The sequence below is a fragment of the Streptomyces sp. SS1-1 genome (genome assembly GCF_008973465.1).
Classification (GTDB): Bacteria; Actinomycetota; Actinomycetes; order Streptomycetales; family Streptomycetaceae; genus Streptomyces.
In genome coordinates this window covers 1,540,503-1,768,041 of record NZ_WBXN01000004.1, presented here as the reverse complement: position 1 = coordinate 1,768,041, position 227,539 = coordinate 1,540,503, and the positions used below count along the sequence as shown (strand labels likewise).

Below are 227,539 nucleotides of genomic sequence, written 5' to 3'. Positions count from 1 at the left end.
ATGATCCGCGCGCCGTTCGCCTTCGCCTTCTCCAGGGCGGACAGCATCCGCGGATGGTTCGTGCCGGGGTTCTGCCCGGCGACGATGATCAGCTCGGCCTTGTACAGGTCCTCCAGCAGGACACTGCCCTTGCCGACGCCGATCGTCTCCGACAGCGCCGACCCGGACGACTCGTGGCACATGTTCGAGCAGTCCGGCAGGTTGTTCGTGCCGAGCTCGCGGGCGAAGAGCTGGTAGAGGAACGCCGCCTCGTTGCTGGTGCGGCCCGACGTGTAGAAGACGGCCTCGTCGGGCGAGCCGAGCGCGGCGATCTCCTCGGCGACGATGTCGAAGGCCCGCTCCCAGGTCACCGGCTCGTAGTGGGTGCCGCCCTCCGGCAGGTACATGGGGTGCGTGAGCCGCCCCTGCTGCCCCAGCCAGTAGCCGCTGCGCGTCGCCAGGTCGGCCACGGGGTGCGCGGCGAAGAACTCCGGGGTGACCCGGCGCAGCGTGGCCTCCTCGGCGACCGCCTTCGCGCCGTTCTCGCAGAACTCCGCCGTGTGCCGGTGCTCCGGTTCGGGCCAGGCGCACCCCGGGCAGTCGAAGCCGTCCTTCTGGTTGACCCGCAGCAGGGTCAGCGCGGTGCGCTTGATCCCCATCTGGCGCTGCGCGACCCGCAGGGTGTGGCCGATGGCGGGCAGGCCCGCCGCCGCGTGCTTCGGCTCGGCGACCTCGGGCGCGTCCTGGACCGGATCACCCGTGGGCGGCTTGCTGGCCATCGCGCACTCTCCTTCGTGTACACGTGTGAGCTACGTCTCCGATCCTCGCACGCGGAACCGGCCCTGCGGGGAGCGGGTGTTCGGGCCCCGCACGGCATCGGGAGCGTCCGGGCGGCACCCCGGCGGGGCCCGGCTGTCAGTGGGGCGTGGCAGGATCGGGGGCGTGGCAGAGACAGCATCGAAGCAGACCGACAGCACCCCCGGCGGCGGCCGGCCCCGCCTGATGCTCATGGACGGGCACTCGCTGGCCTACCGGGCCTTCTTCGCGCTGCCCGCGGAGAACTTCACGACGGCGACGGGCCAGCCGACGAACGCGATCTACGGCTTCGCGTCGATGCTGGCCAACACGCTGCGTGACGAGGCGCCCACCCACTTCGCCGTGGCGTTCGACGTCTCCCGCAAGACATGGCGGTCCCAGGAGTTCACGGAGTACAAGGCGAACCGCTCCAAGACCCCGGACGAGTTCAAGGGCCAGGTCGAGCTGATCGGCGAGCTGCTGGACGCGATGCGCGTCTCCCGGTTCGCCGTCGAGGGCTTCGAGGCCGACGACGTGATCGCCACGCTCGCCACACAGGCCGAGGCCGCCGGTTTCGAGGTGCTGATCGTCACCGGCGACCGTGACTCGTTCCAGCTGGTCAGTGAGCACACCACCGTGCTGTACCCGACCAAGGGCGTCTCCGAGCTGACCCGGTTCACCCCGGAGAAGGTCGTCGAGAAGTACGGCCTGACCCCCGCCCAGTACCCCGACTTCGCGGCCCTGCGCGGCGACCCGTCGGACAACCTGCCGGGCATCCCCGGCGTCGGCGAGAAGACCGCAGCGAAGTGGATCAACCAGTTCGGGTCCTTCGCGGAGCTGGTCGAGCGCGCCGACGAGGTCAAGGGCAAGGCCGGGCAGAACCTCCGCGACCACCTGGAGGCCGTCAAGCTCAACCGCCGCCTCACCGAGCTGGAGCGGCAGGTCGAGCTGCCCAAGACCGTCACCGACCTCGCGCGCGAGCCGTACGACCGCAAGGCCGTCGCGATGATCCTCGACACCCTCGAGATCCGGAACCCGTCGCTGCGCGAGCGGCTCTTCGGCGTCGACCCGGGCGCCGAGGAGGCCGAGACGACGCCGATCTCCACCGAGGGCGTCGCCCTGGACGGCACCGTCCTCGGCACCGGCGAGCTGGCCCCCTGGCTGGCGGAGCACGCCGGCGGTCCGCTCGGCGTGGCCACCGTCGACACCTGGGCCCTCGGCACCGGCTCGGTCGCCGAGGTCGCGCTGGCCGCGGACGGCGGCGCGGCCGCCTGGTTCGACCCCTCCCAGCTCGACGAGGCCGACGAGCGCGCGTTCGCCGGCTGGCTCGCGGACGCCGAGCGGCCCAAGGTCTTCCACAACGCCAAGAGCGCCATGCGCGTCTTCGCCGAGCACGGCTGGACCATCGAGGGCGTCCGCATGGACACCGCGCTCGCCGCCTACCTCGTCAAGCCGGGCCGCCGCTCCTTCGACCTGGACGCGCTGTCCCTGGAGTACCTGCACCGCGAGCTGGCGCCCGCCGCCACGGCCGACGGCCAGCTGGCCTTCGGGGCGGACGAGGGCGCCGAGGCCGAGGCGCTCATGATCCAGGCCCGGACCGTCCTCGACCTCGGCGAGGCCTTCGAGGGCCGGCTCGAGGAGGTCGGCGCCGCCGAGCTGCTGCGCGACATGGAGCTGCCGACGTCCGCGCTGCTCGCCCGCATGGAGCGGCACGGCATCGCGGCCGACCGGGCACACCTGGAGGCCATGGAGCAGATGTTCGCGGGTGCCGTGCAGCAGGCCGTGAAGGAGGCGCACGCGGCGGCCGGGCACGAGTTCAACCTGGGCTCGCCCAAGCAGCTCCAGGAGGTCCTCTTCGGCGAGCTCGCCCTGCCCAAGACGAAGAAGACGAAGACCGGCTACACCACCGACGCCGACGCCCTGGCCTGGCTCGCCGGGCAGACGGACAACGAACTGCCGGTGATCATGCTCCGCCACCGGGAGCAGGCGAAGCTGCGGGTCACGGTCGAGGGCCTGATCAAGACGATCGCCACGGACGGCCGCATCCACACGACGTTCAACCAGACCGTCGCCGCCACCGGCCGCCTCTCCTCCACGGACCCCAACCTGCAGAACATCCCGGTCCGCACCGACGAGGGCCGCGCGATCCGCCGGGGCTTCGTCGTCGGCGAGGGCTTCGAGTCCCTGATGACGGCGGACTACAGCCAGATCGAGCTGCGTGTGATGGCCCACCTGTCGGAGGACGAGGGCCTGATCGAGGCGTTCACCTCCGGCGAGGACCTGCACACCACGGCCGCCTCCCAGGTCTTCGCGGTGGAGCCGTCCGCCGTGGACGCGGAGATGCGCCGCAAGATCAAGGCGATGTCGTACGGCCTCGCGTACGGGCTGTCGGCGTTCGGCCTCTCCCAGCAGCTGAACATCGAGGCGGCCGAGGCGCGCACCCTGATGGACGCGTACTTCGAGCGGTTCGGCGGCGTCCGCGACTATCTGCGCCGCGCGGTCGACGAGGCACGGGCCACCGGGTACACGGCGACCCTCTTCGGCCGCCGCCGCTACCTGCCCGACCTCAACAGCGACAACCGCCAGCGCCGCGAGGCGGCCGAGCGCATGGCGCTGAACGCGCCGATCCAGGGCACGGCGGCCGACATCGTCAAGATCGCCATGCTCAACGTGGACCGGGCCCTGCGCGACTCCGGCCTCGCCTCCCGCATGCTCCTCCAGGTCCACGACGAAATCGTCCTGGAGATCGCCCCGGGCGAGCGCGAGGCCGCGGAGGAACTGGTCCGCCGGGAAATGTCGAACGCGGTCCACCTGAGGGTCCCCCTGGGCGTCTCGGTAGGTGCGGGCCCCGACTGGGAGTCAGCGGCCCACTGACCCCCACGACGAAACGCCGGGCCGGACCCCACCGACCCGGCGTCCGCGTCGCAGGCACGCATCCAGGGCCGCGGGCAACTGCGCCCCCAGCCCCTCACCCGCAGGGGCGCGGGGAACTGCGCGAGCAACCCCCACCTGTCGGCACCAATCGAACCGGGCCGGCGGGACCACCCGCCTCAGGGGCGCGGGGAACTGCGCGAGCAACCCCCACCGCCCCGCACCGATCGAACCGGGCCGGGCGGCCCACCCCCTCGGGGGCGCGGGGAACTGCGCGAGCAACCCCCACCGCCCCGCACCAATCGAACCGGGCCGGCGGGACCACCCCCCTCAGGGGCGCGGGGAACTGCGCGACAAGCCCCCACTCACCCGCACCCGCGCAACACACCGCCCCCGGGACACGAGCAGGCCCCCACCTCACCCCACCTCACCCACGTGGCCCCCGCCAAAACGCCCCCGACATCCCCAGCCCGTAAGGATGCCGACATGGGTATACACACGCTCAACCGCCGGACGGCACCCGCCCCGGCCGACACCACCGACTGGCCCCTTCCCCCCACACCCCCGCAGAACCGGGCCCTCGCCCCCACCGCCAGCACCGCCCGCATCCCCACCGAACTCGCCGGCACGCTCCGCCGCACCCTCACGGCCGTCCGCCGCCGTCTGACCCGACGCCTCCGCGACTGGACCGAACTCGCCCGCTCCTACTGGGCCCTGGCACTGACCCTGCTCCCGACGCAACCCGGCCAGGGCACCGACAAGGGCACCGCGAAGGACACCGCCCAGGGCACCGTCACCGCACCCCCGGCCGGCTCCGTTCCCGCTCGGCACCACCCGTCCCCGTACTGCCAGGGACCGGGACCGGACGCCACAGCCTGACGGCGGCGCCGTACAGGAGCAGCCCCACGGCGAGCCCGGCGCCCGCGCCGAAGCACAGCGACGGGATCAGTTCCCAGTACTTCGCGGTGGCCCCCCAGAACTCCCACCACCGCGACGCCCGCTCGAAGGCGGCCACCGCCGCGCACCCGCCGAGCACCACCACGGCCACCCACCGGTCCCGCACGGAGAGCACCGGTACCCCCGCGACCGGCACCCCGGCCGCGCGCCGCAGCGCCACCGTCACGAACACCGCGACGACGACGGCCGCGACCGCCGACCCCCCGTACTGCAGGTACCAGTACAGCGGCGACCCCGCCACCTCCTCCCCGAGCACCGGGAACACCCGCATCCCCCACCGGTCGAGATGCGTGAACGCGTCCCACACCACATGGGTGAGCCCGCCGAGTACGGCGGAGACGTACCAGCGCGCCACGAGCCCCGGCGTCATCCGCGCGCGGGGCGCCCCGCACCGCAGCAGCGCGGCCGGCCGCGCCTGGAGCCGGTCCGGCAGCAGCGCCACCAGCGGCTCACGCAGCAGCAGCCACAGCCCCACCAGCGCCCAGGCGATGACGACGTCGACGGTGAACACGCCCGGTAGGGAGTGCGTGACGTCCCCGAACTCCATGGCCCCGGACAGGACACTTGCCGCGTAATAGGTCATGTCGGGAGCGAAGGAACCGGTCACCAGGACCGCCGGCACGAGTCCGGCCCGTCCGGTCCCCCCGGTGCGCACGGCGGGCAGGACGGCGGCCGCGTGGCTGAGCGTGAACGGCAACAGGGCTCCTCGGGTGCGGTCTTGACGGGACCGGTCCGGCCCCCCTCGTCGGCGGAGCCAGTATGCGGGACGGCCCGCCCGGCGAACGGCGTGTGGCCAACCCGGAAATATCGGGCGGCAACGGGTGTGCGCGCAAGGGAAGTTGTCGTAGGGTCGCCTGGGTCACAGTGCCGGGACCCGCGTACGAACAGATGAACGGCGACGTAACTCTCGCCGCGAGGGCAACTGTCGTGGCGGGTCGATCGTCACTACAGGGGCGGGCCCGGCACGGCGGGTCCGGCAGACCGACACGGACGTCAGGGCGTCCACGGGAGGGGTCCACCACATGGCGGCGGAATTCGGCAGGCTCCGCAAGGGGGCGGTGAACACCACGGTCGCCGCGGTCGTGGTCGCGGCACTGGCCGCGTCCCAGGCTCCGGGAGTGACGACCGACGGCGCCGGCAGAAAGATGACCACCGGCACCCAGCCGTCCCCGGACGCCCCCGCCGCCGACAGCGCGACCGGCAACTCGCCGTACTACACGGACCTTCCGCCGCTCAACAGCCCCAACCCGGCCCCCTCGGCGGACACCACGGTGACCCCGGTGGCCGGTGAGGCGGGCATACCCGCCACGGTCCTCGACGCCTACAAGAAGGCCGCGGCCGCGCTGCAGGAGTCCAAGCCGGGCTGCCACCTGCCCTGGGAACTGCTCGCCGCCATCGGCAAGGTCGAGTCGGGCCAGGCCCGCGGCGGCCGGGTCGACGCGAACGGCACCACCCTGTCCAAGATCCTCGGCCCGCAGCTGAACGGCGCCGGCTTCGCGAACATCAGCGACACCGACGGCGGCGCCTACGACGGCGACAGCCGGTACGACCGTGCCGTCGGTCCCATGCAGTTCATCCCCTCCACCTGGGAGTGGGCCGGTCGTGACGGCAACGGCGACGGCCGCAAGGACCCCAACAACGTCTACGACGCGGCCCTCGCCGCCGGCCACTACCTGTGCCGTTTCGGCTGGGACCTGTCCAAGGGCGGCGACCTCGACCGCGCCATCCTGAGCTACAACAACTCCCAGGACTACCTCCAGCTCGTCCGCAGGTGGCTGGACTACTACCGCAAGGGCACCCACGAGATCCCGGACGGCACCGGCACCCTCCCGTCCGACCGCAGCGACGACGCGGCGGGCGCCCACCCGACGCCGTCGCCCACGGTGCCCTCCTCGCCGTCGGCACCGGCAAGCCCCTCGTCCCCGGCGCAGCCCACGACGCCGTCGAAGCCCGGCGGGTCCGGGCCGGGCGACGGCGGCGGCTCCGGAAGCAGTCCGACCACGCCGCCCAGCACGACGCCCACCCCCACCGACACGGTGGACCACCTGGAGGACGCCGGCACCGCGAAGCTCACCGCGATGGCGGGCGACACCTTCACCGAGAAGATCAGCGCCCGCGCCGAGACCGAGTCCGGCAAGGCCGTCGCCAGGGTCCGCGTCCGCTTCACCATCACCGGTGACACCGACGCCACCTTCAGCACCGGCGAGAAGTACGCCGCCGTCCTCACCGACAGCTCCGGCAAGGCGGTGGCCCCGGCGCTCCGGGCGGGCGAGGACACCGGTGAGTTCACGGTCCGGGCCACCGTCGTCGGCCGTACCGTCCCCGGCCTCGACTACAAGGCCACCGTCACCGAGCGCGCCGCCGACACCCTGGCCCGCACCGGCGACACCGCGCTGACCTGCGTGCCCGGCGGCGAGTTCGCCGAGCGGGTCGAGGTGAAGGCCACCTACAAGGGAGCCGTCGCGGACAAGGTCGCCGCCACCGCCACCCTGATCAAGGCGGAGGACGACCCCGACGAGAACGACAAGGGCCCCTACTTCAAGGACGCCGACGGCAAGCCGGTCCGCACCCTGACCGGTCTCAAGACCGACGACAAGGGCCTGCTGGAACTGCCGAAGCTGTACGCCGACGACACCACCGGCACCTTCCTGCTGCGGATCGCCACGGCGGGCGGCGCGACCCTGACCATCGAGCTGAAGGTCGCCGCCGCCGAGACGTCGCCGGAGCCGGACCCGTCGGAGGAGCCCACGGAGAGCGCCACGCCGTCCGCCTAACCGGTACGGCACACAGGAGGGGCGTCCAGCCGCCGGGCGCCCCTTCGGCCTGCGCACACCGTCGCCCTGGTCAAGAGCAACCGCACCCTGGTGCTGCCGATGACGTCGTACCTGCCGTGAGGCCTGCCCGTCCTCGGCGTGCCGCTCCTCGCCCTGGCGCTCTGGCTGGAGTCACGCGGTCGCCGCCCCGGCGGCCCGGGGGCGGCGCGGGACGCCGGGACGAACCCGTCACCGCCTGAGCCGCGCGTTGGTGTGCCGGGTCGGTTCGGCGGACGCCGGGTCCTCCGGCCACGGATGCTTCGGATAGCGGCCGCGCAGCTCCGCCCGGACACCCCGGTAGCCGTCCCGCCAGAACGAGGCCAGATCTGCGGTGACGGCCGCCGGGCGCCCGGCGGGGGAGAGCAGATGGACCAGGAGCGGCACCCCGGCCACCGCCGGGGACGTGTCCAGCCCGAACATCTCCTGCAGCTTGACGGCCAGCACGGGCCGTTCCGGATCGCCGTAGTCGACGCGGATCCGGGAGCCGCTGGGCACGGTGACCCGCTCCGGGGCCAGCTCGTCCAGCCGCCCCGCCTCGCCCGTGGCCCACGGCAGCAGCCGCGCCAGCGCCTGCCCGGCGTCGATCCGCCCCAGGTCCGCCCGCCGCCGCGCCCGGCCCAGCTCGGGCTCCAGCCACTCGTCCACGCGCGCGTGCAGCGCCTCGTCGGACACGTCCGGCCACGGGTCGCCCCGGTGCAGCCGCAGGAACGCCAGCCGCTGCCGCAGCACCACGGCGTCCGGGGACCAGCGCAGCAGCCCGAACCCCTCCCGCCGCAGCCCGTCGAGCAACGCCGCCCGGACCAGAGCGGGGTCCGCGCCCGGCAGCGGGCGTTCCGCCAGCTCGATCGCGCCCAGCCGCTCGACGCGCCGGGCCACGACATCGCCGTCGGCCCAGTGCACCTCCTCGCCCTCCCGGTACAGGGAGGCCGCCGCCGACCGGGCCGTGTCCTCGTCCACCGCGGCGGCGAGCCGCACGCGCGCGTGCCCGCGGCCCACCGGCCGGTCCGCGACCGCCACCGCGATCCACGGGGCGCCCCGCAGCGGGCTGCCCTCGGCGAGCTCCGCGCGCGTGCCCGACGCCATCAGATAGGTCCCGCCGTCCGCCTTCGCGACCCGCTCGGGGAACGCCAGCGCGGCGACGAGCCCCACCGTCCGGTCGTCCGGGGCGTCCGCTCCGCCGCGGGTCCCGGCGCCCGCCCGCAGCCGCCGCACCTCCGCCCGCCAGCGCCCCGCGTAGGCGTCGCCGCCGCGCCGGGCCGTCCGCAGTGCCGCCGCGAGGTCGTCGCCGTACTCCCGCGGGGGTTCCTCGCTGAGCAGCGCCACCACCTCGGCGGCCCCCACGGGCCCGTCCAGCAGGGCCCGGCCCAGCCGGGGATGCAGCCCGAGCCGGGCCAGGGAGGCGCCCCGGTCCGTCGCCCGCCCGTCGGCGTCCACGGCCCCGACGGCCGTCAGTACGCTGCGCGCCGCCGCCATCGCCCCGGCCGGGGGCGCGTCGAGCAGGGCCAGCCCGGCCGCGTCCGGGTCGCCCCAGCACGCCGCCTGCAGCGCGAACGCCGTCAGATCGGCCACCTTGATCTCCGGCGCCGGGAAACGGGGCAGCCGCGCGTCCTCCGCCTCGGCCCAGCAGCGGTACACCGTCCCCGGCGCTTCCCGCCCGGCGCGGCCCGCGCGCTGCCGTCCGGCCGCCTGCGAGGCCCGTACTGTCGTCAGCGCGCTCAGCCCGCGCGCGTGATCGACGCGGGGCTCGCGCGCCAGCCCGGAGTCGACGACGACCCGCACCCCCGGGACCGTCAGGGAGGACTCCGCCACCGACGTCGCCAGCACCACCCTGCGCCGGTCGCCCCCCGACAGCACCGCGTCCTGCACGGCGGCCGGCGCCCGCCCGTGCACCTGCAGCACCTCGACGTCCCCGAGATCGCCCAGTTGCCCGGCGACCCGCGCGATCTCCCCGACCCCCGGCAGGAAACACAGCACGTCGCCCGGCCGCTCGGCCAGCGCCCGCCGCACCACCGAGGCCACGTGCGCGAGCAGCGCCGGATCGACCCGCGTCCCGTGCGGCGGTCGCACCGGACGCGTGGGCGGCGCCCACACCGTCTCCACCGGATACGCGGCGCCCTCCGCCACGACGACCGGCGCTCCGCCCAGCAGCCGCGCCCAGCCGTCCGCGTCCGTCGTCGCCGACGCGGCCACCAGCCGCAGCTCCGGGCGCAGCGTCTCGCGGACGTCCCACAGGAAGGCCGCCGCCGTGTCCGCGTCCAGATGCCGCTCGTGGCACTCGTCGAGCACCACCACATCCACACCCGCCAGCTCCGGATCGCGCTGGAGCCGCTGCAGCAGCACCCCGGTCGTCACGACCTCCACCCGGGTACGGGGACCGACGACGCGCTCCCCGCGCACGGTGTGCCCGACGCTCTCACCGGGCCGCTCGCCCAGCAGCCACGCCATCCGCCGGGCGGCGGCCCGCGCGGCGATCCGGCGCGGCTCGGCGACCACGACCCGCCGCCCCGGCCCCGCGCCGAGCAGGCCCGCGAGGGCGAGCGGCACCAGCGTCGTCTTGCCGGTGCCGGGCGGGGCGACCAGCACCGCGGTGCCGGGCCCGTCGAGAGCGCCGGTCAGGGCGGGCAGGGCGCCGCGCACCGGCAGCGCGTCCAGGGCGTCGTAGCGGATCACGCCCCCAGTGTCGTACGACCCGCGGCCGGCCCCGCCGCGGGCGTCCGCGTCAGTCCCGCTCGCACACGAAGATCGCCGTGCCCGGGATCAGGCTGCCGCGCAGTGGCGACCAGCCACCCCACTCCGAGCTGTTCCAGGCCGGCCACTCCGGCTCCACCAGGTCCACCAGCCGGAACCCGGCCGCCACCACGTCCCGCACCCGGTCGCCGATCGTGCGGTGGTGCTCGACGTAGACCGCGCGCCCCTCCTCGTCCTGCTCCACGTACGGGGTGCGGTCGAAGTAGGAGGCCGAGACCGACAGACCCTCCGGGCCGGGCTCGTCCGGGAACGCCCAGCGGATGGGGTGGGTCACCGAGAACACGAACCGGCCGCCGGGCCGCAGCACCCGCCGCAGCTCCCGCAGCACCTGCACCGGGTCCGCGACGAACGGCAGCGCCCCGTAGGCCGAGCACGCCAGGTCGAAGGAGCCGTCGGCGAAGGGCAGCGCCCCGGCGTCGGCGCACACCAGCGGGAAGGCGCTCCCGATGCGCAGCGCGTGCTGGAGCTGCCGGTGGGAGATGTCCAGGGCGACCGGGCGGGCGCCCTGCGCGGCCAGCCAGCGTGAGCACTGCGCCGCGCCGGCCCCGATCTCCAGGACGTCCTTGTTCCTCAGTGCCTCGGGCGGGCCGAGCAGCTCGGCCTCCACCTCGTCCAGGCCCTCGGGTCCCCAGACGAAGCGGTCGTCGCCGAGGAAGGTGCCGTGCTCGATCTGGTACTCGTCGGCGTTGCGGTCCCACCAGCCCCGGTTGGCCCGGGAGCTCTCCGCGGTGCCGGCCGCGCGCCGGGTCGCCTCGGGCTCCTGGACCTCCTGGGCCTCCAGGGCTTCCTGCGCCGCGGGGGAGGAGGCGCCGGACGGAATGTCGGGCGATACGGGCTCTTGGATGATCGGCTCCCTCGTCGTACTCTTCCGTCACCTGAATGGCGCGGCCCCTCCCGGCGCTGTCACGCGAGGGGTGTTTCCCAGGCGCGTGGCCTGTGGAGACAGGTTTCGTGCCGGGTATGCGGCGATCCGCCCCGGGTGTGCGGCTTCGCGCATTGACCCTGCCCGGCTGCCCCCGTATGCTACAAGTTGCGCTGCGGGCCTGCGCACCTCAGACGTAGCAGGCTGCGCTCGCATCTGTTGTATGTCCCCTCGGTTGTCGAGGCGCCATAGGGTTTTCCTGTGTGGCGCTTCCTTGGCTGTCCGGCTTCATCAGAGCGATACGGGCTCCCGGCGTAGCAGTACCTACGACTCAATGTCCGTACCGGAGCCCTTTCCCACATGACGAGCAGCACCGAGACCACCGCCACCACCCCGCAGGTAGCGGTCAACGACATCGGTAACGAGGAAGCCTTCCTCGCCGCGATCGACGAGACGATCAAGTACTTCAACGACGGCGACATCGTCGACGGCGTCATCGTGAAGGTCGACCGGGACGAGGTCCTGCTCGACATCGGTTACAAGACCGAAGGCGTTATCCCGAGCCGCGAGCTCTCCATCAAGCACGACGTCGACCCCAACGAGGTCGTCGCCGTCGGTGACGAGATCGAGGCCCTCGTCCTTCAGAAGGAGGACAAGGAAGGCCGCCTGATCCTCTCGAAGAAGCGCGCCCAGTACGAGCGTGCCTGGGGCACCATCGAGAAGATCAAGGAAGAGGACGGGATCGTCACCGGTACCGTCATCGAGGTCGTCAAGGGTGGTCTCATCCTCGACATCGGCCTCCGTGGCTTCCTCCCGGCCTCCCTGGTCGAGATGCGCCGCGTTCGCGACCTCCAGCCCTACGTGGGCAAGGAGCTCGAGGCCAAGATCATCGAGCTGGACAAGAACCGCAACAACGTGGTCCTGTCCCGCCGTGCCTGGCTGGAGCAGACCCAGTCCGAGGTCCGCCAGACGTTCCTCACCACCCTCCAGAAGGGTCAGGTCCGTTCCGGCGTCGTCTCCTCGATCGTCAACTTCGGTGCCTTCGTGGACCTGGGTGGCGTCGACGGTCTGGTCCACGTCTCCGAGCTGTCCTGGAAGCACATCGACCACCCGTCCGAGGTCGTCGAGGTCGGTCAGGAAGTCACCGTCGAGGTCCTCGACGTCGACATGGACCGCGAGCGTGTCTCCCTGTCGCTGAAGGCGACGCAGGAAGACCCGTGGCAGCAGTTCGCCCGCACCCACCAGATCGGCCAGGTCGTGCCCGGCAAGGTCACGAAGCTGGTTCCGTTCGGTGCGTTCGTCCGCGTGGACGAGGGCATCGAGGGTCTGGTCCACATCTCCGAGCTGGCCGAGCGCCACGTGGAGATCCCGGAGCAGGTCGTCCAGGTCAACGACGAGATCTTCGTCAAGGTCATCGACATCGACCTCGAGCGCCGTCGCATCAGCCTCTCGCTGAAGCAGGCCAACGAGTCCTTCGGTGCCGACCCGGCCTCGGTCGAGTTCGACCCGACCCTGTACGGCATGGCCGCGTCGTACGACGACCAGGGCAACTACATCTACCCCGAGGGCTTCGACCCCGAGACCAACGACTGGCTCGAGGGCTACGAGAAGCAGCGCGAGGAGTGGGAGCGCCAGTACGCCGAGGCGCAGCAGCGCTTCGAGCAGCACCAGGCGCAGGTCATCAAGTCCCGCGAGGCGGACGAGAAGGCCGCTGCCGAGGGTGGCGAGGCCGCCGCTCCGGCCGCGTCCGGTGGCGGTTCGTACTCCTCCGAGGGTGCCGACAACAGCGGCGCGCTGGCCTCGGACGAGGCGCTCGCCGCTCTGCGCGAGAAGCTGGCGGGCGGCCAGAGCTGACGCTCGCCGGCCGACCTAGCCCTTGACCGAGGGGCCGTACCTTCCGAGGTGCGGCCCTTCGGCCGTTCCCGGACACCTCCGGCCCTTCCCGGTCACCGGCCGGGCACGAAACGATCAAGAACTCCTCCGTCCGGGGAATGCCGCCGCCCGTAGGGGCGTTGTCACATACGGACACGAGGAGGAGCGGTCACTGTGCTTGATCCGCAGGGTTTGTACACGTGGGAGCCGAAGGGCCTGGCCGTCGTCGACATGGCGCTCGCCCAGGAGTCGGCCGGCCTTGTCATGCTCTACCACTTCGACGGCTACATCGACGCGGGGGAGACCGGCGACCAGATCGTCGAGCGCGTCCTGGACTCCCTGCCCCACCAGCTCGTCGCCCGCTTCGACCACGACCGGCTCGTGGACTACCGGGCCCGCCGCCCCCTGCTGACGTTCCGGCGCGACCGCTGGGCCGGGTACGAGGTGCCCGCCATCGAGGTGCGGCTCGTCCAGGACGCCACCGGCGCCCCGTTCCTGCTGCTGTCCGGCCCTGAGCCGGACGTCGAGTGGGAGCGGTTCGCGGCCGCCGTGAAGGAGATCGTCGAACGGCTCGGCGTACGGCTGTCGGTGAACTTCCACGGCATCCCCATGGGCGTCCCGCACACCCGTCCCGTCGGCCTCACCCCGCACGGCAACCGCACCGACCTGGTCCCCGGCCACACCAGCCCCTTCGAGGAGGCCCAGGTGCCCGGCAGCGCCGAGTCGCTGGTCGAGTACCGGCTTATGGAGGCCGGACACGACGTGCTCGGGGTCGCCGCACACGTCCCGCACTACATCGCCCGCTCGCCGTACCCCGACGCCGCGCTCACCGTCCTGGAGGCGGTCACCGCGGCCACCGGGCTGGTCCTGCCGGGCGTCGCGCACGCGCTGCGCACGGACGCCCACCGCACCCAGAACGAGATCGACCGCCAGATCCGCGAGGGCGACGAGGAGCTGACCAACCTCGTCGAGGGCCTCGAGCACCAGTACGACGCGGTCGCGGGCGCCGAGACCCGCGGCAACATGCTCGCCGAACCGGTGGACATCCCCTCCGCCGACGAGATCGGCCGCGAGTTCGAGCGTTTCCTGGCCGAGCGGGAGGGCGACGGCTGACGGGCCGCGGGGGCGTCTAGGGTTGCGGGCATGTTGAAGGTGGGCCTGACCGGCGGTATCGGTGCCGGCAAGAGCGAGGTGTCCCGGCTGCTCGTGGAGCACGGGGCCGTCCTGATCGACGCGGACCGGATCGCCCGTGAGGTCGTCGCCCCCGGGACCCCGGGGCTGGCCGCCGTCGTCGAGGCGTTCGGCGAGGACGTCCTCGCCGCGGACGGCAGCCTGGACCGGCCCAGGCTGGGCGCCATCGTCTTCGCCGACCCCGAGCGGCTGGCCGTGCTCAACTCGATCGTGCACCCGCTCGTCGGGGCGCGTTCCCGCGAGCTGGAGGAGGCCGCCGCCGGCGACGCCGTCGTCGTGCACGACGTGCCCCTCCTCACCGAGAACGGCCTCGCCCCGCTGTACGACCTCGTGATCGTCGTGGACGCCGGCCCCGACACTCAGCTGGACCGGCTGACGCGGCTGCGCGGCATGACCGAGGAGGACGCCCGCGCCCGGATGGCCGCGCAGGCCACGCGCGAGCAGCGCCGGGCGATCGCGGACATCGTCATCGACAACGACGTACCGCTGGAGGAGCTGCGGCGGCGCGTGAAGGACGTGTGGGAGGAGCTCGTGCGCCGGGCTCACGCGACGGCCTGAGCGAGCGGCGCCGACCGGAAGAGGCGACCGGAATAGGGGCTTGCCGTCCGGGCGTTGAACCCTCTCAGCGAGGGAAGGACTCTGCCGTGCCCGAGATCAGTGGTTCCACCGGACGTACTCCGGAGACCCATGTCATCGACTTCCGCGCCGCCGAGCACCTGCTCGCCGCGCGCGACCCGCGCGGCGCGGTCAAGCTGCTCGACGGCGTCATCGCCGCGCACCCGGAGAACACGGCGGCCCGGCTGCTGCGCGCGCGGGCGTTCTTCGCCGCGGCCCAGCTGCGCCCCGCCGAGCTGGAGTTCACCATCGTCCTGGAGCGCGAGCCGGACAACGCGTTCGCGCACTTCGCGCTGGCCCGCACCTATGAACGCCAGGGCCGCCGCGACCAGGCCACGCGTCACTTCCGGCTGGCGGCGGCCCTCGACCCGAACCCCGAGTTCCTGAAGGCGGCCCGGTTCGACGACTGAGGCGCGTGTCTACGGCTCCTCGTGGCGCGGGGGAGGCGGGCCGTGCGGGTCGCGGGGGCCGGGTCCGTGGGGCCGGGCGGGCGGCCGGGCCGGTTCCTCGTGGGGCGCGTACGGCGGAACGTCGCGGCCGGGCTGGTAGTGCGGGCCCTGCCGGATGTGCCGGACCACCATGATCATGTCGATCGTGATCACCAGCCACAGCACCCCGCAGGCCACGGCCCAGCCGGGGCGTCCGGCGATCGCGAACGCGACGGTGCCGAAGGCGGCCCAGGCCACGCCCCACACGCACAGCCAGAAGCGGATCCGCAGCGGGCTGCGCGCGGTCGTCGGCTCGCTTCCCGAACGCATCGGAACCACCTCTCCTCCAGCATCCCTCCCACCCGGGTACCCAGGGTCGGCCCGCCGCGGCCGATGAGTTCCCGGGCGGCGCCCGGTCTACCTCCGTGATCGCACACCACGGACCGCAGACCCCAGGAGAGACCCATGTCCGAGACCACCGCCTCCCGCACCGTCCTCGCCCGGTCCGCGACTCCGCGAGGGCGTGGCGCCCGGATCGCCCTACGCGGCCTGCAGATCGTGCTCGCCCTCTTCTACGCGGTCGCGAGCGCGCTGCCGAAGCTGATCGCACACCCGTCGGCCGCGGAGACCTTCGACCGGCTCGGCTGGGGGAGCACCGGGATGTACGCCATCGGCGTGCTCGAACTGGCCGGTGCCGTCGCCCTGTTGATCCCCGTGCTCCAGTCGGTCGCGGCGATCGCGCTGAGCGCGCTCATGGTGGGGGCGTTCATCGTCTCGGTGACCGCGCTGGGCGGGCAGAACGCGGCGACCCCGCTCATCCTCGTCGTGCCGCTGGCGCTGATCGCCTGGGCGCGGCGCGGCTCCCTCACCGAGCTTCGGCGGCTGGCCCGCCGGGACGCCTGAGGGCCCCGGCGGTCAGGACGTCACCGTCCGCGCTGCCCCGGGCCGCCGGGGCCGCCCATCAGGCCGCGCAGCCGCTCCAGCTCCCGGCGGTCCCGCTTGGTCGGGCGGCCCGCGCCCCGGTCCCGGACACCGGCCGGGGCGACGGCCTCGCGCGGCGGCGGGGGCGGCGAGTTGTCGACGTAGCACTGGGCCGCGACGGGAGCGCCGACCCGCTTGCGGATGAGCCGCTTGACGACGACGACCCGCTCCCGGTGCTCCTGCCGCAGCCGGACCTCGTCACCGACGCGCAGCAGATGCGACGGCTTCACGTTCTGGCCGTTCACGCGCACATGGCCGCCCTTGCAGGCGGTGGCGCCCGTCGAGCGGGTCTTCACCAGCCGTACGGCCCAGATCCAGCTGTCGATCCGCACGGGCTCGCCGTTCCCCGGCACGGCGGCCTCGGCCGCGGCCACGGCGGCGGCGATCTTCGGGTCGTCGGTCTCCGGGCCGTCGGCCTCGGCGCCGGCGGGCGCCCCGGCGGCGTCCGGTCCGGCCGTCTCCTCGATGTCGGTGTCCTCGGAAGGCATGCCTCGACCTTAGTCCCCGCGCCCGGCCGGTGACGGTGTCCTCCCGGCGCTCCCACCCGGCGGCCGTACGGTGGAGGGGTGGACGCGCTCGCTGATCTCGACCGGCGGATCACCGGCTGCCGGGCCTGCCCGCGGCTGGTCGACTGGCGCGAGGAGGTGGCCCGTACCAAGCGTGCCGCCTTCGCCGGCCAGACCTACTGGGGCCGCCCGGTGCCCGGCTTCGGCCCGTCCGACGCCCGGCTGCTGATCGTCGGGCTCGCCCCGGCGGCGCACGGCGGCAACCGCACCGGCCGGATGTTCACCGGCGACCGCTCCGGGGACGTGCTCTACCAGGCCCTGTACGACGTGGGCCTGGCCTCGCAGCCCACCTCGGTCGCCGCCGACGACGGCCTGGAGCTGTACGGCGTCCGCGTCACCGCCCCCGTGCACTGCGCCCCGCCCGCCAACCGGCCCACCCCCGGCGAACGGGAGACCTGCCGGGCGTGGCTCGTACAGGAACTGGGACTGCTGCGGCCCACCCTGCGCGCCCTCGTCGTTCTCGGCGCCTTCGGCTGGCAGGCGACGCTGCCCGCGCTGCGGGAGGCCGGCTGGACCGTGCCCCGGCCCCGGCCCGCCTTCGCGCACGGCACCCATGTCGCGCTCGACGGGCTCGACGTCTTCGGCTGCTTCCACGTGAGCCAGCGCAACACCTTCACCGGCCGGCTCACCCCCGCCATGCTGCGCGAGGTGCTGACGACGGCCGCCGGGGCGGCGGGCCTGCCCACGTGAGACGCCCTCTCAGCGGGGACCCGGCCGCCAGACGTACCGCACGTCCGGCTCGCGCTCCTCGTTGCCGCTGCCGTCGGTGGTCTCGGCGGCGACGAAGCCGTGCCGGGCGTAGAAGCGGTGGGCGGGACCGTTGACCTGGAAGGTCCACAGGCTCAGCCCGTCCGGGCAGCGCCGCTTGGCGAGGTCCACGAACCGGTCGCCCACCCCCCGGCCCCGCCACTCCGGGTCCAGGTACAGCTGGGCGAGCTGGTCGCCGTCGAGGACCATCAGCCCGACGACCCGTCCCTCGCTGTCGGCGACCCATGTCTCCTGCGACGGCAGCACGACCTCGCCGAACCACGCCCGCACCTCGTCGTCGGAGTGCGGCCGCACCACGGACGGCAGAGCGGCCGTGAACGACCGCAGCCACACGTCGGCGACGGCCCGCGCGTCGGACGCGGTGGCCCGGCGCAGGGCGACGGCGCTCACGACCGTCCCTCAGGCTCCGGAACGGCCGCCGTGGCCGTGATCTCCACGAGCTGGCCCGAGTAGCCGAGGCAGGCCACCCCGAGCAGCGTCGACGCGTGCGGCCCCGCGCTCAGCCCGGACGCCTCGACGACCTCCCACACGGCGGAGAGCACCGCGGTGTCCGCACTCACCACATACACGTCGGTCGACAGCACATGCGCCAGGTCGCTGCCCACGGACCGCAACTGCTCCTCCAGATTGGCCACGACCTGCTCGGCCTGCCGCACGGGATCGCCCTCGCCGACCAGCCGGCCCTCCGCGTCCAGCGGCACGGCCCCGGCGAGGAACGCGATCCGCGTGCCCGCCTCCACGACGGAGGCATGGGAGTACGTGGGCGGTGGGAAGAGGGCGGGAGAGGTGACGCGCCGGATCATGAAGGCTGCTCCTGGGATGCTGAGACGTCCTGGGCCGTGAGGTGCCCAACCCGCCGATCATGCGCACCCGGGGGCCCGCGCGCATCCGAATTTCCGCCGGTCCGCCCGCCCCCGATTCTCCGTGGCGACGCGCCGCGCGCCTCCGTACGCTTCCGGCCATGGCCACCGCCCCCGACGACACCGTCTTCCTCGACACCCTCGCCGGCCGCCTGGCCGCCCTCCCCACCGTCCTGGCCGTCGCGCTCGGCGGCTCCCGGGCGCAGGGCACCCACCGCCCGGACAGCGACTGGGACCTGGCCGTCTACTACCGGGGCCCTTTCGACCCGGACGACCTGCGCGCGGCCGGCTGGGAGGGCGAGGTGTCGGACGTCGGCGGCTGGGGCGGCGGCGTCTTCAACGGGGGAGCGTGGCTGACCGTCGACGGACGGCGGGTCGACGTGCACTACCGCGACCTCGACGTCGTCGAGCGGGAACTGGCGGATGCGGAACGGGGACGGTTCCGGGTGGAGCCGCTGCTGTTCCACCTCGCGGGCATCCCCAGCTATCTCGTGGTCGCCGAGCTGGCGGTCAACCGCGTGCTGCGCGGTGAACTGCCGCGCCCGGACGGCTATCCGCCGGAGCTGCGGCGCACCGCGAGCGAGCGCTGGCACGGCACCGCCCGCGCCACCCTCGGCTACGCCCGGGCGCACCACGCCCCGGCCGGCCGGCTCACGGAGGTCGCGGGCGCCGTCGCCACGGCGGCCGTACAGACCGGGCACGCCGTGCTGGCGGAGCGCGGGGAGTGGGTCACCAACGAGAAGCGGCTGCTGGAGCGGGCCGGACTGCGGACGGTGGACGCCGTCCTCGCGGGACTGGAGCCCGCACCGGAGGCGCTGCTGCGGGCCGTCACCGAGGCGGAGACCCTGTTCGCCTCGCTCTGACCCGCCGGCCCCCCCCCGCACACCGTCACACGGCCGAAACACCACCGTGCCCGTGGACACATGTCCCGGCGGTACCGTGGAGCGCACAGTCCACAGCCCGGCCACCGTCGCCCGAAGGCACCTCCGCCCTCGCCCGACAGGAGCCCCGTGACCCGCCCCGCGCGCCCGGCCCGTCCGCTTCCCCCTTGGCTCGCCCACGCCCTGCGCGCCCAGCGGGGCCCGGTGCCGTGGAGCGCGGTCGTCCGGGGCGCGCTGTCCGCCGGGCCCCTCCTGCTCGCGGCGGTGCTCGCCGGCCGGGCCACCCTCGGGGTCGTCGCCGCCATCGCCGCCATGCTCGCCGGGATCAACGACCGTCCCGGCAGCCGCCGTTCGTCCGTGCACCGGATCGGGGCGCCCGCGCTGGCGGGGGCGGCCGGGGTGTTCGGCGGGACGTACGCCGGGGACCACCTGGGGGCCGTACCGCTCACCCTGGTGCTCACCGTGCTCGGGCTCGTCGCCGGCGGGGTCTGCGCGACCGGGCCCGTCGCCTCCGCCGCCGGCACCCAGGTGCTCGTCGCCACGGCCGTCGGCGCCGGGATGCCGCTGCCCGAGAGCGCGGGACAGCGGGCGCTGGCGTTCCTCGCCGGCGCGGCCTGGCTCCTCGCGCTGCGGCTGGCGCTGCCCACGCCGGGTTCCCTCGCGGGCGACTTCCGGTTCGACGGGGAGCGGGCCGCCGTCGCCGGCGTGTACGACGCGGTCGCCGCCCTGCTGGACGCCGCCGGCACCGAAGGGGCCACCGCGCGCCGGGCCGCCCTGACCGCCGCCCTCGACCACGCCCAGGACGCCCTGACCGGGCCCCGGCTGCGGCGGTACGCGTCCTCGTCCGCCGAGCGGCGGCTGCACGCCCAGTACGCCGCCGCCCTGCCGCTCGCCGAGGCGGCGACCGCGCTCGCCTGGGCCGGGGAGGCCGTGCCCGCCCGGGCCGCCGAAGGGCCCCGGCGGCTCGCCGCCGCCGTGCGCGGCGGCACCCACACCGGGCCGCTGCCCGCGCCCTCCCGGTCGGCGCCCGCCCTGCGCGCCCTCGACGACGCGCTGCTGCACGCCGCCGAGGCGTTCGACCGGGGCCGGGAGAACCGGAACCTGCACGCCCGCCGCCGTACCGTGCGCAACCGGGTCCGGGCCGTGCTCGGGGCCGGGGGACGGGAGTACGGGCTGCGCGTCGCGCTCTGCTTCGGCGCCGGCGCGGGCATCGCCCAGGCGCTGCACCACGCCCGCTCGTACGGGCCGCACACCCACTGGTACTGGCTGCCGGCCACCGCCGTCTTCCTCGTCAAGCCCGACCTCGGGCCGCTCGTCTCCCGCGTGCTGTGCCGGGCGGCCGGGACGGTCCTCGGCGCGCTGGTCTTCGCCGGCCTCGCGGCCGTACTGCCCCGGCCCGAGGGGCTCGTCGCGCTCGTGGCGGTCAGCGGCGCCCTCATCCCCGTGGCCACCCGGCACTTCGCCGCCCAGACCGCCGTCGTCACCGTCCTCGTGCTCGCCCTGGTCATGGTGGGCGGCGAACCGCAGGCGTCCGTCGGGCGGATCGGGGAGACCCTGCTGGCGTGCGCGATCGTGCTCGTCGCCGGCCATCTGCCGGTGCCCGGGCAGCGGGGCGGGGGAGTACGGGCCCGGCTCACCGCGGCCGGGGACGCCGTCTCCGCCTACCTCGCCCATGTGCTGGACGAGTCCGGCACCCGCGCGGACGGGGACGTCCGTGAACCGCGGGCCGTGCGCTGGACGTTGCGCCGCGAGGCGTACCGGACGCTCGCCGAGGCGCGGGCCGCCGTCGCGCTCGCCGCCGCCGAACTGCCCGCGCTCGCCCGGCACGCGCAGGGCGCCGACCGGATCGTCACCACCCTCGAACAGCTCGTCGACGCCACCACCGCGTGCGCCGTGCACCTCGACGACACCGGCGGGCTCACGCCCCGGCACACCGCACGCCTCACCGAACTCCTCGACGCGCTCGCCGGGGAACGCCACCGCACCGGGCTGCGCGTCCCGGAGGCCGCCGCCGTGTCCGCCCTCGCCGGCTGACGCCACAACGGCCACGCGGGGCACCGCGGAGCCGTACCGTGACACCATGACGCCTCCTCCCGCCGATCTCGTCATCACCCGGTGCACGGTGCTCACACACGACGAGCGGGAGGAGATCGGCTTCGCCGAGGACGCCTCCGTCATCGTGCGCGACGGGGTCGTCGAGGCGGTCGTCAGCGGGGCGGAGGCCGGCGGGGTGCCGGCCCGCGAACGCATCGACGCGCAGGGGCAGATCGCCCTGCCCGGACTGATCAACTGCCACACCCACGCCCCGATGGCCGCCCTGCGCGGGGTCGCCGAGGACCTGCCGACCGACGCCTGGTTCAACGACGTCGTCTGGCCCGTGGAGTCCAACCTCACCGCACGGGACGTCGAGTTGGGGGCACGGCTGGCCTGCGCCGAGATGATCCGGGCCGGGGTCACCTGCTTCGCCGACCACTACTTCTCCATGGACGCCGTCGCCGCCGTCGTCGAGGAGTGCGGGATCAGGGCCCACCTCGGCGAGGCGTTCTTCTCCTCGCAGGGGCCCCGGGGACGGGAGAGATCGCTGGAGTTCGCGCTGACGCACCGCGGGGGCGCGGGCGGCCGGATCACCACCGCCCTCGCCCCGCACGCCCCCTACACCGTGGACGACGCCGACCTCGCGGCCACCGCCGCCCTCGCCCGCGAACACGGCCTGCCCGTCCATCTGCACGCCGCCGAGAACCGCGACCAGACCACCACCAGCCTGGCCCGGCACGGCGTCACCCCCGTCGAGGTGCTCCGGCGCACCGGCCTCCTCGACACCGACGTCCTCATCGCGCACGGCACCGGCATCCTCGACGAGGACCTGCCCGCGCTCCGCGACGCCGGCGGCCGGGTCGCCGTCGCCACCGCGCCGCGCGGCTACCTCAAGTTCGGCTGGCCCACCACGACACCGGTCCGGGCGCTGCGCGAGATCGGCGTCCCCGTCGGGCTCGCCACCGACGGCGCCGCGTCCAACAACTCCCTCGACGTGTGGGAGTCGATGGCGCTGACCGCCCTCGTGCAGAAGTCCACGACCGGCGACCCGCGCTGGCTGACCGCCCGTCAGGCCCTGCACCACGCCACCCTGCAGAGCGCGCGGGCCGTCGGCCTCGGCGACAGCCTCGGCAGCATCGCCCCGGGCCGCCGCGCCGACATCGTGCTGGTCGACATCAGCGGCCCGCACACCCAGCCCGTGCACGACCTGGCCGCCACCCTCGTCCACAGCGCCCGCTCCTCCGACGTGCGCACCACGATCGTGGACGGCCGGATCCTGATGCGCGACCGCGAGCTTCTGACGATCGACGTGCCGTCCACCGTGAGGGAGTTGGGGGAGCGGCTGCCCGCCCTCCTGGACCGAGGGCACGGCCGGCGCGTCCAGGAGTACAGCCCTTAGCAGAGGCCCCGCCGAGAAATTTCACGGCGCGGCGATGAGTTCCGGCGACGGCCGCGGTCACCCCTGCGGACGGACCGTTGCACAGAAGGGGCGCCGATGTCGCTTCCGGAGATCGTTTCGCGTGAGCAGTGGCGCGCGGCACGCGAGGAACTGCTGGTCAAGGAGAAGGCGGCGACCCGCGCGCGGGACGCGCTCAACGCCGAGCGGCGCGCCCTGCCCATGGTCGAGATCACCGAGGAGTACGTGTTCGAGGGCGGCGACGGCAAGGCCGCCCTGCTCGATCTCTTCGAGGGCCGGCACCAGCTCGTCGTGTACCACTTCATGTTCGCGCCCGAGTGGGACGCGGGCTGCCGCAGCTGCTCGGCGTTCCTCGACGAGATCGGCCAGCTCGCGCATCTGCACGCGCGCGGCACGACCTTCGCCGCCGTCTCCCGGGCGCCGCTGACCCGCATCCTGCCGTTCAAGGCGCGGATGGGCTGGGCGGTCCCCTGGTACTCGTCCTGCGGCACCGGCTTCAACCACGACTTCGAGGCGACCCTCGAACGTGACGGCGAGCTGGTGGAGCGGCCCGGCCTGAGCTGCTTCCTGCGGGACCGGGACCGCGTCTTCCACACCTACTCGACGTACGAGCGCGGTCTCGACGGGCTCGGCTCCACCACCGGGTTCCTGGACCTCACCGCGCTGGGCCGGCAGGAGGAGTGGGAGGAGCCCTTCGGGCGCGCGTCCGCCTTCGGGGCGCCCGCGGGCGGCAAGCCCGTCCGCTATCACGACGAGTACGACGACTGACACGGACCGTCGCCCCGGATGATGCACCGTGCCCACCCGTTCACGGACAGCGGTGAACGGGTGTCAAGTACGTCTCAGTACCGTCACCGGCCGAGGCGATCCGCACCCCCCTGGCGTTAACTCCTACACGTACGACGCCACTGGAGGTGCAGGATGGTGAACGGGCGGACGGTGCTCGAACGCTTTCCCGCGGGCGGGCCGCGCGGATCGTGGCCGGCCGAGGAGTTCGCGCACGCGCGGCGCATGGAGGGCCTGCCGGCCGAGGTCGTGATGGACCTGGCCACGGACGCCTTCCTCGTGATCGTGCGCGGTGACGCGCCGGTGGACGCCACGGCCTGAACGGCGGCCGGCCGGGCACCGGGTCAGCGCGGCTCCGGCGCGGGCACCCGGGCCGTGAACTGGTCCGCCTGCAGCGCGTACAGCTCCGCGTACAGGCCACCGGTGGCCAGCAGCTGCTCCGGGGTGCCGGACTCCACGAGCCGGCCCTGGTCGAGGACGTGCACCAGATCGGCGTGGCGGACGGACGCCAGCCGGTGGGTGATCAGGACGACGGTCTGGCCGGCCGAGGCCAGGGCGCGGATCTTCTCGAAGACCTCCAGCTCCGCCCGGGCGTCCAGGGCGGCGGTCGGCTCGTCCACGATGAGGATGCGTCCGCGCCGGTAGGCGGCCCGGGCGATCCCGAGCCGCTGCCACTGGCCGCCGGACAGCTCGTGACCGCCGCTGAAGTGCCGCGCCAGCAGGGTGTCCAGGCCGCGCGGCAGATCCGCCACCACGTCCTGCGCCCCGGCCTGGGCGATCGAGGTGTCCAGCCGCTCCTCGGTCAGCGGCGCGGACGAGCGGCCGACGGCCACGTTGACGCGGGCGGTGAACGGCCAGCGCTTGAAGTCCTGCGCCACCATCGCGATGCGCTCGGCGAGCTGGTGCCGGTCGGCGGCCGACGCGTCGACGTCGTCCCACAGGATGCGGCCCCGGTCCGGGGTGTAGAGCCCCGCGAGCAGCTTGACCAGCGTCGTCTTGCCCGAGCCGTTCTCGCCGACGAGCGCGACGATCCGGCCGAGCGGCAGGGTGAGCGTGACGTCGTCCAGGGCGGGGCGGGACGACTCGCCCGGGTAGGAGAAGGTGACGTGCTCGAAGCGGACCTCCCGCGGGTCCTCGGGCAGCGGCTCCCCGCCCTCCGGGATCGCCCGCTCGGCGGCCTCCGCGTACAGCCGCTGGAGATCGCCGACGAAGAGGGCCTCCTCGTGCAGCGCGTTGACCTCCAGGACGAGGCTGTCCAGGCTCGACGAACCGGTGCGGATCGCGATGACCGCCGTACCGGCCACCGAGAGCGCCATGGCCCCGGCGAGCAGCAGCCAGCCGAGCGTCGCGTACGTCGCGACGGTCGCGAGCCCCGTCCAGGCCGCCGCGAAGAGCCCGGTGCGCGCCGCCAGCCGGGCGAGGCGCGCCTGCTCCGCCTCGGCGGTCTCGGACATCGCCCGGTAGTGCCGCAGCAGGAACGGCGCCACGCCGTGGACGCGGATCTCCGGCGCGGCGGCCGGCTCGGTCAGCAGCGCGCTGATCAGCTGGCCGGCGCGGGCGTGCTGCACCCAGGTGTGGAAGGACTCGTAGCGGCGCCGGGCGTTGGTCAGGGCGCTCCAGGCGCTGGGCAGCGTCATGGTGGCGAGGAGCGGCAGCAGCGCCGGGTGCAGCACGGTGAGGACACCGGCGGCGGCGATCAGCGAGATGGCCGCGTTCACCACCCGGGTGCTGTACGCGATCATGCGGCGGGCGGACGAGGCCCCGTACTGCGCGGTGTCCAGCAGCTTGTGGAAGGCGTGGTCCTCGATCGCGGCCAGCTCCACGGCCGCCGCCCGCTCCAGGTACAGCTCGATCGCGACCCGCTCCACCTTGGGCTCCAGCCGCCCGGTGGCGTACGTGGAGGCGGCGCGCAGCAGGGTCGAGACGACCATGACGGCGGCCATGACGACGAGCGCGGGAGCGGCGTCCCGCAGCCGCTCGTCGATGGCCCCGCCGCCGATGAGCCGTCCCAGCACGCTGTTCACGGCCAGCAGCGCGACGGCCTGGGCGAGGCCCCGCGCGACCTCCGCGACCAGTACGGTCCGGGCGGCCCGCCGGTCGGCCTGCCAGGCCAGCCGGAAGCTGGTGGCCAGCAGGGAGGGCAGCCGCCGCACCATGGCCCGCAGACTCAGCTCCAGGAAGGCGTCGCGGTGCTGGTTCCACCCCATGTCGTAGCGCAGCGGTCCGCCGAACAGCAGCCGCTCCGACTCCGACACCCCGGTGTCCCCGGTGTTGTCGTTCCCGTGCTTCTTCCCCACCTCACGCCCTCCCCCGGACCCGCGGCGACCGAGCGCCCACTATGGCGGGGCGCGGGTGCCCGGCGGGAGGGCGCGGGCCGGGCGGGCGGATGCGCGCGGGCGTACGGGCGGTCCGGCCGGGTGGGGCTCAGGCGCTGAGCTGGCGGGACCAGCTCGGGGTGGTGCCGATCACCCGGCACAGCGCCAGATACAGCGGGATCGGCGGCGTGTACGGCACGGTGCCGTCCGGGAGGTGGATCAGGCGGGGCGTGTCGGGGACGATCGCGCCCGTCGAGTAGCGGACGGACTCCGGCCACTCCAGGGCGTAGTCCGAGTCCGAGGGGACGATCCACCACCAGTGCGACTCGTCGGCGTACACGCACCCCACGCGCGGCAGCCGGGGCAGCACCAGGGGGCCGATGCGGGCGGGGACCGCCACCGCGTCGCAGCCCAGGGGAGCGGTCATGCCCTCCGGGAGGGGCAGGCGGCGCGGGGCGGCCGTCGTGCGCATCCCGCGGCGGAACCGGACGAGCGAGTCCAGGCTCAGCGCCTGACCGTTGCCGGCCGGACCGATCACAGCCATGCGGCCCCCGTTCCCGTTCCGTCGTGCCCTCGCCGTGCCTCGTGCTCGTCGTGCCGTCCCCGAGCCTCGTGCTCGTCGTGCTGTCCCCGAGCCCCGTGCTCGTCGTCCGGCCCGCCGGCCGGTCCCGGTTTGGGCCGGGACCCCCAACCGAGGTCGCCGCGCGGGGCGTCGGCCGCCGGTTCTGCGGCCGTCGGTTCTCCGGCCGTCGGGGTGCCGGCCGCGGCGCGCGGCAGTTCGGCCCACACGATCAGTCCGGAGCCGTGTTCATGAGCGCCCCACGCCTGGCACAGCGCGTCTATGAGGAGCAGCCCCCTGCCGTGCTCCGCCTCCTGGCGCGCGGGCGACGAGTGCGGCTCACCCGCCGCGCACCCCTCGTCGCGCACGGCTATGCGGACGAGGTCGGCGCCGTCGTGCAGCTCGCACACGACGTGTTCGCTGGCGGTGTGCACGATCGCGTTGGTGACCAGCTCCGACACGACCAGGGCCGCCGTCTCGCAGGTGTCCTCGCACACCGACCACCCGCTCAGCCGCGCCGTGGTCAGGCGTCTCGCCCGGGCGACGGAACCGGGGTGCGCGGCCAGTTCGAACCGGAACCGGCGCTCACCGGGCCCGCGCTGGGGGCCGACTCCCTTCCCCGCGACGGAGTCCGTACGGACGGGGGGAGCCCCGTCGGCACCGAGGCCGTGGGGGACCACAGTGGCGTCTGTTCCTAAGGGCGGGGACGGAATCACGCTTGCCACTATCGCCCCGCCGTGAACACTTGGCAAGTGTCACTCTGAAAAATGCAGAGTGCCGTATAACTCTCTGGAACGGCGTGGCACACTGCTCGCAACAGCAAGCCGAGCGGCGCCAGTTGGGATCACCGAAGATCCGCCAGATCTTCGAACAGATCTTCGAATGGCGCCGTCGTCCTGTCGGTGACCAGCACCCCCGCCCCTGAGCGGCGGGCCCGCTCCCACCGGCGGGACCGAGTCGGTCAGTGGTGGATCAGCCGGCCCCCAGGGGCCGACCCGTGTCTGGAGGTGGACGTGAGCGAACCGCGGTCCGCGCCGACGGTGGGCCAGGTCGTTCTCGGCCGGCGCCTGCTCGACCTGCGCGAGAGCGCCGGTCTCAAGCGGGAGGAGGCCGCCCGCATCCTGCGGGTCGCACCCGCGACCGTCCGCCGCATGGAGATGGCCGAGGTCTCGCTCAAGATCCCGTACCTCCAGCTGCTGCTGAAGGCGTACGGCGTCTCCGACGCGGAGGCCGAGGCCTTCGTGCACCTCGCCGAGGAGGCGAACAAGCCCGGCTGGTGGCAGCGGTTCCACGACATCCTGCCGGGCTGGTTCTCCATGTACGTCAGCCTGGAGGGGGCCGCCGCGCTCATCCGGTCGTACGAGCCGCACTTCGTGCCCGGGCTGCTCCAGACCGAGGACTACGCGCGCGGTGTGCTGCGCTCGGGCGCCATCGGCCAGACCAGCCCCGACGACATCGAGCGCCATGTCGCCCTGCGGATGCGCCGCCAGCGTCTGCTCACCCGCGGGGACGCGCCCCGGATCTGGGCCGTGATGGACGAGACCGTGCTGCGCCGCCAGGTCGGCGGCCCGGAGGTGATGCGCGCCCAGATCGACAAACTGCTCGACGCCACGAAGCTGCCCAACGTGACCCTGCAGATCGCCCCGTTCGCCAACGGGGTGCATCCCGGCACGTTCGGCCCCTTCGTGCTGTTCCGATTCGCCATGCCGGAACTCCCGGACATGGTCTACAGCGAGTACCTGACCGGCGCGGTCTACCTCGACGCGCGCAACGAGGTGGCGACCCACCTCGAGGTCATGGACCGCATGGCGGCACAGGCCGCTACGGCACATCGCACGAAGGAGATCCTGCGGGATCTCCGCAAGGAGCTGTGAATGGATCGCATCAAGCCGCGCATACCCGTCTACAACGGCATGCCCGCGCGGGACCTGGGCACGGAGGGCTGGCACAAACCGTGGAGCGGGGGCAACGGCGGCAACTGCCTGGAGGCGATGAAGCTCGCCGACGGACGCATCGCCGTCCGGCAGTCCACCGACCCGGACGGGCCGGCCCTGATCTACACGACGGACGAGATGACGGCCTTCATCGAGGGCGCCAAGGCGGGGAAGGCGGACTTCCTGCTCTCCTGACGTCCGCACGACCCGTTGCTCCGTTGCCCACCTGCTGTGTACCTGCAATTCACTAACCCGAATTCCCCTAAATTGGTGCTGAGTTGATGACGTACTGCCGACGGACCTCAGGGAGCTCGCCATGACCGGGCCGCACCCCGCCGAGATCGACACGAGCAAGCCGCACCCCGCGCGGATGTACGACTGGTATCTCGGCGGGAAGGACAACTACCCCGTGGACGAGGCCATGGGCCGGCAGATGCTGGCCCTGGACCCGCGGGTGCCGGTCATGGCGCGGGTCAACCGCGCGTTCATGCACCGGTCCGTGACCTGGCTGGCGCGGCACGGGGTGCGCCAGTTCCTGGACGTCGGCACGGGCATCCCGACCGAGCCCAACCTCCACCAGGTCGCCCAGCGCATCGCCCCCGACGCCCGCGTCGTCTACTGCGACAACGACCCCATCGTGCTGGCGCACGCCGAGGCCTTGCTGCGCGGGACCGACGAGGGCGCCACGCAGTACCTCCAGGCCGACGTGCGCGACCCGGACGCCATCCTCGAGGGCGCCCGCAAGGTCCTGGACCTCGACCGCCCGGTGGCCCTCTCGCTCATCGCGCTGCTGCACTTCGTCCCCGACGAGGACGGCGCGCACGAGCTGGTCGCCCGTCTGCTGTCCGAACTCCCCTCGGGCAGCTACCTGGTGATGACCCACGCGACAGCCGACTTCACCCCCGAGGAGTCGGAGGCCGCCGCCGGGAAGCTCCGCGCGGCGGGCGTCACCCTGGCGCTGCGCTCCCGCGAGGAGTTCACCCGGTTCTTCGACGGACTGGAACTCGTCGAGCCGGGGGTGCGGGTGCCGCACCAGTGGCACCCGGACCTGGGCGACCCCGTCCCCGGACAGGACGACGGGATCATCCCCGGGTACGGGGCGGTGGGGCGCAAGCCGTGAACCCGCTCGATACGGGCGTCCTCCGGCGAGGTCCGGGCACCCTCCGGCAAGGTCCGGCCGGGGTCGGGTTCCGAAGGATCAGCCGCCGTCCGGCACCGGAGGATCAGCCGTCGTCCGGCCCGGCGGATCAGCCGTCGTCCGGCACCGGCGGCAGCACCCCGCACAGCGCCTCCAGCGCGGCCTCGTAGGCGTGCTCCGGAGGTGTGGCGTAGCCGACCACGATGCCGTCCCGGGCCGGCATGGCCGCCTCCGTCACGGCCGGGTGCCGGAACGCGGCGAGGCCGTCCAGTGCGACCCCCTGCCAGGCCGCCGCCTTCACCGTGGACCGCTCGGTGCCGGGCGGCAGGCTCAGCACCGCGTGCAGTCCGGCGGCGACGCCGGTGACCTCGATGTGCGGCGCGTGCGCGGCGAGCGCGGCCACGAGACGGTCGCGCCGGCTCCGGTACCGCTGCCGCATCCGCCGTACATGCCGGTCGTAGGCCCCCGAGGCGATCAGGTCGGCGAGGCTCAGCTGGTCCAGCACGCTCGCCCACGCCTCCCGCTCGCCCTTGGCCGCGAGCACGTCCCCGACCAGCCGCTCGGGCAGCACCATCCAGCCCAGCCGCAGCGCCGGGGACAGGCTCTTGCTGACCGAGCCGATGAGGACGACGTGCTCGGGGTCGAGTCCCTGGACGGCGCCGACGGGCTTACGGTCGTAGCGGAACTCCCCGTCGTAGTCGTCCTCCAGGACCACCGCGCCCCGCGCGCGGGCCCAGCCGGTCACGGCGGCCCGGCGCTCCGCGTGCAGCGGACCGCCGGTCGGGAACTGGTGCGCCGGGGTCAGCAGCACGGCGCGCTCGCGTGCCAGGAGGTCGACGCGGGCGCCGTCCTCGTCGAGGGGGAGCGGCACGGTCCGCACGCCCCCCGCGGCGAGCAGCTCCCGGTGGAACCCGAGCCCGTACGCCTCCACGGCCAGCGGGCCGCGCAGTACGCCGCCGGGAGCGCCACGGTCCTGCCCGAACAGCAGCCGTAGCGCGTGGGCGAACCCGGAGCAGATCACGATGCGGTCCGGCCCCGTGCGCACACCCCGCACGCGGGCCAGATACTCGGCCAGCGCCTCCCGCAGCTCGATCCGCCCGGCCGGGTCGCCGGGCCCGAAGACCTCGTTCGGCGCGCGGTGCAGGGCCCGCCGGTAGGAGGCCAGCCAGGCGGCACGGGGGAACGCCGACGCGTCCGAAGTGCCCTGCCGCAGGTCGTGCCGGGGCCGCCCGCGGGCCGGCGTCGGAGCCTTGCGGGACGGCGATGGAGCCTTGCGGGACGGGCGCTCCGTCCGCCGGGCGGGCCGCCCGTCCCGCAAGGCGACCGGGGTCCGCTCGGCCACCCGGGCCCGCTCGGCGACGCGGGTCCCCGAGCCCTGTCGGGCGGTGAGCCAGCCCTCGGCCACCAGTTCCGCGTACGCGTCCGCCACGGTGTTCCGGGCGACCCCGAGGTCCGCGGCGAGCGAACGGTACGGCGGCAGCCGGGTGCCCGGCGCGAGCCGCCCCGCCCGCACGGCCTCGCGCAGCGCCCGCGCGAGCGCGGCCCGCCGGCCGCCCGGACCGGCGTGGGCCGCCAGATCCAGATGCAGGTCGGCCCCGATCCGCTCAGCCGAATTGACCCATGATTCCGCCATGGAATTGCACCCTACAGCCGGTCGCCGACCGCCGTAGGTTGGAGCACATGACGACGAACACCAGCACGGACAACGGAACTTGGGGTGCCACGGGACCGGGGGGCGGCATGGGACCGGAGAGCGGCACGGGACCGGAGAGCGGCACGGGACCGGAGAGAGACACGGGACCGGAGAGCGGCACGGGACCGGAGAGAGGCACGGGACCGGAGAGCGGCACGGCCGTCCCGGACGTCGGCGCGGCGGTGGCGGCGGCCGACGCCGCGCGGACCCGTCTGGACTTCGCGAAGGCCGCTCCCAAGGTCTTCCGCGCGATCATCGGCCTCGACGCCGCCGCCCGGGCCGGCCTCGACCCCGCCCTCGTCGAACTCGTCCAGATCCGCGCCTCGCACCTCAACCACTGCGCCTACTGCCTGCACATGCACACGAACGACGCCCGCAAGGCCGGGGAGAGCGAGGACCGGCTGCACATGGTCGCCGTCTGGCGGGAGGCCCCGCACTTCTTCACCGAGCGGGAACAGGCCGCCCTGGCCCTCACCGAGGCGGTCACCCTGGTGTCCGGCGGCGTGCCGGACGACGTCTACGCCCGCGCGGCGGCCCACTTCGACGAGGGCGAACTGGCCCAGCTACTGGGCCTGATCATGACCATCAACACCTGGAACAGGGTGGCCCTGGCGACGGGCAAGGTCGCGGGGACGGACGAGCGCCGCCCGGCGAACCGGTAACCGGGGGCATGCCCGCACGCCTCCACCCCCCTCCACTCCGCTACACGGTCATCGGCCGGTCGTACGGCGATATCGGCGCCGGTAGACGGGACTGTCCGGTCAGGTAGTGGTCGACGGCCGCCGCCACCGCCCGTCCCTCGGCGATCGCCCACACGATGAGCGACTGCCCCCGGGCGGCGTCCCCGGCGGCGAACACGCCGGGCACGTTCGTCGCGAACCCGGCGTCCCGGGTGATCGTGCCGCGCGGCTCCATCTCCAGCCCGAGCTGGTCGACCAGCCCGTCCGCGCGGTCCGGACCGGAGAAGCCGAGGGCGAGCAGCACCAGGTCGGCGGGCAGGATCCGCTCCGTGCCGGGCACCGGCTGCCGCAGCGCGTCCACCTCGACCAGGTGGAGCCGCCGCACATGCCCGTCGTCGTCGCCGGAGAAGCGGAGCGTGGACGCGGCGAACAGCCGGGCGTCGGCGTCCGCCGCCGGAGCCGACCCCAGGTCCCGCGCCTCCTCGTGGGCGGCCGACAGCCGGTAGATCTTCGGATACGTCGGCCACGGCTCGGTGTCGTCGTCCCGCTCGGTGCCCGGCTGGGCGTAGATGTCCAGCTGCGTCACGGACGCGGCGCCCTCCCGGACGGCGGTGCCCAGGCAGTCGGCTCCCGTGTCGCCACCGCCGACGATGACGACGTGCTTCCCGGCGGCGGACATCGGAGACGACTCCAGGTCGCCCTCGCACACCCGGTTCGCCAGCGGCAGATAGGCCATCGCCTGCTCGACGCCGCGCAACTCCCGGCCCGGCACCGGAAGTTCCCGCCAGGCCGTGGCCCCCGTGGCGAGCACGACGGCGTCGTAGCGGGACCTCAGCTCGGCCGCCCCGATGTCCCGCCCGACCGCCGTCGACGTCCGGAACCGGGTCCCCTCGGCACGCATCTGCTCGATCCGCCGCTCCAGATGGTGCTTCTCCATCTTGAACTCGGGGATGCCGTACCGCATCAACCCGCCGATCCGGTCGTCCTTCTCGTACACGGCGACCGTGTGCCCCGCGCGGGTCAGCTGCTGGGCCGCGGCGAGGCCGGTGGGCCCGGACCCGATCACCGCGACCGTCCGCCCCGACAGCCGGTCCGGCGGGCGCGGCGACGTGAGGCCGTCCTGCCAGGCCCGGTCGGCGATCGCGCACTCGACGTTCTTGATGGTGACGGCGGGCTGGTTGATCGCCAGCACACACCCGGCCTCGCAGGGCGCCGGGCACAGCCGCCCGGTGAACTCGGGGAAGTTGTTCGTCGCGTGCAGCCGGTTCGCCGCGTCCTGCCAGTCCTCCCGGGCGACCAGGTCGTTCCACTCGGGGATGAGGTTGCCCAGCGGGCAGGCGTCGTGACAGAAGGGGATGCCGCAGTCCATGCAACGGTCGGCCTGCTTGCTGATGATCGGCAGCAGCGCCCCCGGGACGTACACCTCGTCCCAGTCCCGCACCCGTTCCCCGACCGGCCGGCGCGGCCAGTCCTGGCGGGGGGTGTTCAGGAAACCCTTGGGATCGGCCATGGCCGTCTTCCTCGCGCGCGTGTGTCGCGTCCGCGGATCACGTCCGCGTGTCGCGTCCGTGTGCCGTGCGTCGTCGGGCGGCACCCTTCCGGCCACGATACGTCCCGCCCGGCACGTGCGCAGGGTGGCCGACAGCGCTTTCCTCGGGCGGTGGGTCAGCTGGGCGGTGGGTCAGCTGGGCGGTGGGTCAGCTGAGCGCCAGCGCGTACGACACCGTCGCGGCGGCCGAGGCCACCGTGCGGACGTGGTTCCACCCCGACCACTCCCGCACATACGCCGGCCAGTACGCGCTCGCCTCCTGCGTGCCCGGCTCCAGCTTCTCCAGCGCCTCGTTCCTGGGCACGTTCGCCATCATCGTCACCCCGAACGAACCGAACAGATACAGCGCGCTGCCCAGCAGCAGCTCCACGGTCACCCCGTCCGGCCACAGCACGAAGGTCACCACGGCGATCACCGCGCACAGCACCGCCGACCCCAGGAACACCACCATGAACGCCGGCATCAACGCGGCCCTGTTGATCGCCCGCATCGCGGCCACGCCCTGCGCCGGGGGCAGCGCGGCGAGCGCGGGCATCACGAACGTCGAGAACGCGCAGAAGACGCCCGCCACCAGGCCGGTCCCCACCACCCCGAGCACGACGAGTACGAAGTACGGCCCGTCCAACATGTCCAACGTCAACTCCCGTGTCCCACCGGGATCCTGCCCGGCCCCTCCGACCACCACCAGCTCCCCGCCAGGAAAACCCTGTGCGAATACGGTGCCCATGGCCGAGCGACCTGATCACATACGTGAGCGTCTACCGGGGTGCGGGGGCTTCCGGTGTGGTGTGCCTGGCCAACGGGGGCGGGGGAGGGGGCGGCGCGAGGTCTCCGGTGCCGGGCGGGGCCTCCGGGGTGGCTGGGCGAGGTGCCGGTCGGGGCCTCCGGGGTGGCCGGGCGAGGTGCCGGGCCCGGCCCTCGGCGGTGTTCACGGACGGCCGACGGTGATGGGGCCGGTCTCCGGCGGTGTTCACGGCTGGCCGATGGTGATGGGGCCGGTCTCCGGCGGTGTGTTCCCCGCCGACGGTCACGGGAGGCGGCGCCGCGTGATCCCCGGTCGGTGGCGACTGGCCCATCAGGGACGGCCGGCACTGTCCGGTAAGGCCGGGGCGCCGGGTGCGCCCGAAGGGCCGGGTCCTTCGCGGCGCGGTGGACCCGGCCCTCCGGCGTTTCGAGCGTCTGAGCCTTCGGCGCCCGCCGGACCCGTACCCTCAGCGCTGGGCGGACCCGCACTCTCGGCGTCCGGGGAACCCGTGCCCTCGGCGCCCGGTGGACCCGCCCACTTGGCGCTCGGTGGCCGGGTTCCTTCGGCGTCCGCCCGCCCCGCACCCTCAGCGCCGGGTGGACCCGCCTGTTCGGCGTCCGCTGGCACCGCACCCTCGGCGCCTGCCGGCTCCGTACCCTCAACGCCCGGTGGACCCGCCTGTTCGGCGCCCGCTGGACTCGCGCCCCCGGCGTCCGCCGGGCCCCATCCCTCCGTCCGCCACCCCCGCAACACCGTCTCCACCGTCGCCGCGATCCGTCGCCGTGCCTCGTGTCGGGGCAGGCCGCTCATCAGCAGTTCGTCGTACGGGGTGTCCAGGTGCCGTACGGACGCCGCGACTGCCGAGGTGACCGCACTCCCGGACAGCGCGCGCCCCTCCACGCTGCGGCCCACCCGCCCGCTGCCCCGTACCGAGGCGTGCCCGGCGATGTCCCGCGCCCGGTCCGGCGGGCACCCCGGGAACAGCCGCCGTATCTCCGCCGCGAAGGCGTCCGCGAACCGCGCGTCCTCCCGCTCGCGCCGCCGTGCGTCCCGCGCCCGGCGCCGCCGCCGGGCCTCCGCGTCGGCGAGGCAGCGCCGCTCCGCCCGGGCGAGCCCCGCCTCCTCCACCAGGACGCCCTGCCGCTCGTACCGCCCCTTGCGCCGGTTGAACCGGACGACCACCGCCGACAACCCGCTCTCCTCCCGCGACCGGCGCGTCAACGCCGTGTCGCCGCGCGGCAGGAAAACCAGATGCCCGAGGTCGGCACAGTCCAGGCACCGCGGTGCCCCGTCCTCCAGCACGAGCATCCGCAACGGCCCCGCGTGGCACGCCGCGCAGTGCCGCCTCCGCAGCGGCTGCATGACGAGCGGACCGGTACGTGTCGCAGGGGTGGGGGTGGGGGTGGGGGTGGGGGTGGCCGAGGGTGCTGCCATGCCCCGTTCATCCCCTCCCCGCCCGCCCGGGGAACGTCCCGGCCCGCCGCGCGAGGCCTCACCGCGCGCCCTGCGGCGACGGGGGCCCCGGACTCCGAAGCCGTCCGCTGCCGCATCATGGGCCCTGTGCGACTCGAAGCGATCACCTGGGAGCGGCTCGCCGACCGGCTGGCCGAACGGCTTCTCGACCTGAAACCGGCCGACGGCGGCGCCTGGCCGCGGGTCGCCCTCGACGGTGCCCCGGCGGCCTGCCCGGGTGAGCTGGCCGAGCGGGTCGCCCAGGCCCTGCAGGTACGCGGGCGCCCCGCCCTCACCGTCGGAGTGGAGGGCTTCCTGCGGCCCGCCTCGGTCCGCCTGGAGTACGGGCACCAGGACCTGGACGCCTACTACGACGGCTGGTTCGACACCGGCGCCCTGTGGCGCGAGGTCTTCGGCCCCCTCGAACCCGGCGGCGACGGCCGTGTGCTGCCCGACCTGTGGGACCCGGTCACCGACCGGGCGACCCGCAGCGCCTACACCCTGCTCCCAGCCGGCGGTGTGCTGCTGCTCCACGGCCCCCTCCTCCTGCGGCACTGGTTCCCCTTCGATCTGACCGTCCACGTCCTCCTCTCTCCAGGCGCCCTGCGCCGCCGCACCCCCGAGGCCGACCAGTGGACCTTGCCGGCCTTCGAGCGCTACGACCGCGAGACCGACCCGGCCGGCACAGCCGACGTCCTGGTCCGCGCCGACGACCCCCGCCACCCCGCCTGGAACGGCTGACCGGGGCCTCTCCACCCACCGCCGCCCCGGAAGCGGCGCCGGGCGCTCCAGGTGCGTGGGTCCGCGGGCCCGGAGACAATTGACTCCGCCGGGACTAGCGGTGCGTCCCGCGCCGCGCCGGCCGTCCGGCAACGGGAGGTAATCCATGACCACTGCCGGAGACATCATGCACCGCGGCGCCCAGTGGATCCCGGCGCACGAGACCCTGGACCGGGCCGCCCAGATGATGCGCGACCTGGGCGTCGGAGCCCTGCCCATCAGCGACCAGAACGAGCGGCTCTGCGGCATCCTCACCGACCGCGACATCGTCGTCGGCTGTGTGGCCATGGGCCACGACCCGAGCAAGGTGACCGCCGGCGACATGGCCCAGGGGACGCCGCGCTGGATCCCGTCGGACGCCGACATCAGCGATGTCCTCCGCGAGATGACGGACCACCAGATCCGCCGGCTCCCGGTCATCGAGGACAAGCGCCTCGTCGGCATGATCAGCGAGGCCGACCTGGCCCGGAACCTGCCCGAGGGCGACATCGGCCACTGGGCCGAGAGCGTCTACGCCCGCAGCGGGGAGACGATGACGCACTGACCCTCGGCCCACGGGGTCACCTCCCGGACGCCTCCGTCCGGCCGGCCGTGCCGGACGGGGGCGTGCCGCCGCTCAGAGCCAGCCGTTGCGCCGGAACCCGCGGTACAGGACCACGCACGCCACGGATATGACGACCAACACGAGCGGGTAGCCGAACGTCCACCGCAGCTCCGGCATGTGCTCGAAGTTCATCCCGTACACCCCGCACACCATCGTCGGCACGGCGATGATCGCGGCCCACGCCGTGATCTTCCGCATGTCCTCGTTCTGGGCGACGGTGACCTGCGCCAGATGCGCCTGCAGAATCGAGTTCAGCAGCTCGTCGAAGGCGAACAGCTGCTCCTTGACCCGCAGCAGATGGTCGGCGACGTCCCGGAAGTACGCCTGTATCTCCGGGGCCACCACCCGGATCGGCACGGTCGCCAGCTCCTCCAGCGGACGGCTGAGCGGCACCACCGCCCGCTTCAGTTCCAGGAGTTCACGCTTGAGCTGGTAGATACGCCCCGGGTCGGCGCGTGCGCCGTTCTCCGCGAAGACGTCCGTCTCCACCTCGTCGATGTCCTCCTGCACCGAGTCCATGACGCTCAGATAGTCGTCCACGACATGGTCCGCGATCGCGTGCAGCACCGCGGCCGGCCCCTTGGTGAGCTGCTCGGCGTCCGACTCCAGCTCCTCGCGCAACGGCCCGAGCGAGCCGTGCCGTCCGTGCCGCACGGTGATCACGAAGTCATGCCCGGTGAACACCATGATCTCGCCCGTGCCGACCACCGCGCTGGTCGATGTGAGTTCCTCGTGCTCGATGTAGCAGACCGTCTTGAACACGGCGAACAGCGTGTCGCCGTACAGCTCCAGCTTCGGCCGCTGATGCGCCTCCACCGCGTCCTCGACCGCCAGCGGATGCAGGGCGAACAGCTCCGCGATGCCGGCGAACTCGTCGTCCGTGGGCTCGTGGAGACCCAGCCAGACGAAACCGCCGCCGCGTCCGCGCACCCGCAGCAGGGCGTCGGCCACGTCACCGCTCTCCGGGACCCGCGCACCATCCTGATAGATCACGCAGTTCACCACCGAGGAGCCCAGCGGGGATCTGGCCGGATGGCTCAGGTCGACGCGGGGCCGCCGCCGGGCCAGCCGTGCCACCTTGCGCAGACGGCCGACCTTCGACAGGCCGGTGACCTTGCGCAGATTCCCTGCCATGGACATCTGGACCCCCCTGCGTCCCTGCGTCGGATCTCCCACGTGACTCATCTCGACGGCCGCCGGGCCGTGTTCTGGCCGCGGAGTGCGTCGTGTCCGTCAGTCTGCCAGGCGGGGGTGAGACGCGGGTGAGCCTGTGGGAACAGCGCATTCCGCTTAGTTCCCGCCTGTGGACGACGCCGGCGCGGCCGTGTCCGGTGGCGGTGGGAAAGGCGGAAATCAGGGCGGCGGGCCGAGCGTCGCCCTCTTCGGACAACAGCGGCAACTGGGATGATCGGCCCATGACGCGAACCGACGGATACCTCCTCGACAACCGGCAGGCCGAGGCAGCCGAGCGCTTCGACGCCTTCGCCGCACTCTTCGACCCCACGACGTTCCGGCACCTCGAACGGCTCGGCACCGGCCCCGGCTGGCGCTGCTGGGAGGTCGGCGCCGGAGGCACCTCGGTGGTGTCCTGGCTGGCCAAGAAGGTCGGCCCCACCGGGCGGGTCGTCGCCACCGACATCGACACCTCCCGGCTCACCCCCGCCGCCCGCCCGCCGGTCGAGGTGCGTGTCCACGACGTCGCCGCCGACGAAGCGCCGGGCGAGGGTTTCGACCTGGTGCACGCCCGGCTCGTCCTCGTCCATGTGCCGGACCGTGACAAGGCGTTGAAGTCGATGATCGGCGCCCTGCGCCCCGGCGGCCGACTGCTGATCGAGGACGCCGACCCGGCCCTGCAGCCCCTGCTCTGCCCCGAGGACCACGGCCCCGAGCAGCAGCTCGCGAACCGGCTGCGCAACGGCTTCCGCGCCCTGCTGGCCGAGCGCGGCGCCGACCTCTCCTACGGCCGCCGGCTGCCCCGCCTGCTGCGCGAGGCCGGACTGCAGCGGGTGGAGGCCGACGCGTACTTCCCGCTCGCCTCGTCCGCCTGCGCCGCGCTGGAGTCCGCCACCGTCCGGCAGATCCGCGACCGGCTCGTCGCCGAAGGCATCGCCACCGACGCGGAGATCGACCGCCACCTCGCCAACGTGGCCGCCGGCAGCATGGACCTGGCCACCGCCCCGATGATCTCGGCGTGGGGCCGCAAGGCGCCGGAGGAGAACGGCGGCTGAGCCGCGCGGTCCGACCTCACCTGTCGGCCCTCACGTCGCCGAGGGCGGCCGGCCGCCCACCCGTCCCACGGCCAGCGCACCGGCCCGGCACCCCTCCCGCGCCGCCTCCTCAGGGCCGGCGCCCCCGAGCAGCGCGGCCAGGAAGGCGCCCGTGAAGGCGTCCCCCGCCCCGGTCGTGTCCCGTGCCACCGCCGGTTCGGCCGGAACACGCGCGCACACGGCCCCGTCCCGGGCCACCAGCGCCCCGTCCGCGCCCTGCTTGGCGACCACCAGCGGCACCAGCCGGCTAAGTTCGGCAGCCGCCCGCGCCGCGTCGGTCACCCCCGTGAGCAGACGGGCCTCGTCCCGGCTGGGCAGCAGGACATCCACTCCCGCCACCGCCTCCAGGAAGCGGTCGGCGCCCAGGCGCACCAGGAACCCGGCCGACGCCGGGTCCAGACTCACCCGCACACCCCGCGCGCGTGCGGAGCCCAGAGCCGCCGCCACCAGCGCCCGGCTCGGCTCCGAGAACAGCAGATACCCCGACAGATGCAGATGCCCGACCCCGTCGAGCAGGTCCTCCGACCAGTCCCGGGAGTCCAGCCGCAGGGACGCGCCACTGTCGGTGAGAAACGTCCGCTCGGCGGCGGCACCCCCGTCGACCAGGCAGATCACCGTCCCGGTCGGCGCCTTCGGGTCGACGACGAGCAGCGGCCGCACCCCGCCGGCCACCAGCTCCCGCTCGTGCCAGGCCGCCGCGTCCGCGCCGACCCGGCCCAGCAGCCGTACGTCCGCGCAGCCCCGGTACGCCGCCCAGCAGGCCACGTTGGCGCCCGCGCCGCCCGGCACGGTCCGGATGGCCGCCGCCGTGTCCGTGCCGGCGGCGAGCGGCCCGTGGTGGCGGGCGACGACGTCCGTCACCACGTCCCCGACGACCAGGAGCGCGCCCGGCGAGGACGCCGGGCCCTGTGCCGCTCCCGCGCTCACACCCCGGTCCAGGCCGTCGCGATCCGCCCCGCCAGCCGTACATTGCCGCGCACGGCGGCCAGGTTGGCGCTCAGGGAGGCGCCGTCGGTGTGCCGTACCAGGAAGTCGAGCAGGAACGGGGTGACGGCCTGGCCGGTCACGCCGCGCTCCTCGCACGCGTGCAGCGCTTCGGCCAGCACACGCGCGTGCAGGTCCGGATCGAGCTGCTCCTCCTCCGGCACCGGGTTGGCGACGATCAGCGCCGACGGGGGCCCGTCGAGGTCGTCCTGAGCGCGCATCACCTCGGCCACCTCCCTCGGTGAGCGGAGCGTCCAGTCCACCGGGTGTCCCGAGTCGGACAGGTAGAAGCCGGGGAAGCGCCCGGTGCCGTAACCGGCCACCGTCACCCCCAGGGTCTCCAGCCGCTGCAGCGTCGCCGGGACGTCCAGGATCGACTTCACCCCCGCGCACACCACCGTGATGCGGGTCCGTGCCAGCAGCCCCAGGTCGGCCGACTCGTCCTGCGTCACCGTCCACTCCCGGTGCACACCGCCCAGACCGCCCGTCGCGAACACCCGCACCCCGGCCAGCGCCGCCAACTGGGCCGTCGCCGACACCGTCGTCGCACCGCTCGCCCCGGCCGCCACCGCGAGCGGCAGATCCCGGTGCCCCAGCTTCCGGATGCCGTCCTCGTTGGCGATCCGCTCCAACTGCTCCTTGTCGAGGCCCACATGCGGCCGTCCGTCCAGCACGGCGATCGTCGCGGGCACCGCGCCCTCCCGCCGAACGACGTCCTCCAGTTCGAGCGCCACCTGGAGATTGCGCGGACGGGGCAGCCCGTGCGCGATGATCGTGGATTCCAGGGCCACCACCGGGCGACGCGCGTCGACCGCCTCCCGCACTTCCTCCGACACCACCAGCACCACGCGACTGCCTCCTGTCTGTCGGTACACCCTCATCCCTGGCGACACACGCGGCCGGTCAAACCCTTGCGGCCTGTGGGGGACGACACCAGCCTGGAGCGCATGAAGGACAACACCGCACGTCTCGACCATGTCGTCCTGTGGGTCCGCGACCCGGTGGCCGCCGCCGGCTTCTACGAGAAGACGGTCGGCATGGAGCCCGTCCGGCTCACCGAGTTCACCGAAGGGGCGGTGCCGTTCCCGTCCGTCCGCCTCAACGACGAGACGATCATCGACCTCATGCCGCTCACCATGGCCGAGCGGATGAAGATGCTGCCCGGCGCCGCGGGAAGCGCCGGCCACCCCGTCAACCACGTCTGCCTCGCCCTGCCCGGCGAAGCCTTCGACACCCTGCGCGCCCGCCTGGAGGAGGGCGGCACACCGGTGTCGGACATCTCGAACGACTCCTTCGGCGCCCGCGGGCACGCCACGCGCAGCTTCTACTTCCGCGACCCCGACGGCAACGTGTTCGAGGCCCGGCACTACGACTGACCCGATGACCGCGAAAGGGGGCCACGCGCGCGTGGCCCCCTTTCGCGGCTCCGGCGTCAGACTGGCTGCACGCCGTCCAGCGCCCCGTGCGGGTTGAGCACGTACTTGCGGCTGGCGCCCTGGTCGAACTCGGCGTAGCCGGTCGGTGCGTCCTCCAGGCCGATCACGGTGGCGTTGACCGCCTTCGCGATGTGGACCCGCTCGTGCAGGATCGCCATCATCAGGCCCCGGTGGTACTTCATGACGGGGCACTGCCCGGTCGTCAGCGTGTGGCTCTTGGCCCAGCCAAGACCGAGGCGCACCTTCAGCGTGCCGGTCTGCGCGTCCTGGTCGACGCCGCCCGGGTCGTCCGTGACGTACAGCCCGGGGATGCCGAGGGCACCGCCCGCGCGCGTGATCCCCATCAGCGAGTTGAGGACCGTGGCGGGCGCCTCCCCGGCGTCCTTGCCGTGCCCCCGGGCCTCGAAGCCGACCGCGTCGACCGCGGCGTCCACCTCGGGCTCCCCGAGGATCTGCTCGAGCTGGTCCTCGACGGTGCCCTGCGAGACGTCGACCGTCTCGCACCCGAAGCTGCGCGCCTGCGCGAGGCGTTCGGCGTTCAGGTCGCCGACGATGACGACGGCGGCACCCAGCAGTTGCGCCGCGGCGGCCGCCGCGAGCCCCACCGGGCCGGCCCCGGCGATGTACACCGTCGAACCGACCCCGGCACCCGAACTGACCACACCGTGGAAGCCGGTCGGGAAGATGTCCGACAGCATGGTCAGGTCGAGCAGCTTCTCGCGAGCCTGCTCGGGGTCGGGGAACTTCAGCGCGTTGAAGTCCGCGTAGGGGACCATCACGTACTCGGCCTGCCCGCCGACCCAGCCGCCCATGTCGACATAGCCGTAGGCGGCGCCCGGCCGGGCCGGGTTCACGTTCAGGCAGATGCCCGTCTTGCGCTCCTTGCAGTTGCGGCAGCGCCCACAGGCGATGTTGAACGGCACGGAGACGATGTCGCCCACGTCGAGGAACTCGACGTCGGGGCCCTTTTCGACGATCTCTCCGGTGATCTCGTGTCCGAGGACCAGCCCTTCCGGCGCGGTCGTCCGGCCGCGCACCATGTGCTGGTCGCTTCCGCAGATGTTCGTCGCGAGGACCTTGAGGATCACCCCGTGCCGGCACACCCGGCCGACGTTGGCCGGATGGACTCCCGGACCGTCCTTGAGCTCGAGCGTCGGATAGTCGATGGTCCTGACCTCGACAGCGCCCGGCTTCAGATACGCCACTGCCCTGTTTCCGCTCATGCGTGATCTCCGTCCCTTCGGCTCCCGTCTCTTCCGGAAGCCAGTCGGATACCAGCGGCTGCGCGCACATCCGAGTCTGCTACCGCTCAGGCCGTCCGGCCAGCCGTCGCGCGCCCACCGGCCGCAGCGGTCCATGACGGCCTGGAAAGAGCCCTGTTCGACGGCGTGGACCGCGTGTCAGTCGCCCGCGACGGCTCCCGTCCGTCCGCTCCGGGTGAACAGGGCCAGCGCCGCCAGCGGCAGCAGCAGACAGGCGGCGAAGAAGTTCAGCCAGGCGTAGCTGGCCGTGGCGACGACGAGACCCGCGGCCGCGCCGCCGATGCCCGCCGAGGCGTTCATGACCAGGTCCGACAGGCCCTGCGCGGCGGCGCGCGCGGCCTGCGGCACCGAGTCCGTGAGCAGCGCCGATCCCGAGACGAGACCCGCGGACCAGCCGAGGCCGAGCACGAACAGGCCGGCCGCCGTCTGCCCGTGCCGGCCGCCCGCCGTGCCGGCGAGGAACACCGCGCACGCCAGCAGCCCTACGGCCAGCCCGATCCCGGACAGCCGCCCCAGCCGGTCCGACAGCCGGCCCATCAGCGGGGCGAACGCGTACATGCCCGCGATGTGTCCGCTGATGACCAGCCCGATCAGCTCGATCCCGGCGCCGTGATGCTCCAGGTCGACCGGGGTCATCGACATGACCGAGACCATCGCGGTGTGTGCCACGGCGACCGCCACGACGGCCAGCCGGGCCCGCGGCGAGGCGACCACCGCGGCCACGCCCGCGCGCAGGGAACGCCCCGAGGGCGTCCCCTCCTCCGTCGGCGCCAGGGCACGCGCCGTCAGCAGGGGATCCGGACGCAGCAGTACGGCCACCACGACCGCGGACAGCAGGAAGATCCCCGCCGCCCACAGGAACGGGCCGGCCGCCGCGGGTATCCCGAGACCGGCGACGCTGCGTCCGGCGGGGGCCGCGATGTTCGGCCCGATCACCGCGCCGATGGTGGTCGCCCACACGACCAGCGAGATGGCACGCGCGCGCTGCTCGGGCTCGGCCAGGTCGGCGGCCGCGAAACGGGCCTGGAGGTTCGCCGACGAGGCCGCGCCGAACGCCGCCAGCCCGCACAGGAGCAGCGGGAAGCTCCCGGCCCGGGCCGCGAGCACGCTGACGCCGGCGCCCAGGGCGCCGATCAGATAGGCCAGGACGAGCCCCGGACGGCGCCCCCGCGCGGTCATCAGCGCGGCCAGCGGCATCGACAGCACCGCCGTGCCCGCGACCGTCGCGGTGGGCGCGAGCCCCGACAGCGACTCGGTGCCGCTGACCTCCTTGGCGAGGACAGCGGCGAGCGCGATGCCGGTGGCGACCCCGAGGCCACCCAGGATCTGCGTCGCGATCAGCACGGCCGACGTCCGGCGCCGCAGCGCCGCGAGATCCTCGGGCGTCGCCGGGACGGCCGCCCGGCGCTCCACACTCGTCATGACGCCTGCCCGGACCCGGCAGGCGTCCAGCCGGACGGCGCAAGGCGACACACCGGACCGGCCGCGTACGGGCGGGTGAAAAATGTCGTCGTCACGGGCGCAGTCTCCCCCCTCCGAAGCGCCGGCCCAACCGATTACTCCGGCCGGTCCGCCGCTCGTCCCACTCGAGCCGGTCCGTCGCTCGTCCCACTCTGCCCGGTCCGCCGCCGGTCGCCGCTCGGGGACAGAGACGGCGCGTCAGAACAGCGGCTCCGGCAGGACCCCTTCCAGCGCCAGCAGCTTCCGCTTGGTCTCCAGACCGCCCCCGAAGCCCCCGATGCCGCCGCCGCTCTCCACGACCCGGTGGCACGGCACCACGACCGGCAGCGGATTGGCGCCCATCGCCATGCCGACCGCCTGGGCCGCACCCGGCTGCCCGACCCGCCCCGCGAGATCGCCGTACCCGACGACCGCCCCGAACGGCACCGACGAGACCAGCTCGCGCAGGACCTGCCGGTTGAAGCCCGAGATCAGCGACCAGTCCAGCGGCAGGTCGAAGTCCTTGCGCGTCCCCGCGAAGTACTCCTCCAGCTGACGTATCGGCTCGGCGAGCAGGGCGGAGTCCGGGTCCTCGACCGGTTCGGCGCCCAGCCGCGCCGCCAGCCGCTCCAGCGTCTTCTCGCGTATCTCCGGCGTGGCGTGGAACACGACGCTGACCAGGCCGTCCCGTGTGGCGGCCAGCATCAGCGGACCGATGGCGGTGCCGACGACGGCCCACACCACCCGCTGCTCGTCCTGCCCGTGGCTGTCCATGTGCTCACCGTACGGGCCGCCACTGACAACACGTCCCGCAGAGCCGCTCAGCCGGTCGGCAACGCGTCCCGCACCACGTCCGGGCTGTTGGTGATGATCCCGTCGACCCCGTACCCGGCGACCTGCCGGGCGGTGTCCGCGTCGTTCACGGTCCAGGTGAACACCTCCAGCGGCCCGCCGTGCGGTCCGTCGAACTCGTGGACGGAGGACACGTAGCCAGGGGAGACCGTCGTGTACGACGGGTTGATCTGGTCCGCGAAGACCGCGTACCGCGACAGGTCCGCCACGGACGGCGTGCCGAGGAGACCGGTCTTCACCGACGGCCGCAGCTCGTGCACGGCCCGGACGCTGTCGGCGCTGAAGCTCTGCACGATCAGCCGGCCCGCCAGGTGCGAGGCGTCGAGCCAGCCCTCGTCGTCCAGCGTCTTCAGGATCTGCTGCTCGATGCCCGGGTACAGCTCCGGGTTCTTGACCTCCAGCAGCAGCTTCTGCCGGTGCGACTCCACCCGGTCCACGAACTGCCTCAGCGTCGGCACGCGCGCGCCCGCGAACTCCGGCCCGAACCAGCTGCCCGCGTCGAGCCGGGCGATCTCCGCCGCGGTGAAGTCCTTCACCTTCCACGGGGACCGGCCGGGGAAGACCTCCTCCACGTCCGTCGTGCGCTTCAGGTTGTCGTCGTGGATCACGACCAGCTCGCCGTCCTTGGTGCGCTGCACGTCGTTCTCGACCCACTCGACGCCCAGGCCGGCGGCCTTGTCGACGGAGGCCAGCGTGTTCTCGGGCGCGTAGGAGGAGGCCCCTCGGTGGGCGATGACCGTCGGCCGCTCGGCCCGGACGCCCGCGCCGGCGGCGGGAGCGGGAAACAGCAGAGCGGCCGTTCCCAGCAGTGCGGCCGTCGTGGCGGCAACAGCGCGCGCGTGCATACGTACTCCTCGTGTCGAAGATCACGGTCAGCTCAACTCTGACAGCACAGGGTCAACGACGAAGGAGTGCGGGTCGGCAACGGAACGCCCGGAGTTGCCCCGTCCGCTCACTCGTGCCGCACAACTGGGGCAGGCCCGTGTTTCTTTGCAGGAGAATCGTTCGAGCCTTGCGGTGGGGGTTACTCTCTGCCTCAACCCTGGCCCGCTCGGGCGGTCCCGGGAGGGGGCGCACGATCGAACATTCCGGGATGTAAACAGGCGGAAGGGCAGCCTCGTATGCAGGGGACGGTCGACGGTTTCAGCTACGGGATCGTCACACCGCTGGTGGCCTACCTCATGGCCTGCCTCGGTGGCGCGCTCGGGCTGCGCTGCACCACCAGGTCGATGCTCGTCGCGCGCTCCCGGCGCCCCGCGTGGCTCGCCCTCGGCTCGGTCGCCATCGGGTCCGGCATCTGGACCATGCACTTCATCGCCATGATGGGCTTCACGGTCGACGAGACGGCGATCCACTACGACAAGCCCATCACGTTCGCGAGCCTCGCCCTCGCCATCGTCATGGTGGGCATCGGCATCTTCATCGTCGGCAGCCGCGGCGCCCGCGGGACGGCCCTGTTCACCGGCGGCACCATCACCGGCCTGGGCGTCGCCTCCATGCACTACCTCGGCATGGCGGGCATGCGCCTCGACGGCAGGCTGGAGTACAACACGCTCACCGTCGCCGCCTCCGTCGTGATAGCGATGCTCGCCGCCACCGCCGCCCTCTGGGCCGCCGGACAGGTCAGGGGGGTGCTCTGGAGCGTCGGCGCCAGCCTGATCATGGGCCTCGCCGCCAGCGGCATGCACTACACCGGCATGGCCGCCCTCAGCGTCCACCTGCACCGCACCGGGCCCGCCACGACCGGCGACTCACCCGCCTCCCTGCTCGCGCCGATGCTGATCGGCCCGCTCGCCTTCCTGCTCCTCGCCGGCGCCGTCATGATCTTCGGACCGAGGACGGTCCTGGGGCAGCCCGAGGAACCCCCCGCCGAGGAGAAGCCCGGCGTACCGGCCCACGCCACCGTCCCGCGCCGGCTCCGGCACCCGGCGCACACCGCCCGCCGCACCGTCCAGCGAGCCGCCCGGACCCCGCAGAACCACTGATCGGACCACGTTGTCAGTGGCGGGTCGTACGGTTGATTGCATGCGGCCCGTTTCCAGCATCGAACGCACGGTGGCGCCCTTCGAGGTCGTCAGCCCCTACCAGCCCAACGGCGACCAGCCCGCGGCCATCGCCGAGCTCGCCCGGCGCATCCAGGCCGGGGAGAAGGACGTCGTCCTCCTCGGCGCGACCGGCACCGGCAAGTCCGCGACCACCGCGTGGATGATCGAGAAGCTCCAGCGCCCCACCCTGGTGATGGCGCCGAACAAGACGCTCGCCGCCCAGCTGGCGAACGAGTTCCGCGAACTCCTGCCGAACAACGCCGTCGAGTACTTCGTCTCGTACTACGACTACTACCAGCCCGAGGCGTACGTCCCGCAGTCGGACACCTACATCGAGAAGGACTCCTCGATCAACGAGGAGGTCGAGCGCCTGCGCCACTCCGCGACGAACTCGCTGCTCACCCGCCGCGACGTCGTCGTGGTCGCCTCGGTCTCCTGCATCTACGGCCTCGGCACTCCGCAGGAGTACGTGGACCGCATGGTTCCGCTGAGGGTCGGTGAGGAGATCGACCGGGACGAGCTGCTGCGCCGCTTCGTCGACATCCAGTACACGCGCAACGACCTCGCGTTCACCCGGGGCACCTTCCGGGTCCGCGGCGACACCATCGAGATCTTCCCGGTCTACGAGGAGCTCGCCGTACGCATCGAGATGTTCGGCGACGAGATCGAGGCGCTGTCCACGCTGCACCCGCTCACCGGCGAGATCATCAGCGACGACCAGCAGCTCTACGTGTTCCCCGCGTCCCACTACGTCGCGGGCCCGGAGCGCATGGAGCGCGCCGTCAACGACATCGAGAAGGAGCTCGGCGAGCGCCTCTCCGAGCTGGAGAAGCAGGGCAAGCTCCTCGAGGCCCAGCGGCTGCGCATGCGCACCACGTACGACCTGGAGATGCTCCGCCAGATCGGCACCTGCTCCGGCGTCGAGAACTACTCGATGCACTTCGACGGCCGCGAGCCCGGCTCCCCGCCGAACACGCTGCTGGACTACTTCCCGGACGACTTCCTGCTCGTCATCGACGAGTCGCATGTCACCGTGCCGCAGATCGGTGCCATGTACGAGGGAGACGCCTCCCGCAAGCGCACCCTCGTCGACCATGGCTTCCGCCTGCCCTCGGCCCTCGACAACCGGCCGCTGAAGTGGGAGGAGTTCCAGGAGCGCATCGGCCAGACCGTCTACCTGTCGGCCACCCCCGGCACCTACGAGCTCTCCCGCTCCGACGGCCAGGTCGAGCAGATCATCCGCCCGACCGGCCTCGTCGACCCGCAGGTCGTCGTCAAGCCCACCGAGGGCCAGATCGACGACCTGGTGCACGAGATCCGCGGCCGCGTCGAGAAGGACGAGCGCGTCCTCGTCACGACGCTCACCAAGAAGATGGCCGAGGACCTCACGGACTACTTCCTGGAGCTCGGCATCCAGGTGCGCTACCTCCACAGCGACGTCGACACGCTCCGCCGCGTCGAGCTGCTGCGCGAGCTGCGCGCCGGCGAGTTCGACGTCCTCGTCGGCATCAACCTGCTGCGCGAGGGCCTCGACCTCCCCGAGGTGTCCCTGGTGGCGATCCTCGACGCGGACAAGGAGGGCTTCCTGCGCTCCGGTACGTCCCTCATCCAGACCATCGGCCGCGCGGCGCGCAACGTCTCCGGCGAGGTCCATATGTACGCGGACAAGATCACCCCGGCGATGGAGAAGGCCATCGACGAGACCAACCGCCGCCGCGAGAAGCAGATCGCGTACAACGAGGCACACGGCATCGACCCGCAGCCGCTGCGCAAGAAGATCAACGACATCGTCGCGCAGATCGCCCGCGAGGACGTCGACACCGAGCAGCTGCTCGGCACCGGCTACCGGGCGAAGAAGGACGGCCGGGGCACCAAGGCACCCGTGCCGTCGCTCGGCGGCAAGGCCGCGCAGGCCGCGAAGCCGGCCAAGGGCAGGTCCAAGGCCAAGGAGACCGTCCCGACCGACCAGCCGGCGGCCGAACTCGCCCAGCAGATCGAGGACCTGACGGAGCGTATGCGCGCCGCCGCCGCGGACCTCCAGTTCGAGATCGCGGCCCGGCTGCGGGACGAGGTGTCCGAGATGAAGAAGGAGCTGCGTCAGATGAAGGAGGCCGGAATCGCCTGACCGGCCCATATCCCCGGCCGGTGACCCGGCCCGCGCGTACGCGCTGTGTTGCAAGACCGACACAAAGTGGGGACCGGGGTACGTCACTGTCAGTGCCCCTGCGTAGGGTTCTGGTCATCCGCGGAGCCCGCGGGCAACAGGGGACTGTTCGAGAGGGGAATCAGCACGTGACCGTCAACATGACCAAGGGTCAGGCCATCAGTCTGCAGAAGAACGACGGGGGCAGCCTGACCGCGGTGCGCATGGGTCTCGGCTGGCAGGCGGCTCCCCGGCGCGGCCTGTTCGGTTCGCGCACGCGGGAGATCGACCTCGACGCCTCCGCGGTCCTCTTCGCGGACAAGCAGCCGGTCGACGTCGTCTTCTTCCGCCACCTGGTGAGCGACGACGGCTCGGTCCGCCACACCGGCGACAACCTCGTCGGCGGTGTCGGCCAGGGCGGCGACGACGAGGCCATCCTCGTCGACCTCGCGCGGGTACCGGTCCACATCGACCAGATCGTCTTCACCGTGAACTCCTTCACGGGCCAGACGTTCCAGGAGGTGCAGAACGCGTTCTGCCGCATCGTCGACGAGACCAACGGCCAGGAGCTGGCCCGCTACACGCTCGCGGGCGGCGGCGCCTACACGGCCCAGATCATGGCGAAGGTGCACCGCGCGGGCTCGGGCTGGACGATGACCGCCCTCGGCACCCCGGCCAACGGCCGCACCTTCCAGGACCTGATGCCGGCGATCCTGCCGCACCTGTAGGCCGCCCGGCGAGCAGCACACGACACGACAAGCGACACAGGGGGACGAGGGCATGACGGCCGAGCTGGTGCGGGGGCAGAACCACCCGCTCTCCCAGTCCCGTCTGGAGATCAGGGTCTCGGCCGGCACACCGATGGTGGCAGCCGCCACGCTCGGCGACGAGCAGGGCAGGATCCACGGCGTGGAGTGGGTGGCCCATCCCGGCACCCCGACCCTGCCCGGCCTGGAGGTCTCCCGGCAGGCAGCCGCCGACCATCGTCTCGCCGTGGACCTGGACGCCATGCCGGAGGCCGTCCACCGGGTCAGTGTGCTGCTCGCCCTGCCGACCGGCGCCGGGGGACCGGCCCGCTTCGGCGCCGTCCCCGCCCCCTTCGTCGCGGTCACGGGCCTCGACGGCACCGGGATCGCCAGCTACACCGTGGCCGGTCTGGACACCGAGTCGGCCGTGATCGCCCTGGAGCTCTACCGCCGCCAGGGCGCCTGGAAGGTCCGGGCCATCGGCCAGGGCTACGCGGGCGGTCTCACCGACCTCTTCACCGACCAGGGCCTGGCCGAGGCCCGCCAACTCGCCGGCGGCATCCACGAGGCGGTGGCCCAAGGACTGGCGCGCTCCGTACCGGCACCCTCGTCCCGCCCGGACGGCGACCGCTCCCGGCAGCCGGCCGCACCGGCCCTCGGCCCGGACCAGGGCGGCCCCGCCTCCACCGCCGGCGGGTCCGGTCCGGTGCCGACGTCGCCGTACGGCACGCAGTCGCCTGGGATACCGGGCCAGCCCGCGCCGCAGTCCCCCTACCAGGGTGACGCCCAGCCGGCCGCGCCCACCTCTGGCGGCGGCATCGACTACAGCCACCCGCGCCGGCAGACCTCCGCTCCGCCGCCACCGCCGCCCACCGCGCCTCCCGCCGAGCCCGGCAGGCCGGCGCAGCCCGTCGCAGGTGACGCCACCGGCTGGTCCATGGAGGAGCGGCTCTACAACCAGGTCTGGGGCATGTTCGAGGACCTGGCCCGCACGACGGCCGCCTACCGCAGCGCGGTCGACTTCGCCGAGTCGCGTATGGAGAAGGAGCTCGACCAGGCCCTGTCGGACCCGCGCAGCAGGATCGGCGGCCAGGGCGACGCGGCCCGCGAGGCGGCACAGGCCCGGCACACCGAGCTGGTCGAGCAGGCCCAGGCGGCCCTCGACCGCGACGTGGCCCAGCTGACCGCCGAGTCCGAGGTGGTCGAGCCCGCGCTGCCGCCCGCGTTCGCGCGCTGGGACAACCCCGTCTGGCACGGCTACCGCGTCCCGATGGAGATCCCCATGGCTCTGCGCCTGGGCGACCTCTATCTGCCCGAGTGCTCCGACCTGCGCATCCCGATGCTGATCCGGCTGCCGCTGGAGCGCGGTCTGTGGATCGACAGCGGACGTGGCGCATCGCTCGACGGTTCCTTCACCGACACCCACGACATGCGCCGCCTCGCGATGGAGACGGCCGTGGCGCACGCGGCCCGGCTGCTGGCGGTCTACCCGGCGGGCGAGTTCAGCGTGCATGTGATCGACCCGGCGGGTTCGGGCGCCCAGGCCCTCGACCCGCTGGTACGGACGGGCGTGCTCGCGGGCCCGCCCGCCACGGGTGCGGCCGGAGTGGCGGACGTCCTGGCCCGTCTCACCCAGCGCGTCGACCTGGTGCAGATGGCGCTGCGCGGTGGGGCGCCCGACTCCCTCCCGCCCGGTTTCGACACCTCCCAGCAACTCCTGATCGTCAACGACTTCCCGCACGGCTTCGACGACCGGGCCGTGAACCAGCTGCGTTACCTCGCCGACGAGGGACCGGCCGTCGGCGTCCATCTGATGATGGTGGCCGACCGTGAGGACGCCTCGGCCTACGGGCCGCTGCTCGACCCGCTGTGGCGGGCGCTGCTGCGGCTGACCCCCGTGCCGGACGACCACCTGGCCGACCCCTGGGTCGGGCACGCCTGGACCTATGAGCCCTCGCTCGTGCCGCCCGGCAGCCAGGTGCTCCAGCAGGTGCTGGCAAAGGTCGCCGAGGCCCGCGCCAAGCATTGGTAAAAAGCCCTGACCTGCATACTTGGTGATCTTTTTGCCAAGCGCTTTACCTTTCCTTGGTGATTCGTTACTGTTGATCCCACGGAGGGGAGTACTCCCTGTCTGCTGCGGCGTACCCGTCAATACGGATCTGGCCAGATCCCGGGGCGTCGGCCCCTCGTGGGTGGAAGAGACCTCCGGCGCGCGACGACGCTGACATCTGCCGTTACGACTGCCGGAGGCGCAGTGGAAGTTTCAACGACCCTGTGGGTCCTGACCATCGTGGGCCTCGCCGCCCTGATCGCCGTCGACTTCTTCATCGGCCGCAAGCCGCATGACGTGTCGATCAAGGAAGCCGGGATCTGGACGGTCGTCTGGATCGCCCTGGCCGGCCTCTTCGGGCTCGGCCTGCTGCTCTTCGGCGGCGGGCAGGCCGGCGGCGAGTTCTTCGCCGGCTTCATCACCGAGAAATCGCTGAGCGTCGACAACCTCTTCGTCTTCGTCCTGATCATGGCGAAGTTCGCGGTGCCGTCGCAGTACCAGCAGCGCGTTCTGCTGGTCGGTGTGCTCATAGCCCTGGTGCTGCGGGCGATCTTCATCGCCGCCGGCGCCGCGATCCTCGCCAGCTTCGCCTGGGTGTTCTACCTCTTCGGCGCCTTCCTCATCTGGACGGCCTGGAAGCTCATCCAGGAGGCCCGCGCCGACCAGGAGGACGAGGAGTTCGAGGAGAACAAGCTCCTCCAGGCCGCCGAGCGCAGGTTCGGCGTCGCCGACCGCTACCACGGCACGAAGCTGTGGATCCGGGAGAACGGCAAGCGGGTCATGACCCCGATGCTGGTCGTGATGCTCGCGATCGGCACGACCGACGTGCTCTTCGCCCTGGACTCCATCCCGGCGATCTTCGGCCTCACGCAGGACCCGTACATCGTGTTCACCGCCAACGCCTTCGCCCTGATGGGCCTCCGGCAGCTGTACTTCCTCATCGGCGGTCTGCTGCGCAAGCTGGTCCACCTCAGCTACGGCCTGTCGATCATCCTCGGCTTCATCGGCGTGAAGCTGGTGCTGCACGCGCTGCACGAGTCGGGGGTCCACGTCCCCGAGATCAGCATCCCCGTCTCGCTCGGCGTGATCTGCTCCGTCCTGATCGTCACCACGATCACCAGCCTCCGGGCCTCCCGGAAGCAGGCGGCGGCCGAGGCCGTGGAGCAGGGCGGCGAGGGTACTCCCAAGGACCGCGTCGACGTCTGACCGCCGGCCGGCGGCAGGACGCCGAAGGACCGACACCGGGAGCGGTGCCCGGCACAGCGCCGGGCACCGCTCCCGCGCACGGCCGACCGCCCACCGGGGCGACCGGCCCCGACCTGGACCGCGACGTACAGGAGATGACCGATTTCGCACCACGACACAAGACACCCGAGCCCCCCGCTCCACGAGGGCCCCGCGGGGCCGCCCGAGCACTCCTCAGGCCACCCCTCAGACAATGCGAACCCGAACAGCCTTTGCGACGATCGCTCCATGATCGATCGGCTCAGACCGCTCGCGACCCGGTGGACGACCGTCGTGCCGGTGCTCGCGGTCGTGCTGCTGGTCCTCACCTGGGGGCGGGACCTGACAGGCGCGGTGGTCGCGGTGATCACGCTCGTCCTGGCCGGCGCCGTCCTCGCCGCCGTGCACCACGCCGAGGTGGTCGCCCACCGAGTGGGTGAACCTTTCGGTTCCCTGGTCCTCGCCGTCGCGGTCACGATCATCGAGGTCGCCCTCATCGTGACCCTGATGATCGACGGTGGTGACAAGAGCTCCACCCTGGCCAGGGACACCGTCTTCGCGGCCGTGATGATCACCTGCAACGGCATCGTCGGCCTGTGCCTGCTGGTGGCCTCCCTGCGGCACCGCACGGCGGTCTTCAACCCCGAGGGCACCGGCGCGGCCCTGGCCACCGTCGCCACACTGGCCACCCTGAGCCTGGTGCTGCCCACCTTCACCACCAGCAAGCCCGGCGCCGAGTTCTCCACGGTGCAACTGACGTTCGCCGCGGTGTCCTCGCTGATCCTCTACGGCCTGTTCGTGACGACCCAGACCGTGCGGCACCGCGACTACTTCCTGCCCGTCAGCCGGAAGGGCGAGGTGATCACCTCCGACGCCCACGCCGACGCGCCCTCCAAGCGGGCGGCGCTGACCAGCCTCGGACTGCTCGGCTTGGCCCTGGTCGGCGTCGTCGGCCTCGCCAAGGGCGTGTCGCCCACCATCGAGTCCGGTGTCGAAGCCGCCGGACTGCACCACGCCGTCGTCGGTGTCGTCATCGCCCTGCTGGTGCTGCTCCCCGAGACGATCGCCGCCGTGCGCGCAGCGCGCCGGGACCGCGTGCAGACCAGCCTGAATCTTGCCCTCGGCTCGGCGATGGCCAGCATCGGCCTCACCATCCCCGCGGTGGCGCTGGCCTCCCTCTGGCTCTCCGGCCCCCTCGTGCTCGGGCTCGGCCCGACCCATATGGTGCTGCTCGCGCTCACGGTGGTGGTGAGCTCGCTGACGGTGGTTCCGGGGCGGGCGACGCCGCTCCAGGGCGGCGTCCACCTGGTCCTGTTCGCGGCCTATCTGGAACTCGCGATCAACCCCTGAGAGCGCGCCGGCCGCGCGGCCCGTCACCGGCTCCCGTCATCCGGTGGCGGGCTCCGCCGCCGTCGTCACCGCCGCCACCGGGCGGGTCTCGGGCAGCAGGGAGAAACAGCCCAGACTCAGCAGCGCGATCCCCGTCAGATACGCCCCCACGCCCCAGGGCACCCCGCCGCCCTGCCCCGCGAGCGCGGTGGCCGCGATCGGAGTGAGTGCGCCGCCCAGGACCCCGCCGAGGTTGTAGCCGACCGCGGCGCCCGTGCAGCGCACCCGGGGTTCGTACAGCTCCGGCAGATACGCGGCGATCACCGCGAACATGGTGATGAACGCGATCAGCGCACCGGTGAAGCCCAGGAACATCGGCAGGGGCCGGCCCGTCGCGAGCAGAGCGACCATCGGCAGCATCCACAGGGCGGCCGCGGCGCACCCGGCCAGGCACAGCGGCCGGCGCCCGTACCGGTCGCCGAGCACAGCCATCACCGGGGTGAGCGCGCCCTTCACCACCACCGCGCCCATCACACACGTCAGCATGACGGTGCGGCTCGCCCCGAGCCGTTCCGTGCCGTACGCCAGCGACCAGGTCGTCACCGCGTAGAAGATCGCGTACCCGACCGACAGCGCCCCGGCCGTCAGCAGCAGAAGCCGCCAGTGGTCGCGCACCACCTCGACGAGCGGCACGCGCGCGTGGTCGTCGATCTCCAGGAACCGCGGACTCTCCGCGAGCGACGACCGCAGCCACAGCCCCGCCACGGCGAGCACCCCGGCCGCCCAGAACGGCACGCGCCACCCCCACGCCGCGAACTGCTCCTCGGACAGCCCCGCCGACAGCCCCAGCACCACCCCGTTGGCCAGCAGGAAGCCCAGCGCCGGGCCGACCTGCGGGAAGCTCGACCACAGCGCGCGCCGATGGGCGGGGGCGTGCTCCACAGCCAGCAGCACGGCCCCGCCCCACTCGCCGCCGAGCCCCAGCCCCTGCAGGAAGCGCAGCACGAGCAGCAACATGGGCGCGGCGACGCCGATCGTCCCGTACGTCGGCACACAGCCGACCGCGACCGTGGCACCCCCGGTCAGCAGCAGAGAGGCCACCAGCACCGGCCGGCGCCCGCGCCGGTCCCCGATGTGCCCGAACAGCACCGACCCCAGCGGCCGCGCCACGAAACCCACGCCGAAGGTGGCGAACGCGGCCAGCGTCCCCGCCACCGGCGAGAACGTCGGGAAGAACAACGGCCCCAGCACGAGGGCGGCCGCGGTCCCGTAGACGAAGAAGTCGTAGAACTCGATGGCCGTCCCGGCGAGCGAGGCGCCCGCCAGCCGCAGCATGGAGGGCGCCCTTACGGTGCGTGCATCGCGCATGCTGGATCAACTACCCAGCGTGACCACCGGTTACGGGGGCGCGCGGGCGCGCCGGGGGCGATCAGTAGGTGACGGTGATGCGCCGGGCGGGACCGTCCACGCGCGCGATGCCGCCGTACGGGATCACGAGCTGCGGATCGGTGTGCCCGAACTCGACATCGAAGACGATCATCGTGTCGGGGGCGTACGCCCGCATGGCGCGCTCGACGGCCGCGCGCTGCTCCGCGGCGTACCGGGCGGCCTCCTCCGGGGAGTTGGGGCGCTCGAAGGACCAGGTCTTCGCGCGGCCCATGAGCAGCGCCGAGAAGCGCCGCAGCAGCCCGCGCTCACCCATGTTCCGCAGGGTGCGGAAGACCTCCTCGCCGCTCGGCAACTCCTCGCTCGTCTCCAGCAGCAGGACACCACCGTCGTACTCGGAGAGGTCGTGGGAGATCTCGCGGTCCGCCATCAGCAGCCACCCGAGGATCTCCAGACAGCCGCCCCAGGTGCGGCCCTCCACGACCCGGTCGGCGTTGACCCAGGTCCATCCGTCGGCGGGCCGCAGCTCCGCCTCCGACTCGAAGGTCGCGGGGTCGGCCCAGTCGCGGTTGACGTCGTTCCAGCGCTCGGCGGGACGGAGGGTGTACTCGCCGGAGGTGAACAGCGCGGCCCGCAGGGAGTCGGCGGTCCGCGGATTCATGGCGCCCGGCCGGCCGAGCTCGACCATCACGCTCGCGCCGTGGTAGGCGACGATGCCGGTGTTGCGCAGGAACATCAGCAGGTTCGTGTTGTCGCTCATCCCGAAGAACGGCTTCGGGTTCGCCCGGATCAACTCCCGGTCCAGGTACGGCAGCACGGTGATCTGGTCGTCGCCGCCGATGGACGCGATGACCGCCTTGATCTCCGGGTCGGCGAAGGCGGCGTGGATGTCGTCCGCCCGCTCCTTCGGCGTGGACCCCATCGTGCGGGTCGCCGGATACTCGACCGGTACGAGCCCGAAGTCCTCGCGGAGCCGCTTCAGTCCCAGTTCGAAGGGCTGCGGGAAGAGACCGGGCAGACCGGCTCCGGGCGAGATGACGGCGACACGGTCACCGGGGGAGGGCTTGGGCGGGTACGCGATCATGGTCATGTCCAGAGGGTAGGGGGCCGGGAGCGCGCTGCGCACCGTGATAAACCGGGGTTCGGGCAGCGGTGGTTCCGCACCGCACGACCCGCACCGCACGCCCCTGAACGGACCGGAGGAACCGTGCCCCGCACCCTCGCCGACGCCCCCATCATGATCCTGAACGGCCCCAACCTGAACCTGCTCGGGCAGCGCCAGCCCGAGATCTACGGTTCCGAGACCCTCGCGGACGTGGAGGCCCTGTGCGCCAGGACGGCGGCCGCGCACGGCGGAACCGTCGACTTCCGGCAGTCCAACCACGAGGGCGAGCTGGTCGACTGGATCCAGGAGGCACGGCTCGGGCACTGCGGGATCGTGATCAACCCGGGCGCCTACTCGCACACCTCCGTGGCGATCCTGGACGCCCTCAACGCGTGTGACGGGCTGCCCGTGCTGGAGGTCCACATCTCCAACATCCACCGCAGGGAGTCGTTCCGGCACCACTCCTACGTCTCCCTGCGGGCCGACGGCGTCATCGCGGGCTGCGGGGTGCAGGGGTACGCCTTCGGCGTGGAGCGCGTCGCGACGCTGGCCGGGAAGGGCCGGGCGGACGCCTGACAGGGCGGTTCGCCGGGGCCGCCGGCCGAGGGCGGGGATGGAAAGACCGGCGGCCCGTTCCGCTCAGGAGCCGTCATCCTGCGCGGGGCTGACACCAGTGGACCGCGCTCCGGCGCACGCCGGGAGCGCACGCGTGTCTTCACCGCGTGCGCGGCGTTCACACGGGGCGCGCACGCTGGTCCATTGAACGCGCGGCGCCCGCGTCACCAGCCGCGGGCGCGCCACTCCGGCAGATGGGGGCGCTCGGCGCCCAGCGTGGTGTCGTTCCCGTGCCCCGGATACACCCAGGTCTCGTCGGGCAGCACGTCGAAGATCTTGGTCTCGACGTCGTGGATCAGGCTGGCGAACGCCTCCGGATCCTTGCGGGTGTTGCCGACACCGCCCGGGAAGAGGCAGTCGCCGGTGAACACATGGGGATGCCCGTGCGGGTCGTCGTAGACGAGGGCGATCGAACCCGGCGTGTGCCCGACCAGGTGGCGCGCGGTGAGCTCCACGCGCCCCACCCGGATGACGTCGCCGTCGTCGACGAGGACGTCGGTGGGAACCGGGATGCCGTCGGCGTCCTCGCGTCCGGCGTAGGTGCGCGCGCCGGTGGCGTCCACGACGGCGGCGAGGGCCTGCCAGTGGTCGCCGTGCTGGTGGGTGGTGACGACGGACGCGATGCCGTCGTCACCGATCGTGCCCAGCAGGGTGTCCGCCTCGTTGGCGGCGTCGATCAGCAGTTGCTCGTCCGTGGCCCGGCAGCGCAGCAGATAGGCGTTGTTGTCCATCGGGCCGACCGCGATCTTGGTGATCATCAGGTCCTTGAGCTCGTGCACGTCGGCGGGGCCACCGACCGTCACCTGTCCGCTGTACGTCATGGCGGCAGCCTATAGCGGGGGCTCACGGCCGGCCGTCCCGACGCCGGACAAGGCCGGCCGTCGCCTACGAGGGCGGCGAGGGCTAGAGCGGCGGAAGGGTCGGAAGAGCGCCGCCCTCGACGGTCAGCGCGGACCCTGTGCGGCGCCCGGAGAGCCAGCCGAGCAGGTCGGCTCCGGTGCCCCGGACGGTGATCCCGACCGGGTCCTCGTCCCGTCCCGTGCGCCACACGCGTGTGCCGTCCGTCAGCCGGACCGGCTCGACGTCGGGGTGTCCGGAGAAGCGCTCGGCGAGGAAGTCGGTCTCCCGCTCCACGAACTCCGCGGGCAGATCCTCCAGCTCGTATCCGATGCCCAGGTCGACGTGGTGCAGCTCCACCTCGACCCACCGGCGGAACGGCAGACGGGCCGCCGTGTCCGTCACGCCGTTGCGCAGCTCCACCGTGCGGGACCAGTCGGCGGGCACGGCCGCCGCCCGCTGGAGGCGGTCGGCGGTCTGCCGGACGTCGGCGAGCTGGACGTCGAGCGGGCGGGGCGCGTCCCGCTCGATGTCGGCGTCACGGGCGGCGGCGGAGACATACATGGGGCGCCCCTCGAGGACGTTCAGCAGAGCGTCCGCGTTGCGCGCGAGGTGGGCGAGGACATGACCGCGGCTCCAGCCGGGAAGCCGTGACGGCTCGGTCACACGGGCGTTGTCCACCTTGGCGGCTGCGGTGAGCAGCCGTTCGGTCGCCTCACGTACAGACTCCAGGTCACGAGCGTGATCAATCATGAGCCTGACATTAGCTCCACCACACCATTGGGTGAAGGTGGTGAACGAGGACCGTAAATCGAATGCGCGTGCTATAGGCTCGATCTCGGCGTCGGGCATGCTGGAGGCCTCGGGATTGTTGTCCCTCACGGAATCCGACCGGCGTTGTCAGTGGCTCCCCCTAGTCTGGAAATGACGGGGGCCTCGCCCCTGTCACTCTTCTCAAGAAAGGTGCGGACCGGCGTGGCCGACCGTCTCATCATCCGTGGCGCGCGCGAGCACAACCTCAAGAACGTCTCGCTCGAGCTGCCGCGCGACTCGCTCATCGTCTTCACGGGCCTGTCGGGGTCGGGCAAGTCCTCGCTGGCCTTCGACACCATCTTCGCCGAGGGGCAGCGGCGCTACGTCGAGTCGCTGTCGTCGTACGCCCGGCAGTTCCTCGGCCAGATGGACAAGCCGGACGTCGACTTCATCGAGGGTCTGTCCCCGGCCGTCTCCATCGACCAGAAGTCGACCTCGCGCAACCCGCGCTCCACGGTCGGCACCATCACCGAGGTCTACGACTACCTCCGGCTGCTCTTCGCGCGCATCGGCAAGCCGCACTGTCCCGAGTGCGGCCGTCCCATCACGCGCCAGTCGCCGCAGGCCATCGTCGACAGGGTGCTGGAGCTACCGGAGGGCAGCCGCTTCCAGGTGCTCTCGCCGCTGGTGCGCGAGCGCAAGGGCGAGTTCGTCGACCTCTTCTCCGACCTGCAGACCAAGGGCTACTCACGCGCACGCGTGGACGGCGAGACGATCCAGCTGTCCAGCCCGCCCACGCTGAAGAAGCAGGAGAAGCACACCATCGAGGTGGTCGTCGACCGCCTCACCGTCAAGGACTCCGCCAAGCGCCGCCTCACCGACTCCGTCGAGACCGCCCTCGGCCTGTCCGGCGGCATGGTCGTGCTCGACTTCGTGGACCTCCCCGAGGACGACCCCGAGCGCGAGCGCATGTTCTCGGAGCACCTGTACTGCCCGTACGACGACCTCTCCTTCGAGGAGCTGGAGCCGCGCTCCTTCTCGTTCAACTCGCCCTTCGGCGCCTGCCCCGAGTGCACCGGCATCGGCACGCGCATGGAGGTCGACGCCGAGCTGATCGTCCCGGACGAGGACAAGTCCCTCGACGAGGGCGCCATCCACCCCTGGTCGCACGGGCACACCAAGGACTACTTCGGCCGTCTGATCGGCGCCCTCGCGGACGCCCTCGGCTTCCGGACGGACATCCCGTTCGCCGGTCTGCCGCAGCGCGCCAAGAAGGCCCTGCTCTACGGCCACAAGACGCAGATCGAGGTGCGGTACCGCAACCGCTACGGCCGCGAGCGGGTCTACACGACGCCGTTCGAAGGCGCCGTCCCCTTCGTCAAGCGCCGGCACAGCGAGGCCGAGAGCGACGCCAGCCGCGAGCGCTTCGAGGGTTATATGCGCGAGGTGCCCTGCCCCTCCTGCAAGGGCACCCGGCTGAAGCCGATCGTCCTCGCCGTCACGGTCATGGGGAAGTCCATCGCCGAGGTCTCCGCCATGTCCATCAGCGACTGCGCGGACTTCCTGGGCGAGCTGAAGCTGAGCGCCCGCGACAAGAAGATCGCCGAGCGCGTGCTGAAGGAGGTCAACGAGCGGCTGCGGTTCCTGGTCGACGTCGGCCTGGACTACCTCTCGCTCAACCGGGCGGCCGGCACCCTGTCCGGCGGCGAGGCCCAGCGCATCCGGCTCGCCACCCAGATCGGCTCCGGACTCGTCGGCGTCCTGTACGTCCTCGACGAGCCGTCCATCGGTCTGCACCAGCGGGACAACCACCGGCTGATCGAGACCTTGGTCCGCCTGCGCGACATGGGCAACACGCTCATCGTCGTCGAGCACGACGAGGACACCATCAAGGTCGCCGACTGGATCGTCGACATCGGCCCCGGTGCCGGCGAGCACGGCGGCAAGGTCGTGCACAGCGGCTCCCTGAAGGAGCTGCTCGCCAACGACGAGTCGCAGACGGGCCAGTATCTGGCGGGCAAGAAGGCCATCCCGGTGCCCGACATCCGGCGCCCGCTCGACCCGTCCCGGCAGCTCACGGTCCACGGCGCCCGCGAGAACAACCTGCAGGACATCGACGTCTCCTTCCCGCTCGGCGTCTTCACCGCGGTGACCGGCGTCTCCGGTTCGGGCAAGTCGACCCTGGTCAACGACATCCTGTACACGCACCTGGCCCGCGAGCTGAACGGCGCCCGCAGCGTCCCCGGACGGCACACGCGCGTGGACGGCGACGACCTGGTCGACAAGGTCGTGCACGTCGACCAGTCGCCCATCGGCCGTACGCCCCGGTCCAACCCGGCGACGTACACCGGCGTCTTCGACCACATCCGCAAGCTGTTCGCCGAGACCACCGAGGCGAAGGTCCGCGGCTATCTGCCGGGGCGCTTCTCCTTCAACGTCAAGGGCGGCCGCTGCGAGAACTGCGCGGGCGACGGCACCATCAAGATCGAGATGAACTTCCTCCCGGACGTCTACGTCCCGTGCGAGGTCTGCCACGGCGCCCGGTACAACCGGGAGACCCTGGAGGTCCACTACAAGGGCAAGTCCATCGCCGAGGTCCTGAACATGCCGATCGAGGAGGCCATGGACTTCTTCGAGGCCGTCCCGGCGATCAACCGCCACCTCAAGACGCTGAACGACGTCGGTCTCGGCTACGTCCGGCTCGGCCAGGCGGCGACCACGCTGTCCGGCGGTGAGGCGCAGCGCGTGAAGCTCGCCAGCGAGCTGCAGAAGCGCTCCACCGGCCGCACGGTCTACGTCCTCGACGAGCCGACCACCGGTCTGCACTTCGAGGACATCAGCAAGCTGCTGAAGGTCCTCTCCGGCCTGGTCGACAAGGGCAACACGGTCATCGTCATCGAGCACAACCTCGACGTGATCAAGACCGCCGACTGGCTCGTCGACATGGGTCCCGAGGGAGGTGCCGGAGGCGGCCTCGTCGTCGCCGAGGGCACGCCCGAGGAGGTCGCCGCGGTGCCCGCCAGCCACACCGGCAAGTTCCTGCGCGAGATCCTCGACGCCGAGCGGATCAGCGACGCCGCCTCGGTGAAGGCCCCGCGCAAGACGGCCAGGAAGACCGTCGCGGCCGGCTCGGCGACCCGCAGGACCGCGACGGCCAGGACGGCCGACAAGGCCACCGGCGCCCCGGCCGCGAAGAAGACGGCCGCGAAGAAGACGGCTGCGAAGAAGACGGCGGCCAAGAAGACAGCGTCCAAGACGGCCACGAAGAAGACCGCGGCGACGAAGACGACGCGGGCTCCCAAGGCCTGAGCGGCCTGAACGGCCTGAGCGTCCGGTCCGCCCCTCCGAGGGCCGGACCGGGCGATTCCGGAACGGGTGGCGCCCCGCGGGAACTTCCCGCGGGGCGCCACCCGTTGGATCATCAGCGGCCCCATCCAGGGGCCCGCACCGGTCTTTGACTCCTCAACAGCGCACGACAGACACGAGACAGAGGCACACGAGGACGCCCTTCTCAGACGCCCCCGGCGAAGTCCCCGGCCGAAGCCCCGTTCTGGTCCGCCAGTTCGGCGGCGTACGGCGGTTCCGCCCCCGCCCGGGAGCAGGTGATCGCGGCAGCCCGCGCCGCGAACCGCAGCAGCCGTGTCCAGCCCTCCGCGCCCAGTCCCACGAGCGCGTCGGCGGACAGCGCGTCCTCGGCGGCCAGCCCGTGCAGCAGGGCCGCGTTCACGGTGTCGCCCGCACCGATCGTGTCCACCACGTCGACGGCCTCGCCCGGCACGGAGTGCACCGCCCCGTCCCGCGTATAGGCGGTGAGCCCGTCCCCGCCCCGAGTGATCACGACGGCCGCCGGTCCCGCGGCCAGCCACTCACGCGGCGTCCCACCCAGCCACGCCGCGTCCTCCTCGGACAGCTTGAGCAGCGACACCGACGGCAGCCAGCTCTCGAACCGGGCCCGGTACGCGTCCGGGTCCGGTATCAGCCCTGCCCGGATGTTCGGATCGAGCGCGGTGAACACCCCGTGCCCGGCCGCCCTGCGCATCAGCTCCTCGTAGGCGCTCGCCCCCGGTTCCAGGACGAGCGAACAGGTCCCGAAGGACACCGCTCGGGTCCCCTCCGGCAGCTCCCGGGGCGCCGAGAAGAGCCGGTCGGCGGTGCCCTCGACATAGAAGGAGTAGGCGGCCGACCCCTGGGCGTCGATGGTCGCGACCGCCAGCGTGGTCGGCTCCGGGCCGCGCTGCACGGCCGATACGTCCACCCCCGCCTCCCGGAGCCCGTCGAGCAGGGCCTCCCCGAAGGCGTCGAGAGACGTCCGGGAGCAGAAGGCGGTGGGCGAGCCGAGCCGGCCGAGGGCGACGGCGGTGTTGTACGGGCCCCCGCCGAGCGCCGGCCGCAGCGGGGCGAGGGCGCCCGTGCCCTGCGGCACCAGATCGATCAGGGCCTCACCGGCGACGACGATCACGAGGGGGTTCCTTTCACGGACGTCAGGGGCTGTTCGGCACATCCGCACGAGGTGCGGTGCACGAAGGTGCAGGGCAGACGCAGGGTCCGGGCGGGCGTGGCCGGATCCGCCAGCCGGTCCAGGAGCACGCGGACCGCCTCGGCGCCGATGTCCCTGCTGGGCTGGGCGATCGCGGTGAGCCGGGGAGAGAACAGATCGGCCCAGGCGAAGTCGTCGAAACAGCACAGGGCGATGTCTCCGGGCACCGACAGGCCGTGATCGCGCAGGGCGCGCAGGGTGCCGATGGTCATGGCGTTGTTGGCGGTGACCAGGGCGGTCGGCGGCGAGGCGAGGGCCAGCAGCGCGGCGGTCGCCCGTTCGGCGCCCCGGGACTCGGAGTCGCCGTGCACGACCAGCCCCTCGTCGTAGGGGAGCCCGGAGGCCGCCAGACCGTCCCGGTACCCGGCGAGCCGCTCCACGGTGGTGCTCAGCCCCGGAAGGCCGGCGACCATGCCGATCCGGCGGTGGCCGAGTCCGGCGAGATGCGTGACGAGCCGGGCCGTCGGCGTGGCGCTCTCGGCACAGATCTGGTCGCACACCAGGGAGCCGTCCGCCGGAAGCTCGACGACCCGGTCGAGCAGGACGGCCGGCACCTTGTGGCGCCCCAGGTAGGCGAGCAGTTCGCTCGGGTCGGGCGACGGGGCGACGATCATGCCGTCGACCCGGCGTTCGTGCAGCAGCTGGACGACCTTGCGTTCATGGTGCGGGTCGTCGTGCGGGTCCGCGATGAGCAGGCCGTATCCGCGTTCCAGGGCTGCCGCCTCGACGCCCTGGAGGATCTCCGTGAAGTAGGGGTTGCTGATCGCCGACACGGCGAGCCCGATGGAGCGGGTGCGCGCGGTCACCAGGGAGCGCGCGAGGGTGTTGGGCGTGTAGCCGAGCTCATCCATCGCGTCCAGCACGGCCTGGCGGGTGTGGGGGAGCACGGGCCGGGTGTCGTTCAGGACATGGGAGACGGTCGCCACGGACACACCGGCGCTGCGCGCGACGTCGGCCATGGTCGCCACGGTGCCTCCTCCCGCTCTGCCCGCTCCGACCGCCCGTTGCGGCTTCCTCCGTCCGGACGGTAACGCATGAGGGAGCCTACGTAAACGCTTGCGCAAGCGTTTACGTCACCCGACGCCACCCGGACCCGCTGAACCCGGGAAACGGGCAAAGGGCTCATTCCCAGGCCCAGCCGATGCCCACGATCCCCGTCCGCACCCTCTGCTCGACCAGGTGGACGGAACGATGCTGTGCGCTCGGGACCAGCCGCTGCCGGCCGCCGCGGGGCGCCGCCGCCGAGTGCTGGGAGAACCGGTGACAGTGCAGGGGCAGGACGTCGTCGGCGAAGCGGACCTGCAGGGCGTACTGCCCGCCCGCGAGCGGGAAGCCTCGCGCGTACTCATGGGAGAGGCTGGCCGTGCCGTCCTCCACGCCGTACCGGAAGAGATGGGTCTCACCCGCCCGCAGCCGGGTGCCGAAGAGCAGCTCGGCGACGAGGACACCGGTCTCCTGGTGCCGCCGCACGCGGCCGGTGCGGCAGTTCTCCAGGGCATGCACCCTCATGCGCTCGGGCAGACAGCCCGGGTCGCCGTGGTGGACGGCCAGGAAGCGGTCCACGCCGTCCGTGTGGGCCCGCACGATGTGGTGCGACTCGCACTCCGCCAGCTCACGGCGCTGCCCGATGCGGACCCGCTCGTGATGGGCCAGCGTGTGCAGGCCGCCGTCACGCGGGCTGTCCAGCTCGGACAGCAGCTGCTCCAGGACGCCGGAGGCCTCCATCAGGGAGCGGTAGGAGCGGGCCGCCGGGCGCTGGTGGGCGCTCGGGCCGTCGGCCTCGGCGAGCAGCCTGATCAGGGACTCCTCGGGCAGCTGGAGTATCTCCTCCAGCGCCCGCACGGCACGCAGCGACTCAGGGCGCTGGGGCCGACGGGCCCCTTGCTGCCAGTAGCTCAGGCTGGTCACGCCGACCTTCACCCCGCGCCGGGACAGATGGTGCTGGACCCGCTGCAGGGGCAGGCCCCGTGCCGCGATCGCGGCACGCAGGGCGACGTGGAAGGGGCCGCCTCGCAGGGCCGTGTCCAGCTCCGCGGTGGTGACGGCGGCGATGTCCGCGTGCTGAGGGGCGTGCGGCATGCAGGGGCCTTTCTGTGGTGGCACAACGGCTGGTCGGACCGTTCACACGGCTCGGGGCCCGTCGGCGAGGGCGGAGCGGGGGTCTTCACATCCGTAAGCCGCCGTTCAGGGCCCCGAGTTCCCCCGCATTGAAGCGTGTCGGCCAGGCCCCGACAACACTTGTGCCGCAACGGCGGTACGGTCCTGGCCGAGTCCCGACCCGTCGGTCCGGACGCCGCCGGCATGACGGAGGGTGACGGGGCGAGGGCGTCCGGGGCGAGGGCGGGCCGCCCACCTGCCGCCGACCCCGATGATCACGGTGTTCCGTTGTCCACAGGCTCGCCGGAGTGTCACCGCTCGCCAGTAGGGTGTGAGACATGGCCGACCCCTCCAGCTACCGCCCCAAGCCGGGACAGATCCCGGACTCGCCCGGGGTGTACAGGTTCCGCGACGAGCACCGCCGGGTGATCTACGTCGGAAAGGCGAAGAGCCTGCGTCAGCGCCTGGCGAACTACTTCCAGGACCTGTCCGGCCTGCACCCGCGTACCCGGTCGATGGTCACCACCGCCGCGTCCGTGGAGTGGACCGTCGTCTCCACCGAGGTCGAGGCGCTGCAGCTGGAGTACTCCTGGATCAAGGAGTTCGACCCCCGGTTCAACGTCAAGTACCGCGACGACAAGAGCTACCCGTACCTCGCGGTGACGATGAACGAGGAGTATCCGCGCGTGCAGGTGATGCGCGGTCACAAGAAGAAGGGCGTCAGGTACTTCGGTCCGTACGCGCACGCGTGGGCGATCCGGGACACCGTCGACCTGCTCCTGCGGGTGTTCCCCGTGCGCACCTGCTCGGCGGGCGTGTTCAAGAACGCCCGCCGCACCGGCCGCCCCTGCCTCCTCGGCTACATCGGCAAGTGCTCCGCCCCCTGCGTCGACCGGATCTCCGCCGAGGAGCACCGGGAGCTGGCGGAAGAGTTCTGCGACTTCATGGCCGGCCGTACCGGCACCTATCTGCGCCGCCTGGAGCGGCAGATGCAGGAGGCGGCCGAGGCGATGGAGTACGAGCGCGCCGCGCGCCTGCGGGACGACATAGGGGCCCTGCGGAAGGCGATGGAGAAGAACGCCGTCGTGCTCGCCGACGCGACGGACGCCGACCTGATCGCCGTCGCCGAGGACGAGCTGGAGGCGGCCGTGCAGATCTTCCACGTCCGCGGCGGACGCGTGCGCGGCCAGCGCGGCTGGGTCACCGACAAGGTGGAGGAGATCACCACCGGCGCCCTCGTGGAGCACGCCCTGCAGCAGCTCTACGGCGAGGAGACCGGGGACGCGGTGCCCAAGGAGGTCCTCGTCCCGGCCCTGCCCGACCCCGTGGAGCCGGTGCAGGAGTGGCTGTCGGGACGGCGTGGCGCCCAGGTCTCGCTGCGCGTGCCGCAGCGCGGCGACAAGCGCGCCCTGATGGAGACCGTCGAGCGCAACGCCCAGCAGGCCCTCGTCCTGCACAAGACCAAGCGCGCCTCCGATCTGACCACCCGCTCCCGCGCGCTGGAGGAGATCGCCGACGCCCTGGAGCTGGACAGCGCCCCGCTGCGCATCGAGTGCTACGACATCTCGCATCTCCAGGGCGACGACGTGGTGGCCTCCATGGTCGTCTTCGAGGACGGTCTGGCCCGCAAGAGCGAGTACCGCAGGTTCCAGATCAAGGGCTTCGAGGGCCAGGACGACGTCCGCTCGATGCACGAGGTGATCACCCGCCGCTTCAAGCGCTACCTCGCGGAGAAGGAGCGGACGGGGGAGTGGACCGACGGCGAGAGCCCGAACGGGGCCGCCGAGGCCGCCGGGACTGGTGCGGACGACGGGTCGGGGCCCCTCACGGACGTCTCCTCGGCTCCGCTGTCCGACGGCCTCAAGGACGAGGACGGCCGGCCCAAGCGTTTCGCCTACCCGCCGCAGCTCGTCGTCGTGGACGGCGGGCAGCCGCAGGTCGCCGCCGCCCAGCGGGCCCTGGACGAGCTCGGCATCGACGACATCGCCGTGTGCGGCCTCGCCAAGCGGCTGGAGGAGGTCTGGGTCCCCGGCGAGGACGACCCGGTCATCCTGCCCCGCACCAGCGAGGGCCTCTACCTGCTCCAGCGCATCCGTGACGAGGCCCACCGGTTCGCGATCACCTACCAGCGGACCAAGCGCTCCAAGCGCTTCCGGTCGAGCCCGCTGGACGACATCCCCGGTCTGGGCGACACCCGCAGGCAGGCGCTGATCAAGCACTTCGGTTCGCTGAAGAGGCTGCGGTCCGCGACCATCGACCAGATCTGCGAGGTGCCGGGCATAGGCCGCAAGACGGCCGAGACCATCGCCGTGGCCCTCGCGCAGGCGGCCCCGGCCGCACCCGCCGTGAACACCGCGACGGGAGAGATCATGGAGGACGAGGCACCCGACCCCACGACGGGGGCCTCGGGGGAGCCCGTGACCGCGGGCGTCCCGGACGAACGACGGGGGCAGGAGACATGAACGAGCACGACACCGGGGCCATGACCGACCGAGATCCCGGGCCCCGGGACCCGCACAGGAATTCCGGAGACGATCCCGCCCTACAGGACGCACGCCAGAAAGACGGAGCACAGGTGAGTACGGGCAGCGAGAAGGCCGGGGTCCCCGAGGCGACCATCCCCGAGCTGGTGATCATCTCCGGCATGTCCGGAGCCGGCCGGTCCACGGCCGCGAAGTGCCTGGAGGACCTCGGCTGGTTCGTCGTCGACAACCTCCCGCCGGCGCTGATCCCCACCATGGTGGAGCTCGGCGCCCGCTCCCAGGGCAACGTGGCGCGGATCGCGGTCGTCGTCGACGTCCGCGGCCGGCGGTTCTTCGACAACCTCCGCGAGTCCCTCTCCGACCTCGACGCGCGCGGGGTGACCCGCCGGATCGTCTTCCTGGAGTCCTCGGACGACGCCCTGGTGCGCCGCTTCGAGTCGGTGCGCCGCCCGCACCCCCTGCAGGGCGACGGCCGGATCGTCGACGGCATCGCCGCCGAGCGGGAGCTGCTGCGCGAGCTGCGCGGCGACGCCGACCTGGTGATCGACACCTCCAGCCTGAACGTGCACGAGCTGCGGGCGAAGATGGACGCCCAGTTCGCCGGCGAGGAGGAGCCCGAGCTGCGGGCCACCGTCATGTCCTTCGGCTTCAAGTACGGCCTGCCCGTCGACGCCGACCTGGTCGTGGACATGCGGTTCCTGCCCAACCCGCACTGGGTCCCGGAGCTGCGCCCCTTCACCGGCCTGAACGAGGAGGTCGCGGCCTATGTCTTCAACCAGCCCGGCGCCAAGGAGTTCCTCGACCGATACGCCGAGATGCTCCAGCTGGTTGCCGCGGGCTACCGTCGAGAGGGCAAGCGTTATGTGACGATCGCCGTCGGCTGTACGGGCGGGAAGCACCGCTCGGTGGCCATGTCGGAGAAGCTCGCCGCGCGCCTCGCGGCCGAGGGTGTGGAGACGGTGGTCGTGCACCGGGACATGGGACGGGAATGACCGGACGTACTCCGCGGCTGAGCAGGCTGCGCCGGGCGGTGCCGGAAGGGCGCGCCAGCCGCGCCGGCCGCACCACCGAGACCCGGGGCGGCCGGCCGCGCCGCCGTGGCGCCCAGCCCAAGGTCGTCGCCCTCGGCGGCGGCATGGGTCTGTCGGCGTCGCTCGCCGCGCTGCGCCGGATCACCGGCGACCTCACCGCCGTCGTCACGGTGGCCGACGACGGCGGCTCCAGCGGGCGCCTGCGCGACGAGCTGGGCGTGCTGCCGCCCGGTGACCTGCGCAAGGCGCTGGCCGCGCTGTGCGGCGACGACGACTGGGGCCAGACCTGGTCCCGGGTCATCCAGCACCGCTTCCACTCCCAGGGCGACCTGCACGACCACGCCGTCGGCAATCTGCTGATCGTCGCCCTGTGGGAGCAGCTCGGCGACCACGTCCAGGCCCTCGACCTGGTCGGCAAGCTGCTCGGCGCGCACGGCCGGGTGCTGCCCATGTCGGCGGTGCCGCTGGAGCTGCAGGCCCTGGTCAAGGGGCACGACCCGGAGCGGCCCGACGAGGTCGACACCGTCCGGGGCCAGGCGACCGTCGCCCTCACCCGGGGCGAGGTGCAGTCCGTGCACCTGGTGCCGCCCGACCCGCCCGCCGTCCCCGAGGCCGTCGCCGCCGTGCGGGACGCGGACTGGGTGGTACTCGGCCCCGGCTCCTGGTTCTCGTCCGTCATCCCGCACCTGCTGGTGCCGGAACTCCTGGACGCCCTCACCGAGACGAAGGCGCGCCGGGTACTCTCCCTGAACCTCGCCCCGCAGCCGGGAGAAACCGAAGGCTTCTCCCCGCAGCGTCATTTGGAGGTTTTGGGACGACACGCCCCTAAACTCGCCCTGGACGTGGTGCTGGCCGACGAGGCCGCCGTGCCCGACCGCGAAGTGCTCACGGAGGCCGCCAAGCGGCTCGGTGCCGCGGTCGAGCTGGCCCCGGTGGCCCGGACGGACGGGACGCCCCGGCACGACCCGGAGCTCCTCGCCGCCGCGTACGACCGTATTTTTCGGATGCATGGAAGGATCGGCCCATGGCGATGACGGCAGCGGTGAAGGATGAGATCTCCCGGCTCCCCGTCACCCGGACCTGCTGCAGGAAGGCGGAGGTCTCCGCCATTCTGCGGTTCGCCGGCGGCCTCCACCTGGTCAGCGGACGCATCGTGATCGAGGCGGAGCTCGACACGGCGATGGCGGCCCGCAGACTCAAGCGGGACATCCTGGAGATCTTCGGGCACAGCTCCGAGCTGATCGTCATGGCGCCCGGCGGGCTGCGGCGCGGCTCGCGTTACGTCGTTCGGGTGGTCGCGGGCGGTGATCAGCTGGCCCGGCAGACCGGCCTGGTCGACGGCCGCGGACGCCCGATCCGCGGGCTTCCCCCGCAGGTGGTCTCGGGGGCCACGTGCGACGCCGAGGCCGCGTGGCGCGGTGCCTTCCTCGCGCACGGCTCGCTGACCGAGCCCGGCCGTTCCTCCTCCCTCGAGGTGACCTGCCCGGGTCCCGAGGCCGCGCTGGCCCTGGTCGGCGCCGCCCGGCGGCTGTCCATCGCCGCGAAGGCCCGCGAGGTGCGCGGCGTGGACCGCGTGGTCGTCCGCGACGGCGACGCGATCGGCGCGCTGCTGACCCGGCTCGGCGCCCATGAGTCGGTGCTGGCCTGGGAGGAGCGCCGGATGCGCCGCGAGGTGCGGGCCACGGCCAACCGCCTCGCCAACTTCGACGACGCCAACCTGCGCCGCTCCGCCCGCGCGGCCGTGGCCGCCGGGGCCCGTGTGCAGCGCGCCCTGGAGATCCTCGGCGAGGAGGTCCCGGAGCACCTCGCCGCGGCCGGCCGGCTGCGCATGGAGCACAAGCAGGCGTCCCTGGAGGAGCTGGGCGCCCTCGCCGACCCGCCGCTGACCAAGGACGCGGTCGCGGGCCGTATCCGCCGTCTGCTGGCCATGGCGGACAAGCGGGCCCAGGACCTCGGCATCCCGGGCACCGAGGCGAATCTCAGCGACGAACTCGCCGACAACCTCGTGGGATGACGGTGTGAGCTGACTTCATGTCAGAAGATGGGTGCCGATGCCCAGTTGGGGCATCGGCACCGCTGTTTGTCGCTCTTTGCGGCACTCTTGACTAGGACATGATGTGGCATGAGCCTGGCAGTCATTCGTCGCTGTGGCGAAACACTGCTAGGGGGGTACATGAGACCCAGAGCGAGATCGATCCTCGCTGTCGGCGCGCTCCTCGTCGGGGGAGCGAGTATCGCACCCATCGCCCAGGCACAACCGGGGAATTCGCCCCACACCGACCCGAGCGAAGTGAAGGTCTTCCGGGCCGAGGTCACCAAGCAGCAGGTACCCCTGCTGCTGGCGGCCGGCCAGGACGGCCATGAACTCAGTGAGCAGGCACCCGACCAGGGCAAGGCCACCGTCGAGGTCTACCTGACCGACGACCAGGCCGGGAAACTGCGCGAGCAGGGCGTCGCCCTGACCGAGCACCAGGTCACCGACCGGGCCGAGGCCCGCACCGAGAAGGCCGCCGAGGGCGTGTTCCGCCCCTACAGCGGAAGCGGCGGGCTCAAGGAGGAGATCGTCCGGACCGGGCAGCAGAACCCGGGCCTCACCAAGGTCGTCTCCATCGGCAAGACGTTACGCGGCCAGGACATCCTGGCCCTGAAGCTGACCAAGCACGCCGCGAAGACCGAGGACGGCTCCAAACCCGCCGTGCTGTACATGTCCAACCAGCACGCCCGCGAGTGGATCACGCCGGAGATGACCCGGCGGCTGATGCACTACTACCTGGACAACTACAAGAAGGACAAGCGGGTCAGGAAGATCGTCGACTCGACCGAGCTGTGGTTCGTCCTCTCGGCCAACCCCGACGGCTACGACCACACCTTCAAGGACTCCAGTACCCGCCTGTGGCGCAAGAACCTGCGGGACGTCAACGGCGACGGCGTCATCAGCACCGGCGACGGCATCGACCTCAACCGCAACTTCGCCTACAAGTGGGGCTACGACGACGAGGGCTCGTCCCCCAACCCCACCAGTGAGACCTACCGCGGCGCGTCCCCGGGCTCCGAGCCCGAGACCAAGGCGCTCGACGCCCTGCAGAAGCGCGTCGGCTTCACCTACGGCATCAACTACCACTCCGCCGCCGAACTCCTGCTCTACGGCGTCGGCTGGCAGGTGGCCACCGACACGCCCGACGACGTGATGTACAAGGCGCTCGCCGGCACCCCCGACAACTCCGCGATCCCCGGCTACCACCCGCAGGTCTCCTCGGAGCTGTACACGACCAACGGCGAGGCGGACGGGCACGCGTCGAACGTCAACGGCATGGCGATGTTCACCCCCGAGATGTCGACCTGCCAGACCGCGTCGAACATCGACCCGAACGACCAGTGGAACGCGCGGGACTGCCGGTCGGTCTTCAACTTCCCCGACGACGAGAAGCTGATCCAGGACGAGTTCGCCAAGAACGTGCCCTTCGCGCTCTCCGTCGCCGAGAGCGCCGACCGTCCCGACCAGCCCGCCTCCTCGCTCGGCCTGAAGGCCGCCGACTTCACGCCGGCGCCGTTCACCACGTCGTACGCGCGCGGCGCTGACCAGGAGGTCTCCGTCGTCGCCCGCAAGTCGCTGCGCGACAAGGAGCTCAAGTACCGCGTCAACGGCGGCCGCACGTGGGACGTGGCACTGCGGCCCTGGAAGGGCGGCGAGACCTTCGGCGGTGAGGACAACCTCTACTTCGACGAGTACCGCGCCAAGGTCCTCGACGGCGACCAGGGCGACAAGGTCGAGGTGTGGTTCACCGGCGAGACCCGCGACGGCAAGAAGGTCTCCAGCTCCCGCTTCACCTACACGATCGCGGAACGCCCGCGCGCGGACGTCCTCGTGGTCGCGGAGGAGGGCGCCGGAGCCCCGCAGGCGCAGAAGTACGTGGACGCCCTGAAGGCCAACGGGCACCGGGCGATCGTGTGGGACGTCGCCGCTCAGGGCGCGCCCGACGCCCTCGGCGTGCTCGGCCACTTCGACACCGTCGTCCACTACACGGGCGCCGGCGTCCCCGGCAACGCCACCCAGCTCCAGCTGCGCGCCTACCTCAACGAGGGCGGCAAGCTGCTGGAGGCCGGTGAGCAGGCCGGCGGCAACGTGAATCTGGGCGACGGCACCCTGTCGAACGACTTCAGCCAGTACTACCTGGGCGCCTACTCCCGTACCTCCCTGCCCGGCGCCACCGGCTTCACCGGGTCCGGCGAGCTCGCCGGGTTCTCCGGCACGCTCGCGGACGCGCCCGGCAACCCGCTCGACCGGGCCGGGAGCTACAGCCTCACCTCCGACCAGCTGCCCGCCGCCACGTTCCCGCAGTTCGCGAGCGCGGGAGCGGGCCGGTTCGCGGGGGCGGTCAACCCCTACGGGCCGTTCGCGGGCTCCTGGATGGCGGCCGCCGTGCACACCGACGACGCCTGGAAGCGACTGACCAGGACCGTCGACCTCACCGGCGTGACCGCGGCCCAGCAGCCCACGCTGCGCACCCAGCTGCTGTGGGACGTCGAGCCCGGCTACGACAACGTCCTGATCGAGGCCCACACCGCCGGGGCCGAGGACTGGACGACCCTCCCGGAGAAGAACGGCGCGTCCAGTGCCACCGTGCCCGAGGAGTGCGAGGCCGGCTTCTACATGAACGGGCACCCCTGGCTCGCGCACTACCTCACGCAGTCCTCGCAGGGCTGCACCGCGTCCGGCAGCAGCGGAAGCTGGAACGCGCTCACCGGCGCCTCCGCGGGCTGGCAGCAGGTCGAGTTCGACCTCAGCGCGTACGCCGGCAAGTCCGTCGAGGTCTCCCTCAGCTATGTCACCGACCCGGGCTCCGGCGGACGCGGCGTCCTCGCCGACCAGGCCTCGCTCGTCGTCGGCGGCACGGCGGTCGAGACGGAGGGCTTCGAGTCGTCGCTCGGCGCCTGGAGCCCGACCGGACCGCCCCCGGGCAGCCCGGCGGTCCTCAAGGACTGGGCGCGCACCGGAGCGCTGTTCCAGACCTACGGCGCGGTCACCACGCGCGACACGGTGCTCCTCGGCTTCGGCCTGGAGCACCTGCCCTCGGCGGCCGATCGAACGGCGCTCATCGGAAAGGCATTTTCCTCACTTGAGAGGTGACTCGCCCACGTGGCACACGTCCGGCGGAGCATGACCGGATCGGCCGATCCGGGCTCCGGGGCGGGGCGGTCCGTACCCTACTGACGGGTACGGGCCGCCGTGCCGTGTATGAGGCATCTGGATGTCACCACGGCGGCTTCAGAGAGGTAGGGTCGGAGGCGGTCGGGGACATCCCAAACAGAGCTCGCCGGCACCGCATGGCCGGCGTACCAACGAGGAGATCGGTTCGTGACGATCCGCGTAGGCATCAACGGCTTCGGTCGTATCGGTCGCAACTACTTCCGCGCGCTGCTGGAGCAGGGTGCAGACATCGAGATCGTGGCTGTCAACGACCTGGGTGACACCGCGACCACCGCTCACCTGCTGAAGTACGACACCATCCTGGGTCGTCTGAAGCAGGAGGTCAGCCACACCGCCGACACGATCACCGTGGGCGGTCACACCATCAAGGTCCTTTCCGAGCGCAACCCCGCCGACATCCCGTGGGGCGAGCTGGGCGTCGACATCGTCATCGAGTCGACCGGCATCTTCACGAAGAAGGACGACGCCGCCAAGCACATCGCCGGCGGCGCCAAGAAGGTCCTCATCTCGGCTCCGGCCAAGGACGAGGACATCACGATCGTGATGGGCGTCAACCAGGACAAGTACGACCCGGCGAACCACCACGTCATCTCCAACGCCTCCTGCACCACCAACTGTGTGGCGCCGATGGCGAAGGTCCTCGACGAGAACTTCGGCATCGTCCGGGGCCTCATGACGACGGTCCACGCGTACACCAACGACCAGCGCATCCTGGACTTCCCGCACAAGGACCTGCGCCGCGCCCGCGCCGCCGCGGAGAACATCATCCCGACCACCACGGGTGCCGCGAAGGCCACCGCGCTGGTCCTCCCGCAGCTCAAGGGCAAGCTGGACGGCATCGCGATGCGCGTCCCGGTCCCGACCGGCTCGGTCACCGACCTCGTCCTGGAGCTCGGCCGCGAGGTCACCAAGGAAGAGGTCAACGCGGTCTTCCAGAAGGCCGCCGAGGGTGAGCTCAAGGGCATCCTCGAGTACACCGAGGACCCGATCGTCTCCTCGGACATCGTCAACGCCCCGGCGTCCTGCACCTTCGACTCCTCCCTGACCATGGTCCAGGAGGGCAAGAACGTGAAGGTCATCGGCTGGTACGACAACGAGTGGGGCTACTCCAACCGCCTCGTCGACCTGACGGTCTTCGTGGGCGACCAGCTCTGATATCCAGAGCAGGCACCTCGATGTGAGGTTCAGGGCTCGGGCGGCGCAGGGACGCGCCGCCCGAGCCCTGACGCACGTACAGAACAGACCTGTTGGATCACGAGCGCTTCCGAGCGATCACGAGCTCTTCCCAGGAGTCCCCTAGATGAAGACGATCGACGAACTTCTCTCCGAAGGCGTCGCCGGCAAGCGGGTGTTCGTCCGCGCCGACCTGAACGTGCCGCTCGACGGCACCACCATCACCGACGACGGCCGCATCCGCGCCGTGCTGCCCACCGTCAAGGCCCTCGCCGAGGCGGGCGCCCGCGTGGTCGTCGCCTCCCACCTGGGCCGCCCCAAGGGCGCCCCGGACCCCGCCTTCTCCCTGGCCCCGGCCGCCGCGCGCCTCGGTGAACTCCTCGGCACGGACGTCGCGTTCGCGACCGACACCGTCGGCGACTCCGCCCAGGGCGTCGTCGCGGGCCTCGCCGACGGCCAGGTCGCCGTCGTGGAGAACCTGCGCTTCAACGCCGGTGAGACCAGCAAGGACGACGCCGAGCGCGCCGCCTTCGCCGACCAGCTCGCCGCGCTCGCCGACGTCTACGTCGGCGACGGCTTCGGTGCCGTGCACCGCAAGCACGCCTCGGTGTACGACCTGCCGGCCCGTCTGCCGCACTACGCCGGGCACCTCATCGCCACCGAGGTCGGCGTCCTGAGGAAGCTCACCGACGACGTCCAGCGGCCGTACGTCGTCGCGCTCGGCGGCGCCAAGGTCTCCGACAAGCTCGCCGTCATCGACCAGCTGCTCGGCAAGGCCGACCGGCTGCTCATCGGCGGCGGCATGGCGTACACCTTCCTCAAGGCCAAGGGGTACGAGGTCGGCATCTCCCTCCTCCAGGAGGACCAGATCCCGGCCGTCACCGAGTACCTGGAGCGCGCCGAGAAGAGCGGCGTGGAGATCGTGCTGCCGGTCGACGTCCTGGTCGCGTCCGAGTTCCCGGACCTGAAGACCAAGGCCCCGGCCCACCCCACGACCGTCGCCGCGGACGCCATCCCCGCCGACCAGGAGGGCCTGGACATCGGTCCGGAGACCCGCAAGCTGTACGCCTCGAAGCTCGCCGACGCCGCCACCGTCTTCTGGAACGGCCCCATGGGCGTCTTCGAGCACCCCGACTACGCCGAGGGCACCAAGGCGGTCGCCCAGGCCCTCGTCGACTCCAAGGGCTTCACCGTGGTGGGCGGCGGCGACTCCGCCGCGGCCGTCCGTACCCTGGGCTTCGACGAGACGGCATTCGGCCACATCTCGACCGGAGGCGGCGCCTCCCTCGAATACCTCGAGGGCAAGACGCTCCCCGGCCTCGCCGCACTGGAGGACTGACTCTTTATGAGCACGCGCACGCCGCTGATGGCGGGCAACTGGAAGATGAACCTCAACCACCTCGAGGCCATCGCGCACGTCCAGAAGCTCGCCTTCGCCCTGGCCGACAAGGACTACGAGGCCGTCGAGGTCGCGGTCCTGCCGCCCTTCACGGACCTGCGCTCGGTGCAGACCCTGGTCGACGGCGACAAGCTGAAGATCAAGTACGGCGCCCAGGACCTCTCCGCGCACGACTCCGGCGCCTACACCGGCGAGATCTCCGGGTCCATGCTGGCCAAGCTGAAGTGCACGTACGTGGCGGTCGGCCACTCCGAGCGCCGCCAGTACCACGCCGAGACCGACGAGATCGTCAACGCCAAGGTGAAGGCCGCCTACAAGCACGGCCTGACTCCGATCCTGTGCGTCGGCGAGGAGCTGGACGTCCGCGAGGCCGGCAACCACGTCTCCCACACGCTCACCCAGGTCGAGGGCGGTCTCAAGGACCTCCCCGCCGAGCAGGCCGAGACCGTCGTGATCGCCTACGAGCCCGTCTGGGCCATCGGCACCGGCAAGGTCTGCGGCGCCGAGGACGCGCAGGAGGTCTGCGCCGCCATCCGCGGCAAGATCGCCGAGCTGTACTCGCAGGACGTGGCCGACAAGGTCCGCATCCAGTACGGCGGCTCCGTGAAGTCGGGCAACGTCGCCGAGATCATGGCGCAGGCCGACATCGACGGCGCCCTGGTCGGCGGTGCCTCCCTGGACGCGGACGAGTTCGTCAAGATCGTGCGATTCCGTGACCAGTGAGTAGGCCATAGCGGCGATCCGTCGTACCCTTGCGGGGGCATGGTAGGCCTGCAAGCGTGGCTCGCTCCGCGCGGCTACCGTGCCCCCGTCGTTCATCCGAGTCCGAGAGAGTTGGTCCAGCCGTGGTTTTGGGGTTCTCGATCGCCCTGATCGTCTTCAGCGGGTTGCTGATGCTGCTGGTGCTGATGCACAAGGGGAAGGGCGGCGGCCTCTCCGACATGTTCGGTGGCGGCATGCAGTCGTCCGTCGGCGGCTCCTCCGTCGCCGAGCGCAACCTGGACCGGATCACCGTGGTGGTCGGTTTGCTGTGGTTCGCGTGCATTGTCGTGCTGGGCATGCTGATCAAGGTGAACAACTGACCGGCACACACCGTCCTCACGTAAGGCCCCATGTTCGGTACGCGCAGCTCAGCGCGGCCTATCATGGGGCTTGCGTCTAGGTGTGGGGGGCTTGTAACTCCAAGCACTGGACGCGCGTTGGGCCTTACGTAGACTGAGGCGCTCGCAGCGAAGCGAAACGCCGACTCGCTTTGTGGCACCATCACGCAGGGAGTTACGACCGTGGCAAGTGGCAACGCGATCCGAGGAAGCCGGGTCGGGGCGGGGCCGATGGGCGAGGCCGAGCGCGGCGAGTCCGCACCGCGTCTGCGCATCTCCTTCTGGTGCTCCAACGGGCACGAGACGCAGCCCAGCTTCGCCAGCGACGCGCAGGTCCCCGACACCTGGGACTGCCCCCGCTGTGGCTTCCCCGCCGGACAGGACCGGGACAACCCGCCGGACCCGCCGCGCACCGAGCCGTACAAGACGCACCTGGCGTACGTACGGGAGCGGCGCAGCGACGCGGACGGCGAGGCGATCCTCGCCGAGGCGCTCGCCAAACTGCGGGGCGAGATCTAGACATTGACGACCGGCCGGGTGCCCCAGGGCACTCGGCCGGAGCCGTGTCACCCCCCGGCCCGTCCACGCCCCGGGGCCGTTGTCAGTGGTGCCCTCTACGGTTGTTCTCGTCGACGTCCACGCGTCGACGCACCGGGAGGGGGACCTGTGGCGACGACGGGGGAGACGGGCGTGCGCGCGCCCGCCTGGCGCGGCGGCTTCGGGCGGCTGTGGGGTGCCGCCGTGCTCTCCGGCTTCGGCGACTCCCTCCGTACGGCCGCCCTGCCGTTGCTCGCCGTCACGCTGACCGACCGGCCCCTGCCGATCGCCGCGGTCACCGCCTGCGGCTATCTGCCGTGGATCGTCTTCGGCCTGCTCGGGGGAGCCGTCGCCGACCGCGTCGACCAGCGCCGCGCGATGTGGACGGTGGACGCCCTCCGGGGCGCCCTGGTCGCCGCCTTCGCGGTCGCCGTGGCCCTCGGGCACGCCTCGATCGGCCTGCTCATCGCCCTGGCCTTCACCCTGACCACGCTCCAGACCCTGTTCGACAACGCCTCCACGGCCCTGCTCCCCGCCCTCGTCGACCGGGACGCGCTCGGCGCGGCGAACGCCCGGCTGATGACCGGGCAGCGGATCGCCGGCGGACTGCTCGGGGCGCCCGCGGTGCCGCTGCTACTCCTGTCAGGCGCCGCCGCCCCCTTCCTGGCCGACGCCGCGACCTTCCTGCTGGCGGCGGCCCTCGTCGCCTCCCTGCGCACCCCGCCACCGGACCGGGCGGCCCGGCCCGAGGGCAGCACCCTGCGCCGGGAGATCACCGACGGGCTGCGCACCCTGTGGCGGGACCGGGCCCTGCGCGGCCTGTGCGCCGCGACCGCCCTGTGCAACATCGGGATGGGCGCCCTCGTCGCCACCCTCGTCGTCCTGGTCACCGGCTGGCTCGACGCGGGCACCACCGGGTACGCCGTCGCCTCCACCGCGTACGCCGCGGGCAGCCTGGCGGGCGGGCTCGGGCACGGGCCGATCACCGCCCGGCTCGGGCTGACCCGGGCCGTTCTGGCCGCCGGGCTCGTGCAGATCGGCGCCCTCGTCGTGATGGGTGCCGTGCGCAGCCTGACGGCGCTGGCGGTGGCCCTCGCGGTCTTCGGCTTCATGGGCATGGTCTGGAACGTCAACACCACGACCTTGATGCAACGGCGGACCCCCGCAGACCTGCTGGGCCGGGTCGCCTCCGCCTTCCGCACCCTGGCCGTGGCCGGCGCCCCGCTGGGCGCCCTGCTCGGCGGGGCCGTCGCCACCGCCTGGGGCCCGAACACACCCGCCCTGCTCACCGCCGGCTTCTTCGTCCTGTCCGTCCTCGCGCTGATACCCGGGCCTGCGCGGGACGTATCTGTGGATGCGCCGGACGGCGACGTCACGACGGCTCACGTCCCGCGCTGATCAATTAGGTTGGAACAGCTGGGACAGGCACGAAAGAAGGCTGAAGTCGGACATGAACGCAGACGGCCGTACCAGGCTCAACCAGACCCCCGAGTGGACCGCGCTGGCCGAGCACCGTGAGGAGCTCGCCGGTGTGGGGCTGCGGGAGCTGTTCGCCGCCGACCCGGGCCGGGGCACGGGGTACACCCTGCAGGTCGGTGACCTGCACATCGACTACTCCAAGCACCTGGTCACCGATGAGACGCTGCGGCTGCTGCGCGAGCTGGCCGCCGCCACGGACGTCTTCGGACTGCGGGACGCCATGTTCCGCGGCGAGAAGATCAACACAACCGAGGGCCGCGCGGTGCTGCACACCGCCCTGCGGGCCCCGCGCGACGCGGTGATCGAGGTCGACGGGGAGAACGTGGTCCCCGCGGTGCACGCCGTCCTCGACAAGATGGCGGACTTCGCCGGACGGGTCCGCTCCGGGGCCTGGACCGGTCACACCGGCCGGCGGATCAAGAACGTCGTCAACATCGGCATCGGCGGCTCCGACCTCGGCCCGGCGATGGCGTACGAGGCGCTGCGCGCCTTCACCGACCGGGACCTCACGGTGCGCTTCGTGTCCAACGTGGACGGCGCCGACCTGCACGAGGCCACCCGCGATCTGGACGCGGCCGAGACGCTGTTCATCATCGCGTCCAAGACCTTCACCACGATCGAGACGATCACCAACGCCACCTCGGCGCGTGAATGGCTGCTCGCCGAGCTGAAGGCCGGACCGGAAGCGGTCGCCCGGCACTTCGTGGCGCTGTCGACCAACGCGGGGAAGGTCGCCGACTTCGGCATCGACACCGCCAACATGTTCGAGTTCTGGGACTGGGTGGGCGGCCGCTACTCGTACGACTCCGCGATCGGCCTCTCGCTGATGATCGCGATTGGCCCGGACCGCTTCCGCGAGATGCTCGACGGCTTCCACACCGTCGACGAACACTTCCGCACCGCGCCCGCCGAGTCCAACGTGCCGCTCCTGCTCGGCCTCCTGGGCATCTGGTACGGCAACTTCCACGACGCCCAGTCGCACGCGGTCCTGCCGTACAGCCACTACCTGTCGAAGTTCACCGCCTATCTCCAGCAGTTGGACATGGAGTCCAACGGCAAGTCCGTCGGGCGGGACGGGCGCGAGGTGGACTGGCAGACCGGGCCTGTGGTGTGGGGCACGCCCGGCACCAACGGGCAGCACGCCTACTACCAGTTGATCCACCAGGGCACCAAGCTGATCCCGGCCGACTTCATCGGTTTCGCCGAGCCCGTCGCCGAGATGAGCGACCGGCTCAAGGGCCAGCACGACCTGCTGATGGCGAACTTTTTCGCGCAGACGCAGGCGCTGGCGTTCGGCAAGACACCGGACGAGGTACGGGCCGAGGGTGTGCCCGAGGAACTGGTGGCGCACAAGACGTTCAAGGGCGACCATCCGACGACGACGATCCTCGCCCGTGAGCTGACGCCGTCCGTGCTGGGCCAGTTGGTCGCGCTGTACGAGCACAAGGTGTTCGTACAGGGCGCCGTGTGGAACATCGACTCCTTCGACCAGTGGGGCGTCGAGCTCGGCAAGGTCCTCGCCAAGCGGGTCGAGCCCGCGCTGACCGAGGGCGCCGACGTGCCGGGACTCGACGTGTCGACGAAGGCCCTCGTCACCCGGTACCGGGAGCTGCGCGGCCGGGCGTGACGACGGGTGCGGGAAGCGGGCGGCGCGTGGCCGGCCGTCCGCCTCCCGCCGGCCGGTCCCGCCCGCCCGCCGTCCTCCACGGGCAGCGGACGGGTCAGGCCACCGCGCTCAGTGTGTCCGCGAGGCGGCGGCGGGCCGCCCGGGACGCCGGGAGCGCGGCCAGCGCCGCCGCCCCCGTCACCGCCGCCGCGCAGAGCAGCAGCAGAAGCAGCGCCGACGGCCCCGCGGCGATTCCGGAGCCGATCCCGCTCGACGCTCCCTGCGCGTCGATGAGCCAGCGCGCGAGCGGCACCCCGAGCCCGGTGGCGACGGCCGCCGCGGCCAGGGCGGTGCACGCCGTCGACACCACGGTGATCGCGGTGATCTGCCGGGGGGAGAGACCGATGGCCTTCAGAGCCAGCAGATCGCGTTCGCCCTCGCGCACCGTCCCGCCGATCGCCGTCAGCAGTTCGATCAGCCCGATGAGGGCCAGGACGACGATCAGCCCCACGATCACCCCGCGCAGCGGCGACAGCCCGTCGGCCGGGTTGGGCACGGCGTGCACGTCCAGGTGTCCCTGCCCGGCGGCCGTGAGCCGGTCGGCGACCGTGCCCGGGTCGGCGCCGGGACGCAACCGCAGTTCGTAGAGGGTGGGCCCGAGCCCGGGGTCGTTCTCCCGGAGGGTGTCGAGGGAGGTCGAGATGACCCGCCCGGCGTTCTCCGGCTCGATGCTGCGGCCCACTATGTGCAGGATCTGCGGCTGCTCGCCCACGGTGATGCGGACCCAGTCGCCGACCCGCGCGTCCAGCAGTGCCAGCAGCCCCTGGCCGGCGACGGCCTCGTCGCGGCCCGTCGCGGCCCGGCCCTCGGCCAGGGAGTACGGGTAGGGGTCCTGCCGGGTGCCGAGCCCGCGCAGCGCGATCGTGGCCGTCTGCCCCGGGACCAGTGCCGCCACCTCGACGCCCGGATAGGCGGCCGCCACCTGCGGGTCGCCCTCCAGCAGGGTCCGGGCGGCCCGGCCGGACAGGCCGGCGTCGGCGTGGACGGTGAGCGAGGTCGGCAGACCGACCTGCTCCGGCCGGCCGTCGAAGCGCTCGATGGTGGTCCAGGCGCTCATCGCCACCACGATCAGCAGCAGCGGCAGCGCCAGCCGCGCGACCGTGGCCGGGGACCGCAGACGCCTGCTGAACGCCCGGTGCCAGCCCAGCACCAGCGCCGGCGGCAGCCGCAGCCCCAGCGCACTGCGGGCCGCGCCCGACAGCCGTCCGCCGGGCGCGGACGCCCGCCGCGGCACCGGCACCGGAGGCACCCGCCCCGCCCGCCACGCGGCGAGCCCGGTGGTCGCGCCGATGAACAGCACCACGGCGACCGGCACCACGAGCAGGGACACCGTGTGCCCGGGCAGCCCGTGCCACACCCCGACCGCGTCCCCGAGCCGCCCCGGTATCCGGCTGCCCAGGCCCTGCACGACGGCCGCGGCGGCCAGCGCGCCCAGCAGCGCGTACGCGAGGTGCTGGAGCAGGAAGACCCGGACGACCTGCCCGGGGGTGAACCCGATCGCCTTCAGCACCGATATGTCCCGCAGATGCCCGCGGATCCGGGTGCCGATCGCGCCGTGCACGGCCAGCCCCGCCGCCACCAGGGCGCCCAGCCCGAACAGCCCCAGCACCTGCCCGAGCAGCCGGTTGTCGCCCTGCGCCTCCGCCCGGGCCTGCTTCCAGGTGGAGACCTCGCTGACCGCGCCGGCGCCCAGCACGGTCACGGCGCGCTGGACGGCGTAGTCGGTGTCCTCGGGGTCGGTGAGGCGCAGCGCCACCACCTGGCCCCTCGGGTCGCGCACGGCGGACGGCTGCGCCCAGACCAGTCCCGGCTGCTCACCGGGCCGGTAGCGCTTCTCCGCGCTGTCCGCCACGCCGAGGACCGTCACCGTGCGGTCCGTGCCGGGCAGGGTGAGGGTGTCGCCGGGCGCGGCGAGCAGGGCGCGGGCGAGCCGGCTCTCCAGGACCACCCCGTCCGGGTTCGACGGGTCCAGCCAGTGGCCGGACGTCAGCAGGGGGCGGCCCACGGACGGCTCCTCGGGGGTGCCGCGCAGTTCGACGGCGGCACGCGCGCCCCGGGAGGCGAGGGTGGCGGAGGCGGTGGGGTAGGAGCCGGTGACGGACTCGACGCCGTCGAGCTCGGTCAGCCTGCCGGTGTCGGCGGACGGCCCGGTGTGCAGCCACACGTGCGCGCCGTGCGCCTGGGTGAAGACGCGTTGCCACGGGTTGGTGGCGTACCCGAACAGGGCGGTGGCCAGCAGCAGCGAGACGACGATCCCGGCCGTGGCCAGCACCAGGAACAGCGCCTCGCCGCGGTGCGTGCGCAGATCGGAGTGCGCCCAGCGCAGGGTGGCTCGCATGGCCTCAGCCCCTCGGCCCGGACGCGGGGCGGCGGTCGTACTCCGGCATGTCAGTCCCTGAGCTCCAGCACACCGGAGGCGCCGGCCCGGCGGGGCGGGGCACCGCCGTCGAGCGCCGCGTCGTCGGCTATCCGGCCGTCGAAGAAGCTGATCACACGGTCGGCGGCGCTCGCGAGCCGGGCGTCGTGGGTGACCAGCACGATGGTCTGGCCGCGCTGGTGGAACCGGGTCAGCAGCCGCATCACCTCACGGGTGCCCTTGCTGTCCAGGCTGCCCGCGGGCTCGTCGGCCAGCAGCAGCGGCGGACGGTTCACCAGGGCCCGGGCGAGCGCGACGCGCTGCTGCTCACCGCCGGACAGCTCGCCCGGCATGCTGCGCTCCTTGCCCTCCAGGCCCAGCTCGGCCAGCAGGTCCGCGCGCTCGGCGCGGGCCCGCTTCGGCGGGACGCCGGCCAGCAGGGCGGGCAGCTCCACGTTGTCGGCGACGGACAGGTCGGAGACCAGGTTGAAGAACTGGAACACGATGCCGATGCGCTTGCGGCGCTCGACCGCCCAGCGGGCCTCGCGCCAGCCGTCCGCGCACTCGCCGTCCAGCCAGATGCTGCCGCTGTCCGGGCGCTGCAGACCGCCGAGCAGATGCAGCAGGGTCGACTTGCCGGCACCGGACGGGCCGGTGACGGCGACGAACTCGCCGCGTCGCACGCGGAGGTCGACACCCCGCACGGCGTGGGCCGGGGCGCCTTCGCCGTGATGCGTCTTGACCAGGCCCTCGGCGCGCAGCACAGGAGTGGGGTCGTCGCTCACTCCAGCTCCTCCAGCTCCTCCTGGCACCGTTCCAGCCAGTCGAGGTCCGCCTGGAGGTGCAGCATCGCACCCTCGATGAGCAGATGCGCGACGCGGTTGTCCCGGTTCTCGGCGGCGGCCAGCTTCGACAGGTGACGCATGGTGTTCAGGTACTGGCGCCGCTGTCGGTTGATGAGGGCGATCTGGTCGGCGAGGCCGGTCTGCGGGGCGAGGGCCAGTTTCATGAAGAACTCGTCCCGTACCCGAGGCTCGTCCTCGGTCTCCTCGAACCAGGCGTGCAGCGCCTCACGCCCGGCGTCGGTGAGGTGGTAGACCTTCTTGTTGGGCCGGCCCGACTGCTCGACGTCCTCGCCCTCTATGAGTCCCGACTTCTCGAGACGGCCGAGGGTGACGTAGATCTGGCCGACGTTCGGCTGAGGGTACGCGGAGCCCAGCAGTTGCTCAAGGTCCTGCTTCAGCTCGTATCCGTGCGCCGGGCCGCGCGCCAGCAGGGCCAGGAGGGGCAGCCGCACTCGTGCTCTCCTCCCCGTCCCGAGCCAATGTGCCGCAGACCCTAGTATCGCGCATACCTAACGGGTATACATGGCCTCTGGTCCCGGGCGACGACGCCCGGTGTCAGGTGTACAGGGAGGAACCTATGCGGTGGATCCACGCCGCCGGTAGGGGCCTTCTCGTCCTGGCCGTGATCCTGACCGGGTACGTCGCCTCGGGAGCCCGTGCCGACGACGGTCCCGGAGCGGGCCGCGGGCCGATGACCCTGGCCACCGCGGGCGACCTCACCGGGTATCTCGGCTCCGTCCTGGACGGCTGGAACCGCACGCACCCCGACGAGCGGGTCACCCTCGTCGAACTGCCCGACTCGGCCGACGAGACCCACGCGCAGATGACGACGGACCTGCGCGGCGGCGACCGCAGCCGCTTCGACATCCTCAACATCGACGTCAGCTGGACCTCGGAGTTCGCCGCCCAGGGCTGGATCCGCCCCCTGGAGCGCGACCGCTTCCCGCTCGGCACCTTCCTGAAGCCCGTCGTGGGCACGGCGACCTACGACGGACGGCTGTACGCGGTCCCGTACGTCACCAACGCCGGTCTGCTGCTGTACCGCAAGGACATCCTCGCCAAGGAGGGCGTCGACCCGCCGCGCACCTGGGACGAACTGGAACAGGCCGCGCGGACGATCGCGCCGAAGTACGGACTCGACGGGTACGCGGGCCAGTTCCTGCCGTACGAGGGGCTCACCGTCAACGCCGCCGAGGCGGTCTACTCGGCGGGCGGCACCATCCTCGGGGACGAGGGCGAACGCGTCACCGTCGACTCCGCGGCCGCCCGCGACGGCATCGACTTCCTGGCGCGCGGGGTGCGCGAGGGCTGGATCCCGAAACAGGCGCTCACGTACAAGGAGGAGGAGTCCAAGCAGGCCTTCCAGGACGGGCGCCTGTTGTTCCTCCGCAACTGGCCGTACGCCTACGCCGTCGCGTCGGCCGAGGGCTCACCGGTCGCCGGGAAGATCGGCGCCGTCCCGCTGCCCGGGCCCGACGGCCCCGGCACGAGTGTGCTCGGCGGTTCCAACCTGGCCGTCAGCACCCACGCCCGGCACCCCGACTCGGCGGCCCGGCTGCTCGCCTACCTGACCAGTGAGCACGTCCAGCGGCAGGTGCTCACGCGCGGCGCCCTGCCGCCCGTGCGGGCCGACCTGTACGAGGACCCGGAGCTGATCCGGAGGTTCCCGTATCTGCCGACGCTGCGCGAGAGCGTGCGGACGGCCGCTCCCCGCCCCAAGAGCCCGCGCTACGGGCAGGTGAGCCTCGTGGTGCAGGCGGTCGTGCGGGACGCGATGGCCGGGCACGACACGTCCGAGGCCGCGGTGCGCCGGCTGGCGCGCGAGCTCGACGCCATCGCGCGCTGAGCCTTCCCCACTCCCGCGCCTACTTACATGTTAGGTAACAGCGGCGTCTCATCCTTCTGAATCTCGTATGGGTATGCCCGGATTTGCCGCGCCAACTGTTCGGTAGCTTGCGCCATTTCATTGACACCCCTCTGAAACAGCTACCTAACATGCATGCATGCTGAGTAAGTACCACTGGTGGCGCGACGCGGTGATCTACCAGGTCTACGTCCGCAGCTTCCTCGACAGCACCGGCGACGGTGTCGGCGACCTCGCCGGGGTCCGCGCGGGGCTGCCGTATCTCAAGAAGCTCGGGGTCGACGGGATCTGGCTGAGCCCCTTCTACCCCTCGCCGCAGCACGACCACGGCTACGACGTCGCCGACTACTGCGACGTCGACCCGCTCTTCGGGGACCTCGCCGAGTTCGACCTGCTGGTCACGGCGGCCCGCCGGCTCGGCGTCAAGGTGCTGCTCGACATCGTCCCCAACCACTGCTCCAGCGAGCACCGGTGGTTCCAGGAGGCGCTGAGCGCCGGCCCCGGCAGCCCGGCCCGCGCCCGCTTCCACTTCGCCGACGGCCGCGGCCCCGAGGGCGCCGAGCCGCCCAACAACTGGCACGCCATGTTCGGCGGCCCCGCGTGGAGCCGGGTGACCGAGGCGGACGGGCGGCCCGGCCAGTGGTACCTGCACATGTTCACCCCCGAGCAGCCCGACTGGAACTGGCGCAACCCCGAGGTCGGCGCCGAGTTCGACCGGGTCCTGCGCTTCTGGCTCGACCGGGGCGTCGACGGCTTCCGCATCGACGTCGCCGCCGGTCTCTTCAAGCACCCCGAACTGCCCGACTCCGACGACCCGGAGGCCGACGCCCGCACCCGCGACTCGGTCAACCCGCTCGCCTGGAACCAGCCCGAGGTGCACACGGTGTGGCGCTCCTGGCGTTCCATATGCGAGGAGTACACCGAACGGGACGGCCGCGAACGGCTCCTCGTCGGCGAGGTGTCCGTGCCGACCGCGCGCGAACACGCCCTGTACGTCCGCTCCGACGAACTCCACCAGGCGTTCTTCTTCGACCTGCTCAGCGCCCCCTGGGACGCCGACGCCTTCCGCAAGGTCATCTCCGAGGCCATGCAGGACATCGCCGGTACCGGCTCGACGGTCACCTGGGTGCTCAACAACCACGACCAGGTCCGCACCGTCACCCGCTACGGGGAGCCCGCCCCCGAGGGCAGCGGCCTCGGCGCCGCCCGCGCCCGCGCCGCCGCGCTGCTCATGCTGGCGCTGCCCGGCGCCGCGTACATCTACCAGGGCGAGGAACTCGGCCTGCCCGAGGTCGTGGACCTGCCCGACGACGTCCTCACCGACCCCATCTTCCGCCGCACCGGAAGCCGCGCCCGGATCCGCGACGGCTGCCGGGTGCCGCTGCCCTGGTCCGGACAGGCGTCACCGTTCGGCTTCACCTCCGGCGTGGAGAGCGCCAAGCCCTGGCTGCCCCAGCCCGAGTACTTCGCCGAGTACGCCACCGACCGGGCGCTGGCCGACACCCGCTCCTTCTGGCACCTGTACCGCGACGGCCTGCAACTGCGCTCCGCCCTGCCCCAGTTGGGCGAGGGCACGCTGCGCTGGCTGGACAGCCCGCCCGGCGTCCTGGCCTTCGCCCGCGGCGACGGCCTGGTCTGCGCCGTCAACTTCGGCACGGCACCCACCTCCGCGCCGGTCTCCGGCACCCCGCTGCTGTCGAGCGGCCCCTGCCCGGCCGGCGTGCTGCCCGGCTCCACGGCCGCCTGGTGGATGAGCGACGGGACCGAGTCCCCCGCTCCCTGAACCCCCCCGCACCTCCCGAGACTCCGGAACCTCCGGCCGTTCTTCCCATTCCCCGAAGGGACATCGATGATGATGCGACGCCGTACCACCCTGCTCACCGGCTGTACCGCCCTCGTCCTGGCGCTCGGCGCGACCGCCTGCGGCGGCGACCCCGTCTCGGCCGGCGGCGGCGACAAGGCCCTCGACGGACAGACGGTCACCGTCGCCGGAGTGTGGACCGGCACCGAGCAGAAGAACTTCCAGAAGGTGCTGGACGCCTTCACCGAGAAGACCGGCGCCAAGACGACGTTCGTCTCCACCGGCGACAACGTCTCCACCGTCGTCGGCAGCAAGATCGAGGGCGGCAACGCCCCCGACGTCGTGATGGTCCCGCAGGTCGGCGTGCTCAAGCAGTTCGCGCAGAAGGGCTGGCTCAAGCCGCTGTCGGCCACCGCCCAGAAGTCCGTGGACGCCAACTTCGCGCCCGTCTGGAAGAACTACGGCAGCGTCGACGACACCCTCTACGGCCTCTACTTCAAGGCCGCCCACAAGTCGACCGTCTGGTACAGCCCCGACGCCCTCGCCCAGGCCGGCGTCGAGCCGCCGACGTCGTACGACGACCTGCTGAAGGCCGGGCGGACCGTCTCCGACTCCGGTCTCGCCGCCTTCTCCGTCGCCGGTCAGGACGGCTGGACCCTGACCGACTGGTTCGAGAACGTCTACCTCTCCCAGGCCGGCCCCGAGAAGTACGACGCGCTCGCCACGCACCAGCTGAAGTGGACCGACGCCTCCGTCGTGAAGGCGCTGACCACCCTCGGCGAGCTGTTCAAGGACAAGCAGCTGATCGCGGGCGGCCAGAAGGGCGCCCTGAACACCGACTTCCCCGGCTCCGTGGAGAAGGTGTTCGGCCCGAAGCCCGAGGCCGGCATGGTCTACGAGGGCGACTTCGTCGCGGGCGTCGCCAAGGACCAGTTCGGCCGGAAGATCGGCGAGGACGCGAACTTCTTCCCGTTCCCGGCGGTCGACGGGGGCAAGCCGCCGGTCGTCAGCGGCGGTGACGCCGCCGTCGTCCTGAAGGACGGCAAGAGCCAGAAGGCCGGCATGGCCCTGCTGGAGTACCTGGCCACCCCCGAGGCCGCCGCCGTGTGGGCCGAGGCCGGCGGCTTCCTGTCCCCGAACAAGAACGTCGACCTCGCCTCCTACGGCGACGACGTCACCCGTGAGACCGCCAAGTCGCTGGTCGCCGCCGGTGACTCGGTCCGCTTCGACATGTCCGACCAGGCCCCGGCGGCCTTCGGCGGCACCAAGGGCGCCGGCGAGTGGAAGCTCCTCCAGGACTTCCTGCGCGACCCGTCCGACCCGAACGGGACCGCCGCCAAGCTGGAGGCCGCGGCCGCCAAGGCGTACGAGGGCCAGGGCTGACCGATGACCGCGACCCTCGTCGACAAGGCGGGGCCCCGGCCGCCCGCCGCGAGCCCCGGCGCGACCCGCGCCCGGCGCTCGCGGCGGCGCGCCCGCGTCATCGCCCTGCTCTTCGTCCTCCCCGCGCTGCTCCTGCTGGGCGCCCTGGTCGTCTACCCGGTGCTGTTCTCCGTCGGCCGCAGCTTCTTCGACGCCTCCGGCACCCGATTCGTGGGCGGCGACAACTACACCGAGATGTTCCGGGACCCGGCCACCCTCAAGGCCATCCGCAACACCACGATCTGGGTCGTGGTGGCCCCGGCGCTGCTCACCGGCCTCGGCCTCATCCTGGCCGTGCTCGTGGAGAAGGTCCGCTGGGCGACCGCGTTCAAGCTGCTGCTGTTCATGCCGATGGCCGTCTCCTTCCTCGCCGCCGGCATCATCTTCCGGCTCGCCTACGACGAGGACCCGGACAAGGGCGTGCTCAACGCCGCCGCCGTCTCCGTGCACGACATGTTCCAGGACACCTCGGCCTACCCCACGGCCCGCGCCCGCGACGGGCAGGGACTGACGAAGGCGCCTGATGGCGCCTACCGCACGACCGGCACCGTCTCGCCCGGGCAGAGCGTCTCCCTGGGCCTGGTCGGCGTCCTGCCCGCCGACCTGCCCGACGGCACGCGGCCGGCGTACGAGGCCGCCCGGCGCACGGCCGGCGCCGGTGAGCTGACCGGCGTCGTCTACCTGGACTTCACCCCCGGCGGAGGAGGGAAGCAGGGCGTCGTCGACCGGCGCGAGAGCGGACTGCCCGAGATGAGGGTCGAGGCGGTGCGCGCGGGGGAGACCGTCGCCACCACGACCACGGCGTCCGACGGCTCCTTCCGCTTCGACGGCCTGGACGACGGCGCGTACACGGTCCGGCTGCCCGCCTCGAACTTCGCCGCGCCCTACGAGGGCATCTCCTGGCTCGGCCCCACGCTGGTCACCCCGGCGATCATCGGGGCGTACCTGTGGATCTGGACCGGGTTCGCGATGGTCCTGATCGGCGCGGGCCTGTCCGCCCTGCCCCGGGACTCGCTGGAGGCGGCCCGGATGGACGGCGCCAACGAGTGGCAGATCTTCCGCCGGATCACCGTGCCGCTGCTCGCGCCGGTCCTCACCGTCGTCTTCATCACCCTCGTCATCAACGTGATGAAGGTCTTCGACCTCGTCTACATCATCGCGCCCGGACCGGTGCAGGAGGACGCGACCGTGCTCGCGACCCAGATGTGGCTGGTGTCGTTCGGCGGCGGCAACAACCAGGGTCTCGGCAGCGCCCTCGGCGTCCTGCTCCTGCTCCTGGTCATCCCCGCCATGGTCTTCAACGTCCGCCGCTTCAAGAGGAGTCAGCGATGAACGCGGTCAGGCGCGGCCTGGGCAACTCGCTCGTGCAGGCCTTCCTCGTGGTGGTCGGCCTGGTCTGGCTGACCCCGCTCGCCGGACTGTTCCTGTCGTCGATGCGGTCCGCCGAGGACACCGCGAAGGGCGGCTGGTGGACGGCCTTCACCAGCCCCGGCCAGCTGTCCTTCGACAACTACTCGGCCCTGCTCGGCAACTCCGGGATCACGCAGGCCTTCTGGAACACGGTCCTGATCTCGGTGCCGACGACCGTCCTGGTGGTGGTGCTCGCCGCCCTCGCCGGGTACGCCTTCGCCTGGCTGGACTTCCCGGGCCGCGAGGCGGTCTTCCTGCTCGTGGTGGCCCTGCTGGTGGTGCCCGTGCAGATCGGCCTGCTCCCGGTCGCCAAACTCTTCGGTCAGCTCGGCCTGTTCGGCACGATCCCCGGCGTCGTCCTGTTCCACGTGGCCTACGGTCTGCCGTTCGCGGTGTTCCTGCTGCGGAACTACTTCGCGGAGATGCCCAAGGAGATGCTGGAGGCCGCCCGCATGGACGGCGGCACCGAGTGGCGGATCTTCACCCGTCTGGTCCTGCCGGTCGGCCGACCGGCGATCGCCTCCCTGGCCATCTTCCAGTTCCTGTGGGTCTGGAACGACATGCTGGTGGCGCTGCTCTTCGCCGACAGCTCCTCGCAGCCGCTCACCGTGGAACTGCAGTCGCAGATCCGTCAGTTCGGCAGCAACATCGACGTCCTGGCGCCGGGGGCGTTCCTGTCCCTGGTGGTGCCGGTGGTCGTGTTCTTCGCGTTCCAGCGGCACTTCGTGCAGGGAGTGATGGCGGGCTCGGTGAAGTAGCCGGTCCCCGATACGAGTTCGGGCCCCGCTTCTCAGGAAGCGGGGCCCGAACTCGTCCAAGAACACCGGTCAGGGAATCGCCGGCGGATACAGCGACCGCGGCAACTGCGAGGCAGCCGCCGCGTCCAGGAGCCACAGGGTGCGGGAGCGGCCCCGCGCGCCCGCCGCCGGGGCCTGGATCTCGCCCGCGCCGGACAGGGCGATCGCCGCGGCCTCCGCCTTGTCCTCGCCGGCCGCCAGCAGCCACACCTCACGCGCCGCGCGGATCGCGGGGAGCGTGAGGGTGACCCGGGTCGGCGGGGGCTTGGGGGCGCCGTGCACCCCGACGACCGTGCGCTCCGTCTCCCGTACGGCGGGCAGTTCCGGGAACAGGGAGGCGACGTGCGTGTCGGGGCCGACCCCCAGCATCAGGACGTCGAACGTCGGCACGGACCCGTGGTTCTCGGGACCCGCCGCCCGCGCCAGCTCCTCGGCGTAGGCGGCGGCCGCCGCCTCCACGTCCGAGCCGAACGGGCCGTCCGAGGCGGGCATGGCGTGCACCCGCTTCGGGTCCAGGGGCACCGCGTCCAGCAGGGCCTCGCGGGCCTGCGTGACATTGCGCTCCGGGTCGCCCTCGGGCAGGAACCGCTCGTCGCCCCACCACAGGTCCAGCCGGCCCCAGTCGATGGCGTCCCGGGCCGGGGCCGCCGCCAGCGCGGCCAGCAGACCGTTGCCGTTGCGGCCGCCGGTGAGGACCACCGACGCCGAGCCCCGGGAGGCCTGCGCGTCCACGATCTTCGTGATCAGCCGGGCCGCCGCGGCCTGGGCCATCAGCTCCTTGTCGCGGTGCACGACGAGCTGCGGGGTGGTGTGGGTGCTCACTTGGCCGCCGCCTTCTTCACCGGTTCCCCCGCCGTCGCTTCCTTCGCCGGGGCCTTGGCGGCGTCTTCGACAGGAGTCTCGGCCGCTTCTCCTTTGGCCGGCCCGTCCTCCGCCGCCTTCCCGGTCCCGGCGGGCCGGGCGGGCGCGGACGCGTGCAGCTTGTCCACGCCGAAGCGCAGCGCCGAGGCGTAGGTGTCGTCCGGGTCGAGCCGGCGCAGCTCCTCCGCGATCAGCTCGGACGTCTCCCGTCGCTTCAGCGCCACCGCCCGGTCCGGTTGCCCCTCGATGGACAGCGTCGCCAGCGAGCCGTCGGCCCGGTCGAGGACGATCGGGCCGCAGTCGGTGTCCAGCCGTACCGCCGTCAGGCCGGGACCCGACGACAGCGAGCGCTGCACGGGGACGTCCAGCCGGTCCGCGAGCCACATCGCCAGCAGCTCGCAGCTCGGATTGAACTCCTCGCCCTCCACCTCGACGGCCTTCACCTGGCAGACCACCTGGTCCAGGGCCGCCGCCAGCATCGAGCGCCACGGCGTGATCCGGGTCCAGGACAGGTCGGTGTCGCCCGGCGTGTACGTCCCGGCGCGCGCCGACAGCTCGCGCACCGGCTGCTCCGAGGCGTACGTGTCGGTCACCCGGCGCTGGGCGAGCGCGCCCAGCGGGTCGTTCGCCGGGTCGATCGGCGCGTTCACCGGCCACCACACCACCACCGGGGCGTCCGGCAGCAGCAGCGGCAGGACGACGGACTGGGCGTGCTCGGACACCTCGCCGTAGAGGCGAAGCACCACCGTCTCGCCGGTCCCGGCGTCGGCGCCCACCCGCACCTCGGCGTCCAGCCGGGACTGCGTGCGGTCCCGGGGCGAGCGCGAGACACGCTTGATCACCAGCAGCGTGCGCGAGGGGTGCTCGCGCGAGGCGTCGCCGGCGGCCTTCAGGGCGTCGTAGGCGTTCTCCTCGTCCGTGACGATGACCAGCGTCAGCACCATGCCGACGGCCGGCGTGCCGATGGCCCGCCGGGCCTTCACCAGCGACTTGTTGATCTTGCTGGCCGTGGTGTCCGTGAGGTCTATCTTCATGGCCGGCGCCAGCTCCGTCCCTCTCGTGCGAGCATTTCGTCCGCCTCGACGGGCCCCCAGGTGCCCGCCGGGTACTGGGCGGGCCTGCCGTGCCGGTCCCAGTACTCCTCGATCGGGTCGAGGATCTTCCAGGACAGCTCGACCTCCTCCGTGCGCGGGAAGAGGTTCGAGTCGCCGAGCAGGACGTCGAGGATCAGCCGCTCGTACGCCTCGGGGGAGGACTCGGTGAAGGACTCGCCGTACGCGAAGTCCATCGACACGTCCCGGATCTCCATCGACGTGCCGGGCACCTTGGACCCAAAGCGGACGGTGACGCCCTCGTCGGGCTGGACGCGGATGACGATCGCGTTCTGGCCCAGCTCCTCGGTGGCCGTCGTGTCGAAGGGGGAGTGCGGGGCGCGCTGGAAGACGACCGCGATCTCCGTGACCCGCCGGCCGAGCCGCTTGCCGGTGCGCAGATAGAAGGGGACGCCCGCCCAGCGGCGGTTGTCGACCGACAGCTTGACGGCGGCGTACGTGTCCGTCTTCGAGTGCGGGTCGATGCCCTCCTCCTGGAGGTAGCCGACCGCCTTCTCGCCGCCCTGCCAGCCCTCCGCGTACTGCGCGAACACCGTGTCGCGGCCGAGGTCCTTCGGCAGCCGGACGGCACCGAGCACCTTGGTCTTCTCGGCGGCGAGCGCGTCCGCGTCGAAGGAGGCGGGCTCCTCCATGGCGGTGAGCGCCATCAGCTGCAGCAGGTGGTTCTGGATGACGTCACGGGCGGCGCCGATGCCGTCGTAGTAGCCGGCCCGGCCGCCGATGCCGATGTCCTCGGCCATGGTGATCTGCACGTGGTCCACGAAGGACCGGTTCCAGATCGGCTCGAACATCGTGTTGGCGAACCGGAGCGCCAGGATGTTCTGGACGGTCTCCTTGCCCAGGTAGTGGTCGATACGGAAGACCTGGTCGGGGGCGAAGACCTCGTGCACGACCTTGTTGAGCTCCTCGGCGGAGGCCAGGTCGTGCCCGAAGGGCTTCTCGATGACCGCGCGGCGCCAGGAGCCGCCCGTCTGGTCGGCGAGCCCGTGCTTCTTCAGCTGCTGGATGACCACCGGGAAGGAACGCGGCGGCACCGAGAGATAGAAGGCGAAGTTGCCGCCCGTGCCCTGGGCCTTGTCCAGCTCCTCGATGGTGCCGCGCAGCCGCTCGAAGGCGTCGTCGTCGTCGAAGGTGCCCTGGACGAAGCGCATCCCCTGGATGAGCTGCTGCCAGACCTCCTCGCGGAAGGGGGTGCGGGCATGGGCCTTGACCGCGTCGTGGACCTCCTGGGCGAAGTCCTCGTTCGCCCACTCGCGGCGGGCGAAGCCGACCAGCGAGAAGCCCGGCGGCAGAAGTCCCCGGTTCGCGAGGTCGTACACAGCGGGCATCAGCTTTTTACGTGACAAATCGCCCGTAACGCCGAAGATCACCAGGCCCGACGGCCCCGCGATACGCGGGAGCCGTCGGTCGGCGGCGTCACGAAGCGGGTTCGCTTCCGTGACGTTGAAGGGTGGCAAGGGATCAGCCCTCCGAGGGGGCGAGGCGCTCCAGCTCCGCCTCGGTCGACTTGAGCAGGTCGTTCCAGGACGCCTCGAACTTCTCGACGCCCTCGTCCTCCAGCAGCTGCACGACCTCGTCGTACGAGATGCCGAGCCGCTCGATGGCGTCGAGGTCGGCGCGGGCCTGCTCGTAGGTGCCGGCGATCGTGTTGCCGGTGATCTCGCCCTTCTCCTCCACCGCGTGCAGGGTGGCCTCGGGCATCGTGTTGACGGTGTTCGGCGCCACCAGGTCGTCGACGTAGAGGGTCGGCTTGTACGCCTTGTCCTTCACACCGGTCGACGCCCACAGCGGACGCTGCTTGCGGGCGCCCGCCTTCTCCAGCGCGGTCCAGCGGTCGGAGGAGAAGACCTCCTCGTACGCCTGGTAGGCGAGCCGGGCGTTGGCGATGGCGGCCTTGCCGCGCAGGGCCTTGGCCTCGTCGGTGCCGAGCGCGTCGATGCGCTTGTCGATCTCGCTGTCCACCCGGGACACGAAGAACGACGCCACCGAACGGATCTGCGACAGGTCCAGGCCCTTGGCCTTCGCCTTCTCCAGACCCGCGAGGTAGGCGTCCATGACCTCGCGGTAGCGCTCCAGCGAGAAGATCAGCGTGACGTTGACGCTGATGCCGAGACCGATGACCTCGGTGATCGCCGGGATGCCGGCGCGGGTGGCCGGGATCTTGATGAGCGTGTTGGGACGGTCCACCAGCCAGGCGAGCTGCTTGGCCTCGGCGACGGTCGCGTGCTTGTTGTGCGCGAGCCGCGGGTCGACCTCGATGGAGACGCGGCCGTCCTGGCCGTCCGTGGCGTCGAAGACCGGGCGCAGGATGTCGGCGGCGTCCCGGACGTCCGCCGTGGTGATCATGCGGATGGCCTCTTCGACCGTCACCTTGCGGGCCGCGAGGTCGGAGAGCTGCTGGTCGTAGCCGTGGCCCTCGCTGATGGCCTTCTGGAAGATCGTCGGGTTGGTGGTGACGCCGACGACGTGCTGCTGGTCGATCAGCTCGGCCAGGTTGCCGGACGTGATGCGCTGGCGTGACAGGTCGTCCAGCCAGATCGCGACGCCCTCCTCGGAGAGGCGCTTCAGTGCGTCTGTCATGGAAAATCAAACTCCTACGTTGCGTATGTGAGCGTCAGCGCCGGGCCGCGGCGAGGGATTCCCGCGCGACGGCCGCCACGTTCTCGGCGGTGAAGCCGTACTCCTGGAAAAGGACCTTGCCGTCGGCCGAAGCGCCGAAGTGCTCCAGCGACACGATGCGGCCCGCGTCCCCGACGTACTTGTGCCAGGTCAGGCCGATGCCGGCCTCGACCGCGACACGCGCCTTCACGGACGGCGGCAGGACGCTGTCCCGGTACCCCTGGTCCTGCTCCTCGAACCACTCCACGGACGGCATGGAGACCACGCGCGTCGGCACCCCGTCGGCCTGGAGCCGCTCGCGCGCCTCGACCGCCACATGCACCTCGGAACCGGTCGCGATCAGCACGACCTCGGGCGTGCCGCCCTCGGCCTCGAACATCACGTAGCCACCGCGCGCGGTGTCCTCGTTGGCCTCGTACGTCGGCACGCCCTGCCTTGTCAGCGCCAGGCCGTGCGGGGCGCCCTTGCCGTACTCCTTGGTCCAGCGGCGCAGGACCTCGCGCCAGGCGATCGCCGTCTCGTTGGCGTCGGCCGGGCGGACCACGTTCAGGCCCGGGATGGCGCGCAGCGACGCGAGGTGCTCGACCGGCTGGTGGGTCGGGCCGTCCTCGCCGAGGCCGATGGAGTCGTGCGTCCACACGTACGTCACCGGCAGGTGCATGAGCGCCGACAGCCGCACCGCGTTGCGCATGTAGTCGGAGAACACCAGGAAGGTGCCGCCGTAGATACGGGTGTTGCCGTGCAGCGCGATGCCGTTCATCTCCGCGGCCATGGAGTGCTCGCGGATGCCGAAGTGGATCGTGCGGCCGTACGGGCTGGCCTCCGGCAGCGGGTTGCCCTCGGGCAGGAACGACGACGTCTTGTCGATCGTCGTGTTGTTCGAGCCGGCGAGGTCGGCCGAGCCGCCCCACAGCTCCGGGATGACCGCGCCGAGCGCCTGCAGCACCTTGCCGGACGCGGCACGCGTCGCCACACCCTTGCCGGGCTCGAAGACCGGGATCTTCTCCTCCCAGCCGGTGGGCAGCGCGCCCTTGGCGATGCGGTCGTACTCGGCGGCGCGCTCGGGGTTGTTGTCCCGCCACTGCTGGAACGACTTCTCCCACACGGCACGGGCCGCCCGCCCGCGCTCCAGGGCGCCCCGGGTGTGCGCGAGGACCTCGTCGGAGACCTCGAAGGTCTTCTCCGGGTCGAAGCCGAGGACCCGCTTGGTGGCCGCGACCTCGTCGTCACCGAGCGCCGAGCCGTGCGCGGCCTCGGTGTTCTGCGCGTTCGGGGCCGGCCAGGCGATGATCGAGCGCATCGCGATGAACGACGGGCGGTCGGTGACCTTCTTGGCCTCCTGGATCGCGTCGTAGATCGCGTTCGGGTCCAGGTCGCCGTCCGGCTTCGGGGCGACGCGCTGCACGTGCCAGCCGTACGCCTCGTAGCGCTTGACCGTGTCCTCGGAGACGGCCGTCTCCGTGTCGCCCTCGATCGAGATGTGGTTGTCGTCCCACAGCAGGACCAGGTTGCCCAGCTTCTGGTGACCGGCCATCGAGGACGCCTCGGCGGAGATGCCCTCCTGGAGGCAGCCGTCACCGGCGATGCAGTAGATGAAGTGGTCGAACGGGGAGGTGCCCGCGGCGGCCTCCGGGTCGAACAGACCACGCTCGTAGCGGGCGGCCATGGCCATGCCGACGGCGTTGGCGACACCCTGGCCCAGCGGGCCGGTCGTCGTCTCCACACCCGTGGTGTGGCCGTACTCCGGGTGGCCGGGGGTCTTCGAACCCCACGTCCGGAACGCCTTGAGGTCGTCCAGCTCCAGACCAAAACCGGCCAGGTAGAGCTGGGTGTAGAGGGTCAGGGACGAGTGGCCGGCGGACAGCACGAAGCGGTCCCGCCCGACCCAGTCGGCGTCCGAAGGGTCGTGCCGCATCACCTTCTGGAAGAGGGTGTACGCGGCGGGAGCCAGGCTCATCGCCGTACCAGGATGGCCGTTACCGACCTTCTGTACGGCGTCTGCGGCCAGGACGCGGGCGGTGTCCACCGCCCGCTGGTCCAGCTCGGTCCACTCGAGGTCTGTGGTGGTCGGCTTGGTGCTCACCCTGGGTCAGGGCTCCTCTCCACATGTCGGTTGCCGGCGTCACGGGCACGCGCCCACCGGCTGCCGGCGTACTCGGCGTCGGCCGGCCGTTGTCGAGCCTACCCCCGGAAGTACGTGCGTTTTTTCGACTCATCCCAGACTGCCGGGACTCTTCGGGATGTGCCTGTCGGCCGCGTCGTTCCGGGGCTCGGCACATGAATACGCACCCGGTCATCCGAGCGCTCAATCGAGCCCGCGCGCGCCCTTCGGACCACACCTCCAACACGACCGGACCCCCGCGGTGGTCCGGGTCTGGGCAACGTCTACAGTGGCGTGGTACGCGCGAGCCTTTACCGGGACTTCACACGGGTCGGGCTTGCTGGGATGTCTCTGTCAGGGGTGTGCGTGACGGCCGTTGAATCCCGTCCAGCGGGGATTGTCGGGACGAGCCAGAGCCCGAGCCGACGGCCGATCGGGGCCCGGGTCGCGGCTTTCGTGGCGCTGACCAAGCCGCGGATCATCGAGCTGCTGCTCATCACCACCGTTCCGGTGATGTTCCTGGCCGAGCGCGGCGTGCCCGACCTCGGTCTGGTGCTCCTCACCTGTGTGGGCGGTTACCTCAGCGCGGGCGGCGCAAACGCGCTCAACATGTACATCGACCGCGACATCGACGCCCTGATGGACCGCACCTCCCAGCGCCCCCTGGTCACCGGGATGGTCAGCCCGCGCGAGTGCCTCGCCTTCGGCATCACCCTGGCGGTCGTCTCGACGCTGCTGTTCGGCCTCACCGTCAACTGGCTGTCGGCCTGGCTGTCACTCGGAGCGCTGCTCTTCTACGTCGTCGTCTACACGATGCTGCTCAAGCGCCGTACCTCGCAGAACATCGTGTGGGGCGGCATCGCTGGCTGCATGCCGGTGCTGATCGGCTGGTCCGCCGTCACGAACTCGCTGTCCTGGGCGCCGCTGATCCTCTTCCTGGTCATCTTCTTCTGGACGCCACCGCACTACTGGCCGCTGTCCATGAAGGTGAAGGAGGACTACGCGCGCGTGGGCGTGCCGATGCTCCCCGTCATCGCCTCCAACAAGGTCGTCGCCAGGCAGATCGTCCTCTACAGCTGGGTGATGGTCGCGGTCTCGCTGCTGCTGACGCCGCTCGGCTACACGGGCTGGTTCTACACCGCGGTCGCGCTCGCCGCGGGCGGCTGGTGGCTGTGGGAGGCGCACGCGCTGCAGAACCGCGCGAAGGCCGAGGTGACCGGCGCGAAGCTCAAGGAGATGCGCCTGTTCCACTGGTCCATCACCTATGTCTCGCTGCTCTTCGTGGCCGTCGCGGTCGACCCCTTCCTGCGCTGACACGGCGGGATCTCCGCCGCTGACACGCTGAGGCGCGGGTCACGCACCCCTCCCGTCGCCAAGCGATCTACTGGTCGGTAGCATCCTGGCCATGGCAGACGACACGCAGCAGGTCGACGAGCGCAAGGTGACCCGCCTCGCGCACCGGATCAACGCCTTCGCGAAGTCCCACGGCGGTGCCGAGGCCCAGATCGCGTACATCGGCGAGCGCGGCGCCCGCATCGTCCTCGTGGGCGAGGACGGCGGCTGGGGCGACCTGGTGGCCCCCACGTTCGCGACCGCCGAGAAGGCCGTCGAGAAGGCTGGCATCACCCGCCACGAGTCCTTCGACGGCGAGCTCGCGGCGAAGGTGACCACGGGCCCCTACGAGTGGAAGCGGATGGCCGGCATCCAGATCGGCGGCTGAGCCCACCCGCTCCGGCGGCCCAGAGCCCGCCCGCTCCACCCCAACACCTCGGCACCGGTTCACCCGTTAGGACGTGTAGAGCACGCCAGCGTCCACCCACGGGGAGCCCGGATGATCGACACGCCGTCCCTCGTGGACCAGTACTGCCACGGCGTACTGAGAGCGGAGCTGGGCCTCGGCACCTTCGAGGCCCAGCTGGCCCGCACCGAGGGACCCCCCGCACCCGGCACCACCCTCTTCGACACCCAGACCGGCTTCGCCGTACGGCGCTGGTGCCCGCCCCTGCTCGGTCTGGAGCCGCACTGCCCGCCCGCCCGGTATCTGGCCCGGCGCCGGGAGCTCGGCGTCTGGGAGGCCGGACGGCGGCTGCTGCGGGGCAGCGGCATCACGACCTATCTGGTCGACACGGGCCTGCCCGGTGACCTGACCGGCCCTCCCGAGATGGCCTCCGCCGCCTCCGCCGAGGCCCATGAGATCGTCCGCCTCGAACTCCTCGCCGAACAGGTCGCCGACACCTCCGGCACCGTCGAGTCCTTCCTCGCCAACCTCGCCGAGTCCGTGCACGGCGCGGCCGCGCACGCCGTCGCCTTCACCTCGGTCGCCGGCGTACGGCACGGCCTGGCGCTGGCGCCCGAGCCGCCGGGGCCGGGGGAGGTGCGGGGCGCGGCCGGGCGCTGGCTCGCGGACCGTGACGTCGGCGGTGAGCTGACCGACCCGGTCCTGCTGCGGCACCTGCTGTGGATCGCGGTCGCGTCCGGGCTGCCGCTCCAGCTGCACGCCGGGCTCGGCCAGCCGGGCCTGCGCATCGACCGCACCGACCCGGTCCTGCTCACCGACTTCGTCCGCGCCACCGCCGGTCTCGGCACCGACCTGGTCCTGCTGCACGGCTACCCGTACCACCGGCACGCCGCCCATCTCGCCGGCGTCTTCCCACACGTCTACGCCGACTCCGGCGCCGCCCTGGTGCGCACCGGCGCCCGCGCGGCCACGATCCTCGCCGAGATCCTGGAGCTGGCCCCCTTCGGCAAGATCCTCTTCTCCAGCGGCGCCCAGGGCCTGCCCGAACTGCACGTCGTGGGCGCACAGCTGTTCCGCGAGTCCCTCGCCAGGGTGCTCGGCACCTGGGTCGCCGAGGGCGCCTGGTCACCGGCGGACGCCCAGCGCGTCGCGGAGATGGTGTCGTCGGGGAACGCCCGCCGGGTCTACGGCCTGCCGTGAGCGGGCTGTACGCCCCGGGCGCCCGCGGCCAGACTGACGGGATGCCGACCGACGCCCTGCTCGACCGCTTCCTCACCGCCCTGCGACCGCTGCGGCCCGTCGCCGTCTGGGCGCACGGCTCGCTCGCCGGCGGCGACTACCAGGAGGGCCGCAGCGACCTGGACCTGATCGCCGTCCTGGACGGCCCGCTCACCCCGCGCACGATCTGGCGGCTGGCCACGCTGCACGCCCGGCTGCGGACCGCGCCGCTCGCCCCGCTGCTGCACTGCTCCTACCTCACGCCGGACACCCTGGAGGACCCCGCCCGCCGCCATCTCACCTGGGCGCACGAGGAGCTGTTCCGGCGGCCCGTCACCCCCGTGACCCGGCGCGAGTTGCACGCCTTCGGGCGCGTGCTGCACGGGGAGGCCCCCGCCGCCCTGCTGCCGCCGGTGCCGGACCGCGAGCTGACCACGTTCGTCATGCGCGACCAGCGGGACTTCTGGCGGCCCGCCGTGGCCGACGCCCGGCTGTGGACCCGGGACGTCTGGGTCGACCTGGGGCTGATCACGTTCGCGCGGGCCAGCGTCACCGCGCGCGAGGGACGGCTCATCTCCAAACGGGAGGCGCTGGAGCTGCTGCCCGGACTGGGGGCGCCCGCCGAGGTCGTCACCGACGTCCACGCCCGCCGCTACGGTCGGGCGGAGCCGCCGTCCGACGCGTGGGCGGCGCGGCGGGGGCGGCTGACGCGTTCCTACCTGGGCCCGGCGATCGACGCGCTGGTGGCGTCCAGCGGCTGAGCGGGCAGATCCGGCACGGACGCCTCCGGGCGCTCGCGCAGCGCGAGGAGCACGCGCAGCACCGCGATCCACACCAGGGCCGAACCCAGCATGTGCAGGCCGACCAGCAGCTCCGGCAGGTCCGTGAAGTACTGGACGTAACCGATGACGCCCTGCGCCAGCAGCACCAGGAACAGGTCACGGGTGCGGTCCAGCGGCCCCTTCGGCGCGTCGACCGCCTTGAGGACGAACCAGAGCGCGAACGTCAGCGTCACGACGATCCAGGCCAGCACGGCGTGCAGCTTCGTCACGGTCTCCCAGTCGACCGGCATCCGGTCGACCTCGCTGGAGTCACCCGCGTGCGGTCCCGCGCCGGTGACCACCGTGCCCACCAGGATCAGCAGGACCGAGGCGGAGACCAGGAACCACACCAGCTGCTGGACGGCCTTGCCGACCAGCGGGCGCGGCGCCGCGTCCCCCTCACGGGTGCGCTGCCACATCACCACGGCGACCGCGATCAGCGCGGACGACGCCACGAAGTGGGCGGCGACCGTGTACGGGTTCAGGCCGACCAGGACGACGACGCCGCCGAGCACGGCGTTGCTCATCACGATCCAGAACTGCGCCCAGCCCAGCCGGGTCAGGCCCCGCCGGTACGGCTCGGTGGAGCGGGCGGCGATGATCGCCCAGCCGACCGCCGCGCACAGCACGTACGTCAGCATGCGGTTGCCGAACTCGATCGCGCCGTGCAGGCCCATCTCGCGGGTGTTGGTGAGCGAGTCGCCGGTGCACTTCGGCCAGGTCGGGCAGCCGAGCCCGGAACCCGTGAGGCGCACGGCCCCGCCCGTGACCACGATGATCACGGACATCACGAGCGCGGCGAGCGCCGCGCGGCGGACGGTCCTCGGATCCGGGGTCCAGCGGGCGGCGATGAAGGCGAGCGGGTTGCGCACGGCGGCCTGGGCGTCGGCGCGGGTCAGGTTCTGCACGCGCACCATCGTAGGCCGCCGCTTGTGCACGCTTTCACGAGGGGGCCCGCCCCGCGGGGTGATCCGCGCTACTCCCAGCGGAAGAACCGGCCGGCCGCCGCGAGGCCCACGACCGCCCACACGGCGAGGATCCCGACGTCGCCCCAGGGCATCCCCGCGCCGTGCTGGAGCACGTCCCGCAGCCCGTCGGAGAGCGCGGAGACGGGCAGCAGCCCGAGGACGTCCTGGGCGGCCTGCGGGAACTTGTCCAGCGGCACGACGACCCCGCCGCCGACGAGCAGCAGCAGGAAGACCAGGTTGGCGGCGGCCAGCGTCGCCTCCGCCTTGAGCGTCCCGGCCATCAGCAGCCCGAGCCCCGAGAACGCGGCCGTCCCGAGGATCAGCAGCAGGAGCACGGCCGCCGGGTTGCCGTGCGGCGACCAGCCCAGCGCGAAGGCGATCAGCGTCAGCAGGACGATCTGCAGCACCTCGGTGACCAGCACCGACAGCGTCTTCGCCGCCATCAGGCCCCAGCGTGGCAGCGGTGAGGACGCCAGCCGCTTCAGCACGCCGTACCGGCGCTCGAAGCCCGTCGCGATGGCCTGCCCGGTGAACGCCGTCGACATCACTGCGAGCGCCAGGATGCCGGGGGCGAGGAAGTCCACCGCCTCGCCCGCGCCGGTGTCCACGATGTCCACCGAGCTGAAGAGCACCAGCAGCAGGGTCGGGATCACCACCGTCAGCAGCAGCTGCTCGCCGTTGCGCAGCAGCATCCTCGTCTCGAGCGCGGCCTGCGCGGCGATCATGCGGGGGAGCGGGGCCGCGCCCGGCTTCGGGGCGTACGTCCCGGTGCTCGTGGTGGTCATGAGCGCAGCTCCTTGCCGGTCAGCTCCAGGAAGACGTCCTCCAGCGTGTGCCGCTCCACCGAGATCCGGTCCGGCATCACCCCGTGCTGCGCGCACCAGGACGTCACCGTGGCGAGCAGTTGCGGGTCGACCTTGCCGACGACCCGGTACGAGCCCGGCGTCAGCTCGGCGGCCGTGCAGTCGGCGGGCAGCGCCTTGAGCAGGGAGCCCACGTCGAGGCCGGGGCGGCCGCCGAAGCGCAGGGTGTTCTCGGCGCCGCCGCGGCACAGTTCCTCGGGGGAGCCCTGGGCGATGACCCGGCCCGCGTCGATGATGGCGACGTCGTCGGCGAGCTGTTCGGCCTCGTCCATGTAGTGCGTGGTGAGGATCACCGAGACGCCGTCGGCCCGCAGATCCCGGACCAGGTCCCAGGTGGCGCGGCGGGCCTGCGGGTCGAGTCCCGCGGTCGGCTCGTCGAGGAAGACCAGCTCGGGGCGGCCGACGACGGCCATGGCGAGCGCGAGGCGCTGCTGCTGGCCGCCGGAGAGCCGGCGGTACGCCGTCCGGCCGCAGCCGCCGAGGCCGAGGCGCTCGATGAGCGCGTCCACGTCCAGGGGGTGGGCGTGCAGCTTGGCGACGTGGCGCAGCATCTCGTCCGCGCGCGCCCCCGAGTAGACACCGCCGGACTGGAGCATCACCCCGATCCGGGGCCGCAGCGCGGCGGACTGCCGCACCGGGTCCAGGCCGAGGACACGCACGGTGCCGGAGTCCGGTCTGCGGTAGCCCTCGCAGGTCTCCACCGTCGTCGTCTTGCCCGCGCCGTTCGGTCCGAGCACGGCCGTGACGCCCGCCCGGGCCACCAGGTCGAGGCCGTCCACCGCGGTTCTGCCGCCGTAGCGCTTCACCAGGGCGTGGACCTGGACCACGGGCTCGTTTCGCATGGCTCAAGAGTCTAGGGAGACCGAGGGTCCCCCGAACGGCCGGGTGCGCATCTTCGCGTACGGCCGCCTCAGATCTCCTCGGCGCGGGGCCGGTGCGTCTCCAGCCACCGCACCGCGTAGGCCACGGCGTCGGGCAGCGGGAACAGGCGTGCGTCGGCCGCGCCGACCCGGCCGCGCAGCACCGGGCGGTCCCGTTCGAAGTCGTGCCCGAGCTCGTCGAAGCGGTCGGAGCTGATGGACACCTCGGTGACCACCTCCCATCCCTCGGGTCCCGGCCGTCCCACCCGTACCCGTGGCGACGGGATCCGGTATTCGGCCAGGTGGAAGGCGGTGCAGGTGCCGTAGCCGGCGCCGAGCAGCAGCACGCGCGCGTGCAAGGCCTCCAGACGGGCCAGCGGGCTGCGCTCGCCGAGCCGGCAGTCCGTCGCGTGCCCGTCGGTGATCTCCCGCGCCCGGGCGCCGAGGGCCGCGAAGGACGTCTGCGGGTGGGCGCTGCGCGTGGCGCCGGGCCAGGTCCGCACGGTCTCGGGGACGGCGCCCATGCCGCGTGAGGGGGTCACCCGGGGGTCGTAGGCGGGCATCGTCACCCGGATGGTCTCCCACCAGTCCTCGGGCACCGGCGGGTTCTGCCAGACGGCCGGGTCGGAGAGGTCGCCGGTCTGGGTGGGGACCACCAGAGTGCCGTCGGGGCCGAGGGCGTCGAGCAGTCCCTGGACGACGGCGACGGAACCTCCGCAGACCCAGCCCAGGGAGCTGAGCGAGGAGTGCACGAGGAGCGTGTCGCCCTGGCGCACGCCGAGGGCGCGCACCTGCGCCGCGAGGGTGCCGCGGGTGACAAGAGGGCCGGTCGGAGGGGGTGTCGGCATGGTCAGGGAGTGTTCCGGACGGGCTCGTCCGGCGCCACCGGTTTGATCGATCAAAGATCGTTTCCGCAGGTCACATTAGGTTTACCTAAGTGACGTAGGGCACCGTCGTCGCGGACGGGGGCGGCTTGCCTGGGTTCGAGGAATTACGCAACAATGGCGTTGTGAAAAACGTCGGCGAGGCTCGGGAGACCCCCACGGGGGCCCCTCAGGAGGAACTCGCGACCGGTGAGCGCTCCACGCGCAACCGCGTCGCGCGGTCCATCCTGGACCACGGGCCGTCGACCGTCGCCGAGCTGGCCGGCCGGCTGGGCCTCACCCAGGCCGCCGTACGCAGGCATCTCGACGCGCTGGTCGCCGACGTCGTCGTGGAGGCCCGTGAGCAGCGGGTCTACGGCACGCGCACGCGCGGGCGGCCCGCGAAGGTCTTCGCGCTCACCGACTGCGGCCGCGACGCCTTCGACCAGTCCTACGACAAGCTCGCGGTGGACGCCCTGAAGTGGATCGCCGAGCGCGAGGGCGGGAGCGAGGCGGTCGCCGCCTTCGCCCGCGCCCGCCTGGAGGCCCAGGCGCGCGCCTACCGCGAGGCGATCGAGGCGGCCGGACCCGACGAGCGCACCGAGGCCCTGGCCAAGGCCCTCAGTGCCGACGGGTACGCTGCGGCGGCGCGCAGTGCGCCCCACCCGCAGCAGGGCGAGCAGCTCTGCCAGCACCACTGCCCGGTCGCCCATGTCGCGGAGCAGTTCCCGCAGCTGTGCGAGGCGGAGACGGAGATCTTCGCCGAGCTGCTCGGGACGCACGTCCAGAGACTGGCGACCATCGCGCACGGCGACGGCGTCTGCACGACGTTCATCCCCAGGATTTCCCACACCACTCACCACGCATCCGCTAGCACGGCCGGGAGGAACCCCGCATGACTCTCCCCACGGAGACTGCCCACCCTGAGCTCGAGGGCCTGGGCACGTACGAATACGGCTGGGCCGACTCCGACGAGGCCGGTGCCGCGGCGAAGCGCGGCCTGAACGAGGACGTCGTCCGCGACATCTCCGGCAAGAAGTCGGAGCCGGAGTGGATGACGAAGCTGCGCCTCAAGGGCCTGAAGCTCTTCGAGAAGAAGCCCATGCCGAACTGGGGCTCGGACCTGTCGGGCATCGACTTCGACAACATCAAGTACTTCGTGCGCTCCACGGAGAAGCAGGCGGCGTCCTGGGAGGAGCTCCCCGAGGACATCAAGAACACCTACGACAAGCTGGGCATCCCGGAGGCCGAGAAGCAGCGCCTCGTCGCCGGTGTCGCCGCCCAGTACGAGTCGGAGGTCGTCTACCACCAGATCCGCGAGGACCTGGAGGAGCAGGGCGTCATCTTCCTCGACACCGACACCGCCCTCAAGGAGCACCCGGAGCTCTTCAAGGAGTACTTCGGCACCGTCATCCCGGCCGGTGACAACAAGTTCGCCGCGCTGAACACCGCGGTGTGGTCCGGCGGCTCCTTCATCTACGTGCCGAAGGGCGTGCACGTCGAGATCCCGCTCCAGGCCTACTTCCGGATCAACACCGAGAACATGGGCCAGTTCGAGCGGACCCTGATCATCGTCGACGAGGGTGCCTACGTGCACTACGTCGAGGGCTGCACCGCCCCGATCTACAAGTCGGACTCGCTGCACTCCGCGGTCGTCGAGATCATCGTCAAGAAGAACGCCCGCTGCCGCTACACGACCATCCAGAACTGGTCGAACAACGTCTACAACCTGGTCACCAAGCGCGCCGTCGCCTACGAGGGCGCCACCATGGAGTGGATCGACGGCAACATCGGCTCCAAGGTGACGATGAAGTACCCGGCCGTCTACCTGATGGGCGAGCACGCCAAGGGCGAGACCCTGTCCATCGCCTTCGCCGGCGCGGGCCAGCACCAGGACGCCGGCGCCAAGATGGTCCACATGGCCCCGAACACGTCCTCCAACATCGTCTCCAAGTCGGTGGCGCGCGGCGGCGGCCGTACCTCCTACCGCGGTCTGATCGAGATCGGCGAGGGCGCCCCGGGCGCCAAGTCGAACGTGCTCTGCGACGCCCTGCTCGTCGACACGATCTCGCGGTCGGACACCTACCCGTACGTCGACGTCCGCGAGGACGACGTCTCCATGGGCCACGAGGCGACCGTCTCCAAGGTCTCCGAGGACCAGCTCTTCTACCTGATGAGCCGCGGTCTGAGCGAGGACGAGGCGATGGCGATGATCGTGCGCGGCTTCGTCGAGCCGATCGCCAAGGAGCTGCCGATGGAGTACGCCCTCGAGCTCAACCGGCTGATCGAGCTGCAGATGGAAGGCGCGGTCGGCTAGCACCCGCCCTCCGCTCCGGCAGCAGGCGGCCCGCCCCAGCGGCGGGCCGAAGATCGTAAACGTAGGAAGAGAGCAGACCGACAGCCATGGCTGAGGCCCATAACATCCCGGTGGGTTCAACCACCGCCGGCTCGATCGCGGTGGCCGCGGAGTCGACCGTCGTCTCGCGCATGAGCGCGCCCCCGTCCTTCGACGTGGCGGACTTCCCCGTCCCGCACGGCCGCGAGGAGGAGTGGCGGTTCACCCCGCTGGAGCGCCTGCGCGGCCTGCACGACGGCACCGCCGTCGAGGCCGGCGAGGGCGTCAAGGTCACCGTGTCGGCGCCCGACGGCGTCGTCGTCGAGACCGTCGGCCGCGACGACGCCCGGCTCGGCCGTGCGGGCACGCCCGTGGACCGCGTCGCCGCCCAGGCGTACTCGTCCTTCGAGCAGGCCGGCGTGGTCACCGTCCCCAAGGAGACGGTCCTCACCGAGCCCATCCGCATCGCCGTGCACGGCGAGGGCGGGGTCCGCTACGGCCACCAGGTCATCGAGCTGGGCGCGTTCGCCGAGGCCGTCGTCGTCATCGACCACACCGGTGACGCCGTGCTCGCCGCCAACGTCGAGTACGTCCTGGGCGACGGCGCCAAGCTGACCGTCGTCTCCGTCCAGGACTGGGACGACAAGGCCGTGCACATCGCCCAGCACAACGCCCTCGTGGGCCGCGACGCCTCCTTCAAGTCGGTCGTCGTCACCTTCGGCGGCGACGTCGTCCGGCTGAACCCGCGCGTCGAGTACGCCGGCCCCGGCGGCGAGGCCGAGCTGTTCGGCCTGTACTTCACCGACGCCGGGCAGCACCAGGAGCACCGTCTCCTGGTCACCCACAACACCCCGCACTGCAAGTCCAACGTCGTCTACAAGGGCGCGCTGCAGGGCGAGGACGCGCACGCCGTATGGATCGGCGACGTCCTCATCGAGGCCGCGGCCGAGGGCACGGACACCTACGAGATGAACCGCAACCTGGTTCTGACCGACGGCGCCCGCGTCGACTCCGTGCCGAACCTGGAGATCGAGACCGGTGAGATCGTCGGCGCCGGCCACGCCTCCGCGACCGGCCGCTTCGACGACGAGCAGCTCTTCTACCTGATGGCCCGCGGCATCCCGGCCGACGAGGCCCGCCGTCTGGTCGTCCGCGGCTTCTTCGCCGAACTGGTCCAGCAGATCGGCGTCGAGGACCTCCAGTCCCGGCTGCTCGAGCGGATCGATGAAGAGCTGGAGGCGTCGGTCTGATGGCCTTCGTACGCGCCTGTGGGCTGAGCGAGCTGGAGGAGGACACCCCCAAGCGGGTGGAACTCGACGGCACGCCGGTCTCGGTCGTCCGTACCGAGGGAGAGGTGTTCGCCATCCACGACATCTGCTCCCACGCGAACGTCTCGCTCTCCGAGGGCGAGGTGGAGGACTGCCAGATCGAGTGCTGGCTGCACGGCTCCGCGTTCGACCTCCGCACCGGCAAGCCGTCCGGCCTTCCCGCGACGCGCCCCGTCCCCGTATACCCCGTAAAGATCGAAGGGGACGACGTGCTCGTCTCCCTCACCCAGGAGTCCTGAGGCACCCATGGCAACGCTTGAAATCCGAGACCTGCACGTCACCGTCGAGGCCGACAACGCCACGAAGGAGATCCTCAAGGGCGTCGACCTCACCGTGAAGCAGGGCGAGACGCACGCCATCATGGGCCCCAACGGCTCGGGCAAGTCGACCCTCGCCTACTCGCTCGCGGGTCACCCGAAGTACACGATCACGTCCGGCTCCGTCACCCTCGACGGCGAGGACGTCCTCGAGATGTCCGTCGACGAGCGCGCCCGCGCCGGCCTGTTCCTCGCCATGCAGTACCCGGTCGAGGTCCCCGGCGTCTCCGTCTCCAACTTCCTGCGCACCTCCGCCACCGCCGTCCGCGGCGAGGCCCCCAAGCTGCGCACCTGGGTGAAGGAGGTCCGCGAGGCCATGGAGCGCCTCAGCATGGACCCGGCCTTCGCCGAGCGCAACGTCAACGAGGGCTTCTCCGGCGGTGAGAAGAAGCGCCACGAGATCCTTCAGCTGGAGCTGCTCAAGCCGAAGATCGCGATCCTCGACGAGACCGACTCCGGCCTCGACGTCGACGCCCTGCGCGTCGTCTCCGAGGGCGTCAACCGCGTCCGCGAGACCGGTGAGGTCGGCACCCTCCTCATCACCCACTACACGCGCATCCTGCGCTACATCAAGCCCGACCACGTGCACGTGTTCGCGAACGGCCGTATCGCCGAGTCCGGCGGCGCCGAGCTCGCGGACCAGCTGGAGGCCGAGGGCTACGACAAGTACGTGAAGGGTGGCGCATCCGCGTGACACAGCTGCCGGGTCTCCTCGACACCGAGGCGCTGCGCAAGGACTTCCCGATCCTGGACCGCGTCCTGCACGACGGCAGGAAGCTCGTGTACCTGGACAACGCGGCGACCTCGCAGACGCCGCGCCAGGTCCTCGACGTGCTCTCCGAGTACTACGAGCAGCACAACGCCAACGTCCACCGTGGAGTGCACGTCCTCGCCGAGGAGGCCACGGCACTGTACGAGGGCGCGCGGGACAAGGTCGCGGAGTTCATCAACGCGCCCTCGCGCGACGAGGTGATCTTCACCAAGAACGCCTCCGAGTCGCTGAACCTCGTGGCGAACATGCTGGGCTGGGCCGACGAGCCCTACCGCGTGGACGCCGACACCGAGATCGTCATCACGGAGATGGAGCACCACTCCAACATCGTGCCGTGGCAGCTGCTCGCGCAGCGCACGGGCGCGAAGCTGAAGTGGTTCGGCCTCACCGACGACGGCCGTCTCGACCTGTCGAACATCGACCAGGTGATCACGGAGAAGACGAAGATCGTCTCCTTCGTGCTGGTGTCGAACATCCTCGGCACCCACAACCCGGTCGAGGCCATCGTGCGCCGCGCGCAGGAGGTCGGTGCCCTCGTCTGCATCGACGCTTCGCAGGCCGCTCCGCACATGCCGCTGGACGTGCAGTCCCTCCAGGCGGACTTCGTGGCCTTCACCGGCCACAAGATGTGCGGCCCGACCGGCATCGGCGTCCTGTGGGGCCGGCAGGAGCTGCTGGAGGACCTGCCTCCGTTCCTCGGCGGCGGCGAGATGATCGAGACCGTGTCGATGCACTCGTCGACGTACGCCCCCGCCCCGCACAAGTTCGAGGCCGGCACCCCGCCGATCTCGCAGGCCATCGGTCTGGGCGCGGCGATCGACTACCTCAACTCGATCGGCATGGACAAGATCCTCGCCCATGAGCAGGCCCTCACCGAGTACGCGGTGAAGCGCCTGACGGAGGTCCCCGACCTGCGCATCATCGGCCCCACCACGGCCGAGGACCGGGGCGCCGCGATCTCCTTCACGCTGGGCGACATCCACCCGCACGACGTGGGCCAGGTCCTCGACGAGCAGGGCATCGCGGTCCGGGTCGGCCACCACTGCGCCCGTCCCGTGTGCCTGCGGTACGGAATTCCTGCGACCACGCGAGCGTCGTTCTATCTGTACTCCACGCCGGCCGAGATCGACGCTCTGGTGGACGGCCTGGAGCACGTACGGAACTTCTTCGGCTGACGGGACGGGACGAGCGATCGCATGAAGCTGGACTCGATGTACCAGGAAGTCATCCTGGACCACTACAAGAACCCGCACGGGCGTGGTCTCAGGGATGGCGACGCCGAGGTGCACCATGTGAACCCGACGTGCGGCGACGAGATCACCCTGCGTGTGAAGTACGACGGCACGACCATCGAGGACGTCTCGTACGAGGGCCAGGGCTGCTCCATCAGCCAGGCGAGCGCGTCCGTACTGAACGAGCTCCTCGTAGGCAAGGACCTCTCCGACGCGCGGCAGATCCAGGAGAGCTTCCTGGAGCTGATGCAGTCCAAGGGGAAGATCGAGCCCGACGACGCCATGGAGGAGGTCCTGGAGGACGCGGTCGCGTTCGCCGGGGTCTCCAAGTACCCGGCCCGGGTCAAGTGCGCCCTCCTCAGCTGGATGGCGTGGAAGGACGCGACGGCCCAGGTGCTGGGCGGAGCCGACGCCGAAAGGAAGACGGCATGAGTGACACCGTGGAGATGAAGCCGGCCTCGGAAGAGGAGCTTCGCGAGGCCCTGATGGACGTCGTCGACCCCGAGCTGGGCATCGACGTCGTCAACCTCGGCCTGATCTACGGCATCCACGTCGACGAGTCGAACATCGCGACCGTCGACATGACCCTGACCTCGGCGGCCTGCCCGCTGACCGACGTCATCGAGGACCAGGCCAAGTCCGCCACGGACGGCCTCGTCAGCGAGCTGCGCATCAACTGGGTCTGGATGCCGCCGTGGGGCCCGGACAAGATCACGGACGACGGGCGCGAGCAGCTGCGCGCGCTCGGCTTCAACGTCTGAGACCCGCACCGGAACGACAGACCTGTGGCCCCCGGCTTTCCCGGCCGGGGGCCACAGGTCTGTCCGGGCTCACGCGCCGGGCGCGTCGACGATCCGGAACGATGAGTCGGCCAGGAACAGCCCGTCCCGCTGGTACGGATCGAGCCGCAGCCGGAAGTCCCGGTGCCGCAGGAAACGTCCGCGATGGTTCACCGACTCCAGCATGACGGCACCGGAGTGCGGCGAGGAGCGGGGACAGAAGGTGGCGTCCCGGCGGAACAGCGCGGAGTCGTCGTCACGGTCCTCGCGCAGCAGGAAGTCCCGGTGGCGCAGATAGCGGCCGTCGGCCGTGGCGAAGGAATGGCAGGAGGCGTCGGCGAGCCCCGCGACCAGCCGGAAGGCGACGTCGGAGCGCCGCCCGGAGCCGACCGTGTCCAGCCGTACGGCACCCCGGGTGACATGCCACTGCCGGTCCGGGTAGTTGACCGCGCGGACGGACCGCAAGGGGCTGTGGGCTGGGGGCGGGCTGCTGGGGTGGGCCGACGATGGTTCGGCCGCGGCCGACGGGGACGTGCTCGGCGCGGACGCCGAAGGTGAGGCGTCCGTACGTCCGCCTGCCGGGCTCTCCGACTGCCCCGGGGCCATGCCGCTCCGCCCGGCGGGGGGAGTCTGCGACGGCGTGGCGAACGAGATGAGTCCGGGGACGCTGACGTCGACGCGCGAGGGCGTCGGCGCGGCCGACACGGCGTCAGATTCCTTGCCGGACACGGTCAGTGCCGTCGCGCAGGCGACGATCGTCGCCACGGCCAGCGCGCCGGCCAGCCACAGCCGGCGGGTCCCCGGCGCACGGGAGGTGTCCGGGGTCCAGCCGTCCTCCCAGACCGGCGGCTCCGGGGAGGGCCGGGATGCGTTGTCGGGCATGGGTGTTCCTCCAGCGGCGCCCTCGACGACGGCCGCGGCTGTGCAGGACAGGTGTGTGAACGGTGAAACACTAGTGGACGCGGGGGCTGTCGAGTAACGGTTCGGAGTGATCCGTGTCCGGTTGCGTTTTCAGTCCGCACACATACGCAACTCACCTGCCACAAACGGCACTTGACGCGTAAGCGGGACGACTTCGGCCCCGGTCCGTGGCCGTTCCGCCGCCCCCGCACGGCATCATGGCGGGAGATCATCTCCCGCCGACGACAGGAGTGCCCCGACCATGTCCCAGCGCGTCCCCCGCGCCCCGCGCCGGCTGATCGCGGCCGCGGCCCTGTGCGGTGTGCTCGGTACGGCTCTGAGCGGCTGCACGGGTTCCGGCGGAACCGGTGGGTCCGGGGCTTCCGGCGGCTCCGGTGGTGGGGAGGGCCAGGCGTCGCCGCGTGCGGTGCGGGCACCCGAACCGGGTCTGGCGTTCGACTACCAGATCGGCGGCCCGTACCGGCCCCCGGCCGGAGTGCGCGCGGTGTCCCGCGACCGTACGTCAAAGCCGGCGAAGGGCGTCTACAACATCTGCTACGTCAACGCCTTCCAGGCCCAGCCGGACGCCGGCGACTGGTGGCAGGAGCATCACCCCGACCTGGTGCTGCGTGACGCCGACGGCGACCCGGTCGTCGACCGTGACTGGGACGAACTCGTCCTGGACATCTCCACGCGGGACAAGCGGGCGCGCCTCGCCCGGATCGTCGGCGAGTGGATCGACGGCTGTGCGAAGGACGGCTTCCAGGCCGTGGAGGCGGACAACCTCGACTCGCACGAACGCTCCGAGGGGCTGCTCACCGAGGACGACAACATCGCCTTCGGCAAGCTGATCACCGCGCGGGCGCACGCCGCCGGCCTCGCCATAGGCCAGAAGAACGCCGCCGAACTGGCCGGGCAGGGCCGCCGTATCGGCTTCGACTTCGCCGTCGCCGAGGAGTGCGGGCAGTACGACGAATGCGACGTGTACGCGGACGCCTACGACGACCGCGTCTTCGACATCGAGTACCGGACGGACGGCTTCGACGCGGCCTGCGAGGGCTGGGGCGACCGGGTCTCCGTCGTCCTGCGGGACCTGGACGTGGTGGCACGGGGGGAGTCGGGGTACCGCCGCCGGACGTGCTGAGCCGTTCTCGCGAGGCGCGCCGGCGACGCTGTGTACGCTCGTACACATGGGATACCTGCTGCTCGCCGGAGCCATCGCGGCCGAGGTGGCCGCCACGACCGCCATGAAGTACAGCGAAGGCTTCAGCAGGCTGCTGCCCTCCCTGCTGACCGCCCTCGGCTACCTCGTCTCCTTCACGCTGCTCGCCCAGACCCTGAAGACGGTGTCCGTCGGCACGGCCTACGCGATCTGGGCCGGCGTCGGCACGGCCACCATCGCCACCATCGGCGTCCTCTTCCTCGGGGAGGGGATGACCGCCGTCAAGGCCGCCGGCATCGCGCTGATCATCCTCGGCGTGGTCGTGCTCAACCTGGGCGGTGCCCACTGATGGCCCGCCGGTACGACCCCGAACGGCGTCAGCGGATCATCGACGCGGCGATCCGGGTGGTCGGCGCGCACGGCATCGCGGGGCTGAGCCACCGCACGGTCGCCGCGGAGGCGGATGTGCCGCTCGGCTCCACGACGTACCACTTCAAGACCCTCGACGACCTGCTCGTGGCCGCGCTGCGCCAGGCCAACGAGGGCTTCGCCAAGGTGATCGCCTCGCGCGGCGGCCTGGAGGAACCGGGGACCGACCTGGCCGCCGAGCTCGCTGGTTGGATGGGTGAGTGGCTGGCGGGCGACCGCACCGGTGTGGAACTGGAGTACGAGCTCTATCTCGCCGCCCTGCGCCGCCCGGCCCTGCGCCCGGTCGCCGCCGAGTGGGCCGATGCCCTGGCCGACCTCCTGACCCGCCACACGGACCCGGTCACGGCACGGGCGCTGGTGGCGTTGATGGACGGGATCTGCCTGCAGGTGCTGCTGACGGAGACGCCGTACGACGAGGGGTACGCGCGGGAGGTGCTGGGGCGGGTGCTGGGGTGAGGCCTTGCCCTTGCCGGGGCTCAGGGCTTGCCCTTGCCGGGGCTGAGGGTTGCCGGGTTGCCGGCCCGTACCCTGACTGCCGGCCCGTACCCTGAGATGCCCGGGAGGCCGGTTGGCCCGGGCGGCCCCGCGCCGGTTAGGTTTCCCTCATGACCGACACGACTGCTCCCCGCACCACCGGCGCCGTGGCCGCCGGCCTCGCCACGATCGCCGCCGACGGCACCGTTCTGGACACCTGGTTCCCCGCGCCCGAGCTCGTCGCCGAGCCCGGCCCCTCCGGCAGCGAGCGGCTGTCCGCCGAGAAGGCCGTGGAACTGCTCGGTGAGGGCGCCGCCAAGGCGATCGGCCCGGACGCCCGGCGCGGGGTCGAGGTCGTCGCGGTGCGCACGGTCATCTCCTCGATCGACGAGAAGCCCGTCGACGCGCACGACGTCTACCTGCGTCTGCACCTGCTCTCCCACCGCCTGGTCAAGCCGCACGGCCTGAGCCTGGAGGGCCAGTTCGGCTTCCTCGCCAACGTGGCCTGGACGTCCCTCGGCCCGGTCGCCGTGGACGACGTCGAGAAGGTCCGCCTGAACGCCCGCGCCGAGGGTCTGCACCTTCAGGTGACCTCGATCGACAAGTTCCCGCGCATGACGGACTACGTGGCCCCCAAGGGCGTGCGCATCGCCGACGCCGACAGGGTGCGCCTGGGCGCGCACCTCGCCGAGGGCACGACGGTCATGCACGAGGGCTTCGTCAACTTCAACGCCGGCACGCTCGGCACGTCGATGGTCGAGGGCCGCATCTCCGCGGGCGTCGTCGTGGGTGACGGCTCGGACATCGGCGGCGGCGCCTCCACGATGGGCACGCTGTCCGGCGGCGGCAACGTCATCATCTCCATCGGCGAGCGCTGCCTGATCGGCGCCGAGGCGGGCGTCGGCATCGCGCTGGGCGACGAGTGCGTGGTCGAGGCCGGCCTGTACGTCACGGCGGGCACGCGCGTGACGATGCCCGACGGCCAGATCGTCAAGGCCCGCGAACTCTCCGGCGCCTCCAACATCCTCTTCCGCCGCAACTCGGTGACGGGAACGGTGGAGGCCCGCCCGAACAACGCGGTGTGGGGCGGCCTGAACGAGGTTCTGCACAGCCACAACTGATCACGGCCGTTGCTGAGCGCCCTTCCGTGCCCCAGGACGGCATGGGAGGGCGCTCCTGGGTGAGCACCGCATCAGCACTTCTGCGAGCGCGCTCGCGAACAGTTCCGGGCGATCGCCGACGGCGGGGCGTGGGAGGCCTGATCCTCGCGGGCTTGACGTGAGGTCGGGTAGAGGGCCGAGCGCATCGACTCTCAACGGTGCAGGTCGGCGGTCTTGCGGGGATCGTCCGCCAGGATGTGGTGGGCCAGGCGTCGTACCTGTTCCTTCACGGGGTGATCGCTGGTGACGAGCAGCTCGTACTGGTAGATGTCGACGCGTTCGCCGGGCCCTCGGACGTGGTGGAAGTGGACATCCACTCCCGGCGGGCTGGTGATCTCCTCGGGGAGACCGGGCTCCTCCCGGCGGGGCGCGACGCCCGTGAGGACGCAGTCCCAGCGTTCGAACCAGCCGCTGTCCGCGAGGGTCTGCTCGAGGAGCCGGGCAATGGTGTCCAACGACTCTTCCCAACTGCGGTCCGCAGCGGCCCGCACGAGCTCCGCCTCGTACTGGGCCCTGTCGAAGCGGAAGTCCGGCGGCACGGCGGTGATGTCGCTCGTGTTCTCCCAGGACTCCCAGATCACCTGATCGCCGTCACGGCGCATGGTGACGTACAGGGCGCCGCAGCAGTCGGCCGTGCAGGTCGGCTCGGTGATCATGACCCTGCGGGGCTCCTCGCCGACCGCCAGCGGCCAGCTCTCGGCCGGCCCCCTCCAGTACCGCCAGCTGTGTGCGAACCCCTCCGGGTGAACCTCCTTCAGGACGTCGACGCCGTCGATCAGCGGTCGCACTTCGGCCCAGGGATCCGCATCCCAGTCGTCCGGAATCCGGTGCCGCAGAGTCAAGATGCTGATCGACGGGTGCTCGGTCATACCCACATGATCGGTTCAGTCGGGGCGACCGCGCACTCAGTTTTCCGGCTGTACCTGCCACGATCGGTCCACCTCGACGCGGGCCACCTCGGCGTCGTACCGGCTCGCCTCGACGTGGAACTCCGGGGGCGCGGGAGCGGGAGCGTAAGGGACCTCCCAGTCCGACCACTGCACGACCTCGCCGAACCGCTGCACGACCACGGACAGATACCCGCAGCAGCCACCTGTGCACTCGGGCTCTCCCAGCTCCAAGCGGCGCGCCTCGCCGGTGGCCCGCAGGAGGCTGGGCCGGCCGAAAGGGTTACGGGGTGTCAGCCCGATGTGGTGCAGGCGATAGCCGTGGTGGTGAAATCGGGCCCGGTGCTCGCGTAGGCGGTGAGGCTGCGGTCCGGGTCAGCGGGCGGCATGGGGCAGGGCGGGGCGGAGATCGAGGATGAGGGTTTCGGCTGGGGGCCCGACGTGGGTTCGATCCCGTCGTTGATCGATTCTGTGAACGACCAGCTGGCGGCCACCAGAACGAGCCAGATGCCGGCCAGCCACCCTTTCGCCCGCCTGGTCATTCCGGTCCCCCCCCGTTCGAAGCCCCATGCAAGCAGTCAGTCTGCCAGGCGAGGGAGCGTGTGCGACGATTCGTCGGCCGGGGAGGGAGCCGAAGGCCAGGGGGCGGATGTCGGTGCGGTACGTCGATCTTGATGCCGTCCGGGACGCCGGTGGTGAGGAGATGGAGGTCGAGTTCCGGCACAACTGCTGGAAGCACGACCAGGACCTGCTGATCCGCTATGCGGGGGTGTCCAGCTTCGTCATCGACCTCGCCGACGAGGGCCGGGAGGTGCATCTCGGGGCCGTGACCCTCGACGAGATCCTGCCTCACCGGGACGGCGGCAGCCATGAGTTCGCCTGCTGGGGCGGCACCCTCGCTGTCGTCTGCCGTGACCTTCGGGCCGCTTGGAACGAGGCCACCTGCTCAAGCTGGTTGTAGGCGCTCGCAAGCCTTTCCGTGTCCGTCGGTCAGTTTTCCGGCAGAGGCATAGCGGCAGCACCCCGTACCCGTCACCCCCAGCAGGAGAGGCGCGGGCATCCGGTCCCGCCGGGGGAAGAGAAGGTGACGATGGATGCGGAAGCCCTGGACGGGTTTCGGGGGTTCGTGGAGAGCAGGTCGGCCGCGCTGCTCAAGACCGCCGTGCTGCTGAGCGGGGGCGACCGGCACGCCGCCGAGGACCTGTTGCAGAACGCCCTGATCAAGGCCGCCGGCCGCTGGCAGCGCATCGACGAACCCGAGGCGTACGTACGGCAGATCCTGTACCGGCAGCAGATCAGCCGCTGGCGGCTGAAGTGGCCGCGGCGGGAGGTGAGCGTCGCCGAGCTCCCCGAGCCCGGTGGCACCCCGGACGCCTCGGCCGGTGCCGAACTCCGGCTGCTCATGCGGGGCGCCCTCGCCCGGCTCACCCCGCGTCAGCGCACCGTCCTCGTGCTGCGCTACTTCGAGGACCTGCCCGAGGCCGACGTGGCCCGCGTCCTCGGCTGTTCGGTCGGCACCGTACGGTCCACCACCCACCGCTCGCTGGCCCGGCTCCGGGTCCTCGCCCCCGAGCTCGCCGCCCTCGACCCCGGTGCGGGCTCCGCCCGGCCGGCGGCGTCCCGCGACTTCTCCCCGATGGAGGTGCGTTGAATGAACGTCGAGGAACTCGTGCGGCAGTCCCTGCGGGAGCAGGCCGCTGAACAGCCGCCCGCCGACGCCGGGTTCGCCGACCGGGTGCTCGCCGTCCGCCGACGCCGCCGTACCCGGCGTATCGCCTCCGTCGCGGCGGCCACCGCGGCCGTCGTCGGGATCGCCGTCGCCGTGCCGCTGCTCGACCGCGGCGAGGGCGACGCCCGGCCCGCCGTCGGCCTGCGCACCGACGGTGTCCAGGCCCATCCCGACCAGTCCCCGCCGCGCGACGTCATCGGCGCCGGCCAGACCGTCCTGGCCGCCCACTACACCTCCGAGCTGCACGTCCGGTCGGAGAAGCGCGGCAGCATCCAGCGCACCTACTGGCTGCTCGACCCGAGGACCGGGACGTACAGGAAGGACACCCGCTGGGCGTTCGTCGCCGTCGCCCCCGGTGCGCGGACGGCCGCCGTGCTGGAGCGCGGGCTGCCCGCCCACCGGATCGGCCTGCTCGACCTCGCGTCGGGCCGGGTCGAGCGCTGGATCCCGGTCCAGCATGGCGTCGGCGGCCTCGCGTTCAGCCACGACGGGCGCAGGCTCGTGGCGACGACGTACGGGGAAGACCCCGACCTGCGCATTAAGGAAAAGGTGCAGGGCCCCGACGGGCCCGTGTGGCAGTGGGACTCCGGGTACGGCCGGTCGAGCCGGACCGGCTTCTACGTCCTCGACGTGGCGCGCGGCACCGGCTCGTGGAGCGCCGTCCCCGCCGACCGCACCATCAACGCCCGCCAGGACTTCGCGTTCACCCGGGCCGGCGACCACGTGTACGCGCAGTACGTCGGGGGCCATGACGGACTGCAGCGGTTCTACTCCCTCGACGGCACCGAGACCGCCGCCCCGGCCGAGGAGGAGCACCTGCGCTCCGACGTCCCCGCGCGGCTGTCCCCGGACGGACGGCTCGCCGCCCTCGGGCTGTCCAAGGAGGTCGACGGCGACCCGGGCCGCAGCTACTCCTCGGTCCTCGACCCCCGCACCGGCAAGGAGATCACCAAGGTGCGCGGCGCCGATCTGCTCGCCTGGGCGGACGACAAGCGGCTCATCGCGTGGGAGCGGGTGACCGAACTGGACGAGCCGTACCGGCCCCGGCTGGTCCTGGTCACCCTGGGCAGCGACAAGGTCGTCCCCCTCAGCGGGGTCCGTGAACCCGACAGGGACATGCAACAGCAGGGCTGGGAACCGGTGTTCGCCCGCCGGTGAGCTACCGGGTCAGCTCCTCGTACGCCGCCCGCAGTCTGTCGGTCGCCTCCCGGCCGGCGGGCCGCAGCGGGGCGCGGACCGGGCCGCCGGGGAGACCGAGCGCGTCGAGCAGTGCCTTGGCGGTCACCGCTCCGGGCAGCCCGGCGCTCATCATCGCCTCGATGAGCGGGATGGCGCGTCGCTGGAGGCGGGCGGACACGGGGGTGTCGCCCGCCTCGAACGCGTCCAGCACCGAGCGCAGGTGACGGGGGATCACGTTGGCGACCGTACTGACGTAGCCGGCGCCGCCCACGGCCCGCAGGGCGAGGATGTGCTCGTCGCACCCCGCGTAGTAGGCCAGGTCCGTGCGCCCCATCACCTTCTGCGCGGCCAGGAAGTCGTACGAGCAGTCCTTCACCGCCACGATCCGCGGGTGCCCGGCGAGCCGGAGCATCGTCTCCGGTTCGATACGGGTGCCGGTCCGGCCGGGGATGTCGTAGAGGACGACCGGCAGTCCCGCCGCGTCGGCGACCTGCCGGAAGTGCGCCTCCACGGCGTCCTGCGGGGGCCTGCTGTAGTACGGGGCGACCACCAGCAGGCCGTCGGCGCCCGCCTTCTCGGCGGTCAGGGCCAGTTCGACCGTGTGGCGGGTGTCGGCGGTGCCGACGCCGGCGACGATCGAGGCCCGGTCGCCCACGGCCTGCCGTACCGCCCGGATCAGGTCCGCCTTCTCCCCGTCGGTGGTGGTGGGGGACTCGCCGGTCGTGCCGGACAGGACGAGGCCGTCGCAGCCCTCGCCCACCAGATGCTCGGCGAGCCGCTGCGCGCCGTCGAGGTCGAGCCCGCCCTCCCGCGTGAACGGGGTGACCATGGCGCACAGCGCCCGGCCGAAGGGAGGCGCGGCGGCGGAGGTGTCGGGAGTCGTCATGGAGGTAGTGTCGGCACCTTCGATCGTGTAGCTCCACTTAAATTATCTACGAGGTATTGGTAAGCAGTGCTGAGGTGTGGTGGGGGCGGGTCCCGTCAACTGTGCGCCCTTGACCTCAACTTCGCTTGAGGTCGAAAGGTGGGTCCTGCGGGTGACCGCCCGCCGTCACGACCGATTCGGAGGCCCTCATGACCCGTCGCACCGACACCCACCCCGACCTCGCCCGCCCGGACATCGGCGCCGCGCTCTTCAGCACCTGGCGCGTGGGGACGCCCCTGCGGCAGAAGGAGGCCGTCGAGGCGATCGCCGGGGCCTGGGAGCGGCGGCCCTGGCCCGCCGGGGGGCTGCTCGGGTACCACGTCTACACCGGGCACGACGCCTCCACCCTGCTGCACTACTCGCAGTGGCGGAGCCCGCGGGACTACGACGCGTTCGTCAAGGTCCATCGTCAGGAGCGGGTGGACGAGATCGATACCGCCGTGCCCGGCGTCGAGCGGCTCGGGCTCGGGCGGTTCCGGCCCTACCGCAGTCTGGTCCGGCCGGACGAGACGCGGGTGCCCGGTTGTGTCGTGGTCGTCGACATCGAGTTCGAGGGTCCCGACCCGGACCGTCAGCGGGCCTGGGTGGACGCCGTCGCGGAGGCCCTGGAGGCCGAGCCGCGCCCGCACCCCGGGGGTGTCTCCGCCCACTTCCACCTCTCCACCGACGGCACCAGGGTCCTCAACTACGCCGAGTGGGAGACCGCCCAGGCCCATGCCGACGCGCTGGCCGCACCCGGTGACGGGGTCGGCTCGGGGACCGAGCTGTGGCGGCGTGTGCAGACCTGGCCGGGGCTCAAGGGCAGCACCGTCAGCCGGTACGACCACGCGCTCGGGCTCATCCCCGGCTGAGCCCGCCGGGGGGCGGTTCACCGAAAACTCGAATCGTCTGGACAAAAAAAGTTTTCGGTGAGACGGTGGACGCATGCTGGACGTCACCGTGATCGAGGACCCCGAGGCGGCAGCCGTGTCCCTGGACCCCGTCCGGGCCGGCCTGCTCGCCGAGCTGGCGGCCGGGCCCGCCTCGGCCGCCATGCTCGCCGGGAAGGTCGGCCTGCCCCGCCAGAAGGTGAACTACCACCTCAAGGCGCTGGAGCGGCACGGCCTGGTGGAGCTGGCCGGGGAGCGCCGCAAGGGCAACGTCACCGAGCGGCTGATGCGTGCGACCGCCGCGTCGTACGTGATCTCCCCGCTCGCGCTGGCGTCCGTGCAGCCCGACCCGGACCGCTTCCGCGACCAGCTCTCCGCCCGCTGGCTGCTGGCGCTCGGCGCCCGGCTGGTCCGGGACGTCGGCTCGCTGATCACCGGGGCCGCCAAGGCCCGCAAGCGGCTGGCCACCTACGCGCTGGACGGCGAGGTCCGCTTCGCCTCGGCGGCCGACCGGGCGGCGTTCGTCGAGGAACTGACCGCCGGAGTGAGCGCGCTGATCCGGAAGTACGACGCGCCCGGCGCCGAGAGCGGCCGCGACCACCGGATCGTCGTGGCCCTGCATCCCACGCTCAAGCCCACCGGGGCCGACGGGCCCGCGCCCGTGTCCGGCCCGGAACCGACCCCGTAGGACCCAGGAGCCCCCCATGCCCAAGGAATTCGAGATCACCCGCGAGTTCGAGGTCGACGCCACGCCCGAGGAGGTGTGGGAGGCCGTGACCGCCGGCACCGGCGGCTGGCTCTGGCCGATGGAGGCACCCGAGCCCCGCGAGGGCGGCAAGGGGCCCTTCGGCTCCGAGGTGACCGTCTGGGACCCGCCGCACCGCTACACCAACCGTGTCGAGGACGTCGACGGCATCTCCGAGCAGACCCTCAACCAGCTCGACTACACCGTCGAGCCGCGCGACGAGGGCCGCCGCGCCTGGGTGCGCTATGTGCACAGCGGGATCTTCGTCGACGACTGGGACAACCAGTACGACGGCGCGAGCCGCCACACCGACTTCTATCTGCACACCCTGCGCCAGTACCTCACGGTCTTCCGGGGCCGCCCGGTCACCGCCTTCGCCACGTTCGACGGGCCCGAGGCGGCCATGGCGCCGGACGCCCTCGTCACCGTGGGCCGCGCGCTGGGCCTCGCCGACGACACGGCCGAGGGGGCCCGTGTGCGGGTCACCGGACCCGGCGGGCGGGAGATCGACGCCGTCGTCGACTACCGGAACCCCTACTTCCTGGGGCTGCGCACGGACGACGCGCTCCTGCGCTTCTTCGGCCGCAACCACTGGGGACACGTGGTCGGCATGTCCGTGCACGACTTCGCGCCGGGCGCCGCCGCCGCCGCGGACGAGGAGACGTGGAAGGGCTGGCTGAACGGCGTGTTCAGCCAGCCCTGAGCCCACCGGAGGGTTACGGACGGAACCGCAGCACCTGCGGGTCGTGGTCGCTGATCTGGTCGTTGAACTCGGCGTTGATGTGCACGCTGTCGTACTCGAAGTCGCAGCCGCGCCGGATCGAGGGGCTGACCAGGATCTGGTCCAGCGTCTGGGCGTTGCCCTGGTAGACGTACGAGTAACGCTCGCTCTTGGGCAGCGACTTGATCGCCGACCACAGTTCGCCGTCGCCCTCGAGGATCTTCGCGGTGCCGGAGAACTCGAAGTCGTTGATGTCGCCGAGGGCGATCACGGCCGCGTTCTTCTGCGTGCGCAGCACGTCCTTCACGAAGCCGTGGATCGCCGTCGCCTGGGCGTGGCGCTGGACCTCGGAGCTGCGGGCCGGCGGCTGGTACCGCGAGGTCAGACCCTGGTCACCGCCCTTGGAGTTGAGGTGGTTGGCGATCACGAAGACGGTCTTGCCCCGGAAGACGAACTCACCGGCCAGCGGCTTGCGGCTGTTGGCGAAGGCCGCGTTCGCCGGGTCGATCCGGCCGGGGGAGACCGTCAGGGCGGCCTTCCCGCGCACCTTCGTGACGCCGACGGGCGTGGTCGCGTCGCCGCCCGCGCGGTCGGTGAAGGAGACCCGCTCCGGGTTGAACAGGAACGCCTGGCGGATGTTGCCGCCCGGCTCGCCGCCGTCGGCGCCGTCCACCGGGTCGATCGAACGCCAGTCGTAGCGGGGGCCGCCCGCGGCGACGATCGCGTCGGCCAGCTTCGCCAGCGTCTGCTCGGCGGAGACCGTCCCGTCGTTCGTCGCGCCGTTGTCGTCCTGGATCTCCTCCAGCGACACGATGTCGGGCGAGCGCAGGTTGTTCACGATCGCGGAGGCGTGCGCGGTGAACGTGGAGTCGGACGGGTCGAGGTTCTCCACGTTGTACGTGGCGACCGCGAGCTCGGTGCGCGCCTGCCGGCGCGTGCTCTCCTTGGCGGTGCCGCCGCTCTTGAGGGTGCCGAGCGTGTTGGCGACGAGGGTGTAGCCGCCGTACTGGTTGTAGTCCAGCGGGCCGGACGTCGTGCCCTTGAGGACGTCACCGACGTTCGCGACGGGGAAGTCGGCGGTCGCGCCCAGGGACTGGATCTGCAGCCGGCCGGTGTTCTGCGCGTCGTAGGAGCCGTAGACCGTGGCGCCGCGGCGCGAGGCGTTCTCCTTCGGCTTCACCGTCACCCACAGCTCGGTGTACGGGTCGGTGGCGCCGACCACGCGGGTGTCGGCGACCTGGACGTTCTCGCCCTCCAGGGACTCGTAGAAGTCCAGGGCGTACGTGGCGGGCTTCAGGGGCAGGCCGTCGATCGAGCCGGACGCGGCGGTGTCGCCGGCCGGGCTGTAGGCGGCCGGCACGGACTTCGCGTCGATGACCCGGGGGGCCGGGACCGCGTTGCCGCTGGAGACGACGGTCACGGTGGGACGCGTGATCTCGGTGACCGACTGGTTGCCGGAGGAGGCGCCGCCGGGGACGAACTCGCTGACGGTGCCCGCGACCAGGACCGCGTCGCCGACGGCGACCTTCGGGGCGGAGCTGGTGAAGACGAACACGCCCTCACTGGTGGCCGGGTCGGCGTCCGGATGCGGGTCCTGCATCCAGAAGCCCTTGGAGGAGCCGTAGCCGCGTACGCCGGTGACGATTCCGGCCACATCGGCGACCTGCTTGCCGGCGTACGGCGATATGCGGGTGGAGCCCTGGATGTCGTGGATGGCGACGGTGTCCGCGTGCGCGGGCGCGGTGAGGGCGACGGTGGAGGCCGCGGAACAGACGGCGGCGACGGTGAGCGCGGCGAGGCGCGCGGACTTCTTGCTCGGCAAGGGATCCCTCCGGGGACGTGCGTGGGCGCCGGGACGAGGGTGGTGCTGGCAACGCGTGGGGCGCGGCCGGCGGTGCGGCGACGCGCGTAGAAATCCAGTGAACAGATGTCCGCCAAGTTTCTACGCGCGTAATCTCATTGCTGGTCATGTCACTTGTCAAGGTTTCGGCCATGTACGGGGCCTGGCCCGGAGATGAACCGGGCGGCATGGGTGGAAATCCGTCTAGGCTGAGCGGCTGAAGCCGTGACGGGTACGGCCGCGCACGTCCTAGGAGAACCAGCCGATGTCAGACAGCTCCTCCCTGCCGCCGGTACGGCTGCACCCCGAAGCGGAGCTGGCGCGGGACGCGCTGTCCACGCCGTTGCTCTCCCGCGCCGCCCGGCTGGCCCGCTGGGCCGGCCCCGACACCCGGGTCGACGCGGGCGGCGGCCTCGTCGACGAGCAACTTCCCGCCGCCGCCGAGGTGCTCGGCCTGAGCGGCGACGACGCCGCCGCCCACGCGAGCGAGGCGTGGCGGGTGGCCGTCGACACCGGACTGGTCGACGTCGTCGACGAGGAGGCCGGCACGGTCGCCGCCGGCGCCGACCTGGACCTGCTGACCCGCGGCACCCCGCAGGACGTCCTCGCGGTGTGGCTCGCCGCGCTGGAGACGGCCCTCGCCGACGCGAGCGTGCCCGACCTGGACGACCTGGTCGACGCCATGGACGCCGGCGGCGAGATCGACCTGTCCTCCCTCGACTGGGACCCGGAGGCCGAGGCGGAGTTCCTCGACGGGGTCCTCGGCAACCTGTACCTGCTCACCGTCAGCGAGGACGGCCCCCAGGGCGGCCCCGTGCCGCTGCCGGCGCTCGCCGCGTCCGTGATCGTCCCCAGCGACATGAGCGAACCCACCAACGATGTGCTGGAGCAGGTGTCCGACGCGATGATGCGCCTGGACGACCAGTTCCGGCTGCTGGAGCCCGCCGGGCTCGTCGCCTACCAGCCGGTCGACGAGGCGCTGCTCGCGGACGCCGACAGCGCCGAGGAACCGGCCGCCGGCGTCGACGACACCGACGTCTCGCGCTACGGCATGGTCCGGCTCACCCCGCTCGGGCTGTACGGGCTGCGCGCGCGGTTCCTGGAGGCCGGCTTCGACGCGCCCGCCGTCGGGGACCTCGCCGACAAGGGCGCCGAGGCGCTCCTCGACGGCACCGCCGGCTACCCGCAGACCGCCGCGCGCGCCGAGACCGAGCAGTGGCTGGTCCGCCGTGAACCGCTCGCCGCGGCCCGGGAGTTGCTGTCCGCCGCCAAGGGCCTCGACGAGGGCGCGCCGCTGCGCCGGCTGCGCTGCCAGCAGGCGCTGTCCCTGGTGGGCGCCGAGGCGGAGCCCGCGCTGCGGGAGGTGCTCGACGACGCCGAACTGGGTGGGCTGGCCCGGGTGTGGCTGTCCGAGGCGGGCTTCACCGACGTCCCGCCGCCCCCGCAGGAGCTGGTGTTCTGGCTGACCATCGACACCCTCGCCGCGCAACTGGCCGCCGAGGGGAACTCGGAGGAACTGCGGGCGCTGGTGGAGGGCCTGGCCGCCCAGCACAGCGGGTTCTTCGACAAGGTGTGGCGGGTCGGGCACCCGGCCACGGCGGACGTGCTGGAGGCCATGGGCCGGCTGCACCCGGACAAGAAGGTGGCCAAAGAGGCCCGTAAGGCGGCCTTCAAGGCGCGTTCCCAACACGGCGGCTGACCGCCGGAATTAATTCGCTCGCCCCTTCCCGCGATCACTCCCTACAGTGATGAACGTCCAGGTGCGAAGGCAGGACCTACTTCCACTGATAATGGGGCGGTCGCGGGTTCGAGTCCCGCCGCCGGCACTACGCGCCGGTGTAGCTCAGGGGTGAGAGCACCTTGTCGGTTCCGCCGACTTCGATCTCTGGACACCACAACTTCACGCACCTCCCGGTGCGCGGGCCACGGTTACTTCTTCTCGAAAAAGAATCCCGACCGTGGCCGACTTGATCTCGGGAGGCGCAGCTCATGGTGGGTGCCCGGTGCGAAGGCGGCGGATACTTCGGGGAACTGGTGGGGGACTGCCCCCGTGCGGGTTCGAATCCCGTCATCGGCTCAGGGCCGGTGTGGCGGAACGGAAGACGCGCCAGTTGATAAGGACCGCAGCCGATTCAGTCCTCGGGCACCCTCCTTCTGCCGCGCCTTTCTTCACGAAGGCAGCAGAGAAAGAGGGGGAATTCCATCATGGCGCGATTCAACACCCGTACGGCCACGGCGCAGCCCACCTCGCGCGTGACGTCGACCGGCCGCGTGCTGCGCACCTACGAGGGCGGCCGCGGACACGAGCGTGACGCCCGCTCCGAGCTGTTCCTGCTCGCCGTCGGCAACTTCGTCTCGCAGCGCGCCTTCTACGAGAGCGGCGCCGACCGCGACGACCGGTTCGCCGCGCTCGTGCGCGAACTCGCCGTCAGCGACCCGGAGTGGACGGCCGGCCTGCTCGGCTGGCTGCGCGCCGAGGGCAACCTCCGTACGGCCGCCCTCGTGGGCGCCGCCGAGTACGTGAAGGCGCGGCTCGACGCGGGCGCCGCCGACGGCCCGTCGAACCGGCGGGTCGTCGACTCGGTGCTGCGCCGCCCCGACGAGCCCGGCGAGCTGCTCGCCTACTGGACGTCGATGTACGGCCGGAGCGTGCCGAAGCCCGTCAAGCGCGGCATCGCCGACGCCGTACGCCGTCTGTACAGCGGGAAGTCGCTGCTCAAGTACGACACGGCGTCCAAGGGCTACCGCTTCGGCGACGTCCTCAACCTGACGCACGCGGCGCCCGACCCGGCGAAGCCGTGGCAGGGCGAGCTGTTCCGGTACGCGCTCGACCGCCGGCACCACCCGGAGACGGCCGAGCCGCCCGCGTCGGCCCCCGTGCTCACCGCGCACCGCGCGCTCATGGCGGTACCGGTCGGGGAGCGGCGCGCGGTCCTCACCTCCGAGGGCGGCGCCGAGCGGCTGGCGGCGGCCGGGATGACCTGGGAGGCGCTGGCGGGCTGGCTCCAGGGCCCCATGGACAAGGCGGCCTGGGAGGCCGTGATCCCGTCCATGGGCCTGATGGCCCTCGTGCGCAACCTGCGCAACTTCGACGAGGCCGGGGTCAGCGACGAGGTGGCGGCCCGGGTCGCCGCCCGGATCAGCGACCCGGCGGAGGTCGCGCGGTCACGGCAGTTCCCGTTCCGGTACCTCGCCGCGTACCGGCACGCGCCCTCCCTGCGCTGGGCCTACCCGCTGGAGCAGGCGCTCGGCCACTCGCTGGCCAACGTGCCCGCCCTGCCGGGCCGGACGCTGATCCTCGTCGACCGCTCGGGCTCGATGTTCTGGTCCCGGCTGTCGGACCGCTCCGAGCTGAACCGGGCCGACGCGGCGGCGATCTTCGGTACGGCGCTGGCCCTGCGCGCCCGGAAGGCCGACCTCGTGGAGTTCGGTTCCACCAGCGCGCCGGTGCCCTTCCGCACGGGCGAGTCGGTGCTGAAGATCCTCGGCCGCTTCGGCGACCTGGGCGGCACCGACACCACGGCCGCCGTCCGCACCCACTACCGCGGGCACGACCGGGTGCTGATCGTCACCGACGAGCAGTACGCGCCCAGCCGGCACGGCGGTCCGACCGAGCAGATCCCCGCCGACGTGCCCGTCTACACGTGGAACCTCGCCGGCTACCGGGCGGGCCACGGCCCGTCGGGCACGGGGAACCGGCATACGTTCGGCGGTCTGTCGGACGCCGCGTTCCGGATGGTGCCGCTGCTGGAGAGCGCCCGGAACGCGGACTGGCCCTGGGCGGCGTGAGCACCGAGGTCTCGGCCCGCACTCCCGATGGGGTGCGGGCCGCACTCTTGTCCGGGCGGGGAATTGACATCTAACATTTCAGTTCATGGAGGCCATACGGCCCGTCGGCCGGTCCCTGCTGCGGGACCGGGCGTACGAGGCGATCCGGGACGCCATCGTGGCCGGGGAGATCGAGCCCGGCGCGGTGGTGCGCGACGCCGACCTCGCCGAGCGGCTCGGGCTGTCCCGGGCGCCGGTGCGCGAGGCGTTCTCCCGGCTCGTGGACGAGGGGCTGCTGGAGAGCAAGCCGCAGAGCTACACCCGGGTCACCCCGCTCGTGGCCTCCGACGTCCGGGACGCCGCCGCCGTCGTCGGCGCGATGCACGAACTGGTCACGCGGGTCGCCGTGCCCCGGCTGACCGGCGCGGACGTGGACGCCATGCGCGCCGCCAACGCCCGGTTCGCCGCCGCCGTCGCGGACGGCGAGGTGGACCGCGCCCTGCGGGCCGACGACGCCCTGCACGACGTCCTGGTCCGGGTGAGCGGCAACCGCGCGGCCGCGGCGACCGTCGCCCGCTACACCCCGCTCATCCGGCGCCTGGAGCGACGGCGGTTCGGGGAGGGCGGCACCTGCCGCTCGGCCGGGCTGCACGACCGGCTGATCGAGGCGTGTGCGGCGGGTGACGTGGACACCGCCGTCCGCGTCACCGCGGAGATCTGGCGCACCCTCGCCGACCTGGCGGACCAGGCCGACCCGGCAGACCCGCAGACCCCGGCCGGTCGCGGCTCCGGCTGACACCGAGGACGACCGACCCCCTTCCCCTGGAGGCGCCCCATGTCCCCGTCCCTCTCCTCCTACGAGCGCTACCCCCTCCTCTTCGGCCCGTCCCCCGTGCATCCGCTGGAGCGGCTGACCGCCCACCTCGGCGGCGCCTCGCTGTGGGCCAAGCGCGAGGACTGCAACTCGGGGATCGCCTACGGCGGCAACAAGACCCGCAAGCTGGAGTACCTGGTCGCCGACGCGCTCGCCCAGGGCTGCGACACGCTGGTCTCGATCGGCGGCGTGCAGTCCAACCACACCCGGCAGGTCGCGGCCGTCGCCGCCCGCGCCGGGCTCACGTGCGTGCTGGTGCAGGAGAGCTGGGTCGACTGGCCCGACGCCGTCTACGACAAGGTCGGCAACATCCTCCTCAGCCGGCTCGCCGGAGCCGACGTACGCCTCGTGCGCGCCGGGTTCGGCATCGGCTTCAAGGAGAGCTGGGAGCAGGCCCTGCGGGAGGTCGAGGAGTCCGGCGGCAGGCCCTACGCCATCCCGGCCGGCGCCTCCGACCATCCGCTCGGCGGGCTGGGCTTCGCCGGGTGGGCGTACGAGGTCGCCGAGCAGGAGCGGGCGGCGGGCGTCTTCTTCGACACGGTCGTCGTCTGCTCGGTGACCGGGTCCACGCAGGCCGGGATGGTCGCCGGGTTCGCGGCGCTGGAGGAGGCGGGTGGCCGGCCGCGCCGGGTCATCGGCATCGACGCCTCCGCGAAGCCCGCCGAGACCCGTGCGCAGATCGCCCGGATCGCGGACCGCACCGGGCGGCTCATCGGCGTCGGACGGGAACTCACCGAGGCGGACGTCGAGTTGGACGAGCGGTACCACGCGGGCACGTACGGGGTACCGGACGACACCACCCTGGACGCGATGCGGCTGGCCGCGCGCACCGAGGGCATGGTCACCGACCCCGTCTACGAGGGGAAGTCGATGGCGGGCATGATCGACCTGGTCCGGCGCGGGGAGATCGGCCCGGACTCCACGGTCCTGTACGCCCACCTGGGCGGGCAGCCGGCGCTGAACGCGTACAGCGCGCTGTTCTGAGCGCGCTGCAGCAGAGGGGCCGCTGTGGGTGGGGCGCTCCCGGACGCGGGGAGCGCCCCACCGGCCTGCCTCCCGCTACAGCGCCTGCGCGGCGGGCTTGACCATGCCGCGGACCGTGCGGGACTTCACGAAGTCGCCCATGGCCGTCATCTCCCACTCGCCGGAGAACTGACGGATGAGCTTGGCCATCATCACGCCGGTCTGCGGCTCGGCGCCGGTGAGGTCGAAGCGGACCAGCTCCTCTCCGGTCAGGGCGTCGATCAGCCGGCAGTACGCCTTGGCGACCTCGGTGAACTTCTGGCCGGAGAACGAGTTGACCGTGAAGACCAGACCGGTGACGTCCATGGGGATGCGCCCCAGGTCGACGGTGATGGTCTCGTCGTCCCCGGCGCCCTCGCCCGTGAGGTTGTCACCGGAGTGACGGATGGCGCCGTTCACGATCTGCAGCTTGCCGAAGTAGCAGCTGTCGACGTGGTTGCGCTGGGGGCCGTAGGCGATCACGGAGGCGTCGAGGTCGATGTCCTTGCCGCGGTACGCCGGCTCCCAGCCGAGGCCCATCTTGACCTGGCTGAGGAGGGGCTGGCCGCCCTTCATCAGGGAGACGGTCTGGTTCTTCTGGAGGCTGACGCGGCCCTTGTCGAGGTTGATCTTCCCGGTGCCGGGCGCGGGCGGGGCGGGCGGCGCCGGGGGGACCGGGGGAGCGGCCGGGGCGGTCAGGGGCGGGGCCGGCGGGGCGGGCGGGGTCACGGGCTGCGGCGGGGTGACGGGGGTCGCGGGGGCGGCGGCCGGGGCCGGCTCCTCCACGGTGACGCCGAAGTCGGTGGCGATGCCCGCCAGGCCGTTCGCGTAGCCCTGGCCGACCGCGCGGGCCTTCCACTGCCCGTTGCGCAGGTAGATCTCCATGACCACCAGCGCGGTCTCGTCGCCGAGCTGAGGGGGAGTGAAGGTGGCGAGGACGGCCTGGTCGTCGGCGCCGCGGAGGGTGGCCGTGGGCTCGATGCCCCGGAAGGTCTGGCCGGCCGCGTCCGGGCTGGCCGTGACGACGATCTTCTCGATGCCGGGAGGTACGGCCGAGGTGTCGACCGTGATCGAGTCCGGGGCCGTGCCGCCGCCGGAGCGGTAGGTCACGCCGGGGCCGGCCGGCTGGTTGTAGAAGATGAAGTCGTCGTCGGAGCGCACCTTGCCGTCGGCGGTGAGCAGCAGGCCCGATACGTCGAGCCGCACCGGGGCGGCGACGTCCACCGTCACGCGCGCGGTGGGGAGAGGGATGTTCGAGCCGGGGGTCATAGCTGTCATGCCGGGTCAACGAGCGAGGCTCTTTTACCGTTCCCTTACCCAGGGCCGAACGGTGGGCTCCGCCGGCTTTCCTCGCCCCCGCCGCCCCTGACCTTCCCGTCCCCGGGGGCTGCCGCCCCCCCCGGACCCCCGCGTCGGTCCTGGACGGGCCTCGTCCTCAAACGCCGGACAGGCTGGTGGCGAGCGGCGGCGGTACGGGGGTCAGTGCTGGTTGCGGGGGTGGGATCGCGCGGTGCGCTCGTTGCCGTGGCGGTAGTTGCCGGTCCAGCGGGCCATGACGAGTTGTGGGTCGGAGGTGGTGACCTCGCCGAGGAAGCGGGCGGCGCGGTCGCCCCGCAGGATGGTGGCGCGGCGGCCGTGGTGGGTGATGTGGACGGTTCCGTCGGGGTGGGCGTCGTACGCGAAGCCGCTCGGTCTGGCCATGCCGGGATGGTACGGGAGCGGGGGCGCGGGCTCCTAAGGGTTTTCGCCCTCGTCCGCGCACGCCGGACGGCTGGAATCAGCGCGTCCGGCGTGCGACGAGCTGCTACGGCACCACCACGATCTTGCGGCCCACTCCCGACGCGAACTGGTCCAGGGCCTGGGGGTACCGGTCCAGCGGGAGGCGGTCGCTGATGAAGACGTCCGGGTCGAGGACACCGTTGGCGAAGAGTTCCGCCGCGCGTTCGTAGCTGTGCAGGACCGCCATGGAGCCCGTGATGGTGATCTCCTGGTTGTAGATCCGGTACGGGTCGATCTCCACCCGGGTCGCGTAGTCGGCGACCCCGAACTGGAGGAACGTGCCCGCCTTGGCGACGCGGCCGAGGCCGTCCTGGATCGCCGCCGCGTTGCCCGTCGCGTCGATCACCAGGTCCCAGCCCTGCGGCCGGTCAAGTTCGTCGGGGGTGGCCGCGGACGCGGAGACGCCGAGGCGGCGGGCGGTCTCCAGGCGCGCCGGGTTGAGGTCCACCATGTCGACGCTCGCCGCACCGGTCCGCTTGGCCAGCTCCAGCATCATCAGGCCCATCGTGCCGGAGCCGTAGATCAGGACGTGGGCGCCGAGGCGGGACTGGAGGACGTCGTAGCCGCGTACCGCGCAGGACAGCGGCTCGATGAGGGCCGCGTCCTGGGTGCGGACGTGTTCGGGGAGCTTCACGCAGTTCGCCACCGGGGCGACCGCGTACTGTGCGGCGCCGCCCGCCGTGGTGACGCCGATCGCCGCCCACCGCTCGCACAGGTTGTTGTGCCCGGTGCGGCAGTAGCGGCACTCGTGGCAGTACAGGGACGGGTCGACGGCCACCCGGTCGCCCACGGACAGCTCCGTGACCCCGGTGCCGACGCCGACGACCTCGCCCGCGAACTCGTGCCCCGGCACGATCGGCAGCTTCGGCGCGAACTCGCCCTGGAGGATGTGCAGATCGGTGCCGCACAGGCCGCACGCGGCGACCTCGACGACGACCTCGCGCGGGCCGGGCGTCGGGTCGGGGACCTCGGCGACGACGGCCTTGCCCACGGACTCGATGACGGCGGCCTTCATTTCACGGCTCCCAACGACAGGCCCTGGACCAGCTTGTCCTGGGCGGCGAACCCCGCGGCGAGCACCGGCAGGGAGATGACGAGCGACGCGGCGCACACCTTGGCCAGGAACAGGCCCTGGCTGGTGATGAAGCCGGTCAGGAACACGGGCGCGGTCTCGGCGACGACGCCGGTCAGCACCCGGGCGAAGAGCAGTTCGTTCCAGCTGAAGATGAAGCAGATCAGAGCCGTCGCGGCGATGCCCGGCAGGGCGATCGGGGCCACCACGCGGGTGAGGACCGTCGGCAGCTGCGCCCCGTCCACCCGGGCCGCCTCGATCACGGCGACGGGGATCTCGGCGAGGAAGGACTGCATCATCCACACCGCGATCGGCAGGTTCATGGAGGTGTAGAGGACGACCAGCAGCCAGATGTTGTCGAGCATGCCGGTGTTCTTCGCGAACAGGTACAGCGGCAGCAGGCCCGCCACGGCCGGCAGCATCTTCGTCGACAGGAAGAAGAACAGGACGTCCGTCCACTTCCTCACCCGGCGGATCGACAGGGCGTAGGCCGCCGGGAGGGCCAGGACCAGGACGAACAGGGTGGAGACGAGTGACGCCACCGCCGAGTTGATCAGTGCCGGCCAGGGGCTCGCACCGCCGCCCGCGCCGAAGAACTCCCGGTAGCCGTCCAGCGTCAGCGACGCGGCGAAGGACGGCGGGTTGGTCGCCGCGTCCTGCTCGGAGTGGAAGGACGTCAGCGCCATCCAGGCGATGGGCAGGAAGAACACGATCCCGAGCAGCCAGGCCACCAGGCCGAGGCCCGTTCCCTTGCGGCGGCTGGGACGTCGTACGGCCACGGCGCTCATGCGCGCGACACCTCCTCGCGGAACAGGGACGACACCACGCGCAGCGCGAAGGTGGCGATGATGATCGAGCCGATGACCACCAGGACGCCGGCGGCCGAGGCGAGGCCGTTCTCGTGCGCCTGGTAGAAGCTCTGGTAGACGGTGTAGGGCAGGTTGGCGGTGCCCAGGCCGCCGGACGTGATCGTGAAGACCGCGTCGAAGTTCTGCACGATGTAGATTGAGCCGAGCAGGGCGCCGAGTTCGAGGTAGCGGCGCAGATGCGGCAGCGTCAGGTGGCGGAAGATCTGCCAGTCGCTCGCGCCGTCGACGCGGGCCGCCTCGATCTGCTCGTGGTCGCGGCTCTGCAGGCCGGCCAGCAGGATCAGCATCATGAACGGTGTCCACTGCCAGACCAGGGATGCCTCCACCGCGAGCAGCGGGGTGTTGGAGATCCAGTCCGGCTGTGGGCCGCCCACATAGTGCAAGAGCCCATTGAACAGACCGTATTCAGGGTTGTAGAGCACATGCTTCCAGAGCAGCGCGGCGGCGACGGGCACGACCAGGAACGGGGCGATCAGCAGGGTGCGGACCACTCCGCGGCCCTTGAAGCGGCGGTCGAGCAGCAGGGCGAGCGCGAGGCCGAGGACGAGGCTGGCCAGCACGACCGCGACCGTCAGCAGCACGGTCGTCCACACCGAGTGGCGCAGGTCGGCGTCGGTGAGGACCTCCTGGTAGTTCTCCAGTCCGGCGAAGTGCCGGGCGTCCGGGTAGAGGGAGTTCCAGTCGAAGAACGAGATGACCAGCGTCGCCACGAACGGCAGCTGGGTCACCACGATCATGAAGATCAGCGCGGGCAGCAGCGGGGCCCTGGTCGCCCAGTTGCGCAGCCGCGCGGAGGGCGGACGGGTGGTGCGTACGGATGGCGTGGCCACGGGGGCCGTGGTGGTCGCTGTCATCGCCCCTCGTACTCCTCGGAGATCTTCTCGGCGAGCTGCTGGGACTTCCTCAGGGCCGACTCGACGGACTGGCGTCCGGCGATGGCCGCGCTGATCTCCTGGGAGACCTTGGTGCCGAGGTCGGTGAACTCGGGGATGCCGACGAACTGGATGCCGGGCGCGGGCCGCGGCTGCACCCCCGGGTTCTTCGGCCGGGCGCCCTCGATGGACTCCTTCGTCATCTCCTGGAAGGCGGCCGCCTCCGCGCGGTAGTCCGGGTTGGCGTAGGTGGAGGCGCGCTTGCCGGCCGGGATGTTGGACCAGCCGAACTCGTCGCCGACGAGCTGCTCGTAGCGCTTGCCCGACGCCCAGGAGACGAACTTCCAGGCCTTGTCGGGGTTGCGGGAGGCGTCCTGGATGCCCCACGCCCAGGTGTAGAGCCAGCCGGCGGACTCGGTCTTCTCGACGGGCGCCGGGGCGTAGCCGACCTTCCCCTTGACCGGGGACTTGGCCGCCTCCAGGGAACCGGCCGCCGAGGTGGCGTCGTACCACATGGCGACCTTGCCCTGGGTCATGTTGTTCAGGCACTCGGCGAAGCCGGACTGGGCGGCGCCGGACTCGCCGTGCTCACGCACCAGGTCGACATAGAACTTCGTCGCCTTCTTCCACTCGGGGGAGTCCAGCCGCGCCTTCCAGTCCTTGTCGAACCAGGTGCCGCCGAAGGTGTTGACGACGGTCGTCAGCGGGGCCATGACCTCACCCCAGCCCGGCAGTCCGCGCAGGCAGATGCCCTTCATGCCCGGCTCGGCGCCGTCCGTCTTCTCCGCGAACTCGGCCACCTGCCGCCAGGTGGGATGCTTCGGCATCGTCAGGCCGGCCTTCTCGAAGACGTCCTTGCGGTACATCAGGAAGGACGACTCGCCGTAGAAGGGCTGGCCGTAGAGTTTGCCGTCGTCGCCGGTGAGGGACTCGCGCATCGGCTTGAGGACGTCCTGCTCGTCGTAGCCGGGGTCGCCGGCGACGTAGGAGTCCATCTCCTTCAGCCAGCCGTTGCGGGCGTAGATGGGTATCTCGTAGTTGGAGAGCGTGGCGACGTCGTACTGACCGGCCTGGTTGGCGAAGTCCTGGCTGATCTTGTCGCGGACGTCGTTCTCGGGGAGCACGGTGAAGTTGACCTTGATGCCGGTCTCCCGGGTGAAGCGCGGCGCGAGCTTCTGCAGCTCGGTCATCTGGGGGTTGTTGACCATCAGGACGTTGATGGCGTCGCCCCCGGAGCCGGCCCCGCCCGCTCCGGTCCAGCAGCCGGAGAGCAGCGGGGCGAGCAGCGTCCCTGCGGCGGCCGCGGCGAGCGTGGCTCGCGGTGGCCGTCGTCGGCTCTGGGTTCGCATGGATCGCTCCTGGACGTGAGGACGTATGGGGAGATAGGGGTGATATGGGGCGGCCGCAGGTGCGGCGGCGCCCCGTGGGGAGTGGGGAGTCGTGCGTCAGACGCGGATGACCTGCGGCCCCATGAGCGCGTAGCGGTGGGCCTCGGTGGACGGGAGCAGGGTGCTCGTGACGATCGTCTCCAGTGCGCCGATGTCCGCGAACCGGCAGAAGCTGACCGCCCCGAACTTGGTGTGCACGCCCGCGAAGACCGTGCGGCGCGCGGCGCGGATGGCCTGTGCCTTGACCTCGCTGACCGCCGGGTCGGGCGTGGTGAGGCCGTGTTCGCGGGAGATGCCGTTGGCGCCGATGTACGCCAGGTCGATGACGAAGCCGGCCAGCATCTTGGTGGTCCAGTGGTCGACCGTGGCGAGGGTGCCGGACCGGACCCGCCCGCCGAGCAGGAGCACGGAGACGTGCTCGGCCCCGGCGAGGGACCCGGCGACCGGCAGGGACGCGGTGACCACGGTGAGCGGCCGGTCGGCGGGCAGGGCCTCGGCGATGAGCTGCGGAGTGAAGCCCTCGTCGACGAAGACCGTCTCGGCGTCCCCGAGCAGCTCGGCCGCGGCGACCGCGATCCGGCGCTTCTCGGGGACATGGCTGGTGGCGCGGAAGGCGAGCGTCGTCTCGAAGCCGGCGCTCTCCACGGGGTAGGCGCCGCCATGGGTGCGACGGAGCAGCCCGTGGTCCTCCAGGATCCGCAGGTCCCGGCGTACGGTCTCCTTGGCCACGCCCAGCTCGGCGGCGAGCGCGGTGACGTCCACGGAGCCGTCGCGCCGTGCGGCCAGCACGATCTCGCGCTGGCGGTCCTCGGCCGTTCTCGTGCTCATGCCGACCCTTGCCCTTCGCCGCTGACTGTCCCGATCGTTCGCCTCCGGAGGAGTCCGGCCGGTGCCCGTTCGGGCCCGGTGGCGTCCCTGGGGGAAAGTTCTACAGCGGGTGTACGGGCCTGACCAGCTCTGTTGCGCGCCCGATGCTGCCCGTATGTGCCCGTTCACGGTGTGGTGTGCCCGTCTCGGACCTGCGCGGACGCGGGAGGCGGCGTGGGATCGGGCGCGGCCGGTGCCCGAACGCGGCGGCGGGCGGGCCCGTTCGGTGCCCGCCCGCCGTTTTCCGGCCACGCTTTCCGGTCAGTACGGCCAGATCGGCGGGTCGCTCACGAAGTGGCCGCCCAGGTAGGCGTGCGCGATGTTCCCCGGGTCGAGCTCGCCCTGCTCGGCGATCAGCTTCTCCGCGTACGGCTCGGAGTCGTCCCGCGGCTCGTAGCCGAGGGCGCGGGCGCCGGTGAGGTCCCACCACAGGCGGGTGTTGGCGGAGGAGCCGTGGACGACGGTGTGCCCGACGTCCGGCGCGGTCAGGGCCGCGTGGAAGAGCCGCGCCCCGTCGGCGGGGCTCATCCAGACCGACAGCATGCGCACGCTGGTGGGCTCGGGGAAGCAGGAGCCGATGCGCACGGACACCGTCTCCAGGCCGTACTTGTCCCAGTAGAGCTGGGCCAGGTCCTCGCCGAAGCACTTGGACAGGCCGTAGAAGGTGTCCGGGCGGCGCGGGGTGTCGACGGGGATCAGGGGGTCGTCGCCCTGCGGGCGGGGGGTGAAGCCGACGGCGTGGTTGGAGGAGGCGAAGACGATCCGTGCGACGCCCTCCTCGCGGGCGGCCTCGTACAGGTGGTAGGTGCCCTCGATGTTCGCCCGCAGGATCTTCTCGAACGGGGCCTCCAGGGAGATCCCGGCGAGGTGGATGATCGCGTCGACGCCCCGTACGGCCTCGCGCAGCGCCTCCCGGTCGGCGAGGTCGGCGACGATCGCGTCCGGCTCGTCCTCGATGGGGCGCATGTCGAGCAGCCGCAGGTCGTAGCCGTACGCGGGGAGCAGCCCGCGCATCAGGGTGCCGAGGCCGCCGGCGGCGCCGGTGAGCAGAACGGTGCGGGGTGCGGGCATCCTCGGGCTCCTGGGCTCGGCGCTGCGTGGAAAGGGGGTCACGTGCGGCGGTGAAGGCCGCATGCTTGGACCATATTCACATGCGTGGACACGCTAAGGAGCCGTCGGCGACCGCGTCAAGTCTCCCGTGAAGAGGGCGGATTCGCCGCCGGTCGGCCCGGATGTGCGCTTGACCGGCCTCGATGGCGCTCCTTAGGCTGACGTCGTTCAAGAATATGGACGTGGATCAGAAACGTGAGCGCCTGTTCTAGGGAGAGCCCGTGACGCCAGCCCCTCTCGCCGCACGCCTGAGCCTTCCCGGCGGGCCGCTGTTCTTCCCCGTCACCGCCTACGGACCCGACGGCCCGGTCGACCTCGACACCTACCGCACCCATGTCCGGGCCGGTGTCGACGCCGGGGCGGCGGCCGTCTTCGCCTGCTGCGGGACCGGGGAGTTCCACGCCCTCACCCCCGAGGAGTTCCAGGCGTGCGTGCGGGCCGCCGTCGAGGCCGCCGAGGGGCGCGTGCCGGTCGTCGCCGGGACCGGCTACGGCACCGCCCTCGCCGTGCGCCACGCGGCCCTCGCCGAGGAGGCGGGCGCCGACGGGCTGCTCGCGATGCCGCCGTACCTCGTCGTCGCCGGACAGGAGGGGCTGCTGCGGCACTACCGCACGCTCGCCGCCGCGACCCCGCTCCCCGTCATCGTGTACCAGCGCGACAACGCCGTGTTCACCCCGGACACCGTCGTCGAACTCGCCCGCACGGACGGGATCATCGGCCTCAAGGACGGCCTCGGCGACCTCGACCTCATGCAGCGGATCGTCAGCGCCGTCCGCTCCGAGGCGCCCGGCGACTTCCTCTACTTCAACGGCCTGCCGACCGCCGAGCAGACCCAGCTCGCCTACCGCGCCCTCGGCGTCACCCTGTACTCCTCCGCCGTGTTCTGCTTCGCCCCCGAGATCGCCCTCGCCTTCTACCAGGCCCTGCACGACGGCGACGACGACACGGTGGGCCGGCTCCTCGACGGCTTCTACCGCCCGTTCGTCGAACTGCGCGCCCAGGGCGCGGGGTACGCCGTCGCCCTCGTCAAGGCCGGCGTACGGCTGCGCGGCCTGGACGTGGGCGAGGTGCGGCCCCCGCTGCACGAGCCGGCCGAGGACCACGTCAAACAGCTCGCGCAGCTGATCGAGCGCGGCCACACCCTGCTGGACGCGGACCCGGAGGACGCCCGGTGAAGGCGTCGGCGTTCGTCTACCCCTGGGACGTCGTCGGGGATCCGGAGGCGGCCGGCCGGATCGCCGGGCTCGGGGTGCGGCAGGCGACCCTCGCCTCGGCCTACCACTCCACCCGCGCCCTCACCCCCCGCCACCCCCGCCACCGCGTCGTCACGGCGGACCACGCGGCCGTGCTCTACCCGCCCGGCGCCCACTGGCAGGGCCGGGACCTGCGCCCCTACCCGGCGGGCGACTGGGCGCCCGGCGACGCCTTCGGTGAGGCCGCCGCCGCGCTCACGGACGCCGGTCTGGAGGTGCACACCTGGGTGGTGCTCGCGCACAACTCCCGGCTGGGCACCGAGCATCCGGCCACCTCCGTCGTCAACGCCTACGGCGACCGCTACCCGTGGGCGCCGTGCGTCGCCCAGCCCGCCACGCGCGCGTACCTCGTCGACCTCGCCGCCGAGGCCGCCGTACGCCCCGGCGCGCGCGGCACCGAACTGGAGTCGCTCGGCTGGTACGGCCTCCAGCATCTGCACGCCCACGACAAGACCGCCGGGGTCGCGCTCGGGGACGCCGGGCAGTACCTGATGTCCCTGTGCTTCTGCCCGGACTGCGCGCGGGGGTACGAGGCGCGGGGCGTCGACGCGGACGTACTGGCCGCCGCCGTCCGCGCCGCGCTCGAACCGCTGTGGCGCGGCACGGCCGCCGACGAGGGCTGGGCCGGCGTCGAGAAGCTGCTCGGCGAGGAGTACGCGACGGCCACGCGCGCGTGGCGCGACACGACCGCCCGCACCCTCCAGGAGGCCGCGGTCGCGGCGGTCCGCCGGGCCGCCCCCGAAGGGTTCCAGGTGCTGCTGCACGCCGACCCGGTCACCCACCACTGCGGCGCCAACGTCGGTGTGGACCCCGCGCACATCCTCTCCGTCGCGGACGGTGTGGTGGTGCCCTGCGCGGGCGGCCCCCGACTGCTCACCCCGTTCGCCGAACAGGGCCGCGCGGGCGCGGTGCTCGCCGCCAACCTCCCGGTGGTCTCCGGGATGGGCGGCAGCCCCGGCACGCTCGCCGCCGACGCGGCCCGCGCACGGGACCGGGGCGCCACCGAACTGCGGCTGTATCACGCCGGGTTGGCGTCGGACGACGACCTGTCGGCCGTGCGGGAAGGGCTCGCCGCGCTCTGACGCAGGAGTACCGCGCTCGCCGCCCACACCACCCCCAGGGCGGCGAGCAGCACGGTCACGTCCACCACGTCGACCAGCACGGCCCCTGCCGCGAGACCGATCGCGTTCGGCGCCCGCCGGGACCGTACTTCAATCCAGTCGAGCCCAGCGTGCAGAGGTCAGTTGTCAGTGCCCGGCGGTACCGTGCACGCATGCCGGTCCACATAGAGAGCGTGCCCGGTCAGTGCCGGCTGACCGCGCTTCTGGTCCACTGAGCTGAGCTGTCCTACAGGTAAACGCTCTCAGCTCTCGTCCTCCCCCTCGGCCGTGTCCGGTCTCGTGTGGAGGACCTCACGGGCCTGCTCGGCGGCGCGGCTGAGGCTCTCGGCCACGAACCGGAGGAAGCGGCTGACGTTCTCCAGCCGGACGGCCGCCGGGGTGCCCGGACCGAGCACGTCCACGCCCTCACGGGCCAACTCCACCTGCTCCAGCAGCGACCGTGCGCTGGCGACCATCGACTGGTACCAGAGGTCGTCGTCGATGACGTACCGCTCGCGCCGGCGGTCGTCGCGTTCCCGGCGCACCAGGGACTGGCTCTCCAGGAACGCGATGGACTTCGAGACGGTCGCCGGGCTGATCCCCAGACGTTCGGCCAGCTCGGCCGCTGTCATGCTGCCGCTGTCGCTGGTGAGGAGGCAGACCATCACCCGGGACATCGACTTGGCCAGGCCCGCTCCCATCATCACGGTCGTGAACCGCTCCTCGTAGTCGGCGACCGCTTCCGCGTCCCGCCCGTACGGCAGCGGTCCGGACGCCGGGCCCGGCGACGAGGCCGACCGGCGCCGGTGCGCCCGGCGCTCCGCCGCCCGCTGGGCGAGGTCCGCGCGGTACCCGGTGGGGCCGCCGTTGCGCATGACCTCACGGGTGATCGTCGACGTCGGCCGGTCGAGACTCCGCGCGATCTCCGCGTACGCCAGCCCGTCCGCCAGCCCCAGGGCGATCCGCTGACGTTCCTGCTGGGTGAGCCTGCCTCCCGGCATCGCGTCCTCCTCCTTCGTGCGTGCAGGACGTCAGCGTAGCTTTCGAGGTCCACTCATTGCAACGGGAGTCACGTGTCGCGTTGCATTGCAGTCAGGGTCGTTGCAACGAAATTGGCGTGCTGAGCTGTGATTACTGCGTTTCAGTGCAACAAGCGTGTTGCCCAGCTAGTGAATGCAACGTAGCGTTTCTGGTGTTGGAAAACACCGTGCCGCACTTCGAGGAGAACACCGTGCACACCTTCGCAGCCCCCGCCCCGATCGCCCTCGTCCTCGACGTCCCGGCCGGACGGCTCCAGCTCATCGCCGGGGACCGCGACGACGTCACCGTCGAGGTCCGGCCCGCCGACGCGGCCCGCGGCCGGGACGTCCAGGCCGCCGAGCGGATCGACGTCCGCTGCGCCGACGGCGTCCTCGACGTCACCGCCGCCCCGCTGACCGGTGCCCGCGCCCTGCGCGACCCCGGCGCCGTCGAGGTGACCGTCCGGCTCCCCGCCGGTTCCCGCGTCGACGCCAGGGCGGCCCTCGCCGAACTCCGCGGCGTCGGGCGCCTCGGCGACCTCTCCTTCGAGGGCGCCCAGGCCACCGTCGAGGTCGACGAGGCCGACAGCGCCCGTCTCAGCCTCAAGGCCGGCGACATCACCGTCGGCCGGCTGCGCGGCGCCGCCGACATCAGCACGCAGAAGGGCGACATCGACGTCACCGAGGCCGTCGGCGGCCAGGTCACCCTGCGCACCGGGCACGGGGCCGTCACCGTCGGCGCAGCCCGCGACGTCTCCGCCGCGCTCGACGCCGGCACCGCCTACGGGCGCATCCACAACAGCCTGCGGAACACCGAGGGCGCCGGCGCCGCCCTGCAGATCCACGCCACCACCGGCTACGGCGACATCACCGCCCGCAGCCTGTGACACCCGCACCCGGACCACACAGGGGGAACCCGCCCATGACCGACGCGGCCATCACCGCGCACGACCTGCGCAAGTCGTACGGCGACACGACCGTCCTCGACGGCATCGACCTGACCGTCCCCCAGGGAACGATCTTCTCCCTGCTGGGACCCAACGGCGCAGGGAAGACCACCGTCGTCAAGATCCTTTCCACCCTCATCCAGCCCGGCCCCGGCAGCGGCCCGATCCGGGTCGGCGGGCACGACCTCGCCGCCGACCCCCAGGCCGTACGCGCCGCCATCGGCGTCACCGGCCAGTTCTCCGCCGTCGACGGCCTGATCACCGGCGAGGAGAACATGCTCCTCATGGCCGACCTGCACCACCTCCCCAGGCGGGAGGGCCGGCGGGCCGCCGCCGCACTGCTGGAGCGCTTCGACCTCACCGAGGCCGCCCGGAAGCCCGCGTCCACCTACTCCGGCGGCATGAAACGGCGCCTGGACATCGCCATGACGCTGGTCGGCGACCCGAGCATCATCTTCCTCGACGAGCCGACCACCGGCCTCGACCCGCGCTCCCGGCACTCCATGTGGCAGATCATCCGTGAGCTCGTCGCCGGCGGCGTCACCGTCTTCCTCACCACCCAGTACCTGGAGGAGGCCGACGAACTCGCCGACCGCATCGCCGTGCTGAACGACGGCACGATCGCCGCCGAGGGGACCGCCGAGGAGCTGAAGCGGCTGGTCCCCGGCGGCCACGTCAGGCTCCGCTTCACCGACCCGGCCGCCTACCGGGGCGCCTCCACCGCGCTGGGCGAGGTCCACCGGGACGACGACGCCCTCGCGCTGCGGATCCCGAACGGCGGCAGCCAGCGCGAACTGCTCGCGCTCCTCGGCCGGCTCGACTCCCTCGGCATCGAGGCCGACGAGCTGACCGTGCACACCCCCGACCTCGACGACGTCTTCTTCGCCCTGACCGGCGACGCCGTCATCCCCGCCCCGGCCAAGGAGACCGCCCGATGAGCACCCTGTCCCTCGCCGTACGCGACTCCTCGACCATGCTGCGCCGCAACCTGCTGCACGCCCGGCGCTACCCGTCCCTCACACTGAACCTGCTGCTCACGCCGGTCATGCTGTTGCTGCTCTTCGTCTACGTCTTCGGCGACACCATGAGCGCCGGCATCGGCGGCGGCGCCGCGGACCGCTCCGCGTACATCGCGTACATCGTCCCCGGCATCCTGCTCATGACCATCGGCAGCACCACGGTCGGCACGGCGGTCTCCGTCTCCAACGACATGACCGAGGGGATCATCGCCCGCTTCCGCACCATGGCGATCCACCGCGGCTCCGTGATCGTCGGGCATGTCGTCGGCAGTGTGATCCAGTCCGTGGCCAGCGTGGTCGTCGTCGGCGCGGTGGGCGTGGCCATCGGCTTCCGCTCCACCGACGCCACCCCGCTGGAGTGGCTCGCCGCGTTGGGGCTGCTCGTGCTCTTCGCCACCGCGCTCACCTGGATCGCGGTCGGCATGGGCCTGGTCAGCCCGAACGCCGAGGCGGCGGGCAACAACGCGCTGCCGCTCATCCTGCTGCCCCTGCTGTCCAGCGCGTTCGTGCCCCTCGACGCGATGCCGGGCTGGTTCCGGCCGGTCGCCGAGTACCAGCCGTTCACCCCGGCCATCGAGACCCTGCGGGGGCTGCTCCTCGGCACCGGCATCGGCCACCAGGGCTGGCTGGCCCTGGCCTGGTGCCTGGGGCTCGCGGTCCTCGGGCACCGCTGGTCGGCGGCCCGGTTCGACGCCGAGCCGAAGTGACCCTGGCGGGAACCCGTCGGAAGCTGTCGATCACCCCTCTGGGACCGGCCGCGACCCGGTCCTAGCGTGGTGGCCCGTCCCACCGGCCCACGGGAAAAGGCACTCAACCATGCAGTACGTCGCGCCGATCGGCGTCGGTCTCGTCTACGTCCTCGTGATGTCCCTCATCCGGGAGCCGCACCGGCGCCGCTTCAACGCCGTCATGGTGGCCGGCGCGGGCGCCGCCTACCTGAGCGGCGGCGGGCTGGACGGCTGGGAGTTCGCGTTCACGGCGGTGGCCACCTGGGTCGCGTACCGGGGACTGGACTCCTGGACCTTCGTGGGCGTCGCCTGGCTGCTCCACACCGCGTGGGACGCCGTCCACCACCTCAAGGGCAACCCGATCATCCCCTTCGCCCACACCTCCTCGCTGGGCTGCGCGATCTGCGACCCGGTGATCGCCCTGTGGTGCTTCGCGGGCGGCAGGACCCCGCGCGAGCTCTGGCAGGGGGTGCGGGGCAAGGGCGACCCGGCGCGGGCGGCCGCCCTCACCGCGCGCTGACCCCGCCGGGCGGGCACCGATGAGTTCCGCCCCCGCCGCCGGTCCACCCTTCACACGATCGCACTGTGAGGAGCGGGCTCATGACGGACACCACTCTCGACCTCGGACCGCAGACGCGTGCCGTCGCCCGTCTCGCCCTGGCCGTCCGGGACGACCAGCTCGCGGCGCCGACGCCCTGCCCGGACCTCGCCGTCCGTCATCTGCTGGGCCACCTGCTCGGCCTGTCCGTCGCCTTCCGTGACGCCGGCCGCAAGGACCTGGGCGCCACGACCGACACCAGCCCGGACGCCGCCGTACCGGACATCGGACCCGGCTGGCGCGAGGAACTGCCCCAGGTCCTCGACGAGCTCGCCGAGGTGTGGCGGGCCCCCGGCCCCTGGACGGGGACGACCCGCGCGGGAGGCATCGACATGCCCGGCGCCGTCGCCGGCGCGGTCGCCGCGGACGAACTCGTCATCCACGGCTGGGACCTGGCCCGCGCCACCGGGCAGCCGTACGACCCCGACCCCGCGGCCGTGCGGGCCTCCTACGAGTTCCTGTGGGCCGCCGCCGACGAGAACGGCCCGGGCGGGAACGGCATCTTCGGTCCCGTCGTCCCGGTCCCGGCCCAAGCGCCCCTGCTGGACCGCGCGGTGGGCCTGAGCGGACGGAACCCCGGCTGGAACCCGGCCCGGTAGAGGACCTGGCCCTGGACCCTGGAACGAGCGAACGCCCCGCCGGTCGTCACCGGCGGGGCGTTCGGCGCTGCCGGCCGAGGGGGGCTCAGGCCGGCAGGTCCCGGGGCGTGCGGTGCTCGCTCCGTGAAGTCAGATGAAGGGAACCGGCGTTCGGTTGCCTCGACGGCCGCGGACGCGCGGTGAGGTCTTCCGCCGATGCCCTTCCGTAACACGGCGAAAACCTGAAACCCCCGCGGCAGGGGAACAATCCAGCCAGCATCCGCACAGTGATCCTTCGGGCGACGAGGAGTGACGCCATGGCAGAAGCGCAGAAGGTGGACGACCGGGCGAGAGCACCCGAACCGGGCGGGAGCGGCCTCGACCGGTTCTTCCGGATATCCGAGCGGGGCTCCACACTGCCCCGGGAGATACGCGGCGGCTTCGCCACCTTCTTCACGATGGCCTACATCCTTGTCCTGAACCCCATCATCCTGGGCAGCGCCAAGGACAAGTTCGGCCACCAGCTCGACCCCGTCCAGCTCACCACCGCCACCGCGCTGGTCGCCGCGGTCATGACCATCATCATGGGCGTCGCCGGCAACCTGCCCCTCGCGCTCGCCGCCGGTCTCGGCCTCAACGCCGTCGTCGCCTTCCAGATCGCGCCCCTCATGTCGTGGGACGACGCGATGGGGCTGATCGTCCTGGAGGGCCTGCTGATCTGCGCCCTCGTCGTCACCGGGCTGCGCGAGGCCGTCATGCACGCCATCCCGCAGCCGCTGAAGCAGGCGATCAGCGTCGGCATCGGCCTGTTCATCGCGTTCATCGGCTTCGTCGACGCCGGCTTCGTCAGCCGTATCCCGGACGCCGCGAACACCACCGTGCCCGTCCAGCTCGGCGGCACCGGCACCCTCGGCGGCTGGCCGATCCTGGTGTTCTGCCTCGGCGTCCTGCTGACGATCGCCCTGCTCGCCCGCAAGGTGAAGGGCGCCATCCTGATCAGCATCGTCACCATGACGGTCGTCGCGATGATCATCGACTCGCTGGCCGACATCAAGAGCTGGGGCCTGACCACGCCCGCGTGGCCCGACAAGGTCGTGGACACCCCCGACTTCGGCCTCCTCGGGCACTTCAGCCTGTTCGGCGCCTTCGGGGAGACCACCGCCATCACCGTGGTCCTGCTGATCTTCACGCTGATCCTGTCGGACTTCTTCGACACCATGGGCACGGTCGTCGGCGTCAGCGCGGAGGCCGGTCTCCTCGACGAGGAGGGCAGGGTGCCGAACCTCGGGCGGGTGCTGCTCATCGACGGTGCCGCGGCGGCCGCGGGCGGCGCGGCCTCGGCCTCCTCCGCCACCTCCTACATCGAGTCGGCGGCCGGCGTCGGTGAGGGCGCCCGCACGGGCTTCGCCAACCTGGTCACCGGCGGCCTGTTCGCGCTCGCGCTGCTGTTCACCCCGCTGCTGACCATCGTCCCGCTCCAGGCCGCCGCCCCCGCCCTGGTCGCCGTCGGCTTCCTGATGATGACGCAGGTCAAGAACATGGAGTGGGACAGGTACGAGATCGCGATCCCGGCGTTCCTGACGATCGCCGTCATGCCCTTCACGTACTCGATCACCAACGGCATCGGCGCGGGCTTCGTCGCCTACGTCCTGATCAAGATCGTGCTCGGCCGGGCCAAGGAGATCCACTGGCTGCTGTGGGGCACCTCGGCGCTGTTCCTGGTGTACTTCGCCATCGACCCGATCGAGCAGATCCTCGGCGTCAGGTGAGGCCAGTGGCGATCTTCTAGCGCAGGGCCGCCTCCATCACCTTCCGGGCCACGGGGGCGGCCAGGCCGTTGCCGCTGACCTCGGAGCGGGCGGCGTCCGACTGCTCCACCAGCACCGCGACGGCGACCTCCTTGCCGTCGGCCTTCGCGTACGACGTGAACCAGGCGTACGGCGTCTTGCTGTTCCGCTCGCCGTGCTGGGCGGTGCCCGTCTTGCCGCCGACGGTCGCGCCCGGGATGCGCGCGTTGGTGCCGGTGCCCTCCTCGACGACCGTGCGCATCGCCGACTGGAGCTGTTCGGCGGTGCGGGAGCTGACGATCTCCTCGCTGTCCGCGGTGTCGTCGTAGTCCTCCAGGACGTCGCCGCCGCCGTCGGTGATCTGCGCGACCATGTGCGGCGAGACCAGCTTGCCGCCGTTGGCGATGGCCGCCGACACCATCGCCATCTGCAGCGGTGTCGCGGTGACGTCGAACTGCCCGATGCCGGACAGCGCGGTCTGCGCCTCGTCCATGTCCGCCGGGTACACGCTCTCGTACGCCCGCACCGGCACGTCCTGCTTCGGGTCGTTGAAGCCGAACTTCTCGGCCATCGCGCGGACCTTGTCCTGGCCCAGGTCGACGGCGACGCTCGCGAAGACGTTGTTGCACGAGTACCGCAGGGCGACGCGGAGGGAGGCGTCCTCGCAGGGCGCCGACGGGTTCTCGTTGGTCAGCTTGCTGTTCGACTGCGCCAGCGGATACGGGTCAGGGCTGTCCGTCGGCTCGTCCACCGACCCGTACAGGCCGTCCTCCAGCGCGGCGGCCGCGACGACCAGCTTGAACGTCGAGCCGGGCGGCAGCGGCTGGCGCAGCGCCCGGTTCGTCATCGGCTTGTCGGGGTCGCCGGTCAGCTGCTTCCAGGCGTCCGCGTCACCGGTGGTGATCTTCGACGGGTCGTACGACGGGGTGGAGGCGACCGCCAGGATGCGGCCCGAGGACGGGTCGATCGCGACGGCGGCGCCCTTCTTGTCGCCGAGCGCCTCGTAGGCGGCCTTCTGCACGGCGGGGTCGATCGTGGTGACGACGTTGCCCGGGTCGGAGCGCTTGTTGGTCACCGTGTCCAGTACGCCCTTGAGGCGGTGGTCGGTGCCGTCGAGCAGGTCCCGGTAGACGCCCTCCAGCTGGGTGGCCCCGAACGCCTGCGAGCTGTAGCCGGTCACGGCCGAGTACAGCGAGCCGTCCCGGTACGTCCGCTTGTACGCCAGGTCGCCGCCCGTCGTCCGGGCCGAGCCGGTGACCGGCTCACCGCCCACGATGATGTCGCCGAGCGGCGCGCTGTACAGCGCGATCGTGTTCCGCCGGTTGTCCTTGTCGTCCGCGAGGGCCCGTCCGTCGTAGAACTGCACCCAGGTCGCCCTGACCAGCAGGGCGAGCACCAGGAGCAGCGTGAAGACGGAGGCCCGCCTGATCGTCTTGTTCATCCCACCCACAGAGACGAACGGATCGGGGGCGATCGTTCCATGCGTCCCGATTTCTCATCGGACGTTCATGGAGTGCGCCGGGCCGGCCGGGCCGTCAGTCCTCCACGTGCAGGACGAGCTCGTCGATCTCCGCGCCCCGCGCGTGGGCGAAGCAGCGGGCCTTCGCCGTCACCCGGAACCCGCACTTGAGCAGCACCCGCAGCGAGCCCTCGTTGTCGGCGGCCGTGCGCGCGTACAGCGGGCGCTCGGGCACCTCCTCCAGCAGCCGGCGCAGGGCCGCCGTGGCGATGCCCCGGCCCCAGTACGCGCGGTCCACCCAGTACATGACCTCCCGCTCACCGGGCTCCCCGTACACGGTGGCGCTCCCCACGACGTCCCCGTCGGCGAGGATCGTGCGCGGCACGTCGGAGGAGGTCAGCACCCGCTGCCAGTGGGCGTCGAAGGCGGCCCGGTCGGAGGGGTCCGCGGGGGTGAAGGCCGCCATGCGCAGGGCCTCCGGGTCGTTCAGCTGGCGGTAGAAGACCGGCAGGTCGCTGGCGTGGACCGGGCGCAGTTCGACGTCCATGACGTCAGAGCCTACGGGTGGCCAGGGTCAGCCGGTCGCGAGCGTCGAACAGCGCGTCCTTCACCATCTGCTCGTGCGCGGGCGTCAGCCGCGCCACCGGGACCGAGCAGCTGATCGCGTCCCTGGCCGGGGTCCGGTAGGGGATGGCGACGCCGAAGCAGCGCAGCCCCAGCGTGTTCTCCTCGCGGTCGACGGCGAAGCCCTGCTCGCGGACCTGGTGCAGCTCCTCGATGAGCTTCTCCCGGTCGGTGATGGTGTGCTCCGTCAGCGCGGGCAGCGTCTCCGGGAGCATCTTGCGGACCTGCTCGTCGGAGTACGTGCTCAGCAGCGCCTTGCCGAGGGAGGTCGAGTGCGCGGGCAGCCGGCGGCCGACCCGGGTGAAGGGCCGCAGGTAGTGCTGGGACTGGCGGGTGGCCAGGTAGACCACGTTGGTGCCGTCGAGGCGGGCCAGGTGGATCGTCTCGGTGGTGTCGTCGGAGAGCCGGTCCAGCGTGGGGCGGGCCGCCGCGACCACCTCGTCGCCGTCGATGTAGGAGGTGCCGACCAGCAGAGCCCGGACGCCGATGCCGTACCGGGTGCCCGTCGCGTCGGTCTCCACCCAGCCCAGCTCGACCAGGGTGCGCAGCAACATGTAGAGGCTCGACTTGGGGTAGCCGACGGCCTCCTGGACCGCCGCGAGGGAGTGCATCCCGGGGCGCCCGGCGAAATACTCCAGCAGTTCGACCGTCCGTACCGCGGACTTGACCTGCGCCCCGCCGCCCGTCTCGCCAGCCGCCATCGCCCTTGACCCCTTTGTTCGACGAGGATCTGCGGATATGGTCTCCGCAGAATGTTCATCACCAGAGACAGCGTTCAGTATATCGAACGAGCCCTGAGGATGATCCTGCAGATTCCGACGTGCGGCAAGGCAATACAGGTGGAGGGACCCGCGGTGGCAGCAGCACCAGTCTGGAGTGTCGACCCCCGAACCGGGAAGCAGCGTGAACAGGTTGCGGTGGAGGCCACAGCCCAGGAGGTGGACGCCGCGGTCCGCGCCGCGCACGACGCCCGCGCCTCCCTCGCCGACCGCGCCGTCCGCGCCGCCTTCCTGCGCACCGCCGCCGACCGGCTCCAGGCCGCCGGGGACCGGCTCGTCGAGGCCGCCGACGCCGAGACCGCGCTCGGCCCGGTCCGGCTCACCGGCGAACTCGCCCGCACCTGCTACCAGCTGAGGGCCTTCGCGGACATCGTCGACGAGGGCGCCTTCCTCGACGTCGTCATCAACCACCCCGACGACACGGCGACCCCGCCCATCCCCGACCTGCGCCGCTACAAGGTGCCGCTCGGCGTCGTCGCCGTCTACTCGGCGTCCAACTTCCCCTTCGCCTTCTCCGTCGCCGGCGGCGACACCGCGAGCGCCCTCGCCGCGGGCTGCCCGGTCGTCGTCAAGGCCCACCCCGACCACCCGGCGCTCTCCGAGCTGGTCGCCCACGTGCTGCGCAACGCCGCGGCCGAGCACGGCGTCCCGGCCGGCGTCGTCGGCCTGGTGCACGGCTTCGAGGCCGGACTCGAACTCGTCCGGCACCCGCTGGTCGCCGCGGCCGGCTTCACCGGCTCGGTGCGCGGCGGACGCGCCCTGTTCGACGCGGCGGCCGCCCGCCCCGTCCCGATCCCCTTCCACGGCGAACTGGGCTCGCTGAACCCGGTGCTCGTCACCGAGGCGGCCGCCGCCGAGCGCGGCGAGGCCATCGGCACCGGGCTGGCGGGCTCGATGACGCTGGGCGTCGGGCAGTTCTGCGTGAAGCCTGGCCTCGTCCTCGTGCCCTCCGGCGCGGCCGGCGACGGCCTGGTGAAGTCGCTGACCGACGCCGTCAGCAACTCCGAGGCCGGCGTCCTGCTGGACCACCGGATGCGCGACAACTTCCTCGCCGGCGTGGCCGAGCGCACGGGGCTGCCCGAGGTGGACTCGCCGGTGACGCCGGGCGCGGGCGGCGAGCACACCGTCAGCGCCGGGTTCCTCACGGTCGCCGCGAGCGCGCTGGCCGAGGAGGGCGCCCACGACGTGCTCCTGGAGGAGTGCTTCGGGCCGGTGACGGTGGTCGTCCGCTACGACGACGAGGCCGAGGCCACCGGGGTGCTGTCCCGGCTGCCGGGCAACCTGACGGCCACCGTGCACCTGTCCGCCGAGGAGGCCGCGGGCGAGGGGCGCGGGGCCGGCATCCTCGCGGAGCTGACACCGCTGGCCGGACGCGTCCTCGTCAACGGATGGCCGACGGGTGTCGCCGTCGCGCCGGCCCAGCACCACGGCGGGCCGTACCCGGCGACCACCTCGACCTCCACCTCCGTCGGCGGCACGGCCATCGAGCGCTGGCTGCGGCCCGTCGCGTACCAGGGCGCGCCCGAGGCGCTGCTGCCCCCCGAGCTGCGGGACGACAACCCGCTCGGGCTGCCCCGCCGGTTCAACGGCGCGCTGGAGGTCTGACGGAGCCGGGGCGGACGGACCGCCCCGGCACCTGGAAGAATCCCGTCATGGACCTGGAGATACCCGAACTGCCCTTCCCGCTGCGCACCTACGGCCCGGACGGGCACTGGGCCTACGAGGACGGCATCCTCTCCGGATGGGCCGGCCCGCGGCAGGACCGCTTCGTGCCGCCCACCGGGGAGGCCCTGGACGCCGCGTCCGACGCGCCGCGGCTGCTGGGCGAGCCCGAGGGCGACTTCCAGCTGATCGCCCGGGTCACCGTGGGGTTCGCCGGCGCCTTCGACGCCGGGGTGCTCTACGTCCACGTCGGCGACCGGGCCTGGGCCAAGCTGTGCCTGGAGAACTCCCCGGACGTCCCCACCGTCTGCACGGTCGTCACCCGCGGCCACTCCGACGACGCCAACTCCTTCACCGTGGAGGGCAGTTCGGTGTGGCTGCGGGTGAGCCGCACCGGCCGCGCCTTCGCCTTCCACGCCTCCCGAGACGGCGAACGATGGACCTTCGTCCGCCTCTTCACGCTCGGCGACGAGAAGGAGACCGGCGCCGCCCTGGTCGGGTTCATGACCCAGTCGCCGCTGGGGGAGGGCTGCGTGGTGACGTACGACCACCTCGCCTTCCGGCCCGAGTGGCCCAAGGACCTGCGCGACGGGAGCTGACCGGCGCGGCGCCGGCCGTACGGAACCGGGAGGCGCGCCGGCCACGTCCCACCCGGCATGATCCATGACCGACTCCCGGTGGGCCGCGTGATCCGCCCCGCCCTCCCCGCGGAACTGCCCGACCTCGTCGCCCTGCACGCCCGTGCCCGCGCGACCTACTACCCGGACGGGCTCCCGCAGGACGGCACCGACTGGACCGCGGCCTGGCGCACCGCCGTCGAACGGCCCGACGGACGGGTGCTGTGCGTCGTCGAGCGGGGCAGCCTCATCGGCCTGGCCTCGTTCCGCACCCCCGAGGGAGCCCCCGCCGACCTGGTCAAGCTGTACCAGTTCCACGTCGACCCCGGGCACTGGCGCCGGGGCGTCGGCACCGCCCTGCACCGGGCCTGCGTCGAGGAGTGGACGGCCGACCGCCGCGGCGCGGCCGTCCTCGACGTGCACGTGGACAACCGGCGCGCCCAGGACTTCTACGCCCGCCAGGGCTGGCGGCCCGACCCGGACAACCCGCCCGCCGACGGCGACCACCACCTGAACCTGCGCCTCACCGTCCCCGCCGCCTGACACACGAGGCGGGGGAATGAAACCGGCTGCTTGAACGTTCACCGACTCGGCGGAGGGAGTCTCCGCACCCGAACGAGCCGGAGAGAGCCTCACACCATGCGCGTCGAGATCTGGAGCGACATCGCCTGTCCGTGGTGCTACGTGGGCAAGGCCCGCTTCGAGAAGGCGCTCGCCGCCTTCCCGCACCGCGACCAGGTCGAGGTCGTCCACCGTTCCTTCGAACTGGACCCCGGGCGCGCCAAGGGCGACATCCAACCCGTGATCACCATGCTCACCAGGAAGTACGGCATGAGCGCCGAGCAGGCGCGGGCCGGCGAGGAGAACCTGGGCGCGCAGGCCGCCGCCGAGGGCCTCGCCTACCGCACCGAGGGCCGCGACCACGGCAACACCTTCGACATGCACCGCCTGCTGCACCTCGCCAAGCGGCACGGCCGCCAGGACGAACTGATCCAGATCCTGTACCGGGCGAACTTCGCCGAGGAGCGGTCCGTCTTCGCCGAGGGCGACGACCGTCTCGTGGAACTGGCCGCCGAAGCCGGACTCGACGCCGACGAGGTGCGCCGGGTGCTCGCCGACCCCGACGCCTACGCCGACGACGTACGCGCCGACGAGCGCGAGGCCGCCCAGCTCGGCGCCAACGGCGTCCCCTTCTTCGTGCTCGACCGCGCGTACGGCGTCTCCGGCGCCCAGCCCGCCGAGGTCTTCACCCAGGCGCTCACCCAGGCGTGGGGCGACCGCTCGCCGCTGACGCTCCTCGACACGGGTGACGCCGAGGCATGCGGCCCCGACGGGTGCGCTGTCCCGCAAGGCTGACGAAACACCAGGTCAGCGCCTATACATAAGCGTTGCTTAGATGAACGACGTAAGAAATCGCAATGGACCCGCACGGTCCGCAGGGCTCAGAGTTGGGTCATGGAGACCTTCGAGAGCCTCGTCCGCGCAGAGTTCGCCCCGAAGAACGTCTATCTGAACACCGCCAGCAACGGCCTCCTCCCGGCCCGCACCGTCGCCGCCCTCGACCGGGCCGCGCGGATGCGGGCCGACGGCGTCGCGCTCGGCTCGCTGTACGAGGACGTCGAGGCGGTCCGGGCGTCCTTCGCCCGGCTGGCCGGGGTCCCCGTCGAGCGGGTCGCGCTCGGCGGTTCCGTCGCCGAGTACGGCGCGCTGGTCGCCGCCTCCCTGCCCGAGGGCGCCGAAGTCCTCACGGCCGAGGCCGACTTCGCCTCCCTGGTGAACCCGTTCCACATGCGCGGCGACCTCAAGGTGCGCTCCGTCCCGCTGGAGCGTCTCGCCGAGTCCGTCCGCCCGGACACCGCGCTCGTCGCCGTCAGCTCCGCGCAGTCCGCCGACGGGCGGATCGCCGACCTCGCCGCGGTGCGCCGCGCCGCCCGGGCCCACGGCGCCCGCACCTATGTCGACGCCTCCCAGTCGCTGGGCTGGCTGCCGCTGGACGCCGCCGAGGACGACTTCACCGCCGCCGTCGCCTTCAAGTGGGTCCTCGGCCCGCACGGCGTCGCCTTCTTCGTCGCCCCCGAGGACTTCGGCGGGCTGACGCCGCTGCTCGCCGGCTGGATCGCCGGGGAGGTGCCGTGGGAGAGCTGCTACGGCCCGGTCCAGGAACTCGCCGCTTCCGCGCGGCGGTTCGACATCAGCCCGTCCCTGTTCGGCCTCGCGGGGCTGCGCGCCTCCCTGGACCTGGTCGAGCGGCTGGGCGTGGACGCCATCCAGGCCCACGACCTCGCGCTGGCCGACCGCTTCCGCGCGGGTCTGGCCCGCCTCGGGCACGCCCCGGTGCCCGCGCCGGGTTCCGCCATCGTCTCCGTGCCCGGACTGGGCTCCCGGCAGGGCGACTTGAGCCGTGCGGGCATCGAGGTCTCCGACCGCGCGGGCAACCTGCGCGCCGCCTTCCACCTCTACAACACCGCCGGTGACGTCGACCGGCTGCTGGACGCCCTGTCCGGCTGAGCCCCGCGCACACGGCGACGCGGCCCGCCCCGTACGAGACGTACGGCCGGGCCGCGTCGCCGCGGGCGCGCGAGAGGTCACCTCACCGGGGTGAAGTCCCTCGCGCCGATGAACTCCGGCCGCCGGACCGGGGCCGCGAACGGCTCCACGGCGGCGTTCTCCACGCTGTTGAACACGATGAACACGTTGCTGCGCGGGAACGGCGTGATGTTGTCGCCGGAGCCGTGCATGCAGTTGCAGTCGAACCAGGTCGCCGAACCGGCCTTGCCCGTGAAGAGCCTGATGCCGTACTCGGACGCCATCTTGGTCAGCGCCTCGTCGGACGGCGTGCCCGCGTCCTGCATCTGGAGCGACTTCTTGTAGTTGTCCTTCGGCGTCTCTCCCGCACACCCGAGGAAGGTCTTGTGGGAGCCGGGCATGATCATGAGCCCGCCGTTGGTGTCGTAGTTCTCCGTCAGCGCGATCGAGACCGAGATGGTGCGCATGTTCGGCAGGCCGTCCTCGGCGTGCCAGGTCTCGAAGTCGGAGTGCCAGTAGAAGCCGCTGGCCCCGAAGCCGGGCTTGACGTTGATCCGCGACTGGTGGACGTAGACGTCCGAGCCGAGGATCTGCCGGGCCCGGCCCACGACCCGCTCGTCGCTCACGAGCTTCGCGAACACCTCGCTGATCTTGTGGACCTCGAAGACCGACCGGATCTCCTTGGACTTCGGCTCCACGATGGAGCGCTCGTCCGCGCGGATGTCCGGGTCGTTCACCAGGCGCTCCAGCTCGCGCTGGTAGACGGCGACCTCGTCCGGGCCGATCAGCTGGTCGATGGCCAGGAAGCCGTCGCGGTCCAGGGCCTGCAGATCAGCGGCGGCGACCGGGCCGGGCGTGTCCGGGGAGCCCCAGACGACGGGGTCCTGCCGCGGGGTGGCCACCTCGGTGGCACCGCGGGTCGGGTAGAGATCGGTGACGTGCGTGGTCGTGGTCACGGTGACTCACACCTCCTCGGTGAGCAGCGGGTAGACGCCGTTCTCGTCGTGGTCCTCCCGTCCGGTGACGGGCGGGTTGAACACGCAGATGCAGTGGAAGTCCTCCTTGACCTTGAGCGTGTGCCGCTCGTGGCCGTTGAGGAGGTACATGGTGCCGGGGGTGATGTGGTACTTCTCCCCGGTCTCGCGGTCGGTCAGCTCGGCATCGCCCTTGGTGCAGACCACGGCCTCGATGTGGTTGGCGTACCACATGTCGGTCGTCGTGCCCGCGTACAGGATCGTCTCGTGCACGGAGAAGCCGACCCCCTCCTTGGCGAGGACGATGCGCTTGCTCTCCCAGGTGCCGGACGCCGATTTCACGTGGCGGTCGGTGCCTTCGATCTCCTTGAACGAACGGACGATCACGGTGTTGCGATGCCTCCTAGGTGGTGGTGTTCCCTGCCGGGTGCCGGTCAGGCGGTCTCGCGGACGGCGCGGGCGAGGATGCTCAGGCCCTCGTCCAGCTCGTCCGGGGTGATGGTCAGAGCGGGCAGCAGCTTCACGACCTCGCTCTCGGGGCCGGACGTCTCGATGAGCAGCCCGAGCTCGAAGGCGCGGCGGGCGACCCGGCCGGCGCGCTCCTTGTCGTGGAACTCCATGCCCCACACCAGGCCGCGGCCCCGGTACTCCTTGACCTCGGGCAGGTTCTCCTCGCAGATCGCGATCAAACCCTGCTCGACCTGCTCGCCGCGGGCGCGGGTCTGCTTCTCCATCGCCGAGCCGTCGGCCCAGTACGACTCCAGCGCCGCCGTCGCCGTGACGAAGGCGGGGTTGTTGCCGCGGAACGTGCCGTTGTGCTCGCCCGGCTCCCAGATGTCCAGCTCGGGCTTGAACAGGCACAGCGACATGGGCAGGCCGTAGCCGCTGATGGACTTGGACACGGTGACGATGTCCGGGGTGATGCCCGCCTCCTCGAACGAGAAGAAGGCACCGGTACGGCCGCAGCCCATCTGGATGTCGTCGACGATGAGCAGCATGTCCTGGCGCTCGCACAGGTCGGCGAGCGCGCGCAGCCACTCGGGGCGGGCCACGTTGATGCCGCCCTCGCCCTGCACGGTCTCCACGATCACGGCCGCGGGCTTGTTCAGGCCGGACCCCTGGTCCTCCAGGAGCCGCTCGAACCAGAGGAAGTCCTCGACCGTGCCGTCGAAGTAGTTGTCGAACGGCATGGGCGTGCCGTGGACCAGCGGGACGCCGGCGCCGGCCCGCTTGAAGGCGTTGCCGGTGACGGCCAGCGAGCCCAGCGACATGCCGTGGAAGGCGTTGGTGAAGGACACGATGGCCTCGCGGCCCTTGACCTTGCGGGCCAGCTTCAGCGCGGACTCGACGGCGTTGGTGCCCGTCGGGCCGGGGAACATGACCTTGTACGGCAGGTCGCGGGGCCGCAGCACCAGGTCCTGGAAGGTCTGCAGGAAGGCCCGCTTGGCGCTGGTGGACATGTCGAGCCCGTGCGTGACGCCGTCACGCTCCAGGTAGTCGATCAGCGCTCGTTTCAGGACCGGGTTGTTGTGCCCGTAGTTCAGGGATCCGGCACCGGCGAAGAAGTCCAGATACTCGTGGCCGTCCTCGTCGTACATGCGGCTGCCGCGCGCACGGTCGAAGACAGTGGGCCAGCCGCGGCAGTAGCTGCGCACCTCGGACTCGACGGTCTCGAAGACGCTGAGGTCGGGCTGGGTGATGGTCACGACGAATCGCTCCTCGTGGGGGTGGGGGAGGGTTCAGAGGGAGAGGGGACCGATGCGGTACAGCACTTCGGGATCGTGCGGTCCGTCCGGGAACAGTCCCGCCGGGAACAGCACCTCGCGCTCCAGCGCGGCGCCGTGGCGCTCGGCGAAGGAGGCGAACAGGCGCTCGGAGGCCGTGTTGCCCGGGGTGATGGTGGTCTCGACGCTCGTGACGCCGTGCTCGCGGTGGACGCGTGCGGCGAGCTGGTCCAGCAGGGACGCGGCGAGTCCGCGTCCGCGGTACGCGCCGTCCACGGCCACCTGCCAGACGAGCAGCGTGTGCGGACGCTCCGGCCGCACGTATCCGGTGACGAAGCCGACCGGTTCGCCGCGCTCGTCACGCGCGACGGCGGATGTGCCGGCGAAGTCCCGGCACCACAGCAGATAGCTGTACGACGAGTTCAGGTCGAGCGCCTCGGAGTCGCGGGCGATGCGCCACAGCGCGGCGCCGTCGGCTGTCGCCGGACGGTCGATTTGCAGGTCTGCTTGTGCGGCAGTCATGCAAATTGAATTTACCGAGAGAAATTGAAAAATGCATGGCCGGAAGGGCTTACGGATGCCGTCGGCCTGTGTTATCACGCGGGCGTGAACAGAGCCGCTCAGGCGCAGCGAATCGCCCGGTTTGCTAGGTTAATACCGGACAAAACTCCTGTGATGTGGAACGCGTCACAGCCGTGTAACTTGCGCGAGATGTGGCCGGAATAACGCATTCCGGGGTTCACGGAATCTCCGCGTTTAAGGTCCGGGAAAGCGGGCAGAAGCCTAAGGAAAGCTGACCCGATAAAGAATCTAAGAAATCCCTTTGAATTCAGGCTGCAATGGTGTCGTCGACGGCTCGCAGAGCCGCCTCCACATCCACCGTCAGCCCCTTCTCCGCCAGCGCCGCCCCCAGCGCCGCCAGGCTGCCGCGGACCGCGCCGGCCGTGGCGTCCTTGCCGTAGTGGTTGACCCGGATCATCTCCTTGGCCAGCGCCCCGCCCCCGGCCGCCAGCGGCAGCGCGGCGTCGGACGCCAGCGCGCGCGCCACGATCTCGGACGCCTCGACCCCGGCCGGCGTCCGCAACGTCGTCGCCACCGGAGCGGCGTCCCGCGCGTCGTGCACATACGGCTCCAGACCGCCGCCCAGCGCCACGGCCCCCGCCCGCGTGGCCAGCGCCGCCCCGCGGTGCCGCGCCATCACGACCTCCGGACCCTCCGCCTCGATCCGCTCCACGCACGCCTCCAGCGCCAGCATCTCCAGCTGCGCGGGCGCGTGCGGCAGCGCCCGGCGGCCGCCCTCGATCCAGCGCTCCCGCCAGTCCAGCAGCGACAGGTAGGACCGGCGCGGCGCCCCCGGGTTCGCCGCCATGCGGGCCCACGCCCGCTCGCTCACCGACACCGCCGACACCCCGGCCGGACCGCCCATCGCCTTCTGCGCCCCGATCACGCACAGGTCCACGCCCCACGCGTCCGGCAGCACCGGCTCGGCCCCGATCGACGCCACCGCGTCCAGGTAGAACAGCGCCCCGTGCTCCCGCACCACCTCGCCGATCTCCGCGACCGGGTTGGTGTTGCCGGTGGCCGCCTCCGCGTGCACCAGGGACACGAAGTCGATCTCCGGGTGCTCCGCGAACGCCTCCCGGATCTGCTCGGCCGTGACCGCCGTGTGGAACGGCACCGCCAGATCGATCACCCGGGCGCCGCAGTCCCGCAGCCAGTCCCCGAAGGTCTGCCCGTACGGGCCGGTGATCACGTTCAGCGCGGTCGTGCCGGGCCCGGCCGTCCCCCGGATCGCCCCTTCCAGCGGCAGCAGCGCCTCACCCTGCATGATCACGACGTCCTGCGCGGTCCCGAGCAGCCGCGCCACCCGGTCCTCGATCGCGGCGAAACGGGCGGCGCTCAGCGGGGCCAGATCCAGGAAGGGGTGGGTCACGGCGGAACTCTCTTCGCTCTCGGCGCTCCGGCTCTTCACTCCGAAGCCGACCCCATGAGCGTAATCCCGTCCCGTACGGGCACATCTACACCCTGGGCCCCAGGCGGGCCCAGCCGTGCCCACTCCCCACTTCTCAGGTCGAACGGCCCTTGGACCATCGGTTTGGTTTGAGGACCTCAAACCTCTCCTTATAATCGGAACTCTCAGTTCCCCCACAGGAGGCTCCCCCGTGAAGACGACCTTCGGGCGCCGGACCCGCGTTCTGGCCGCCACCACCGCGACGGCCGGGCTGGTGCTCGTGGCCGGCTGCTCCTCCGACGACGGCGGCAGCGGCACCAAGACCGCGGCCGGCGGTGTCGAGCTCGTCAAGGCGGGCCAGCTGACCACGTGCACCCATCTGCCGTACCCGCCCTTCCAGTCCGAGATCGACGGCAAGGTCCAGGGCTTCGACGTCTCCCTCATCGACCTGGTCGCGGACGACCTCGGCGTGAAGCAGGCGATCCTCGACACGCCCTTCGAGAACTTCAAGACCGGCGCCTTCCTCAACTCCGGCGAGTGCGACCTCGCCGCCGCCGGCATGACGATCACCGCCGAGCGCAAGAAGAACGTCGACTTCTCGGACCCGTACTTCGAGGCCACCCAGGCCGTCCTCGTCGACAAGAAGAGCGGCATCTCCTCCTTCGCTGACCTCAAGGGCAAGAAGGTCGGCGCCCAGGCCCAGACCACCGGCGAGGACTACGCCAAGAGCAAGGGCCTCGACCCGGTCTCCTTCGAGTCCTCCGACGCCGTCATCAACGGCCTGCGCACCGGCCAGGTCCAGGCCGTCGTCATCGACTACCCGGTCGTCCAGGGCTGGCTGAAGGACAAGGCCAACGCCGACGCCTTCGAGGTCGCCGAGCAGATCAACACCGGCGAGCAGTACGGCTTCACGGTGAAGAAGGGCAACACCAAGCTCCTCGCCGCCATCAACAAGGCGCTCGCCGAGGCCAAGGCGGACGGCACCTACAAGAAGCTGTACGAGAAGTGGATCGGCCCGTACGACGAGTCCGCCGCCTCTCCGTCGCCCGCCGCCTGACCCCGATGAGCGGCACAGACGTACCCCTCCAGCCGAAGAAGAAGGGCCTGACCCGGCGGCAGAAGCGCAGCCTGTCGCGCGGTGTCCAGTACGTCGTCTTCGTCGCGGCCGTGATCGCCTTCGCGGTCGCGGCCGACTGGGACCGGCTGAAGAACCAGTTCGCGCAGGGCTCGATCGCCCGGGAGATGTTCCCGGAGGTCATCACCCTGGCGCTGAAGAACACCGTGCTCTACACCGTGTCCGGCTTCGTCGTCGGACTCGTCCTCGGCATGGTGATCGCGCTGATGCGGCTGTCGTCCGTGGGGCCCTACCGCTGGCTCGCCGGCATCTACATCGAGATCTTCCGCGGCCTGCCCGCCCTGCTGATCTTCATCTTCATCGGCGTCGCCGTACCCCTGGCCTTCCCCGGCACGGAGATCCCCGGCGGCACCTACGGCAAGGTCGCCCTCGCGCTCGGCCTGGTCGCCGCCGCCTACATGGCGGAGACCATCAGGGCCGGCATCCAGGCCGTCCCCAAGGGCCAGATGGAGGCCGCGCGCTCGCTCGGCTTCTCGCCCGCCCGCGCGATGATCTCCATCATCGTCCCGCAGGCGTTCCGGATCATCCTGCCGCCGCTCACCAACGAACTCGTCCTGCTGTTCAAGGACTCCTCGCTGGTGCTGTTCCTCGGGGTGACCCTGGAGGAGCGGGAGCTGTCCAAGTTCGGCCGCGACCTCGCCAGCCAGACCGCCAACTCCACACCGATCCTGGTCGCGGGCCTGTGCTACCTGCTGATCACGATCCCGCTCGGCTTCGTCGTCCGCCGTATGGAGGCCAAGGCCCAGGAGGCCGTCAAGTGAGTACCACGGCAGAGATCCAGGTCCGGGACCTGCACAAGTCCTTCGGCGACAACGAGGTGCTGCGCGGCATCGACCTGGAGATCCGGCAGGGCGAGGTCGTGTGCGTCATCGGCCCGTCCGGCTCGGGCAAGTCGACGCTGCTGCGCTGTGTGAACCTGCTGGAGGAGCCCACCAAGGGGCAGGTCTTCGTCGGCGGCGCCGAGGTCACCGACCCGGACGTCGACATCGACGCCGTACGCCGCCGGATCGGCATGGTCTTCCAGCAGTTCAACCTGTTCCCGCACCTCACGGTGACCGAGAACCTGACCCTGCCGCAGCGCCGGGTGCTGCGCCGGGGCAAGGAGGCCGCCGCGAAGGTCGCCGCCGAGAACCTGGCCCGGGTCGGCCTCGCCGAGAAGGCCGGCGCCTACCCGGCCTCCCTCTCCGGCGGCCAGCAGCAGCGCGTCGCCATCGCCCGCGCCCTCGCCATGGGGCCGCAGGTCATGCTCTTCGACGAGCCGACGTCCGCGCTGGACCCGGAACTCGTCGGCGATGTGCTCGCCGTCATGCGCATGCTCGCGAACGAGGGCATGACGATGATGGTCGTCACCCACGAGATGACGTTCGCGCGCGAGGTCGCCGACCGGGTCGTGTTCATGGACGGCGGCGTGATCGTCGAGGACGGCACCCCCGACCAGGTCATCGGCAACCCCCGGCACGAACGCACCCGGCACTTCCTCTCCCGCCTCCTCGACCCGGCGATGGCCGACGTCGAGGAAGGCGTCCAGGACCAGGTGGGCAAGACCGACTAGGCCGCGCCCGGCGCCGGGCGGGGCCTTGCGGACACGGCCCGGCCGCTCACTAAGGTGCAGGGCATGAGCGAACGCGCGGTGCTGCACGTGAGGGGCCGGGTCCTCGCCGGCCCGGACGACGTCCGGGACGAGCTGTGGGTCGTCGGCGGACGGATCACCTACGACCGCCCCGCCGGGGCCCGCGACGTGCGCGCCGTCGAGGGCTGGGCCCTGCCCGGCCTGGTCGACGCGCACTGCCACGTGGGACTCGGCCCGCACGGCCCCGTCGACGCGGGCACCGCCGAGAAGCAGGCCCTCACCGACCGCGACACCGGCACCCTGCTGCTGCGGGACGCCGGCTCGCCCTCCGACACCCGCTGGGTGGACGACCGCGAGGACCTGCCGAAGATCATCCGGGCCGGCCGGCACATCGCCCGCACCCGCCGCTACATCCGCGGCTTCGCGCACGAGATCGAACCCGAGGACCTCGTCGCCTACGTCGCCCAGGAGGCCCGGCGCGGCGACGGCTGGGTCAAGCTCGTCGGCGACTGGATCGACCGCGACCTCGGGGACCTGGCGCCCACCTGGCCGCGCGAGGCCGTCGAGGCGGGCATCGCCGAGGCCCACCGGCTCGGCGCCCGGGTCACCGCGCACTGCTTCGCCGAGGACTCCCTCCAGGACCTCGTGGAGGCCGGCATCGACTGCGTCGAGCACGCCACCGGCCTCACCGGCGACCTGATCCCGCTGTTCGCCGAGCGCGGGGTGGCGATCGTGCCGACCCTCGTGAACATCGCGACCTTCCCGAAGCTGGCCGACGGCGGCGAGGCCAAGTTCCCCCGCTGGTCGGCCCATATGCGCCGGCTCCACGAGCGGCGGTACGACACCGTCCGCGACGCCCACGACGCCGGCATCCCCGTCTTCGTCGGCACGGACGCGGGCGGCACCCTGCCGCACGGACTGGTCGCCGCCGAGGTCGCCGAACTGGTCACCGCCGGCCTCTCCGCCGTCGACGCCCTCGCCGCGACGACCTGGGCGGCCCGCGCCTGGCTCGGCCGCCCCGGCCTGGACGAGGGCGCCGCGGCCGACCTCGTCGTCTACGAGACGGACCCGCGCGCCGACGTCCGGGTCCTCGCGGCGCCCCGCCGCATCGTCCTGAACGGCCGCGTCGTCGGCTGACCGCTCAGCCGGACGCCGCCTCGGCGAAGACCTCCCGTGCGACGCCGTAGCCCTCGAAGGCGCGCGCGGCACCGGCGTACGCCTCGATGTGGATGAACGCCTCGACGATCTCCTCCGGGGTGACCCCGCTGTTGAGCGCGATGCGCAGCTGTCCGCGCAGCGGTTCCAGGGTGCCCAGGGTCGCGGCGATCGTCACCGACACCAGCGCCCGCGTGCGCGTGTCGAGGACCCCGGTGCGCGGCCACGCGTCGCCGAAGGTGTGGACGGTGGCGAGGCGCTTGAAATCCGCCGCGTTGGCGGGCTCGCCCTCGCCGGGATCGAGGAAGCGCTCCAGAGGCATGCCGAGCAGCCGCTCGGCCGTGCCCAGCGCGGCGGAGTAGTCCCGTTCCTGGTCGGACATCTGCGCTTCCCTTGCTTCCGGTGAGCTGGTCGACGCAGCGTAACGACGGGAACGGCCGCTGGTGACGCGTACCGCGCCGCCGACGCCCCGTTTTCACGCGGGCGCTCGCCCGGATGAGGGTACGGAGGTGACTTCGGGGAACACCCGTGCCGCGGGATTCGAAAAGGTTCACGGGAAAGTCACGTTGGAGTGAAGTGGCGGCGGAACGCTGACTGTTCACCCGAGGTGCGCGATTCTTGCCGAGTCCCGAGCACGTTTCTTCTGGGGGTCCCCACCTTGAACGGCAAGAACTTCCGCATGCCCGCACGCCGGTTCGCCACCCTGGCGACGGCCACCGCGCTCGCCGCCGGACCAGCGGTCCTCGGCGCGGCGGGCCCGGCCCAGGCGACCGGTGACGAGGGCAGCGCGAGCGCCGTCGTCCTGCGCACCGGGCTCGACGTCTCCCTGCTCAACAAGACCGTGAACGTCCCGCTCGCGGTCTCCCTCAACGAGGTGCAGGCACCGCGCAGCGCCGAGAAGACGGCGCTGACGGCCCAACTCGACGGTGTCGAGGGCGGCAAGCCCTTCAGCGTCGTGAAGGCCGACGTCGCCAAGGCCAGCGCCACGGTCGAGGACGGCAGGGCCGAGGGCAGCACCGAACTCGCCCACGCCAAGGTCCATGTCCCGGGCCTGCCGCTGCTGTCGCTCATCGAGGTCGGCCAGGTCACGTCCAAGGCGACCTGTGTGGCGGGGGAGAAGCCCACCGCCACGTCCAACCTGCTGGGGGACATCACCGTCCTCGGCAAGAAGGTGAAGCTCACGGCCGGCGGCACCACGCACGTCGAGGTACCGGGGGTGGGCGAGGTCCGCATCGACTACTCCAAGACCGAGCAGACCTCGCGGACGGCCGCCGCCACCGCGCTGGAGCTCAAGGTCTCCGTCAACCCGCTGAAGCTCAACGTGGCCGAGGTCGAGGGCACCCTCACCCTGGCGAAGGCCACCTGCGAGACCCCGGCCGCGATCGAGGAGGAGGCGGCCCCGGGCGCCGAGCCGGCCGGCGAGATCGAGCCCCAGGGCGAGAAGTCCGACGAGAACCTCGCCGAGACCGGCGGCAACTCCATGACGCCGTACATCGCGGGCGGCGCGCTCGCCCTGCTCCTCGCGGGCGGGGGCGCCGTGGCCCTGGCGAAGCGCGGCCGCGGCTGACGCCACCCACCGGAACCGGCCCCCGGGCACCGCCACTGCAGGCGCCCGGGGGCCGTCCTGTGCCACGCCGGCCCTCTGTCACGTCGGGGGCAGCACCCGGCGCAGGGCCTGGAGGAAGCCGTCCGTCGTGGGGCGGTCCCGGACCGCGAGGCGCAGCCACTCCTCGTCCAGGCCCGGGAACGTGTCGCCGCGGCGGACCGCGTAGCCCAGGGCGCGCAGTTCGTGGCGGACCGCCGCCGCGCCCGGCAGCCGGACGAGGACGAAGGAGGCGGTGGCCGGGCCGGTCACCCGCAGGCCGGACGGGGCGAACGCCTCGAGTCCCGCGACCAGATGGGCCCGGTCGGCGGTGACGCGGTCGGCCGCCTCCGCCGCCTCCGTCAGGGCGCGCGGCGACACGCACGCCTCGGCGGCGGCCAGCGCCGGCGTGGACACCGGCCACAGCGGCTGGGCCCGCTCCAGCGCGGCCACGGTCTCCGGGCCGGCGAGGACATAGCCGATCCGCAGCCCCGCCAGCCCCCACGTCTTCGTCAGGCTGCGCAGCACGACCAGGCCCGGCACGTCGGTCCGCCCCGCCAGGGCCTCCCGCTCGCCCGGCACCACGTCCATGAACGCCTCGTCCACGACCAGGGTGCGTCCCGGCCGGGCGAGCGCGGCGATCGTGTCCGCCGGGTGGAGGACCGACGTCGGGTTCGTCGGGTTGCCGATCACCACCAGGTCGGCGTCCTCCGGGACGGCCGCCGGGTCGAGCCGGAAGCCGTCCTCCGCCCGCAGCAGCACCCGGCCGACGGTGTGCCCGGCGTCCACCAGCGCCGCCTCCGGCTCCGTGAACTGCGGGTGCACCACGACCGGCCGGCTCACCTTCAGCGCGCGGGCCAGCAGCACGAACGCCTCCGCCGCGCCCGCCGTCAGCAGCACCCGCTCGGGCGGCAGCCCGTGCCGGGCCGCCACCGCCGCCCGCGCCGCCCGGCCGTCCGGGTAGGCGGCCAGCGAGCCCAGCGTCCCCGCGATCCGCTCCCGCAGCCAGGCCGGCGGGGTGCCCGTGCGGACGTTCACCGCGAGGTCGGTCAGCGCCGACCCGTCGTCGCGGACCTCGGCGTCGCCGTGGTGCCGCAGATCGTGCCCGCCGTCAGTGCGCATGCGCGTGACCGCCGTGGTGGTGCCCGTGCCCGTGGTGGTGCCCGTCGTCGTCCGGGTGGAAGTGCGGCTGCTGCGGCAGCCCCACCTTGTCCTCGAAGCCCGGCAGCGCGATCCGGTACACGCAGGAGTCGCAGTTCATCCGCAGATCACCCCGCACCGCCTCCTCGTACCGCTCCCACACGAGGTCCAGCAGCTCCGGCTCCGGTCCGATGACGTCCGCCGAGCGCACCTCGGTCTCCGGGTGCGCCGCCGCCCACTCCTCGGTCTGCCGCCGCACCCGGTCCGGCAGGATCCCGGTGAACAGGAAGTACGGCAGCACGACGATCCGCCGCGCCCCGAGCCGCGCACACCGGTCCAGACCGGCCGGCACGTCCGGCGCGGCCAGCGACACGAACGCCGTCTCCACCCCCGCGTAGCCGCGCCCCTCCCACAGCAGCCGGGCCGCCTTGTGCACCTCGGCGTTGGCGTCCGGGTCGGTGGAGCCGCGCCCCACCAGCAGCACGGTGACGTCCGCGCGGTCGCCCGCCGACCCCAGCGCCTCGTCGAGCCGCCGCTCCAGGACCCGCAGCAGCGACGGGTGCGGGCCGAGCGGGCGGCCGTAGGTGTACGTGATCCCGGGGTGCCGTTCCTTCTCGCGGGCCAGCGCCGCCGGGATGTCGCCCTTGGCGTGCCCGGCGGACACCAGCATCAGCGGCACGGCGGCGAACCGCCGCACCCCCCGCTCGACGAGGCCGGCGACCGCGTCGCCCAGCGGCGGCGGGGACAGCTCGATGAAGCCGCCCGCGACGGGCAGTCCGGGGTGCCGGTCCCCGAGCTCCCGGACGAAGGCGCGGAACGCCTCGGCTCCGGCCTCGTCCCGGGTGCCGTGGCCGGCGATGAGCAGGGCGGGCGGGGAGGGGGTCACGATGTCTCCTCGGACGGTGAAGGGAAGGATGGAACGGGGTAGTACAGCAGGGCGTTGAGCGCGGCCGAGGCGACCGCCGAACCGCCCTTCTCGGACACGTTGCTGACGGCGGGCAGTCCGCTCGCGCGCAGCGCCGCCTTGGACTCGACCGCGCCGACGAACCCGACGGGCAGGCCGATGACGAGCGCGGGCCGGGCGTCGAGGGTGAGCAGCTCCTCCAGCGCGGTCGGCGCGTTGCCGATCACCCACAGCGCGCCGGGGCCGACCTGCTCGTACGCCAGCCGGACGGCGTGCGCGGACCGGGTCAGTCCGGGCCCGGACCGGGCGTCCCTGAGCCGGCAGACGGTCTCCCGGCGGGTGATCCCGGCCGCGACCATCTCGACGTCCACGACGACGGGCGCCCCGGCGTGCAGCGCCGCGTGCCCCCGCTGCAGGGTCCGCTCGTCCAGGACGAGGTCACCCGCGTAGTCGAGGTCGGCGGCGGAGTGCACGACCCGCTCGACGACCGCCCGGGTCAGCGGCGGGAGGTGCGAGGTGTCCAGCCGGGCGCGCATCCGCCGGTAGGACTCCTCCTCGATGGGATGGACGACACGGTTCACCTCGGCACCTCCTGGGCGCTCTGCCAGCGGTAGCCGCGCGGGGTCACCATGCGGCCGGCGACCTCCCGGGAGGCGGTGTTGCCGACGGTGACGACCGTCATCATGTCGACCGTCGCCGGGTCGAGGCCGCCGAGCGTGGTGAGCCGGACGGACTCGTCGGGCCGGGACGCGTTGCGCACCACGCCGACCGGCGTGGCCGGCGCGCGGTGCTTCGCGAGGATCGCGAGCGCCTCGGGGAGCTGCCAGTTCCGGCCGCGCGAGCGCGGGTTGTAGAAGGTGACGACGAGATCCGCCTCGGCGGCGGCCCGCACCCGCCGCTCGATGACCTCCCACGGCGTGTGCAGGTCGGACAGGCTGATCGACACATGGTCGTGGCCGAGCGGGGCGCCGAGGACCGCGGCCGCCGCGAGGGCCGCCGTCACCCCGGGCACGCCGACCACGTCGATGTCGTCGGACGCCTCGGCCAGCGCGGGGGAGGCCATGGCGTACACGCCCGCGTCGCCGCTGCCGATGAGGGCGACGGCATGCCCCTTCCGGGCCTCCGCGACCGCCGTCCGCGCCCGTTCCTCCTCCGCGCCGAGCCCGGACTCCAGCACCCGGGTGCCGGGCCGCAGCAGATCGCGGATCTGGTCGACGTACTGGTCCAGCCCGACGAGCACCGAGGCCCGCCGCAGCTCCGCCCTGGCACGTGGGGTCAGCAGGTCCCGGGCGCCCGGCCCGAGGCCCACGACGGCGAGCCGGCCGCGTCCGGGCCGCCGGGCCACCGCACACGTGGCCATCGCCGGGCTCCCGTCGGCCCGCTCGGACTTCCGCTTCGGTACGAGCAGGTCGCCGCCCCCCACCAGCGCGGCGGCCTCGGCGACCGAGGGGGTGCCGACGGCGGCCAGCGGCGCGTCGGACGGGTGCGGGACCGGGACGGCGGCCAGCCGCTCCGGGGCGTGCGTGACGAGCGGGACGCCGAGGCGGGCCGCGGCCTCCACGATGCCGGGCTCGCCGGCCTTCGCGTCGACTGTGGCCAGCTCCGCCACGGACGCGGCGGACAGCCCGGCGTCGCGCAGCGCGTCCCGGACGAGCGTCAGCACCTCGTCGGCGGGGGCGCCCCGCGAGGCCCCGACCCCGACGACCAGGGTCGGCGGACGCAGCACGGCCTCGCGCTCCGCCGCCTCCACGAGCCGGTCCGTCACCCGGATCGTGTACGCCCCCTCGGTGCCGGCCGGCAGCGGCGGCAGCGGCCAGGACACCTCGGCCCGCAGCGCCACCGGCTCCCCGTCGAGCAGGGCCCGGGACACCCCGGCGACATCGCCCTCGACCGGCAAACCGAGCGTGTCCAGACCGGGCAGCCCCACCGCGTCGGTGGCCGTCGTCACCACGGGCCGCGCGCCCAGCAACTCGCCCACCGCGTCGGCGAGTTCGTTGGCACCGCCGCCGTGCCCGCCGGTCAGCGCCACGGCGAACCGCCCGCCCTCGTCGACGCACACCACACCGGGGTCGGCGGCCTTGTCGTCCAGCAGCGGGGCGATCAGCCGGACGACCGCGCCCGTGGCCAGGAAGCACACCAGCTGCCCGCACTCCCCGAACGCCCGCCGCACGGCGTCCCCGACGGGCCCGTCGTACACGCGGGTGCGGTCCGGCCACGCCGCGGCCAGCCGGTCCCGCGCCGCAGCGCCCGCCGCCGTGGCGGAAATCAGGCCGATCACTGAGCAACTCCCTCGCCGTCCACGGGGCTTCGGACGCCCCACAACAAGAAGACCGGATTGGTGGCCGCCAGCCGGGTCACGTCCCCCGGCAGCGGCGCCAGCCGGGACGACTGCAACAGCACCCCGTCGCAGCTGAATCCGGCGCCGGTCAGCGCCGACCGCGCGGCCGGCACCCGGTCCAGCGCGGCCATGGCGACCACGACCGTCCGCCGCGCCCGGCGCGCGCACGCACCGACGACGGCGGGCAGCTCACGGCCCCCGCCGCCCACGAACACGGCGTCCGGGTCGTCCAGTCGACGCAGGGCCTCCGGGGCCGCCCCGTGCACCACATGGACGTCCACCCCGTGCGCGGCCGCGTTGTCCCGGACCCGGGCGACACCGTCCGCCGTCTTCTCGACGGCGGTGACGGCGGCCCCGAGCCGCGCGCACTCCACGGCCACCGAGCCGGAGCCCGCGCCGACGTCCCACACGAGATCGCCGAGCCGGGGCCCGAGCCGGGCCAGCGCGAGCGCGCGCACCTCGAACTTCGTGATCATCGAGTCCCGGTGCGCGAACGCGTCCTCGGGCAGCGCCCAGGAGACGGGACCCCGGCCCGGCCCGGCGACGGTCCGCGCGGCACCCGGTACGGCGGAGCCTTTCAGGCACAGGACGACGTTCACGGCCGCACCCCAGTCCCGGGCGGCGGCCTCGGCGGGGGTCACCCGCTCGACGCGCTCCTCCCCGGACCCCAGCGCGGAGGCGACGACGAGCGTGCGGTCCGCGTCGGCGCGGGCCAGCGCCGCCCCGAGTTCGGCGGGACCGGCGCCGGGCCCGGTCAGCACGGCCACCTTCGGACGCGCCCGGCAGACGTGCACGGCCGTCCGCGCGTCCCGGCCGTGGGCGCTGACGACGACCGCGTCGTCCCAGGTCAGCCCGGCCCGCGCGAACGCCGACGCCACCGAGGACACCCCGGGCCGTACGTCCAGGCACTCCGGTCCGAACCGCTCCGCCAGCGCCCGCGCGATCCCGAAGAACCCCGGATCACCCGAGGCCAGCACGACCACGCGGCGGTCCTTCCCGACGTACGCGGCGATGGTGTCCAACGCCGGGGCGAGCGGACCGAGCACGACCCGCTCCGCCGAGGCGGGCAGCCGTACGGCCTCCAGATGGCGCCGTCCGCCGACCACCAGGTCGGCACCGGCCAGGACGTCCCCGGGCGGCGGCGCCCCCGTCCCCGTGCCGACGACCGTGATCATGTGCTGGCCCCTCGTTCGCGCAGCGCCCGGCGGGCCGCCGGGTCGGCCTTGCGGTACCCGTGGAAGTGGCCCGGGTGGTACAGGTGCGAGCGGGTGCCGTGGGCCTCCAGGGCCGGGCCGACCAGGAAGAGCGTGTGCTTCCAGAGCCTGTGCTCCTTGACCGTCTCCTCCAGCGTGCCGATCGTGCACCGCACGATCAACTCCTCCGGCCAGGTCGCCTGGTAGGCGACGACGACCGGGGTGGAGGTCGGGTAGCCGCCCTCCAGCAGCTCCCGCACCAGCTGACCGCTGCGGGCCGCCGACAGGAAGACCGCCATGGTGGTGCCGTGCCGCGCGAACTCCCGCACCTCCTCGCCCGGCGGCATGGGCGTCTTGCCGCCGCCGAGCCGGGTGAGCACCACCGACTGGGCGACCTCGGGGATCGTCAACTCCCGCTGCGCGAGCGCCGCCACGGCGGAGAACGCGGACACGCCCGGCACCACCTCGGTCGCGAGGCCGAGCGCGGCACACCGGTCCAGCTGCTCCTGCGTGCCGCCCCACAGGGCGGGATCCCCGGAGTGGATGCGGGCGACCTTCAGGCCCTCGTCGCGGGCCCGTTCGTAGACGGCGACGACGTCCTCCAGGGACAGCGCCGCCGAGTCCAGCACCTCGGCGTCCTCGCGGGCGTGCTGCAGAACCTCCGCCTGGACCAGGCTCGCCGCCCAGATCACCACGTCGGCCTCGGCGATGGCGCGCGCGGCACGGAACGTCAGCAGATCGGCGGCGCCGGGGCCGGCACCGACGAAGGTCACCTTGCCGGGTCGGGCATCGGCCATGGGTGGGGTCCTCTCAAGGGGTGTCACAGGCGGGGTCAAGGGGTGTCACAGACGAGGTCAAGCGGCGTCACGGGCGGGGGAGTTCAGAGCTTTCCGCCGCGGCCGCCGTCGCGGCGGGGCGGTGCGATGAGCGTCGACAGATAGGGCAGCGGGGCGTCGTCGAGGTCGGCGGCCGGGCGGATCGACTCCTCCGGCAGCCCCAGCGCCGACCCCCACACCGCGCCGTCCGTGCGCCCGCTCTCGCGCAGCGCCTCGGCGACCTCGCGCGCCCGCCGCCCGAACTTGTACGCGACGACCGTGCCGGGCCCGGCCAGCGCCTCCTTCAGCACCGCGGACCCGGCCGTGACCGGCACCAGCGTCAGCGGCTCGGTGCCCTCGGTGAGGACGGCGCCGGAGCGCGCCGCGAGGTCCTGCATGGCGGTGATGCCCGGGACCGTCTCGACGACGGTGCCCGGCACCGCCGCGACGATCGTCTGCGCGAGATAGGTGAACGTCGAGTACACGTTGGGGTCGCCGATGGTGGCGAAGGCGACGGCCGCGTGCTCGGCGAGCAGCCCGGCGACCCGTGCACCGGCCGCGTCCCAGGCGGCCTCCCGCCGCGACCGGTCCGTGCGCTCGTTCAGTGCGAACACCACCCGGACGACCTTCTCTTCGGGCACGTAGTGCAGCACGGTCGCCTCGGCGCGCCCCCGCTCCCCGCTGTCCATGACGGGGACGACGACCACGTCGGCGGCGCGCAGCGCGTTGACGCCCTTGACGGTCACCAGCTCCGGGTCGCCGGGGCCCACCCCGACTCCGATCAGCCTGCTGCTCATGACGTCCGGCACCTCTCGACGAACCGACGGGCCGTCCCGGGTACGGCGGCCCAGTGCGTGTGCAGATAGCTCGCGTGCACGCCCCCCTGCACGAACCCCTCGACGCGCCGCGCGGGCGTGCGCACCCCCCAGGCGGGGGCGGCCCCCGCACCCGGCTCGACGACGGTCCGGTGGAATTCGTGGGCCCGCGTCCGCGTGCCCGCGGCGGCCAGCGCGCTGTCGCCGACGGCGACGGCGTCCCGGTAGCCGAGGGTGAGCCGTTCGGTCATCCGGGCCGTGGCGTCCAGCACCCCGCACATGGGCAGCCCGTCCAGCTCGCGGCACAGGTACAGCAGCCCCGCGCACTCGGCGGCCACCGGGGCGCCGCTCGCCGCGAGGTCGGCGACGGCCTTGCGCAGCGGCTCGTTGGCGGACAGCTCGGCGGCGTACACCTCGGGGAACCCGCCCCCGATCACCAGCCCCGCCGTGCCGTCCGGCAGGCTCGCGTCCCGCAGCGGATCGAAGGGGACGACGTCGGCGCCGGCGGCGGTGAGCAGTTCGGCGTGCTCCGCGTAGGAGAACGTGAACGCGGGACCGCCGGCCATCGCGACGACCGTCCGCCCGCCCGGCGCGACGACCGGAGGCTCCCAGGTGTCGCACGCCAGCCGCCCGGCGCCGCGCGCCAGCGCCAGCAGGGCGTCCAGATCGCAGCCCGCCGCGACCTGCGCCCCCATCGCCGCCACGGCCTCCACCGCGTCGGCGTGCCGTTCCGCGGCCGGGACCAGACCCAGGTGCCGGGACGGCGTGTCCACCCGCGCGGCCCGCCGCAGCACACCCAGCACCGGCACGCCCGCCGAGTCCAGCGCCTCCCGCAGCAGTTCCTCGTGCCGGTCGGAGGCGACCTTGTTGAGGATCACGCCGCCGATCCGCACCTCCGGGTCCCAGGACGCGAAGCCGTGCACGAGCGCCGCCACCGAACGGGACTGCGAGGACGCGTCCACGACCAGCACCACCGGCGCCCGCAGCAGCTTCGCCACCTGTGCCGTGGACGCCAGCTCGCCCTCGCCCGCGGCCCCGTCGAACAGCCCCATCACACCCTCGACCACGGCGAGGTCGCAGCCCCGCGCCCCGTGCCGGAACAGCGGGCCGATCAGCTCGGGTCCGCACAGGTAGGCGTCGAGGTTGCGGCCGACCCGCCCGGTGGCGAGCGCGTGGTAGCCGGGGTCGATGTAGTCCGGGCCCACCTTGTGCGGGGACACGGCGAGCCCCCGCGCGGCGAACGCGGCCATCAGCCCGGTGGCGACGGTGGTCTTGCCGCTGCCCGAGGAGGGCGCGGCGACGACCAGGCGGGGGACGGACGGGCTCACCACTCGATGCCCCTCTGGCCCTTCTGGCCGGCGTCCATCGGATGCTTCACCTTGGACATGTCGGTCACCAGGTCGGCGTACGCGACCAGCTTCTCCGGCGCGTTCCGCCCGGTGATCACGACGTGCTGGGTGCCGGGCCGGGCCCGCAGCACCTCCACGACCTCGTCGGTGTCGACCCACCCCCAGTGCAGCGGATAGGCGAACTCGTCCAGCACGTACAGCCTGTACGTCTCGGCGGCGAGGTCCCGCTTGACCTGCTCCCAGCCCTCGCGGGCCTTCTCCTCGTTGTCGAGCTGCGCGTCGCGCTGCACCCACGACCAGCCCTCGCCCATCTTGTGCCAGTCGACGGTCCCGCCCTGGCCCGAGGCACCCAGCACCCGCAGCGCGTTCTCCTCGCCGACCTTCCACTTGGCCGACTTCACGAACTGGAACACCCCGATGGGCCATCCCTGGTTCCAGGCGCGCAGCGCCAGCCCGAAGGCGGCGGTCGACTTGCCCTTGCCGACGCCCGTGTGCACGATCACCAGCGGCCGGTTGCGCCGCTGACGTGTCGTCAGCCCGTCGTCCGGCACCACACTCGGCTGTCCCTGCGGCACTACGCGGCCCTCCTCTGCACGTCCTTCACCAGTCCGGCGATGCTGTCCGCGCGCAGCTCGTCCAACGTCACGGCGGTACCGCCCAGTTCGGCCGCGAGGCGCCCGGCGAGCCCGAGCCGCACCGGCCCCGACTCGCAGTCCACGACGACCGAGGCGACCCCGTCGGCCGCGAACAGCCGTGCCGCGCGCCCGGCCAGCGCGACCGGTTCCGGACCGCCGGTGGCCCGTCCGTCCGTCACCAGCACCACCAGAGGGCGGCGCGCGGGATCACGCAGCCGTTCCACCCGCAGCACCTCGTGGGCCCGCAGCAGCCCCGCCGCGAGCGGGGTGCGCCCGCCGGTCGGCAGCGTCTCCAGCCGGGCCGCGGCGGCGTCCACCGACGAGGTCGGCGGCAGGGCGACCTCGGCGGCCGAGCCCCGGAACGTCACGAGCCCCACCTTGTCCCGCCGCTGGTAGGCGTCCAGCAGCAGCGACAGCACGGCGCCCTTCACGGCACCCATCCGCTGCCGTGCCGCCATCGACCCGGACGCGTCGACGACGAACAGCACGAGGTTCCCCTCGCGGCCCTCGCGGGTGGCCTGGCGCAGATCGTCCCTGCGCACGATCAGGCCCGGCCCGGACCGTCCGCGCGCCCGCTGGTGCGGGGCCGCCGCCCGCACGGTCGCCGCGAGGTGCAGCTTGGTGAGCGTGCCCCGGGGGCGGCGGGCCCCGGTCGTCCGCCCGTGCTCGGTCCGTGCCCGGGACCGCCGTCCGGCGGCCCCCTCACCGATGCCGGGCACGCTCAGCACCTTGGTGCGGAAGGGCTCGGAGGCCCGTGCGGGGGACTGCTCGCCGGCCCCCGAGGGCCGCGGCTGCCCGTCCTCGCCGGCCTCGGGGCGGGCCGCGGTGTCCCCGTCGCCCTGGGGCGCGTCACCGGGGTCCGGCTGTCCGCCCCCGCCGGGCCCGTCCGGGCCGGGGTCCGGGTCGGGGTCGTCGTCCGGGCCGCCGAACTCCTCCAGCGTCTCGTCCAGCTTGTCCTCGTCCAGGCCGGGCGCGTCGAAGGGGTTGCGGCGCCTGCGGTGCGGCAGCGCGAGCAGCGCCGCCTGCCGGACGTCCTCGGCGAGCACGTCGGTGCGCCCGGCCCACGCGGCCAGCGCGGTGGCCGTACGGGCCATCACGATGTCGGCGCGCATCCCGTCCACCTCGAACGCGGCACAGGTCGCCGCGATCTGCCGCAGCGCGCCGTCGCCGAGCCGCACCGACGGCAGCAACTCCCGCGCCGCGACGATCCGTTGCCGGACCGCCGACTCCTCGTCCGCCCAGCGGGCCGCGAACCCGGCCGGATCGTCGTCGTACGCGAGGCGCCGCCGGACGACCTCGACCCGCCGGTCCGGCTCCCGGGACGCCGCGACCTCGACGGTCAGCCCGAACCGGTCCAGCAACTGCGGCCGCAGCTCGCCCTCTTCGGGGTTCATCGTGCCGACGAGCAGGAACTTCGAGGCGTGCCGCACGGAGACGCCCTCGCGCTCCACGTACGACGCGCCCATCGCCGCCGCGTCCAGCAGCAGGTCGACCAGGTGGTCGTGGAGGAGGTTCACCTCGTCGACGTAGAGGATGCCGCGGTGCGCGTCGGCGAGCAGGCCCGGCTCGAACGCCTTGACGCCCTCGGCGAGCGCCCGCTCGATGTCCAGGGCGCCGACCAGCCGGTCCTCGGAGGCGCCGACCGGCAGCTCCACCATGCGGGCCGGCCGGGACACGCCGGCGGTGTCCTCGTGCGGCCCGTCCGGGCAGCCCGGGTCGGGGGCGGCCGGATCGCACGAGAACCGGCACCCGGCGACCACCGGCACCGCGGGCAGCAGCGCCGACAGCGCCCGGACGGCCGTCGACTTGGCCGTGCCCTTCTCGCCGCGCACCAGCACCCCGCCGACCGCCGGGGACACGGCGTTCAGCAGCAGCGCGAGCCGCAGGTCGTCCTGGCCGACGACGGCCGTGAAAGGAAAGGGGGTCGTCACTTCTCGTCGCCCTCCAGATCGCCTTCGAGCTCCAGATAGGTGGCCCGCAGCCGCTCCAGCGTCTCCGCGTCCGGCTCGGCCCACAGACCGCGGTCGGCGGCCTCCAGCAGCCGCTCGGTGATGCCGCGCAGCGCCCACGGGTTGGACCTCTTCATGAAGTCCCGGTTCTCCGCGTCGAAGACGTACGCGGCGCTGAGCTTCTCGTACATCCAGTCGTCGACCACGCCGGCCGTCGCGTCGTACCCGAAGAGGTAGTCGACGGTCGCCGCCATCTCGAAGGCGCCCTTGTAGCCGTGCCGGCGCATCGCCGCCATCCAGCGCGGGTTCACCACCCGGGCCCGGAACACCCGGTGGGTCTCCTCGCCGAGCGTGCGGGTGCGCACCTGGTCGGGGGTGGCCGAGTCGCCCACGTACGCCTCGGGGCTGCTGCCCGTCAGATGCCGCACCATCGCGACCATGCCGCCGTGGTACTGGAAGTAGTCGTCGGCGTCCACGAGGTCGTGCTCGCGGGTGTCGACGTTCTTCGCGGCGACGTTGATCCGCCGGAACGCGGTCTCCATGTCGCCGCGCGCGGCCCGCCCGTCGAGGCCGCGCCCGTAGGCGTAGCCGCCCCAGACCGCGTACACCTCGGCCAGGTCGGCGTCCGAACGCCAGTTGCGGGCGTCGATCAGCGGCAGCAGTCCCGCCCCGTACGCGCCCGGCTTGGAACCGAAGACCCGGGCCGTGGCCCGCCGCCGGTCGCCGTGCGCGGCGGTGTCCTCGTCGGCGTGCGCCTTCACGTAGTTCCGCTCGGCCGGCTCGTCCAGCTCGGCGACCGCGCGCACGGCGTCGTCGATCAGCCCGACGACGTGCGGGAACGCGTCCCGGAAGAACCCGGAGATCCGGACGGTGACGTCGATGCGGGGCCGCCCCAGCTCGGCCAGGCCGACCACCTCGAAGCCGGTGACCCGGCGCGAGGCGTCGTCCCACATCGGGCGGCAGCCCAGCAGCGCCAGGATCTCCGCGATGTCGTCGCCCTGGGTGCGCATGGCGGAGGTGCCCCACACCGTCAGGCCCACCGACTTCGGGTACTCGCCCGTGTCCTGGAGGTACCGCTGGACCAGCGAGTCGGCGAGCGACTGCCCGACCTCCCAGCTCAGCCGGGACGGGATCGCCTTCGGGTCGACGGAGTAGAAGTTCCGGCCGGTCGGCAGCACGTTGACCAGACCGCGCGTCGGGGAGCCCGAGGGGCCCGCCGGGACGTAACCGCCGTCGAGCGCCTTGAGGATGTGCCCGATCTCGTCCGTGGTGCGGGCCAGGCGCGGCACGACCTCGGCGCACGCGAACTCCAGCACCCGCAGGGCGTCCGGGAGTTCGGTGCCGAGGACGTCCCGCAGCACGCCCGGGCTCTCGGCGACCGCCCAGTCCCGGTCCTCCAGGCCCTCCGCGATCCGCCGGCACAGCTGCTCCAGCAGGTCGATGGCGTCGGACGCCGTACGCGCCGGCCCGTCCACCAGGTCCGTCAGCTCGGCCGGGACCTTCACCGGTGCGCCCGGCTCGGCCAGCAACTCGGCCTCGACCAGCCCGAAGTGGGCGGCCAGCGAGGCCCGCAGGCCGGGGATCGCGTTCGCCTGCCCGCCCCACACCTGGGAGGCGCGCAGCACCGCCAGCACCAGGTTCACCCGGGGCTCGCCCACCGGGCCGCCGCCCAGGATGTGCAGCCCGTCGCGGATCTGCACGTCCTTGATCTCGCACAGATAGCCGTCGATGTGCATGACGAACTCGTCGAACGCCTCGTCGTCCGGCTGCTCGTCGACGTGCAGGTCGTGGTGGAGCTCGGCCGCCTTCACCAGCGTCCAGATCTGCGCGCGCACCGCCGGGGCCTTGGCCGGGTCCAGGTCGGAGACGAGCGCGTACTCGTCCAGCAGCTGCTCCAGCTTGGCCAGGTCGCCGTAGGTGTCGGCGCGGGCCATCGGCGGCACCAGGTGGTCGACGACGGTGGCGTGGCCGCGCCGCTTGGCCTGGGTGCCCTCGCCGGGGTCGTTCACGATGAACGGGTACACGAGCGGGAGTTCGCCGAGGACGGCGTCCGGGGCGCAGCCCCGGCTCAGCCCGAGGCCCTTGCCGGGCAGCCACTCCATGGTGCCGTGCTTGCCCATGTGCACGATCGCGTCGGCGCCGAAACTGTTCTCCAGCCAGCGGTAGGCCGCCAGATAGTGGTGCGAGGGCGGCATGTCGGGGTCGTGGTAGATCGCGATGGGGTTCTCGCCGAAGCCGCGCGGCGGCTGGATCATCACCACGACGTTCCCGAACCGCAGCGACGCCAGCACGATGTCGTCGCCGTCGACGTACAGCGAGCCCGGCGGCTCGCCCCACGCGTCCAGCATGGCCTGCCTGAGGTCCGCGTCCAGCGTGTCGAACCAGGTCGTGTAGTCGGCGAGCGGCACCCGCGCGGGCGCCGAGGCCAGCTGCTCCTCGGTCAGCCACTCCACGTCGTGGCCGCCGGCCTCGATGAGCCGGTGGATCAACTCGTCGCCGTTGTCGGGGTATTCGGTGAGCGCGTAGCCGGCCTCGGACAGCGCGTCGAGCACGCGGACCGCCGAGGCGGGCGTGTCCAGGCCGACCGCGTTGCCGACCCGGGAGTGCTTGGTCGGGTAGGCGGTGAAGACCAGCGCCAGCTTCTTGTCGGCGTTCGGCGTGTGCCGCAGCCGGGCGTGCCGGACGGCGATCCCGGCGACCCGCGCCGCCCGCTCCGGGTCGGCCACGTACACCGGCACGTCGTCCGGGCCCTGCTCCTTGAACGAGAACGGCACGGTGACCAGGCGCCCGTCGAACTCGGGGATCGCCACCTGCATCGCCGCGTCCATCGGGGACAGGGCCGCGTCGGACTCCTCCCAGACGGCCCGCGAGGACGTCAGGCACAGCCCCTGCAGGACGGGCACGTCCAGCTCGGCCAGCCTGCCGACGTCCCACGCCTCCTCGTCGCCGCCCGCGGACGCCTGCGAGGCGTGCGTGCCGCCCGCCGCGAGGACGGTCGCGACCAGGGCGTCGGCCCGGCCCAGGATCTCGTACAGCCCGGCGTCCGCGCCGCGCAGCGAACCGCAGTACACGGGCAGCGCGTTGGCGCCCCGGGCCTCGATCGCGTCGCACAGCGTGTCCACGAACGCGGTGTTGCCGCTGAGGTGATGGGCCCGGTAGAAAAGCACGCCCACCGTCGGCCGGCCGTCCACCCACGCACGGGAGCCGTGCACGCCGTACTCCGGCATCGGGCGCGGCTCCACGAAGCCCTCGCCCGTCAGCAGCACGGTGTCCGACAGGAACCGGGCCAGTTCGGTGAGGTTGGCGGGGCCGCCCGCCACCAGGTACTTCAGCGCCTCCGCGACCACGCCGGCCGGCACCGACGACTCGGCCATCAGCTCCGCGTCCGGCACGGACTCGCCGCCCAGCAGCACCGTCGGCACCCCCGACGCCTTCAGCGCGGCGAGCCCGTCCTCCCAGGCCCGCTTCCCGCCCAGCAGCCGTACGACGGCGATGTCGGCGCCCTCGATCAGCGCGGGCAGCTCGGACGCGACGTCCAGGCGGGTCGGGTTGCCGATCCGGTACGCGGCCTCGCCGGCGCGTGCCGCCAGCAGGTCCGTGTCGGCGGTCGACAACAACAACACTGTGCTCATGCGGGCGCTCCCGGGGGGATGAAGGGCAGTCCTCGCGGCGCGCCCGACTCGATGAGCCGCCACAGCGCGTCCGTGTCCGCGTGCTGTTCGATGAGGTCGCCGAGCCGGTCGAGTTGCTCCTCCCGCAGCGCGGCGAACGAGGTGCCGGGCGCCGGTACGAAGCGGCGGCCCGCGGCGGCCGCCACCTCCCGCAGGAAGGCGCGCCGGAAGGCGTCCGACTCCAGCGAGCCGTGCCAGTGGGTGCCCCAGGTCTGGCCGACCCGGCAGCCGTCCAGGAAGGGTTCACCCGCCAGGACCTCGGCGACCCCGTGATGGATCTCGTAGCCCTCGACCCGCTCGCCGAGCGCCTCACCGCACGGCCGGGTCAGGGTCTTCTCGCGGGCGAACCGCACCCGCACGGGCAGCAGGCCGAGGCCGTCGACATGACCGGCGCGGCTCTCGACGTCGTCCTCGATGTGCTCGCCGAGGACCTGGAAGCCGCCGCAGATCCCGAGGACCGGACGGCCCTCGGCGGCCCGCCGCACCAGGGCCTGTGCCAGCCCCCGCTCGCGCAGCCAGCGCAGCGCCTTCACGGTGCCGCGGGTGCCGGGCACCACCACCAGATCGGCGTCGGCCAGCTCCTCCGGCCGGTCCACGAACCGCACGACGACGCCCGGTTCGGCGGCGAGCGCGTCGACGTCCGTGAAGTTGGACATCAGCGGCACCGCGCACACGGCGACGCGCAGCACGTCCTCGCCGGCCGGGGCGGCCACCTCGGACTCGCGCACCGCCCCGCGCAGCGACACCCGCAGGCCGTCCTCCTCGTCGATGCCGAGACCGTGCCGGAACGGCAGCACGCCGTACGTCCGCCGCCCGGTGAGGCCGTGCAGCATGTCCAGGCCGGGTTCGAGGAGCGAGACGTCGCCGCGGAACTTGTTCACGAGGAACCCGGCGACCAGCTCCTGGTCCTCGCGCGCCAGCAGCGCCACCGTCCCGAAGAACGAGGCGAAGACTCCGCCCCGGTCGATGTCGCCCACGACCAGCACCGGCAGCCGGGCACCGCGCGCGATCCCCATGTTCACGATGTCCGTGCGCCGCAGGTTGATCTCGGCGGGCGAACCGGCGCCCTCGCAGATCACCGCGTCGTACGAGGCCCGTAGTTCGGCGAGGGAGTCCAGCACGGTGCCGAGCAACCGCTCCTGCCGTCCGCCGTGGTAGCCGCGCGCGCTCAGCTCGCCGACCGGCCGGCCCAGCAGCACCACCTGGCTGCTGCGGTCCCCGCCCGGCTTCAGCAGGACGGGGTTCATGTGCGCGGTCGGCTCGATCCGGCACGCCTGCGCCTGCATGGCCTGCGCCCGCCCGATCTCCGCGCCCTCGCGGGTGACGAACGAGTTCAGCGACATGTTCTGCGCCTTGAACGGCGCGACCTTCACGCCCTGCCGGACCAGCCAGCGGCAGATCCCGGCGGTGACGACGCTCTTGCCCGCGTCGGAGGTCGTACCGGCGACGAGCAGCCCGCCCTTCACGCGGCACGTCCCCGCGCCGCGCGCCGCCCGAGCAGGAGCCGCGCCCCGGCGCACACCCCGAGGGCGAGCACGCCGACCCGCTGCGACAGCCGCACGGCCCGCTCGATGTCGGCGACCTCGACGGCCCGTCCGGCAGCCCCGTTGAGCACGGGCCGGTGCTCCACCCGCCCGCCGTACGACAGCGTCCCGCCGAGCCGCACCCCGAGCGCGCCCGCGAACGACGCCTCCACGGGGCCCGCGTTGGGGCTGGGATGCCGGTGCGCGTCCGCCCGCCACGCCCGTACGGCCCCCTGGGGGTCGCCCCCGGCGACGGCGGCCAGTACGGCGGTCAGCCGGGCCCCCGGCCAGCCGGCGACGTCGTCGAGACGGGCCGAAGCCCAGCCGTAGCGGCGGTACTTGGGGGAGCGGTGCCCGACCATCGCGTCGAGCGTGTTGACGGCCCGGAACCCCGCGAGGCCCGGCACCCCGGCGACGGCCCCCCATACGAGGGCGCCGACCACGGCGTCCGAGGTGTTCTCCGCGACGGACTCCACGACGGCCCGCGCGATCCCGTCGGCGTCCAGCGCCTGCGGGTCCCGGCCGCACAGATGCGGCAGCCGCGCCCGCGCGGCCTCCACGTCCCCGGACTCCAGGGCACGTCCGATCGCCCGGGCCTCCCGGGCCAGCGAGGTGCCGCCGACGACGGCCCAGGTGACGGCGCCGGTCAGGGCGACGGAGGCGGCGGGGGAGGGGCGCACGGCGCGTGCGCCGAGCGCGGCGGCCGCCACGGCGCCACCGGCGCACACGGCGGTGTGGAGCACACCCCAGGCGCGGTGGTCGCGCCACAACACCCGTTCCACGGCGCCCGCGGCACGTCCGAACGCGGCGACCGGATGCCCACGGCGTGGATCGCCGAGCAGCAGGTCACCGAGGAGTCCGGCGGCGGCGCCGTACGCGAAGACGCGTTCGGCACGCATGGGGTTCAGCCGGTGGTGGCGTCGGACAGGGGTCCGGTACTGCTACTGCGTGACGATCGGCAGGCGAGCATCGCGTGATGTCCTCACTCAGGGTGTCCACGCCCTGGTTCGACGAGACCGGCGGCGAGAGTTCCTGGCTCCCGGGGGTCACTACCCCGGTGACAGTGGCGGGACCGCGCCGGATTCGCACCGGCTTCCTCTTCTGCCGCCGTACATGGCCTGGGAAGTCCACCACGGGTCGCGACGGCCGTCAACTTGCCTGTGACCTGCGACGGGAGAGTGTGCGCAGGCCCACACACACCGAAGGTGCGCGACGGTGTCCCGTCACGCACCTCAGGAGTCACGCGTCGTACGTCAGGCCACGATGAGGTAGATGCCGTACGCCACGGCCGCCGTGCACGCCGCGAAGCACGCGTAGGCGCCGGTGACCGCGAGCGCCGCCGAGTCGCCCTGCGCGACCGCCCGTTCGCGGCGCGAGAGGCCCGCGATGCCGAGGGTGAACAGGGCCACCAGGACCACCGTGACGACGAGACTGACACCGAAGACGGAGCCGAGGGCCGCCCAGTCGATCTTCATGCTGCTTCCTTGTGTTGCCGGGAGGGGTGACCGGGGGTCAGACCGCGGCCCTGGTGGGCTCGGGTCCGGGGGCCGGTGCCGGGAGGGTGACGGAGAGGTCGTCGGTCACCGTGCCCGTGGGAGGCGGGGTCACGACGGCGATGGCGGTGGTGACCACACCGGCGGGCTCGTCCTCGTCGCCGGTGACGTTGGTGTGGTCGACGACCTCGCGGCGGGAGATCCGCCAGATCGCGAAGCTGGAGGCGATCAGGAAGACCGCGACGGCGGCGGTGCCCCAGGTGCCGAGGCCCGTCACGTACTCGGCGAGCGCCGCGACCAGCGCGGCGGCCGGCAGGGTCAGGGCCCAGGCGACGAACATCCGGGTGGCCGTGGACCAGCGGACCACACCGCCCTTGCGGCCGAGACCGGCGCCCATCACGGAACCGGACACGGAGTGCGTGGTGGACAGGGAGAAGCCGAGGTGGGAGGAGGCCAGGATGACCGTCGCGGCGCTGGTCTGGGCGGCGAAGCCCTGCTGCGGCTGGAGGTCGGTGAGGCCCTTGCCCATGGTGCGGATGATCCGCCAGCCGCCGAGGTAGGTGCCGAGCGCGATGGCCAGGCCGGCGGAGAGGATGACCCAGGTGGGCGGGTCCGAGGCGGGGGCGAGGGCGCCGCCCGCGATCAGGGCGAGGGTGATGATGCCCATGGTCTTCTGGGCGTCGTTGGTGCCGTGGGCGAGGGAGACGAGGCCCGCGGAGGCGATCTGGCCGGCGCGGTAGCCCTTCTTCGCGGCCTCGCCGTCCGCCTTCTTGCCGAGGGTGTACGTGAGCCGCGTGGCCAGCAGGGCCGCGACGCCCGCGACGATCGGGGCGGCGAGGGCCGGGAGCAGGACCTTCGTGACGAGCACGTCGCCGTGGACGGCGCCGACGCCGGCCGAGGCGATGGTGGCGCCGATCAGGCCGCCCATCAGGGCGTGCGACGAGCTGGAGGGCAGGCCCACCAGCCAGGTGACGAGGTTCCAGAGGATCGCGCCGACCAGGGCGGCGAAGATGACCTCGGGACGGATGCCGGTCTCGTCGACGAGACCCTTGGAGATCGTGTTGGCGACCTCCACCGAGAGGAAAGCGCCTACAAGGTTGAGCACGGCGGACATGGCCACCGCGACCTTGGGCTTGAGCGCACCGGTCGAGATGGTCGTGGCCATCGCGTTGGCGGTGTCGTGAAAACCGTTCGTGAAATCGAACGCGAGCGCGGTTACCACCACGATCGCGAGGATCAGCGAGAAGTTTTCCATTTACCCAGGCAATCGTTCGAGGTCATTGGCTCGATGAACGTAGGAAACCTGAGTGAACGGAAGGTGAACTGGGGCGGGCCGCGCGGTGTCCGGCAGGGAGGGTTTCCCCTATGAACGGAAGGCCCCCGTCCGCGGTGCCCGGGCGGGGCCGGGGCGCGGCCGGGGCGCGGCGCGGTTCAGCCGCCGCGGGCGAACGACCTGAGCTGGGTCAGGGACCCGTTGAAGAGATTCTGGTCACCCGGCAGGCCGCCGCCGTTGTCGTACTGCCAGAGGGTCCAGGCGCGCCATCCGGACGGCAACGTTCCGGGGTCCGGGACATCGTAGCGGGCCACCCAGAGCGGGTGGTCGGCGAAGGCGCGGGAGGCGCCGGTGCAGGTGTTCCACCAGTGGGCGGTGGTGTAGATCACCGGGCGGCGGCCGGTCAGCCGGCGCACCTCGTCGCTGAACGCCCCGATCCAGGCGGTCATCGCCGCCTTGGGCAGCCCGTAGCACTTGTGCGAGCCGTACGGGTTGTACTCGATGTCGAGCGCGGGCGGCAGGGTCCAGCCGTCCGGCCGCCAGCCGCCGCCGTTGCGTACGAAGAACGCCGCCTGCGCACGGCCCGAGGACCGGTCGGGCAGGGCGAAGTGGTAGGCGCCGCGCACCAGGCCGGCGGCGCGGGCGCCGTCGTACTGCCGGGCGTAGTAGGGGTTGCGGTAGGTGTGCGACTCGGTCGCCTTGACGTAGACGAACCGCGCGCCCCGCGCCCGGCTGTCCGCCCAGTCGACGTCCTTCTGGTGCGACGAGACGTCATGACCTCGGGGCTTTCCGGCGGCGGCGGCGGCAGCGGGCGGGGCCGGTGCTCCTGAGACGGGGACGGCGACGGCGGTGGCGGTGAGCGCGAGCACGGCCGCGCAGGACACGGCGAGTCGGGACGGTTTGCGGGCACGGGCCATGGTTCCCCCCGGAATGGTGGCGTGTGCGGCAAATCACCCGGAGATTATCGGAAGATCGTTGAACTCCGATCGATCTCAGGCCAAGCGGCCGGAGCGGACGGTATGTCGGGGTATGCACCCTCCCGGAGGTCGCCCCTCCGCCCTGAAGTGCCCCCATCCACCGGCGACTTCGCGCACCGCGCCTGGCAGGATCGCCGCATGGCTGACGAACGGTGGGAGCAGGGGGACGGCGACGTCCCGAACCGGCGCACGGTGCGGCCCGAGGAGGCGGCGGCCTGGGAGGCCCTGGTCGCCACGGCCCGCCGGACCGTCGCCGACGGACTCGTGGTCGGCACGTCCGGGAACGTCTCGGTGCGGGTGGGGGACACGGTGCTGGTCACGCCGTCCGGCGTGCCGTACGACCGGCTCACCGCCCAGGACGTCACGGGCGTCGCCCTCAACGGCCGGCAGGTGCTGGGCACCCTGGTGCCGACCAGCGAACTGCCCATGCACCTCGCCGTCTACGCCGCCACCGACGCCCGCGCCGTCGTGCACACCCACGCCGTCCACGCGACGGCCGTCTCGACCCTGGTGCCCGAACTCCCACTGATCCACTACATGGCCGCGGCCCTCGGCGGACCCGTCCGGGTCGCCCCCTACGCGGCGTACGGCACCGAGGAGTTGGCCGAGAACATGCTGCGGGCCCTCACCGGCCGTACCGCCTGCCTCCTGCGCAACCACGGCACCGTCGCCCACGGCGCCACCCTGGACCAGGCGTACGACCGCACGGCCCAACTGGAATGGATGTGCCGCGTCTGGCTCACGGCCTCCTCGGTCCCGGGCCTGACCCCGACCCTCCTGTCCGGGGAACAGGTGGCGGAGGTGGGGGAGCGCCTGAAGGGATACGGGCAACAGGGCTGACGGCCCCGGGCGCCTGCTGCCCCCGGCGTCAGGCCGGGGGCACCGCCCTACGACCGGCCGGCAGGCGCCGACGGCCCGTCACCTCGGCCGTGGTGCCGTCCTTTCCCGCACGGGCCGGGGTGCGCCCGCCTCCGGCGGCGCCATGGCCCCGGCGGCCCGCTTCGGCCCGCCACCCGCCCGCCTGCCCGTGCGAGGGGCGGGCGGTGGAGGCGGGGCGCGCCCGGGGCAGGTGTCCGGCGGCCAGGCATACGGTCTCGCACCGCTCGTCACGTGCGGGGAGCGGCCCGTGGAGGCGGGGAGTGCCGGGGGCAGGTGTCCTGCGGCCGCGCGTGCGGTCTCACGCCGCCCGGCCGCGCGCACGTCACCCGGCCCTGCGGCTCGGCCGCGCGCTCGTCCACACAGCGCGCCACTCGGCTGCTTCGCCGCGAGCTCTTCACCCCCGCTCCGCCGGGTTCCGCTTGCCGCGTGCGGGGAGCGGCCCGTGGAGGCGGGGTGCGCCCGGGGTAGGTGTCCGGCGGCTACGCGTGCGGTCTTGCTCCGCTCGGCCGCGCGGCGGCGCGCAAGTCACTCGGCTCCGTGGCTCGGCTGCTTCGTCGCGCGCTCGTCACCCCGCCTTGCCGGGGCCCGGCTCGTGCCGTGCGAGGAGCGGCCCGCGAAGGCGGGGCGCGCCCGGGACTGGTGTCCGGCGGCCACCCGTGCGGTCTCGCCCCGCCCGGCCGCGCGACCGCGCGCACGTCACCCCACCCCGCCCTCCCACTGGCCGTCAGGCCGGTCGTTCCGGACACTGGACGGGTGCGCACTGTCCGAACGACGGCCGCAGCCGTCTCCGTGGCCCTGGCCGCCGGCGCCGCGAGCGTCGCCGCCGGGCGGCTCGCCAGCGGCGCCGCCCTGACGGCGACCCCCGGCCGCCCGCTGCCCACCGAACCCCGGCTCACCGTGCACGCCACGGCCGCCGGGCAGATCACCCTCACCCGCGACCTGGCCTCGCTGCGTCCCGGCACGTACGGCCTGGCCGGTGACGGCTCGCACGCCGTCGTCGGCCCCGTCCTCGAGGACGCGCAGCACTCCGCCGACACCGTGGTCCGCCGTCTGGAGCGGGTCACCCACGGCACCCTGAAGCCCGGCGACAGCGTCTGGCTCACCCCCAACGTGTACGTCGGCAACCCGCGCGCCACCCTCGGCCTCGACCACGCCGACGTCGACATCCCGGGCGAACTCGGTCCGCTGCCCGCCTGGTTCGTGCCCGGCGCCCGGGGCACCTGGCTCATCGCGGTGCACGGCCTGGGCACCACCCGCGAACACGCCATGAACCTCATGCGGCCCCTCAACGCCCGGCACGTCCCGGTGCTCGCCCTCGCCTACCGCGGCGACCTCGGCGCGCCCCGCCCGCCGGACGGGCTGCACCACTTCGGCGAGACCGAGTGGCGCGACGTCGACGCCGCGATGCGCTACGCCGTGCGCTACGGCGCCCGGAAGATCGTCCTGCTCGGCTGGTCCACCGGCGCCACCATGGCGCTGCGCGCCGCCGCCCGCTCCAGCCTGCGCGACCGGATCGCCGGGCTCGTCCTGGACTCCCCGGTGCTCAGCTGGGAGACCACGTTGCGCGCCCTCGCCGCGGCCCGCCACACCCCGAACGCCCTGCTGCCCCTCGCCGTGCGCGCCGCCCAGGGCCGCGCGAACCTGACCGCGGACCGCTCCGGCGCAGACGTCTTCGAGGGCGTCACGGTCCCCACCGTCGTCTTCCACGGCCCCGGCGACCGGGTGGCCCCCTGGACCCTGTCCCGCCGCCTGGCCAGGGCCCACCCCGACCTCGTCACCCTGCACACCGTGCGGGACGCCCCGCACGCCGCCATGTGGAACGCCGACCCCGGCTTCTACGAGGAGTCGCTGCGCCGCTTCATGACACCGCTGGTCTGATACGCCCCCTCACGGGCCCCCCACGGGACCCCCCGACGGGACCGGACCCACGGGACCCGCCCGCCCGGCTGGTCCCGTGCCGTCCCGTGCCCTGCCGTGCCATTCCGTTTAAGGCCGTACCGATGGCCTGTTCCCGGTGCCCCGGCACCCGTCGGACCCCTCGCGCCGCCCGTCCCCGGAGCCGCTCACGGCATTCCGTTTGGGTTTTCGGACCGTCAACCGGAAGACTGCACCCGTGACGTCCCGTATCCCGCGCGACTCCAGGCTTCGACTCGTCCGCCCGCGACCCCTGGCCGCCGCCCCCGGAGCAGTGAACCAGCGCCGCCCGCGCCGCCCCGCGCCCCGGCCCCCGGAGGGCACACCGGCCCGGTCCGAGCTGGCCGGAATGGCACGCTCCCTCCTCGCCGGCGCGGTCCGCGTCGCCCTCTGGGCCGACACCGCCCTGCGCCCCGGCCGTACGAACGCGAACCCCGACGGCAAAGGCACCCTCTCCGACGAGACCGCCGAACGCGCCTCCCGCGCCCTCGGCCTGAGCGTCGCTCAGGTCCGGGCCGACTGGGACACCGCCCGGCTCGCCGGCCTCGTCGAGGTGCACGGCGACAGCGCGCGCCCCAGCTGGCGGCTGCGGGCCTGGGACCGCGACGACAGCGCCGTCCTGCGCGGCTGGGTCGCCCTCTTCGACGCCTGGTCGCTGGCCCACCCCGAGCCCGCCCACCTCCACCACGCCGCCGTCGCCGACGTCGTCTCGGCCCTGCCCCAGGTGCTGTCCTTCCTCCAGCTGTCCGCCGGGCCCGTCCCCGTCGAGCAGCTCCTCGACCTGCTGGAGCAGCGCGTCACCGAGCTGCGCACCGAGCGCTGCGAGATCCCGTACGGGCCGAGCCCCGAGCCGCTCCCCGACGCGAGACCCGCCGAGGACACCCCCCTCGCCCCGCTGCTCGACTGGGCCCTCACCGCCCTCGCCTCCGTCGGCGCCCTCACCTACGGCGACGGCCAGGCCACCCTGACCCCGCTCGGCAGCTGGGCGGTCTGGGTCAAGCTGGAGCAGATCTGCGTGGCCGCCCAGAGCCCCGCCGGGAACATCGAGCGGTCCGCGGAGGACATGCTGCGCGGCTGCGCCCAGCTGCGCCCGAACGCCGCCCGCGACGAGTACCGCGCCTGGCTCGCCGCCCGCCCCGTCGGCAGCGCCGTCACCGAGCTGCTGGCCGCCGCCCGCGGCGACGACGCCCTGCTGCGCGGCCTCGCCTTCGAGGCGCTGCGCGTGGTCGGCGCCCCCGCCGAACCCGACGTGCGCGCGATCGCCGACGAGCCGGCCCTGCGCCCCTACGCCCTGCTGTGGCTCGCCGAGCACGACGGCGCCGACCCCGAGGACGCCCACGAGGTGCTGACCCGGGAGGAGGCCACCTGGCTCTGGGTGGACACCGCCGCCGCCGTCGCCGACCACGGCGAGGCCCCGATGCTCGTACGGCACCTGGAGTCCGCCGTCCAGCCGACCGTGCCCGCCCTCCTCGACGAGGTGCGTGCCGTCGGCCACCCCCGCACCGTGCAGGTCCTGGTCGCCCTCGCCGCCGCGCACCCCGACCCGGCGCTCGCCCGGGCCGTGCGCCGGGCCGCCTTCCAGGTGCACACCGGCGGGAGCTGAGCCCCTCAGCCGCCCGTGCCCGGGACGTAGGTGCCGAAGCTCCACACGTTGCCCTCCAGGTCCCGGGCCAGATAGTCCCGGCCGCCGTAGTCCTGGTCCCTCGGGGGCATGAGGATCTCCGCGCCGTGCTCCACGGCCCGCCGGTGGTGTGCGTCGACGTCGTCCACGACGACGTACACCCCGGCCGGACCCGCGCCCTCCATCACCCGGTCGAAGGCGCTGCCGGTGCCCTTCGAGCCCAGCATCACCACGCCGCCGCCCTGCTCCAGTTCGGCGTGCGCGACCTTGCCGTCCTCGCCCTCGTACACGGCAAGTTCCGTGAAGCCGAACGCCTCCGTCAGCTGCCGGACCGCCGCCTTCGCGTCCTTGTACAGCAGCGTCGGGCTGAGGCCCGGACGCCCACCGCTCGTGCCTGCCATGCCGTCACCCTTTCGTGCGCAGCGTCGTCGGGCGGCCGTCGCCGCCGCCGGTGTGATGCATGACCCGTCACGGGTCGTCCGAAGCCGGAAAAACTGGTTGCACGGCCCCGTTAGACTGGCCCCATGGCCATTCTCCTCGCGCATTAGACGGCGGGACTGTCCTCAGCCGCCCATACCGCCACCTAGCCCCGCCCTGGAGTCTGACCGTGATCTCCGCCACCGGTATCGAGCTGCGCGCCGGCGCGCGCGTCCTCATCGAGTCCGCGACCTTCCGCGTCGCCAAGGGCGACCGCATCGGCCTCGTCGGCCGCAACGGCGCGGGCAAGACGACCCTCACCAAGTGCCTGGCCGGCGAGGGCATCCCGGCCGCCGGACAGATCACCCGCTCGGGCGAGGTCGGCTACCTCCCGCAGGACCCCCGCACCGGCGACCTCGACGTCCTCGCCCGCGACCGCATCCTCTCCGCGCGCGGCCTCGACGTACTGATCCGCAAGATGCGCGACAACGAGCAGCGCATCGCCAACGGCAAGGGCGCCACCCGCGAGAAGGCCCTCAAGCAGTACGAGCGCCAGGAGACGGAGTTCCTCACCAAGGGCGGCTACTCCGCCGAGGCCGAGGCCGCCACCATCGCGGCCGCGCTCAACCTGCCCGACCGGGTGCTCGGCCAGCCGCTGCACACCCTCTCCGGCGGTCAGCGCCGCCGTATCGAGCTGGCCCGCATCCTCTTCTCCGACGCGGACACCCTGCTCCTCGACGAGCCGACCAACCACCTCGACGCCGACTCGATCGTCTGGCTGCGGGACTACCTGAAGACCTACCGCGGCGGCTTCATCGTGATCTCCCACGACGTCGACCTGGTCGAGACCGTCGTGAACAAGGTGTTCTACCTGGACGCCAACCGCGCCCAGATCGACGTCTACAACATGGGCTGGAAGCTCTACCAGCAGCAGCGCGAGGCCGACGAGAAGCGCCGCAAGCGCGAGCGCCAGAACGCCGAGAAGAAGGCCGCCGCGCTCAACGCCCAGGCCGACAAGATGCGCGCCAAGGCCACCAAGACGGTCGCCGCCCAGAACATGGCCCGGCGCGCCGAGCGCCTGCTGTCCGGACTGGAGGAGGTCCGCCAGTCCGACAAGGTCGCCAAGCTGCGCTTCCCCGAGCCCGCCCCCTGCGGCAAGACGCCGCTCACCGCCGAGGGCCTGTCGAAGTCGTACGGCTCCCTGGAGATCTTCACCGACGTCGACCTGGCCATCGACAAGGGCTCCCGCGTCGTCATCCTCGGCCTCAACGGCGCCGGCAAGACCACGCTGCTGCGTCTCCTCGCCGGGGTGGAGCAGCCGGACACCGGCGCGGTCATCCCCGGCCACGGCCTCAAGATCGGCTACTACGCCCAGGAGCACGAGACCCTGGACCCCGACCGCACCGTCCTGGAGAACATGCGCTCGGCGGCCCCCGACATGGACCTCGTCGAGGTCCGCAAGGTGCTCGGCTCGTTCCTGTTCTCCGGCGACGACGTCGACAAGCCGGCCGGCGTCCTCTCCGGCGGTGAGAAGACCCGGCTGGCCCTCGCCACCCTGGTCGTCTCCTCGGCGAACGTCCTGCTGCTCGACGAGCCGACGAACAACCTCGACCCGGCCAGCCGCGAGGAGATCCTCGGCGCGCTGCGCACGTACAAGGGCGCGGTCGTCCTCGTCACCCACGACGAGGGTGCCGTCGAGGCCCTGCAGCCGGAGCGGATCATCCTGCTGCCCGACGGCGTCGAGGACCTGTGGGGCGCCGGCTACGCGGATCTCGTCGCCCTCGCTTGATCGAATACGTGATCCACGGGCTATGGATCATTCGGCCCACGGGTGATCCACCATCTGTGTGAGATCTCCTCGTACCGAGGTGTGTAGTACATCGATTTCGCGCCCCCGTCGGTTATCGGCGGGGGCGCGCGTATGCCAGGACGCTGACCTGGGAATTCACAAATGAACCCGTTCGGCTGTACGGACGCGAGCTCACGGAATTCCCTATTCCGTATGTGGGGACGCGCTCCTGTCGTCACAACCATGTCTCACGGACCTTGCCGAATGGGTGGCCATGTGGCCCCGGAGGGGTGATCATGAGGAGACCAGAGCGCACTTCCCATGAGGAGGCACGGGTGGCCGAGACTCTGAAGAAGGGCAGCCGGGTGACCGGCGCCGCGCGCGACAAGCTCGCGGCAGACCTGAAGAAAAAGTACGACTCCGGTGCGAGCATCCGGGCGCTGGCCGAGGAGACCGGCCGCTCGTATGGCTTCGTCCACCGGATGCTCAGTGAATCGGGCGTCACGCTCCGTGGGCGTGGCGGGGCGACGCGAGGCAAGAAGGCCGCGTCGTCCTGACCCGGGCGGTCCATCGTCTTCGATGGTGACCACCCGGCCGGTCCTCCTCCGAGCCCCTGAGTCCTTGAGGGGCCCGGCGGGACTCCGGATCGACCGGGTGGTTACTGTGCAGTCACTTAGTGGGTGCCTCGTCGGCATCCGCAGGCTGACCGCACGCATCGGAGGCACCCCATGGCTTCGCCCGACCAGGACATCGCTCCCCTGCTCGACAAGGACCACGTCCGGCTCACCGTCGACGGCGCGATCGCGACGGTGACCCTGACGAACCCGGCCAAGCGCAACGCGCAGAGCCCCGCCATGTGGCGGACGCTCGCCGAGGCCGGGCGGGCCCTGCCGGGCAGCGTGCGCGTCGTCGTGCTGCGCGGGGAGGGCCAGTCCTTCTCCGCCGGGCTCGACCGCGCGATGTTCACGCCCGAGGGGATCGAGGGCGAACCCTCCTTCATCGACCTCGCGCGCAGCAGCGACGGCGAGCTCGACTCCGCGATCGCGGGGTACCAGGAGGCGTTCACCTGGTGGCGGCGCAACGACCTGGTGTCCATCGCCGCCGTGCAGGGCCATGCCATCGGGGCGGGCTTCCAGCTCGCGCTCGCCTGTGACGTGCGCGTCGTCGCCGACGACGTGCAGTTTGCCATGCGGGAGACCAGCCTCGGGCTGGTGCCGGACCTGACCGGCACCCATCCGCTCGTCGGGCTCGTCGGCTACGGCCGCGCGCTGGAGATCTGCGTGACGGGCCGTTTCGTGTCGGCCGGGGAGGCCGTGGCGAGCGGGCTCGCCAACCTCGCCGTGCCCGCGGACCAGCTCGACGACGCCGTACGGGACCTGGCCGGGGCGATCGTCGCCGCGCCGCGGGACGCCGTCGTGGAGACCAAGGCGCTCCTGCGCGGCGCCACCGACCGCACCTACGACGAGCAGCGCGCCGCCGAGCGCGCCGCACAGGCCCGCCGCCTCCGGGACCTGGCCGGCCTCGGCGAGTAACCACGCCCGGATCAGCCGACGACGCCGACGGCCACGGCCGCCCGGCCGGCGGCCACCCCCACGGCCCGCCGGCCGGCGTAGACGGCGATCTCGACACGCACATGCCGGTGCGGCAGGGCGGCGGCCCCGTCCTGCCGCGACTCGACGTGCCCAGCGCCGGTCAGCCCGGTGACCCCGGGAACGGCCTGGGCGGCAGGCAGCTGTGACGTGCTGTTCGTCGGGGGCGCTGGCTCGGCCGCCCGGGTGAGTCGCGTGCCGGTCAGCCGGACGGCGGTGATCACCACGGCCACCGCCGGCCGGTCGGCGAGGGCCCGGCCCAGCCACCTCCAGGCCCCGTTGGCTGCGGCGCCGGCACTCTGCTCTCAACGCGCGCATACCGGTGGGGTAGGGCTGCCCCGTCCTGCCGCGACTCGACGTGCCCTGATCGGCCCGCTCCGCCCAGCGCGCCGGTCAGCCCGGTGGCCCCGGGGTCGGCCTGGGCGGCAGGCAGCCGTGACGTGCTGTTCGTCGGGGGTGCCGGCTCGGCCGCCCGGGTGAGTCGGGCGCCGGTCTGCCGAACGGCGGTGACCGCCATGGCCACCGTCGGCCGGTCGGCGAGGGCCCGGCCCACCCGCTCGCGGACCTCGCGGGCCACGTCCACGGCCCGGTGGCGGCTGGCGACGGCGATCTCGACGGGCACATGCGGGTGCGGCAGGGCGGCGGCTCCGTCCTGCCGCGACTCGACGTGCCCGGAACGGCCCCCGCCCAGCGCGCCGGTCAGCCCGGTGGCCCCGGGGGCGGCCTGGGCGGCAGGCAGCCGTGACGTGCTGTTCGTCGGGGGTGCCGGCTTGGCCGCCCGGGTGAGTCGCGTGCCGGGCAGCGTCACCTGGATGGCCCAGCCCGGCCACCCCTACGGCCCGGCGGTCGGCGGCGACGGCGATCTCGACGGGCACATGCCGGTGCGGCAGGGCGGCGGCCCCGTCCTGCCGTGACGCGACGTGCACCGATCGGCCCGCCCCGCCCAGCGCGCCGGTCAACCCGACCGGTCAGCCCCGACCGCCGTCACCACCACGGCCACCGTCGGACGGTCCGCGAGGGCCCGGCCCACCCGCTCGCGGACCTCCCGGGCCACCTCCACGGCCCGGTGGTCGGCGGCGACGGCGATCTCGACGCGCACATGCCGGTGCGGCAGGGCGGCGGCCCCGTCCTGCCGTGACTCGACGTGCACCGAACGGCCCGCCCCGCCCAGCGCGCCGGTCAGTCCGGTGACGCCGGGCACCGCCAGGGTGACAGCGGCGACACGCTCCTCGTCGCCGCTCGCGGGCCGCGCCGGGGGCACCCGTTCGGACGAGCGCGCCGGGTTCTCGTCGTCGCCGGCCTCGTCGAGGAGGGCCGTCACCCGCAGATCCACCTCGGTCACCGTCAGACCGAGGTGGTCCGAGGCGGCCGACAGGGCCGCGCGCAGCCGGTCCGCCGTGACCGGCAGCGGTTCGGTGCCGGCCGCCGCGCAGTCCGCCGTGATCCGCAGCGGCCCCGGCGGCAGGGCGCTCGGCGGGGACGGCACGACCGGCTCGCCGGTGCCGTCCGGACCGGCCGGCCCGATCCGCAGCGCGCCCAGCCGGGCACCGCGCACCGGCTCCGCCGCGCGCCGCAGCACCGCCTCGGCCGCCGCCTCGAAGATCCACGCGCCGTCACGCGCGCCGCCCAGCGGCAGCAGCCGTCCGAGTCCGATCTGCTGTCGCACCGCCCGCTGCCACCGGTCCGCCGTCGTCATTCCTCCAGCCTGCCGTATCTGTGGCGCGGTATCCCGTAACCATGCTTACGGTGGTCGAGGGACGACGACCGAAAAGGACGGACGGCCATGACCGAGATGACGGAGCAGAAGATCCAGGGCGCCGGGCGCGGCGGCGCGGACACCGGTGCCCGGGGCAGGACCACCATCGCCGACGGCGTCGTGGAGAAGATCGCCGGAATGGCCACCCGTGACGTCGAGGGTGTGCACGCGATGGGCAGCGGCCTGTCGCGGACCTTCGGCGCCATGCGGGACCGGGTCCCCGGCGGCGGGACGGACAAGTCGGTCACCCGCGGGGTCAAGGCCGAGGTCGGCGAGAAGCAGGCCGCGCTCGACCTGGAGATCGTCGTCGAGTACGGCGTGTCGATCGCCGACGTGGCCCGCGACGTGCGCGAGAACGTGATCAACGCGGTGGAGCGGATGACCGGCCTCGAGGTCGTCGAGGTCAACATCGCGGTGAGCGACGTGAAGCTGCCGGACGACGAGGAAGAGGAACCGGAGCGCCGCATCCAGTGAGCCACCGGGGCAGGGTCCGTGAAGGCGCCGACAAGCTGAGGAGCGCAGGATGAGCATGGCCGTGGTCGGCATGATCGCCGGCATGGCACTGGCCTTCGCCGGGTACTTCGGCGGATTCGGCGCCTTTTTGCTGGTGGCGGCCCTGGGTGCCGTCGGGTTCGCCGTCGGCCGGTTCCTGGAGGGGGACTGGGAGCTCGGCGACTTCTTCCGGCACCGCGACGAACGGCGGCGGTGACGGCCGTGAGCGGCGGGGCGACGGAGGTCCGCGGCCTCCCGGCCGAGATCGCTCCCGGCGAGCGCGGATCGCTGCGGATCGCCGACCGGGTCGTCGCGAAGATCGCCTCGCAGTGCGCCCGGGAGGCCGTCGGCCCGCCGCCCCCGGACGCCGAACGCCCGTACGCCAACGTCGTCGTCGCCCACGACACCGTCCGCGCCCGGGTCCACGTGGAGCTCGACCACCCCACCGACATCGGGGCGCGCTGCGCGGCCGTGCGTAGCCATGTCACCGAACGGGTCAGCGCGTTGGTGGGCATGGAGGTGACCGAGGTCGCCGTGCACGTCGAGCGGCTGCACCCGGCGTCCGTGCGGGACGCGGCACAGGGGAGGACGCGATGAGCGAGTCCCACGGACCGGAGGGCGCCACCGAGCGGCTGCCGGTCCTGGAGAAGACGACCGGGTCCGGGGACGATTCCGGTGACTACGGGCAGTCGTCGTCGGCCGCCGACCACGAGCCCCCGCCCCCGGCCGGCCGCGCGGGCCGCTTCTGGTCGGCCCGCCGCGTCCCCGCCACGCTCACCGCCCTCGTGCTGGGCGTGGGCGCTGGCTTCTTCCTGTACGACATCGCCTCCGTACGGGCCGGCCGGCCCGCCATGCGCTGGCGCCGCGAACTCGCCGACCAGCTGGCCCACCGCCCCCTCGACGACACCTGGGTGCTCGTCGGCGCCGGGCTGGTCGCCGTCCTCGGCCTGTGGCTGCTGCTCCTCGCGCTCACCCCGGGACTGCGGCGGCTCCTGCCCATGCGGCGCACCCACACCGACGTCCGCGCCGGGCTGCACCGCGACCTCGCCGCGCTGGTCCTGCGCGACCGGGCGATGGAGGTCTCCGGCGTCCAGTCGGTGCGGGTCCGCGTGCGCCGCCGCAAGGCCGACGTCCGGGCCGTCTCGCACTTCCGCGACGTGGACGACGTACGCGCCGAGCTGGACGCCAGGCTCGCCGAGACCGTGCGGGGGCTGGGGCTGTCCCGGCGGCTCGCCCTGTCCGTGCGGGTGCGGCGCCTCGGACGGAAGGGATGACAGCCGTGCTCAGGACCGTGAACCGGGTGTTCGTCGGGCTCGTCGGGCTGGTGCTGCTCGTGATCGGCGGCTCGGTGTTCGCCGTGGGCCTCGGCGCGCCGGCGCCCTCCTGGTGGATCCACGACGACCGGCACGACGTGCTGCTCAGCGACGCCGAGCGGACCCGCTGGCGGGACGACGACTGGTGGTGGCCCGTCGTCATCGCCGTCCTCGCGGTGCTGGTCCTGCTCGCCCTGTGGTGGCTGACCGCGAACCTGCGCCGGCGCCGCCTCACCGAGGTCCTGGTCGACACCGGCGACGGCGAGGGCGCGCTGCTGCGGGGCCGCGCCCTCGCGGACGCCCTCGCGAGCGAGACCGCCGCCCAGGAGGGCGTGCAGCGCGCCCGAGTCCATCTGCGGGGCCGTCGCACCGCGCCCGAGACCCGCGTACGGCTGCTGCTGGAGCCGCACGTGGACCCCGGGGCGGCGCTGGAGGAGTTCACCGACGAGGCGCTGGCGCACGCCCGTACCTCGGCGGGGCTGGCGTCCCTGCCCGCGGAGGTCCGTATGAAGGGCGTCAAGCACGGTGCGGAACGGGTGAGTTGACGGCCCGCGTCCGCACGCCTGCTCAGAACCCGTGCCGCATCCCGCCGTCCACCGGCAGCATGATCCCCGTCAGATAGGACGCGGCCGGCGACAGCAGGAACGCCGCCGCCCGCCCGAACTCCTCCGGACGGCCGTACCGGCGCAGCGGGATGCGCGACTCGTTCGCCGCCCGGGTGGCCTCCGGGTCGGCGGACAGCGCGTCCAGCTCCCGCACCCGGTCGGTGTCGATCCGCGCCGGCAGCAGCCCCACCACCCGGATGCCGCGCGGCCCCAGCTCGTCCGAGAGGGACTTGGCGAACCCGGCGAGCCCCGGCCGCAGCCCGTTGGAGATGGTCAGCCCCGGGATCGGCTCGTGCACCGAACCCGACAGCACGAACCCGATGACCCCGCCCTCCTCGAGCTCGGCCGCCGCCGTGCGGGCCAGCCGGACCGCGCCCAGGAACACCGACTCGAACGCGGCCTGCCACTGCTCGTCCGTGTTGTCCGCGACGAACCCGGCGGGCGGGCCGCCGACGCTCACGAGGACGCCGTCGAAGCGGCCGAACGCCTCGCGCGCGGCGGCGACGAGCCGTTCCGGGGCGCCGGGGTCGGCGTTGTCGACGGCCACGCCGACGGCGTTCGGCCCCAGTTCGGCGGCGGTCGCGGCGACCCGCTCCTCGTCCCGGCCGGTTAGGACGACCTTCGCCCCGTCGGCCACGAGCTCCCGTGCCGTCGCGTTGCCCAGGCCGCGCGTGGCACCCGTGACGACGTACACCCGGTCCTTCAGTCCAAGATCCATGGTCCCTATCCTGCCCCGCCGTCCCCGGACAGGGCGAGGGCGGTGTTCACCAGGCCGATGTGGCTGAAGGCCTGCGGGAAGTTGCCCAGCTGGTGCCCGGCGACCGGGTCGTACTCCTCGGCCAGCAGACCCACGTCGTTGGCGAGGCCGACCAGGTGGTCGAACAGCTCGCGCGCCTCCTTGGTGCGGCCCGCCCTGTGCAGGGCCTCCGCCAGCCAGAACGAGCAGGCGAGGAAGGCGCCCTCGCCGCCGGGCAGCCCGTCGACCGACCGCCCCTCGGTGCTGTAGCGGCGCAGCAGCCCGTCGTGGCTGAGCTCGGCGCGGACCGCGTCGATCGTGCCGATGACCCGAGGGTCGTCGGGCGGCAGGAAGCCCACGCGGGGGATGAGCAGCACGGCGGCGTCCAGCTCCCGGGAGCCGTAGGACTGGGTGAAGGTGTTGCGTTCGGGGTCGTAGCCCCGTTCGCACACCTCCCGGTGCACCTCGTCGCGGAACGCGCGCCAGCCCTCCAGGTCGCCGTGGAGCTTCGGGTTGTGCTCCAGGGTGCGCACCGCCCGGTCCGCGGCCACCCACACCATCACCTTGGAGTGCACGAAGTGCCGGCGGCCGCCCCGGACCTCCCACAGCCCCTCGTCGGGCTGGTGCCAGTGCGCGCGCAGCCACTCCACCAGGGCCACCTGGATCGCCCACATGTGCGGCTCGGTGGGCAGGCCGGCCTCGCGGGCCAGCGCGAGGGTGTCCATGACCTCGCCGTACACGTCGAGCTGGAGCTGGTTGACGGCCTCGTTGCCGATGCGGACGGGCGCGGAGCCGTGGAAGCCGGACAGCCAGGGCACCTCGAACTCGGGCAGCCGCCGCTCACCGGCCAGGCCGTACATGATCTGCAGGTCGGCCGGGTCGCCGGCGACCGCGCGCAGCAGCCAGTCCCGCCAGGCCTCGGCCTCCTCCCGGTAGCCCGCCGACAGGCCGACGTTCAGGGTGAGGGTGGAGTCGCGCAGCCAGCAGTAGCGGTAGTCCCAGTTGCGCACCCCGCCCATCTCCTCGGGCAGCGAGGTCGTGGCGGCGGCGACGATCCCCCCGGTGGGCCGGTAGGTGAGGGCCTTCAGCGTGATCAGGGAGCGGACGACGGCCTCGCGGTAGGGGCCGTCGTACCGGCACTGACGCACCCAGGCCCGCCAGTCCCGGACGCTGGCCTCCAGCGCCTCGTACGGGTCGATGAGCGCCGGACGCGGCCGGTGCGAGGGGTGCCAGGTCAGGACGAACGCGACCTTCTCGCCCTCCTCGACGGTGAACTCCGCGTGGGTGCCGAAGTCCTCGCCCCAGGTGCGCACCTGCGGTTCGCTGCGCAGCCAGGCCGAGTCGGGGCCGGCGACGGCCACCCGGTGCCCGTGCGACTCGCGCACCCAGGGCATCACGGCGCCGTAGTCGAAGCGCAGCCGCAGGGCGCTGTGCACGGTGACCCGGCCGCGCAGGCCCTCGACGATGCGTACGAGGTCGGGGGCCTCGTCGCGCTGGGGCATCAGGTCGGTGACGCGGATCGCGCCCTCGTCGGTCTCCCACTCGGTGTCCAGCACCAGGGTGTCGGGGCGGTAGGCGCGGCGGGCGCAGGGCCCGTCGACGCCCTTCGGGGCGATCCGCCAGTGGCCGTTGTCCTCGTCGCCGAGCAGCTTGGCGAAGCAGGCGGCCGAGTCGAAGCGGGGCAGACACAGCCAGTCGACCGAACCGTCCCTGCCGACCAGGGCCGCCGTCTGCTCGTCGCCGATCAGGGCGTAGTCCTCGATGCGGGGGTGCACGCAACTGCGGATTCCCCGGGGGTCGCACCGCCAATCAGGCCGGAGCCCCGGGAGTGACCGGTGCCACAGTCGGCGGCCGGGCCGTCAGGCCGTGGGTGCCGCGGCGACCGGCTCGGTCTCGGCCGGCTCCGACGCGGCCGCCGCCCGTTCCCGGGCCTCGCGCCGGGCCAGGACGAACCAGCCCAGCGGGACACCCGCGGCGAACAGCCACCACTGCAGGGCGTACGCGTAGTTCAGCGCGGCGTTCTCGTCGCCGGGCGGGCCGACCGGCTCGGGGCGGTCGCCCTTCGGCGCGGGCGCCGTCTGCACGATGTAGCCGCCGAGCACCGGGGCGTCCAGGCGCCGGGACTCCTGCTCGCTGCTGATCAGCATGACCTGGCGGTCGGGCAGGCCCTTCAAGTCCTTGATGCCGCTGGCCTCGGTCGTCTCGTCGGGCATCAGCCGGCCCGAGACGGTGACCCGGCCGCCCGGCGGAGCGGGGATCTTCGGGAAGGCCGTCTGGCTGGGGCCGTCGGCCGGGATCCAGCCCCGGTTGACCAGCAGCACCCGGCCGTCGGTCAGCACGAAGGGGGTGAGGACGTGGAAGCCGACCTTGTCGTCGGAGTTGACGCGACGCCGGACGACGACCTCGTGGTCGGGGTCGAAGCGGCCCTCGGCGGTCACGGTGCGGTAGCGCTGCCCGGTGGTCACGGAGTGCCCCGGTGAGGTCAGCCGCTCCACCGGCACCGGCTTCGCGTCGAGGGCGGCGGCGACCAGGTCGTTGCGGGCGGCGCGCTCCTCGTAGCGGTGCATCTGCCAGAAGCCCAGCCTGATCATCGTGGGGATGAGGAGCAGGGCGATCAGCGTGAGGATCACCCACTGCCGGGACAACAGGAAGCGGTACACCCCACGACCGTACAACTCGGTCGAGGGGTGCTTTCACGCGGGTACCGGGTCACACCTTGTCGACGATGCCCGCCTTGCCCTCCGCGCGGGCGCAGTGGGCACCGCAGTACCAGTTGCCGTCGACCTCCACCCCCTGCCCGATGATCTGCACACGACAGTGCTCGCAGATGGGTGCCATGCGGTGGATCGCACAGGAGAAGCAGTCGAAGACGTGCACCGCGCCCTGCGCGTGCACCTCGAAGGTCATGCCGTAGTCGTTTCCGCACACTTCACATGTCGCCATGCGCCACAGGGTGAGCCCCCGCCGCGGCGGGGGCGAGGGGGCTCCGGGCGAGTCGCGCGTCAATCACCCGTCCGTACGGTCACCCTTCCGTGGCCGGTTCCACGTCCTCCAGCAGCTGACCGAACGCCGCCTCGTCCACCACCGGCGTCCCGTACTGGCGGGCCTTGAGGACCTTCGAGGTGCCCGAGTCGGGGTCGTTCGTCACGAGCAGGCTGGTCAGCCGGGACAGGCTCGTCGACACATGGAGCCCGGCGTCGACCGCCCGGTCCTCCAGAAGATCCCGCTCGGTCGACGTGTCCCCGGAGAATGCGACCCGCATCCCCTGCTTCAGCCGCCCGCCCTCCTCGTAGCGGCCTGGGTTCGGGTAGGGGCAGGCGGGCCGCTTGCGGGACGGGCGCCAGCTCGTCGGGCGGTAGCCGCCGGCGCCGCCCGGCTGCCGGCCGATCCGCGGCACCGCCGTGTCCCGCCACTCCGTCAGCGGCAGGCACTCCTGCAGCGGCAGCCGCACGCTGCCCGCCGCCGCGGCCCGCAGGCTCGGCCGGAACGCCTCCGCCAGCACCCGCGCGTCGTCCAGCGCGTGGTGCGCCCGGCGCTGCACGACACCGAAGTGCGCGGCCAGCGTCGCCAGCTTGTGGTTGGGCAGGGGCAGGCCCAGCTCCTTGGACAGCGCGATGGTGCACAGCCGCTGCCGCACGGGCGCCTGCCGCTCGGCGCGCGCGTACTCCCGGGCGATCATCTGCCAGTCGAAGACGGCGTTGTGCGCGACGAGCACGCGGCCGTCGAGCCGGGCCGCGAACTCCTCGGCTATGTCCGCGAAGAGAGGGGCGCCCTCCAGGGCCTCGCTCGTCAGACCGTGGATCCAGACGGGCCCCGGGTCCCGCTCCGGGTTGACCAGCGTGTACCAGTGGTCCTCGACCTCGCCCAGCGCGTCCAGCCGGTAGACGGCGGCGGAGATGATCCGGTCGTCCCGGGCGAGGCCGGTGGTCTCCACGTCAACGACCGCGTATCCCTGCGGATACGCGGCCGGCCACGCAGCCGGGGAGGACGCTGTGGTCGTCGGGTCTTCGAGCATGGTCACTGAGGATACGGCCCGGGACTGACAGCCCCGGCCCTCAGGTCCCCTGCCCCGCACGCCTGTTCGGGCCCGGCGAACAGACGGGCGCAACCGGGCGGCGGACGCGCGGTGTTGGCCCGCCCCGGCGATCCGCGGGCCGGCCCGGGAGCGTCGGTACGTCCCCGATGTCCCCGGCGGTGCGATCCTCCCCATATGACCGAACCGAAGCGCGACCAGGCCCACCGGGGCACCCTGGGGGAGCGGTTGAACTGGCTGCGCGCGGCCGTCCTCGGCGCCAACGACGGCATCGTGTCGACGGCCGGCCTCGTCGTCGGCGTGGCCGGCGCGACCGACACCCGTCCGGCCCTGCTCACGGCGGGCCTGGCCGGACTGCTCGCCGGATCGATGTCGATGGCGGCGGGGGAGTACGTGTCGGTCTCCACCCAGCGCGACTCCGAGCGGGCCGCACTCGCCCAGGAGCGACGCGAGCTGACGGAGCGTCCGCAGGAGGAACTGGAGGCGCTGGCGGACCTCCTGCGGCGCCGGGGGCTGTCGCGCGAGGTGGCCCGTGAGGCGGCGGTCCAGCTGACGGAACGGGACGCCCTGCGGGCCCACGCGCGCGTGGCGCTCGGCATCGACCCCGACGCGCTGACCAACCCCTGGCACGCGGCCTGGGCCAGCTTCCTGGCGTTCACGGCCGGCGCGCTGCTGCCCCTGCTGGCGATGGTGCTGCCCCCGGCCGACACCCGGCTGTCCGTCACCGTCGTCTCCGTCCTCGCCGCCCTCGCCCTGACCGGCTGGAGCAGCGCCCGCCTCGGCGCCGCCGCCCCCGGCCGGGCCGTCCTGCGGAACATGGCGGGCGGCGCCCTGGCGATGGCCGTCACCTACGCGGCGGGCAGCGCGCTGGACGTGGCGGGGGTGTAGACGGCCGGGGAGCGGAGCGGGCCGCTCCCCGAAGCGCGCCGGCCGGCGACCGCGACGTACGGTGAGACGCGCGCCCGATCACCCCCGGGCGCCCGCCCCCCGGGGCACCCGCACACCCCCACGAGAAGGACCCTCGTCATGCGAGCCACCACGATCCACGCGCCCTTCGACATGCGGGTCGAGGACGTGCCCGACGCCGCCGTCCAGCGGCCCACGGACGCCGTGGTCCGGGTGCTGCGCGCCTGCATCTGCGGCAGCGACCTGTGGGCCTACCGGGGCGAGTCGGCCCGCACGCCGGGGCAGCGCATCGGCCACGAGTTCCTCGGCCTCGTCGAGGAGACCGGCTCCGAGGTGAGCGGGCTGCGCCGCGGCGACCTCGTCGTCGCCCCCTTCATGTGGTCCGACGGCGTCTGCGACTACTGCCGCGAGGGCCTGACCACCTCCTGCGAGCACGGCGGCTTCTGGGGTTCCGTCGGCTCCGACGGCGGCCAGGGCGAGGCCGTCCGGGTGCCGTTCGCCGACGCCACCCTCGTCCGGCTGCCCGGCGACGCGGCCTCCGACGACCGCCTGCTCTCGGCGTTGCTGACCCTCTCCGACGTCCTCGGCACCGGCCACCACGCCGCCCTCGGCGCGGGCGCCCGGCCCGGCGCCACGGTCGCCGTCGTCGGCGACGGCGCCGTCGGGCTGTGCGCCGTCCTCGCCGCCCGCCGGCTCGGCGCCGAACGCGTCATCGCCCTCGGCCGGCACCCCGACCGCACCGCCATCGCCCGCCGCTTCGGCGCCACCGACGTCGTCGCCGAGCGCGGCGAGGCCGCGGTCGAGGCCGTCCGCGAACTCACCCGCGGCCAGGGCGCGCACGCCGTCGTCGAGGCCGTCGGCACCGAACAGTCCATGCGCACGGCGGTCGGCGTCACCCGCGACGGCGGCGCCATCGGCTTCGTCGGCGTGCCGCACGGCAGCGGCACCGGCCTCGACCTCGGCGTCATGTTCAACGGCAACATCGCGCTGCGCGGCGGTGTCGCCCCGGTGCGCACCTACATCCCGGAGCTGCTGCCCGACGTCCTGGACGGCACGATCGACCCGTCGCCCGTCTTCGACCGGACCGTCGGCCTGGAGGACGTCCCGGACGGCTACCGGGCCATGGACGAGCGCACCGCCCTCAAGGTCATGGTCACGCCCTGACGCCTCACCAGCGGATCGGCACCGGCAGCGCCGTCAGCAGCCCCGACAGCGCGACCACCCCGGCCAGCGCGACGACCTCGGCACGCGCGGGCGTGCACGCCGTCAGCGGATCGGCGGCGCGGCGCAGCCGGATCCGCGCCCACAGCGCCAGCCCGGCGACGACGACCATCAGGATCACCTTCGCCAGCAGGGCCCGCCCGTACGCCGTGTCCGTGAGCTGCGTCGAGATCGTCTCCGCCGGCATCCGGCGCAGCGCACTGCACACCCCGGTGGCCGTCAGGGCGGCGAGCAGCGCGGCCGCCACGCGCGCGTACAGGCCGAGCAGGGCCGCGCCCGCGGCCCCGGAGCCCCGGCCGCGCACGGTCCGCAGGACGTACAGCAGTCCACCGACCCACAGCGAGGCGCAGGTCAGATGGACCAGGGTCAGCGCGGAGCCGAGCAACGGGTCGTACTCGGTGGTGGGATGGGCGCGCAGCGCCTCGGCGACGACCAGCGCGCCCAGCGGCCACACCTGGGTGCCGGGGCGGCGCGACAGCGCGCAGAGCCCGGCCACCACGAACGCGTTGACCTCCAGCAGCGCGAGCTTGCCGTCACGCGTGGCGTAGAGCCCGCCCACGTCGAGGTCGGCGGGGCTGTGCGGCACCAGGTTGCCGGTGGAGACGACCGAGGCCAGCCCGAGCGCCGCGACGAAACCCATGACGGCGGCGTACGGCGCCCAAGCGCGCGGCAGCGCCGGCGGAGTCCCCGGCACCGACCGCGCCAGCCGCCGTACGAACAGCTCGCCCAGCGGGACGCACAGCGCCGCGAACAGCACCGTGCGCAGCAGCCCGATCCCGGCCGTGCCGGGCGCGGCCGCCTCGCCGGTGCCGTGCAGCGCGGCGGACGGCCCGAGGAGCGGGACGCACGCGGCCGCGGCGACCAGGACCAGGACGGCGACGGTCCGGCCCACGCCGGGGCGGGGCCCGCTCCCCTTGGGTATGTCGGTCGAGGATCTCGTCAACGTCACCTCAAGATCTTCACAAACCATCGCAGAGGCGCACAAGCGCCGGAAAAGAACTGACGGAAGACCATTCCGTGGGAACTCTCACAGCCATCGGGCAGGGTCGGCGCCCCACACCCCCGGGGGCCGCGCCCAGTCGCGCGGGCCGCCCTCGAAGGCGACCGGCGGCAGGGCGTACCGCAGCCGGCCCAGCGGGCCGTCCCGCTCGGCGAGCCAGGCGTCCGGGGCCGCGTACACCGCGTTCCCGGCCGGGCCCAGACCGACCTCATGGGTCAGCCAGTGCGCCGTACGCGCCAGTGACAGGCTCAGACGGGTGCCGCGCCCGTCCTCGTCCCGGTCGGTCAGCGCCCGCAGCACGGCCGCCGCCAGCAGATAGCCGGTGCCGTGGTCGAGGGCCTGCGCGGGCAGGGCGCCCGGCCGCTCGGCCGTCCCCTCCGTTACTGCGATCCCGGTGGCGACCTGCACGAGGCTGTCGAATCCGCGCCGCCCGCCCCAGGGGCCGTACGCGCCCCACGCCGACAGCTCCGCCACCACCAGGTGCGGCCACCGCTCGGTCAGCGCCCGCGCCGACAGCCCGAGCCGGTCCAACGCGCCCGGCCGGTACCCGGTGACGACGACGTCCGCCGCCGACAGCGACTCCTCCAGGGCACGCCGGTCCGCCGCCGCGTCCAGCAGCGCCGAGCGCTTGCCGAAGCCCGTGTCGGTGTGCTGGTCGGGCAGTTCGGGCAGCCGCGGCGGGTCCACGCGCAGGACGTCGGCGCCGAGCAGGGCGAGGGTGCGGGTGGCGACCGGGCCCGCGATGACCCGCGTCAGGTCCAGGACCCGCACCCCGGCGGCGGGCAGCAGGGGAGTGCCGTCGAGCGGCGGCAGCGCACGCGCGCGTGCCGGGGCCGTCCGCTCCCGTCCGACGAGCGGGTGCCGGGCCACCCGGGCCGCCTGCTCGTGCGCCGCCCACTCGGCGGGGGTGCGCAGCGCCACCGCGAGACCGCCGGCGGCGTACACGGTGTCCTCCACCTCGCGCGCGGGCCGCTCGGCGACGGCCGCGGCGACGGCGTCCGGGTCCTCCCCGGAGACGCCGAGGGCGGACAGCAGAGCGGCCCGGTGGTGCGGATAGTTGGCGTGGGTGCGCACCCAGCCGTCGGCGGCCGGCCAGAACCGGGACAGCGGCGCGAACCAGACCGGCGCGCGCCCGTCGACCAGCAGATGCCGTTCGCTGGTGAACGCCGTGGCGATCGCCCCGTCGTCCAGCCGTACCGCGGGCACCCCGGCGAGACCGGCCCGCCGGGCGCCCGCCTCCGCGGCGGCCAGGGCGCACGCGCCCACACAGGCGCGCGCCGCCTCCCGCACGGGAAGGCGCGCGGTGAGCGCGCCCTCCCGCACCACGGCCGACACGCGTTCGAGCAGGGCGGGGTCGCCGCCCACCGCCGACCAGGCGGATTCCAGTGCAGTCATGACCGCACTATGCGCCATACGGCTCAGTCGACGGCGTCCAGGGCGTCGACGATGCCCGCTCCGTAGAAGCCGTTGAGCCGCTTGCCGCCCTCGCACCGCGCGTCCTGCGTGCCGTCGCCGTCCTGGTCGTACGACGCCGGGCAGCCCGGGTTGTCCGCCTGGGCCTTCAGCAGGGCCCTCAGCTGGGCCGGAGTCGCCTTCGGGTAGCGGGACTTCAGCAGCGCGGCGACGCCCGCGGTGTGCGGGGAGGCCATCGAGGTGCCCTGGAGATAGCCGTAGCCGCCGTCCGGCAGCGTGGACAGGATGCGCCCGTTCTTCGACGGGGTGTCCGGGATCTGGTAGCGGCCGTCACCGCCGGGCGCCCTCGCTGGTGTCCGCCTTGCCGCCGACGCAGTTGGCCGACTGGGAGGCGGAGAAGTTCGGGGCGAGGTCCGGGTGGGTGTCGTCGACGCCGGTGTCGATCACGGCGACGGTCACCTTGCGGCTGCCCGGGTTGATCAGGGCGGCCTTGTCGGCGCCGATCGCCCGCAGGTCCCACTGGTCCGCCTCCAGCGGCTCCGGGGTGCCCTTGGCGCCGCCCTTGGCCGTCGTGGCCGCACCGGCGATCTTCGCGGCCTGCTGCTTCGTCAGGGGCTCGACGGGCCCCTCGTCCGTCACGCCGGCGGCGGTCAGCGGCGCCGTACGGGTCGCTCCCGCGGACTGCACGCCGCGCACCGCCCGTATCGTGCGGGCGAATTCGGGGTTCGCCGAGTGGACGACGACGACACCGATCCGGTCGTAGGCGACGACCACGGTGCCGCCGGCCGCCCGGATCGCCTTCTTCACGGACTCGATCGTGCGGTGGTCCGTCCTGGTGTTGACGACGTACGCCAGGGAGGACGCGTCCGCGGTCTGCGCGGTGGGCTCCGCCAGCGGGGCCGCGGACGACGCCGTCGGCAGGAAGCCGAGCGTGGCGGTCAGCGAGAGGACCAGCGGGACCGCGAGGCCGAGACGGCGTCTGGACCGCAGATGAGTCATGGGATCTCCACATCATCCGGAACGGAACGGCCCGGGACGCGGATGACGCCCGGGCAGGTACATGACGAGTGGTGCAGCCCGAAGCTATCCCCGAACTCCCTGGCCAGCAATCCGGACGCGGCTTCTTCGGAAAGAAGCAGCGGGAGTTGAACCGGTCCTCACGCGGCGCCGTGACCTTGTGCAGGAGGCGCGAGCCCGGTCGTGCCCCCTTTTGGATCACCCGCCGTGGCCCTACCATCGCCAGCCGGTCACGTGATCCATGTCACTGCGAAAGACAGAGCCGTCATGTCCGAACCCACGCCGCCACCCACGCCCGAGCCGCCCCCGAGCCCAGAACCGTCCCCGTCCACCGCCGCACCGGCGCCCGCAACGCGAGGAGACTCCGTGGCCACCGACGCACCGCCCCCCTCGAAAGAGACCCACCGGCTCCCCACCACCGAGGAGTTCAGTGAGGTGCACCAGAGCGCGGAGTTCGCCGAACTGCGCACCTCCTACCGCTCCTTCGCCTTTCCGCTGACGGTCGCCTTCATCGTCTGGTACCTGCTGTACGTCCTGCTGTCCAACTACGCGGGCGGCTTCATGGGCACCAAGCTCGTCGGCAACATCAACGTCGCGTTCGTCTTCGGCATCGCCCAGTTCATCACCACGTTCCTCATCGCCTGGTGGTACGCGCGCCACGCGAACGCCAAGCTCGACCCCAAGGCCGAGGCCATCAAGACACGTATGGAGGGCGGCGCATGAGCCCCGCGTTGACCCTCGCGGCCAACGAGGCCAGTGAGCACCGGACGCTGATCATCACCCTGTTCGCGCTCTTCGTGGTCGCGACCCTCTTCATCACCGTCTGGGCCGGCCGTCAGACCAAGGACGCCGCCGACTTCTACGCCGGCGGCCGGTCCTTCAGCGCCTTCCAGAACGGCCTCGCCGTGTCCGGCGACTACATGTCCGCCGCGTCGTTCCTCGGCATCGCCGGCGCCATCGCCATCTTCGGCTACGACGGCTTCCTGTACTCCATCGGCTTCCTGGTCGCCTGGCTGGTCGCGCTGCTCCTAGTGGCCGAACCGCTGCGGAACTCCGGCCGCTACACGATGGGCGACGTCCTCGCGTACCGGATGCGCCAGCGGCCCGTCCGCACCGCCGCCGGCACCTCTACGATCGTCGTGTCGATCTTCTACCTGCTGGCCCAGATGGCGGGCGCGGGCGTCCTCGTCTCCCTGCTGCTCGGCATCACCTCCGACGCCGGCAAGATCCTCATCGTCGCCCTCGTCGGCGTCCTGATGATCGTCTACGTCTCCATCGGCGGCATGAAGGGCACCACCTGGGTCCAGATGGTCAAGGCCGTGCTGCTCATCGGCGGCACCATCCTGATCACCTTCCTGGTGCTGCTGAAGTTCAACTTCAACATCTCCGACCTGCTCGGCAAGGCCGCCGACAACAGCGGCAAGGGCGCCGCCTTCCTGGAGCCCGGCCTGCAGTACGGCGCCAACGGCACCTCCAAGCTGGACTTCATCTCCCTCGGCATCGCCCTGGTCCTCGGCACCGCCGGTCTGCCGCACATCCTGATCCGCTTCTACACCGTGCCCAACGCCAAGGCCGCCCGTAAGTCCGTGAACTGGGCCATCGGCATCATCGGCGTCTTCTACCTGATGACCATCGCCCTCGGCTTCGGCGCCGCCGCGCTGATCTCCCAGGACGAGATCATCGCCTCCAACCCGTCCGGCAACACGGCGGCCCCGCTGCTCGCGCTGCATCTGGGCGGCGTCGACTCGGCGTGGGGCGCCATCCTGCTCGCCACCATCTCGGCGGTCGCCTTCGCGACGATCCTCGCGGTGGTCGCCGGCCTCACCCTGGCGTCGTCCTCGTCGTTCGCGCACGACATCTACGCGAACGTCATCAAGAAGGGCACCGCCACGGAGAAGGAGGAGGTCAGGGCCGCACGCCTGGCCACCATCGGCATCGGCGCCGTCTCCATCCTGCTCGGCGCCCTCGCCCGCGACCTCAACGTCGCCGGCCTGGTCGCCCTGGCCTTCGCGGTCGCGGCCTCCGCCAACCTGCCGACGATCCTCTACAGCCTCTTCTGGAAGCGGTTCACCACCCAGGGGGCCCTCTGGTCGATCTACGGCGGCCTGATCGTCGCCGTCGGCCTGGTCCTCTTCTCCCCGGTCGTCTCCGGCGACCCGAAGGCGATGTTCCCGGACGTCGACTTCGCCTGGTTCCCGCTGAAGAACCCGGGCATCATCTCCATCCCGTTCGGCTTCCTGATGGGCTGGCTCGGCACGGTCCTCTCCAAGGAGGAACCGGACGCCGGCAAGTACGCGGAACTGGAAGTCCGCTCCCTGACGGGCACGGGCGCGCACTGATCCCTGTTCCCCGTTCCCTTCCGGGCGGCCACGTCGCATGATGCGCGACGTGGCCGTTCGGCGTGCCGGGGACGAGTGGAAGGCAGGGAGGTTGTGAGTTCGGAGGAACAAGCTCTCGGGGCGGACACCTGGCGGGCCTTGGTCGCGGTCGAGCAAGAGGTCGCTCGGCGTCGCGCCGAGGTGAATCAGCTGCCCTCGCGCGTGGACCTGCTGGCAGAGGCGCTCACCAGCAGCTCGGCGTGGGATCGGTCCGTCGCGCTGGACTTCCTGCGCCTCTTCCCCGACGACGTCCCAGCGCTGCTCCCTCTGCTTGTCGACCTCACCTTGTCGGCGGCGTGGACTCAGCCCGCACGAGAGGCGATTCGGGCGGCCAGGAGTGGGATCGACCCCTCACATTTCACGCGCGTGGCGCTGGAGTGCCTGTCCGGCGCCGATGCCGAAGACCAGGTGACACTGGCCGACGTGCTCGCCGAGGTCGGGGCGGGGGAGGCTCTGGCTGCCGTGATCGGCGAAGCCGCCCGGAGCGGCGATGTGGACAAGAAGGGCGAGGGGGCATCCGGATGAGTGTCAGTGGGGCCCACGCGGCGGCCTTCTTCCGGGAGGTCGCCCGGACTCGTACCGTCTGGTGGGTCCGTGACGACGACGGCAGCCCGACCCCGGCGTCGAGTTCCGGGCGGCCCGCTTTCCCCTACTGGTCGTCGGAGGCCCGCGCGCAGCGTGCCGCCGAGCTGTGGGGACCCGCGTTCCGGGCCGTCCCGATGCCGCTGGACCACGGGCGCAGCGCGGCCCTGCCGGATCTCGCCGAGGACGACCTCCGGGTGGGGATCAACTGGAGCGGGCCGCGCCTGACCGGATGGGACTTCACCGTGACCGACGTGGTCAATCGGCTCGCGCACGCCCTCGCCGAGCCGCCGTACGACCGGTAGGGCCCCGCCCTCCGGCGCCCGGCTCGTACGTCCCTACCACCACCCCCGTCCCACGTCGTGGGATCGGACCCGTGTCACTGTCCGTGCGGTCACGTAGGCTCGCAGGTGACGGACGTACGTCGAGAACTGGTCATGACCAGGAGGGGGCCCACGTGCTCATCGACACCTACGGCCGGGTGGCCACCGACCTGAGGGTCTCGCTGACCGACCGCTGCAACCTGCGGTGCACGTACTGCATGCCCGAGGAGGGACTGCAGTGGCTCGCCAAGCCCGATCTGCTCACCGACGACGAGATCGTGCGGCTCATCGACATCGCCGTCACCTCGCTCGGCATCGAGGAGGTCCGCTTCACGGGCGGTGAGCCCCTGCTGCGCCCCGGGCTCGTCGGCATCGTGGAGCGGGTCGCCGCCCTCGACGCCCGCCCCCGGATGTCCCTGACGACGAACGGGATCGGTCTCAAACGCACCGCCCCCGCCCTGAAGGCCGCCGGCCTGGACCGGGTCAACGTCTCCCTGGACACCCTGCGCCCCGACGTCTTCAAGACCCTCACCCGCCGGGACCGCCACAAGGACGTCCTGGAGGGCCTGTACGCCGCCCGCGAGGCCGGACTGACCCCGGTCAAGGTCAACTCCGTGCTGATGCCGGGCCTGAACGACGACGAGGCCCCCGACCTCCTCGCCTGGGCCGTCGAGCACGACTACGAGCTGCGCTTCATCGAGCAGATGCCCCTCGACGCCCAGCACGGCTGGAAGCGCGACGGCATGATCACCGCCGGGGACATCCTCACCTCCCTGCGCACCCGCTTCGAGCTGACCGAGGAGGGCGCGGAGAAGCGGGGCTCGGCCCCCGCCGAGCGGTGGATCGTGGACGGCGGGCCGCATGTCGTCGGCGTGATCGCCTCCGTCACCCGCCCCTTCTGCTCGGCCTGTGACCGCACCCGCCTCACCGCCGACGGTCAGGTCCGCACCTGCCTCTTCGCCCGCGAGGAGACCGACCTGCGCGCGGCCCTGCGCTCCGGGGCGCCGGACGAGGAGATCGCCCGGATCTGGCGGCTGGCGATGTGGGGCAAGAAGGCCGGCGCGGGCCTCGACGACCCGTCGTTCGTTCAGCCGGACCGGCCGATGTCCGCCATCGGGGGATAGGGGCCCTCAGGGGGTGGGGGCCTTCGGGCGCCCGGGCAGGCAGGGGCTCAGGCGCCCCGCGCCTCCCACTCCTTCAGCGGCACGACGTCCTTCAGGAACCCTCGTACGCCGAGGAACTGCGACAGGTGCTCGCGATGCTCCTCGCACGCCAGCCACGTCTTGCGCCGCTCCGGCGTATGGATCTTCGGGTTGTTCCACGCCAGCACCCACACGGCGTCGGTACGGCAGCCCTTGGCGGAACAGACAGGGGTCTCGAGGGTCTCGTCACTCACGATTTCGTCTCACCGATTTGCGCACAAAAAGGCGACGCCGAGCAGCCACGGGGGGAGCTGCCCGGCGTCGGTCCGTCGCTCCGACGGGGGATGCGGAGCGCCTACGAAGTATGTCACGGGTAACCCGCCGCCCGGCACCTGAACAACACTATTGATCTGAGGTTTTACTGAGGTTGGCGCACCCCGGTCGTCGCCCGGTCTTCCGGAGTGCAACGCTCCGGGACGTCACGCCCGGTCGTGCGGTTCGCTTCGTCCGCCGGGCCCCGAAGCGCCCGCCACATCTTCCGGAGACGGTTCCGCGAAACCGTCATTCGTCCGCGACGGATCGATCATGGGACGCGTCGGCATGGCCACGAAGGTCGACGGGAGCGACGGCGCGTTCTCCCGCCCCGCGTTGGCGATCACCACGGCGATGTACGGAAGGATCAGGCCCAGCACCAACGCCACGATGGCCACGTGCCGTTCGACGTTCCAGAGCGAGGCCGCGAGGATCACCGACAGGGTGCGGATCGACATGGAGATGACATAGCGGCGCTGGCGTCCGCGCACGTCCTCCTGCAGCCCGGTCCGCGCTCCGGTGATCCGGAACACCTCGGCGTTGCCGCCCGCATGCAGCTTCCGCATCAGATTCCACCATCCGCCCGCATCGGACCCTCCCCCTGCTCTCACCCGTCCACCGCCGGTCGGGGGGCCGGACCGGGACAAGTCCCACCGTACGCCTCGCCTGCGCCGCCTACGAGACCGGGTCTCCCGGTGCCGGGACCGGACGGCCTGCGTCCTCCCCCGTACGGCGGTGCCCGGCATGCGGCGTAGCCCGACCGGCCCCAAGACTGGCCGTACTGCTCAACCCGAGCCGTACAAGGAGGCAGCCATGGGCTGGTTGTGGGCGATCATCGTGGGATTCGTGCTGGGCCTGCTGGCCAAGGCGCTGATCCCGGGCAAGCAGCACAGCCCGCTCTGGCTGACCACGATCTTCGGCATCCTCGGCGCGATCGTCGGCAACTCCGTGGCCAGGGCCTTCGGCGTCGAGTCGACCCGCGGCATCGACTGGAGCCGGCACATCTTCCAGATCGTCGCCGCCGTGATCATCGTCTACGTCGGCGACATGCTCTACATGGCGACGCTGGGCAAACACAAGAAAGAGCGGGCCTGAGACACGGCACGCCCGAGGGGCCCCCGCGAAGGCGGCGGCCCCTCGGGCGTGCGCGTGCGTCGCTCAGGCGCCGGTGACCTCGACCGCCGCCAGGTTCTTCTTGCCGCGCCGCAGCACCAGCCAGCGCCCGTGCAGCAGGTCCTCCTTCGCGGGGACCGCGTCCTCGGCGGCCACCTTCACGTTGTTCACGTAGGCGCCGCCCTCCTTCACGGTGCGCCGCGCGGCCGACTTGCTGGCCACCAGACCCACCTCGGCGAACAGATCGACCACCGGGCCGAGCCGCTCGACCTGGATGTGCGGCACCTCGGACAGCGCCGCCGCCAGCGTCCGGTCGTCCAGGTCCGCCAGCTCGCCCTGACCGAACAGCGCCTTCGACGCGGCGATCACCGCGGCCGTCTGGTCGGCGCCGTGCACCAGCGTCGTCAGCTCCTCGGCCAGCGCGCGCTGCGCCGCCCGGGCCTGCGGGCGCTCCTGTGTCTGCTTCTCCAGCTCCTCCAGCTCCTCACGGGACCGGAAGGACAGGATGCGCATGTACGTGGCGATGTCCCGGTCGTCCGCGTTCAGCCAGAACTGGTAGAACGCGTACGGCGTCGTCATCTCCGGGTCGAGCCAGATGGCGCCGCCCTCGGTCTTGCCGAACTTGGTGCCGTCCGCCTTGGTCATCAGCGGCGTCGCCAGCGCGTGGACCTGCGCGTGCGGCTCCAGCCGGTGGATCAGGTCCAGACCCGCCGTGAGGTTGCCCCACTGGTCGCTGCCGCCCTGCTGGAGCGTGCAGCCGTACCGCCGGTACAGCTCCAGGAAGTCCATGCCCTGCAGCAGCTGGTAGCTGAACTCGGTGTAGCTGATGCCCTCCTCCGACTGCAGCCGCCGGGCGACCGAGTCCTTGGTGAGCATCTTGTTGACGCGGAAGTGCTTGCCGATGTCCCGCAGGAACTCGATGGCGGACAGACCGGCCGTCCAGTCCAGGTTGTTCACCATCGTCGCCGCGTTGTCGCCCTCGAAGGAGAGGAACGGCTCGATCTGCGCGCGCAGCCGGTTCACCCAGTTCGCGACGGTCTCCGGGTCGTTCAGCGTGCGCTCGGCCGTCGGGCGCGGGTCGCCGATCTGGCCCGTGGCACCGCCGACCAGCGCGAGCGGGCGCAGGCCCGCCTGCTGGAGGCGGCGCATCGTGAGCACCTGGACCAGATGGCCGACGTGCAGGCTCGCCGCCGTCGGGTCGAAGCCGCAATAGAACGTGACGGGACCGTCCGCGAGCGCCTTGCGCAAGGCGTCCTCGTCGGTGGACAGGGCGATCACGCCGCGCCACTTCAGCTCGTCGACGATGTCCGTCACGGTTCTCGTGTCTCCTTGATGATCTCGGGCAGTCGAGTGACAGCCGCCTACGAGGTTATACGCCCTGACTGACAGAGCTCATGTTGAAATCGGGGACGCGCAGCGCCGGCATGGCCGCCCTGGTGAACCAGTCGCTCCACTCCCGCGGCAGGGTCTTCTCGGTCCGGCCCGCCTCGGTGGCCCGGCCCAGCAGGTCCACCGGCGACTCGTTGAACCGGAAGTTGTTGACCTCGCCCGCCACCTCGCCGTTCTCGACCAGGTACACGCCGTCCCGGGTGAGGCCGGTCAGCAGCAGCGTCGCCGGGTCGACCTCGCGGATGTACCACAGGCAGGTCAGCAGCAGCCCGCGCTCGGTGTTCGCCACCATCTCCTCCAGCGAGCGGTCCTCGCCGCCGTCGAGGATCAGGTTGTCGATGCCCGGCGCGACCGGCAGCCCGGTCAGCGCGGCGCTGTGCCGGCTGGTCGTGAGGTGCCGCAGCTCGCCCCGGTGCATCCAGTCGGTGGCGGTCAGCGGCAGCCCGTTGTCGAACACGGACTGGTCGCCGCCCGAGGAGTGGGCGATCACGAAGGGCGCGGACTCCAGGCCCGGCTCGTTCGGGTCGCTGCGCAGGCTCAGCGGCAGCTCCGTCAGCCGCTCGCCCACGCGCGTACGGCCGCCGGGCTGGGAGAAGACCGTACGGCCCTCCACCGCGTCCCGCCCGGACGCCGACCACAGCTGGTAGATCAGCAGGTCGGCCACGGCCGTCGGCGGCAGCAGCGTCTCGTAGCGGCCCGCCGGCAGCTCCAGGCGCCGCTCGGCCCAGCCCAGGCGCACCGCGAGCTCGGCGTCCATCGCGGTCGGGTCGACGTCCTTGAAGTCACGCGTGGAGCGGCCCGCCCAGGCCGAGCGGGTGCGGTCCGGCGACTTGGCGTTCACCTCCAGCGTGCCGTTGGGCTGGTCGTGCCGCAGCCGCAGCCCCGTGGAGGTGCCCAGGTACGTCGACACCAGCTCGTGGTTGGCGAAGCCGTACAGCTCCCGGCCGCCCGCACGCGCGCGTGCGAACGCCTCGCCGAGCGCCGGGGCGAAGTCGGCGAACACGGTGGACGACGTCTCGGCCGGGGCGTCGGTGAAGTCGGGCGACGCCGGGACGTCCGTGACCAGCGGCTGCGCGTCCTCGGCGGGGCCCGCGGCGCGCGCGGCGGCCTCGGCGGCCCGCACCAGCGGCTCCAGCTCGTCCACGGTCACCGCGGCCCGGGAGACGACACCGGAGGCGGTGCCCTCCTTGCCGTCGACGGTCGCGACGACGGTGAGCGTGCGCCCGCGCGTGACGCCGTTCGTGGTGAGGGCGTTGCCGGCCCAGCGCAGGTTCGCCGTGGACTGCTCGTCGGCGATCACGACACAGCCGTCCGCCCGGGACAGCTCCAGGGCCCGCTCGACGATCTCGTGCGGCTTGTGGGTACGGGCGCTCATCGGCCGGCCTCCTGCGTGGTGTTCAGAATGTTGACGCCCTTGAAGAGGGCCGACGGGCAGCCGTGCGACACCGCCGCGACCTGCCCGGGCTGGGCCTTGCCGCAATTGAAGGCGCCGCCGAGGACATAGGTCTGGGGGCCGCCGACGGCCGCCATGGAGCCCCAGAAGTCGGTGGTGGTCGCCTGGTAGGCGACGTCCCGCAGCTGCCCGGTGATCCGGCCGTTCTCGATCCGGAAGAAGCGCTGCCCGGTGAACTGGAAGTTGTAGCGCTGCATGTCGATCGACCAGGACCGGTCGCCGACCACGTAGATGCCGCGGTCCACGCTGCCGATGAGGTCCTCCGTCGACATCCCCGCCGGATCGGGCTGGAGCGACACGTTGGCCATGCGCTGCACGGGCACATGCCCGGGGGAGTCGGCGAACGCGCACCCGTTGGAGCGCTCGAACCCGGTGAGCCTCGCGATGCGCCGGTCCAGCTGGTACCCGACCAGGGTGCCGTTCCTCACCAGGTCCCAGGACTGGCCCGCGACGCCCTCGTCGTCGTACCCGATGGTCGCGAGGCCGTGCTCGGCGGTGCGGTCACCGGTGACGTTCATCAGGTCGGAGCCGTACCGCAGCTTGCCCAGCTGGTCGAAGGTGGCGAAGGAGGTGCCGGCGTAGGCGGCCTCGTAGCCGAGGGCGCGGTCCAGCTCGGTGGCGTGCCCGATGGACTCGTGGATGGTCAGCCACAGGTTCGACGGGTCGACGACCAGGTCGTACGACCCGGCCTCCACGCTCGGCGCGCGCATCTTCTCGGCGAGCAGCCCGGGGATCTGCGCCAGCTCCGACTCCCAGTCCCAGCCGGTGCCGGTCAGGTACTCCCAGCCGCGCCCGACGGGCGGCGCGATCGTGCGCATGGAGTCGAACTCGCCGCTGGACTCGTCCACCGCGACGGCCGTCAGCTGCGGGTGCAGCCGCACCCGCTGCTGGGTGGTGACGGTGCCGGCCGTGTCGGCGTAGAACTTGTTCTCGTGGACGGTGAGCAGCGAGGCGTCCACGTGGTTGACGCCGTCGGCCGCGAGCAGCCGCGCGCTCCACTCGGCGAGCAGCCCCGACTTCTCCTCGTCGGGCACGGTGAACGGGTCGATCTCGTACGACGAGACCCAGGTCTTCTCGCTGTGCACCGGCTCGTCGGCGAGCTCCACCCGCTCGTCGGAACCGGCGGCCTTGATCACCTGCGCGGAGAGCTTCGCCATCGCCACGGCCTGCGAGGCGACCTTGGCGGCGGCGTCCAGGCTGAGGTCGACACCGGACGCGAAGCCCCAGGTGCCGCCGTGCACGACCCGCACCGCGTACCCGAGGTCGGTGGTGTCGGAGGACCCGGCGAGCCGGGCGTCCCGCAGCCGCCACGAGGCGCTGCGCACCCGCTCGAACCGGAAGTCCGCGTGCTCGGCGCCCAGCGCACGCGCGCGTGCCAGGGCCGCGTCGGCCAACGCGCGGAGCGGAAGCGCCGTGAAGGCTTCGTCGATGGTATGGGGCACGGGGGTCTCCCTGCTGTCGTGACCTGTCGGCACCGATCATGTCGCGCGGGCGGCGCCCGGGACCACACGTTTCCGGCTCCAACCGGGGACTTTCTGTAGAGACCCGACAGTGACTCACCCGAGCCACTGTCGGTGCCCGAATGTCGTCCGCCCAGGCGCGACCGATAGGTTTTCGGAGAAGCCGCCTGTCATCCAGCTGTCCGGGCGGATGTGTCAGACCCCTATCGAAAGGGTGATCCGTTGAGCCGCTCGGTTCTCGTCACCGGAGGCAACCGGGGCATCGGCCTCGCCATCGCCCGCGCGTTCGCCGAAGCCGGCGACAAGGTCGCCATCACATACCGCTCGGGTGAGCCGCCGGCCGCCCTCGCGGAGCTCGGCTGCCTCGCCGTCAGGTGCGACATCACCGACACCGAGCAGGTGGAGCAGGCCTACAAGGAGATCGAGGACGCGCACGGGCCCGTCGAGGTGCTCGTCGCCAACGCCGGCATCACCAAGGACCAGCTCCTGATGCGCATGTCCGAGGAGGACTTCACCTCGGTCGTCGACACCAACCTCACGGGCACCTTCCGGGTCGTCAAGCGCGCCAACCGCGCCATGCTGCGCGCCAAGAAGGGCCGCGTCGTGCTGATCTCCTCGGTGGTCGGCCTCCTCGGCGGCCCCGGCCAGGCCAACTACGCCGCCTCCAAGGCCGGCCTCGTCGGCTTCGCGCGCTCCCTCGCCCGTGAGCTGGGCTCGCGCAACATCACCTTCAACGTCGTCGCGCCCGGCTTCGTCGACACCGACATGACCAAGGTGCTCACCGACGAGCAGCGCGCGAACATCGTGTCGCAGGTCCCGCTCGGCCGTTACGCGCAGCCGGAGGAGATCGCCGCGACGGTGCGGTTCCTCGCCTCGGACGACGCCTCGTACATCACTGGAGCCGTCATCCCCGTTGACGGCGGACTGGGAATGGGTCACTGATCACCATGAGCGGAATTCTCGAGGGCAAGCGCGTCCTGATCACCGGTGTGCTGATGGAGTCCTCCATCGCCTTCCACGCCGCCAAGCTGGCCCAGGAGCAGGGCGCCGAGATCATCCTGACCGCGTTCCCGCGGCCCACGCTGACCGAGCGCATCGCCAGGAAGCTCCCCAAGCCCACCAAGGTCATCGAGCTCGACGTCACCAACGACGAGCACCTGGGCCGGCTGGCCGACATCGTCGGCGAGGAGCTCGGCGGCCTGGACGGCGTCGTGCACTCCATCGGCTTCGCCCCGCAGGACGCGCTCGGCGGCAACTTCCTGAACACGCCGTTCGAGTCGGTCGCCACCGCCATGCACGTCTCGGCGTACTCCCTGAAGTCGCTGACCATGGCCTGCCTGCCGCTGATGCAGAACGGCGGCTCGGTCGTCGGCCTGACGTTCGACGCGCAGTACGCGTGGCCGCAGTACGACTGGATGGGCCCGGCCAAGGCCGCCCTGGAGGCCACCAGCCGCTACATGGCCCGCGACCTGGGCAAGCAGAACATCCGGTGCAACCTGATCTCGGCCGGCCCGATCGGCTCGATGGCCGCCAAGTCCATCCCGGGCTTCGGCGAGCTGGCCTCCGTGTGGGACACCCGCTCCCCGCTGGAGTGGGACCTGAAGGACCCGGAGCCGGCCGGCCGCGGCATCGTCGCCCTGCTCAGCGACTGGTTCCCGAAGACCACCGGCGAGATCATCCACGTCGACGGTGGTCTGCACGCCATCGGCGCCTGATCACGGCACTTCACGACGCCCCGTTCCCCGCCGCGCGCGGGGGGCGGGGCGTCACCCGTTCGGCCCACCCGGCCGGGCGGGGGAGACCTGCCGGCGGGCACTCTGGAGTACGCATTCACCACGCGAACCCCTCACCCGCAACGGCCGAGGAGGTCCCCTTGTGCGCTTGTCCCGCCGCTTGGCCTCAACGACCGTCGCCGTCGCCCTCGTGCTCCCCCTGTCGTACGAGGCGGCGGCCCACGCCCCCGCAGAGGTGCCGGCCGCCAAGGAGCCGTTCGGCGCCGAATGCCGCATACGGGTCACCGGTTCCGAGGTGACCGCGTCGTGCCACAACCCCTATCCGAGGACGGACCGCGTCCGTCTGCACGTGGAGTGCGCCCGCTGGTGGGACCTCGACACCGACGGCCGCCCGGTGCCGGCCGAACCCGCGCAGACCGTCCGCCTGGCCGGCCGCTGCTGGAAAGAAGTGGACTCGGCCTGGATCAGCCACCACCGGGACCGCTGAGGCGCCCCGGCCGGCACAGGAACGGATAGCTCGCCGCCTCCGCCGCGGCCGCCCCGGCGTCGCCCGTGCGGATCGCGTCCACCAGCCGGGCGTGGTCCATGTACGTCTCCGGGGTCAGCCGCGGGCCGACGTCGTCGCGCAGCCAGTCCCGCAGCACCTCGCCGAGGTCCGCGTACATCGCGCTCATCACGTCGTTGTGGGAGGCCGCCACGACCGCGAGGTGGAAGGTGGCGTCGGCGGTCACGAACGCCTCCGCGTCGCCCGACTCCCATGCTTCCTCGCGCCGCAGCAGCAGCGCGTCGAGCTGCTTGAGGTCCTTCTCGGTGCGCCGCTCGGCGGCCAGCTTCGCGGCGGCCGACTCCAGCGTGGCGCGCAGCTCCGCGATGTGCCGGGGGTCGGCGCCGGCGAAGCGACGGTGCATCACGCCGGCCAGCTCGCTGGTCGCCACCACATAGGTGCCGGAGCCCTGGCGGATGTCCAGCAGCCCGTTGTGCGCGAGCGCCCGGACGGCCTCACGGACAGTGTTGCGGGCGACGCCCAGCTGCTCGACGAGCTCCGGCTCGGTCGGGATACGGGAGCCGACCGGCCATTCGCCCGAGGTGATCTGGTTGCGCAGGGCCGCGATGACCTGCTCGGACAGGGCCGAGCGGCGGGGGTGGCTCAGGGGCATGACACACCTTCGCACGACAGCGGCGGGACCGGGGAGCCCGAGCGTGGACAACCAATCATCCCATGATTCTATGATGGCTCCCATGGCACGCGAGGAGAACCGGGCGACGACGTCCACACGGATACGCACCCCCGAGACCCCCACCCCGGCGCAGCCCGCCCCGCGCGCGTGGACGACCCGGCTGCTCATCGCCGGCATCGTCCTCACCGCGCTCAACCTCCGCCCCGCCATCACCAGCCTCGGCGCCCTCCTCGAAGAGGTCCGCGACGCCCTCGGCATGAGCGGCAGCGTCGCCGGCCTGCTGACCTCCGTGCCCCCGCTCTGCTTCGCCGTCTTCGGCGTCACCGCGCCCCGCCTCGCCCGCCGCTTCGGCCCCGGCGCCGTCGTCTGCGCGGGCATGGTCGCCATCACCGCCGGCCTGCTGATCCGGCCCTACGCCGGCGGCACCGCGGGATTCCTGGCCGCCAGCGCCCTCACCCTCATGGGCATCGCCGTCAGCAACGTCCTGATGCCCGTCATCGTCAAGCGCTGGTTCCCCGACCGGGTCGGCTCCATGACCGGCCTGTACTCCATGGCCCTCGCCCTCGGCACCGCCTCCGCCGCCGCCGTCACCGTCCCCATGACCGAGGCGCTCGGCGGCAGTTGGCAGACCGGCCTCGCCGTCTGGGGAGGCCTCGGCGCGGCCGCCGTCCTGCCCTGGCTGCCCTTCGTACGGGACCGGGGCACCACACCCGCCCAGGACCCGCACGCGCGCGTGGACGCCCCCCGGCTGCGCGTCACCCGCAGCCGCACAGCCTGGGCCCTCGCCGTCTACTTCGGCCTCCAGGCCACCGGCGCCTACATCACCATGGGCTGGATGGCGCAGATCTTCCGGGACTCCGGCGTGCACGCCGGCACGGCCGGACTGCTGCTCGCCGTCACCATGGTCATGGGCGTGCCCCTCGCCTTCGTCATCCCGCGCCTGGCCACCCGCCTGCCCCACCAGGGCCCCATCGTGCTCGCGCTGGGCGCCTGCGGCCTCGCCGGCTACGCCGGGCTGTACCTCGCGCCCGCCGGCGGCTCCTGGCTCTGGGCCCTGCTGCTCGGCATCTCGAACTGCTCGTTCCCGCTGGCCCTGACCATGGTCGGCATGCGCGCCAGGACCAGCGCGGGCGTGGCCCAGCTGTCCGGCTTCGCCCAGAGCACCGGCTATCTGATCTCCATCCCCGGGCCGCTCCTGGTCGGCGTCCTCTACGAGCACAGCGGCGGCTGGGGTCTGCCCATCGCGCTGATGGCGGGGCTCATGATCCCGCAGATGGCGGTGGGCGTCCTCGCCGGACGCGACCGTACGGTGGAGGACGAGGCGACGCGCTGAGCGCACCCCCCGGCCGGGGCGGGGGAGCCGGGGGTGCGAGACTGGCCGTATGCCCGTGCTCGACCCGAACCCCCAGAACGGCCAGAAGAAGCTGCTGCTGATCCTCGGCGCGTTCCTCGCCATCTTCGTGATCATCGGAATCGTCGCGACGATCGCCGCCCCCTGACCCGGCGGCCCCGGCCGCCCCGCCGGACCCCACCCGCCCCCGTGGACCTCCGGGTGCAGGGCCGAGGGTGGGGCTAACCCCCCATCCCCTAGGGGGTGAGTGTCAGGGTCAACTGGGTGGATCACCGGATGGGTTGGCGGCCCCGTCCTCCGTACCTTCGAGATGTGCCCGCCCGAAGGCGGCCACGGAGGACCGAGGACCCACGGAGGCAGCATGTCGGCCCCTACGCACACCCCGCCCCGACCGGCGGCCACGGGCCGTGCCGACATCCGGCTGCCCTGGTGGGCCCTGGCCCTGCCGACGCTCGCCTTCGTGACGCTGCTGCTGCTCATCCTGAACCCGTCCGAGGCGCAGGCCGCCCCGGCCGAGCCCGGCATCGGTCTCCTCCTCGAACGCGTCCAGCAGCTGGTCACCCGCTGAGCACCCCCGGAGGCGCCCCGTCAACTCCCTGCGCCCCGTGGCCTGTTTCATGCGAAGCTGGATCTCATGAGCGTCGCAGAACCCCGCAGGATTGTGATCTTCCGGCATGCGAAAGCCGACTGGCCCCAGGTGGCGGACCACGAGCGTCCCCTCGCCGAGCGGGGCCGCCTGGACGCGGCCGAGGCCGGGCGCAGGCTGGCGGACACCGCCATCCCGTTCGACCTGGCCCTGTGCTCCACCGCCGTCCGCACCCGTGAGACCTGGAAACTCGCCGTCCACGAGTTCCAGCACCGGCCGAAAACGGTCTACGAGGAGCGGATCTACGAGGCCTCGCCCGGCGAGCTGATCGCCGTGCTCAACGAGACCCCCGACGACGTGCAGAACCTCCTGCTGATCGGCCACAACCCCGGCGCGCAGGGTCTCACCGAGGTCCTCGCCGGCTCCGCCGAGGGCGACGCCCGCGACCGGATGACCCGCCGCGGCTTCCCGGCCGCCGCCTACGCGGTCCTCACCTTCACCGGCACCTGGAAGGCCCTGGAGCCCGGCGTGGCCACGCTGGTCGACTACTGGGCGCCCTCCGAGTGACCCACGCGCACGCGAAGGGCCCGGCGCCGTCCTGGCGCCGGGCCCTCGTGCGTCCGGTCCGGCCCGGGTCACGGGCGCGGGCGCGGTCGCGGGGCGTCACTCACCGTCGAGGATGTCCGCCGCCTCGACCTCCTCGCGGGTGACGCCCAGCAGATACAGGACGGTGTCCAGGAACGGCACGTTCACCGCCGTGTGCGCCGCCTCGCGGACCACCGGCTTCGCGTTGAAGGCGACACCGAGCCCCGCCGCGTTCAGCATGTCCAGGTCGTTGGCGCCGTCACCGATCGCCACCGTCTGTGCCAGCGGGACACCCGCCTCGGCCGCGAAGCGGCGCAGCAGCCGGGCCTTGCCCGCGCGGTCCACGATCTCGCCCGTGACCCGGCCCGTGAGCCGGCCGTCGACGATCTCCAGCGTGTTCGCCTGGGCGAAGTCCAGCCCGAGACGCTCCTTCAGGTCGTCGGTGACCTGCGTGAACCCGCCCGACACCACGCCCACTTGGTAACCGAGCCGCTTCAGGGTCCGGATCAGCGTGCGCGCGCCCGGCGTCAGCCGCACCTCGCTGCGCACCTTGTCCACCACCGAGGCGTCCAGCCCCTCCAGCAGCGCCACGCGCGCGTGCAGCGACTGCTCGAAGTCCAGCTCCCCGCGCATCGCGGCCGCCGTGACCTCGGCGACCTTGTCCTCACAGCCGGCGTGCGCCGCGAACAGCTCGATGACCTCGTCCTGGATGAGCGTCGAGTCGACGTCCATGACGACGAGGCGCTGGGCACGGCGGTGCAGACCGGCCGCGACGACCGCGATGTCCACGCCCAGAGCCGCCGCGTCCGGCGCCAGAGCGGTGCGCAGCGGCTCGGTCCCGGCACCGGAGACGGCGAACTCCACCGCCGTCACGGGGTACTTGGCGAGCCGGAAGATACGGTCGATGTTCGCGCCGGAGCCGGTGATCCGGGACGCGATCGCGGCCGTCGCCTCCGCGGTGAGCGGGTGCCCGAGCACGGTCACGAGGGAGCGTCCGACACCGCGCGGACGGTTGTCGCCCAGGCCGGAGATGATCTCCGCCTGCATCTTCATCGACTCCGCCCAGCTGTGGACGGTCGCCCGCAGATCCCCCTCGAGCCCGGCGGGCGGCTCGGTCACGAGCGCGCACAGGGTGATCCGGCCACGGGTGACGACCTGCTCGATGTCGACCACGTCGACCGCGTAGGCCGCCAGCGTGTCGAAGAGTCCGGCCGTGATGCCCGGCCTGTCCTTCCCGAAGATCTTGACGAGAAGGGTGGGGAGGTCTGAGGTCTGCGAAGCGCTCATGGTGCCTCCACCGTATCCGGCACTCCGTGCCGAGCGCCCCCGAGGTCCGCCTGCCGGACAGGGAACTCCGGGTGACTCAGGGGCGACGGGGGAACGGCGCGCCCTCCGCCGCCCCGACCGCTACCGCCTGCCCTTGGGTGTCCCCGGTGGCGGGGGAGGGGGCGGCTCACCGGGCGGCCGTGCGCCCCCGACGCCGTTGCCGCTCCCGCTACCGCCTGCCTTTGGGTGTCCCGGTGGCGGGGGAGGAGGCGGCGGTCCCTCGTCCGTGCCGGAGGGGCCGCGTCCCCGGCGCCGGGGCGGCTCGATCGGCCGTACGACGGTGGGGGCGCCGTAGACGTCCCCGCCTCGGGGTGGCGGCGGCTCACCGGGTGGCCGCGCCTCCCCGGGCTCCCGCGCGCCCCCGTCTGGCTCTGTGCTTCCGGGGGCTCCGGGCACTCCAGAGGCCTCAGACACCCCCGCCGCCCCGGTCGCCCCGGTCGCCCCGCCCACCCCGGTCGCCCCGCCCACCCCGGCCGCCCCGCCCACCCCGGTCACCCCGCCCGCCCCGCCCACCCCGGTCGGCCGTGCGTCCTCCGGCTCGCGCAGTTCGTCCGGTACCCGGAGATACGGGTTCGTCGCCGGGTTCGGTGGGCGGTAGGGGGTGCCGGGTGTGTACGGGCCCGCGCCGGTCCCGTGGCCCGGCCCGCCGGCCGAGCCCGCTCGCGCCAGGGGCGCCGCCCGTACCCCCGCCGTCCGCGCCAGGCGCGCCGCCAGCGCGCCCAGGGCACCGGCCCCGGCGCCCCAGGCGGCCCCCAGCAGCAGCGCCATGGGCAGGCTGCCGCGCAGCTCCACGCCCGCGCCGAACGCGTCGAAGCCCAGCACCGACAAGGAGGCGTCCGCGGACAGCGCGGTGAGCCGGACGAGGAGGGCCAGGGCCAGTGCCGTGGCCGTCCCCAACCGCAGCGCGCAGCGCCCGGCGAACCGCACCGCCCCCGGATCCCGTACCTCCTGGGGGGTGCGGACCGCCGTGAGGACGCCCGCGAGCAGCATCATCAGGGCCGCCGCCACCCCCAGCAGCCACACCCGCCCGTCCAGCTCCGCCAGCCGGCCCAGCGTCACGGACCGCTCGCCGCCGCCGGCCAGCAGGTCGTCCAGCGGGTCGGG

General features: G+C 72.6%; 215 protein-coding genes, 2 pseudogenes and 1 riboswitch (2 of these 218 only partly in view). Of the genes and pseudogenes, 117 read left to right on the top strand and 100 right to left on the bottom strand.

The annotated features are described in order from the left end of the window. A protein-coding gene (locus tag F8R89_RS09265; RefSeq protein WP_151783518.1) for an FdhF/YdeP family oxidoreductase crosses the window boundary here: on the bottom strand, positions 1-758 show its beginning. 1,522 nt of this gene lie to the left of the window's left edge; 758 of the gene's 2,280 nt are visible here — the first part of the coding sequence; it begins with the start codon at positions 756-758; the stop codon falls past the left edge of the window. A gap of 163 nt (positions 759-921) precedes the next feature. Here F8R89_RS09265 and polA point away from each other — a divergent pair, with 163 nt between their 5' ends. Beyond that, complete coding sequence (gene polA / locus F8R89_RS09260) at positions 922-3,648, top strand: DNA polymerase I (protein WP_151783517.1); 2,727 nt, start codon at positions 922-924, stop codon at positions 3,646-3,648. Between the two features lie 483 nt (positions 3,649-4,131). Further along, entirely contained in the window at positions 4,132-4,524 is a 393-nt protein-coding gene (locus tag F8R89_RS09255; protein ID WP_151783516.1) for a hypothetical protein, read from the top strand. Here the strand turns inward: F8R89_RS09255 and F8R89_RS09250 are convergent. Further along, positions 4,439-5,299, bottom strand: a complete 861-nt coding sequence (locus F8R89_RS09250) for a DUF4184 family protein (protein ID WP_151783515.1) — start codon at positions 5,297-5,299, stop codon at positions 4,439-4,441. The two genes, F8R89_RS09255 and F8R89_RS09250, sit on opposite strands and share 86 nt — an antisense overlap. 325 nt (positions 5,300-5,624) lie before the next feature. Here F8R89_RS09250 and F8R89_RS09245 point away from each other — a divergent pair, with 325 nt between their 5' ends. Then, positions 5,625-7,376 carry a lytic transglycosylase domain-containing protein gene (locus tag F8R89_RS09245; protein ID WP_151783514.1) on the top strand — a complete coding sequence of 584 codons (1,752 nt, stop codon included), beginning with the start codon at positions 5,625-5,627 and terminating at the stop codon, positions 7,374-7,376. 228 nt (positions 7,377-7,604) lie between these two features. On the opposite strand, the gene hrpB is transcribed toward F8R89_RS09245, so the two are convergent. Together hrpB and F8R89_RS09230 are read right to left on the bottom strand one after the other, a co-directional pair. Next, on the bottom strand, positions 7,605-10,085 hold the full coding sequence (hrpB, locus tag F8R89_RS09235; RefSeq protein ID WP_151783513.1) for an ATP-dependent helicase HrpB: 2,481 nt from the start codon (positions 10,083-10,085) through the stop codon (positions 7,605-7,607). 49 nt (positions 10,086-10,134) lie between these two features. Next, entirely contained in the window at positions 10,135-10,983 is an 849-nt protein-coding gene (locus F8R89_RS09230) for a class I SAM-dependent methyltransferase (protein ID WP_192806349.1), read from the bottom strand. Between the two features lie 402 nt (positions 10,984-11,385). Between F8R89_RS09230 and rpsA the strand changes: the two genes are divergently transcribed. From rpsA to F8R89_RS09205, 4 genes are all read left to right on the top strand, one after another. Next, on the top strand, positions 11,386-12,879 hold the full coding sequence (rpsA, locus tag F8R89_RS09220; protein ID WP_055621525.1) for a 30S ribosomal protein S1: 1,494 nt from the start codon (positions 11,386-11,388) through the stop codon (positions 12,877-12,879). 192 nt (positions 12,880-13,071) lie between these two features. After that, positions 13,072-14,010 (top strand): PAC2 family protein, encoded by a 939-nt coding sequence (locus F8R89_RS09215; RefSeq protein ID WP_151783511.1) that lies wholly within the window; start codon positions 13,072-13,074, stop codon positions 14,008-14,010. 30 nt (positions 14,011-14,040) lie between these two features. Beyond that, positions 14,041-14,646 (top strand): dephospho-CoA kinase, encoded by a 606-nt coding sequence (gene coaE, locus F8R89_RS09210; RefSeq protein WP_151783510.1) that lies wholly within the window; start codon positions 14,041-14,043, stop codon positions 14,644-14,646. 86 nt (positions 14,647-14,732) lie between these two features. Then, entirely contained in the window at positions 14,733-15,113 is a 381-nt protein-coding gene (locus tag F8R89_RS09205) for a tetratricopeptide repeat protein (RefSeq protein ID WP_151783509.1), read from the top strand. Between the two features lie 9 nt (positions 15,114-15,122). Here F8R89_RS09205 and F8R89_RS09200 read toward each other — a convergent pair whose 3' ends face one another. Next, positions 15,123-15,461, bottom strand: coding sequence for a DUF6343 family protein (locus tag F8R89_RS09200; protein ID WP_151783508.1), 339 nt, complete (start codon positions 15,459-15,461; stop codon positions 15,123-15,125). 135 nt (positions 15,462-15,596) lie between these two features. Here F8R89_RS09200 and F8R89_RS09195 point away from each other — a divergent pair, with 135 nt between their 5' ends. Further along, the gene (locus tag F8R89_RS09195) at positions 15,597-16,034 is read left to right on the top strand and encodes a DoxX family protein (protein ID WP_151783507.1); all 438 of its coding nucleotides are present in this window, start codon (positions 15,597-15,599) and stop codon (positions 16,032-16,034) included. A gap of 20 nt (positions 16,035-16,054) precedes the next feature. Here the strand turns inward: F8R89_RS09195 and F8R89_RS09190 are convergent, their stop codons facing one another. Then, positions 16,055-16,600, bottom strand: a complete 546-nt coding sequence (locus F8R89_RS09190) for an RNA-binding S4 domain-containing protein (RefSeq protein WP_151783506.1) — start codon at positions 16,598-16,600, stop codon at positions 16,055-16,057. Positions 16,601-16,678: 78 nt separating this feature from the next. Between F8R89_RS09190 and F8R89_RS09185 the strand changes: the two genes are divergently transcribed. Then, entirely contained in the window at positions 16,679-17,368 is a 690-nt protein-coding gene (locus tag F8R89_RS09185) for a uracil-DNA glycosylase (protein WP_151783505.1), read from the top strand. Positions 17,369-17,377: 9 nt separating this feature from the next. On the opposite strand, the gene F8R89_RS09180 is transcribed toward F8R89_RS09185, so the two are convergent. Both F8R89_RS09180 and F8R89_RS09175 read right to left on the bottom strand, forming a co-directional pair. Beyond that, complete coding sequence (locus F8R89_RS09180) at positions 17,378-17,836, bottom strand: GNAT family N-acetyltransferase (RefSeq protein WP_151783504.1); 459 nt, start codon at positions 17,834-17,836, stop codon at positions 17,378-17,380. Continuing rightward, positions 17,833-18,249: a RidA family protein gene (locus F8R89_RS09175; RefSeq protein WP_151783503.1), complete on the bottom strand. Its 417-nt coding sequence runs from the start codon at positions 18,247-18,249 to the stop codon at positions 17,833-17,835. The genes F8R89_RS09180 and F8R89_RS09175 overlap by 4 nt, the downstream gene beginning before the upstream one ends. Positions 18,250-18,407: 158 nt before the next feature. Here F8R89_RS09175 and F8R89_RS09170 point away from each other — a divergent pair, with 158 nt between their 5' ends. The 5 genes from F8R89_RS09170 to F8R89_RS09150 all read left to right on the top strand — a co-directional run bounded on the left by F8R89_RS09170 (position 18,408) and on the right by F8R89_RS09150 (position 23,745). After that, a complete protein-coding gene (locus F8R89_RS09170; RefSeq protein ID WP_151783502.1) occupies positions 18,408-19,169 on the top strand; it encodes a nucleotidyltransferase domain-containing protein in 762 nt (253 codons plus the stop codon). A 147-nt stretch (positions 19,170-19,316) separates the two neighbouring features. Then, entirely contained in the window at positions 19,317-21,221 is a 1,905-nt protein-coding gene (locus F8R89_RS09165) for an FUSC family protein (protein WP_225994352.1), read from the top strand. A 46-nt stretch (positions 21,222-21,267) separates the two neighbouring features. Next, positions 21,268-22,620: an amidohydrolase gene (locus F8R89_RS09160; RefSeq protein WP_151783500.1), complete on the top strand. Its 1,353-nt coding sequence runs from the start codon at positions 21,268-21,270 to the stop codon at positions 22,618-22,620. Between the two features lie 96 nt (positions 22,621-22,716). After that, positions 22,717-23,406, top strand: a complete 690-nt coding sequence (locus tag F8R89_RS09155; protein WP_151783499.1) for a DUF899 domain-containing protein — start codon at positions 22,717-22,719, stop codon at positions 23,404-23,406. A 153-nt stretch (positions 23,407-23,559) separates the two neighbouring features. Next, positions 23,560-23,745 carry a hypothetical protein gene (locus F8R89_RS09150; protein ID WP_151783498.1) on the top strand — a complete coding sequence of 62 codons (186 nt, stop codon included), beginning with the start codon at positions 23,560-23,562 and terminating at the stop codon, positions 23,743-23,745. 23 nt (positions 23,746-23,768) lie between these two features. Here the strand turns inward: F8R89_RS09150 and F8R89_RS09145 are convergent, their stop codons facing one another. The 3 genes from F8R89_RS09145 to F8R89_RS09135 form a co-directional block, all read right to left on the bottom strand. Continuing rightward, entirely contained in the window at positions 23,769-25,631 is a 1,863-nt protein-coding gene (locus tag F8R89_RS09145) for an ABC transporter ATP-binding protein (RefSeq protein WP_225994622.1), read from the bottom strand. Positions 25,632-25,848: 217 nt separating this feature from the next. Then, entirely contained in the window at positions 25,849-26,283 is a 435-nt protein-coding gene (locus F8R89_RS09140; protein ID WP_151783496.1) for a hypothetical protein, read from the bottom strand. After that, complete coding sequence (locus tag F8R89_RS09135) at positions 26,274-27,023, bottom strand: ATP-binding protein (RefSeq protein ID WP_151783495.1); 750 nt, start codon at positions 27,021-27,023, stop codon at positions 26,274-26,276. Before F8R89_RS09135 ends, F8R89_RS09140 begins: the two co-directional genes overlap by 10 nt. Positions 27,024-27,311: 288 nt before the next feature. Between F8R89_RS09135 and F8R89_RS09130 the strand changes: the two genes are divergently transcribed. The 3 genes from F8R89_RS09130 to F8R89_RS09120 all read left to right on the top strand — a co-directional run bounded on the left by F8R89_RS09130 (position 27,312) and on the right by F8R89_RS09120 (position 29,352). After that, the gene (locus F8R89_RS09130) at positions 27,312-28,172 is read left to right on the top strand and encodes a helix-turn-helix domain-containing protein (protein ID WP_151783494.1); all 861 of its coding nucleotides are present in this window, start codon (positions 27,312-27,314) and stop codon (positions 28,170-28,172) included. Further along, positions 28,173-28,427 carry a DUF397 domain-containing protein gene (locus tag F8R89_RS09125; RefSeq protein ID WP_151783493.1) on the top strand — a complete coding sequence of 85 codons (255 nt, stop codon included), beginning with the start codon at positions 28,173-28,175 and terminating at the stop codon, positions 28,425-28,427. A 121-nt stretch (positions 28,428-28,548) separates the two neighbouring features. Next, complete coding sequence (locus F8R89_RS09120) at positions 28,549-29,352, top strand: SAM-dependent methyltransferase (protein ID WP_151783492.1); 804 nt, start codon at positions 28,549-28,551, stop codon at positions 29,350-29,352. Positions 29,353-29,479: 127 nt separating this feature from the next. On the opposite strand, the gene F8R89_RS09115 is transcribed toward F8R89_RS09120, so the two are convergent. Continuing rightward, on the bottom strand, positions 29,480-31,003 hold the full coding sequence (locus tag F8R89_RS09115; RefSeq protein WP_151783491.1) for a PLP-dependent aminotransferase family protein: 1,524 nt from the start codon (positions 31,001-31,003) through the stop codon (positions 29,480-29,482). Between the two features lie 107 nt (positions 31,004-31,110). Here F8R89_RS09115 and F8R89_RS09110 point away from each other — a divergent pair, with 107 nt between their 5' ends. Next, positions 31,111-31,725 (top strand): carboxymuconolactone decarboxylase family protein, encoded by a 615-nt coding sequence (locus F8R89_RS09110; protein WP_151783490.1) that lies wholly within the window; start codon positions 31,111-31,113, stop codon positions 31,723-31,725. A 40-nt stretch (positions 31,726-31,765) separates the two neighbouring features. Here the strand turns inward: F8R89_RS09110 and F8R89_RS09105 are convergent, their stop codons facing one another. The 3 genes and pseudogenes from F8R89_RS09105 to F8R89_RS09095 all read right to left on the bottom strand — a co-directional run. Next, a complete protein-coding gene (locus F8R89_RS09105) occupies positions 31,766-33,253 on the bottom strand; it encodes a glutamate synthase subunit beta (RefSeq protein WP_151783489.1) in 1,488 nt (495 codons plus the stop codon). 187 nt (positions 33,254-33,440) lie between these two features. Next, a complete protein-coding gene (locus tag F8R89_RS09100; protein ID WP_151788045.1) occupies positions 33,441-33,920 on the bottom strand; it encodes a DUF1772 domain-containing protein in 480 nt (159 codons plus the stop codon). Positions 33,921-34,763: 843 nt separating this feature from the next. Further along, a pseudogene (locus F8R89_RS09095) lies at positions 34,764-35,399 on the bottom strand (DUF2293 domain-containing protein); the annotation flags it as partial. A 198-nt stretch (positions 35,400-35,597) separates the two neighbouring features. Between F8R89_RS09095 and F8R89_RS09090 the strand changes: the two are divergent. Both F8R89_RS09090 and F8R89_RS09085 read left to right on the top strand, forming a co-directional pair. Then, a complete protein-coding gene (locus F8R89_RS09090) occupies positions 35,598-36,230 on the top strand; it encodes a uridine kinase (protein ID WP_151783488.1) in 633 nt (210 codons plus the stop codon). Between the two features lie 145 nt (positions 36,231-36,375). Further along, a complete protein-coding gene (locus tag F8R89_RS09085) occupies positions 36,376-36,813 on the top strand; it encodes a CBS domain-containing protein (protein ID WP_062674711.1) in 438 nt (145 codons plus the stop codon). A gap of 72 nt (positions 36,814-36,885) precedes the next feature. On the opposite strand, the gene F8R89_RS09080 is transcribed toward F8R89_RS09085, so the two are convergent. After that, a complete protein-coding gene (locus tag F8R89_RS09080; protein ID WP_151783487.1) occupies positions 36,886-38,013 on the bottom strand; it encodes a magnesium and cobalt transport protein CorA in 1,128 nt (375 codons plus the stop codon). A 275-nt stretch (positions 38,014-38,288) separates the two neighbouring features. On the opposite strand from F8R89_RS09080, the gene F8R89_RS09075 reads away from it, so the two are divergent. Then, a complete protein-coding gene (locus tag F8R89_RS09075; protein WP_151783486.1) occupies positions 38,289-39,101 on the top strand; it encodes a methyltransferase domain-containing protein in 813 nt (270 codons plus the stop codon). 30 nt (positions 39,102-39,131) lie between these two features. Here F8R89_RS09075 and F8R89_RS09070 read toward each other — a convergent pair whose 3' ends face one another. Both F8R89_RS09070 and F8R89_RS09065 read right to left on the bottom strand, forming a co-directional pair. Next, a complete protein-coding gene (locus tag F8R89_RS09070) occupies positions 39,132-40,067 on the bottom strand; it encodes a carbohydrate kinase family protein (RefSeq protein ID WP_192806076.1) in 936 nt (311 codons plus the stop codon). Beyond that, complete coding sequence (locus F8R89_RS09065; RefSeq protein ID WP_151783485.1) at positions 40,064-40,972, bottom strand: pseudouridine-5'-phosphate glycosidase; 909 nt, start codon at positions 40,970-40,972, stop codon at positions 40,064-40,066. Before F8R89_RS09065 ends, F8R89_RS09070 begins: the two co-directional genes overlap by 4 nt. 99 nt (positions 40,973-41,071) lie before the next feature. Here F8R89_RS09065 and F8R89_RS09060 point away from each other — a divergent pair, with 99 nt between their 5' ends. Beyond that, a complete protein-coding gene (locus F8R89_RS09060; RefSeq protein WP_151783484.1) occupies positions 41,072-41,500 on the top strand; it encodes a VOC family protein in 429 nt (142 codons plus the stop codon). A gap of 56 nt (positions 41,501-41,556) precedes the next feature. Here the strand turns inward: F8R89_RS09060 and fdhA are convergent, their stop codons facing one another. The 4 genes from fdhA to F8R89_RS09040 all read right to left on the bottom strand — a co-directional run bounded on the left by fdhA (position 41,557) and on the right by F8R89_RS09040 (position 45,959). Beyond that, a complete protein-coding gene (fdhA, locus tag F8R89_RS09055; RefSeq protein WP_151783483.1) occupies positions 41,557-42,783 on the bottom strand; it encodes a formaldehyde dehydrogenase, glutathione-independent in 1,227 nt (408 codons plus the stop codon). Positions 42,784-42,960: 177 nt separating this feature from the next. Further along, on the bottom strand, positions 42,961-44,244 hold the full coding sequence (locus F8R89_RS09050) for an MFS transporter (protein ID WP_151783482.1): 1,284 nt from the start codon (positions 44,242-44,244) through the stop codon (positions 42,961-42,963). 237 nt (positions 44,245-44,481) lie between these two features. Continuing rightward, positions 44,482-45,036 (bottom strand): methylated-DNA--[protein]-cysteine S-methyltransferase, encoded by a 555-nt coding sequence (locus F8R89_RS09045; protein WP_151783481.1) that lies wholly within the window; start codon positions 45,034-45,036, stop codon positions 44,482-44,484. A gap of 47 nt (positions 45,037-45,083) precedes the next feature. Beyond that, positions 45,084-45,959, bottom strand: a complete 876-nt coding sequence (locus tag F8R89_RS09040) for a glycerophosphodiester phosphodiesterase (protein ID WP_151783480.1) — start codon at positions 45,957-45,959, stop codon at positions 45,084-45,086. 276 nt (positions 45,960-46,235) lie between these two features. On the opposite strand from F8R89_RS09040, the gene F8R89_RS09035 reads away from it, so the two are divergent. From F8R89_RS09035 to F8R89_RS09010, 6 genes are all read left to right on the top strand, one after another. Next, positions 46,236-47,099: an MHYT domain-containing protein gene (locus F8R89_RS09035; protein ID WP_151783479.1), complete on the top strand. Its 864-nt coding sequence runs from the start codon at positions 46,236-46,238 to the stop codon at positions 47,097-47,099. Between the two features lie 40 nt (positions 47,100-47,139). Beyond that, positions 47,140-49,284 carry an excinuclease ABC subunit UvrB gene (uvrB, locus tag F8R89_RS09030; protein ID WP_151783478.1) on the top strand — a complete coding sequence of 715 codons (2,145 nt, stop codon included), beginning with the start codon at positions 47,140-47,142 and terminating at the stop codon, positions 49,282-49,284. Between the two features lie 167 nt (positions 49,285-49,451). Further along, complete coding sequence (locus F8R89_RS09025; protein WP_151783477.1) at positions 49,452-50,030, top strand: TerD family protein; 579 nt, start codon at positions 49,452-49,454, stop codon at positions 50,028-50,030. Between the two features lie 52 nt (positions 50,031-50,082). Continuing rightward, entirely contained in the window at positions 50,083-52,080 is a 1,998-nt protein-coding gene (locus tag F8R89_RS09020) for a TerD family protein (protein ID WP_151783476.1), read from the top strand. Between the two features lie 222 nt (positions 52,081-52,302). Beyond that, positions 52,303-53,304 carry a TerC family protein gene (locus F8R89_RS09015; protein ID WP_151783475.1) on the top strand — a complete coding sequence of 334 codons (1,002 nt, stop codon included), beginning with the start codon at positions 52,303-52,305 and terminating at the stop codon, positions 53,302-53,304. 267 nt (positions 53,305-53,571) lie between these two features. After that, a complete protein-coding gene (locus F8R89_RS09010) occupies positions 53,572-54,672 on the top strand; it encodes a calcium:proton antiporter (protein WP_151783474.1) in 1,101 nt (366 codons plus the stop codon). Between the two features lie 36 nt (positions 54,673-54,708). Here the strand turns inward: F8R89_RS09010 and F8R89_RS09005 are convergent, their stop codons facing one another. Continuing rightward, a complete protein-coding gene (locus F8R89_RS09005; protein WP_225994351.1) occupies positions 54,709-56,019 on the bottom strand; it encodes an MFS transporter in 1,311 nt (436 codons plus the stop codon). A gap of 61 nt (positions 56,020-56,080) precedes the next feature. Next, a complete protein-coding gene (locus tag F8R89_RS09000) occupies positions 56,081-57,127 on the bottom strand; it encodes a S66 peptidase family protein (RefSeq protein ID WP_151783473.1) in 1,047 nt (348 codons plus the stop codon). Positions 57,128-57,244: 117 nt separating this feature from the next. Here F8R89_RS09000 and aroQ point away from each other — a divergent pair, with 117 nt between their 5' ends. Continuing rightward, the gene (gene aroQ / locus F8R89_RS08995; protein ID WP_151783472.1) at positions 57,245-57,718 is read left to right on the top strand and encodes a type II 3-dehydroquinate dehydratase; all 474 of its coding nucleotides are present in this window, start codon (positions 57,245-57,247) and stop codon (positions 57,716-57,718) included. Between the two features lie 203 nt (positions 57,719-57,921). Here aroQ and F8R89_RS08990 read toward each other — a convergent pair whose 3' ends face one another. After that, positions 57,922-58,578 (bottom strand): MBL fold metallo-hydrolase, encoded by a 657-nt coding sequence (locus tag F8R89_RS08990; RefSeq protein WP_151783471.1) that lies wholly within the window; start codon positions 58,576-58,578, stop codon positions 57,922-57,924. Positions 58,579-58,660: 82 nt separating this feature from the next. Next, complete coding sequence (locus F8R89_RS08985; protein WP_151783470.1) at positions 58,661-59,347, bottom strand: maleylpyruvate isomerase family mycothiol-dependent enzyme; 687 nt, start codon at positions 59,345-59,347, stop codon at positions 58,661-58,663. 222 nt (positions 59,348-59,569) lie between these two features. Here F8R89_RS08985 and uvrA point away from each other — a divergent pair, with 222 nt between their 5' ends. Continuing rightward, positions 59,570-62,656, top strand: coding sequence for an excinuclease ABC subunit UvrA (uvrA, locus tag F8R89_RS08980; RefSeq protein WP_151783469.1), 3,087 nt, complete (start codon positions 59,570-59,572; stop codon positions 62,654-62,656). 202 nt (positions 62,657-62,858) lie between these two features. Here the strand turns inward: uvrA and F8R89_RS08975 are convergent, their stop codons facing one another. The 3 genes from F8R89_RS08975 to F8R89_RS08965 all read right to left on the bottom strand — a co-directional run bounded on the left by F8R89_RS08975 (position 62,859) and on the right by F8R89_RS08965 (position 65,963). Next, the gene (locus tag F8R89_RS08975) at positions 62,859-63,806 is read right to left on the bottom strand and encodes a carbohydrate kinase family protein (protein WP_151783468.1); all 948 of its coding nucleotides are present in this window, start codon (positions 63,804-63,806) and stop codon (positions 62,859-62,861) included. After that, positions 63,803-64,852, bottom strand: coding sequence for a LacI family DNA-binding transcriptional regulator (locus F8R89_RS08970; RefSeq protein WP_151783467.1), 1,050 nt, complete (start codon positions 64,850-64,852; stop codon positions 63,803-63,805). Before F8R89_RS08970 ends, F8R89_RS08975 begins: the two co-directional genes overlap by 4 nt. Before the next feature lie 154 nt (positions 64,853-65,006). Next, positions 65,007-65,963, bottom strand: coding sequence for a hypothetical protein (locus F8R89_RS08965; protein WP_151783466.1), 957 nt, complete (start codon positions 65,961-65,963; stop codon positions 65,007-65,009). Positions 65,964-66,319: 356 nt separating this feature from the next. On the opposite strand from F8R89_RS08965, the gene uvrC reads away from it, so the two are divergent. From uvrC to pgi, 12 genes are all read left to right on the top strand, one after another. After that, positions 66,320-68,443 carry an excinuclease ABC subunit UvrC gene (gene uvrC / locus F8R89_RS08955; protein ID WP_151783465.1) on the top strand — a complete coding sequence of 708 codons (2,124 nt, stop codon included), beginning with the start codon at positions 66,320-66,322 and terminating at the stop codon, positions 68,441-68,443. Positions 68,444-68,463: 20 nt separating this feature from the next. After that, the gene (gene rapZ / locus F8R89_RS08950; RefSeq protein ID WP_413251289.1) at positions 68,464-69,456 is read left to right on the top strand and encodes an RNase adapter RapZ; all 993 of its coding nucleotides are present in this window, start codon (positions 68,464-68,466) and stop codon (positions 69,454-69,456) included. Further along, a complete protein-coding gene (locus tag F8R89_RS08945; protein ID WP_062674658.1) occupies positions 69,453-70,529 on the top strand; it encodes a gluconeogenesis factor YvcK family protein in 1,077 nt (358 codons plus the stop codon). The genes rapZ and F8R89_RS08945 overlap by 4 nt, the downstream gene beginning before the upstream one ends. After that, positions 70,520-71,509, top strand: a complete 990-nt coding sequence (gene whiA / locus F8R89_RS08940; RefSeq protein WP_055621477.1) for a DNA-binding protein WhiA — start codon at positions 70,520-70,522, stop codon at positions 71,507-71,509. The genes F8R89_RS08945 and whiA overlap by 10 nt, the downstream gene beginning before the upstream one ends. Before the next feature lie 159 nt (positions 71,510-71,668). After that, entirely contained in the window at positions 71,669-74,623 is a 2,955-nt protein-coding gene (locus F8R89_RS08935; protein WP_151783463.1) for a M14 family metallopeptidase, read from the top strand. Between the two features lie 228 nt (positions 74,624-74,851). Continuing rightward, positions 74,852-75,859, top strand: coding sequence for a type I glyceraldehyde-3-phosphate dehydrogenase (gap, locus tag F8R89_RS08930; protein WP_086866483.1), 1,008 nt, complete (start codon positions 74,852-74,854; stop codon positions 75,857-75,859). 145 nt (positions 75,860-76,004) lie between these two features. After that, positions 76,005-77,216, top strand: a complete 1,212-nt coding sequence (locus tag F8R89_RS08925) for a phosphoglycerate kinase (RefSeq protein WP_151783462.1) — start codon at positions 76,005-76,007, stop codon at positions 77,214-77,216. A 6-nt stretch (positions 77,217-77,222) separates the two neighbouring features. Further along, positions 77,223-77,999: a triose-phosphate isomerase gene (tpiA, locus tag F8R89_RS08920; protein WP_151783461.1), complete on the top strand. Its 777-nt coding sequence runs from the start codon at positions 77,223-77,225 to the stop codon at positions 77,997-77,999. A 128-nt stretch (positions 78,000-78,127) separates the two neighbouring features. Further along, on the top strand, positions 78,128-78,358 hold the full coding sequence (gene secG, locus F8R89_RS08915) for a preprotein translocase subunit SecG (protein WP_055621472.1): 231 nt from the start codon (positions 78,128-78,130) through the stop codon (positions 78,356-78,358). Positions 78,359-78,559: 201 nt separating this feature from the next. Continuing rightward, complete coding sequence (locus F8R89_RS08910) at positions 78,560-78,895, top strand: RNA polymerase-binding protein RbpA (RefSeq protein ID WP_003957010.1); 336 nt, start codon at positions 78,560-78,562, stop codon at positions 78,893-78,895. A 147-nt stretch (positions 78,896-79,042) separates the two neighbouring features. Further along, positions 79,043-80,311, top strand: a complete 1,269-nt coding sequence (locus F8R89_RS08905) for an MFS transporter (RefSeq protein WP_151783460.1) — start codon at positions 79,043-79,045, stop codon at positions 80,309-80,311. Positions 80,312-80,363: 52 nt separating this feature from the next. After that, entirely contained in the window at positions 80,364-82,019 is a 1,656-nt protein-coding gene (pgi, locus tag F8R89_RS08900) for a glucose-6-phosphate isomerase (protein WP_151783459.1), read from the top strand. Between the two features lie 94 nt (positions 82,020-82,113). Here pgi and F8R89_RS08895 read toward each other — a convergent pair whose 3' ends face one another. Genes F8R89_RS08895 through F8R89_RS08885 form a run of 3 tightly spaced genes read right to left on the bottom strand, consistent with a single transcriptional unit; the run spans position 82,114 to position 85,711 of the window. Beyond that, a complete protein-coding gene (locus F8R89_RS08895) occupies positions 82,114-84,396 on the bottom strand; it encodes an FtsX-like permease family protein (protein ID WP_151783458.1) in 2,283 nt (760 codons plus the stop codon). A 50-nt stretch (positions 84,397-84,446) separates the two neighbouring features. Further along, a complete protein-coding gene (locus F8R89_RS08890; protein ID WP_151783457.1) occupies positions 84,447-85,199 on the bottom strand; it encodes an ABC transporter ATP-binding protein in 753 nt (250 codons plus the stop codon). Next, positions 85,196-85,711 (bottom strand): PadR family transcriptional regulator, encoded by a 516-nt coding sequence (locus tag F8R89_RS08885; RefSeq protein WP_151783456.1) that lies wholly within the window; start codon positions 85,709-85,711, stop codon positions 85,196-85,198. The genes F8R89_RS08890 and F8R89_RS08885 overlap by 4 nt, the downstream gene beginning before the upstream one ends. A 125-nt stretch (positions 85,712-85,836) precedes the next feature. On the opposite strand from F8R89_RS08885, the gene F8R89_RS08880 reads away from it, so the two are divergent. The 5 genes from F8R89_RS08880 to F8R89_RS08860 all read left to right on the top strand — a co-directional run bounded on the left by F8R89_RS08880 (position 85,837) and on the right by F8R89_RS08860 (position 92,514). Then, on the top strand, positions 85,837-87,105 hold the full coding sequence (locus tag F8R89_RS08880; protein ID WP_151783455.1) for an ABC transporter substrate-binding protein: 1,269 nt from the start codon (positions 85,837-85,839) through the stop codon (positions 87,103-87,105). Between the two features lie 157 nt (positions 87,106-87,262). Beyond that, complete coding sequence (locus tag F8R89_RS08875; protein ID WP_151783454.1) at positions 87,263-88,906, top strand: glycoside hydrolase family 13 protein; 1,644 nt, start codon at positions 87,263-87,265, stop codon at positions 88,904-88,906. Between the two features lie 69 nt (positions 88,907-88,975). Next, on the top strand, positions 88,976-90,307 hold the full coding sequence (locus F8R89_RS08870) for an ABC transporter substrate-binding protein (protein ID WP_151788042.1): 1,332 nt from the start codon (positions 88,976-88,978) through the stop codon (positions 90,305-90,307). A 3-nt stretch (positions 90,308-90,310) separates the two neighbouring features. Beyond that, a complete protein-coding gene (locus F8R89_RS08865; RefSeq protein WP_151783453.1) occupies positions 90,311-91,678 on the top strand; it encodes an ABC transporter permease subunit in 1,368 nt (455 codons plus the stop codon). Continuing rightward, on the top strand, positions 91,675-92,514 hold the full coding sequence (locus tag F8R89_RS08860) for a carbohydrate ABC transporter permease (RefSeq protein WP_151783452.1): 840 nt from the start codon (positions 91,675-91,677) through the stop codon (positions 92,512-92,514). The genes F8R89_RS08865 and F8R89_RS08860 overlap by 4 nt, the downstream gene beginning before the upstream one ends. A 69-nt stretch (positions 92,515-92,583) precedes the next feature. Here the strand turns inward: F8R89_RS08860 and pgl are convergent, their stop codons facing one another. Genes pgl through tkt form a run of 5 tightly spaced genes read right to left on the bottom strand, consistent with a single transcriptional unit; the run spans position 92,584 to position 99,228 of the window. After that, complete coding sequence (pgl, locus tag F8R89_RS08855) at positions 92,584-93,375, bottom strand: 6-phosphogluconolactonase (protein ID WP_225994350.1); 792 nt, start codon at positions 93,373-93,375, stop codon at positions 92,584-92,586. Further along, positions 93,372-94,448 carry a glucose-6-phosphate dehydrogenase assembly protein OpcA gene (gene opcA, locus F8R89_RS08850; protein ID WP_151783451.1) on the bottom strand — a complete coding sequence of 359 codons (1,077 nt, stop codon included), beginning with the start codon at positions 94,446-94,448 and terminating at the stop codon, positions 93,372-93,374. Before opcA ends, pgl begins: the two co-directional genes overlap by 4 nt. Further along, positions 94,445-95,983, bottom strand: coding sequence for a glucose-6-phosphate dehydrogenase (gene zwf / locus F8R89_RS08845; RefSeq protein ID WP_151783450.1), 1,539 nt, complete (start codon positions 95,981-95,983; stop codon positions 94,445-94,447). Before zwf ends, opcA begins: the two co-directional genes overlap by 4 nt. A 4-nt stretch (positions 95,984-95,987) precedes the next feature. After that, positions 95,988-97,106 carry a transaldolase gene (gene tal, locus F8R89_RS08840; RefSeq protein ID WP_151783449.1) on the bottom strand — a complete coding sequence of 373 codons (1,119 nt, stop codon included), beginning with the start codon at positions 97,104-97,106 and terminating at the stop codon, positions 95,988-95,990. Between the two features lie 34 nt (positions 97,107-97,140). Next, positions 97,141-99,228: a transketolase gene (gene tkt, locus F8R89_RS08835; RefSeq protein ID WP_151783448.1), complete on the bottom strand. Its 2,088-nt coding sequence runs from the start codon at positions 99,226-99,228 to the stop codon at positions 97,141-97,143. A 363-nt stretch (positions 99,229-99,591) separates the two neighbouring features. Here tkt and F8R89_RS08825 point away from each other — a divergent pair, with 363 nt between their 5' ends. The 4 genes from F8R89_RS08825 to F8R89_RS08810 all read left to right on the top strand — a co-directional run bounded on the left by F8R89_RS08825 (position 99,592) and on the right by F8R89_RS08810 (position 102,963). After that, positions 99,592-100,560: a heme o synthase gene (locus F8R89_RS08825; RefSeq protein WP_413251244.1), complete on the top strand. Its 969-nt coding sequence runs from the start codon at positions 99,592-99,594 to the stop codon at positions 100,558-100,560. A gap of 91 nt (positions 100,561-100,651) precedes the next feature. Beyond that, complete coding sequence (locus F8R89_RS08820) at positions 100,652-100,966, top strand: hypothetical protein (RefSeq protein WP_151783447.1); 315 nt, start codon at positions 100,652-100,654, stop codon at positions 100,964-100,966. Between the two features lie 111 nt (positions 100,967-101,077). Further along, positions 101,078-102,184 carry an amidohydrolase family protein gene (locus F8R89_RS08815; RefSeq protein WP_151783446.1) on the top strand — a complete coding sequence of 369 codons (1,107 nt, stop codon included), beginning with the start codon at positions 101,078-101,080 and terminating at the stop codon, positions 102,182-102,184. Positions 102,185-102,225: 41 nt separating this feature from the next. Then, positions 102,226-102,963, top strand: a complete 738-nt coding sequence (locus tag F8R89_RS08810; protein WP_151783445.1) for a nucleotidyltransferase domain-containing protein — start codon at positions 102,226-102,228, stop codon at positions 102,961-102,963. Here the strand turns inward: F8R89_RS08810 and F8R89_RS08805 are convergent. From F8R89_RS08805 to F8R89_RS08790, 4 genes are all read right to left on the bottom strand, one after another. Continuing rightward, the gene (locus F8R89_RS08805) at positions 102,918-103,940 is read right to left on the bottom strand and encodes a COX15/CtaA family protein (protein WP_151783444.1); all 1,023 of its coding nucleotides are present in this window, start codon (positions 103,938-103,940) and stop codon (positions 102,918-102,920) included. The two genes, F8R89_RS08810 and F8R89_RS08805, sit on opposite strands and share 46 nt — an antisense overlap. Positions 103,941-103,999: 59 nt before the next feature. Beyond that, positions 104,000-104,776: an ABC transporter permease gene (locus tag F8R89_RS08800; RefSeq protein ID WP_151783443.1), complete on the bottom strand. Its 777-nt coding sequence runs from the start codon at positions 104,774-104,776 to the stop codon at positions 104,000-104,002. After that, on the bottom strand, positions 104,773-105,696 hold the full coding sequence (locus F8R89_RS08795) for an ABC transporter ATP-binding protein (protein ID WP_151783442.1): 924 nt from the start codon (positions 105,694-105,696) through the stop codon (positions 104,773-104,775). Before F8R89_RS08795 ends, F8R89_RS08800 begins: the two co-directional genes overlap by 4 nt. Before the next feature lie 68 nt (positions 105,697-105,764). Continuing rightward, the gene (locus tag F8R89_RS08790) at positions 105,765-106,562 is read right to left on the bottom strand and encodes an aminoglycoside N(3)-acetyltransferase (protein WP_151783441.1); all 798 of its coding nucleotides are present in this window, start codon (positions 106,560-106,562) and stop codon (positions 105,765-105,767) included. 161 nt (positions 106,563-106,723) lie between these two features. Between F8R89_RS08790 and F8R89_RS08785 the strand changes: the two genes are divergently transcribed. The 8 genes from F8R89_RS08785 to F8R89_RS08750 all read left to right on the top strand — a co-directional run bounded on the left by F8R89_RS08785 (position 106,724) and on the right by F8R89_RS08750 (position 113,322). Continuing rightward, positions 106,724-107,476, top strand: coding sequence for a helix-turn-helix transcriptional regulator (locus F8R89_RS08785; protein ID WP_151783440.1), 753 nt, complete (start codon positions 106,724-106,726; stop codon positions 107,474-107,476). Further along, a complete protein-coding gene (gene sufB, locus F8R89_RS08780; RefSeq protein WP_055621449.1) occupies positions 107,473-108,894 on the top strand; it encodes a Fe-S cluster assembly protein SufB in 1,422 nt (473 codons plus the stop codon). The genes F8R89_RS08785 and sufB overlap by 4 nt, the downstream gene beginning before the upstream one ends. A gap of 86 nt (positions 108,895-108,980) precedes the next feature. Beyond that, the gene (gene sufD / locus F8R89_RS08775; protein ID WP_151783439.1) at positions 108,981-110,162 is read left to right on the top strand and encodes a Fe-S cluster assembly protein SufD; all 1,182 of its coding nucleotides are present in this window, start codon (positions 108,981-108,983) and stop codon (positions 110,160-110,162) included. Continuing rightward, entirely contained in the window at positions 110,162-110,479 is a 318-nt protein-coding gene (locus F8R89_RS08770; RefSeq protein ID WP_067258562.1) for a non-heme iron oxygenase ferredoxin subunit, read from the top strand. Before sufD ends, F8R89_RS08770 begins: the two co-directional genes overlap by 1 nt. A 7-nt stretch (positions 110,480-110,486) precedes the next feature. After that, positions 110,487-111,251, top strand: a complete 765-nt coding sequence (gene sufC / locus F8R89_RS08765; RefSeq protein ID WP_151783438.1) for a Fe-S cluster assembly ATPase SufC — start codon at positions 110,487-110,489, stop codon at positions 111,249-111,251. Beyond that, positions 111,248-112,504: a cysteine desulfurase gene (locus F8R89_RS08760; protein WP_151783437.1), complete on the top strand. Its 1,257-nt coding sequence runs from the start codon at positions 111,248-111,250 to the stop codon at positions 112,502-112,504. Before sufC ends, F8R89_RS08760 begins: the two co-directional genes overlap by 4 nt. Positions 112,505-112,525: 21 nt before the next feature. Continuing rightward, positions 112,526-112,993: a Fe-S cluster assembly sulfur transfer protein SufU gene (sufU, locus tag F8R89_RS08755; RefSeq protein ID WP_151783436.1), complete on the top strand. Its 468-nt coding sequence runs from the start codon at positions 112,526-112,528 to the stop codon at positions 112,991-112,993. Further along, positions 112,990-113,322: a metal-sulfur cluster assembly factor gene (locus tag F8R89_RS08750; RefSeq protein ID WP_151783435.1), complete on the top strand. Its 333-nt coding sequence runs from the start codon at positions 112,990-112,992 to the stop codon at positions 113,320-113,322. The genes sufU and F8R89_RS08750 overlap by 4 nt, the downstream gene beginning before the upstream one ends. A gap of 69 nt (positions 113,323-113,391) precedes the next feature. Here F8R89_RS08750 and F8R89_RS08745 read toward each other — a convergent pair whose 3' ends face one another. Next, positions 113,392-114,222 (bottom strand): AbfB domain-containing protein, encoded by an 831-nt coding sequence (locus tag F8R89_RS08745; RefSeq protein WP_151783434.1) that lies wholly within the window; start codon positions 114,220-114,222, stop codon positions 113,392-113,394. 280 nt (positions 114,223-114,502) lie between these two features. On the opposite strand from F8R89_RS08745, the gene F8R89_RS08740 reads away from it, so the two are divergent. From F8R89_RS08740 to dapD, 4 genes are all read left to right on the top strand, one after another. After that, positions 114,503-115,384 carry an endo alpha-1,4 polygalactosaminidase gene (locus F8R89_RS08740; protein WP_151783433.1) on the top strand — a complete coding sequence of 294 codons (882 nt, stop codon included), beginning with the start codon at positions 114,503-114,505 and terminating at the stop codon, positions 115,382-115,384. Positions 115,385-115,430: 46 nt separating this feature from the next. Next, complete coding sequence (locus F8R89_RS08735; RefSeq protein ID WP_151783432.1) at positions 115,431-115,751, top strand: DMT family transporter; 321 nt, start codon at positions 115,431-115,433, stop codon at positions 115,749-115,751. Then, positions 115,751-116,287: a TetR/AcrR family transcriptional regulator gene (locus tag F8R89_RS08730; RefSeq protein WP_151783431.1), complete on the top strand. Its 537-nt coding sequence runs from the start codon at positions 115,751-115,753 to the stop codon at positions 116,285-116,287. The genes F8R89_RS08735 and F8R89_RS08730 overlap by 1 nt, the downstream gene beginning before the upstream one ends. 149 nt (positions 116,288-116,436) lie before the next feature. Continuing rightward, a complete protein-coding gene (gene dapD, locus F8R89_RS08725; protein ID WP_151783430.1) occupies positions 116,437-117,426 on the top strand; it encodes a 2,3,4,5-tetrahydropyridine-2,6-dicarboxylate N-succinyltransferase in 990 nt (329 codons plus the stop codon). Positions 117,427-117,617: 191 nt separating this feature from the next. On the opposite strand, the gene F8R89_RS08720 is transcribed toward dapD, so the two are convergent. Continuing rightward, complete coding sequence (locus F8R89_RS08720) at positions 117,618-118,334, bottom strand: hypothetical protein (RefSeq protein ID WP_151783429.1); 717 nt, start codon at positions 118,332-118,334, stop codon at positions 117,618-117,620. A gap of 36 nt (positions 118,335-118,370) precedes the next feature. Further along, on the bottom strand, positions 118,371-118,586 hold the full coding sequence (locus F8R89_RS08715) for a hypothetical protein (protein WP_225994349.1): 216 nt from the start codon (positions 118,584-118,586) through the stop codon (positions 118,371-118,373). Positions 118,587-119,001: 415 nt separating this feature from the next. On the opposite strand from F8R89_RS08715, the gene F8R89_RS08710 reads away from it, so the two are divergent. The 3 genes from F8R89_RS08710 to F8R89_RS08700 all read left to right on the top strand — a co-directional run bounded on the left by F8R89_RS08710 (position 119,002) and on the right by F8R89_RS08700 (position 121,239). Continuing rightward, complete coding sequence (locus F8R89_RS08710) at positions 119,002-119,313, top strand: hypothetical protein (RefSeq protein WP_192806075.1); 312 nt, start codon at positions 119,002-119,004, stop codon at positions 119,311-119,313. Between the two features lie 129 nt (positions 119,314-119,442). Next, positions 119,443-120,003, top strand: coding sequence for a SigE family RNA polymerase sigma factor (locus tag F8R89_RS08705; protein ID WP_151783428.1), 561 nt, complete (start codon positions 119,443-119,445; stop codon positions 120,001-120,003). After that, positions 120,004-121,239: a WD40 repeat domain-containing protein gene (locus tag F8R89_RS08700; RefSeq protein WP_151783427.1), complete on the top strand. Its 1,236-nt coding sequence runs from the start codon at positions 120,004-120,006 to the stop codon at positions 121,237-121,239. 1 nt (position 121,240) lies between these two features. Here F8R89_RS08700 and dapA read toward each other — a convergent pair whose 3' ends face one another. After that, positions 121,241-122,146, bottom strand: a complete 906-nt coding sequence (gene dapA, locus F8R89_RS08695) for a 4-hydroxy-tetrahydrodipicolinate synthase (protein WP_151783426.1) — start codon at positions 122,144-122,146, stop codon at positions 121,241-121,243. Positions 122,147-122,334: 188 nt separating this feature from the next. On the opposite strand from dapA, the gene F8R89_RS08690 reads away from it, so the two are divergent. From F8R89_RS08690 to F8R89_RS08680, 3 genes are all read left to right on the top strand, one after another. Further along, positions 122,335-123,036, top strand: a complete 702-nt coding sequence (locus F8R89_RS08690; protein ID WP_151783425.1) for an antibiotic biosynthesis monooxygenase — start codon at positions 122,335-122,337, stop codon at positions 123,034-123,036. A 73-nt stretch (positions 123,037-123,109) separates the two neighbouring features. Further along, positions 123,110-123,742, top strand: coding sequence for an ArsR/SmtB family transcription factor (locus F8R89_RS08685; RefSeq protein WP_151783424.1), 633 nt, complete (start codon positions 123,110-123,112; stop codon positions 123,740-123,742). 16 nt (positions 123,743-123,758) lie between these two features. After that, entirely contained in the window at positions 123,759-124,502 is a 744-nt protein-coding gene (locus F8R89_RS08680) for an SRPBCC family protein (protein ID WP_151783423.1), read from the top strand. A gap of 13 nt (positions 124,503-124,515) precedes the next feature. On the opposite strand, the gene F8R89_RS08675 is transcribed toward F8R89_RS08680, so the two are convergent. Further along, entirely contained in the window at positions 124,516-126,342 is a 1,827-nt protein-coding gene (locus F8R89_RS08675; protein WP_151783422.1) for an endonuclease/exonuclease/phosphatase family protein, read from the bottom strand. A 283-nt stretch (positions 126,343-126,625) separates the two neighbouring features. Here F8R89_RS08675 and F8R89_RS08670 point away from each other — a divergent pair, with 283 nt between their 5' ends. From F8R89_RS08670 to F8R89_RS08655, 4 genes are all read left to right on the top strand, one after another. Further along, on the top strand, positions 126,626-128,059 hold the full coding sequence (locus tag F8R89_RS08670; RefSeq protein ID WP_151783421.1) for a hypothetical protein: 1,434 nt from the start codon (positions 126,626-126,628) through the stop codon (positions 128,057-128,059). 506 nt (positions 128,060-128,565) lie between these two features. After that, a complete protein-coding gene (locus F8R89_RS08665) occupies positions 128,566-130,149 on the top strand; it encodes a TROVE domain-containing protein (protein WP_151783420.1) in 1,584 nt (527 codons plus the stop codon). A gap of 85 nt (positions 130,150-130,234) precedes the next feature. Continuing rightward, positions 130,235-130,924, top strand: coding sequence for a GntR family transcriptional regulator (locus tag F8R89_RS08660; RefSeq protein ID WP_151783419.1), 690 nt, complete (start codon positions 130,235-130,237; stop codon positions 130,922-130,924). Between the two features lie 39 nt (positions 130,925-130,963). Beyond that, a complete protein-coding gene (locus tag F8R89_RS08655; protein ID WP_151783418.1) occupies positions 130,964-131,986 on the top strand; it encodes a 1-aminocyclopropane-1-carboxylate deaminase in 1,023 nt (340 codons plus the stop codon). A gap of 75 nt (positions 131,987-132,061) precedes the next feature. Here F8R89_RS08655 and F8R89_RS08650 read toward each other — a convergent pair whose 3' ends face one another. From F8R89_RS08650 to F8R89_RS08615, 8 genes are all read right to left on the bottom strand, one after another. After that, positions 132,062-133,273 (bottom strand): TerD family protein, encoded by a 1,212-nt coding sequence (locus F8R89_RS08650; protein WP_151788039.1) that lies wholly within the window; start codon positions 133,271-133,273, stop codon positions 132,062-132,064. A 210-nt stretch (positions 133,274-133,483) separates the two neighbouring features. Then, positions 133,484-133,705, bottom strand: coding sequence for a hypothetical protein (locus F8R89_RS08645; protein ID WP_151783417.1), 222 nt, complete (start codon positions 133,703-133,705; stop codon positions 133,484-133,486). A 103-nt stretch (positions 133,706-133,808) separates the two neighbouring features. Then, the gene (locus F8R89_RS08640) at positions 133,809-134,798 is read right to left on the bottom strand and encodes a zinc-dependent alcohol dehydrogenase family protein (RefSeq protein ID WP_151783416.1); all 990 of its coding nucleotides are present in this window, start codon (positions 134,796-134,798) and stop codon (positions 133,809-133,811) included. Further along, positions 134,795-135,643 carry a carbohydrate ABC transporter permease gene (locus tag F8R89_RS08635; RefSeq protein WP_151783415.1) on the bottom strand — a complete coding sequence of 283 codons (849 nt, stop codon included), beginning with the start codon at positions 135,641-135,643 and terminating at the stop codon, positions 134,795-134,797. The genes F8R89_RS08640 and F8R89_RS08635 overlap by 4 nt, the downstream gene beginning before the upstream one ends. Next, positions 135,640-136,578 carry a carbohydrate ABC transporter permease gene (locus F8R89_RS08630; RefSeq protein ID WP_151783414.1) on the bottom strand — a complete coding sequence of 313 codons (939 nt, stop codon included), beginning with the start codon at positions 136,576-136,578 and terminating at the stop codon, positions 135,640-135,642. Before F8R89_RS08630 ends, F8R89_RS08635 begins: the two co-directional genes overlap by 4 nt. Next, positions 136,575-137,945 carry an ABC transporter substrate-binding protein gene (locus F8R89_RS08625; protein ID WP_151783413.1) on the bottom strand — a complete coding sequence of 457 codons (1,371 nt, stop codon included), beginning with the start codon at positions 137,943-137,945 and terminating at the stop codon, positions 136,575-136,577. Before F8R89_RS08625 ends, F8R89_RS08630 begins: the two co-directional genes overlap by 4 nt. A 96-nt stretch (positions 137,946-138,041) precedes the next feature. After that, positions 138,042-138,812: a DeoR/GlpR family DNA-binding transcription regulator gene (locus F8R89_RS08620; RefSeq protein ID WP_151783412.1), complete on the bottom strand. Its 771-nt coding sequence runs from the start codon at positions 138,810-138,812 to the stop codon at positions 138,042-138,044. Between the two features lie 300 nt (positions 138,813-139,112). Further along, positions 139,113-139,922 (bottom strand): NAD-dependent epimerase/dehydratase family protein, encoded by an 810-nt coding sequence (locus tag F8R89_RS08615; protein WP_151783411.1) that lies wholly within the window; start codon positions 139,920-139,922, stop codon positions 139,113-139,115. A 260-nt stretch (positions 139,923-140,182) separates the two neighbouring features. Between F8R89_RS08615 and F8R89_RS08610 the strand changes: the two genes are divergently transcribed. Next, positions 140,183-141,136, top strand: a complete 954-nt coding sequence (locus tag F8R89_RS08610) for a 5-dehydro-4-deoxyglucarate dehydratase (RefSeq protein ID WP_151783410.1) — start codon at positions 140,183-140,185, stop codon at positions 141,134-141,136. Beyond that, positions 141,133-142,296 (top strand): hypothetical protein, encoded by a 1,164-nt coding sequence (locus F8R89_RS08605; RefSeq protein ID WP_151783409.1) that lies wholly within the window; start codon positions 141,133-141,135, stop codon positions 142,294-142,296. Before F8R89_RS08610 ends, F8R89_RS08605 begins: the two co-directional genes overlap by 4 nt. Positions 142,297-142,577: 281 nt before the next feature. Here the strand turns inward: F8R89_RS08605 and F8R89_RS08600 are convergent, their stop codons facing one another. Further along, on the bottom strand, positions 142,578-143,315 hold the full coding sequence (locus tag F8R89_RS08600; RefSeq protein WP_151783408.1) for a helix-turn-helix domain-containing protein: 738 nt from the start codon (positions 143,313-143,315) through the stop codon (positions 142,578-142,580). A gap of 230 nt (positions 143,316-143,545) precedes the next feature. On the opposite strand from F8R89_RS08600, the gene F8R89_RS08595 reads away from it, so the two are divergent. From F8R89_RS08595 to F8R89_RS08570, 6 genes are all read left to right on the top strand, one after another. Beyond that, positions 143,546-144,220: a DUF4097 family beta strand repeat-containing protein gene (locus F8R89_RS08595; RefSeq protein ID WP_151788038.1), complete on the top strand. Its 675-nt coding sequence runs from the start codon at positions 143,546-143,548 to the stop codon at positions 144,218-144,220. A 35-nt stretch (positions 144,221-144,255) separates the two neighbouring features. Further along, positions 144,256-145,218, top strand: coding sequence for an ATP-binding cassette domain-containing protein (locus F8R89_RS08590; protein ID WP_151783407.1), 963 nt, complete (start codon positions 144,256-144,258; stop codon positions 145,216-145,218). Further along, positions 145,215-146,006: an ABC transporter permease gene (locus F8R89_RS08585; RefSeq protein ID WP_151783406.1), complete on the top strand. Its 792-nt coding sequence runs from the start codon at positions 145,215-145,217 to the stop codon at positions 146,004-146,006. The genes F8R89_RS08590 and F8R89_RS08585 overlap by 4 nt, the downstream gene beginning before the upstream one ends. A 109-nt stretch (positions 146,007-146,115) precedes the next feature. Continuing rightward, positions 146,116-146,547 carry a DUF6010 family protein gene (locus tag F8R89_RS08580; protein WP_151783405.1) on the top strand — a complete coding sequence of 144 codons (432 nt, stop codon included), beginning with the start codon at positions 146,116-146,118 and terminating at the stop codon, positions 146,545-146,547. A gap of 80 nt (positions 146,548-146,627) precedes the next feature. After that, positions 146,628-147,224 carry a TIGR03086 family metal-binding protein gene (locus F8R89_RS08575; RefSeq protein WP_151783404.1) on the top strand — a complete coding sequence of 199 codons (597 nt, stop codon included), beginning with the start codon at positions 146,628-146,630 and terminating at the stop codon, positions 147,222-147,224. 296 nt (positions 147,225-147,520) lie between these two features. Beyond that, positions 147,521-148,972: an NCS2 family permease gene (locus F8R89_RS08570; protein ID WP_151783403.1), complete on the top strand. Its 1,452-nt coding sequence runs from the start codon at positions 147,521-147,523 to the stop codon at positions 148,970-148,972. 16 nt (positions 148,973-148,988) lie between these two features. Here the strand turns inward: F8R89_RS08570 and F8R89_RS08565 are convergent, their stop codons facing one another. The 3 genes from F8R89_RS08565 to F8R89_RS08555 form a co-directional block, all read right to left on the bottom strand. Next, on the bottom strand, positions 148,989-150,431 hold the full coding sequence (locus F8R89_RS08565; protein WP_151783402.1) for a peptidoglycan D,D-transpeptidase FtsI family protein: 1,443 nt from the start codon (positions 150,429-150,431) through the stop codon (positions 148,989-148,991). 94 nt (positions 150,432-150,525) lie between these two features. Next, positions 150,526-150,996, bottom strand: a complete 471-nt coding sequence (locus tag F8R89_RS08560; protein ID WP_151783401.1) for a GNAT family N-acetyltransferase — start codon at positions 150,994-150,996, stop codon at positions 150,526-150,528. A gap of 4 nt (positions 150,997-151,000) precedes the next feature. Further along, a complete protein-coding gene (locus F8R89_RS08555) occupies positions 151,001-151,774 on the bottom strand; it encodes an IclR family transcriptional regulator (RefSeq protein ID WP_151783400.1) in 774 nt (257 codons plus the stop codon). Positions 151,775-151,927: 153 nt separating this feature from the next. Here F8R89_RS08555 and F8R89_RS08550 point away from each other — a divergent pair, with 153 nt between their 5' ends. The 5 genes from F8R89_RS08550 (at position 151,928) to F8R89_RS08530 (ending at position 156,639) form a co-directional block, all read left to right on the top strand. Continuing rightward, entirely contained in the window at positions 151,928-153,457 is a 1,530-nt protein-coding gene (locus F8R89_RS08550) for an aldehyde dehydrogenase (NADP(+)) (protein WP_151783399.1), read from the top strand. A 47-nt stretch (positions 153,458-153,504) separates the two neighbouring features. Next, entirely contained in the window at positions 153,505-154,113 is a 609-nt protein-coding gene (locus F8R89_RS08545) for a DUF1349 domain-containing protein (RefSeq protein WP_151783398.1), read from the top strand. Positions 154,114-154,170: 57 nt separating this feature from the next. Then, positions 154,171-154,674, top strand: a complete 504-nt coding sequence (locus F8R89_RS08540; RefSeq protein ID WP_192806074.1) for a GNAT family N-acetyltransferase — start codon at positions 154,171-154,173, stop codon at positions 154,672-154,674. Between the two features lie 96 nt (positions 154,675-154,770). Continuing rightward, positions 154,771-155,487: a DsbA family oxidoreductase gene (locus F8R89_RS08535; protein ID WP_151783397.1), complete on the top strand. Its 717-nt coding sequence runs from the start codon at positions 154,771-154,773 to the stop codon at positions 155,485-155,487. Positions 155,488-155,586: 99 nt separating this feature from the next. Continuing rightward, positions 155,587-156,639, top strand: coding sequence for an aminotransferase class V-fold PLP-dependent enzyme (locus F8R89_RS08530; protein WP_151783396.1), 1,053 nt, complete (start codon positions 155,587-155,589; stop codon positions 156,637-156,639). A 77-nt stretch (positions 156,640-156,716) separates the two neighbouring features. Here the strand turns inward: F8R89_RS08530 and thpD are convergent, their stop codons facing one another. From thpD to F8R89_RS08505, 5 genes are all read right to left on the bottom strand, one after another. After that, on the bottom strand, positions 156,717-157,613 hold the full coding sequence (thpD, locus tag F8R89_RS08525; RefSeq protein ID WP_151783395.1) for an ectoine hydroxylase: 897 nt from the start codon (positions 157,611-157,613) through the stop codon (positions 156,717-156,719). Positions 157,614-157,619: 6 nt separating this feature from the next. Then, the gene (locus F8R89_RS08520) at positions 157,620-158,018 is read right to left on the bottom strand and encodes an ectoine synthase (RefSeq protein WP_151783394.1); all 399 of its coding nucleotides are present in this window, start codon (positions 158,016-158,018) and stop codon (positions 157,620-157,622) included. Positions 158,019-158,065: 47 nt separating this feature from the next. Beyond that, complete coding sequence (gene ectB, locus F8R89_RS08515) at positions 158,066-159,337, bottom strand: diaminobutyrate--2-oxoglutarate transaminase (protein WP_151783393.1); 1,272 nt, start codon at positions 159,335-159,337, stop codon at positions 158,066-158,068. 33 nt (positions 159,338-159,370) lie between these two features. Continuing rightward, positions 159,371-159,877, bottom strand: a complete 507-nt coding sequence (ectA, locus tag F8R89_RS08510; RefSeq protein WP_151783392.1) for a diaminobutyrate acetyltransferase — start codon at positions 159,875-159,877, stop codon at positions 159,371-159,373. 307 nt (positions 159,878-160,184) lie between these two features. After that, complete coding sequence (locus F8R89_RS08505) at positions 160,185-161,288, bottom strand: pyridoxal-phosphate-dependent aminotransferase family protein (RefSeq protein WP_151783391.1); 1,104 nt, start codon at positions 161,286-161,288, stop codon at positions 160,185-160,187. Positions 161,289-161,517: 229 nt separating this feature from the next. Between F8R89_RS08505 and F8R89_RS08500 the strand changes: the two genes are divergently transcribed. The 4 genes from F8R89_RS08500 to F8R89_RS08485 all read left to right on the top strand — a co-directional run bounded on the left by F8R89_RS08500 (position 161,518) and on the right by F8R89_RS08485 (position 165,148). Then, entirely contained in the window at positions 161,518-162,363 is an 846-nt protein-coding gene (locus F8R89_RS08500; protein WP_151783390.1) for a basic amino acid ABC transporter substrate-binding protein, read from the top strand. 5 nt (positions 162,364-162,368) lie between these two features. Beyond that, positions 162,369-163,202, top strand: a complete 834-nt coding sequence (locus F8R89_RS08495; protein ID WP_151783389.1) for an amino acid ABC transporter permease — start codon at positions 162,369-162,371, stop codon at positions 163,200-163,202. After that, a complete protein-coding gene (locus F8R89_RS08490) occupies positions 163,199-163,993 on the top strand; it encodes an amino acid ABC transporter ATP-binding protein (RefSeq protein ID WP_151783388.1) in 795 nt (264 codons plus the stop codon). Before F8R89_RS08495 ends, F8R89_RS08490 begins: the two co-directional genes overlap by 4 nt. Before the next feature lie 63 nt (positions 163,994-164,056). Continuing rightward, positions 164,057-165,148 (top strand): amidohydrolase family protein, encoded by a 1,092-nt coding sequence (locus F8R89_RS08485; RefSeq protein WP_151783387.1) that lies wholly within the window; start codon positions 164,057-164,059, stop codon positions 165,146-165,148. A 4-nt stretch (positions 165,149-165,152) separates the two neighbouring features. On the opposite strand, the gene F8R89_RS08480 is transcribed toward F8R89_RS08485, so the two are convergent. Further along, positions 165,153-165,548 (bottom strand): carboxymuconolactone decarboxylase family protein, encoded by a 396-nt coding sequence (locus F8R89_RS08480; RefSeq protein WP_151783386.1) that lies wholly within the window; start codon positions 165,546-165,548, stop codon positions 165,153-165,155. A gap of 276 nt (positions 165,549-165,824) precedes the next feature. Between F8R89_RS08480 and F8R89_RS08475 the strand changes: the two genes are divergently transcribed. After that, the gene (locus tag F8R89_RS08475) at positions 165,825-166,733 is read left to right on the top strand and encodes an SCO1860 family LAETG-anchored protein (protein WP_151783385.1); all 909 of its coding nucleotides are present in this window, start codon (positions 165,825-165,827) and stop codon (positions 166,731-166,733) included. A 78-nt stretch (positions 166,734-166,811) separates the two neighbouring features. Here the strand turns inward: F8R89_RS08475 and cobC are convergent, their stop codons facing one another. The 16 genes from cobC to F8R89_RS08395 all read right to left on the bottom strand — a co-directional run bounded on the left by cobC (position 166,812) and on the right by F8R89_RS08395 (position 186,763). After that, the gene (gene cobC, locus F8R89_RS08470; protein WP_151783384.1) at positions 166,812-167,870 is read right to left on the bottom strand and encodes an Rv2231c family pyridoxal phosphate-dependent protein CobC; all 1,059 of its coding nucleotides are present in this window, start codon (positions 167,868-167,870) and stop codon (positions 166,812-166,814) included. Next, positions 167,860-168,774 (bottom strand): sirohydrochlorin chelatase, encoded by a 915-nt coding sequence (locus tag F8R89_RS08465; protein ID WP_151783383.1) that lies wholly within the window; start codon positions 168,772-168,774, stop codon positions 167,860-167,862. The genes cobC and F8R89_RS08465 overlap by 11 nt, the downstream gene beginning before the upstream one ends. Continuing rightward, entirely contained in the window at positions 168,771-169,373 is a 603-nt protein-coding gene (locus F8R89_RS08460; protein WP_151783382.1) for a precorrin-8X methylmutase, read from the bottom strand. The genes F8R89_RS08465 and F8R89_RS08460 overlap by 4 nt, the downstream gene beginning before the upstream one ends. Next, on the bottom strand, positions 169,370-171,070 hold the full coding sequence (gene cobJ, locus F8R89_RS08455; RefSeq protein WP_151783381.1) for a precorrin-3B C(17)-methyltransferase: 1,701 nt from the start codon (positions 171,068-171,070) through the stop codon (positions 169,370-169,372). The genes F8R89_RS08460 and cobJ overlap by 4 nt, the downstream gene beginning before the upstream one ends. After that, positions 171,067-172,305: a precorrin-6y C5,15-methyltransferase (decarboxylating) subunit CbiE gene (gene cbiE, locus F8R89_RS08450; RefSeq protein ID WP_151783380.1), complete on the bottom strand. Its 1,239-nt coding sequence runs from the start codon at positions 172,303-172,305 to the stop codon at positions 171,067-171,069. The genes cobJ and cbiE overlap by 4 nt, the downstream gene beginning before the upstream one ends. Beyond that, complete coding sequence (gene cobM, locus F8R89_RS08445) at positions 172,302-173,120, bottom strand: precorrin-4 C(11)-methyltransferase (RefSeq protein ID WP_151783379.1); 819 nt, start codon at positions 173,118-173,120, stop codon at positions 172,302-172,304. The genes cbiE and cobM overlap by 4 nt, the downstream gene beginning before the upstream one ends. Positions 173,121-173,203: 83 nt before the next feature. Continuing rightward, positions 173,204-173,935, bottom strand: a complete 732-nt coding sequence (cobI, locus tag F8R89_RS08440; protein ID WP_151783378.1) for a precorrin-2 C(20)-methyltransferase — start codon at positions 173,933-173,935, stop codon at positions 173,204-173,206. Next, complete coding sequence (locus tag F8R89_RS08435) at positions 173,932-175,281, bottom strand: cobyrinate a,c-diamide synthase (RefSeq protein WP_151783377.1); 1,350 nt, start codon at positions 175,279-175,281, stop codon at positions 173,932-173,934. Before F8R89_RS08435 ends, cobI begins: the two co-directional genes overlap by 4 nt. Continuing rightward, positions 175,278-175,877, bottom strand: coding sequence for a cob(I)yrinic acid a,c-diamide adenosyltransferase (cobO, locus tag F8R89_RS08430; protein WP_151783376.1), 600 nt, complete (start codon positions 175,875-175,877; stop codon positions 175,278-175,280). Before cobO ends, F8R89_RS08435 begins: the two co-directional genes overlap by 4 nt. Continuing rightward, positions 175,877-177,868, bottom strand: a complete 1,992-nt coding sequence (locus F8R89_RS08425; protein ID WP_151783375.1) for a putative cobaltochelatase — start codon at positions 177,866-177,868, stop codon at positions 175,877-175,879. The genes cobO and F8R89_RS08425 overlap by 1 nt, the downstream gene beginning before the upstream one ends. Beyond that, complete coding sequence (gene cobN / locus F8R89_RS08420; protein ID WP_151783374.1) at positions 177,865-181,518, bottom strand: cobaltochelatase subunit CobN; 3,654 nt, start codon at positions 181,516-181,518, stop codon at positions 177,865-177,867. The genes F8R89_RS08425 and cobN overlap by 4 nt, the downstream gene beginning before the upstream one ends. Beyond that, on the bottom strand, positions 181,515-183,023 hold the full coding sequence (locus F8R89_RS08415) for a cobyric acid synthase (RefSeq protein ID WP_151783373.1): 1,509 nt from the start codon (positions 183,021-183,023) through the stop codon (positions 181,515-181,517). The genes cobN and F8R89_RS08415 overlap by 4 nt, the downstream gene beginning before the upstream one ends. Then, positions 183,020-183,979: a cobalamin biosynthesis protein gene (locus F8R89_RS08410; protein ID WP_151783372.1), complete on the bottom strand. Its 960-nt coding sequence runs from the start codon at positions 183,977-183,979 to the stop codon at positions 183,020-183,022. The genes F8R89_RS08415 and F8R89_RS08410 overlap by 4 nt, the downstream gene beginning before the upstream one ends. A gap of 106 nt (positions 183,980-184,085) precedes the next feature. Next, a riboswitch (cobalamin riboswitch) is annotated at positions 184,086-184,238 on the bottom strand. 95 nt (positions 184,239-184,333) lie between these two features. Then, positions 184,334-184,555 (bottom strand): hypothetical protein, encoded by a 222-nt coding sequence (locus F8R89_RS08405; protein WP_151783371.1) that lies wholly within the window; start codon positions 184,553-184,555, stop codon positions 184,334-184,336. Between the two features lie 37 nt (positions 184,556-184,592). Next, positions 184,593-185,828: an inorganic phosphate transporter gene (locus F8R89_RS08400; RefSeq protein WP_151783370.1), complete on the bottom strand. Its 1,236-nt coding sequence runs from the start codon at positions 185,826-185,828 to the stop codon at positions 184,593-184,595. A gap of 176 nt (positions 185,829-186,004) precedes the next feature. Next, positions 186,005-186,763: a lysozyme gene (locus F8R89_RS08395; protein WP_151783369.1), complete on the bottom strand. Its 759-nt coding sequence runs from the start codon at positions 186,761-186,763 to the stop codon at positions 186,005-186,007. Between the two features lie 198 nt (positions 186,764-186,961). Here F8R89_RS08395 and F8R89_RS08390 point away from each other — a divergent pair, with 198 nt between their 5' ends. The 3 genes from F8R89_RS08390 to F8R89_RS08380 all read left to right on the top strand — a co-directional run bounded on the left by F8R89_RS08390 (position 186,962) and on the right by F8R89_RS08380 (position 191,219). Next, positions 186,962-187,663: a class II aldolase/adducin family protein gene (locus tag F8R89_RS08390; protein ID WP_151783368.1), complete on the top strand. Its 702-nt coding sequence runs from the start codon at positions 186,962-186,964 to the stop codon at positions 187,661-187,663. Between the two features lie 792 nt (positions 187,664-188,455). Next, positions 188,456-189,580 carry an alpha/beta hydrolase family protein gene (locus F8R89_RS08385; RefSeq protein ID WP_151783367.1) on the top strand — a complete coding sequence of 375 codons (1,125 nt, stop codon included), beginning with the start codon at positions 188,456-188,458 and terminating at the stop codon, positions 189,578-189,580. 235 nt (positions 189,581-189,815) lie between these two features. After that, on the top strand, positions 189,816-191,219 hold the full coding sequence (locus F8R89_RS08380; RefSeq protein ID WP_192806073.1) for a hypothetical protein: 1,404 nt from the start codon (positions 189,816-189,818) through the stop codon (positions 191,217-191,219). A gap of 5 nt (positions 191,220-191,224) precedes the next feature. Here the strand turns inward: F8R89_RS08380 and F8R89_RS08375 are convergent, their stop codons facing one another. Next, the gene (locus F8R89_RS08375) at positions 191,225-191,638 is read right to left on the bottom strand and encodes a VOC family protein (RefSeq protein WP_192806072.1); all 414 of its coding nucleotides are present in this window, start codon (positions 191,636-191,638) and stop codon (positions 191,225-191,227) included. Positions 191,639-191,844: 206 nt separating this feature from the next. Between F8R89_RS08375 and abc-f the strand changes: the two genes are divergently transcribed. From abc-f to F8R89_RS08360, 3 genes are all read left to right on the top strand, one after another. Further along, the gene (gene abc-f / locus F8R89_RS08370) at positions 191,845-193,443 is read left to right on the top strand and encodes a ribosomal protection-like ABC-F family protein (RefSeq protein WP_151783365.1); all 1,599 of its coding nucleotides are present in this window, start codon (positions 191,845-191,847) and stop codon (positions 193,441-193,443) included. Positions 193,444-193,778: 335 nt separating this feature from the next. Then, a complete protein-coding gene (locus F8R89_RS08365; RefSeq protein WP_004002281.1) occupies positions 193,779-194,000 on the top strand; it encodes a helix-turn-helix domain-containing protein in 222 nt (73 codons plus the stop codon). A 171-nt stretch (positions 194,001-194,171) separates the two neighbouring features. After that, positions 194,172-194,975 (top strand): enoyl-CoA hydratase/isomerase family protein, encoded by an 804-nt coding sequence (locus F8R89_RS08360; protein WP_151783364.1) that lies wholly within the window; start codon positions 194,172-194,174, stop codon positions 194,973-194,975. 11 nt (positions 194,976-194,986) lie between these two features. Here the strand turns inward: F8R89_RS08360 and F8R89_RS08355 are convergent, their stop codons facing one another. From F8R89_RS08355 to F8R89_RS08345, 3 genes are all read right to left on the bottom strand, one after another. Next, a complete protein-coding gene (locus tag F8R89_RS08355; RefSeq protein WP_151783363.1) occupies positions 194,987-195,256 on the bottom strand; it encodes a hypothetical protein in 270 nt (89 codons plus the stop codon). Next, positions 195,253-195,840 (bottom strand): hypothetical protein, encoded by a 588-nt coding sequence (locus tag F8R89_RS36145; protein WP_192806071.1) that lies wholly within the window; start codon positions 195,838-195,840, stop codon positions 195,253-195,255. The genes F8R89_RS08355 and F8R89_RS36145 overlap by 4 nt, the downstream gene beginning before the upstream one ends. A gap of 147 nt (positions 195,841-195,987) precedes the next feature. Beyond that, positions 195,988-196,728 (bottom strand): nucleopolyhedrovirus P10 family protein, encoded by a 741-nt coding sequence (locus F8R89_RS08345; protein ID WP_151783362.1) that lies wholly within the window; start codon positions 196,726-196,728, stop codon positions 195,988-195,990. Positions 196,729-196,815: 87 nt separating this feature from the next. Between F8R89_RS08345 and F8R89_RS08340 the strand changes: the two genes are divergently transcribed. The 5 genes from F8R89_RS08340 to amaP are packed head-to-tail and all read left to right on the top strand — an operon-like array spanning position 196,816 to position 199,138. Beyond that, positions 196,816-197,262: an Asp23/Gls24 family envelope stress response protein gene (locus F8R89_RS08340; RefSeq protein WP_151783361.1), complete on the top strand. Its 447-nt coding sequence runs from the start codon at positions 196,816-196,818 to the stop codon at positions 197,260-197,262. A gap of 49 nt (positions 197,263-197,311) precedes the next feature. Then, the gene (locus tag F8R89_RS08335) at positions 197,312-197,497 is read left to right on the top strand and encodes a hypothetical protein (RefSeq protein WP_086866747.1); all 186 of its coding nucleotides are present in this window, start codon (positions 197,312-197,314) and stop codon (positions 197,495-197,497) included. Further along, entirely contained in the window at positions 197,494-197,877 is a 384-nt protein-coding gene (locus tag F8R89_RS08330) for an Asp23/Gls24 family envelope stress response protein (RefSeq protein WP_151783360.1), read from the top strand. Before F8R89_RS08335 ends, F8R89_RS08330 begins: the two co-directional genes overlap by 4 nt. Beyond that, positions 197,874-198,554: a DUF6286 domain-containing protein gene (locus F8R89_RS08325; RefSeq protein WP_151783359.1), complete on the top strand. Its 681-nt coding sequence runs from the start codon at positions 197,874-197,876 to the stop codon at positions 198,552-198,554. Before F8R89_RS08330 ends, F8R89_RS08325 begins: the two co-directional genes overlap by 4 nt. Further along, a complete protein-coding gene (gene amaP / locus F8R89_RS08320; RefSeq protein ID WP_151783358.1) occupies positions 198,551-199,138 on the top strand; it encodes an alkaline shock response membrane anchor protein AmaP in 588 nt (195 codons plus the stop codon). Before F8R89_RS08325 ends, amaP begins: the two co-directional genes overlap by 4 nt. A 22-nt stretch (positions 199,139-199,160) precedes the next feature. On the opposite strand, the gene F8R89_RS08315 is transcribed toward amaP, so the two are convergent. From F8R89_RS08315 to F8R89_RS08295, 5 genes are all read right to left on the bottom strand, one after another. Further along, positions 199,161-199,916, bottom strand: a complete 756-nt coding sequence (locus tag F8R89_RS08315; protein ID WP_151783357.1) for an SDR family oxidoreductase — start codon at positions 199,914-199,916, stop codon at positions 199,161-199,163. Positions 199,917-199,921: 5 nt separating this feature from the next. Continuing rightward, positions 199,922-201,709 carry a glycoside hydrolase family 15 protein gene (locus F8R89_RS08310; protein ID WP_151783356.1) on the bottom strand — a complete coding sequence of 596 codons (1,788 nt, stop codon included), beginning with the start codon at positions 201,707-201,709 and terminating at the stop codon, positions 199,922-199,924. Positions 201,710-201,793: 84 nt separating this feature from the next. Beyond that, positions 201,794-202,594: an SURF1 family protein gene (locus tag F8R89_RS08305; RefSeq protein WP_151783355.1), complete on the bottom strand. Its 801-nt coding sequence runs from the start codon at positions 202,592-202,594 to the stop codon at positions 201,794-201,796. Between the two features lie 49 nt (positions 202,595-202,643). Beyond that, on the bottom strand, positions 202,644-202,877 hold the full coding sequence (locus F8R89_RS08300; protein ID WP_079033591.1) for a hypothetical protein: 234 nt from the start codon (positions 202,875-202,877) through the stop codon (positions 202,644-202,646). A gap of 79 nt (positions 202,878-202,956) precedes the next feature. Then, positions 202,957-203,949 carry a DEDDh family exonuclease gene (locus tag F8R89_RS08295; protein WP_151783354.1) on the bottom strand — a complete coding sequence of 331 codons (993 nt, stop codon included), beginning with the start codon at positions 203,947-203,949 and terminating at the stop codon, positions 202,957-202,959. Positions 203,950-204,144: 195 nt separating this feature from the next. Here F8R89_RS08295 and F8R89_RS08290 point away from each other — a divergent pair, with 195 nt between their 5' ends. Beyond that, complete coding sequence (locus F8R89_RS08290; protein ID WP_151783353.1) at positions 204,145-204,855, top strand: VIT family protein; 711 nt, start codon at positions 204,145-204,147, stop codon at positions 204,853-204,855. A 138-nt stretch (positions 204,856-204,993) separates the two neighbouring features. Next, on the top strand, positions 204,994-206,037 hold the full coding sequence (locus tag F8R89_RS08285; RefSeq protein WP_151783352.1) for a zinc-dependent alcohol dehydrogenase family protein: 1,044 nt from the start codon (positions 204,994-204,996) through the stop codon (positions 206,035-206,037). Positions 206,038-206,041: 4 nt separating this feature from the next. Here F8R89_RS08285 and F8R89_RS08280 read toward each other — a convergent pair whose 3' ends face one another. The 3 genes and pseudogenes from F8R89_RS08280 to F8R89_RS08270 form a co-directional block, all read right to left on the bottom strand. After that, positions 206,042-207,064: a CopD family protein gene (locus F8R89_RS08280; RefSeq protein WP_151783351.1), complete on the bottom strand. Its 1,023-nt coding sequence runs from the start codon at positions 207,062-207,064 to the stop codon at positions 206,042-206,044. 57 nt (positions 207,065-207,121) lie between these two features. Next, positions 207,122-208,489 carry a CoA transferase gene (locus F8R89_RS08275; protein WP_151783350.1) on the bottom strand — a complete coding sequence of 456 codons (1,368 nt, stop codon included), beginning with the start codon at positions 208,487-208,489 and terminating at the stop codon, positions 207,122-207,124. Positions 208,490-208,512: 23 nt separating this feature from the next. After that, positions 208,513-209,506: pseudogene (locus tag F8R89_RS08270) on the bottom strand (S8 family serine peptidase). A 384-nt stretch (positions 209,507-209,890) separates the two neighbouring features. Here F8R89_RS08270 and F8R89_RS08265 point away from each other — a divergent pair. The 5 genes from F8R89_RS08265 to moaA all read left to right on the top strand — a co-directional run bounded on the left by F8R89_RS08265 (position 209,891) and on the right by moaA (position 213,931). Beyond that, positions 209,891-210,247, top strand: a complete 357-nt coding sequence (locus F8R89_RS08265; protein ID WP_151783349.1) for a DUF485 domain-containing protein — start codon at positions 209,891-209,893, stop codon at positions 210,245-210,247. Further along, positions 210,244-211,863 carry a cation acetate symporter gene (locus tag F8R89_RS08260; RefSeq protein WP_151783348.1) on the top strand — a complete coding sequence of 540 codons (1,620 nt, stop codon included), beginning with the start codon at positions 210,244-210,246 and terminating at the stop codon, positions 211,861-211,863. The genes F8R89_RS08265 and F8R89_RS08260 overlap by 4 nt, the downstream gene beginning before the upstream one ends. A 93-nt stretch (positions 211,864-211,956) precedes the next feature. After that, positions 211,957-212,427, top strand: coding sequence for a hypothetical protein (locus F8R89_RS36140; protein WP_192806070.1), 471 nt, complete (start codon positions 211,957-211,959; stop codon positions 212,425-212,427). Further along, positions 212,424-212,789 carry a DUF2750 domain-containing protein gene (locus tag F8R89_RS08255; RefSeq protein WP_151783347.1) on the top strand — a complete coding sequence of 122 codons (366 nt, stop codon included), beginning with the start codon at positions 212,424-212,426 and terminating at the stop codon, positions 212,787-212,789. The genes F8R89_RS36140 and F8R89_RS08255 overlap by 4 nt, the downstream gene beginning before the upstream one ends. A gap of 152 nt (positions 212,790-212,941) precedes the next feature. Continuing rightward, on the top strand, positions 212,942-213,931 hold the full coding sequence (gene moaA, locus F8R89_RS08250) for a GTP 3',8-cyclase MoaA (RefSeq protein ID WP_062671328.1): 990 nt from the start codon (positions 212,942-212,944) through the stop codon (positions 213,929-213,931). A 47-nt stretch (positions 213,932-213,978) separates the two neighbouring features. Here moaA and F8R89_RS08245 read toward each other — a convergent pair whose 3' ends face one another. Both F8R89_RS08245 and F8R89_RS08240 read right to left on the bottom strand, forming a co-directional pair. Next, positions 213,979-214,203: a hypothetical protein gene (locus tag F8R89_RS08245; RefSeq protein ID WP_151783346.1), complete on the bottom strand. Its 225-nt coding sequence runs from the start codon at positions 214,201-214,203 to the stop codon at positions 213,979-213,981. 225 nt (positions 214,204-214,428) lie between these two features. After that, on the bottom strand, positions 214,429-214,827 hold the full coding sequence (locus F8R89_RS08240) for a DUF3099 domain-containing protein (RefSeq protein ID WP_151783345.1): 399 nt from the start codon (positions 214,825-214,827) through the stop codon (positions 214,429-214,431). A 247-nt stretch (positions 214,828-215,074) separates the two neighbouring features. On the opposite strand from F8R89_RS08240, the gene F8R89_RS08235 reads away from it, so the two are divergent. After that, positions 215,075-215,356, top strand: coding sequence for a GlsB/YeaQ/YmgE family stress response membrane protein (locus F8R89_RS08235; protein ID WP_151783344.1), 282 nt, complete (start codon positions 215,075-215,077; stop codon positions 215,354-215,356). 63 nt (positions 215,357-215,419) lie between these two features. Here F8R89_RS08235 and tyrS read toward each other — a convergent pair whose 3' ends face one another. The 3 genes from tyrS to F8R89_RS08220 are packed head-to-tail and all read right to left on the bottom strand — an operon-like array spanning position 215,420 to position 219,658. Beyond that, complete coding sequence (gene tyrS / locus F8R89_RS08230) at positions 215,420-216,688, bottom strand: tyrosine--tRNA ligase (protein WP_151783343.1); 1,269 nt, start codon at positions 216,686-216,688, stop codon at positions 215,420-215,422. Between the two features lie 55 nt (positions 216,689-216,743). Then, positions 216,744-218,138: a metallopeptidase TldD-related protein gene (locus F8R89_RS08225; protein ID WP_151783342.1), complete on the bottom strand. Its 1,395-nt coding sequence runs from the start codon at positions 218,136-218,138 to the stop codon at positions 216,744-216,746. Beyond that, entirely contained in the window at positions 218,135-219,658 is a 1,524-nt protein-coding gene (locus F8R89_RS08220) for a TldD/PmbA family protein (RefSeq protein ID WP_151783341.1), read from the bottom strand. Before F8R89_RS08220 ends, F8R89_RS08225 begins: the two co-directional genes overlap by 4 nt. 240 nt (positions 219,659-219,898) lie before the next feature. Here F8R89_RS08220 and fabG point away from each other — a divergent pair, with 240 nt between their 5' ends. The 3 genes from fabG (at position 219,899) to F8R89_RS08205 (ending at position 221,896) form a co-directional block, all read left to right on the top strand. Continuing rightward, positions 219,899-220,618 carry a 3-oxoacyl-[acyl-carrier-protein] reductase gene (gene fabG, locus F8R89_RS08215; protein WP_151783340.1) on the top strand — a complete coding sequence of 240 codons (720 nt, stop codon included), beginning with the start codon at positions 219,899-219,901 and terminating at the stop codon, positions 220,616-220,618. Between the two features lie 5 nt (positions 220,619-220,623). Further along, positions 220,624-221,391 carry an enoyl-ACP reductase FabI gene (gene fabI / locus F8R89_RS08210; RefSeq protein WP_151783339.1) on the top strand — a complete coding sequence of 256 codons (768 nt, stop codon included), beginning with the start codon at positions 220,624-220,626 and terminating at the stop codon, positions 221,389-221,391. 160 nt (positions 221,392-221,551) lie between these two features. Then, on the top strand, positions 221,552-221,896 hold the full coding sequence (locus F8R89_RS08205; protein WP_151783338.1) for a hypothetical protein: 345 nt from the start codon (positions 221,552-221,554) through the stop codon (positions 221,894-221,896). Here F8R89_RS08205 and F8R89_RS08200 read toward each other — a convergent pair. Next, a complete protein-coding gene (locus tag F8R89_RS08200) occupies positions 221,874-222,566 on the bottom strand; it encodes a FadR/GntR family transcriptional regulator (RefSeq protein WP_151783337.1) in 693 nt (230 codons plus the stop codon). The genes F8R89_RS08205 and F8R89_RS08200 overlap by 23 nt on opposite strands. Before the next feature lie 70 nt (positions 222,567-222,636). On the opposite strand from F8R89_RS08200, the gene F8R89_RS08195 reads away from it, so the two are divergent. From F8R89_RS08195 to F8R89_RS08180, 4 genes are all read left to right on the top strand, one after another. Further along, positions 222,637-223,920: a CynX/NimT family MFS transporter gene (locus tag F8R89_RS08195; RefSeq protein WP_151783336.1), complete on the top strand. Its 1,284-nt coding sequence runs from the start codon at positions 222,637-222,639 to the stop codon at positions 223,918-223,920. A 49-nt stretch (positions 223,921-223,969) separates the two neighbouring features. Continuing rightward, positions 223,970-224,086 carry an SGM_5486 family transporter-associated protein gene (locus F8R89_RS37095; protein ID WP_151783335.1) on the top strand — a complete coding sequence of 39 codons (117 nt, stop codon included), beginning with the start codon at positions 223,970-223,972 and terminating at the stop codon, positions 224,084-224,086. A gap of 213 nt (positions 224,087-224,299) precedes the next feature. Continuing rightward, positions 224,300-224,506, top strand: a complete 207-nt coding sequence (locus F8R89_RS08185; RefSeq protein WP_151783334.1) for a hypothetical protein — start codon at positions 224,300-224,302, stop codon at positions 224,504-224,506. Positions 224,507-224,572: 66 nt separating this feature from the next. After that, positions 224,573-225,091, top strand: a complete 519-nt coding sequence (locus tag F8R89_RS08180) for a SixA phosphatase family protein (RefSeq protein ID WP_151783333.1) — start codon at positions 224,573-224,575, stop codon at positions 225,089-225,091. A gap of 96 nt (positions 225,092-225,187) precedes the next feature. Here F8R89_RS08180 and serB read toward each other — a convergent pair whose 3' ends face one another. Both serB and F8R89_RS08170 read right to left on the bottom strand, forming a co-directional pair. Further along, positions 225,188-226,396, bottom strand: a complete 1,209-nt coding sequence (gene serB, locus F8R89_RS08175) for a phosphoserine phosphatase SerB (RefSeq protein WP_151783332.1) — start codon at positions 226,394-226,396, stop codon at positions 225,188-225,190. Positions 226,397-226,516: 120 nt separating this feature from the next. Continuing rightward, a protein-coding gene (locus tag F8R89_RS08170) for a streptophobe family protein (RefSeq protein WP_151783331.1) crosses the window boundary here: on the bottom strand, positions 226,517-227,539 show its 3' portion. The gene runs 939 nt beyond the window's last position; the window shows 1,023 of its 1,962 coding nt (coding positions 940-1,962); the start codon falls outside the window, past its right edge — the gene reads right to left on this strand; it ends in the stop codon at positions 226,517-226,519.

Coding starts and splice junctions, on each gene's coding strand:
- F8R89_RS09255 (WP_151783516.1), top strand. CDS start 4,132: ATGGGTATACACACGCTCAACCGCCGGACGGCACCCGCCCCGGCCGAC.
- F8R89_RS09245 (WP_151783514.1), top strand. CDS start 5,625: ATGGCGGCGGAATTCGGCAGGCTCCGCAAGGGGGCGGTGAACACCACG.
- rpsA (WP_055621525.1), top strand. CDS start 11,386: ATGACGAGCAGCACCGAGACCACCGCCACCACCCCGCAGGTAGCGGTC.
- coaE (WP_151783510.1), top strand. CDS start 14,041: ATGTTGAAGGTGGGCCTGACCGGCGGTATCGGTGCCGGCAAGAGCGAG.
- F8R89_RS09200 (WP_151783508.1), bottom strand. CDS start 15,461: ATGCGTTCGGGAAGCGAGCCGACGACCGCGCGCAGCCCGCTGCGGATC.
- F8R89_RS09195 (WP_151783507.1), top strand. CDS start 15,597: ATGTCCGAGACCACCGCCTCCCGCACCGTCCTCGCCCGGTCCGCGACT.
- F8R89_RS09190 (WP_151783506.1), bottom strand. CDS start 16,600: ATGCCTTCCGAGGACACCGACATCGAGGAGACGGCCGGACCGGACGCC.
- F8R89_RS09175 (WP_151783503.1), bottom strand. CDS start 18,249: ATGATCCGGCGCGTCACCTCTCCCGCCCTCTTCCCACCGCCCACGTAC.
- F8R89_RS09170 (WP_151783502.1), top strand. CDS start 18,408: ATGGCCACCGCCCCCGACGACACCGTCTTCCTCGACACCCTCGCCGGC.
- F8R89_RS09160 (WP_151783500.1), top strand. CDS start 21,268: ATGACGCCTCCTCCCGCCGATCTCGTCATCACCCGGTGCACGGTGCTC.
- F8R89_RS09155 (WP_151783499.1), top strand. CDS start 22,717: ATGTCGCTTCCGGAGATCGTTTCGCGTGAGCAGTGGCGCGCGGCACGC.
- F8R89_RS09150 (WP_151783498.1), top strand. CDS start 23,560: ATGGTGAACGGGCGGACGGTGCTCGAACGCTTTCCCGCGGGCGGGCCG.
- F8R89_RS09145 (WP_225994622.1), bottom strand. CDS start 25,631: ATGGGGTGGAACCAGCACCGCGACGCCTTCCTGGAGCTGAGTCTGCGG.
- F8R89_RS09140 (WP_151783496.1), bottom strand. CDS start 26,283: ATGGCTGTGATCGGTCCGGCCGGCAACGGTCAGGCGCTGAGCCTGGAC.
- F8R89_RS09125 (WP_151783493.1), top strand. CDS start 28,173: ATGGATCGCATCAAGCCGCGCATACCCGTCTACAACGGCATGCCCGCG.
- F8R89_RS09120 (WP_151783492.1), top strand. CDS start 28,549: ATGACCGGGCCGCACCCCGCCGAGATCGACACGAGCAAGCCGCACCCC.
- F8R89_RS09115 (WP_151783491.1), bottom strand. CDS start 31,003: ATGGCGGAATCATGGGTCAATTCGGCTGAGCGGATCGGGGCCGACCTG.
- F8R89_RS09110 (WP_151783490.1), top strand. CDS start 31,111: ATGGGACCGGAGAGCGGCACGGGACCGGAGAGCGGCACGGGACCGGAG.
- F8R89_RS09105 (WP_151783489.1), bottom strand. CDS start 33,253: ATGGCCGATCCCAAGGGTTTCCTGAACACCCCCCGCCAGGACTGGCCG.
- F8R89_RS09100 (WP_151788045.1), bottom strand. CDS start 33,920: ATGTTGGACGGGCCGTACTTCGTACTCGTCGTGCTCGGGGTGGTGGGG.
- F8R89_RS09085 (WP_062674711.1), top strand. CDS start 36,376: ATGACCACTGCCGGAGACATCATGCACCGCGGCGCCCAGTGGATCCCG.
- F8R89_RS09080 (WP_151783487.1), bottom strand. CDS start 38,013: ATGTCCATGGCAGGGAATCTGCGCAAGGTCACCGGCCTGTCGAAGGTC.
- F8R89_RS09075 (WP_151783486.1), top strand. CDS start 38,289: ATGACGCGAACCGACGGATACCTCCTCGACAACCGGCAGGCCGAGGCA.
- F8R89_RS09060 (WP_151783484.1), top strand. CDS start 41,072: ATGAAGGACAACACCGCACGTCTCGACCATGTCGTCCTGTGGGTCCGC.
- fdhA (WP_151783483.1), bottom strand. CDS start 42,783: ATGAGCGGAAACAGGGCAGTGGCGTATCTGAAGCCGGGCGCTGTCGAG.
- F8R89_RS09050 (WP_151783482.1), bottom strand. CDS start 44,244: ATGACGAGTGTGGAGCGCCGGGCGGCCGTCCCGGCGACGCCCGAGGAT.
- F8R89_RS09045 (WP_151783481.1), bottom strand. CDS start 45,036: ATGGACAGCCACGGGCAGGACGAGCAGCGGGTGGTGTGGGCCGTCGTC.
- F8R89_RS09040 (WP_151783480.1), bottom strand. CDS start 45,959: ATGCACGCGCGCGCTGTTGCCGCCACGACGGCCGCACTGCTGGGAACG.
- F8R89_RS09035 (WP_151783479.1), top strand. CDS start 46,236: ATGCAGGGGACGGTCGACGGTTTCAGCTACGGGATCGTCACACCGCTG.
- uvrB (WP_151783478.1), top strand. CDS start 47,140: ATGCGGCCCGTTTCCAGCATCGAACGCACGGTGGCGCCCTTCGAGGTC.
- F8R89_RS09020 (WP_151783476.1), top strand. CDS start 50,083: ATGACGGCCGAGCTGGTGCGGGGGCAGAACCACCCGCTCTCCCAGTCC.
- F8R89_RS09010 (WP_151783474.1), top strand. CDS start 53,572: ATGATCGATCGGCTCAGACCGCTCGCGACCCGGTGGACGACCGTCGTG.
- F8R89_RS09005 (WP_225994351.1), bottom strand. CDS start 56,019: ATGCGCGATGCACGCACCGTAAGGGCGCCCTCCATGCTGCGGCTGGCG.
- F8R89_RS09000 (WP_151783473.1), bottom strand. CDS start 57,127: ATGACCATGATCGCGTACCCGCCCAAGCCCTCCCCCGGTGACCGTGTC.
- F8R89_RS08990 (WP_151783471.1), bottom strand. CDS start 58,578: ATGACGTACAGCGGACAGGTGACGGTCGGTGGCCCCGCCGACGTGCAC.
- F8R89_RS08985 (WP_151783470.1), bottom strand. CDS start 59,347: ATGATTGATCACGCTCGTGACCTGGAGTCTGTACGTGAGGCGACCGAA.
- F8R89_RS08965 (WP_151783466.1), bottom strand. CDS start 65,963: ATGCCGCACGCCCCTCAGCACGCGGACATCGCCGCCGTCACCACCGCG.
- uvrC (WP_151783465.1), top strand. CDS start 66,320: ATGGCCGACCCCTCCAGCTACCGCCCCAAGCCGGGACAGATCCCGGAC.
- rapZ (WP_413251289.1), top strand. CDS start 68,464: ATGACCGACCGAGATCCCGGGCCCCGGGACCCGCACAGGAATTCCGGA.
- F8R89_RS08945 (WP_062674658.1), top strand. CDS start 69,453: ATGACCGGACGTACTCCGCGGCTGAGCAGGCTGCGCCGGGCGGTGCCG.
- whiA (WP_055621477.1), top strand. CDS start 70,520: ATGGCGATGACGGCAGCGGTGAAGGATGAGATCTCCCGGCTCCCCGTC.
- F8R89_RS08935 (WP_151783463.1), top strand. CDS start 71,669: ATGAGACCCAGAGCGAGATCGATCCTCGCTGTCGGCGCGCTCCTCGTC.
- F8R89_RS08925 (WP_151783462.1), top strand. CDS start 76,005: ATGAAGACGATCGACGAACTTCTCTCCGAAGGCGTCGCCGGCAAGCGG.
- tpiA (WP_151783461.1), top strand. CDS start 77,223: ATGAGCACGCGCACGCCGCTGATGGCGGGCAACTGGAAGATGAACCTC.
- pgi (WP_151783459.1), top strand. CDS start 80,364: ATGAACGCAGACGGCCGTACCAGGCTCAACCAGACCCCCGAGTGGACC.
- F8R89_RS08895 (WP_151783458.1), bottom strand. CDS start 84,396: ATGCGAGCCACCCTGCGCTGGGCGCACTCCGATCTGCGCACGCACCGC.
- F8R89_RS08880 (WP_151783455.1), top strand. CDS start 85,837: ATGCGGTGGATCCACGCCGCCGGTAGGGGCCTTCTCGTCCTGGCCGTG.
- F8R89_RS08875 (WP_151783454.1), top strand. CDS start 87,263: ATGCTGAGTAAGTACCACTGGTGGCGCGACGCGGTGATCTACCAGGTC.
- F8R89_RS08870 (WP_151788042.1), top strand. CDS start 88,976: ATGATGCGACGCCGTACCACCCTGCTCACCGGCTGTACCGCCCTCGTC.
- F8R89_RS08865 (WP_151783453.1), top strand. CDS start 90,311: ATGACCGCGACCCTCGTCGACAAGGCGGGGCCCCGGCCGCCCGCCGCG.
- F8R89_RS08860 (WP_151783452.1), top strand. CDS start 91,675: ATGAACGCGGTCAGGCGCGGCCTGGGCAACTCGCTCGTGCAGGCCTTC.
- opcA (WP_151783451.1), bottom strand. CDS start 94,448: ATGAAGATAGACCTCACGGACACCACGGCCAGCAAGATCAACAAGTCG.
- tal (WP_151783449.1), bottom strand. CDS start 97,106: ATGACAGACGCACTGAAGCGCCTCTCCGAGGAGGGCGTCGCGATCTGG.
- F8R89_RS08825 (WP_413251244.1), top strand. CDS start 99,592: ATGTCTCTGTCAGGGGTGTGCGTGACGGCCGTTGAATCCCGTCCAGCG.
- F8R89_RS08820 (WP_151783447.1), top strand. CDS start 100,652: ATGGCAGACGACACGCAGCAGGTCGACGAGCGCAAGGTGACCCGCCTC.
- F8R89_RS08815 (WP_151783446.1), top strand. CDS start 101,078: ATGATCGACACGCCGTCCCTCGTGGACCAGTACTGCCACGGCGTACTG.
- F8R89_RS08810 (WP_151783445.1), top strand. CDS start 102,226: ATGCCGACCGACGCCCTGCTCGACCGCTTCCTCACCGCCCTGCGACCG.
- F8R89_RS08805 (WP_151783444.1), bottom strand. CDS start 103,940: ATGGTGCGCGTGCAGAACCTGACCCGCGCCGACGCCCAGGCCGCCGTG.
- F8R89_RS08800 (WP_151783443.1), bottom strand. CDS start 104,776: ATGACCACCACGAGCACCGGGACGTACGCCCCGAAGCCGGGCGCGGCC.
- F8R89_RS08795 (WP_151783442.1), bottom strand. CDS start 105,696: ATGCGAAACGAGCCCGTGGTCCAGGTCCACGCCCTGGTGAAGCGCTAC.
- F8R89_RS08790 (WP_151783441.1), bottom strand. CDS start 106,562: ATGCCGACACCCCCTCCGACCGGCCCTCTTGTCACCCGCGGCACCCTC.
- sufB (WP_055621449.1), top strand. CDS start 107,473: ATGACTCTCCCCACGGAGACTGCCCACCCTGAGCTCGAGGGCCTGGGC.
- sufD (WP_151783439.1), top strand. CDS start 108,981: ATGGCTGAGGCCCATAACATCCCGGTGGGTTCAACCACCGCCGGCTCG.
- F8R89_RS08770 (WP_067258562.1), top strand. CDS start 110,162: ATGGCCTTCGTACGCGCCTGTGGGCTGAGCGAGCTGGAGGAGGACACC.
- sufC (WP_151783438.1), top strand. CDS start 110,487: ATGGCAACGCTTGAAATCCGAGACCTGCACGTCACCGTCGAGGCCGAC.
- sufU (WP_151783436.1), top strand. CDS start 112,526: ATGAAGCTGGACTCGATGTACCAGGAAGTCATCCTGGACCACTACAAG.
- F8R89_RS08750 (WP_151783435.1), top strand. CDS start 112,990: ATGAGTGACACCGTGGAGATGAAGCCGGCCTCGGAAGAGGAGCTTCGC.
- F8R89_RS08745 (WP_151783434.1), bottom strand. CDS start 114,222: ATGCCCGACAACGCATCCCGGCCCTCCCCGGAGCCGCCGGTCTGGGAG.
- F8R89_RS08740 (WP_151783433.1), top strand. CDS start 114,503: ATGTCCCAGCGCGTCCCCCGCGCCCCGCGCCGGCTGATCGCGGCCGCG.
- F8R89_RS08735 (WP_151783432.1), top strand. CDS start 115,431: ATGGGATACCTGCTGCTCGCCGGAGCCATCGCGGCCGAGGTGGCCGCC.
- F8R89_RS08730 (WP_151783431.1), top strand. CDS start 115,751: ATGGCCCGCCGGTACGACCCCGAACGGCGTCAGCGGATCATCGACGCG.
- dapD (WP_151783430.1), top strand. CDS start 116,437: ATGACCGACACGACTGCTCCCCGCACCACCGGCGCCGTGGCCGCCGGC.
- F8R89_RS08720 (WP_151783429.1), bottom strand. CDS start 118,334: ATGACCGAGCACCCGTCGATCAGCATCTTGACTCTGCGGCACCGGATT.
- F8R89_RS08710 (WP_192806075.1), top strand. CDS start 119,002: ATGTCGGTGCGGTACGTCGATCTTGATGCCGTCCGGGACGCCGGTGGT.
- F8R89_RS08705 (WP_151783428.1), top strand. CDS start 119,443: ATGGATGCGGAAGCCCTGGACGGGTTTCGGGGGTTCGTGGAGAGCAGG.
- F8R89_RS08700 (WP_151783427.1), top strand. CDS start 120,004: ATGAACGTCGAGGAACTCGTGCGGCAGTCCCTGCGGGAGCAGGCCGCT.
- dapA (WP_151783426.1), bottom strand. CDS start 122,146: ATGACGACTCCCGACACCTCCGCCGCCGCGCCTCCCTTCGGCCGGGCG.
- F8R89_RS08690 (WP_151783425.1), top strand. CDS start 122,335: ATGACCCGTCGCACCGACACCCACCCCGACCTCGCCCGCCCGGACATC.
- F8R89_RS08685 (WP_151783424.1), top strand. CDS start 123,110: ATGCTGGACGTCACCGTGATCGAGGACCCCGAGGCGGCAGCCGTGTCC.
- F8R89_RS08680 (WP_151783423.1), top strand. CDS start 123,759: ATGCCCAAGGAATTCGAGATCACCCGCGAGTTCGAGGTCGACGCCACG.
- F8R89_RS08670 (WP_151783421.1), top strand. CDS start 126,626: ATGTCAGACAGCTCCTCCCTGCCGCCGGTACGGCTGCACCCCGAAGCG.
- F8R89_RS08665 (WP_151783420.1), top strand. CDS start 128,566: ATGGCGCGATTCAACACCCGTACGGCCACGGCGCAGCCCACCTCGCGC.
- F8R89_RS08660 (WP_151783419.1), top strand. CDS start 130,235: ATGGAGGCCATACGGCCCGTCGGCCGGTCCCTGCTGCGGGACCGGGCG.
- F8R89_RS08655 (WP_151783418.1), top strand. CDS start 130,964: ATGTCCCCGTCCCTCTCCTCCTACGAGCGCTACCCCCTCCTCTTCGGC.
- F8R89_RS08650 (WP_151788039.1), bottom strand. CDS start 133,273: ATGACCCCCGGCTCGAACATCCCTCTCCCCACCGCGCGCGTGACGGTG.
- F8R89_RS08645 (WP_151783417.1), bottom strand. CDS start 133,705: ATGGCCAGACCGAGCGGCTTCGCGTACGACGCCCACCCCGACGGAACC.
- F8R89_RS08640 (WP_151783416.1), bottom strand. CDS start 134,798: ATGAAGGCCGCCGTCATCGAGTCCGTGGGCAAGGCCGTCGTCGCCGAG.
- F8R89_RS08635 (WP_151783415.1), bottom strand. CDS start 135,643: ATGAGCGCCGTGGCCGTACGACGTCCCAGCCGCCGCAAGGGAACGGGC.
- F8R89_RS08630 (WP_151783414.1), bottom strand. CDS start 136,578: ATGACAGCGACCACCACGGCCCCCGTGGCCACGCCATCCGTACGCACC.
- F8R89_RS08625 (WP_151783413.1), bottom strand. CDS start 137,945: ATGCGAACCCAGAGCCGACGACGGCCACCGCGAGCCACGCTCGCCGCG.
- F8R89_RS08620 (WP_151783412.1), bottom strand. CDS start 138,812: ATGAGCACGAGAACGGCCGAGGACCGCCAGCGCGAGATCGTGCTGGCC.
- F8R89_RS08615 (WP_151783411.1), bottom strand. CDS start 139,922: ATGCCCGCACCCCGCACCGTTCTGCTCACCGGCGCCGCCGGCGGCCTC.
- F8R89_RS08600 (WP_151783408.1), bottom strand. CDS start 143,315: ATGCCGGGAGGCAGGCTCACCCAGCAGGAACGTCAGCGGATCGCCCTG.
- F8R89_RS08590 (WP_151783407.1), top strand. CDS start 144,256: ATGACCGACGCGGCCATCACCGCGCACGACCTGCGCAAGTCGTACGGC.
- F8R89_RS08585 (WP_151783406.1), top strand. CDS start 145,215: ATGAGCACCCTGTCCCTCGCCGTACGCGACTCCTCGACCATGCTGCGC.
- F8R89_RS08580 (WP_151783405.1), top strand. CDS start 146,116: ATGCAGTACGTCGCGCCGATCGGCGTCGGTCTCGTCTACGTCCTCGTG.
- F8R89_RS08575 (WP_151783404.1), top strand. CDS start 146,628: ATGACGGACACCACTCTCGACCTCGGACCGCAGACGCGTGCCGTCGCC.
- F8R89_RS08570 (WP_151783403.1), top strand. CDS start 147,521: ATGGCAGAAGCGCAGAAGGTGGACGACCGGGCGAGAGCACCCGAACCG.
- F8R89_RS08565 (WP_151783402.1), bottom strand. CDS start 150,431: ATGAACAAGACGATCAGGCGGGCCTCCGTCTTCACGCTGCTCCTGGTG.
- F8R89_RS08560 (WP_151783401.1), bottom strand. CDS start 150,996: ATGGACGTCGAACTGCGCCCGGTCCACGCCAGCGACCTGCCGGTCTTC.
- F8R89_RS08555 (WP_151783400.1), bottom strand. CDS start 151,774: ATGGCGGCTGGCGAGACGGGCGGCGGGGCGCAGGTCAAGTCCGCGGTA.
- F8R89_RS08545 (WP_151783398.1), top strand. CDS start 153,505: ATGGACCTGGAGATACCCGAACTGCCCTTCCCGCTGCGCACCTACGGC.
- F8R89_RS08540 (WP_192806074.1), top strand. CDS start 154,171: ATGATCCATGACCGACTCCCGGTGGGCCGCGTGATCCGCCCCGCCCTC.
- F8R89_RS08535 (WP_151783397.1), top strand. CDS start 154,771: ATGCGCGTCGAGATCTGGAGCGACATCGCCTGTCCGTGGTGCTACGTG.
- F8R89_RS08530 (WP_151783396.1), top strand. CDS start 155,587: ATGGAGACCTTCGAGAGCCTCGTCCGCGCAGAGTTCGCCCCGAAGAAC.
- ectA (WP_151783392.1), bottom strand. CDS start 159,877: ATGACTGCCGCACAAGCAGACCTGCAAATCGACCGTCCGGCGACAGCC.
- F8R89_RS08495 (WP_151783389.1), top strand. CDS start 162,369: ATGAGCGGCACAGACGTACCCCTCCAGCCGAAGAAGAAGGGCCTGACC.
- F8R89_RS08485 (WP_151783387.1), top strand. CDS start 164,057: ATGAGCGAACGCGCGGTGCTGCACGTGAGGGGCCGGGTCCTCGCCGGC.
- F8R89_RS08480 (WP_151783386.1), bottom strand. CDS start 165,548: ATGTCCGACCAGGAACGGGACTACTCCGCCGCGCTGGGCACGGCCGAG.
- cobC (WP_151783384.1), bottom strand. CDS start 167,870: ATGCGCACTGACGGCGGGCACGATCTGCGGCACCACGGCGACGCCGAG.
- cbiE (WP_151783380.1), bottom strand. CDS start 172,305: ATGATCACGGTCGTCGGCACGGGGACGGGGGCGCCGCCGCCCGGGGAC.
- cobM (WP_151783379.1), bottom strand. CDS start 173,120: ATGGCCGATGCCCGACCCGGCAAGGTGACCTTCGTCGGTGCCGGCCCC.
- cobI (WP_151783378.1), bottom strand. CDS start 173,935: ATGAGCAGCAGGCTGATCGGAGTCGGGGTGGGCCCCGGCGACCCGGAG.
- cobN (WP_151783374.1), bottom strand. CDS start 181,518: ATGAGCACAGTGTTGTTGTTGTCGACCGCCGACACGGACCTGCTGGCG.
- F8R89_RS08410 (WP_151783372.1), bottom strand. CDS start 183,979: ATGCGTGCCGAACGCGTCTTCGCGTACGGCGCCGCCGCCGGACTCCTC.
- F8R89_RS08405 (WP_151783371.1), bottom strand. CDS start 184,555: ATGAAGATCGACTGGGCGGCCCTCGGCTCCGTCTTCGGTGTCAGTCTC.
- F8R89_RS08400 (WP_151783370.1), bottom strand. CDS start 185,828: ATGGAAAACTTCTCGCTGATCCTCGCGATCGTGGTGGTAACCGCGCTC.
- F8R89_RS08395 (WP_151783369.1), bottom strand. CDS start 186,763: ATGGCCCGTGCCCGCAAACCGTCCCGACTCGCCGTGTCCTGCGCGGCC.
- F8R89_RS08390 (WP_151783368.1), top strand. CDS start 186,962: ATGGCTGACGAACGGTGGGAGCAGGGGGACGGCGACGTCCCGAACCGG.
- F8R89_RS08375 (WP_192806072.1), bottom strand. CDS start 191,638: ATGGCAGGCACGAGCGGTGGGCGTCCGGGCCTCAGCCCGACGCTGCTG.
- F8R89_RS08360 (WP_151783364.1), top strand. CDS start 194,172: ATGGCTTCGCCCGACCAGGACATCGCTCCCCTGCTCGACAAGGACCAC.
- F8R89_RS08345 (WP_151783362.1), bottom strand. CDS start 196,728: ATGACGACGGCGGACCGGTGGCAGCGGGCGGTGCGACAGCAGATCGGA.
- F8R89_RS08340 (WP_151783361.1), top strand. CDS start 196,816: ATGACCGAGATGACGGAGCAGAAGATCCAGGGCGCCGGGCGCGGCGGC.
- F8R89_RS08335 (WP_086866747.1), top strand. CDS start 197,312: ATGAGCATGGCCGTGGTCGGCATGATCGCCGGCATGGCACTGGCCTTC.
- F8R89_RS08325 (WP_151783359.1), top strand. CDS start 197,874: ATGAGCGAGTCCCACGGACCGGAGGGCGCCACCGAGCGGCTGCCGGTC.
- amaP (WP_151783358.1), top strand. CDS start 198,551: ATGACAGCCGTGCTCAGGACCGTGAACCGGGTGTTCGTCGGGCTCGTC.
- F8R89_RS08315 (WP_151783357.1), bottom strand. CDS start 199,916: ATGGATCTTGGACTGAAGGACCGGGTGTACGTCGTCACGGGTGCCACG.
- F8R89_RS08300 (WP_079033591.1), bottom strand. CDS start 202,877: ATGGCGACATGTGAAGTGTGCGGAAACGACTACGGCATGACCTTCGAG.
- F8R89_RS08295 (WP_151783354.1), bottom strand. CDS start 203,949: ATGCTCGAAGACCCGACGACCACAGCGTCCTCCCCGGCTGCGTGGCCG.
- F8R89_RS08290 (WP_151783353.1), top strand. CDS start 204,145: ATGACCGAACCGAAGCGCGACCAGGCCCACCGGGGCACCCTGGGGGAG.
- F8R89_RS08285 (WP_151783352.1), top strand. CDS start 204,994: ATGCGAGCCACCACGATCCACGCGCCCTTCGACATGCGGGTCGAGGAC.
- F8R89_RS08280 (WP_151783351.1), bottom strand. CDS start 207,064: ATGGTTTGTGAAGATCTTGAGGTGACGTTGACGAGATCCTCGACCGAC.
- F8R89_RS08275 (WP_151783350.1), bottom strand. CDS start 208,489: ATGACTGCACTGGAATCCGCCTGGTCGGCGGTGGGCGGCGACCCCGCC.
- F8R89_RS08260 (WP_151783348.1), top strand. CDS start 210,244: ATGAGCCCCGCGTTGACCCTCGCGGCCAACGAGGCCAGTGAGCACCGG.
- F8R89_RS08255 (WP_151783347.1), top strand. CDS start 212,424: ATGAGTGTCAGTGGGGCCCACGCGGCGGCCTTCTTCCGGGAGGTCGCC.
- F8R89_RS08240 (WP_151783345.1), bottom strand. CDS start 214,827: ATGCGGAAGCTGCATGCGGGCGGCAACGCCGAGGTGTTCCGGATCACC.
- F8R89_RS08235 (WP_151783344.1), top strand. CDS start 215,075: ATGGGCTGGTTGTGGGCGATCATCGTGGGATTCGTGCTGGGCCTGCTG.
- F8R89_RS08225 (WP_151783342.1), bottom strand. CDS start 218,138: ATGAGCGCCCGTACCCACAAGCCGCACGAGATCGTCGAGCGGGCCCTG.
- fabI (WP_151783339.1), top strand. CDS start 220,624: ATGAGCGGAATTCTCGAGGGCAAGCGCGTCCTGATCACCGGTGTGCTG.
- F8R89_RS08200 (WP_151783337.1), bottom strand. CDS start 222,566: ATGCCCCTGAGCCACCCCCGCCGCTCGGCCCTGTCCGAGCAGGTCATC.
- F8R89_RS08195 (WP_151783336.1), top strand. CDS start 222,637: ATGATGGCTCCCATGGCACGCGAGGAGAACCGGGCGACGACGTCCACA.
- F8R89_RS37095 (WP_151783335.1), top strand. CDS start 223,970: ATGCCCGTGCTCGACCCGAACCCCCAGAACGGCCAGAAGAAGCTGCTG.
- F8R89_RS08185 (WP_151783334.1), top strand. CDS start 224,300: ATGTCGGCCCCTACGCACACCCCGCCCCGACCGGCGGCCACGGGCCGT.
- F8R89_RS08180 (WP_151783333.1), top strand. CDS start 224,573: ATGAGCGTCGCAGAACCCCGCAGGATTGTGATCTTCCGGCATGCGAAA.
- serB (WP_151783332.1), bottom strand. CDS start 226,396: ATGAGCGCTTCGCAGACCTCAGACCTCCCCACCCTTCTCGTCAAGATC.